The organism is Clostridium sp. DMHC 10 (assembly GCF_001270375.1).
In the GTDB taxonomy this organism is placed as follows: domain Bacteria; phylum Bacillota; class Clostridia; order Clostridiales; family Clostridiaceae; genus Clostridium_S; species Clostridium_S guangxiense.
On record NZ_LGVB01000015.1, the window covers coordinates 2,883,573 to 3,114,258 of the forward strand.

Genomic DNA, 230,686 nt, shown 5'->3' on the forward strand with positions numbered 1-230,686 from the left:
AGAACTAGAAAAATATTGTGCTGCCTGTGAGCTTGCAATAAATGAGATACAAAATGAGGATTTACCTTACTATGAAGAAAAAGCTGCCTCCGGGACTCCAGATGACAATTTAAAGCTTCAGGAAATTAAATACTCACTTGAAATGCTGAACCAAAGACTTTATGATCTCAATATGGCAAAAGTTGTATCACTTCAAACAGCTCCACAAATAAGAACAATACAAAAAGGAAATTACAAACTTATAGGTAAGATTCATTCTGCCTTTATAGTTACAATTCCTGTATTTAAAAATGGTCTTATACAAGCAGTTACCTTAAAAAGACAAAAACTTGTTGCTAAATCCATGGAAGCTCTTGATAATGCAACAAATGAGCTACTTTTAAAAAATGCTCAAAATTTAAAAGATCAAAGTATAGATATAGCAAAATTAACTGGTGCTCCGTCTATAAAAATAGAAACCCTTGAAAATACTTGGAAAATTATAATGGATGGAATAAATGAAACAGAAAAAATAGAAGAGGAAAATAAAAAACTTAGAAAAGAAGGCATGGAAAAGCTAAATAAGCTTCAAGTCGAATATATGGAAAAGGTGAATAAGTAGTACTGCAACGCTTTAAATAAAATTAATAAATGTAAGGGGTACATTTTAAAAAGGCTTAGAAAATGTACCCCTTACATTTATAAAAATTTTATTTAAATATAGCTTATCATTTTTCATTTTTTCCTTAATTGCCATAATAGCCTTCATACTTTTCAAACAATCTTCACCTATGTTTTTACTTATGCAAGTATATCTCTAAGCTCATCTTCAGTTATTTTGGAAAGTATATTTTTATCACTGTTTTTATCATTTATTACATCGTTTATTATTTTTTTCTTTTTTTCTTGAAGATCATATATTTTCTCCTCAATAGTTCCTCTCGCTATAAGTTTTATAACCTCTACGCTTTTCTTCTGACCAATTCTATGAACTCTATCGGAAGCTTGTTCTTCTACCGCTGGATTCCACCATGGATCAAAATGAATAACCACATCTGCTCCTGTAAGATTGAGTCCTGTTCCACCAGCTTTTAAAGATATTAAAAATACATCTCCAACACCATTATTAAAATTCATTACAATGTCTGTTCTATCCTTAATATTAGTCTGTCCATCAAGGTACATATATTTAATCTTATCATTTTTAAGCATTTTACCTATAGCTTTAAGTACCGTGGTAAATTGAGAAAATATAAGTATTCTATGATTATTATTTATACTTTCCTCTAAGATATCATGAAGCGCTAAAATTTTCCCACTTTTCCCATCAAAATTTTCAATAAAAGATGATGGATTGCAGCATATTTGCCTAAGGCGCGTTAAAAGTGACAAAATTGAAAATTTGCTTTTATTAAATCCATTTTCATTTATCTCACGCTCTATTTCGCGCTTTGTATTAGTTAAATATGAAGCATAAACTTTTTTCTGTTCTTCAGTCATTTCAACAATAACCTTATGCTCTATCTTAGGTGGAAGCTCTTTTATTACATCTTTCTTTAATCTTCTTAATATAAAAGGCTGTATATGCTTAGATAATTCTTTTAGTACTTTTTGATTTTTGTCCTTTATTATAGGCACTTCATATTTCTTCATGAATTTAGAATGGCTTAAAAGATATCCAGGCATTATAAAATCAAAAAATAGACCAAAGCTCAGTAAGAGAGTTTTCCATAGGAGTTCCCGTAAGTGCAAAATAATTTCTCGCTTTTATTCTTTTCACTGATTTTGCATTAATAGAATTTGGATTTTTTATTTGCTGCGCTTCATCTAAAAAACAGTATTTAAAATTTATTTTTTCATAATCATCTATATCATTTCTTATTAGTGGATAAGAGGTTAATAACACATCATATTCCAAGGCATTTTTTAAGAGTTCCTCTCTTTCAGTCTTACTTCCTATAACAACTAAAGTTTTTAAACTAGGAGAAAATTTTTCTATTTCATTCTTCCAGTTATATACTAAAGAAGTAGGCGATATTACAATAAATGGGCATCCTTTTTCGATTTCAGAAGTAATAAAAGCTATAGTTTGAATTGTTTTTCCAAGGCCCATTTCATCTGCAAGTATTCCTCCAAACCCGCCTACTGTAAGCGTTTGAAACCAATTAAATCCAACTTTTTGGTATCGTCTTAATATTTTTGAAAATTCTTTTGGAAGCTTGCTATTTGCCTTTTTTATTTCCTTTATAGAACTTACTATTTTATTAAACTCACTGCTTTTTTGAAAAAAACTTAGATTTGATTTTTCCAGTGCATTATCAATATAAAAAGCATTATATTTAGAAAGTTTTACATTTTCGTTAGAAAGCTCAGAATAATTAATATCAAGATATTCCATGAAATTTGCAATATCTCTTATAGTGTCATTGTCTAAAGAAACGATACCACCTTTTTTTAATCTATAATATTTCTTTTTAAGCTTAAGTGCTTCGAAAACATCTTTAAGTTCAGCTTTGTCAACACCTTCTATATCAAAAGAAATCTCAAGGAAATTTTGATCATTAATTCTTATTCCACCTCTATAACTATTTGGTGAATATATTTTTAAATTTTTAAGACTATGCGAATAAAAAACTTGAGACATATTCTGAAGTTTTTCAAGTCCATCAATAAAAAAATCTATTGTTTGTTCTTCAGAATTATTTATATAACTTTCTCCGTACTTTTGAAAACCATAATTTTCAAACAATTTCATTATATTAAGTTCTTTATCTACATCTCTAATAAAAATCTCATCTTTTTCCGACTCTTTAATTTTACTCCTTCTAAGCGGATTTATACTTAGTTCATTGTATTTAAACTTTATATTTACAATTATACAGTCATTAAGTTTATCAAGAAAAACTTCTGCATTTAAAGGTACTTTAACGAGTTTCTCTTTTAAACTCTTATTTACGTTAAGCTTGATATTAATTTTATTAAGCATAGTAATAATATACGATATAACCTCATTAGCACGATTTCCACTTAGTTTTATATTCTCCCCATTTTTTTCAAATTCTTCATAAAAAGGTTCAAATACATCCCTGCTTTTTTCATCTATGCTATAAATACATCCATCATAGAAAATAATATCGTGACTACTATTTAAAAACACAGGCATTTCTCCATCAATACCTACTTCAATCGTTTTTTCGCTTTCATTCAAATGCATCTTAAGTTCCGGAAAAATACATTTTATTTTAATATTAGAATACTGAACTTTATCAATTACTGCATCAAATTTCCTGTTTTCCATTATTCTAAAAAATTGCTTAAGATTAATTTCTGAAAGATAGATTTTTTTACCACTTATAGTTCCTGTTAAATCTTGAAAACTTTCATATTCACTTAAATAAATTTCCTTCAAAAATTAATTAAATCCTTATCTTCATCTTTTATATAATACTTTTTAGGATTATAAGTAAATTTTTTGCCATATTCTATTACTTCTTGTTTTCTTGTAATTGCCTTTAAAAATTGTTCTACATCTTTTACAATATATAATTTATCCTCACCTATTTTAAATTCAATAGAAGATTTTTTAGTATTTACTTGTGAATATTCATATTTCACTTCAATATTCAAAGGTTTCCCAGAAGCATTATCATCTAAAATAGAATTCTTAAGCTTTCCAATAAACTTTTTGGTATACACATCTTTTGAACCTTCAATTACCTGTTCTTTATCCCTTGCATACTTTATAAGTACCGCTGCTATATGCTCACATATGTTATCATTACTGTGCTTTTTTTTAACATCCATGCAGTCACAACTTATAGAAACTATACCTGTCTTATCATTAAACAGTATAAATACATTGTGAATGATAGAATTATTATCCTTAACTTCAGCATTGATATTAGTAAAATTGGCATTATACAGTGGATTAAAATGTCTTTTTATTTGTACATTATTAACCATAGAATTTTCATAATATTTAACAGCTTCCTTATAACATTCATCGCTAGCCCAATACTTTACTGTTATATCACTAATGTCAAACAAACTGACTCACCTCATAATTCATCATATTTGACCTTAATTTTTTTTAAATCCTCCCAAAATACTTTTTTCTTACTTTCATCTCTAAAAAGTGCAGCAGGATGAAATGTCGACATAATATATAATCCATTAAATTCTATCCACTTTCCTCTATCCCTTGTAATTCTCATTTCTCTACTTTTACTTGCAATTTTCCATTCCTCTGGTATGCTATCTTCGCTTAAGCTATCACAAAATTTTATAAATATAGGTTCCATCAAATATTTCATTGCTGTTGCCCCTAAACATACCACAATTTTAGGTTTTATAAGTGCAAACTGATTTCTAAGATAAGTAATACATTCTCTAGCCTCATCTTCATATGGCGTCCTGTTTTTTTCTGGTCTGCACTTGCATATATTGGCTATGTAATAATCATTTTCCCTTGTAATATTTAAGGCTGTTAACCCCTTTGTCAAAAGCTGTCCTGCTCTTCCCACAAAAGGTCTTCCAAGTCTATCTTCATCTGCTCCAGGTGCTTCCCCTACAAACAATATCTTTGCTTTTAAATTTCCTTCTCCAAACACCATATTTGTTCTTTTATTTCCAAGTTCACATTTATGACAATTCAAACATTCATTATATAATTCTTTCCAACCAAACACTTTTTACACACCCTTCAAAAAACATTGCAATTTAACTTTAGTATACCATAATTAATATCTTAAAACAGCCATGCCATTGATTAAGTAAACGTTTGATATAAATATACTTTTAATATATAATTAAAGTATATTTATATCAAAAAAATATATTTTTGGGGGTGGTCTTTATGCGCCATAAAAAAATTTTCATTTTGCATTTTAATTATTTTTACAATTGCCATTCTTTCATCATGCACATCAGTAAGCGAAAACTATTTAAAAAAAGGAGATACTGCCACCGCTAATAAAAAATATAATGATGCCATTAACTATTATTCAAAAGCTATAAATGCAGATAAAACAAATACAAAAGCTTTTGTTAATAAAAGTTATGTATTAATATTAGATGAACAATATGCCAACGCTATTTCTTGTGCAGAAAGTGCCATAAAACTCAATCCAAAATATGGTGAAGCTTATGCATATAAAGGTTTAGCTTTATTTAAACAGCAGAATAATGCCAATGCAATTAAATATTTTGATAAATCAATAGAACTTGGATATAAAAGTGCTGAAATCTATAATGAAAAAGGAGTATGCTTAACTCTTTCTAATAAATATTCCTTAGCAATAAACTCCTTTGACGAAGCTCTAAAATTAAATCCTAAATTTTCTAGTGCATTAGTCAATAAAGCTTCATGTCTTGTGTATCTTGGCAAATATGATGATGCAAATAAAGTCTTTGATATGGCCTTAAGTATTGACAAAAACAGTGTAAAAATTTACAACGAAAAAGGGTTATCCTTTAAACTTGCCAAAAGGTATGATGATGCAATTGCTGCTTTTGATAAGGCAATTTCATTATCCACAAAAGATCCTATCTTATACTACAATAAGGGACTAGCTTTGTATGCCAAAGAAAGTTATCCAGAGGCCATACAGTGTTTTGATAAAGCTATTTCATTTAATTCAAAATATTCAAATGCCTATGATGCTAAAGGATTATGTTTAGCTTCTATGGGGAAAGATAATGATGCAATAATAGAATATGATAAAGCTATAAAAACTGATCCTAATAATAGTTATGCCTATAATGATAAAGCTTGTTCTTTAGTTAATTTAAACAAGCTTCAGGATGCTTTACCTTATTACAATAAGGCGCTTAACATCGCTCCCAATTCAAAAGAAATATATAGAAACAAAGGTTCACTTCTTCAAATGCTTGGAAAAGAAAAAGAGGCCCAAGAATGTTTTGCAAAGGCCGGGGATTAATCGTTCTCCTCATGAGATGCTAAGTTTCAATAACTAATTTTATTACAAGCTTTTTTCATACATATACTATTATAATTTCCGGCATATGCTTTATAATTTTATATTTTGGCATATCCGGAATTTTTACTGTCTGTTTTTATCATTTCTAAATTTATTTCATGTGCCCCCCATATAAATATCTTATTCTGTAGTTCTAATTACATATTTATATAAGTTTTCATTTTCTTCTTTATCAAAAATAGTACCTAATAGCCTACCATTATTTTTTTCTATAATCTTTCTTGAAGCTGTATTTTCTACGTTACAAGTCACTATCACATCTTTTATCCCTATTTTTTCAGCTTCCCTCAAGGCTAATTTAAGAATTTGAGTGCCATAGCCCTTCTTTCTGTAAATTGGCGATATATCATATCCTATATGACCTGCACCTTCCACTTCTTCATGCCTAACTCTCGTTACTCCAACAACTTCATTATTATCAATTAACCAAAAGGTTGAAGTATTAACAAATCCATCCTTCAAGTCTATACCTTTAATCCAATTATTTAGGTACTTTAAATATCCATCAAAATTCTGTAAAGCTTGTTTATACATACTGAAATAATAAGTTTCACCAGCCTCTCTATATGCAATAACATATTTTTCAAAGCTTTTTTTATATTTTATATCTGGCTTAGCTAAAAATAAATCTGTCATAGACAATCACACCCCTTTTTATAGATAGACAATCTGTATGATGCTTTTAATTATAATATTAATCTAAATATATACAACAAATTATATAATTTTATTTTAATATTTTTAGCATTTTTATTTACAGCGTAACAATGTTATGTTACACTAAGTTTAAAAGGAGGCAAAAAAATGGATGAAGATAATTTAATATCAAAAAAAGAATTACTTGACCTCATGAGTATATCCTATGGTCAATTATATAGATGGAAACGCAAAGAACTTATACCTGAAGATTGGTTTATAAAAAAATCTTCCTTCACAGGACAAGAAACTTTCTTTCCTAGAGATAAAATAATCGATAGAATAAAAAAATTAAAGACCTGAAAGATGATGCTTCTCTAGATGATTTAGCTAATTTATTTTCAAATAAAGCTGCTGAGATTAAATTAAGCTATGAAAACTTACTTAGTCAAAACATTATTACAAATGAAACCTTGAATATATGTAAAGAATTACTGCCAAAAATTCATGAGTTATCCTTTGAAGAAGTTCTTTATATGTATATATGCGATAAATTTTTATTATCAGGTAATATATCGCTTGACGAAAGTAAGACTCTCTTTAATACTCTTATGAAAAATTATTTAACCTTTAATGATGAAGATTTTGACGTAATTTTTATAAGAAAAATGGGAGTAGGCTTTTGCATTTTATGCTCTGCTAAAAATAAATTTTATATAGAGGATTTTGCAAAAAGTTATTATGAATTTAAATATTGCTAAATGTGTTGAAGAGTTAAAATTGAAATTGAAATAAGTATATGGAGGTTTTAGTCATGGAGAATGAAAGAAGAAATTTAAAATTATCTGGTGCTGGAATTGCTAACGGAGGTTTTTATAATGAGGTTAAATTAAGTGGTGGATGCAAAATTAACGGCGACATTGATTGCAATTTTATGAAAACCAGTGGTGCTTGCAATGTTAAAGGAAATATTACTTCAAAACAATTATTAACCTCTGGCAGCTTTAGTGAAACAGGTAACATAGATACTGAAATTTTTAAAAGCAGCGGTTCATCAAAAATTGATGGCAATTTAAAAGGCGATGAGGTTACTATAAGCGGCAGTGGTAGTGTTTATGGTGATATAAAGGTTTCTAAACTAAATATATCGGGGGGTTTTAAAACAGATGGTAAAATTAGCGGAGGAGAAATAAAGCTATCTGGAGGTGTAAAAATCGAAAAAGACTGTGAATGCGATAAATTTTTCTCTAAAGGCAGCTTTAACATCGGTGGTACTTTAAATGCAGATGAAATAAATATAACAATATATGATTATTGCTCTGCAGAGGAAATTGTAGGACAAAATATAGATATTAGATACTCTTCAGATATTTCCTCTTCAATATTTCACATTATTAAAGATATGCTTTCAAGCTCATCAAATAGTCTTACAGCTCAAACCATAGAAGGTGACAACATTTATCTTGAGCATACCACTGCCAAAATAGTTCGTGGAAATAAAATAACCATTGGCGACAACTGTAATATTGATAAAATTGAATATAAAGATGATTTAGATTTAACTGGCAATTCTAAAATAGGTTCTAAAACACAAATATAATATAGACTTTTACCATATATATTTTACAATTACAAATTATATGATAATATGTATTTTATTTAAAAATCATATAGAAAATTTCTATTATTTATACGTAAAGTAAAATTTAAAATCCGTATAAGAATTAATTAAAATAATAAAACAATATTAACTGACAGTTTTGCAAGAGTAAACACAAGAGAGTTTAAAAATTAGCAACTTCATTTAATAAATAGAGGCTCTTGATAGTTTTGTGTGATTAACATATTTGTTATTGAACTATTACTGGAAATTTAGCTTTTTCAGTAATAGTTTATTATTTTTGGGTGTATCATCATTTTTTCTTATCATAGTTTCTACTCTCATCCTTTTCATTCCTTGTACTCTACCTCTTAATTTTTATATGTATATTAATAATCATCTAGTAAAAATACATAAGTATAAGATTCATATAATTCGGAGGTAGCAAAAGTGAAAAAATTTCTTAAAATATTTTTGGTTATCGTAGTTATACTTACTGTAATTTGCTTTTTTTTTATTAGGAATTTAGCTGAAACTGGCCATGGAAAGCTTAATACATATGTTGCATTAAATTTACAGTTAAATAAGCTACTCAATCCCAAGCCAAGCAATAATTATAGTTCAATAAAAGGAACTAGAAAATACCTAGACAGTCAATCAAACAAATCGGATACTACTATACCATTTTCCAATATCAAAAATACTGTTATAAATATAAACTCTTACAAAATTCCTGTACGTATATATACGCCTCAAGGTAAAGGTAAATTTCCTATAATTATTTACTCTCACGGGGGCTTCTGGATTGCAGGAAGTGTTAATACTCATGACAGCGTTTGTAGAAAACTTTCCAAAAACACAAATGCAATTGTAATATCTGTGAATTATCGTCTTGCTCCTGAAAATCCTTTTCCAGCTGCTGTCAATGATATATACTCTGTCCTTCAATGGACTTATAAAAACGCAGAAAGCATAAATGGAGATAGAAACCGTATTGCTATTGCAGGAGATAGTTCAGGTGGAAATCTTTCTGCGGCTGTTTCCTTAATGGCAAGAGATAAGAATGGTCCTCCTATAGCTTGTGAGGCTCTAATATATCCACCTACAAATATCTATAAATTAAATAGTAATTCTTGGTCTTATTATGCTAATAGTGCTAAACTATCTATACAAGATATGGAAAAATATATATCATTATATGTACCAAGGAAAGAAGACAGAAAAAATCCTTATGCTTCTCCTCTTTTAGCTAAAGATTTTAGAAAATTACCAGATACGCTTATCATAGTAGCGGAAATTGATCCTCTTCATGGTGAAGATATTGCCTATGCCAATAAACTAAAAAATGCAGGAATTAAAGTAAAAGTTAATGTATATAAAGGTGTTCCTCATGGTTTTATCACAATGAGTAAAATTACAAATAAATCAAATGAAGCCTTAAACGACATCTGTTCTTATATACGAAAGGAATTTCAAATATCTAAATATAGATAGACAAACTGGAATTTGTCGAGCTGAGTGAAGGGTTTTAATTCGCCCTGCTCATTAAAAAACTAACTTTTTCACTTATGTGAAAAGTGAAGGGTTTGACATAGCTTTGCTTGTCAAAGGTGAAGGTTTTTGCCACGGCAAAAGGTTAAGGAATATTTTTCTCCGTTTCTCTACGAAAAATAAATAATTTAAATACGTTAAAGATTTTCCGTAGGGAAACGGAGGAAAATCAACCTTAGCTTTTTATTGAAGATTGGTACAATAAAAGAAGGATACATGGAAGTATTGGATATATAACTCCTCAACAATGTGAGGAGCTATCAAGAAAAATTGCATAAAAAGTTCGACTTTTTTGTGTCTAAAATATTGACATCGATCCAAAATCCACCTTCACTGTACTCTGCACTTTGTACTCTGTGCTCTGAATCAACTTCCAGTTTATCGGGGTGAATTTGATAGTGCTAATCTTAATATTCCAAGTTGTCTATCTATAGTGATTTTTAAATAAAATGTCTTCCGTAAAAATACAAAAAGCCTAAAATTGTGGTATTATATTACTGAAGCAATAAACAAATGTCTATGTGGAATAAACAATTTGCTAATTGACATTTTGAGAGGAGACATTTTAAATGGAAGAAAAAGAGTTATCACGAGGATTAAAAGCACGTCATATTGAATTGATTGCGCTGGGTGGAACAATTGGAGTAGGCTTGTTCATGGGTTCAGCTAGTACGATTAAATGGGCTGGACCATCAGTACTGCTTGCGTATGGAGTAGCTGGAATTGCTATGTACGTAATTATGAGAATTATGGGAGAAATGCTTTATTTGGAACACTGGCGGGATCTTTTGCAAATTATGCTAATAAATACATATCTCACTTAGCTGGATATATGACAGCATGGTGTTATTGGTTTATGTGGGTAGCTATTGGTATGTCAGAAATCACTGCCATAGGAATTTATGTGAATTATTGGTTTCCAGGCTTACCATCTTGGATTCCTGCTTTAATTGGTTTGATCATTATATCCGCTGCAAATATGGCTTCAGTTAAATTTTATGGAGAATTTGAATTTTGGTTTTCTTTAATTAAGGTTGTTACTATTATAGCTATGCTCATAGTAGGATTTGGTTTGATTTTTTTTGGCTTTGGCAATCATGGAACAGCTATTGGATTAAAAAATCTTACAGCGCATGGGGGCTTCTTTGCTGGTGGATGGAAAGGTTGGCTATTCGCATTGTGTATGGTAACAGCATCATATCAAGGGGTAGAACTTATAGGTATAACTGCTGGCGAGGCACAGGACCCTAAAAACACCCTAATAAAAGCGACGAAAAATATTATTTGGCGTATACTCATTTTCTATGTTGGTGCTATATTTGTAATTGTAACTATTTATCCATGGAATAAAATTGGTACTCTTGGAAGTCCATTTGTTTTGACTTTTTCTAAAATTGGAATTACTGCTGCTGCGGGCATTGTTAATTTTGTGGTGCTTACGGCTGCAATGTCTGGATGTAACAGCGGAATTTATAGCTGTGGTCGTATGCTTTATACCTTGTCAAAAAATGGTCAGGCACCTAAATTTCTTGGTAAATTAAACAAAGATGGTGTGCCAGCTAACGCTATTAAAGCAACTTTGATTTGTTTACTTATTGGTGTAATTTTAAATTATATCTGTCCAAATTCTAAATTGTTTGTTTATATTTACAGTTCTAGTGTTTTTCCAGGCATGATTCCTTGGATTGTTTTATGCATTAGCCAAATAAAATTTAGAAAAGAGCATGCAGAGGAAATGGCAGAACATCCATTTAAATCAAAGTTCTTTCCATATGCTAACTATATTGTGGTTGGGTATCTTTGCTTAGTTTTAGTTGGTATGTGTATTAACTCTACAACACAGATGTCTTTATTAATTGGAGCTTTGTTTTGTGCGGTTGTTACTATAGGTTATTTTGTTTTTGGTATTTATAAAAAGAATAATCTTAAAACAGAAGAATTTGAAGATAAAAAATTATTGGGCGAGGAAAGATAATTTCAATTTGTGTAAATATTAAAATTTATTCATAAGTTAAAGGAAAATTCATAAAAATACAGAATTAATAGTAAATAAAATAAATTTTGTACTTATGGGAGGAATTGTTATGAAGGAAATAGCAGGACTGCTTGGATGGATTGGCATCTGGGGATATATACTGGCTTTACTTAATTTTTTTGTCAAATATATAAATAAAAAATTTATAAACAAGCTTCCTAAGGATAAACAGAAGCTAATTAGTGGATATAGAATTATTATGAAATATATAGTGAAATATCATAAAGTAATTGGTATAGTGGCTTCGTTAGCCATAATAGTGCATCTATATTTGATGTATACTCGTATAGGACTATCAATACCAGGACTAATTGCTGCTCTAATAATGTGGACTATTTTTGCTTTAGGGATATATGGGGTTGCTATTAATAAAAATTTTAGGGGAAAGTGGGTTAAAGTTCATAGAGTATTGGCTTTTATATTAATATTCGTAATGCTTTTTCATGTTATGTTTACAAGGGTATTATTGATTCGTAAATAGTTTTATTTGTCTTCTCTCCCTCTATTATATATATCCATGACAGCCTATATGTGGCTTAAATAGCTGCTTACAGGCTGCTATTTTTGATTGGTGATTGCAGATTTACTGCATATGTAAAAGTAATGTAACCATAAAATACAAAAAAGCTTTGTTTATGATTCGACTAGTTATAAAAATGCCTTTGAAGTGATTAAGATAGATAAAAACATTGTAATAGGTGCAAATAAACTTTTTTTAAATAATACTACTATTACACTAAATAGAGTAATTAACAACTTCAATTTTAAACTTTCAGCTTGTTTATCTATATGCAAATACGATAAAATAAAATTAGAAAATCAGTTATATTTTCTAATTTATAAATTCAAGGAGTCATTAAATGGAATATTATTTAGCACCAATGGAAGGAATTACAGGACATATATACAGAAATTCTTATAATAAATTTTTTGGAGATATTGATAAATACTTTACACCTTTTATTACTCCCAATGAAAGCACAAGTCTTAAAACTAAAGAATTACGAGATCTTTTACCAGAAAATAATAAAGGAATAAATGTTGTGCCGCAAATACTCACTAATAATTCTCAAGGTTTCATTACTACTTGTAGAAAATTGCAGGAGTTAGATTATAAAGAGGTTAATTTAAATTTAGGTTGCCCATCTAGAACAGTTGTTTCAAAAAATAGAGGCTCTGGGTTTCTTGCTAAAAGAGAAGAACTTGATGCATTTTTAGATGAGATATTTAAAATAAACAATATGAAAATTTCCATAAAAACTAGAATAGGAAAGGACAATCCGGAAGAATTTTATGAACTTATAAAAATTTTTAATAAATACCCTGTAGAGGAGCTAATTATCCATCCTAGAACGCAAAAGGATTTTTATAAAAACAAGCCCAATTTAGAGGTGTTTGAAGCTGCACTATCTTTAAGCGTAAATCCAGTATGCTATAATGGTGATATTTTTACTGCTAATGATCATGATAAATTAATAAAAACTTTTCCAAAGTTAAAAAGGGTTATGCTTGGAAGAGGGATAATAGCTAATCCAGCCTTAGTGAGTTCTATAAAAAATGGAGCCAGCAGTGTAAATAAAAAGCAAATAAAAGCCTTTATCGATGAGATTTTAAGTGCATACATAGAAGCGTATAAGGACAATAAAAATGCAATGCTTAGAATGAAAGAATTATGGGGATATATGATTTACATATTTTCCAATAATAAAAAATACGCCAAGAATATTAAGAAAGCACAAAAGTTAACTGATTATAATTTAGCAGTTTCAGCTTTATTTGCAGAGCAGGATATTGTGCAGGGTGCTGGATTATTTTATGATGGAAATCAATTATATGATTAACTAATTTAATGCAAATTCTAATGTTTTTACAGTACAGCTTTTGAATTAAATACTATTAAATTTATATCTTTTGATTTAATAGTAAATGTAATTCTATACAACCTAATATAAACCCATCAATAGCATAATTATTTCAGTATTAAATTTTGATAGTTGTCCTTTGTGATTATTTTGTCCTTAACTAAATATTTCTTAGGTATATTTTTATTAAGTAGAAGATTTTCCATGAGTTCTTGTGCGGCAATCTGTCCTACTTTGGTGGCACTTATATACGCAGAAGCTATAAGAGGAGACTTTTCTTTTTGAAATTCATCCTTTGCTACATAATTGCCTACTCCTACAGCTACAGCATTTCTTGAAAGTCCTGATTGTTCAAGGGCTTTTATTGCTCCAATGGTGCCAGCTTCGTTAGCAGACATTATAAACCAATTTTTTATATTTTTATTGTTAGTTATAGTAGAAGCTGCAGAGTAAAAACTTTTTTCAGACTGTCCATTATATTCTGCTTGAAAAATATTCTCTTTTGGGAAGCTTGGAAGTTTATTCTTAAAGGTCTCTAGTTGACCTTCTGTTCTAGGTATACAGCTAGATACAGAATCCATAGACATAAGTAAGAGTCCAGAAGACTCAAGATTAGTTAATTTATTATTTTTCTTTAAGTAATCTACTAAAAAATTAGTCATATCCCGTCCTATTTTACTAGAATCAATTCCGACAAAGGGAGCAAGATAATTACCTTCATTATCAGTAAGAGGATCATCGCAGGCAATAACGGCAATATTTGATTTTTTGCATCTATCAATGGTAATTTTACTTAACTTTTGATCAGGAATACATATCAATATACCATCTACTTTTTGAGTGATTAAGCTATCTAAAGCAGATAAATATACATCTGGATTCATCTTAGCATCTATAGTTATTACTTCTTTTGCTCCCATTTTTAAAGCTTGATTTTTAGCAGCTTCACTTTCTTCTTGAAACCATGCTTCATCTAAAGTTTTATAAACAACCGCAATAACTAAGTCGGATTTTTTAGTAATTTCTTTACTTGGTACTGTATCACAAGAAAAAATTAAGGTGGTAAAAATCATAAATAAAGCTAAAAGTAATTTTCTATTCATGTTAATATAAATTCCTTTCATTAATAGAGGCTTAAATTAAAAATTTGAGTCTCTAAATTGGTTTGGTGTAATACCTGTAATTTTTTTAAATAATATGCTAAATTGTTGAGGGCTGCTGAAGCCAAGTTTATCTGATATTTCATAAAGTTTATAATTAGTAGATAAAATTATTTCTTTAGACTTCTCTATCCTAGCCTTTAAAATATACTGTGTTACATTTTCGCCTGTTTCTTCTTTAAATATTCTGCATAGATAAACCTTATGAACATTAATATTTTCAGCTATATCTGTTAAACTTAATGAGTGATTATATAAGTTTTTGTTTATGTAATCTATGCAGTCTGATACCTTTTTGCTGTACTTGTTTTTAAAAGAATTACTAAATTTAATGTTAATTATTTTTGTAAATATCTCAATAAACCAATTGTTCATTTCTTCAACAGTTTCCTTTGCTGTCAGAATCTCCATAGGTATGTATGAGGTTCCAAAGATATCTTTATAGTTTATGGAATATCTATTGCAGGTTTTTACTATTAAATCTAAAAGAGAGGAGTTTATATAATTTAGATAATTAAGCTGCATAAAACCTCTTATATCCCTATCGTATAAATGGGTAAGTTCTAATTTTAAGTTTTCAATATGATTTTGGTCAATAGCTATATTAATGGCATAAATTCTTTTATTTAAGGTATCAGTGCTTAAGTTTAAAATTTTTAACAAAAGTATTATTTAAAATTATAGTATCATTTCCTAAGAATATTTTCATTTTAGAAAGTTTTATTACTTCATCCCAATATTTTTTTAGTCCAAATGGCTTTTTAAAAGTAGAGCTTATGCTTATTGTTAAGCTAATATTATTTATAAGAGAAATTCTTCTCCTTATTTCTTGTGCTAAAGAATAGCATTGATTTATTATATCGGCTTCACTATTAGTTGGAGTTAAACGTATAATAGCTGTAAATTCTCCATTTTCGCTGTAGAAGCTTTCTCCAATATTAAGTTCTTTTATAATTTCAGTAACATTTTTAATTATCTCATTAAGTGTTTGGGTATAAAATTTTTCATTTTCTATATATTTAAAAAAGTTATCTATTTGGATGAAAAATAGAGTGAAAAGTTTCCCATTTAAATTAAAATTTAGATTTTCAATAAGATTATAGCAGTCATCTTCATCTATGTTATTGAATATAAGCTTTCTTAGTGCTATATCTTTATTTTCTTTAAAAAAATTTAAAAGTCTATGCTCTTTTGTAGTTTTATTACTTTTCATGCTTGCATTATCAATATCAGTTTTTGTCTTGGCTAATATACCATACAAGTCATTGGGAGATATTAAATCTTTTATTAAATAATCTTTTACTCCCATTTTCATAGCTCTTTGAGCATAAGTAAAATCTTCATAGCAGCTTAATATTACAAATTTTTGATATTTATTTATTTTTTGTATTTCTTCTATTAAATCTAAGCCATCCATAATAGGCATTTGTATGTCTGTAATAATAAGATCTGGTTTTATATCAGAGTATTTATTTAATGCTTCTTTACCATTTGAGGCACTATATACTATTCGAAAATCAGTATCTTCCCAATTTATTATGTAGGAAAGAATTTCGCGTGCTGGTATTTCATCATCAACAATCATTACCTTGTACATGTTGTTGTCCTCCTTTAGAGCATTTCTAATAAATATACGGAATATTAAATTCTATACAGGTTCCAATTCCAGTTTTGCTATATACTTTTAAATTATATTCACTTCCAAAATATAATTTGAGCCTTTCCTTTATATTATCTAAACTAATACCATTGAATCCTTTATGAGAGGATTTTTGTTTGCCTATTCCAACGCCGTCATCTATAACTCTTATAGTTATGAATTTTTCTTTTTTTAGTATATCTATTCTTATAGTACCAGCATAACCTTTAGGAACTATTCCATGATAAAGGGAATTTTCAATAAGAGGTTGAAGTATTAATTTTGGTATTAAACAGTTATTTAATTCTTCAGGCATATTGTATACTAATTTAACTATGTCTCCATATCTATATTTTTGTATTCTTAAATAATTTTCAGTGCAGGTGAGCTCTTCTTCCAAAGTTATAAATTTTTTACTTGTTGATATACTTTGTCTTAATAGACTATTAAAGGATTGAATTAATTCTCTAATTTCGTTTTGATTATTTTTTATAGCTAAATAGTTTATTGTATTTAGCGTATTATGTATAAAATGAGGATTTATCTGTGATTGCAGCAAATCCAGCTGAGTTTTCATAGCTTCTACTTCAAGCTTTTTGTTTTCTTCTTCTTCTTTATATATTTGCTCAATCAAGCTTCTCATATTATTAATCATCTTATTGAAACAGGTTATAAGGTATTTGAGTTCATCCTCAGTTTTAGCTTCTAGCTTGTCCGGCCATTCTCCATTTTCAAATTTATTCATTGCTTTTGTAATATCATATATAGGATCTGTTATTTTCTTTGAAGTAATATGACTGATAAAAATTACAATTATAATACTGAAAATACCTATACAATAAATTAAACTTCGAATAGTATCTAGGTTTTTAGTTAAAGAATCTAGAGATATTAATCCGATTACTCTCCATTCTGGATATGCTTCTATGACACTATTAAATTCAATATATTTTGTATTGTTAATCTTTACGGTATCAGTATTAACTTTTTCTAGCATTGCTTTGTTATAATTAATATTTCCTATTTTATATATTAAGTTCCCGCTTTTATCAAGAATAAAAGTACTATTAAAAACACCACTGCAGTAGTCATCTATATTTGCAAATAAGCTTTTCTTTTTTATGTTGATCATAAGATAGCCAATTAAAGAATAATTTTCTTTATCTAAATATCTTGAAAAATAAGTTATAGTTGTTTTTTTATCATAATCTGGATCTGCATAATTAAATGGAAAAGTATTTGGAGAGGAGAATTTGTTTGAATAGCCACTTTCTATAAAGCTGTCCAACTCCTTATTTCCATAAATTAAACTGCTGTAAGGGTATTTTGAATAAAGAGGATCCATTATTTTTTTATCAGTTGTTAAAGGAATAATAGAAGTTATATAGTTATTCCATTTGCAATACTCCGATAAAGAGTTAAAAAATGCAGTATTATTTGCTGAATTAATGGAATTATTTTGGTTAAGCTTAGACATATAATCGTAAACATTCTTATCGTTTTCAATCATATAAGAATCATGTCTTATAGAATCTAAATTTTCATTAAGTATTTTAGAAATTACTGTTATTTTTTCTGATGCAACATTGTTATATTGTTTAATTATTTCTTTAGAAAATATATGACTTATAGATGATGTAATGGCTAGAGTTAGGCAAAGTATTATAATGGAAAAATATATAGTTATTCTATTGCTTATTTTTGTGATTCTTTTCATCTTCATTATTATCACCTAAAGAAAGTATAGCACTAAGAGTATAGGATTTCAAAACCAAAGATTCCCTTAAGTATTGGGAAATACCGTATACATATTTTAGGTTTAACTTAACTAAAAATAAATTTTATATTAAGTTAATATTTTATAAGAAAAGTTAATATTTTAAATTTTTATATTCAAACGATTTCAATATAATATAGTTAACGATTACAGCTGGACGTTTTAGTATATTTAGAGAAATGAAAGGAATGTGTATAAAAATGAAACAAAGAATTGCGTATGCATTAGGTGCATTTGGTCATGATATTTATTATGCAACATTATCAACATATTTTATGATTTTTGTTACCAAAGCTATGTTTGAAGGAGCACCAAAAGAAGTTCAGACAAAAATGATAGGTTTAGTTACAACATTGGTTGTTGGTATTAGGTTAATTGAAATCGTATTTGATCCACTTATTGGTGGAGTTATAGATGCCACCAAAACTAGATGGGGAAAATTTCGTCCATGGCTTTGTTTTGGTGGAACAGTTAGTGCAATTTGCCTGGTAATGCTATTTACTAATTTTTTTGGACTAGCTACAAGTAATCAAACTTTATTCACAGTTGTATTTATTATTGTTTTTGTTATTTTAGATTGTACTTATTCATTTAAGGATATAGCATTTTGGTCAATAATACCTGCACTTAGTGAAAATTCAGAGGAACGTGGAAAATTAGCAACTTTTGCTCGTTTTGCTTCATCATTAGGGGCAAATGGTACAACTTTAGCAGTAGTTCCTATAGTTGCATTTTTTACTTCAAAATTTTCTGGTAAAGCCTCTAGCGGATGGTTTGCTTTTGGTTTAATAGCTGCATCAATATATGGTGTCACAAGCTGGATTGCAGCTTTTGGAACAAAAGAAAAAGATAGTGTTTTACGTCAACAAAATGATAAAACTTCAATTAAAGATGTTTTTGGTGCACTTGTTAAAAATGATCAGTTAATGTGGTTAGCTTTGGCATATATTTTATTTGCTATTAGTTATGTAGCTACAACAGCGGTATTAATGCTTTATTTTCAATATGTCATTGCTAATATATCAGCATTTTCAATTGTAGGTGTTGTATCTGCAATTTGTGGTATTGTAGCTGTTCCATTATATCCAGTTATAACTAAATTTATTTCAAGAAAATACGTCTACGCAATTGGTATAGTATCAATGTTAATTGGATATTTATTATTTTCAGTAGCATCATCAAGTTTATTGGTAGTTATTATTATAGGTTTAGTATTCTTCTATTTCCCATATCAGCTAATTTTCTTATCAGTGTTAATGACAATAAGTGATGCGGTTGAGTATGGACAATGGAAAAATGGTGTTCGTAATGAAGCCGTAACTTTATCTCTTCGTCCCTTGCTAGATAAGATTGCGGGTGCGCTATCTAATGGTATTGTAGGTTTTGTATCAGTATCTTGTGGTATGATTGGAAATGCACAAGCAAAGGATATAACACCAAAAGGTATTTTTACATTTAAGATATGGCATTTTATTTGCCAGCAGCGTTAATAATTATATCTTGCATTATATTCTTATCCAAAATTAAATTAACAGAGAAAAGACATGCTGAAATAGTAAAAAAGTTGGAAGCATCATTAGAAAAAAATGGACAGTAAGTTTATTTTGGCATATTAAATAAACTTAATCCATCTTTGTCAGAGCCAATACCTACGATAACAGAAGAAAGAATTTTGGCTTTACCACGCTTTTTTCTTAAATTAGCATAGAGATTTTTAAGGTTCAATAACTTACCATTGTAATTGTAGTAAACCCTTGGCATTGCTTTGACCATGGCAATAGTATTAAGTTTAAGTTCTAAAATCTGTATAAGAGTTTTTGGGTACGTAAACCAACTGTCAAAAAAAACATATGATGCAGGAATAGCATATTTTGAAACTTGTTTAAGTAAACTAATCATAACTTCAGGTGACTTTAAAACAGCCTCCTTACGGAGTTTAGAACCGTTGGTTCTTTTATCAATATTGTGGTTTTCAGAACAAAGTCTGTTTTTCTCCTTTTCGGAAGAAAGCAGAGTAAAAGCAAGCGGTAAAAAAGTATTGCAATCTGACCAACCAAGGGTAAGAAGGCGAAAACCTTTTACATATTTATGGTCAACATGGTTACGAACTCTTGCAAGAAGTTCAACAGATTTACTCCTGCACCTACTGTATAAAGAATCATCAACTACAAGTACGTTAACTCTATCTTCTGAAGTAAGTGGTACAATAACATTTTTTATGATTGATGAAGAAAGTAAAAACAGAAACTTTCTCCAATTGAAGTTTGGAGAATTAAGGAATCTATATACAGTATCTTTTGAAAATTGATTGTTTTTTCAAGACTCCAAGTTTATAAATAGGTTTTTCCAGTAAAAACAAGCATGAAAATATATTGAAATATTTTAATACAAGAAAACCCTCTTTCTTTAGAAAAATTACATTGTTTGAGTATATATCCAATTTTGTTATCTTTAAAAAATCTATTTATAGTAAAATTAAATTGTTTATCAGTAGTATCATTTGATATAATAGTATTCATAAGAAACATTCCTTTCTTTGGTGTGGTGTTTTTAGCAATTCTATTATACCAAAAGGAATATTTCTTTGCTTTATATGTTTATTCTGAAGGCTTTCGACTTAATTTTTATGTGCGAAAGTTGAGTTATAATACCTGGAATTGTAGCTTTCCACATATATGGAGCAGGAGTTAAGAATCCAGATTTATTATACTCAAGACTTGTAAATGATGTATTGCCAAAACCTTTAATAGGTTTCTTTGCAGCAGCTATGTTTGGATCAGTGTTGAGTGTATTTAATGGAGTTTTAAATAGTGCCTCAACTTTATTTGCACTAAATGTGTATAGTCCTGTACTTGGAAAGGGAAAATCTGATAAAGAAATTATATCAAAAGGTAAGTTGTTTGGTCTTGTTTTGGCTATAATTTCAATGACTATAGCACCATTTATAATGTATGCGCCACAAGGCTTATTTCAATACTTGCAAACAGTAAATGGTTTCTTTGTTGTAGATATTAAACCATGGAAATATAGTTATGAAGCTAGTGGAGTTGTATTATTCTTAATGGTATCTATGTATGTTGTTTGCTCAAAATTAGGATTTGCTAGTAAAAATGGAATAGGAATTAGAACATTGATACCTATAGTTTTAATTGCAGCGGTAATGTATGGATTAGTAAAGCTTATGAAAGCAAGGAGTTTAGAAGGTAAAAAGAATCCTGATGTAAAGTTAGATAATAAAAATGCAAATGATGCTCAATACTAGTTTATACAGTAATACCATTTACATTAGCTTGTTCATTTATTATATGAAGTTGTGAAAAAAGGTATTCTATAGGTTTTACTATACCGCACATAATTTGTAATGTACAGTTTGCAATAGCTTTATCTATTTGATATAATCATAAAGATGAAAATTAACATTTAGTCAGTTCGAAAGCCTCCTGACTTAAAATAAAACTATGGTAAAATAATTAAGAATAATAAGGATTTAAATTGATTTTTTTATTAATAGAATCTTTTATTTTTGTTGAGTTTATTTATCGTAGGATATTTCTTACGATTTTTTTATTTGGAGACTTTTATATGTAGTGCTGGCTTGGAGAATATTATTAATAAAATGAGGGAGTTTATATGGATAATAAGACAGTAGAAAGATTAGTTAAAACAGCTATTATAGCAGCACTTTATGCAGTTGTAACAATTGTTCTGGCGCCAATAAGCTATGGGGCTATACAATTTAGAGTATCAGAAATAATGGTATTACTAGCATTTTTCGATCCGTTTTATATTGCTGGACTCACTATTGGATGCTTTATTGCAAATATTCTTGGACCCAATGGATTAACTGATATTATATTTGGTACAATAGCAACCTTTATTAGTGTTTGTGCTATTTCATTTACAGGAAGGTTTGCACGGAATAAAAAAGCTTCATTATTAATAGCATCGCTTTGGCCTACTGTTTTTAATGGTCTAATAATTGGGGGAATGCTTAGTTATCTTTATAAATTACCTCTTGCATTGTCAATTGGTGAAGTTGCAATTGGTGAATTTGTTGTAGTTACAATAGTTGGACTGCAAGTTGTAAAATTTATACAAAATAAATATGGGAAATTACTATTGATTCATAAAAATTTAAAATAATAGATTTAAGCTTTAATTAAATATTTATAAATGCAGAAATGCCAAAATGATAGATAAAGAAAAATGTCTATCATTTTTTATTGAAAAGATATTAAGAATTTAACATTTAAATTTATATATATGCAAGTAGCTTAACAGCTAAAATAATTAGGAATTATTTTCCATTGTTCGTATTTTTCAATGGATTTTTTATGATACCTATTTTTATTAATAATTTTTTTATAAAAACTTATTGACTTTTACTAGCTGGTCTAATTTAACATTAGATTTATTATACATTATTAATGCTCAACTTTCAATACTATTAAAAGGAAAACAACATATCATCTAATAATTGAACTATTTACCTCTACAAATTAAAAATATAAATTTTACACTCTTGATAATTTAAATTATTAAGTTTAAGGCGTAAATTGTGTCTCTAATCGAAGTACTACGCGATTTTTATTTAAATAAATCCAAAAGAAACCTCTACTATCCTTATAAGTATTTTCAAGTGTCTTAAATTGGCTGTAACTTACTGGCTGATTTGAACTATCACTGCTACTCGAATTAATAATATATTTTGCAACATTGATCTTTGCATTATTAGAAACTTCAAAATCTTCTATACTGCTAGTTTGCCTGATGTAATAATGCCTGTGTTCATCAAACTCCAAGCCATCCTTTGCAGCTTCATTTGCTGCTTCTGGTTCCTTAAAAAACTGTCCTTCAATAACTGAAATATACCTTTTTCCATTGTGTTCATATACATTTTTAACAATTCCAAAAGTCTTTATACTTTCTACAGTATCCTCTTGCTGTGAACTGCTATTATCTCCAGCTTGACTTTCAGTTTGAACTGGCTTTAAAACTGTATTTTGTTTGCTTTGAGCAACAGCATTTTGACTGTTTTTAGCTTGCTCATTCGTGTCTATTTTTTGTTTCACTTCTACAAGAAGCTTTTTCATATTTTCAACATCAACATTATTTGTAATTGCTTCTTGTACTACATCATACGCTTCTTGAAGTTTTCCCTTTGACAAATACTTATCCTTTATAGTTAGATAAGTTTGTTTATCCTTTTTATCTAACTCAATTGCCTTATCATAAGCTTTTTTTGCTTCGTCATACTTTCCGCTGTCTACCAATTTATTTCCCAAATCAATGTTCTTTTTAACTTGATTTTCTGCCTGTTTTGATTTTGCAGCCATTTTTACATCTTTAGTCACTACAATTTCCTTATCCTTATGTGAACAGCCGCTGATAGATAGGGAAAATGCCAAAAGTATTAATAAAATTAAATAATTTGTTATATGATTCCTTCTCATTGCACTCTCTCCTTTTCTTTTTACAGGTTAATAATAGCATTGATTTTTTATCAAATTTAATAAAATTATTGCCAAGTTGTTTCTATGACAGGTATTTTTATCCTTACTACAACTTTTTCTCCATTTTCAATTTTTATTTCTCCATTATGCTCTTTTACTATTTCATCGCATATATACAGACCTAGTCCACTGCTATGCTTTTCTATTGATTTTTGTGATTTCACAAAAGGTTCAAATATTCTCTTGTAAATATTGTCTGGTATTGGATTCGCTTTATTTTCAACTTCAAATTTATAGTAATTGTCAAGAATCATACCTCTAACATAAATTTTATCTTCAGTAGAATACTTTATGGCATTATCCAAAACATTTATTATAAGCTCTCTAATTTTATTAGGTTGTCCCAAAATGTTGCCGTCTTTTATATCTCTGCATATAGAGTGAGAATACTTTTTAGCCTTCATATTCATATCATCACATATTTCAACCAAAAGCTTTCTCATATCAATTGGCTTTGAGGCTTCATCAACAAACGAATCGCCCTTTGATACATCAATCAATTTTAAAACAAGCTTATGAAGCCTTTCACTTTCAGAATATATCCTTTTTACAGCTCTTTCCTTAAACTCTACATCCTCTACTATTCCTTCCGTTAGAATTTCTGCATAACCTGAAATTGCTGTAAGAGGAGTTTTAAGCTCATGCGTTACATTGTCAAAGAACTTCTTTCTTACCTTTTCAAGCCTTTCAACTTTTTCCTTCTCACTTTCTATAGTTGTTATTTGTTCCTTTATCTTGTTCTTCATATTTATAAATTCTCTTGCTAATACTCCCATTTCGTCATTGGTTTTACACTGAATTTCATAATCATATTCCCCATTTCCAACTTTTTTTACTGCCTTGGTTAGCTTGGTGATTGGCTTTGTTATTTTATTTGTTATAAAAAAAGCCAAAATAAAAATGCAGATAAAAATAGCAAATTCAATTATAGTTATGAAATTTATTATTCTACTGTTATCTCCATAAAGCTGGTCATAATCTTTGCATACAGTCATTATTCCAATATAATTTTCATTTTCATATATGGGATATGATAGAATACCATTAACTCCAGTATTCTTATATTTAAATTCTATTACTGCTCTACCATTTTCAGCGGCTTTCACACTTTTTACAATTGTGTCTTTAAAACCTACAGTAATATTATTTTTAATTGTATCCCCATCCATACTGCTAATCCTTGAAGTACAGTTATAATTCATATTTATATTCTTAACAATACTTGAAGAGGCTGTTTTTAAGCCTTCCTCGTTTAAACCATAACCATTTATTTGATCATCGCTAAATCCCATTGAATCAATAATAAGGGTATATTTTATATATTCCTGAGTACTTTTCATTACTTCCTTCAGCGAATTACTTATTTGCTGCTCCATATTAGAAATCAATGCCTGCCTAATTATAATATTTAATATAATTCCAAGAACTACAAGTATAACTGATAAGCTAAGCATAAATTTTAATTTTATTTTCATTTTTCACCTCATTATATACCCTACTCCAAAGACGGTTTCAATTATCGATCCACAATTTTCATTATCAAGTTTGCTCCTTAATCTTCTCACATGAACATCTACAGTTCTTAATTCACCATCATACTCATCGCCCCATACCCTATCGAGAAGCTCCTCTCTGGTGAATACTCTCCCTTTATTTTGGGTCAAAAACTCAAGCAAATCATATTCCTTGGGCTTTAATTTTACTTCCTTATCGTAAGCTCTTACAGTTCTGCTTTCTATATCGATTTTAATGTTGCTATTTACATTAAGTACATTGGTAATACTATAATTTTTATACTTTTCAACTCTTCTTAAGGCAACTTTTATCCTTGTAAGCACTTCCTTAATATGAAAAGGCTTGGTTATATAGTCATCAGCGCCAAGTTCAAGACCAAGCACTTTATCAACCACATCATTTCTTGCAGTAAGCATAATTATTGGTATTGAATATTTTGAATTAATGTATTTGCATAAATCAAATCCATCTTCATCTGGAAGACATATATCAAGAAGTACCAAATCAGGTTTAAAGCTATCAAGGAAACTTCTTGTTTCTTTTCCTGAAAAGGCACTTGTAGCCTTGTACCCATTAGCTTTTAATGCAGTAGTTAAAATATCGTTAATTGATAATTCATCATCTACCACTAAAATTTTTAAATCCATATATCATTCTCCTTAATATAAACAAGCAAAAAAAGGACACAAGTTTAAAACTCATGTCTGCTCAACAGTTACATATTTTTCATTTACACTTTTAGTATAATATTGCTTCATAACTTTGTCAACTTTTAACTTATAAAAATAACTTTTTTCAGATAGTTCTATTTACTTTTGCGATTTTCTGCTTTCTGATTACCTTTGTTACTTTTATCCGTGCTAGTACTAGCATTGCTATTATTCTTATTATTACTGCTGTGATTTGTTTTTGAGTTTTTATTGCTATTATTAACACTGTTTTTATTTAAATTATTTACTGATTTACCATTGCTGTTATCCATTTTACTATTTTTGCTATCTGCATTGCTTTTAGCACCTGCATTTACAGGAGAAGAAACATTACTGCTGGCTGGAACATTTACCTTGGGAGGATTCGAAACTCTGTTTTCATTTTTCACTTCATTACCTGAATTACTTAAATTATTTACCTTTTTGCTATCAGCTGAGCTTTCCTCTTTAATGCTTTTATTTATCAATGATAAATCCACACTTCCCTCAAGTGGATTAACTTTCACCTCAGAAAAAGATTTTATTAATTTTTCTTTTTTTGCTTCTAACATAAGTTCTTTTATAGCTCTATCTACTAAAATATTTTTAATTTTGGTTTTGCTTAATATTTCTTCTCCTCTTTTATCTGGAGTAGAAGCAGCCATTACACGATTCCATCTATTTAATTTGAGCATTATTTTTGAATTCATATTAATTTCTACAGCTTTCACTGGATTACAATAATCTATAATTCCTAAAACAAATATAAGCACTGCAGCTGCCGCAGTTATAAACGCTTTTCTAAAGAAAATTGTATCTTTAGCTTCATATCCTTCATATTCTTCACCGCATATTGGCATAGATTTTCCACACCTTACTCTGGCAAATTCTCCCGTTTTGGTCATTACAATTGCACTGCTTCCCCTTATTTCCATAACCATTCCCTTTTTTTTCATCACATTTATTCCTCCTTTCTGATATTGAGATACGACTTTAAATACATAAACTCATCATTTGATAAAATTATTATTAAAGATATTAAATACCTTCTCCACTTTTCTATAAATTTTCTATTTTTATTTGTTAATCTCATTATTTCAGTAACAGGGAGTCTTTTCTTCTCCTCCAATTTTCCTTTTATGTATTCATTTTTTACACACAAAATAGCTACATTAAGAACCTCATCCCTTGTATCTCTATGGGAAGGAGAATTTTTTGAAAGTTCAAAGAAATCTATATCATACTGCTTTAAGTGCTTCTTATAAATATTTATCTCATCTATTCTGTTTTTGCGTTCCACCTCCATATCATATTTATCTATGGACATATTATTGTGCATTTCCCTTTCCCCTTCTTCATTATCAAAATACAGAAGCGGCGTCCTGCTAGAATTTTTAAAAAAGTCTATAAGACTATTTCTAATAACTACCTTAGCATAGGAAAAGAAATTTCCTCTTCCCTCTGAAAAAGTTTCACATGCCTTATTAAAGGCTTCTATTGCAACACTAAACTCTTCATCATTATTTTTATCAAGTTTTTTCTTACATATAAAAGAAGCGGTTTTATATATAAACTCCATATTTTCTTCTATAAATAAATTTATATCTCCTATACGGAAATCTTTTTCCATTCTTTCACCCTTTCTACATATAGGGTTACCGACTCTAGCTTTAGGTTATGCTTGTCTCATAATACCTTAAACATATCATTTTACAACATGTAAACCTCAAGCTTCCGTGCGGTAACCCCTTAACGGGACCACGTTTAAACTTCAGAATATTAATTAAAATACTTTTCATCATACATATATTAAGTACGAAAATACTCCTCTATTTTAAGGGGCAATTTTAATTTTTTTTAATTTCCCCCCTCAAATTAACCAATCTTCTCGTAAATATTACTGAAAATCACAAAGGGGGAAATTTATTATGAAAAGAAAATTTATTTTAGGATTATCTCTATTCTTCACAATGTCTTTATCAGTATCTGCATTTGCAGCAGAAAATACAACTGGTGACTACAAAGCTTATGCAGGTGTAACACCTGGAAGTATATTATATCCACTTGATAAAGCTATAGATAATTTAGAGGTAAAACTTGCAAGTTCACCTTCTAAGAAAATAGAAAAACTTCTTGAAATTCAAAAAGAAAGATTAGGTGAAATCCAAAAATTAATAGAAAGTAAAAAATCAAACTTAGAATTGGAAGCAGTAGATAACCTAAAAGCTGCATCAGATGAAACATCAACAGAAATAGATTCAGTTCTAAAAGACAGTCCTGCATCAGAAGATGAAGCTAAAGATGTTGATACTGCACTTAAAGATGTTGAAAGCTTCAACACAAACTCTATTGATACACTTAATGCTCTAAAAGATAAACTTCCTAAGAGTGCATCTGAAAAAGTGGCTGCAGTAGCAGAAATGCAAGCTAAGAAAAAAGAAGCTGTAAAACAAATGGTAACTGCAAGACATGAATTAAATGATGCTAAAAAAGCAGTAAATACTGCAAAGAAAACCTTAGCTGATGCTACAAAAACTGGAGATACTGCTTCAATAGAAAAAGCTAAAGCTGTCTTAGATGCTGCTAATACCGTACTTGCAGAAAAGCAAACTGCATTTGATAATGCCAAGAAAAATAAAAGCGAAGTTATTAAGAGCACAAAGATAGGAAAAGGAAAAAAGGATAAAACCACTGATACTGATGAAAATACTACTAATCCTACCTCTACAACCGAAACTACTGATGGCAGCACTAGTACAACAACTGAAAACAGTATCAGCCCTGCACCTACAAACAGCAGTACTTCTACAGTTCAAACAACAGAAAACACTAATACAACTACTGCTCCTAAAACAACTGTTACAACAGAAAAAGAAGCAACCGAAGCTTCAAAGAAAAACGCTGATGAAAAAGTAAAAAATAATAACTCAAACAATGGAAATAAAGCTGCAGTACATAAAGATGAAAGCAAAAAAGGTAATAAATAGTTAACCTAGCCACTGCCCATGATTTTTATTCATGCGGCAGTGGTTTTAAATTCATAATAAAACAAAGCCCAAAAATAAAATTCTCTTAAGCTTACCATCACTTAAAAGAACTTTATTTCAGTAAAATTCAACTCTATTTCTTCCATTTTCTTTTGCCTTATATAAAGAATCATCTGCTCTTTTTAAGATACTGTTAATATCATCATCATTAAATTCAGCTAAACCTATGCTGGTAGTAACCATCAATTTTTCATATTTAAATTTACAGCATGAGATTTTTTCTCTAACTCTATCGCATAATTTAATAGCCTCCTGCAGCGTAATGCCAGGCATAATTATAAGAAACTCTTCTCCCCCAAATCTTCCTATCTCTATATTGTCCTTAATTTCACTCCTCACTATCTTAGATACCTTCGTTAAGACCTCATCGCCAACCAAATGCCCATAGCTATCATTAATTTTCTTAAAAAAATCAATGTCCATTATAGCGATAGTAAGACCTAGTTGTTTTCCTTTACTTTTTTCAACTTCTTCATTCAATAATTTAGTAATATGCTTTTTATTATATAATCCTGTTAAGCCATCTCTTATTGATTCATTATAAAGCTTAGTATTTAACCTTCTCAATCTATTTTGAGCTTTGGTGAGCTGTGTTACGTCCTGCAATAACAGCAAGTATCCAGTTACATTATCACTATCAAACTTAATAGCTTTTATAGAACCATAATAATAAATTTTTTTCTCCCGAAATTTGTGGTTAAGTTGAATTTTTAAAGGATCATTGCGTAAATTAGAAAAATCATACCTTGAAATTTCACTAATTAAACTTTCTATTGGCTTTCCTAGCATCTCACTAATACTGGTACTAAATGCATCAACCACTCTTTTATTTAGATCAATTATCTTTCTATTGTTATCCATCACTATCATAAGCTCATCCATGCTTTCAAAAACATATTCTCTTGCAATAGGAACAACATTTATAAATCCATATTGTATTGTAGCAAAACCAGCTATTAATGCAGAAAATAAAAATGAAACAGGTGTAAAATCTATGCAATTACCAAACTGCATGCTAATAGTCTGAACTATATTGCTAAAAATCGGGAAGCTTATGCTTACAATAATACCAATTGCTTGCTTTCTAACATTGTACGGCTTTGAAAAAGCCACTTTCAATAAAATTGCTATATTAATTATATTTATTAAATAATTATATACAGTATCAACCCAAAACCAACTTCCAAATTTTTTGGTAAGAATGTTAAAACCGTTTTTTAACTCTATGTTAAAATCATATGCAAATAAATTATTATATGGACTGATTAAAATAATAACAGCTACAATGGTGGGGATAATAAAAAATATTGCTTTAAAGTATTGGGGAAATTCATCTTTTTCTGTGAACTCCGCCGTTGCTATTAACCATAACACTGGTATATAAACAATGAATATATATCTAATAGAAAATAATAATGTTTTAATTTTCAAATCATGACTTAGTAATTCTGCTGCATACATTCCATTCCATATGGAGACTAATACCCCACTCAAAGCAAGCAATTTCCTTCCACTTATGCACAACTTGCTCCATAAAGCCTTAACCGATACCAAAAATATACATGATGAAATTATTAAAACAGCTATATATGGCTGCACAACTTACCTCCTCATACCAGCATATATTTAGTTGAAGTACAATTTATGAAAAGTCTGCTGGAAATACTATTCCTGTCTGTTTTCGTGTATTTTCTATAATATCTATTGAAGTTATAGATTGAAAATGTGAATTAATATCGGACTCTAATTTGCCACTTTTAATATCCTGTATAAATCCTTTGATTTCATAATACATTGATTCTTTTCTTTGAGGCATTGATATATCCTCTGTTCTTCCATCTTTATATATAATTAAAACCTTCTCGATAGGATTTATTTTATCAAAAACTATAGATCCGTTTTCCCCTTGAATTTCACCTTGAATATAGGAGTTAGATATCTTTGAGTAAATAACTACACCTTCCATATCATCGTAAGATAAAATTACACTTCCTTCACCATCAACCCCAGATTCAAGTTTCAAGGAAGAAGCCTTTATCTTGTTTGGCTTTCCAAAGAGATTGACTAGAGGCTGTATACAGTAAGTACCTATGTCCATAATAGCTCCATTTGAAAACTCAGGCTTAAAGGCATTTAGAATGTTTCCTTCTTTATATGCATCATATCTTGAAGAATACTGACAATAACTTATAAAACATCTTCTAACCTTTCCTATTTTATGTAGATTTTCTTTTATAATCTTAAAGTTCGGTAAAAATGTAACTTTCATAGCCTCCATTAAAAGGACTTTATTATCTTTTGCTGCCTTAACCATAGCGCTTACTTCTTTTAAATTTGACGCCATTGATTTCTCGCACAAAACATGTTTTTTGTTATTTAAAAATTTTATTGCCTGCTGCGCATGTAGTGAATTAGGACTTGCTATATAAACAGCATCAACGAAATTACTTTTAGCCATATCTTCTAAATTCGTAAATACATTTTGGGCATCATATTTTTCTGCAAATTCTTTACCAGTTTCGTATTTTCTTGAGTATACTGCATTAAGTTTAAAATCAGGTATTAACCTTGCACTTTTTACAAATTGATCAGCTATTTTGCTTGTACCTATTATCCCAAAATTTATCATATTCATCGCTCCTATTAACTTTATTATTGCTAATACAATTATAATTTACTCTATATATCAATACAAACATTTTTACTTAATATTTTTATAAATTAATAAATTCAATAAAAAAAATTCCAGGTAATTACAAGATCTGGAATTTTAATCTATTAAACTTTATCACATTCTTTTAAAGCACAACTTATTTATAAAATTTAACTCTATCCTCTAGTGGAGAAAAATCTTTTTGCTCTGGAGCAGAAGTAGGTTTGCCAAATGGCATCTCCCCTCTTAATTTCCATCCACTTGGTATGTTCCATTCTTTGCTCACTTCACTATCAATTAGTGGATTATAGTGCTGAAGAGATATTCCAATTCCTTCAGATGAAAGTGCATTCCATATATTTATCTGAAGCATTCCTGACGCCTGCTCTGACCATACTGGAAAGTTATCCTTATACAGTGAAAACTTTTGTTGAAGTGCTTTCACTACATTTTGATCTTCGAAAAACAAAATAGTTCCATATCCATTTTTAAATGAGTTTATTTTATTTTCTGTTTCGGAAAACTTTTCCTTAGGTACTATTTTTCTAAGTTCTTCTTTCGCAATATCCCAAACTTTATCATGTTCTTTTCCTAGCAGTACCACAACTCTTGAGCTTTGTGAATTAAAAGCAGAAGGAGTATTTTTAACTGCAAAATTGATTATTTCCTTTAATCTATTATCGCTAATTGTACTTTCCTTGCTTATACCATATATTGTCCTTCTATTTTCTACAGCTTCATAAAAACTTTTTGACATTCTACTTCACCTCATTTAATTTTTATAACTAAGTAACTTTTAGTAACTCGGTAATTAAAGCTTACCTTTTCTATATTTACATGATATATCTATGAATATAAATTGTCAAGTAATAATTATAATTAATTAGTTAAATATCTAAAATAAACTCTAAATAAAAAAATTTAATTGCACCATAATACCTTAAATATGGCATTTTGGCACAATTTAAATTTAAATTTCCTATTTTATTAAGCAGCATACATCATTAGCAAATTGTACAGGATCTTCTATTTGAAGTCCTTCTATAAGTAGAGCCTGATTGTAGAGAAGATTTGAATAAATCTTTAATTTATCTTTATCCTCTGCAAATGCTTTCTTTATAGCATCAAACATTGGGTGATTTGTATTTATCTCCAAAATCTTTTCTGCCTTAACACCATTTCCATCAGGCATCATTTTAAGTACTTTTTCCATTTCTATAGATAATTCACCCTCGTTTGATAGACAAACTGGATGAGTTTTTAACCTGTTGGATGCTTTAACTTCTTTAACCTTATCTTTAAGTACATCCTTCATGAAATTAAATAATTCTTTGTTTTCTTCTGTTTCCTTTTCGCTTTCTTTTTCATCAGCTTCAAAACCTAAATCCTTGCTTGAAACAGATTTGAATTCTTTTTCTTTGTATTTCATGAGCATCTTAATTGCAAATTCATCTACATCATCAGTGAAGTACAGTATTTCATAACCCTTATCCTTAACAAGCTCTGTCTGCGGAAGCTTATCAATTTTATCTATATTTTCACCAGCTGCATAATATATGAACTTCTGATCCTCTTTCATACGGGTAACATATTCATCAAGGCTTACAAGCTTCTTTTCTGTTGAAGAGTAGAATAAAAGTAAATCTTGAAGAACATCTTTATTGCTGCCGTAATCAGAATAAACTCCATATTTAAGCTGTCTTCCAAAGCTTTCATAGAATTTCTCATAGTTTTGACGGTCTTTTTTTAGCATAGATAAAAGTTCATTTTTGATTTTTTCTTTTATCTTCTTTGCAATAAATTTAAGTTGTCTATCGTGCTGCAAAAGCTCTCTTGAAATATTTAAAGAAAGATCAGCAGAATCAACCAATCCTTGAACAAATGCAAAGTAATCTGGAAGTAAATCCTCGCATTTTTCCATTATAAGTACACCGTTTGAATAAAGCTCTAGACCTTTTTTAAATTCTTTTGTATAGAAGTCAAATGGAGCTTTAGCCGGTACAAATAAAAGTGTTGTATAGCTTACTGCACCTTCAACACTTGAATGAATTGTCTTTAAAGGCTTTTCCCATCCAAAATGTTTATCCATATAAAATTGGTCGTAGTCTTCCTGTTTTAATTCATTCTTGTTCTTTCTCCAGATTGGAACCATGCTGTTTAAAGTTTCATCTTCAAAATAATCTTCATATTCCTTATCTTTATCTTCTTTGTCTTCCGTACCAGCTTTTACTCTACTCTTTTTTACCATCATTTTTATAGGATATTTTATAAAATCAGAATACTTTTTAACTAATTCCTTAAGTGTATATTCTTCTAAGTATTTATCGTAGCTTTCGTCTTCTGTATTTGCTTTTATCTTAAGTGTTATTTCAGTTCCAACTTCATCTTTTTTACACTCTTCAATCTCATAACCTTCTACACCCTTTGATTCCCATTTGTAAGCCTCATCGGAATTTATAGAACGGCTTTTTACAACTACATCATCTGATACCATGAATGCTGAGTAAAAGCCAACTCCGAACTGTCCTATGATGTCTACTCCTTCTTTGGCTTCATTTTCATTTTTAAAAGCTAAAGATCCACTCTTTGCTATAGTTCCAAGGTTGTTTTCAAGTTCATCCTTTGTCATTCCTATACCAGTATCAGTTATAGTAAGTGTTCTATTTTCCTTGTCTGCTGTAATTCTAATGTAAAAATCCTCTTTATTGAAAGTTACATTTTCATCTACAAGTGAACGATAATAACTCTTATCAATTGCATCGCTTGCGTTTGATATTAGCTCTCTTAGGAATATTTCTTTATTTGTGTAGATAGAATTGATCATTAAATCAAGGAGTCTTTTTGACTCTGCCTTAAACTGTTTTGTTGCCATGATATCATTTCCTTTCGTAGATTGTATATATTATCAATAAATTTTTAAGTCAATATTTTGTTAGCACTCTATATAACTGAGTGCTAATTTTATTTTAACAATTATTTCTTCTTTGTCAATATGTTTTTAGAATTTATTTAATTATCCAACTTGTAGTAAACTTAGTGGATAAATAAATTATACTTGTCAAAAATAAATAGTGAGTGATTTTCACAATTTCATTCATTTTTAATATAAATATAGTATTATATTAGTAAGGATGTGAGAAAATGCTTATACAATTTAATTTTAAAATTTTAAAAGTTTAAAACGTAAAACTACCTTAGATCATGACTGCAACTTCTATTACGGATTAAATTATTTATTTTTCGTAGAGAAACGGAGAAAAATATTCCTTAACCTTTTGCCGTGGCAAAAACCTTCACCTTTGACAAGCAAAGCTATGTCAAACCCTTCACTTTTCACATAAGTGAAAAAGTTAGTTTTTTAATGAGCAGGGCGAATTAAAACCCTTCACTCAGCTCGACAAATTCCAGTTTGTCTATACTAACTCTTTATCCTCCCAGAAAGCAATCCTATTGCCCACTCCTCAAAGTTTTTAGCAACCTCTTGATACCTATCTTCAATTGGATAATAAACATAAATTGTTGTATCAGTGCATTTTCCATCAAATACTTAAGATAAAAAATCCTTTATGCAATTTTCAATTGCTTCTTCTGTGCTACTAAAAAATACACCATGATTTTTAAGTTTATTATTTGATATTCTTAAATCTCTATTTTTTTCTTTATATCTTTCAATATCTTTTATTAAAATTTCTCTAACTCTACAGCTTAATCCCATTGCAGCAACAACTTTTTCTGCTACTTCATATGTGCTTAAATTATTTTCACTTCCTGCATTATAGACTTCAGCTGGCAAATCAATAATTTTATCAAAGTTCTTTACTAAATCATACACATATGTAATTCCTCTATATTCATTTGCCGGAAATTTTATAGCCTTATTTTCCATTAATGCTTTTACTATATTCCATACTATATTAGAATTTGTTTTCTTATGTCTTTGTGGAAGATCAAAAAGCCATGTAAACCTTAAGATAACTACATTATCCATTATTTCAAGTATTTCTTTTTCCGCTTCAATCTTATGTTTTCCATATACGTTATTAGGATTAAAACTTTTTTCATCATATGGTCCTTCTTCATCGTTTCCATTGTATACTTGATCTGAACTTAAATATATTAATTTCGCTTTTGTTTTTAAGCATGCCTTAGCAACATTAATTGAACCTTTAACATTTACTTCAAAAGATTTTTCTGGATTTCTTTCACAGGTACCTGTATCTGATATAGCGGCTGCGTGCACTAAATAATCAGGGTTATATTTTGATATTATTGAAACTGTTTGTTTTTCATTCGTTATATCTAAATCACTATGACTAAATCCAATAATGTTGTATTTCTCCTTATAATATTCAATAAATCTAGAAGCAAAAAAACCATCTTTGCCAGTAACTAATATTGTTTTCATTAAAATTCTCCTTTTAATCAATGCTATTAATAAAATCGTTCTTCAATATTTAATGCTGTTCCTCCAACCATTACTTCACTAATTTCACCATTTTTAATTATTAAGCTGCTTAAAATTTCTGAAGGTCTTCTCATCGAATATCCTTGCTCAAAAACTAAACTTCGTGAACTTTTTTCATTAATAATTCCATGCCTATATAAATAACAGCTTAATGCTCCAGTTGAAGTTCCCGTTGCTGCCTCTTCTGGTATGTCATATAAGGGAGCAAAATTTCTGCAATGAGCAGTTCCATTATTTTGCGTTTCTAAAGTAAAAACATGATACCCAACAACACCATACTTTTTACTAATACATGAAATTTTATTAAAATCAGGTTTTATATTGTTAAGTACCTTAAGTGACTTTACTGGAATTAAAATATCCTTTAAACCTGTAGATACAATTTGAATAGGAAGTTCACTCATAATATCAGTTTCATCAAGGTTTAATGACTGCGCTATTTCTTTTTTATCAAGTATTTCATAAAACTCAGGTTTTTTCTGTTCCATATAAATTACATTATTCTTATTACACTCTATCTTTAAAATACCCGCCTTTGTTTCCTGAGTATACTGTCCTTTATTTATAATGCCTTTATAGGCCAACAAAGTGAAAGTCCCAATAGTTGCATGTCCACATATATCTACTTCCGAATTCGGCGTATAAAATTCAACCTTAAAATCGGCTTTATTCGATTTTTTTACAAAAGCTGTTTCTGAAAAACCAACCTTTGCTGAAATTTTTTGCATATCATCTACCGATAAATGATCTGCATTTAAAACAACTCCAGCTGGATTTCCTCCTCCTTCTGTTTTTGCAAAAGAATTCAACGTATAAACTTTTATGCTCATATATATTTCGCCTCACTAATATTTAATCGAATTTCATATACTATAATTTTACTATTACCCATTAAACCCATCACTCCTCAAACTATTAATAATCTTCCTTATAATGTAATTTTACATCACTTATTATTAAGTGTCGAGCTTATTAAAATTGTCTAAATCTAATAAACTTTTTATTAAAAATCCAGCTCCAATTATTAAAGTTAATCCACAAATAGAAAGGGTACTAGGTGTGCTAATATAATCCAGCACAATTCCAGAAAAAAGCAGTGAAATAGGTGTTAATAAATTCATAATAATTGAAAATAGACTAAAAATCATTCCTCGCTTATCTTTTGGTACATATTTCTGAAAAATAGTAATCATACTAATTACTTAATATCACTCGCTTTAGTTTATGTTTATTGACCTCTCTCAACCTGTTAAAACGTAAAAAAAACAGGCTGCATTGAAATAATATTTCGTTATGCATCCTTAATAAAACTTCTGTTATGCTATTTTAACATAAAGTAAATGGCTAATTTAACTTCTCCACTTCTCTTTGTATACTCTGCATCCGCATATCTGTTTCTGTTATGATATCTGCACATTCTTTTAATTGATTTTTTATATGTATTGAATTACCTTCACCTGATTTATAATACAATTTATGCTCCAGGCTTGCCCAAAAATCCATTGCAATTGTTCGTATTTGAACTTCAATTCTCACAGGCTCTACATGATCTGAGAAGAATATAGGGATTTCCAAAACCATATGAAGACTTCTATATCCATTAGGTTTAGGATTTTTTATATAATCCTTTTCTTTTATTAACGTAATGTCATCCTGTTTTTTTAGCATGTCTGCAATCTCATATATATCGCTAACAAATGAGCAAACCACTCTTATTCCCGCTATATCATTTAAATTTTTCCTTGCTGATTCAATACTTTCCTCTAGTCCTTTACGTCTAAGTTTACCCATTATACTGTCAGGCAATTTAACTCTTGACTTCATATATTCTATTGGATTTCTTTGTCTTCTAACTTTAAATTCATAATCCAATATATCAAGTTTAGTGCTAACCTCTTTTATAGCAGCTCTATAAACCATTAAGGTTTCTTGCATTTCCTGCATTTCTTCTTTGATATTTTCTTCAATAAAAGGCACTTTAGTACTTACTGCCTTTGATTTATCCATGATTATCCCTTCCCCATGTTAATCTATAGCTTTGTTTTAAATAAACGCTCTCTTTTGCACTTATTTAAAACAAAGCTTCCTTTAGTTATTTATTTTCATTCCACTTATAATCGATATAAATATCACACAACTTGTGAAGTGCTCTTGTTGCCATTACATATGATATTTTATCTTCTTCATTGAATTTTTCTGTGTTAATCATAATTACACCATCAAATTCTAGCCCTTTAGCAAGGTATGACGGAATTACTACTTCCCCACCAGAGTAAATTAAATTTTCCTTATCTATTACCTTTATATATTGATTATTTTTAAGAAGACTTCCAAAATACTTTGTTTCATCCATATTCCTACATATTATTCCTATCGTTTCAATGCCACTGTTTTTCATATTTAATATCTGCTTATCAACAATAGAAGTAAACTTATCATCACTTTGAGCTGTAATTTCTTCAACTTCTTCACCTTTTCTTACAAGTGGAACTATGGTATCATCATTTAAAAATTTATTAGCATATTTCATTATTTCGGCTGTAGACCTATAGCTTTTATTAAGCTTAAATAGTTCCCCATCCATTTCATCAAAAACTTCAATAATTTCTTCCATAGGAACCTTCTCTGAAACTAATGGTATAATCCTCTGGTTAGAATCTCCTACAATAGTCATACCAAGACACTTTGTAATTTCCTTTATAACCATAAACTGAAGTTTACTGTAATCCTGTGCCTCATCAATTACAACATGTTTTATTTCTCTTTCCATGTTGATGCCTTCAAGCTTAATTCTTAAGTAAAGAAGCGGTGCTAAATCATCAATTGTGTACATCTTTTCACCATTAATAGTCTTATAAATTTCAAGTAAATCTGCTTCATTAAGAAACTGAAGTTCCCTTTTAGCCTTCATAACCATCTCCACAGCTTCTCTTATTTTTAATTTTCTTTTATATGCCATTTGATTTCCATTTAACTTAATTTCATCTGGTGTACAACTTTCAATGAGCTTTTTATATTCTCTTTCTATAACTCTTACTCTTTCATCTCTAGCATCTTTAAGCTTTCCAAAAATTATTCTCTTTATTTTTTATTTCTTCTATATAAAGGCATATCCTTATAATACTTATTAAAAAGCTCTTTTACCTCATCTTCAGGCATAACCACTTTATCATAGTATTTTACTGAGTTCATACCAGCTTCATATTTTAAATTTAAATCTTCTATAATTTTATTAAGTTCATTTATATACCCATCTGACATCTTATGCTTTGCTTCTTCTATAAACTCTTTGTCATTACTTAATACATGCTCCATGTAATTCTTAGTGCTCATAATGTCTCCAGTATCTAATTCAAGCATATTTAAAGCAAAATCAACAAAAGTCTCCTGATTTATTCCTTCCTCGCCAAGTGTAGGCAAAACATCTTTTATATACTCCATAAAAATTTGATTTGGCCCTAAAATCAAAACCTTATCCTGAAGTATTTTTCTATAGTTATATAAAAGATATGCAACTCTATGAAGCGCTATAGTTGTTTTGCCACTTCCAGCTGTACCATTTACCACTACAATTTTGTTTCTAGGCTGCCTTATTATGTTATCCTGTTCCGCTTGTATTGTCATAACTATGTCACGAAGCTTACTTCCCGAATTTTCACTTAAAACCATCTGAAGTATATCATCTTTAACATCAACTTCTGAATCAAAAAGTCCTTTTAATTCTCCTTTTTTTATGACATACTGCCTTTTCTTTAAAATATCAACGTCCGTATTTCCTTCTGGAGAAGTATATTTAGCCTCTCCAAGAGATGCCGTATAAAAAAAGTGAAGCAACAGGGGCTCTCCAGTCAACCACAAGTGGAGCAAAACTCCCCTCAACAGTAACTCCAAATCTACCTATATATATTCTATCCTCTCCATATTCCTCTTCATTGAAGTCAACTCTTCCAAAATACGGGGAAGCTAAAAGTATAGTAAATTCTTTTAATCTTTTATCTATTACTCTAAAACTTTCTTCTTTTACATATCTTTCATGATCAAAATATTCTATTATTTTATCTTCGTCATCCTCAAACTGCTCTATATTTTTCTTTCTAGCTTCAATTATATATTTTGATATATCCTTTCTCTTTCTAATATAACTTAAAATTTCTCTATTTATAATTTCAATTACACCTTTTAACTTATCAGCCTCTTCAAGAAACTCTTGCTCCTTTTCCTTATCTTTGACTATTGTATCAATGTCTCTTGTTCCTTCTCTTTCCATGACGAACTCTCCTTTACAACCTGCATAAATTCATCTCCCATAAGGGTTTCTTTTTCAAGTAGTATTTCCGCAAGTTTATTTAATAAGTCTCTATTTTCTTTAAGTATACTTTTAGACTTATTATGTGCATCTTTAATAATTCTAAGTACTTCTTCATCTGCTTTTGCCGCTGTGGTATCACTACAATTTTGGGCTGGCCTTCCATCGAGATATCTACTGCTTGTATTTTCAAGTGCCATCATATCAAATTCATCTGTCATTCCATATATAGTAACCATATTTCTTGCCGTCTTTGTTGCTCTTTCTATATCATTAGATGCCCCTGTGGATATTGTACCAAATTCAACTTCCTCCGCTGATCTCCCACCAAGCATAACCGTTATTTGATCAAACATTTCTTCTTTAGTAACAAGATACTTTTCTTCTTCTGGAAGCTGCATAGTATATCCAAGTGCTCCCATAGTCCTCGGGACAATTGTAATCTTATGAACAGGATCTGTATGCTTTAAAAGTGCTGCCACAAGAGCATGCCCTACTTCATGATAAGACACAGTTTTCTTTTCCTGCTGTGATAGAATTCTATCTTTTTTCTCCTTACCGGCTATTATAACCTCAACTGCCTCTTCCAAATCATTTTGCTCTACTTCTTTTCTTCCCTGTTTAACTGCTAAAAGTGCTGCTTCATTTACTATATTTGCAAGATCTGCTCCTACAGCTCCTGGAGTCGATTTAGCTACAGATTCAAGTGATATCTCCTCTGACATTTTAACATCCTTTGAGTGTACTTTAAGTATAGCTTCTCTACCTTTTAAATCTGGTCTATCGACAATTACGCGTCTATCAAATCTTCCAGGTCTCAAGAGAGCTTTATCAAGTACTTCTGGTCTATTAGTTGCTGCTAGAATTACAACCCCCTTGGAAGAATCAAATCCATCCATCTCAGCAAGAAGCTGATTTAGAGTTTGTTCTCTTTCATCATTAGAGCCACCAATTCCACTTTCTCTGCTTTTTCCTATAGCATCAATTTCATCTATAAATATTATACAAGGAGCCTTCTCCTGGGCTTGCTCAAATAAATCCCTTACTCTTGCAGCTCCCATACCTACAAACATTTCAACAAAATCAGAGCCTGACATAGAAAAGAAAGGAACATGCGCTTCTCCTGCAACGGCTTTTGCAAGAAGAGTTTTTCCTGTTCCCGGAGGTCCTACTAAGAGTGCTCCTTTAGGAAGCCTTGCGCCTATTTCTGTGTATTTATCAGGATTATGAAGGAAATCTACAATCTCTACAAGAGATTCCTTAGCCTCTTCTTGTCCTGCTACATCTGCAAAGGTTTTTCCTGTTTCGTTCTCTGCGTAAAGCTTTGCATTGTTCTTTCCAAATGACATAACGCCATTTCCAAGCTTTTTATCAAGCATGTCAAAAATAATTTTACCTACTATAAGCAAAAATCCCATAGGAAGTACCCATGTAAATAAAAAGCTTTTAATAGGGTCATCATTTTTAAGTGTAGCCTTTATTTCTGCTCCTGATTTTCTAAGCTCATCCTTTAAATCAGGGTCATATATCCTTCCAGTATATAAAATTTTCTTATTGAAACCCACCCCATCTTTAGGAATAACAACAATTTTATCATCTGACACTTCTACTTGACTAACTTTTTTATTTTGAAGTAAATCAAGAAATTTATTATAAGTTATTTCCTGAGTTCTTATTGCAGCAGATGCATAGTTGATAATTAAAACAAATATCATAACACCTAAGGAATAGAATATTGCATACTTTAGTTTTTTATCTTTAAAATCTTTATTATCAAACACGTTTTTTCCTCCCATTGTATTATTTATAATACCATAAAATACTGTTAATTTTATTAATAAACTTTAAATATTAATTTAAATATTCACGTGCTAAATCCTAGGTTTCTATTATAATGTATTTATGAGTATTTTACTACTATTGCCAAGGCAATAATTTAAATTTTGACATTAATAATTTATAATTGTAAAATTATTCTTATAAAGGAATAGAGATAAACCATTTGAAAACTCGAAATTCATTTGTACCAAAATGTCGTCTTGGAGACATTTAGATGAACATAAATTTCGTTAGGTTACAAGGTTTATCTATAGAAAGGATATAAAAATGAATTTAGTTAAATCGTACGGAAAGTATATAAAACAAAATATTGATAACCCATCTAAAGCCTTAAGCCTTTTAAAGGCAGGGTTTTCACTAGAAAAATTTTTAGTATCCCATCTAAAAGACAAAGCTCTCCCCCCTTCACTTAATTATTTAAATAAGCTTTGCTTAAACTTTATAGTTAATCCTATTAAAAATCCATCAACTTCAGCTTTTGTAACTATATTTGCACCAACTGAAATACTTCATGTTTTTAATATAAATCCATTTTTAATGGAAGGCTTTTCTTCTTTTCTTTCTGGTATTGAATGTGAAGATGCCTTTATAGATTACGCAGAAAAATCGGGAATATCAGATACACTTTGCAGTTATCATAAAGCCTTTGTAGGAGCCGTAGAAGCCAACGTAATACCAAAAGCAAAATTTGCTTTAACCTCTTCTATGATATGTGACGGAAATCTAAATACAGTTAGATTTATTTCTAATAAATATAAAATTCCTTATTATTATCTTGACATACCCTATGACAATAATAAAGATACAGAAATATACGTAGTAGAGCAGCTTCATGAAATAGTTAAATTTATAGAAGACATAACCTCTTCAAAATTTGATGAAGAAAAGTTTAAAGAAGTAATAAGTATTGAAAATGAAACAAAAAAATATATGCGTAAATTTTATGATGGTCTTAAAGAAAAATACTTTCCAAACACTTTAACTTTGGAAATGTACAGATTATTTGCCTCCCATTCAGGTCTTGGTACAAAAGAAGTTCTTGATTTTTATAAAATGCAGGCTAATGATATAGAAAGTTCTCCTGCTTATACTGGAAAACGAATTTTATGGAGTCATGTGATGCCATTTTACAGCCCTACTTTAAAAAAATATTTTAACCTTAACCCTGATTATCAAATTTTAGCCTGCGATTATAATTTTGATAATATTGACAGCATGGATTTTAACCATCCTTATGAGGCAGTTGCAAAAAAACTTCTTTCAAACAGACTTAATGGTCCCTTTCAAAGAAAAATAGAAAATGTAACAAAAATGGCCAAGGATTTTAAAGCAAATGGAGTTATAAATTTATGCTCCTTTGGCTGTAAAGAATGCAGCGGTGGAACTATGCTTTTAAAAAAAGCTTTAAAGAAAAAAGATATACCTTATCTTTCAATAGATGGAGATGGCGTTGACAAACGAAATGCTCATGAAGGTCAAATAAAAACAAGACTAGAAGCATTTATGGAAATACTTGAAAGTAAATCGGGGGTAGCGAAATGATAGGTTATGTTTGTAAGTATACACCTTTTCATATTATAGAAGCCTTTGGAGAAAAAGCTATAAAAATAGACCCAAACGTTCGAGGTTTTGACAAAGCTGAAACCTTAATGCATCCTAATATATGCACCTATGCAAAAGCTGTACTTGAAGAATGCATAAATTCAAACCTATACAATATAGTTCTTGTAAATTGCTGTGATAGTATAAAAAGACTGTATGATGTTTTAAAAAGCAATGATAAATTCAATTTTGTTTACCTTATAGACGTTCCAAGAAAAAGGAATAAAGCCTCCGATTTAATGATGAAAAAAGAAATCACAAAATTTATAAAGGCAATGGAAGACTTCACAGGAAATGATTTTGACGATGACAAATTTATCAACCTTGTTAATTCAGGTGCTGAACCTAAAAAACAAGATGAGGCAAGTTTAAATATTGCTCTTATGGGCTCTAGGGTAAAAGATACAACATTAAATCAAATTGAAGACGCGGGTGCTGCCGTAAATTTTAATTTCACATGCACTGGCAATTTTTCAAAATCAACTAAGCTTAATGCAAAAGAAGATTATCTTTTAAATTATTCATCATTTTTATTAAATTCATTTCCATGCATGAGAATGGTTGAAAACGGCGATAGAATTAAAGTTTTAAATGAAAATTTAAGTAATATAGACGGCATAATATATCATACTACAAAGTTTTGTGATGCTTATTCCTTTGAATATGCAAAGTTAAAGAACTTAATTTCAGTGCCAATGCTAAAAATCGAAACTGATTATACAGAGAAGGGTAATGGTCAAATGAAAACAAGAATAGAAGCTTTTGTAGAAACTCTTAAGACAAAAAATAATCAAAATGACAATTGTAAAAAAGTTAATTTTGCCAATACAAATGCAGACATTTTAGTAGCTGGAATAGACAGCGGCTCAACTTCTACTAATGTAGTAATAATGAATAAAAATAGAGAAATACTCTCCTCCTCTATAGTAAGAACTGGTGCCAAAAGTCAAAATGGTGCAGAAAGTGCAATGAAAGAAGCTCTTGATAAATTAAATCTAACCAAAGACAAACTCTCAAAAATAATATCAACAGGTTATGGACGTGTAAGCATTCCTTTCGCTGATGAAGAAGTAACCGAAATCACCTGTCATGGAAAAGCTGCTTACTTTTTGAACGATTGTGTAAGAACCATAGTTGATATAGGTGGTCAAGACAGCAAAGCAATAAAACTTGATGATAAAGGAAATGTAGTTGATTTCGCTATGAATGACAAATGTGCTGCCGGAACTGGAAGATTTCTTGAAATGATGAGCCACAGTCTTGAAGTTCCTCTAAATGAAATGGGCGAAAAATCTCTAGTTTGGAAAGAAGATATAGATATAACAAGTATATGCAGTGTATTTGCAGAATCTGAAGTAGTATCCTTAATTGCTCAAAACAAGGAAATTCCAGACATAATTCACGGTCTTAACAAAGCAGTAGCAACCAAAACTTCTGCTCTTGTAAACAGAGTTGGAAAAGAAGAAGGCTATATGATGACTGGAGGAGTTGCAAAAAATATAGGAGTTGTAAAATGCCTTGAAGAAAAACTGCAAAGCAAAATATTTATACCAGAAGAACCTCAAATAGTGGGCGCAATAGGCGCAGCATTGATTGCTATTGAAAGTATTTAGAACAATAAAAAATTACGAAGAAATTTTTTATTTGTGCTACTGTGAAAGCGAAGTAATACTACTTTTTAGTATTACTTCGCAATTTTTCTAAATAGTTTTTTAGTTAGCCATTAATTGATACTATTTTTCCATTACAATCAATGATTAATTCCTTGCTTTCTCCAAATGGTTTTTTTAATCTTACATTTGCAATACCACTTCTAAAGTCCCCTGCTTCATCATATATTGGTTTTACTGTAACCTTACCTTCTCTGTTTATATATCCCCATTTTTTCACTCCAAATCTTTTTACCATAAAAGCTGCAAAACCTTCATGAAAATCCCTTACATGTTGAAATTTAGGCTCTATTATTACTTTTCCACTTTTATCAATAAAACCCCAAGCATTGTTTATATTCACCCTAGCAACCTCATCTGTAAAAATCCCTATATAATCAAATTTAGGCTCTATTATTACTTTTCTTTCTGTACTGTCCATGTATCCATATTTACCCTTCTCATTTATATATCTCATAAGATTTAACTTTTCGCACTTTTCATCACTTATAGCAGCTTCTATCATTTCCTGCATACTTACTTCTTCATCCTTAATTCTAAATTTAACTTCTATATCTTTATAAAAATTTATCATGATTATTTTTCCAATTGTAATGCTGCTTTCTTCAATTTTAAAATTTATATAAATATCATACTCATTTCCACCCATAAACAGTTTTTTTACTTCATCTCTAGAAATTTTTATAAAAAACGAGCATAAATTTGACACAAAAGTTTGTTGTCCACTTTTTCCAAGTAACGCCAAAACTTAGCATGCTGTTTTCATAATCATAACTAGCTGGATTTAATTTTGCTCTTCCAGCACTAGTGCAGTTTAATTTTAATAAATTTTCTCTAAAATTATTTTCATCATAAAAATCATTTTTGTTAATAGTAATAGCATATATTCTTATTTCACTGTTATCGACTTTAATGTTCATACTTCCCATATCAATTTTTATCTTTTTATTTAAACTCATTAACTTTCCATAAAGGGTATATTCCATATTATTTTCATATAATTTTTTTATTTTCTGAGCTATCTATTACAGCGAAAATTCCATATACTGCAGGTACAATTACTTCATCTATAATATTCCACATAACTTCTAAAATAATTGATTTTGATTTTATATCATACTTATACTTATTTATCCTTATCTTTCCAATGGGTATTTCACCCATATTTCTTATCCTTTGTCCAAATTGTTCTTCATCTTCAAATAAACTTTTGACTAAATTCATACAATATACTTTATAATCATATCCATTAATACTTATCATTACATTATCTTCATTTATATATACCTTATCTCCAACAGCGGTAAAAGAAGCATATACATCATATTTGCTACTAAAATCTATATATCCATTTAAATTTTCTTTACTTAAAACACAAAAAAAAGTATTTACTGCTGATTTTCTCAATATAATTAACTCCATACCATTGTATCTTTATGTAACAAAACCCAGTTTCGGAATCAAAATCACTTTCGCTTAAACTTCCTTTTCCAATTGGCATTGACTTTATATTTAATATTCTTTTCTCATATTCCTTATAGTCCTCAAAGGGATCTCTTTTAAGCGCATTTTCAAGTTTATCAATTTCCAATCTAATGGCCATAATTTTTTCATCTCCTACTTAAAATCAATTCACAATGCACAGTTAATGTAGTTTTCATATACCCTATAATAATATTATTGTTGTATGAGATAAACTATTTGTGTTTCTTTCATTAGACATCCTCCTATGTTTTCATATTTGCGGTTGGCTAGACCTGCATTCTATTTTAACATAGGAGTTTTTTCTGCTCAACGGCATAAGCCTTTTTTCTTCCACTTGCTTAGCAAGTGGTTTCCTTCGTTACACAACAAAAAGTCCCTATAAAAATATAAGGACTATGAAATATATATAAAGAAACTAAAAACAGTTTTCCAACCTGCAAAAATAATTGCTATGTATTAATTCCCATAGCACAGCCATTTATACAATTGCTTGGAGGCGACAGGGTTTGAACCTGCTACAAAATGGCGAAAACTTACCTTGAAATGAATAACATTACAACTTTCTGGGTATTAATAACCCATTTCAAACACCATTTTTATAGTGCCTCAAATCGTTTATTAATATTTACTTATTTACTTCATATAACGAAAGATCGCACAAGTCTGTAAACCGTTGGCATATCTAGCTTGTAGCGGTTTCCTAATCCGTCCGATTTTTATTATTATACCATTTTTTATTTCTTTAAAGAGAATTTTAACTACACCTCTTGAGAGTAGATATATCAATAGTTGTAAAAGATTTTTAAAATGATTACATTTTATTTTCCTTACTATATACCATATAACGAAAAAACGCATAAACCCGTAAACTGTTAATATATCTAGCTTGCAGCGGTTTTCTATTTGCGAGAATTTTATATCTTTTTTTTTTGTATTTCTCTGTCATTCTCAAGTTTAATTTGTTTTGCACATTCATTACAATATTTCTTTTTGTTACTTTTAGCTTGAATTAATACTCCACAGTTCTTACATTGTTTAATATTATTTTCTTCTTTCCCTTAAAGACTTACGAGTAAAATCCATCAATCCATTATATATCAGTCGTTCTTCAACACATTAAAGTAACAATGTATCCTGTAATCCTTGATATATATAGTCTGTAGGTTTTTTCTATTTCGTGACATTTTGGCTCTTACTCCTCATATTAGAAAATATGCAATTTTTCATAAAAAACTCTCGAAACCGTTGGTATAAGCTAATTTGAAGATTTTCTATTTTTCTCCCTTTCTTTAACATTTTATTTTTGGACTGATTAGCCCAACTGACCTAATTGGTGAATACAAGTTTGCTTCGGTTCCAATGACCTCAACGTTAGATTTTCAATTTTTTTGTCTCCCCTTATATGTCAATTAGCACATTTCATATTTTCCTTGTTTTTATTGCATTTTAAGGCTATAATTTTTTCAAAAAGTTCACTTTTTACTCTACCATATAACGTCACTTGGCTATTTTTTGAATCCATTGGTATTACTAGCTTTAAGCAATATAAAAATATTTTTGGTTGATTATTTTCTTTTTATTCTCTATACATATTACAAAATGGAAATTTTTTATAAAAATGCCCTTGCAACCATTGATATATCTAGCTTACAGCATGTTTTACGTTTTCTTAACATTTTATTTTTCTCTTATTTTTTCTATCCATAGTTCCTAAGAAGATAAATTTGATAAGGCATTGATATTACTAACTTTGAATGGTATCTCTAAATTCAATTAACGACGATAAATGTCAAATATCCGATACGAAAAAAAGGTATCTCACCGACCGCGAATATATTCAAGCATCGTATTCGGTGACGACGCTCAACTTTGCATTTACTTTGAAGGGAACGTTAATTACATCCCCTTGAAAGTGGAGTGCAAAATATTATTACTTAAGCAAATAAATCTAATATTCCACAAACCCTTACATATCAACGGTTGGCACATGGTGTGGAAACATTCTTACAAATGGCTCAACCATGCGATTTATAGGTAGTTTTTTGCTATACTTTCGTTTTAATTGAACTATAATGTGTTTTGTGAATAATTGTATATAGGACAAAAACAGATTGATTAAAAAGCAAGTATAGAAAACAGAGAAATTATCCTTTTTACTTACGGAAAATTCCGCCCTTGCACTCAACGCCGTTCTTACGTTCAGTATGTAAAGGTGACTGAAAATTTGTCCTACCTATACAACCGAGGCAAATTAAAAAGTATCACCATTTAAGCGTAGTCATATCAACTGCTGTGTTATTTGCCAAAATATGGAGTGTGTGATTTTTTACTCATTTTTAGGTATTTTTATAATTTTTTATCTTTATAAATTATGCTCTACCTATATAAGTGACCCCCTACTGCTACAAGTATTGATATTACTAGCTTGGAAAGGTACAAAATAAAAAAAGTGTGTAAATTTTGCAATATTTTCGTAACCATAATAGTTACAAAGGTATAGCATTTTGATACCCCTACAAGAAATTTCAAGCATGGTATTAACCACCATATAATATCGTTATCCGCACATGTGGCACTAGACACACATCTGCGGAAATCCCGTTTTGTTATATCCAAAAAATTTTACTCAAGGGGAATTTCCACCTCAGTTAAAAAGCTTATTTTATTTACTTCTAAAAGTGAAAAGTTATAAAACCTTTGTATTTCTTATACTTTTCCCTTCCCTTAAAGAAAATTTCAGGTATATCATTCAAACATAGATATATCAATACTTACAGAAGATTTTCTATTTGCAACTTTTCGATTTTCTATTGTTTTTCTTATATGAATTTCTTTTGCACATTTCTTACAATACTTTTTTTTTATTATTTGTTTGTTCTATTTTTTTACCACATTTTATACAATACCCTTTTTTATAATTTAAATATTCAGATATAAAGTTATTCAAATCTTTCTATTTCAATAATATATAGCAAAATGAAATACATCATTTTTATTACCTATAAACATACAATTAATATCATCATCTATATCAGCTATATCTACGGTATATTCTTTCAGATTTCTATAATATCTGTATTCTATATCTTTTGTAAGCATTGTTTTTATATTATATTTAATAAAAGGAAATAGATTACATCTTTCTGTGTTTATTTTAGGGCAACACCCCTTGCCTTGTCCTAATTGTAATATCTTTGAAAATGAATCCACAACATTAAACCAACCAATTACAAATGCTACGTTCCCTTTTTGCCCACCTTTTATTTCTTTGCATAGCCAATCAAAATCTTTCTGAAATGCATCATACCATATAGTTTTATTTGATTTATAAGTTTTATTTCTTGCTTTACTGCTTTGACTGTAACTATTAAAATTCCTTAAGTATTTTACTTCTATTTTAAAACCCTTTTGCTTAACAACAATATCGTGTCCTTTCCCTTGCATATTAAAATTTGCCATATTTTTAAATGGATATCCTAATCTTACTACTAAATCCGCTTCACTAAATTCTTCATTAGCCATATCTCTTTTCTCTTCTATTGTTTTTTCTTGTAATCTGGTATTAAACTCGTCAATTATAAATAAACACGTAGAAATTAGATATTTTTCAATCATAATATATCCCCCCAATCATAATAACTATTGTGATTTTATTATAGCACATAATTGGAAAAAATATACATTTTTAATCGTGTTAAAGAATAATAGTTTTAATTTTAATTACTGTAGATTGTACTATCAAATATACCGTATGTCCGATATATTTTAATGTCTGTAATTAAGCAATATAGTCATTCTTTAAACGCAATAAGGAATAAGAAATGGGTGTGATGAAATGTATAAATATAAAATATTTTACTTGTCCTCTTATGCCCTCCATTATCCTCTCCAGTACGCTCTACTTCTATAGGTGTAACTGCCCTAGTTTCGGATTTCAAGCGGTTTAAAGGTGAATTACAAACAAGAAATAATGTTTAAATTTAAGCTTGACTTTTAATTTAAGATTGATAATGTTTGGGTTTGCTAAGCAACCTTGAAGTGAACGCTAGTTTGCCCTAAAAAATCATGAGCAAACTAACATAATGTTTGGTATGTGCTGAAGTTTCCCTCTCGTAATGTACTGTTATTGTATTAATGTTTTTACTCTACTATTCGCCCATAGAGTGCCTTATAAGCTACATTAATGCCGAATCTAATCCGAATGTACCACCCCAGATAATTTAGCATAAACGGACATCTGAACCCGATTAAGGTGTAAGCATATAATAACAGTAATTGTCTTATCCCCATTGATTTTATGCATCGGCTCAATGTCACCTACTGGAGATTTTTATAGTTATTCCAGTGCCAAATAACTAACATATCATCTAAAAAAGGCAATATGATACCAAACCTCTTGAAATTCTATTTTTTTTGAAGTAAAATGGAATTATCAAATTTGTTAGAATAGAGGTTTCGTAAATCTTTATTCAATTGTTGTATAGGTTGGTGTTTTAACGGAACATCAGCCTATTTTGTTTCTAGTACCACTCAACCGAGCCATCTTGCTGGTATACTCTTAACCAATCACCATTCTTAAATGTTATCTTTATTGCAGCCTTAACACTTTTCATCTTCATTGGTTTCCAACCTTGAATTTCAGATTGCATTTCTTTGCTTTGGATTGAGTAATAATAGTTATAGAGTTTTTCGTGAATAGTCATTATCTTCTACCTCCTAAATATCTACCAACAAAATCTATTTTGTTATGCTTTTTAATTAAGTCCGATGTTTCCAATTGAACATATTGTCTTGTGGTTGTAATATTGTTCTGACCTAAAATTTTCTGAAGTGTAAACAGGTCAATACCTGCTTTTACTGCGTTTGTTGCAAATGTATGTCTCCATACGTGAGGTGTACATCTTACTTTAATTCCTGCACTCTTGCCATACTTTTCAAAATTTTTAATTGCAACATTGTAATTTAATTTAAGACCTGTATTGCTTGACATAAAAACATAATTACACTTATTTTCTACAGAAATATCTATCAACTGTTTTAAAAGCATTACACTTTGCTTTCCAAGTGGCAATTCTCTACTTTTACGTGTTTTGCTTACTACTGCTCTAACATTTAAAGTTGCATTTTTTAAATCTACATCTGAAACTAATGTATTACATAGTTCCTGAATTCTTATGCCACAATCAAGTAGAATAACCATAATCGTAAAATCTCTAAATCCTGCATAAATATTGCGATTGGGTTGATTAAGCATTTTTTTTACATCTTCATCACGAAGGGGTTTTATTGTGTCTTGTGGTCTTTTAACTTTATTAATTGCTAAACTATAATTTTCTTTGGTATATCCATTTTTATATAGCCAATTGCAATAACATTTTAATGTAGATACTCTTAAATTAACTGTGCAAGGTTTATATTGCTTTTCCATAACCATATAATATAAATATTCCTTAAAAAATTGCCCATCAATTAAGCATTGGTCTACATTAGACCGCTGAATATTTAAAATATATTGCTTAAAAAATTTCATGTGTTTTAAATAATCTGAAATAGTTCTCTCGCTTAGACCTTCAAGCTTTTTATCATTTAGGAATTTATTGTGTACTACTAAGAATTGACCTACTGTTATAGTACCTTTGATAGTATGGTCTATTTCACTAAGTGGCTTTAGACCATTTGAATTATTAGAATTGAATTTGACCTTAGACATTGATTTCACTCACTTTCTTATTTTAGTATTCTTAATAAAAGTGAGTTTCTAGGATAATGTTTAATGCTAATTTTAAGCATAAAAAAACCACATCTAAACTGTACTTATATACCGTTTAAATGTAGTATTCTCAATAGCTTGGTGCGCCCGAGGGGATTCGAACCTCCGGCACGCGGTTTAGGAAACCGCTGCTCTATCCTACTGAGCTACGAGCGCATACATTTTATTTTACTATCACAAGTTAATATTTTATTACTAAACGCCAAATATGTCAATATATATTATTAGAAATAAACCTACAATATTATACCAGATTGCATAACTTTTTATGCTTATGGCAAATATAAAATTATTATACGAACATTCTTTTAAAACACAGCCAATTATTAATATTTTGATAATTCTATCAAATAATGCCCATTTTAATTTACAAAGGTAGCTCATTCTGATATTATTAGGTTATAAGTATGGAATATATATAAAGGGGATGAATTTGATGGTAGACGAACTAAAAAAAGTTGTTCTTGCAGGATTGGGCTCTGCTGCATATACTTATGAAAAGGCTTCAAAGGTAGTTGATGATCTTGTTGAGAAGGGTAAATTAACTATTGATGAGGGAAAAGAATTGTCACAAGAGCTTAAAAAGAATTTAAAAGAAAAAAGCAGTGCAGTAAGCGACAAAGTAAGCAAAGTTAAACCTTTGACTAAAGAAGATTTAACAGCTGCTTTAAAGGAAATTAATTTTGCTACTAAAGAGGATTTATCTGAATTAAAAGAAAGAATAAGCAAATTAGAAGAAAAACTAAATCAGTAACCGATAAATTTACTATAATAAATGTAAAAGCCCCGACTTTTTGTTAGGGCTTTTATAAAGTGAAACTACTTATAAATTTTAAATTAGTGGAAATATTTTTGCCAGCATTTACATAGAGCACAGATTAGCGAGTATAGTGGTGGATGATTTTCCTTCGTTTCACTATATAAATATTATTTTTAAACTCCAGTTAAAAGTGAGGTCACCATTATGAAAAAGTCTGTACAAAGATTTAGAGAAATAGTAAAGGTTCTTGCCTTTTACGGATTTGGCTATCTTGTAGACTCTAAAAAAAATAGAGAAAAAAAGTTCCCGCAGAATTTAAGGAGAGCCTTTGAAGAGTTAGGTCCTACCTTCATAAAGATAGGTCAAATTCTAAGCACACGTCCTGACATCATCCCAGATTCTTACATAAAAGAATTGTCTAAGCTTCAAGACAAAGTTCCAGAGGAAAACTATGATACTATAGAAACTATCTTTAACAGCGAATTTCATAAAACTATTGAAGAAACCTTTTTAAAATTCAACAAAAAACCTCTTGCATGCGCCTCCATTGCTCAAGTTCATGAGGCCACTTTAAAGGATGGGAAAAAAGTCATAGTTAAAATTCAGCGTCCAAACATAGAGGAAAAGATGAAGTTAGATTTATCGATATTGTATAAATTAGCTAACCTTACAAAGGCTAAATTTACAGACTTTATAATAAACCCTGTAGAGGCTTTGGACGAAATATCAATGTCTACAAAGATGGAATTAGACTTTAATATTGAAGCTAAAAACATAGAGCATTTTAAAGAGCTTAATAAGGATGTATCCTTTGTAACATGTCCATATATATTCCATGAATTAAGTACGAAACATGTTTTAACTATGGAAAAAATAGATGGTTTCAAAATAGATGATATAAAAAAACTAACTGCTGAAAATTACGATTTAAATGATCTTGGAAAAAAACTTGCCCTTTCATATTTTAAACAGGTTTTTCAAGATGGATTTTTCCATGGCGACCCTCATCCCGGAAATATATTGATTAGGGATAAACAAATATGCTTTATAGACTTTGGTCTCATGGGAAATCTATCAAAAGGCTTAAAAAATGCTTTAAATGATATGATTCTATCTGTGGCTTATTATGATATAGATAAGATAATTTCCGTCATTATGGCGGTTGGAATACGTCATGGTTATGTAGATAGAAATGAGCTTTATGAAGACATAGATTACATATTTTCTAGCTATCTTTCTGCTTCACTAGAAAACATAAAAATATCACAATTTCTTCAAGAAGTATTTGATTGTGCAAAGCGAAATAACATAAGTCTTCCTAAAGATCTAATAGTACTTGTAAGAGGATGCGTTATACTAGAAGGCGTAATTGCAAAAATTTCCCCTGATATTTCTGTATTGGACGTGGCAATTCCTTTTGTTAAATCTCAAAATAACGACTCTATACTTAAAAATTTTAATATTAATGAAGCACTTTTAAATTCATATTTATTTTTAAAGAATTCTTCAAAGCTCCCTTCTAAATTAATAGAGCTAAGCAACGGGCTTATGAGAGGAAGAGCGAAAATTCAATTTAACATAAAAAACATTGAGGAACCTATAAATGAAATAAACAAGATGGTAAACAGAATTGTTCTCTCACTTATAATCTCCTCAATGATAATAAGTTCTTCTTTAATATTGCATTCAAACATTGGTCCTAAAATGTATGGAATATCAATAATAGGAATAACTGGCTATGCCATAGCAGCAATTCTTGGTTTTTGGCTCTTAATATCAATTATACGAACAAAGAAATTATAAAATAGTACTGTTCCTTCGTATTTTTTTACATTGTTAAACTTTCGTCTTTCTTTTCTAGTATTATTTCCTTAACCTTATCTGCATGGCCTTTAAGTGCCATTGATATACCAAGGAATACAAACATAGTTCCAGCAAGTATTGCTATATCCTTAGACAATGTTGCATAATTTACTCCTGCAATAATTTCTCTAATTGCCGATACACAATAGGTAAATGGCATAAATGGGTTTATAACCTTAAAGAATTTTGGCACAACTTCCAGCGGGAAAGTACCTGCACAGGAAGTAAGCTGCAATATTAAAATTGCTATAGAAAGAAGTCTACCCGCCATTCCAAGTAAAAATACCAAGCATTGAATTATCGCTATAAACACATAGGCCATAAATATATTAAATAAGAAATAGAGAATTAAACTCTTTGGTTTAAGTCCCAGTGTCAGCACTACTGCGCTTGCTAAAATTGCCTGTATTATACCTATATAACCATAGGATATGAATTTACCTGCAACAACAGAAGCTGGGCTCGCATTTATATCATCATCAACCTTATCTGTAATTACAAAGAACATCATTATAGCTCCTACCCATAAGGAAAGAGGTATAAAGTAAGGTGTAAAACCAGTTCCATAGTTTTTAACTGCCCCAATTGGGTCATCCTTCATTGCAAGCGGTTCTGATACAAACTTAGCCATATCGCTGCTTGTGTTTACAAGGTTTTTATTTATTTTATCTGAACCATCCTGTAATTTTGAAGCTAATTCATCTGAACCATCATATAGTTTTCCAATTCCATTATTAAGATCACTTGAACCGCTGTATAGCTTATTAGCTCCATCAGTAAGAGCAGGAATTCCGCTGTTTAACGTACCTATACCATCTCTAAGTTTAGTTGATCCATTTGATAAAGTTTTTACACCAGCAAGTAAATCACTTGAGCCAGAGCTTAACTGATTCATTCCTGAAGCAAGCTCGTTGAACTTCCCTGTCATAGTAGGAATTTGTGCTATAAGATTGTTTGCCATTTGAATATTTCCATCATTCAGTTCATCCTGTGCAACATCAAGTAATTTCTGGTTATCTTTAAGTTGTTTTTGAACCTTAGTAACTTGCGTCAAAAGCTGCGGTGCATTTGCAAGCTGAGCTTTAATCTTTGGGTCATTCATCATAGTATTAAATGTACTTATTATTGGCTGTGCTTGCTGCATGTCATCTTGTAATACAGCTATTTTGGCAATAGCATCCTTAGCTCCACCATTAGACTGAACTGCTGCCAAAAGACCTTTAACCGCTGCAAGATTATCTTTATTCTTGTCAAGATCTGTCTTCATGGTATTAAATTGACCTACAAGCTGCTGAATATATTGTATATTTGAAGGTGACATAGCACTTTGTACTGTTTGTATAGTTTGCGTTGTTTCAGGTGAATTAATGCTCTCCTGTGTCTGTTCTAAGGCTCCTATCATACTGTTAACTGAATTTATATTTGATGACTGCAGGGCATTTTCTGCTCCATTTATAACTTCACTATTGCTATCTATTAGGGTATTCATACTTTGAAGCGAATTTGCCATATTAGTCATAGTACCTTTTGAAGCACTCATTGAAGCCGCTGTATCTGTTACAAGTTTATTATAATTATCCAAAAGCTCTTTTTGAGCTTGAATTTTTTGCTCATCACTTAACTGCAAACTGTTTAACTTATTATAAGCTTCACTTAAAGCAGCTGCTGATCTTACAAAATTCTCCGAAGAACTACTCTGCTGATTTATAAAAGCAATTGTATTTTTTCCATTTTGTCCTCCCAAACTACTGCTGGCACCTCGCAGCATAAGACTCAAAACCTGTGCATTTTTTGTATTCAATAAAGTTTTTATTGAATTTAATGAACTTGTATCCATTTTACCAAGTGCTTGTGCCTGATTTAATAAATCATTTAACTGCTTTGTATTCTCCATAAGCTTCATTATTGGGTAAAGTTTATTCATATCCACTTGACTTAAAGTACTTGTATCATTAAGTAAATTATTTATATTATTTATATTTTCTGGTGTCGTTAATTCTGCAAGTTTTGGAATTGCTAGTATTGAATTTAAGTTAATAGAATTGAAGTCTGCTACTGTTTTATTAATTGTAGATAAATTTTTTGAGTTCATAAATGGCAAAACATTATTTAAGCCGCTTAAATCCACTTGTGAAAGTGAACTTGCATTGCCCATAATACTTCTAAGGGCTCTTGCATTGTTGATGTTGATTAAAGCTGCAATACCTTTTTGTCCATTTAAAACTGCTACAGCTTGTGATATTTGCCCCTGTGCCGAAGTTACTCCATAAGCAGCTTCATAAAGTCCATTGTGTAATTGCTGAGCTCCATTTTGGAGACCAAGTGGTTTACCATTCTTGTCAACAGCATTTGTGTTAATTCCATCTACAAGCTGATTTGCTCCATCATAAAGCTGTTTAGTTCCACTTTGAATCTGTGGCATTTTGTCTTTAACTTGACCTATGCCATTCTTAAGCTGTTCACTTCCAGTTTTAGCGCTTGAAAGTCCATCTCTTAATTTTTTACTTCCAGAAGTCGCTGCTTTAAATCCATCTTTAACGTCGTATAAATTGTCAAATGTAACTTTAGTGTACTCACTAGTTATTGTCCTTGCAATTTCATCCTTTAAAGCAAGTTCAGCTTTTGAATTAACTTGAGACATTATAAAGTTTCTTTTTTCATTATCCCTATACAAAATTTTTTGCTTGTTCTGGTTTTTTATCCTTTGCACTAATGACTTTTTTCTGAAAAATTTTCAGGAATAATATACTCCGCATAGTATTTCTCGCCTTTAGTCCCCGAATCGGCCTCTTTATAAGTAGTAAATTTCCAGCCCAGTTCATTATTATTTTTTAGTTTTTTAACAATATCATCACCATAATTAACATCTTTCCCATCTTTAGTAGCACCCTTATCCAGATTAACAACTGCAACGGGGACACTCTTTAGTTTACTATAAGGATCCCAAAATGCTGCAAGATAAAGTAAACTATATAACAAAGGTACAATTATAATGGCTATTACAGACACCCTTATAAATCTGTTTTTTAAGATACTTTTAATATCCCGCCATGCAATCCTAAGGAAATTCATTAAACCACCCCCATTTTTGTATGAACTGACTGGTCAGTTTAGTTATACATCTTTTTGGAAAGATTGTCAATAGTCTGTTAATTTGAAGTATACTAAAAAAGCGCAAAAAAAGAATCGATATATTTACCGATTCTAAATAATGAATTTTATTATATTTCTATTCCCTTTAAAATGTAACTCGTTATGTTTTCCACTAAATCATCAATTTTTTTCTCACCATCATTTATAAGCTCATAAACTGCTCCTGAGCATATTGTTCCAAATAACGTATATGCCATAAATTCAGTTTCACCTTTTTTAAGAGCCCCAGCATCCATAGCTTCTTTTAAGAATCTTTCTATTTCTCCAACATAAACTCTTACAACTTCTCTTAATTCAAATTGCCTCGATTCTTGACCCCACAATTGACTCATTACAACTTTAAAGAAATCCTTATTTCTATATAATAACCCAAACTGAACCTTGCAAACTGCAACAATCTTTTCTATAGGATTGTTTATATTTTTTGTTGCTTCTTCCATTTCCTCCGTTATAAGATTCATACCTTCGGAAATTACATATTTAAATATCTCTTCTTTACTTTTAAAATGATAATAAAGAGTTCCCTTTGCAACTCCAGCATTAACAGCTATATCATCCATCGTTGCTTCACTATATCCATTTTTAGAGAATATACTTAAGGCAGATTCAAATATGGATTTCTTAGTTTTATTCATATAATCACTCCACATTTTTATTACTAAACTTAGTAATAATAATTTAATGACCAGTCAGTACAACACATTAACTTATATTATACTCTCATGGTTTAATAAAACTCAATATATTTTAACAAAATTTTTGACATACTAATATGCATAATATTATAATCTGAGATTCTACGTCAGTACTTTATAAACCACCCTCAAAGCATTGATAAATATACGTTCCTTCAAAATTCAGCTTTCACCCATTGGGTGAAAGAAAAATAGTCCCTGAAGGTCCACCATTTGGGGGATTAGCTCAGCTGGGAGAGCACCTGCCTTGCACGCAGGGGGTCAAGAGTTCGAATCTCTTATTCTCCACCAAAAATAGCAGTTTTATAACTGCTATTTTTTTATGCTTTTTTTTATATATTGGTTGAAGTTATTTAATTATAATAATACAATTAAAGTGTTGAGGTGATTAAAATGAATAGAATAAAACAGTTTTTTGTTTATGCAATTGCAAAGGTTAATATAAATGATAAAATATATATTGAAAAACATTTAAATAATGATGAAATGGCATTATTTAATAAATTATCTATTCATGAACAAAAGCATTCAATTAATGTTGCAAGAGATGTAGAAAAAGAATGTAGGGTTAATTTAGTCAACTCAAAGAATCTAGTAAAGGCAGCTCTTTTACACGATATAGGTAAAATAAATGTACCAATAACTTTAATAGACAAGTCAATTGTAGTTATTTTAGATAAGATAACAAGAAGTAAGATAAAAAAATTTAAAAAAATAAAAAAAATATATATTTACTATAATCATGGATATGAAGGATTTCAAATTCTTAAAAGAATTAATGAAAATGAGCAGATTTTATTTATGGTAAATAATCATCATAATAGAGAGATGAGTAATAATTTAGAGTTAGATATACTAAAAAAGTGTGATGATAGGAACTGATATTAAGGAATGGTGAAGAGTAATTATGAATTCTGATGAAAGAAGAAATTCTATAAAAAAAGAGTTAGAGGACAAGGGCAAACCAATAAAAGGAAGTGTACTTGCAAAAGAATTTGGAGTAACACGTCAAATAATTGTTAAGGATATTGCTATATTAAGAGCAGAAGGCTGTGATATATTTGCTACACCTAAAGGGTATATAATAAATAAGAGTACTACAAGCATTATAAAAAGGGTAATAGCAGTATCTCATAGACCAGAAGAAATAGAGGATGAATTAAATTCTATAGTGAAGTTTGGAGGGACAGTTGAAGATGTTATTATAGAACATTCTTTATATGGAGAGATAAGAGGAGTACTTATGGTTAAAACACCATATGATGTTCAGAATTTTATGGAAAAACTTAATAAGCATAGAGCTGAACCGTTATCAATTTTAACAGGTGGTGTTCATCTTCATACTATAAGTGCAGATAATGAAGATGATTTGAACAAAATAATAGATGAACTTAATGGAAAAGGGTACATAATTTCTGATTAAATAGTTAATAACTTTGAGGAGTGATTTTATTTGAAAAAAGGTATAAGGCGTGCGATAATATTAGCATTAATATTTATTGTTATTGCTTTTTTTGGCAGGCTTACAAGTTTTATAATTAATATTGAGTGGTTTAATGAAGTTGGATATTTGTCAGTATATTTTACTAAGATTGTAGCAGTATTAATTCTTATGATACCATTATTTGCAATCATATATTTAATGATATGGTTATATTACAAGAGTATTAGAAAAAGTATTATTAAATGGAATAAAGCAATTGAAGTAGATGTTAAGAAAGAGAAGCTTCAAAAAAGGATATTTTTTATTGCAGATTTAGTACTATCACTTTTATTCTCATATTCTTTTGCAGATGCTTATTGGTATAAAATACTTCAATTTATGAAATCATCCGCTTTTAATACGAAAGATCCTATATTTGGTATAGACGTATCTTTTTATGTTTTTAAACTTCCATTGATAGAATCTTTATACGGAATTATAATGTTTCTTTTAGCATTTCTTTTCGTTTTAACTTTGATAATTTATATTTTATTCAACATAAGAGATTATGCCAATATAAGAAACAGAGCAATTAATGTTTTTAGTGTAAGAAGTTTTGGAAAAGGCTTAGTTAGATTTGCAGGAAAGCTTCTTGCAACATTATCATCACTTATAATTTTTTTACTTTCATTTGGTTATTTAATAAGAGCTTGGAATCTTGTTTATTCTCCTAGGGGTGTAGTTTATGGAGCAGGCTATACAGATATGCATGTTTCACTAATTTTTTATGGTATTATAATTACGTTTTCTATAATAGCTGGTATTGTCATATTTTTGAGTGTAATTAAATCAAAGGTTAGGCCTATAATTATATCTATTTGCATAATTATAATTCTTGTTATAGCAGAAGGGGTTACTTCACCAATAGTTCAAAGACTATTAGTTAACTCTAATGAAAAAACTAAAGAAGCTCCTTATATAAGATATAATATAGATTATACTAGAAAAGCCTTTAATGTTGATAAAGTTGAGGAAAAAGAATTCCCTGCAAATGAGGATTTAACTGTGAATGATATAAAAGATAATAGACCAACAATAGATAACATAAAGGTAAATTCTTATGATCCATCACTTGAGTTTTATAATCAGGTCCAAGTTATAAGGTATTATTATGATTTTAATGATATTGATGTGGATAGATACAATATAAATGGTAAGTATAATCAAGTTTTTATAGCACCAAGAGAAATTGATACCAAGAGTCTTCAAGGGAATGCTGATACATGGCAGAATAGACATCTTGTTTATACTCACGGATATGGAACTGTTATAAGTAAGGTTAATTCTATAACAGATTCAGGACAGCCGGATTTTGTTATGAAGGATATACCACCTGTAAATAGCACAAAGATTAAATTTACTGATCCAAGAATATATTTTGGAGAGGAAACAAATGACTATGCTATAGGAAATAATACACTTGGAGAATTTGATTATCCAAATGGTTCAGTAAATAAAACAAATAATTACGATGGAAAAGGTGGAATAAAGGCAACTTTAATAAATAGGTGCTTATTTGCAATAAACAAACATGATGTAAATTTTCTTCTTTCGGGGAACATAAATTCTAATAGTAAAATATTAATAAATAGAAACATAACTGAAAGAGTGAAAAAAATAGCCCCTTTTTTAACCTATGATAAAGATCCATATGCTGTTATAAGCGGAGGAAAGATATACTGGATTATTGATGCCTATACAACTTCGGATAGATACCCTTATTCTCAACCAGTTGATAATGTAAATTATATAAGAAATTCTATAAAAGTCGTTGTAGATGCGGTAGATGGAACTACAAATTTTTATATTATAGATAATAATGATCCTATAGCTAATAGTTATTCTAAAATTTTTCCTGGATTATTTAAAAGTTCAAGTGAAGTTCCAACAGATATAAGAAAACATTTTAAATATCCAGAAGACTTATTTAGGATTCAAAGTAGTGTACTTGAAAAATACCATGTTACGGATACAGGGATATTCTATAATGGTGAAGATTTATGGGATGTATCTAAAAATATGAATGATGTTGAGGGCGAAAAAAGTGTAAGTGATTCATCTTATATGGTTATGAGGCTTCCAAATGAAAATAAAGAAGAAATGGTACTCATGCAGTATTTTAATATGAGAAGTAAAAATAATATGGTAGCGCTTTTGGGAGCAAGAATGGATGAAAGTAACTATGGAAAGATGATTTTATACAAGCTTCCTACGGATAAAACAATAGATAGTCCATACTTATTTAATCAAAAATTTAGGCAAGATCCGGCTATTTCGAAGGAAATTTCCTTGTGGAACACTCAAGGGTCTAAGGTTCAATTTGGAGATACTTCTGTTATTCCAATTAATAAGTCACTTATATATATAGTTCCTGTTTATATAAGGGCTCAGGGAAAGAATAGTATTCCAGAGGTAAAAAGAGTTATAGTAGCCTATGGCAGTAAAGTTGTTATGGCTGAAAATGTTGATAAGGCACTAGCAGATCTTTAACTATGCAGATAATCAAAATGATAATTCTGAAAATCAAACTCAAGGTAAAAATAATAATACTAAAGCAGAAAACAATATAGATAAAGAAAAACTAAAGGCTGCACAAGAATTATATAATAATGCTATTGATGCTCAGAAAGATGGCGATTGGTCAAAGTATGGAGAGTATATAAAGGAATTAGGAAAAACTATAGAGGAATTAAATAAATAAAAAAAAGGCTGCTGCAAGCTGAAATAAGCTTACAGCAGTCTTTTTTACCTAAATATGTGTTTAAAAATTTTTAAAGTGTAAAGAATATTAAATATGTATTTAGGAGGTTTAGTTATGAGTAAAAAGTTTTTTATTAAATTTTTAGTGAGATGTTTTGCTAGTGCCGTTATTGCATGTCTTATAATAATATCTCCTGTATTTTTTACATGTTTTGATACTAAGGGTGATAGCTATATACCTGGAAGTAATGTTAGTACTTTAAGTGAAAAAAATGCTAAGGCTGAAACTTCAAATAAAGATAACAAGAAAGATGATATTGCTGTGTTTTCTTCGGAAACGTGTTTTAAAAAAACATACTATGTTGCTAAAGATGGAGTTAAAATGTTTAGCAATATAGATAATGCTTCCTCAGATATAACTCTTTTGAATAAAGATGATGAACTTATTTGTGATAAAGAAAAGGATGGATATCTGTATTGTGAAAGTAACCATATTGATTCTAAAGGCAATTTAATAAATGGATGGGTAAAAGAGAATAATCAAGATTTAAATGGAATGTTTTTTAAAAGGGCAAGGCTTATAGTTGATATAAACTTAACCAGCCAAACTTTGAACATGTATAAAGACAATATTCTTATAAACAATAATCCCATAAAGTGTTCAAGCGGAATTAAAGGTAATAATGATACAGAAACACCTCTAGGCTTTTTTACGGTCAAAGATAAGTTTGAAAATCTTACAAGTAAAAAATATAATGAGAACGTAAAGTATGCTGTTAAGTTCTTAGGAAATTATTTAATTCACTCTGTTTCAATTGATGAAACTAAAAAAAATGGTAAAATTGAATATGAAGAAGAAAAAAAGGCAAAAGATGATTTGGGAAAAGCAGCATCGCATGGGTGTATAAGAATATCTGTAGATGATGCAAAAAAAGTTTATAATACTGTAAGCAGAGGAGACTTGATCTATATACACTATTAGAAGTAAGAATGTTGTAACAATATTCTTAATTTTATGAATTACTTACAAGATCTTAGTAAATAAAATTTAAAGCTTTCTGTTAGTTTTAAAATATAAGGAATTTATTGTATAACTGGGGGGTAGACGAATTGGATTATGATGTGCTTATTCTTGGAGGAGGAATTGTTGGATGTTCAATAGCATATGAGCTATCGAAATATAGTCTTAACGTTTCAATTATTGAAAAAGAATTAGATATAGGAAATGATGTTTCAGAGTTAAATGCTTCATTAACATTTGATGGAATGGAAATTAATAATGATTTAAACTACTACATGGAATATTACGGAAACAAAAACATGAAGGATATAACAAAATCCTTTAATGTACCTTTTAAGAAACTTAAGTCCATTATTTTTGAAGAAGATTTTATTGGTAATAATAATCTCATAGAAAAAATGTACACTAGATCTATCAGAAGGGGAATTAAAGGAATACAAAAAATCAGCAATCACAATTTAAAATTTGGATTACAAGCTAAAGTTAATGTTGAGTTTAATAAAGCAATAATATCTAAGAATTGGGGAGTTGTATCTCCGTATGATTTAGCAATAGCATATGGGGAAATAGCGTTTGATAATGGTGTAAATTTTAGATTAGGGGAAAAGGTTATTGAAATAAAAAAGGTATCTAAAGGATTTAAGGTAACAACTACAAAGAATAAATTTACATGTAAATTTGTTATTAATACAATTCCAGATGATGATTATAAGTTAGGAAATAAAGTTAAGGAAAATATAAGTAAAAATAATAATATGAAGTGCTTTTTAATAAACAAAAAATTTAAAATTAAGGATATTTTTGTCGTTTTAGGTGAAAATGATGAAGATATTTTTATCTATCCTAATTTCAATGGTGATACAATAGCATATGTTATAACAAAGGATGAAATAAGTTATGAAGATGCATTTGAAAAGTTAAAAAATAAGTTACCCGGAATTAATTGTGATTATATAAATAATTCTTATAGTACACAGTTTTTTAATGATAGGATAATGATTGATGACAGTAAGGTTAGTAAGGGATATATTAAGATAGACGGTAAGAATTATGGTATTGTAACTATGTCTCAATTTATTGCTAATACTATACGTAAGATGGTTATAGAAAACATTCCGTCCAAGCCTAAAAAGGATTTTTATGAGAAGAGAAGGGAGGTATATAGGTTTAGAGATATGACAAATGAAGAAAGAAATAGGTTAATAAGCTTAAATCCTAAGTATGGTAAAATGGTGTGTTTATGCAATAAGGTTACAGAAGGGGAAATAATAGATTCTATAAGAAGGCCATTAGGAGCAAGAACTATTGATGGTATTAGAAAGAGGACAGGAGCTATGAATGGAGATTGCTATGGAAGTTATTGCATGAGTAAAATAATATCTATTTTAGCTAATGAAACTAATAAGGATATAACTGAAATACTTGAGAAATCAGCCGGATCAAATATTATAATGAGTAGAATAAAACAATTTAAAGAGATATAGGTGATAATATATGAAAGATGAAAATATTAAGAATAAAGAGATACTTACAACATTAGTGAGAGTAAGAGGATCAAAAGTAAAAGTCGTTTCAGTAAAAAGCACTGAACCAATAGAAAAAAGGTTATTTATAGAATGTTCTAAGGCACTTGGTAGAATTTATGTTAGTGCTCCTATAAGTGAGGGAAATCTGATATGCAAAAACATTTTGAATACTGGTGTGGATATAATTGCAACAAAGAGTATATAAAAATTTCAAAAAAGGTATTGACAGAAAATTATAATGAATATATAATTAAATTAACATTTAGATATTAAACCGTTGAAGAGAATAGTAACATTTAGTGGTTTTTAGAGAATCAGTGGTTGGTGTAAACTGATAGCTGCTAAGTTGTGAATCCGCCTCGGAGGGATTGCGATGAGCAATACGGTGTGATTACCGTTATATTTTAATTAAGTTGGATCACTTGTTTTGTGATTAACTAGGGTGGTAACGCGGAGTCTTTCGTCCCTAATTTGGGGATGAAGGACCTTTTTTATTTGTTGAAAAATGTTACTATAAGCAACATATTTTCTTAAAAGGCTTTTTAAAACAAAGTTGTTTGAAGAACAATATGAATGTACGGGTTATTACAAGTTTAATTTTAAGAATATTATGAATATTTTGATTTAAAGATGATATGTTTTTTTATACATGTTATTTAAAGGCTTATGCAGCAAAATTTCAGAAAAATAATACATAAAATATAAATATTTAAAATGAGTTTATAAGAATTTAAGGAGGAAAGTTTACAATGCATAAGAAACTATTTATACCAGGACCAGTAGAGGTAAGAGAAGATGTACTCGAAAAAATGGCAACACCTATGATAGGACATAGAAGCAAAGAAGCTTCAGCACTTCAAAGAGGGATTAGTGATAAGTTAAGATTAGTTTTCCATACCAATGAAGAAATTTTATTATCTACAAGTTCGGGTAGTGGACTTATGGAAGGTGCTATTAGATCATGTACAGCTAAAAGAGCTGCTGTATTTTCAATTGGATCTTTTGGAAAAAGATGGTACGAAATGGCTTTAAACAACAATGTACCTGCTGATTTATATGAAGTTGAGTGGGGAGAAGCACTTAATCCTCAATTTGTAGATGAGGTTTTAGGTACTGGAAAATATGATTTAATAACAATAACTCATAACGAAACATCAACAGGAATAATGAATCCAGTTGAAGAGTTATCAAAGGTTATAAAAAAATATCCTGATGTAGTTTGGTGTCTTGATACTGTAAGTTCTATGGCTGGAACTAAAATAGAAGTAGATAAGCTTGGTGTAGACATATGTATAACATCATCTCAAAAAGCTATTGGACTTCCTCCTGGACTTGCAATATGCTCATTTTCTAAAAAGGCTATAGAAAGAGCTAAAAAGGTTAAATTTAGAGGATATTATCTTGATCTTCTTAAATTATATGAATATATACAGAAGAAGGATTATCAGTATCCATCTACTCCATCATTATCACATATGTTTGCTCTTGACTATGCACTTGATAATATGATTAAAGAAGGATTAGAAAACAGATATAGAAGACATATAGAAATGGCTGAATATGTAAGAGCTTGGGCTAGAAAATACTTTGAGATATTTGGAGATGAAAACAATCTTTCAAATACCGTAACAGCTGTAAAAAATACAAGAGGTATAAGTGTTGCAGATTTAAATAAAAAGCTTGGAGAAAGAGGCTTCCAGATATCTAATGGCTACGGAAAATTAAAAGAAAAAACATTTAGAATAGCACATATGGCAGAGATGACTTTAGACGATATAAAAGAGCTTATTTACAACATAAATGATATATTAGGATTAGAATAAGGAGGAAGTAACATGATAAGATTACTAGCAAACGATGGAATGGATAAAGGTGCAGCAGCTAAGTTACGTGAGCTTGGATATGAAGTAGTGGAAGACCATTATGAAGGTAAAAAACTATTAGATAAAATAAAAACTTTTGATATTTTAGTTGTAAGATCAAATACGAAAGTTAGAAAAGAATTAATTGATGCAGCTGTGGAAGGCGGAAAACTGAAGCTTGTTATAAGAGCAGGTGTTGGAGTAGACAATATAGATGTTGCATATGCAAGGGAAAAAGGAATTAATGTTAGCAATACACCTAAAGCAAGTAGTATATCAGTTGCAGAATTAACTTTAGGTCATATATTTGCAGTATCAAGGTTTATAAATACTTCTAATGTAACAATGCGAGAAGGAAAATGGGAGAAAAAAGCTTATAAAGGAATAGAACTTTTCGGTAAAACATTAGGACTTATAGGCTTTGGTAGAATATCAAAAGAGGTAGCTAAAAGAGCAAATGCATTGGGAATGAAGGTAATTTATACAGATATATGCGGAAAAGCTGAAGGATATGATGAATACGAGTTTGTTGAATTAAAGAATTTGCTTCAAAAATCAGATTTCGTTTCACTTCATGTGCCTTTAGATAAAAATAAAGGATATGTCATAGGAAAAGAAGAAATTAAAGCTATGAAAGATGGAGCTTATTTAATAAACTGTGCAAGAGGCGGCGTTGTAAATGAAGAAGCTTTAGTTGAAGCATTAAATACAGGAAAGATTGCTGGCGCAGCTCTTGATGTTTTTGAAAATGAGCCTAAGCCTAATAAGGAACTTTTAGATAACCCAAAGGTTTCTGTTACTCCACACATAGGAGCTTCTACTGCAGAAGCTCAAAAAAGAATTGGAGTAGAAATAGTTAATATAGTTAGCGAATTCTTTGAAAAAGCTAGCTAAAAATTTGCCCCTATAAAAGCTGCCGCATTGATTTCAGCGGTGGCTATTTTATACATATTTAAGGTTTGATTATGTAATAGAAAGGAAGAATAGTTATGGCAGTACTAAAACCTTTTAAGGCTGTAAGACCTGTAAAAGAACTGGCAGGTAACGTTGCAGAACTTCCTTATGATGTAATGAATACAGAGGAAGCAAGGGCTATTGGAGAAAAAAAAAAAGTGCATTTTCATTTATACATGTAGATAGAGCTGAAATAGATTTGGAAAAGGAAGTAAATCCATACAGTGTTAAGGTATATGAAAAAGCTAGAAATAATTTGTTTGATATGATTAAAAAGAAAATATTAGTCAAAGATAATAAAGAAAACTTATATATATATAGACAAATAATGAATGGAAGAAGACAAACAGGAATAGTTGGCTGCACATCTATAGATGATTATCAAAATGGAGTAATAAAAAAGCATGAGTTTACTCTTGAAAGCAAGGAAAAGGATAGAATAAATCATGTTGATTATTGTAATGCAAATACAGGTCCTATTTTTTTAACTTATAGATCACAAAAAGAAATAAATGAGATAGTAGATAAAATTACGGTAAAAGAACCGGAATACAATTTTACAGGTGAAGATGGAATAACTCACATTGCCTGGGTAATAGAGGATCAAAACACTATAAATAGACTAACCAATTTATTTAAAGATGTTAATGCACTTTATATTGCCGATGGTCATCACAGAGCAGCATCTGCAGTAAAAGTGGGATTAAAGAGAAGAAAGGAAAATCCAAATTATACGGGAGAAGAAGAATTTAATTATTTTCTTTCTGTATTATTTCCAGATCAAGATCTTGCAATAATGGATTATAACAGAGTTATTAAAGATTTAAACGGTATGGAACTTCCAGAACTGATTGAAAAAATAAGAGAAAACTTTCAAGTTGAAAAACTTGATAATGATGTTCACTATAAACCAGATGAAAAGCATATTTTTGGCATGTATGTTGATGGAACATGGTATAGGCTTAAAGCTAAAAAGGGAACCTTTGATGAAAAAGATCCTGTACTTAGCTTGGATGTTTCAATACTTCAAAATAATTTAATTGGGCCAATACTTGGTATATCAGATCCAAGAAAAGATGAAAGAATAGATTTTATAGGTGGAATAAGAGGAATAAGGGAACTTGAAAAGAGAGCTAATAGTGATATGAAATTAGCATTTTCAATGTATCCAACAACAGTACAGGATTTAATGAGGGTTGCGGATAGTGGAAATGTTATGCCACCTAAATCAACTTGGTTTGAGCCAAAACTTAGAAGTGGGCTTTTTATACATGAGTTACAGTAAATGGATTTTAATTTTATTTTAAGGGGTAATTAATTATGTTGGATTTAGAGCTAATAAGAGAAAAAACTGATGAAGTTAGAAATGCTCTTTTAAAAAAAATTGACGACGTAGATTTTACTAAGCTAATAGAATTTGATGATGATAGAAGAAAGCTTATAAGAGAAATTGAAGTTTTAAAAAATAAAAAGAATAAGGTATCTAAAGAAATCTCTGAAATAAAAAGGCAGGGCGGAGAGATTGATAAAGCTTGCTTTAAGGAAATGAAAGAGGTTTCAAGTCAAATATCAGAACTTGAGGAAAAATTATTGCCTATAAAAGAAAAGATACAAAATTTTTTAGAGGCCCTTCCTAATATACCTGATCCAGATGTACTGCCAGGTGGAAAAGAAAATAATAAGGTTGTTAGGGTATATGGTGAAAAACCACAATTTGATTTTGCACCAAAAGATCATGTTGAAATTGCAAAGAATCTCAATCTTATAGATTATGAAAGAGGAACTAGGCTTTCAGGCAATGGTTTTTGGGTATATAAGGGCAATGGAGCAATACTCGAATGGTCACTTTTAAATTACTTTGTGGAGCAGCACCTTAAAGATGGGTATGAATTTATTTTACCTCCTCATATTTTAAACTATGAATGCGGAAGAACTGCTGGCCAATTTCCTAAATTTAAAGATGAAGTTTTTAAGGTTGGAGAAGGTAGGGAAAATGATAACATGCAGTTTATTCTTCCAACAGCTGAAACTGCTTTAGTTAACCTTCATCGTGGTGAAATTTTAAAGGAAAATGAGCTTCCGAAAAAGTACTTTGCATATACTCCATGTTATCGTGTTGAAGCTGGAAGCTATAGAGCATCCGAAAGAGGAATGATTAGAGGACATCAATTTAACAAAGTTGAAATGTTTCAGTACACAAAGCCAGAACATTCTGATGCAGCCTTAGAGGAGCTTATAAATAAGGCAGAAAAGCTTATGCAGGGGCTTGGACTTCATTATAGATTATCTAAGCTTGCAGCGAAGGACTGTAGTGCTTCTATGGCAAAAACTTATGATATTGAGGTTTGGATTCCAAGTATGAATGAATACAAGGAAGTAAGTTCTGTATCAAATGCACGTGATTATCAGGCAAGAAGAGGAATGATAAGATTTAGAAGAGAGGAAACTAAAAAATAGAGTATGTAAATACTTTAAATGGTTCTGGTCTTGCTACAAGCAGACTAATGCCTGCAATACTTGAACAAATGCAGGATAAAGACGGTCATATAATTGTTCCAGAAGTTTTAAGAAAATGGGTAGGAAAAGATAAAATTTAAAAATATTGCGAAGTAATACTGCTTTGCAACATTAAAAAAATTCTATAAATCTAAGGTAAAAAATCATAAAATCCCAAGATATTTTCAATAACTCGCTGTGCGCTCAGACAAATTGAAATATCTAAGTATTTTATGATTTTTTTACCAAGATTTATTAGAACTTTTTTTAAATCGTTTCTTTCAGCAGTATTACTTTCGCCTTCACATCAGTACAAGGAAAAAATTCCTCCGTACCTACGGAATTTTTTGGTGTGAACTTGTCCAGGTGGTGGTAAATAATGTTACAATGTGGGAGTATCAGTTTAAATTCTTCGTGAAATAGTGTTCTTTTAAGCTAATAAAAAATGCACGTGGAATTTAGGTATAATTTAAGATAAAAATGATTCTTAGTAAATTTATTACATTAAATGGGGGTTTAAAAATGATAAAATTTTATAATCGTAAATCAAAAAAATATGAAATAGAACTAGTAGCCGGGGAAAAATATCTAAACTGGACTTACTCATCTAGACTTGGAATGGGTTTACTTGAAATATTCATAAAGAAAAAAGCTTTTTCTAAGTTGTATGGATGGTATTGCGATAAAAAAATAAGTAAACCTAAAATTAAAGCTTTTATAAAAGATCTTAATATCGATATGTCTATAACTGAAAAAACTGAAGATGAATTTAATTCCTTCAATGATTTTTTCGTAAGAAGGCTTAAATCTCATGCAAGACCGTTTTCTGACGAAAAAAATATATTGATTTCACCTGCTGATGGCAGACTATTTGCCTATGAACATATAGATTTAAACAATATAATGCAAATTAAGGGCATAAACTACAGCCTACTTGAACTTATAAAGGATAAGGCTATAGCTTCAAAATATATTGATGGAACTTGTCTTGTATTTAGACTTTGTCCGACAGATTATCACAGATTTCACTTTATCGACGATGGAGTTTGCGAAAAAAGTAACAAAATAAACGGTTCATATTACTCCGTAAATCCAATTGCCTTAAAAACAATACCTAAGGTTTTCTGTGAAAATAAAAGAGAGTGGAGTATATTTCATTCTGAAAACTTTAAAGATGTATTATATGTTGAGGTTGGTGCAACTTGCGTTGGGAGCATACTTCAAACTTATACTCCAAATTCTGAACTTAAAAAAGGTGACGAAAAAGGCTACTTTAAATTTGGCGGTTCTACAGTTGTTTTGTTTTTAGAAAAAAATGTCATAAAAATAGATAGTGATATAATTGAACAAACAAATTTTGGTTATGAAACCAAAATTTTTATGGGTGAAAAAATAGGAAGCAAATAAACTTGCTTGCTATTATTTTAACAAACTAAAAGAGTCATATAATCAATTATTTGTTAAGGCAAATTCATCATTTAACATGCTAAAGAAATAATTCCAAACTTGTTTTAAAAATATTTTTTAATTTTGCTAGATAATATTTTAACAATAATTTTGATATGTTATAATTAAATTGGATTTTTAAACTTAAGTTTGGGAGGATAAAGATGATTACATTAGTTTTGAACGGTAAAGAAGTACAGGCTAACGAAGGTTCTACTGTACTCGAAGTAGCAAGAGAGAATAATGTCGATATACCTACTTTATGTTACTTGAAAGATTGCGGCAACTTTGGAAAATGTGGAGTGTGCCTTGCAGAAGTTAATGGGAAAATTTTAGCATCTTGTATTGCAAAAGTTAAAGATGGTATGGTTATAAATACGAATACCGAAGAAGTAAATGAAAGAATAAAAAAGAGAGTATCAATGCTTCTTGATAAACATGAATTTAAATGTGGTCCTTGTCCAAGAAGAGAAAGCTGCGAATTCTTAAAATTGGTTATAAAAACAAAAGCTAGAGCTACAAAACCATTTTTACCACAGGACAAGACTCCATACGTTGAAGCTAGAAGCAATGCTATCGTTTTAGATAGAACTAAATGTGTATTATGCGGAAGATGTGTTGCTGCTTGTAAAAAATACACTCAAACTGAATCAATCAAATTTATAAAAAAAGATGGTCAAAGAGTAGTTGGAACTGAAAATGATGTATCCTTTGATGATTCTACTTGTTTACTATGTGGACAATGTGTTATTGCATGTCCTGTTGCTGCCTTAAAGGAAAAATCTCACATAGAAAAAGTAAAGGCAGCATTAGAAGATCCTAAAAAGCATGTAGTAGTAGCTATGGCCCCTGCTGTTAGAACTGCTATGGGAGAATTATTCAACATGGGATTTGGAAAAGACGTAACTGGTAAACTTTATACTGCTTTAAGAACTCTAGGCTTTGATAAAATATTTGATATAAACTTTGGTGCTGATATGACTATTATGGAGGAAGCAACAGAACTTCTTCAAAGAGTAAAAAATAATGGTCCTTTCCCAATGTTTACATCTTGTTGCCCGGCATGGGTAAGATTAGCTCAAAATTACTACCCAAATTTGCTTAAAAACCTGTCATCTGCAAAATCTCCACAGCAGATATTTGGTACTGCAACTAAGACTTATTATCCATCTATAACTGGAATTAATCCAGAAGATGTATACACAGTTACAATAATGCCTTGTAATGATAAAAAATACGAAGCTGACCTACCTGACATGGAAGTTAACGGCTTAAGACAGATAGATGCAGTATTAACTACAAGAGAGCTTGCTAAAATGATTAAAGATGCAAAAATTAAATTTGCAGCTCTTGAAGACGGCGGGCATGATCCAGCAATGGGTGAATACTCTGGAGCCGGTGTAATCTTTGGTGCAACAGGTGGAGTTATGGAAGCAGCTCTTAGAAGTGCAAAAGATTTCGCTGAAAATGCAGAGCTTGAAAATGTAGAGTACACTGAAGTAAGGGGCCTAGAAGGAATAAAAGAAGCAACTGTTGAAATTGCAGGAAACAACTACAATGTTGCTGTTATAAACGGTGCTGCTAACTTCTTTGAATTTGTAAAATCCGGTAAAATGGAAGAAAAGCAATATCATTTTATAGAAGTTATGGCTTGCCCTGGCGGATGTGTAAATGGTGGAGGACAACCTCATATAAATGCTGAAACTAGATCAGAAGTAGATTACAGAACTTTAAGAGCTTCTGTATTATATAATCAAGATAAAAATCTTCCAAAGAGAAAATCACACAAAAACCCTGCTATAGTAAAAATGTATGAAAGCTACTTTGGAAAACCAGGTGAAGGACTAGCTCACAAATTACTTCATCATGTATATGAAAAATAATTACTTAATATAAAATTGGAAGGGAATTTAATTCCCTTCAATTTTATATTAAAATGTAGAAATGATCGTCCATTTTCTGGGCTTTTTATATGAAAAAATTCACTAACAGTAGCCCCAACATCGGACAGCGTTTTTCTGTTTCCTATAAAGCCAGGTTTTAAATTTTGACCATATATAAGTAGTGGTACATATTCTCTTGTATGATGACTATGTCCAATAGTAGGGTCATTTCCGTGATCTGCCATAACAATAAGTCTATCCTCTTCTGTCATTTTGTCAATTATTAGCCCTATATATTTATCTGCAATCCTAAGCTTTTCTGCATATCCTTCTGCATTTTGTGCATGTCCTGCCAAATCAGTTTCTTGAACATTTGTACAGATAAATCCCTTTTCCATTTTACTAAGTTCCTCTAATGTAAGCTTCATTACTTCTTCCGTATCAACACAGCCCACACTTTTACCGTATTTATTTGATACAATATCTGCAACCTTTCCAAAGAGAGAAACCTTTATACCTGCTTTGCCTAATATAGTAGGTACTTGTACATTTTCATCTATACCATAACCTAAATGTACACAATGATAATCACAATTATAAACTCCTGATTTTGGAGCACTTACGCCTAAATATTTTCCTTCCTTTGTCTCCATTGCAGCTAATATATTGGAAGGAGAGGTTTTTCTTCCTCCAAATGTAATTACCCTTGAAACTTTTACATTTTCCCTAACTATTTTTCCTATTTTAAGTACTTCGCTATAATCAATCTTATCCAGTGAGGCAGTAATATTATATACTTGGCCAAAATCAGCTTCAATATTATCTCCTACTGTAGTACATCCATTTATAAAAAGTAATTTTAAATTATCTTTTATTTTATATTCAACACTATATCCTTCTTTTTCAAGCGCATTCTTAACCTTTTCAATGGATTTTGAAAATGGCTCCATAAGAGGCTTTTTAGGTTTTGTGCCCATTATCTCCTGATGTCCAAGAAAAGTATCTGCTCCATCATGCATTAATGCTGATTTTCCAAAAGTAGCTGTTTCACTTTTTTTTCATTCCTTTGTAATCCTCACCTAATGCATTCATTATTCCAATTTTCTCAAGATTTTTTAATTTTAAATTAGGTACTTCTCTTAAAATATGCTTTAAAGTATTAGCACCAACATCTTGCTTTCTAATTAGTGCAGTATCTTCCATATATCCAATTCCAAAACTATCTAGGACTATAACTATAAATCTTTTCAAAAAGCATCATCTCCCTATAATTTTGCCAAGACTATCATATATCCCAATTACTTCTGGTTTGCCTTTTGAGATTCCCTTAACTACTGCAACATTACTTCTTGTTACAAAAATTTGAGTTCTATATGCCATTATCACAGTACTTCCAACTTCGGCATTTCCCTCAAGTTCAAAATAATAGTCTATACTTTCGTCATCAGGTTTTTTTACCTTCAAATACTTACTATGACTATTTTCTAGAACAAGAGCCTCTTTCATATGTGATCTCCTGTAATGTCCGCCTCCATAGCAAAAGCTGCTTCTACCAAGATTGTGTGATATTTCACTTACATATACCATAGCTGGAGTTTCAACACAATTTTTAACAGCTGCATGCATTGGTGTGGTTCCTGTAAGACCATGACCAGGTTCAATACTTGTTCCACCATTTTCTTCTACAAGCTTAATGCTTTCAGCGCAATTGGCAGATGGCATATTCATTTCTTCAATTCTTATACCTATATTCTCAATGATAAACTTGGCTTTTTTTACAGTTTCAATATTATGCGTTTCCTCAATTTTTTCACTTTTTTCATTGTATAAAAAACAAGGAAAAGATGTTATTCCTTTGATTTCTACACCATTAAAATTTAAAATTTTTTTTACACTTTTACTAAGTTCATCGACATAAAAGCCACCATATTGAGCTGGATAAAGCACATCACCATTGTCTATAACCCTTAGCATAATTTTTTGCTTAATACCTAATTTTAGTGATAATTCACTTATACGTTTTGCTTTCTCTATGGAATAAACAGTTATATAATCTGGTCTTAATTTTAAAATTTCTTCTATAGATTTATCAGGTATTTGCACTAAATGCCCCACATGAGCAAGTTTTATTCCACTATTACCAAGTAATTTTGCCTCTCTAAAGTCAACAGTAACAGCACCTTCATATCCAAGTTTCATAAATTCTTTAGCTATATATGAATTTCTTCCAAATTGCTTAGTCATAAAATAAGTTTTTATTCCGTATTTATCTGCCTCTTCTCTTATTAATTTTCCATTGTTAAGTATTGAATCCAAATCTAGCACATAAGTATCTGGCTCTATGATTCCCTTTCTATGCAAAAGTACTGCTGTTTCAATTAAATTTGGATTTTTATTAACTGTTGCTCTAAGAAACATAATTCCACCCCTATTCTTCAATCCTTTCAAGTGCTTCCTTAAGTATTCTTATAATAGTATCAGCACCACATCTCATTGGATTTATTCTTATCATTCTTTCCTCGAGGGTTGGATCTGCTGCCCTAAAAGTTCCAGAAACCCTATATATCATCGGTACAAATTCATATTTTGACTCTGCTCCTACAGGATTTGGAGCACCTCCTAGTTCTTCTGAAATTTTTAGTACTTCTTTTGCTATGTTCTCTTCAAATTCCACAAGAAGCACTTTAGATTGAGCATTGGCAAGAAATGCTCGTTTTATTCCTTTTATTTCTCCACCATTAAGTCTATTAGCAAGCTCATTATTAACCTCAGCTTGAATAGCGAGCATTACAGGAGCATATATCATTCCTCTTAAAGCTTCCATAGCTTCATGCCCCTGTACTTGGCTTCCACCTGAGTAATTTTGACTTATTATATAATCTATATATTGCTTATTTCCGACAACACAGCCCACTCCTTCAGGTCCAAGTAACTTAAAAGTTGAAAAAGCTGATATATCTGCTCCCAATTGAACTCCTATTCCTTTTACTTTCATTACTGCATAATTATCATCAGTAATAATAGGAATATTGGGCTTAACTGCTCTAATTGTTTTAATACACTCTCCCATGTCATATTTGTCGTCTATTTTCTGCCTTGTGTATTGTATGAGTACACCTTTTAAATCATTATTTTTTAATACATTTGATAAATCATCCATATCATTAAAATCAGCTTCTATGGTTTTAAGCCCCATACTTTCAATAGTAACCTTAGTAGTTGGATATATTGGTGCTTTATGAACTAAAATAGTATCTGCATTTTTAAAAATACTCATTATCCCACTTCTTAAGGCTCCCGTACCAGCTCCACGTACTAAGGCAGCCTTTTCAGCTCCAAAAAAATCTGCTATTGTTTCTTCTACCTTAAGTGTTGTTCTTGGTTTATTAAGACCCTTAACAACGCCCAAATCTCCTAGCGATAGGACTTCATTTCCTTTAAAATGTCTAGTAACCATGTCAATTAATTTAAATTGAACTTTTTTTGCCTCATCTACTGTCATGGATTTTAGCGGATAAGTATTCATGCTATCACTCCTAACAAAATATTCTCATTGCATTTTTTTCTGTCATATTCTTTATATTTTCCTCACTTACACCAGATTTTTTGAGTTTAGGTAAAAAATCTTGAAGAAGAAATCTATATCCAATTCCTCCTCTGTTTTTTAAATGGGATTTTCTCGTTATATCCATTGATAAAACTATTTTGCTTGAAAGTCCCATGCTGCAAAGCTTTTTGATAAAATCAATTCTCATTTCGTCTGGTTTATATTTTATCTTTCCTATAGTATCAAATGCTACATTAACTCCCATATCTATAAGTCTTACTATATAGTCTAAATTCCCGCTTAAATCCACATGACTTATTACTACTTTATCCAAGTTCACATTAAAAGCCTTAAATATTTTAATTTGCTCAAGGCCTAGTTTCCCAAGCGTTGTATGAGTAACAATTGCCCTTCCAGTTTCAACATGCGCTCTTGAAGCTGCTTTGAATACCTTTTCTTCTTCAGGTTTTATAGCTTCTTTCCCAGTTCCAATTTCGCCAATAACCTCAGCTTTTATTCCGCTTTTTTCTATTCCATTTACAATTTCATCAATCATAATTTTTGAAAGTTCTTTTTCAGATAACTCATAAACTTCCTTAGGTAAGAATGGTTCCTTATAATATCCAGTAGAACAAACAATATTAATTCCCGTTTTTTCTTTTACCTTCATTACATAATCAACATTTCTTCCCATTCCTCTATTAGTTAAGTCTATAATATTAAAAACATTTTCTTCCTTAAGTTCCTTAAACTCTTTTACAGTTTCATCAAAATCATCTAATTTGCAATCCTCATCTTGTTTTGGTCCTGAAAGATCAATGGTTATGTGTTCATGTGTATAAGTTCTTCCACCTTTGAATTGCATCTATTTTTACCTTCTTTCACATATGTTGTCTTTAACCTTCTTCTATTTGGAAACCACTGGTAAATATAAACCAAACAAGTATAATACATTTATTAATACGCCAACAAAAATTGCTCCTACAGGTCCTACGGCTGCGTCCACAATTGGTTTTTTAGAAGTTTTATTCAAAACGTATAAGCCAATAACTATGAAGAAACCAAGATTTCCAGCCATACCATAAGCCGCCATCATTCCTCCTATTAGAAGTGATACTTCAATAACCTTTGACATTGCAGTTCTTATATTATCACCACACTTTTTCATTCCAGGGAATTTATCCAAGAATTTTGCAAGAAAATCTAATAAATAAATTTCCACAAAAATTACAGCTGCCCCTGCTAAAAATGCAACTATAGGATTACCTTTAAGTAAAATACCTATTATAAATACAAAGGTCATACCTGTAGGTGAATATACACCTGTTGTAATAGCAGTAGTTGCAACTAATGGTATAAAACCAATTCCTCTCGCTAGGGCAGTGATTGCAGCTTCAAAATTTTTACCTTTAGCCAATAAATTTAAAGAAATAGGATCTCCTGCAATTACCGTTAAGCTTGTACCAGCTGCTATCAAACCTCCAATTATAACCAAATAAACAATATTCTTTTTTATTTTCTTTACTCTTTCAGAGAATATAGAAGTAAGATCAATAGTTGCAGCGTTTTTATCTTGTTTTTCTCTCATTGAATATATGAGCATAATAATAACTCCTGTAACAAGTGCCATTCCTTCTGGATTTAGTGATACTTTTGCTGTGTCAACTTTAAATGTTCCATGATATTGAACTAACTGTCTTACAATGAAAGATATAACAAGTGTAATTATGCCATGCTTAACTCCATATTGGTATCCAACCACCAATGCTGGAAAAACTGCAAATGCCGCTACAATAGGCGTCCCAACACTTCCAAGTTGTGGTAAGAAGTTAACTGGAAGCATTTTAAAAGCATCAACTATAAAATTAAGTCCAGCTACAAGACCAATGCCATATACGGCACCAACAATTCCTGAAATTATTATTCCCTTTTTGCCCTCAGGTGACCATGTTCCAATAATATCAGTTCCTAAAAGAATGCTGTGTATTAAAAGAATAGATGCTGCAATTGACACTGGAATTCCATAACCAATTACAAGTCCAAAACTCAAAGCAAAACTGGTAGCAGCTAATGCCTTCTTATCCATTCTTTTTTCAAGATATTCTGGAATTATAGGTCTTAGTCCATCATTAAATACTGCTACCCCTTTATTTGCAAGAATTGATGCCAATGCTCCAATTAAGGCTACAATTAAGTATTTCATAATAAATCCCCCTTTTTATTTTAATAATTTATTTAAAACCACAGGTATTACCTGCTCTGCATGTTGTGGAGTAAAACCAAATGCCTTTTTGCCTTTATCAATCTCACCTTCTATTTCTTCATTACGCCTTACATTTCCAGGCATGGATATGGTTGCACAATTGTTATATCCAAGAATTGCTATAGCCATTGCTAGTGCACCGCCTCCACCTGTATTGCACGCTCCAAAATAATAATCTGCTTTATTTGTCTTTACTTCCATAGCTGCTTCAAGGTCTGACATTACTTTTACATCTACCTTTTCCCCTCCACAATTTTTTATAATGCTTGAGACTCTTTCCTTGTCTATTTGACCTCCAACTACTATCCTAATCATTTTAAGCACGCTCCCATAAATTATTTTGAAATAATGTACATAAATGCATTATTATAAATGTCTGTTCGCTGTGAGGTATATCAATGTTACATATTTCAGCTATTTTACTTAAAGCATTAACACTTTTACCATAAAACTCATTTTGTTCAATTTCCTTATATGCATCTTCATTAATGCCAGCTTCACACTTTCCTTGTTTAATTCTTTGTAAAGCAACCGCAAGATGAGTTATAAGCATAGAAGCGTTTTCTTCAGTAAGTTTAATATTAAAATCATTCCAAAACATATTGATGATATTACGCAAGCTAGTTTGAACATTATCATCAATTTGATTTGCATTTTTTAATATTTCTATTCTTTCCTCTAAATTCACCTTAATATTCCCCCTTCAAATTTTAATATACATTATTTTGTATATTGATTTTAAAAAAATTAGTATCTTGGAACCATTTCCCCTTTCACAATTTTTTTTTGCATATCTAAAATCTCACTTTTTCTCAAATATCTCTTTAATATTGCTTTTATATTATTCTTGGAACTTTCCACAACTACTACTGCATTTGTATCCTTATTATCATTTTTTGAACTCATTGGATAGTACTTAAGATTAATTTTTCTGTCTATAATTTCATCTATATTCCAAATAGCTGCATCAATTTCCCCATTCATAACTTTTGATATAACTTGATTATATGGCAATTCAACCATAATAACTTTTTTACCACTGCATTGTCTTTGAGTAAGAATTTTGTGGTCAATGGAACTATTATCTACTCCTATTCTCATTCCATTTTCTATATTTCTTTTTGAAAAGTCATGAAAAATTATAGCATGTTCACTAACATAACTAAATTCACCAAAATCCATAATGATCTCCAAATTTTCAGTTTCCATTAAGTTTTCAGCGGCAAGTTTAGAAATCAAAGCAAAATCATACCTCCCTTTTGATAAAGATTCTATTCTATTAGCTGCTCCTCTCATATATGCTAAATTAAATGGTATTTTGCTTTTCTCCATGGTATTATAAAATCCCGTTGCTATCCCTTCATACAATTTTGAATAAGGTAGTGGCATTACCCCTACAATTGAACCTATTCCAGAAACCTCTAAAAGTTTTTCATAATTAATTTTAACTATAAAAGTTCCCATATGCCCCCTTGCTTCAAGTGAAATTGCCCTTTCATCCTGTAAGAACCTTACTGCATTTTGAACAGTTCCTCTTGCAATATCAAACTTTTCAGAATAATTTGATATTGTATCTATTCTTTCACCACATTCTTTTGATAAAAACTCCTGTGCTAGTTTCATTGCTATTATTCCATTTTTTGCATTAATCCTGTTTTAATCATATCTTAACATCCTTAATATACAATTATTTGTATTTTCAATTTATATTATAAGATATATTGTAAACAATTTCAATACCTTGTTAAAATTAAATTCATTTCAGCAAATATTACAATTTAAATAAAAGCCAACAAATCTTAGAAACTCGTTAGTATTTACTCCTGAGTTCCTTTAGACTTATGGCTTTTATTTAGCATCATTCACTACTATAGATAAACTGTTTCAACTATTAAAATTCACTTACTACTCCGTACTCTTTATAATAGTCATCTATTCTCTTTTTCATTTCGCTGTCAATTAAAACCTTGCCATTTATCGTTTTATCATAAAGATATTTTACAACCTCTTCCATTGTAACTATGGAACATGTCTTGAAACCGAATTTTTCGTTAAGCTCAGTTAAGGCAGATTTTTCTCCCTTTCCTCTTTCCATTCTATCAACAGATATTATAAGTCCTTTTACACTTACATCAGCTTGCGTTTTTAAAAGTGGCATAGTTTCATATACAGAAGTTCCTGCTGTTGTAACATCTTCAATAATTACAACTCTATCATTGTCTTTAATCTTTGATCCAAGAAGTATTCCTTTATCTCCATGGTCTTTAATTTCTTTTCTGTTGGAGCAGTAAGATGCATTAATATTATATAAATTATTAAGTGCTATAGCTGCTGTAACACTTAATGGAATTCCCTTATATGCTGGTCCAAATAGTATATCAAAATCATCTCCAAAGTTGTCATGAATAGCCTTTGCATAATATTCGCCAAGTTTGCTTAACTGCTTTCCTGTTGTATAGTTTCCTGTGTTTATAAAAAATGGAGTTTTCCTTCCGCTTTTCGTAATAAAATCTCCAAAAGTAAGCACATTACTTTCAACCATAAATTCAATAAATTCTTCTTTATACTTTTCCATTTTACTCCTCCTCAAAGAAATCAATATAAACTTTAACAACTTTTTTTAATATATCAATGCTTCCAATCAAATCGTTTGAAAGTTCAAGAGAATGATTTCCACCCTCTATAAGCATTAACCTTACATTATCACTTCTTTTAACCTTTTCTATGTATTCATCCTTAAATATATTATCATTAGTTCCAGCAATTGCAAAGCATTTTGATTTACAAATATATTTTACAGCAAAATACGTTGGAGTTAGGTACAGAAACTTTACATTGCCATATTTAAATTTCTCAGCTACATTACCAGCAACTTCTGTTCCTATGCTCTTGCTTAAAAAATAAATACTTTTGTATCCTTTTTTCATACACTTATCTAAAATACTTAAGCATGCATCAGATACTACATCTATAATCGGCTTGCTATATCATCCCAATCAAGCTTTTTTCATAATTAAGACAAAGCACGTCTTTTCCACTTATTTGTGCCGCTTTTCTGGCATAGTGAAGAAGCGGTTTATCATGACCATATTTTAATCCTGGAAATATTACAGCCAGAGCTTTTGAACTCTCTTCACTGTAATATTCCCCGTACACTTCATCAAGTCTCGATGATTTAATTATATTACTCAATTATACTACCTTCTTACTTCAATTCTTTAATATATATAACTAATGGGATTGATACACTAAATATAAAGATTGCGAAGTAATAAATAATTTTTTTCGCCTAAAAAGAAGGCGAAAAAAGCTAAGGGTGAAGGGTTTTAACTTGCTCTGCTCGCTAAAAGGTGAACTTTTTTACCTTCAGTAAAAAAGTTAATGATGATTTTATCCTTCTAGAACTCAAAGCAACCACTTTTTTTAAATAACCACTTAGATTTATTAATTTTATTTAATATTCCAAGATACTGTTACTTCGCAATATTTTTAAATTGTGAAAGTTAAATAATTAATGTTATAATATGATTAAGAGATAAAAACACGGTTTGGTTGGTAGTCCAAACGCATAATGCATGTCAGTAACCTACCCTCGAGGTTGTCCGTTCTCTTGAAATTAAATTTAAGCGAGGGAATAAAAATGAATATTACTTTAAATGTATTTTACGAAGATCCATTTTGGGTGGGTGTATTTGAAAAGACTTTTGGCGATAGTCTAGAAGTGGCCAGAGTAGTATTTTGGCAAAGAGCCAAAAGATGGAGAGGTATATGAATTTATATTAAAACATTACAATTCAATTAGATTTAGTTCTCCTGTTAAAGAAGTTAATGTTACAAGGAAAAAAATAAATCCTAAAAAGCTTCAAAGAAAGATAAAAGAGCAGATCCAAAATCATGGTATAGGAACTAAATCGCAAAATGCATTAAAACTGGAGATGGAAAATAGTAAGAAACAGAGAAAAGTAGCAGCTAAGATAAATAGAGAACAAGCTGAAAAATTAAGGTTTCAACTAAAGCAGCAGAAGAAAAAGGATAGAAAAAGAGGACATTGATAAGAATGCAGGTTTTAGCCTGCATTTTTGCTTATTTAAATTTGATATTATAGTATTGTGAGGGGTGGTATACTGGATAAAGTTTTAATAATAGATAAAAAAGATTTTTAGTTGAAATTAATGGTAAAAAAATAAAACTTTTATCTAGAAAACTGAATTAAAGTCAAAAATTTTTAGTTAACTTCCATAAATTGATAACATTGTTTAATCGTAAGCCTGCTATAATTGTGAAAGTTTCAAAAAAAGACATGAGACGTAATAAAAAAGTGATAATTGCAGCTGTTGATAAAAATACAAACTTTTATATATAATAATTATTTGCACACAATTTATTATGACAGGAGCGATATAGACATGGAAAGAGAAAAAAATTAAAGCTAGTACCCTTAGTACTTATGGTATTTACATCAGTATTTGGATTTAACAATATATCTAAAGCTTTTTATAAAATGGGGTATGCTGCCATACCATGGTATATATTATCAGCACTTACTTTTTTTATACCATATGCTTTTATGATAGCCGAATATGGATCTGCGTTTAAGAAAGAAAAGGGCGGAATATATTCGTGGATGGAAAAATCAGTAGGAGGAAAATTTGCTTTTATAGGAACTTTTATGTGGTATTCTGCATATGTAATTTGGATGGTAAGTGTAGCAACGGAAATATGGATTCCATTTTCAAATTTAATATTTGGCAAGGATATTACGGAAAATAATCTCCTTTTAGGATTAAAATCTACTCAAGTGATAGGAATACTTGCAATTTTATTTGTAATCACAGTAACTTTTATTGCGTCAAAAGGATTGCAAAAAATAAGTAAGATAACTTCTGTAGGAGGGACAGCAGTTGCTCTTCTAAATGTTGTATTACTTGTAGGCGGAATTGTAATTTTTGCTATACATGGGGGAAAACTTGCAGAACCAATTACATCTATAAGAACATTTATCGATTCTCCAAATAGTTCTAATAATTCAATGATAAATTTACTATCATTTTTAGTTTTTGCAATATTTGCATATGGAGGAATAGAAGCAGTTGGAGGATTAGTTGATCAAACTGAAAATCCAGAGAAAACTTTTCCAAGAGGAATGATTATATCAGCCGTAATTATTGCAGTTGGATATTCTGTGGGTATATTTATGTGTGGAACATTCTTAAAGTGGAATAATCTAAATAGTACTCATGGCATTAATTTGGCAAACATAACTTATATAATAATGCAAAACTTAGGATATGCTATTGGTATCAGTTTTGGACTTGGACAAGCAACCTCTGTTTCTATAGGAGTGTTTTTTGCAAGACTAGTAGGATTGTCAATGTTTTTAGCTTATTTGGGATCTTACTTTACACTTATTTATTCACCTTTAAAGCAATTGATTGAGGGAACTCCAGAAAAGCTATGGCCTAAATTTATTAGCAAAATTGATGAAGATGGAATGCCTAGAAATGCTATGAAAATACAGTGTATAATAATAGCTATATTTATTATGGTCATCTCATTTGGTGGTGAGGGAGTATCTAAGTTTTTTTCATACATAGTACTTATGACTAATGTTGCAATGACCTTACCATATATGTTTCTTTCAATAGCATTTATAAGCTTTAAAAAGAAGAAAGAAATAGAGAAACCATTTGAAATATATAAAAACTATAAAAGTGGTATAGCTGCAGGAATTATAGTGACTTGTACAATATTTTTTGCCAATTTATTTACAATAATACAACCGATACTTGAAGTTAAACCTGATGTGAAATCAACTATATGGATGATAATAGGACCAGTATTTTTTTCGATAGTGGCGCTTACAATGTATAATTCATATGAAAAGAAAATAAGAAACTGAATTTAAAGTTCTGTAAGACTATGAAAATAGTTTTATAGAACTTTTTTTATTTTCGATACCAATTATAAATTAATTTTTTAGCTATTACAGGAATTTTTAAATATTATGAAGAATAATTAAAAGGGCATATATAAATTACAAATTTTAAGATTTTTAGGAATAAGGGGATTGGAGAGAAATATTATGAAAAATATTCAGCAAAATATCGATATTGATTCTATTGAAATTGGGGATATAGTGGATATTAATTTACTTCAAAGGTTTCAGGATAGTTTTGCCGCAAGTACAAATATGGCAAGTATTACAGTAGATAGAAATGGAAGACCTGTAACAAAACCAAGCTGCTACACTAATTTTTGTGAGAATTTTATTCACTCAACAGAGAAAGGAGACAATGAATGTGCTATTTCTCATAAGTGTGGGGGAGTAACAGCAGTAAAAATGGGGAAACCTTATATATACACATGTCACGCAGGCCTTATAGATTTTGCAGCTCCAGTATTAATCAATGGAAAACAAATATGTACGATTTTAGGTGGACAGATTTTAAATCATAAAATAGAAAAGCCAAACCTAATGCAAAAGGCTAAAGAATTAAATATAGATGAAAAAGGATTTTTAAAAGCTGCAGAGGAAATTAAGGTGATTGATGATAAAAGTATTAAATCAGCAGTTAATTTGCTATTTATGATTGCAAATTTTATATCTAAAATTGGATATGAAGAATTACAATTGAAGCAAATGTCAAAAAGACTCAAAAGAGAAATTGCAGAAAAAGATGCTCTTTTGAAACAAGCAAATGAATACAATGCACTTAAAACGAGGCTATTCTCAACAATTTCCCATGAATTAAAAACACCAATAAACATAATTTATAGCGCCATTCAACTGCTTGAAAATACGTATATTTGTGATGAAAAAGTAAATATGAAGGATTCGTTTTTTAAGTATTCTAAAGTAATGAAACAGAATTGCTATAGACTTATAAGACTTATTAATAATTACATAGATATTAATAAAATAGGGCTTGGATTTTATAGCCTTGATAAAAAAATGGGAATATAGTAAGTACTATCGAAGATATTACGATGTCTGTTGTAGAATATGCAAAGCTAAAAGGTATTAAAGTCGTTTTTGATACAGATGTGGAAGAAAAAATTATTGCATATGATTTTGAAAAAATTGAAAGAATAATGCTTAATTTGCTGTCTAATGCCATTAAGTTCACTGATTTAGGTGGAAGCATAAAAGTTAGTATTCATGATGGAGAAAAATTTTTAACTATATCTGTAAAGGATAATGGTACAGGTATCCCAGAAGATATGTTAAAAAAATATTTGATGTGTTTATCCAAGTGGATGGTTCTGTTAGAAGAAATGTTGAGGGAAGTGGCATAGGTTTGTCCTTAGTAAAATCCTTTGTAGAAATGCATGGAGGGAGGATCACTGTTAAAAGTAAAGTTGGAGTTGGAAGTAAATTCTTAGTAGAATTGCCGGCTAAGATTGTAGATGAAGATTCATGTTATGACAATGATAAGGAGAAGTTAATGGATATGGATAATGAAGAAGTTAAAATTCAACTTTCAGATATATATTTATAATGCTTTGTTTTAAATAGGTGTTTTCTTTTACATTTATTTAAAACAAAGCTTCCTTATATTTTAGAGTTTCATTCTATTGAGAAAAAAAAGCAAGTGATGTATAATTAAGAAAATGAACTTTGAATACAATTTATAATATATGGGGAAACAAAAATGAAGTTAATTTCATATTTGTTTCCCATACGATTATATAGCTATATTTCTAATAGAAGGAGAGGAAGCAAATGACTATACAAAAAGCTGGACTTGATGAGGAAAAAGTTTTAAATACAATAAAAACTGGTGCGGCAGGAAGTTGGTCACTAAGTAATTTAGCACCAAGAATGATAAAAGGAGATTTTGCACCTGGCTTTTATGTAAAACATTTTGTTAAAGATATGAGCACTGCTTTATCAGAAGCAGAAAATATGGGCTTTGAAACCCCAGGGTTAAAAATTAGCTAAATCATTATATGATAAACTTGTAGAAGATAATAAAGAGGATTATGGCACACAGGTACTATATAAGCTTTTAGAAAAATAAACTTTTATTATATAAATGATTTAGGCAGGCGATTAACATATGATTAAACTTAGAAAAGACGTCATTAATTTGACGTTGCCTATTTTGATGGAACAATTATTTGTAACATTAATGGGTATGATTAATACAATGATGGCTGGGCATATAGGAAAAGAAGCAGTGTCTGCTATAGGAATGATAGATTCAATTAACAACATATTTATAGCCTTCTTTTCAGCTTTAGCAGTGGGAGGAACGGTTGTTGTTGCACAATACATTGGACAAGGCAACATAAAGAAGGCAAATGAAGCCACAAAACAGGCACTTTACTCTAGTATAGGTATAGCACTTTTGATAACAATAATTATGGCTTTATTTAGAAGGCCAATTATAGCATTGTTATTTGGATCAGCAGAAAAAGAAGTTATAAATGATGGACTCAGTTATTTAGGAATAACACTTATAACATATCCACTCATAACTGTAGATTTGGTTTCAAATGGAATATTAAGAGGAGCTGGTGATACTAAAACTCCTATGAAGATATCTATAGTCATGAATATTTTAAATGTTATATTTACCTGGACATTTATAAATGGAATTAAAATTGGAGGTAAGGTTTTAATTCATGGAATGGGTGTTTTGGGTGCAGCACTTGGCATAGCCACAGCAAGAACCATTGGAGCGATTGTAATAATAACAATTTTACTTAGAGGTTCAAGAATTGTACGACTTAAAAAATTGAGGGAATTTAAATTAAATAAAGAATTATTAAGGCCTATATTTGGTATAGGTGTACCTGCAAGTGTTGAATCAATACTATTTAATGGTGGGAAATTAATAATGCAAGTATTTATAGTGGATATGGGCACTATAGCTATGGCTTCAAATACTATAACTAACTCTATAGCTAATTTTATAAATATACCAGGAAATTCTCTTTCCACTGCGGCTACTGCAATGGTAGGACAATACATGGGAAGAGGAGACGAAGAGGGTGCAACCAAATGTCTTTCATACATAACCAAATTATCGACGGTTCTTCTTGCAATAGTTGGTGCTGCATCAATTGTGTTTTCAAAGCATTTGGCATTGTTATTTACAAGTAATATGGATATTGTAAATTTATCATCAAAAATACTTATAGTAAATGCATTTGCAATAGTTGTTTGGTCTATTTCTTTTGTTTTACCAGCTGGGCTTAAGGGAGCAGGAGATGCAAGGTATACTATGGTAACATCTATAATTGGAATGTGGCTATTTAGAATAACTCTTGGATATTTGCTTGCTATAACCTTGAAAATTGGACTTATTGGAATTTTTCTTGGAATGTATATAGATTGGACAGTACGAGGTATTTTATATGTTATAAGATTTAAAAGTGGAAAGTGGAAAAATCATATTGTTATAACTAGAAAAAGCAAGTGTAAGGAGTTAAATAATGGATATTAAAGTTAAAATACCACTTGAAAATAGGACAAAAGGAATTGTATTTGTAATTTTTGCTGCAACACTTTGGGGAGTTTCAGGCACCTTCGCACAGTATTTATTTCACAATGCAAATATAAGTGCTGATTGGCTTGTTGATATAAGATTATTATTTTCTGGTATAGGACTTATTGGAATAGCGGTTATTAAGAAAGATAAAAACATATTTAAACTTTGTAAAAGCAAATATGATTTACTTAGTCTTGTTATATTTTCAATTATAGGAATGCTTGGGGTTCAATATTCATATTTTACGACAATAAAGTACTCAAATGCCCCTACATCAACTATTTTACAATATTTAAGCCTTGTATTTATTATTTTACATTCAATTATTAAATATAAAAGGATTCCACATATAAAAGAAATTTTAGCTGTAATTTTAGCATTGATGGGGACATTTTTGCTTGCTACTAATGGAAATATACATAAATTAGCTATTTCTAGTCATGCATTGTTTTGGGGAATAATAGCGGCTTTTACAGCAGCTTTTTATACGATATATCCAAGAAGGATTTTAATTAAATTTGGCTCTAATACTATAGTTGGCTTTGGTATGCTAATTGGAGGAATATTATTTAGCTTTGTAGCTTCTCCATTCAAAATTCACGGCAGTATATCAACTTATTCTATGTTAGCAATTATATTTGTAGTTTTATTTGGAACACTCATACCGTTCTATTTTTACTTTGAGAGCGTTACATACATAAAACCAAGTGAAACCGGTATATTAAGTTGCATGGAACCATTGTCAGCAGTTATATTGTCAATTTTTTGGCTTAATACAAAATTTAGCATTGTTGAGTTTGTTGGGATGATAAGCGTTTTAAGTACTATTTTAATATTATCTACAAATGAAAAATAGTTGTTTAGATAATAATCTTTATATAATGATATTTTACTGCTTTCCAAGAGTTTTTATAATAAATATTTATAGCTTCAGGTGTATGCTGAGAGACTAAAGGAACTCCGTTAAAAATAGAAGTTACTATTGTAGAATGAAATATTTTTTTTGTTGTTACCCTCATAAAAAATTAAATCACCTAATTCAAGATTATTTGCATTTGAAACTTCTAATCCTTTAATATAAGGAGAATTAGTTTCTTCATTATTTCTTAAATAATAGTATAGTGAATGAGCTACTGCCCATGATATAGACCAAGTATCGTCCATGACATTGTTTGTATTTTTATTGTTATACCACCAATTCCAACTACTTCCATAGCTCATTTTGGCTCCGCCAGCAAAAAGACATTGAGATATAAAATTAGTACAATCGCCGCCGTTATCATCTATTAATTGGAAATATCTATATTTTGGATTTGGATTTAAGGCATAAGTTAAAGCATAAGATACAGCTTCAAATCTTAAGTATTTGTTTTGTCTTAACATTGTATATCTCCTAAAAGTACTTATAATAAATTATATGAATGTCTATATAAAAATTGATATAAAAAAATGAGACTGTTGAACTAAAATGCAACAGCCTCATTTTTTATAAATAAAATTCTATGAATTTTTATTGCAACAAGATTTTGTCTTTGATGGACATGAACTGCAGTTACATGAACCATGTGAACTCTTTTTTATATTTTTTATGAATATGAATAAAGCAGTGAAAATTATTAAAGCTGTTATTATTAATTCTAATATCATTAAAATCACCTCGATTAATCTAAAATATTGAAATCCCTATATTGTATACTATAAATGAAGCTATCCATGCTACACAAACTTGATAGACTATCATAAATGCCATCATTTTAAAGCCGTATTCTTTTTTCATTGTACCAAGTGCAGATATGCATGGTGGATATAAAAGGGTAAATACTAAAAATGAGTATGCAGTAACTGGGGTAAAAATTGTTGGAAGTATGCTTGGTAAATGTGATCCATATAAGACCCCCATAGTACTTACAACTACTTCCTTAGCTGCAAGTCCACTTAAAAGGGCAACTGAATTTTGCCATGTGCCAAATCCAAGTGGTGCAAAGAATGCTACAAGAACATGTCCAATTTCAGCTAAAAAGCTGTATTTTATATCTACAAAGCCGTTGATGCCAAAGTGGGATAAAACCCAAATTATAACTGAAACAGAAAATATTATAGTTCCTGCCTTCTTAAGAAAGCCTTTGCCCTTTTCCCAAGTATGAAAAAGTAAATTCTTTGGTTCTGGAAATTTGTAATCAGGAAGCTCTATTATTAATGGCTCTTCACCTTTTTTAAATAATGTGTTTTTAAAGGATTTTCCTACGATAAAAGCAACTATAATTCCCAATAAATATAATGAGCCTATGACTAATCCTTGATGTTTCGGAAACAAAGCTGCAGTAAGTAAAGCATAAACAGGAAGTTTAGCATTACAAGACATAAATGGAATAAGTAGTGCGGCTAATTTTCTATCTTTTTCACTTTCCAGTGTTCTTGCAGACATTATTGCAGGTACTCCACAGCCAAAGCCCATTACCATTGGGATAAAGGCTTTGCCTGACAGTCCCATTTTTCTCATTATTATGTCCATAAGTAGAGCAGCTCTAGCCATATAGCCACTGTCTTCCAAAATTGATATACAAAAGAATAATGCCAAAATTATAGGCAGAAAGACAATAACCGAGCCAACACCCCCAACTATTCCATCTATTAAAAGTGAACTGAACCACGGGCTTGTAGATGAAAATAATAAATGCAATTTTGGGATAAGTAAGTTGTTTAAAAGCGTATCAGCTAAATCTTGAAGTGGTCCGCCAACCCACGAAAATGTAAATTTGAAAATTAACCATATAATTATAAAAAATGCAGGGTAGGCAAGAAATTTATTTAAAAATATTTTATCAATTATTTCTGTATAGGAAATTATAAATTTATTCGATTTAGTTATACATTTATTTAAGACTGATTCAATATATGCATAGGTTTCTTTTTCTGACTGAAAGTTACATTCATTATCATAACTTGAAGCCATAAAACTTTGGTTCAATAAAATTTTTTCAATTTCGCCTATGTTTTTATTTTTTGCAGCTACGATAGGTACAATTTTTACGTTTAATTCACGTGAAAGCTTAGCATAATCTATAATAAATCCTTTTTTCTTTGCTACATCTATCATATTTAAAACGAGTATTATTGGCTTTCTAAATTCTTTGAGCTGCATTGTAAGGTATAGATTTCTATCTAAATTAGATGCATCAACTATATTAATAATTACGTCAACATTTTCATTTAGTAAGAAGTTCTTTGAAACTTTTTCTTCATTGGAATAAGTATCCATGGCATATATACCGGGTAAATCCACTATTTCAATAGAGCTATTTAAAAATCCTTCTTTTTTTTCTACAGTTACGCCTGCCCAGTTACCTACATATTGATCAGAACCAGTTAGGGCATTAAATAAAGTGGTTTTCCCAACGTTTTGGATTACCCATAAGTGCTGCAGTTATCATTTTAAGCCTCCTTTAAAAATATATTTTTTGCATCTTTTTTTTCTAAGTGCAATATTGAAATCTCTAATGTGAATTATAATAGGATCTCCTAAAGGAGCTGAGGTCTTTAATTTTACTTCTGTGCCTTCTATAAATCCGAGAGCGAATAATCGTTTTGACAATTTTTCATCGCCTACTATGTTTTTTATGATTCCTTTTTCACCATATTTTAAATCGTATAAGCTCATCCTAACACCTCCTAAATGAAAATAATTATCATTTACTAATTAAATAATATCATCTAAAAGGTAAAATGTCAATAATCATACACGAGGTTTGGGCTTTGCCCATTATCCTTCTAGAAGCTAAAAAGACTACTCTCTTAGCAAGAAAAAGAACTTAAAATTATTGCTAACCGAGGACACGAGGTTTGCATCAATTTTAAGATATACATTAATAAATTCTATGCATAGGCTTGTCTATTTATAATACAAATATAATAAAAATATTAATAAATGATTCTTACTATCATTACTTTATACAATAAAATAAGGAATTTATAAAAAGACTTTCATTTATTTTTAACATGAATTATGAAAGATATGATATAATAATGTCATGTTTTAAGATTTAATATCACAAAATTAAAATATAAAAAGACTTATAGTAAAGTACTGGGGGTAAGGTTATGAATGAAAAAACAGGGGCAAAGAAGACAATTGCGTTAATAGCACATGATAATAGAAAACAAGCGTTGATAGAGTGGGCTAAAGAAAATGTTGATGTTTTAAGTAAACACGATTTGTGCGGAACTGGAACTACAGCTAAACTTATATCTGAAAAACAGGGTTAACTGTTAAAGGTTTTAAAAGTGGTCCTATGGGCGGTGATGAGCAAATAGGGGCAAGCATTGTAGACGGAAAAATAGATATAATGATTTTTTTCTGGGATCCTCTTACAGCACAGCCTCATGATCCAGATGTAAAGGCACTCCTTAGAATTTCTGTATTATATGACATTCCGATTGCAATGAATCAATCTACAGCAGATTTCTTAATGAAGTCATGCCTTATAAATGAGGAATATGATAATCATGTAATTGACTATTATGATAGAATACGAAAAGATAATTTTTAAAGTATGTCAAAAGACTACATAAAAAAAATAAATGTTCCTAAAAAAATTTTGGGAACATTTATTTTTTATGCAATATGGAGTATGGCTGTTGCATTAAATAAAAAAATTGAATTAGCTTTTGGTAATTGCATCCTTCGCTTTTCAGATAGTACCTTTTCCTATATTAGTATAGTGTTTTAAATTCATAGCCAGTTGATTTTAAATAGTCTATTATCATAGGTAAGGCTTTTGCTGTCTCCTCCTTACCATATGTATCATGCATTAAAATAACTACCTTATTTTTCTTCCCTACTGATGTCTTAACATTGTTAAGCAGTTCATAAGCATTCTTTTTTACTCCTTCTGCATCAAAATCATAGGCAGTCCAATCTATAGTTACCATTTTCCTTTGAGAAAGAGTATTTTTGAAGTTTGCTAAATTTGGATCTTTATAATAAACTCTTGACATATATCCACCGGGCATTCGAATAACTCTTGTAGAAAATGATTGTCCCAAAATTCCTTTTAGTATATTGGATGTTCTATCTACTTCACTCATAAATTGATTAATATTTAGTATATTATTAGGATACAATAGCTTAAGATTATGAGAATAAGTGTGATTTCCTATTGAATTACCTTCATCAAAAATTCTTTTAACTAAATATTTAGAATTCTGATTTTCTTCTATAACTTGTCCAAGCAAGAAAAAAGTTGCATGTGTATTGTAATTTTTCAGAGTATTTAATATGCTTGGTGTTACAGTGGTTGAAGGTCCATCATCAAAAGTTAAGTATGCGGTTTTTTTACCATCTTCCTTGAAAGCATCTTCAACTTTTACTCCATAGCTTGGAATAGGTTGCTTGGATGAATCAAGGTTAGGTTTAGAAATGTTACTGTCAGCTTCAACATTATTTGAGATAAAGCTGTTTGATTTACTTTTGGAAGTATTTGTATTTATAAAATTATTGCTTTTAGATAAAGCTATTTTTGAAGTTTGAAACTTTAACTTTTTTTTGTGGTTTTAGTTTTTAATTTGTTATTTAATGACAATGATGGCATAAAAACAAATAATAAAATTAGTACTAATATGCATATAAATAATGAAATGATTTTTTCTCACTATTATGCTTATTTATGATATTGTTTAACATTTAACATTACCACCTTAAGAAATATATTAATTTATGACTATAGCTATAATTTATCACTAACCATACAATATTTGGTTACAAAAAAACTATTTTTTATTACAATATTGTTACATACATATGAAAAAGTCTAATATTCATAGCCTAAAAAAATAAATTAGCGTAATTTGTAAAAAAATATTGAATATATGCGTTAAAGAATTTGCTGAAAATGGATATACCATTGCCTCAACAAACACTATAGTAAGTATTGGATATATAACTCCTCAACAATGTGAGGAGCTATCAAGAAAAATTGCATAAAAAAGTTCGACTTTTTGTGTCTAAAATATTGACATCGATCCAAGGCGAAGCAATACTGCTGAAGAAACGATTTAAAAAAAATTCTAATAAATCTTGGTAAAAGAATCATAAAATACTTAGATATTTCAATCTGTCTGAGCTATAGCGAGTTATTGAAATATCTTAGTATTTTATGATTTTTTTACATTAGATTTATAGAATTTTTTTTAATGTTGCAAAGCAGTATGCTTCGCAATATTTTTTAAATACCTATGGTATCTTCTTCATCATTAGAATTGTTACTAGTTAAATTCTTAATGAATCTTCCTGTAGAATTTTTGCTAGAATTCACCACGAAATCAGCAAGCTCTGATATACTCATGTTATCCTTTTGAAATATAGCTTCTATAATAGAGCCCACATTACAGCCTGCTATTACTTCTATATTTTTATTTTCAATAGAGAGTTCAGCTGCACATTTAAAAGGAGTTCCACCTAAAATATCACATATGAATAAAGCTGTATCTTCTTTATGCCTATCCATGGTTTTTTTCATTTTCTCCTTTAATGTAACATCGTTATCATCTTCTGTGAAATCTATATATTCTATTCCCTCATTTCCTCCAGCCAAAAATTCTATTGACCCTCTTACCATAGTTGCATATCTACCGTGACCTGTTATAACTAAGATATTTTCCATTTTATAGCACCCCTAAAGCTGATAATAAAATTGCACATATGAATGTAAATAAAATAAGTATTGTTGGATTTATATTCTTTTTCTTTAAGAAGAAAAACATTAAAAGTGTATATCCCATTGGAAGAAGATTAGGAAATATCTTATCAAGAAAATCCTTTTGTATTGAAATTGAATGTCCCGAACTTATTGCCACCTTATATACAACATCTATGTGAACATATGAAGCTATTAATGCTCCTATTACTGTTACACCAAGTATTGTAGCAGATTTAGAAATAAGTTTTGAATTTTTCTGTATGGTATCAATTGCTTTAACTCCTAAATTATAGCCAAGGCGTGTCCATAAAATACGTGATGCAAAAATACATACATATGAAGCGAAAAATATTATTGGGCCAAGTACACTTCCTTGACTTGCAAACGATGCTGAAATACCTGCCACTATAGGAAGTACTGTAAACCAAAATATAGCATCTCCAATACCAGCTAGTGGTCCAAATAAAGCTACTCTTAAGCCCTTTATAAGACTTCTTTCTTCATTATTTTCTTCTAGGGATATTATAAGTCCCATTAAGAAGCCAACTGTAGTAGGTGTAGTATTTATAAATTCTAAGTTATCTTTCATAGCTTGAGATAATTTTTCTTTGTCATTTCCATAGATTTTTTTAAGAAATGGAAGCAGTGCATAAGTCCAACCACCGGCCTGCATTCTTTCATAGTTGAAGCTTGCCTGAAGTAAAACTGTTCTCAATCCCAGTTTGGTAATATCTTGTTTAGTTAATTTTTTATTAGATTCCTTCACTGTAATCTTCACCAACTTTCATGTTTTTCTTTAATTCTTCATCTCTATCTCTAGCATTTTTTTCATTAAAGAAATGATATAGTGCTAAAGCTATTCCAATAAGTGCTACTGGAAGTAAATTTGTAAAGTTTAAAAAGGATGCTGTTACAAAACCTACTATTAAATAAGGAATAAATTCTACTTTTAACATTACTTTTAATAAAAGACCAAATCCAACAGCTGGCAAAATGTTTCCTGCTATTTCAAAACCATGAGATAACCATGTAGGCATACTAGCTACTAAAGCTTTCATTGGTTCTTGGGCAACATATGCGCATAAAAAAACCAAAACTCCATAAGTTATTCCAACTATTAAAGTAGTTAAAATATTAAGCCTTGCAAAAGCTTTTGTATCTGCATCTTCAGCATATTTTTGTGCTTTTCCCATAAATACTGAAAAAGCTGAATAGTAGAATAATATTATATACTGCATAAGAAAACTAAATGGAAGCGCAAGTCCAATTGCTGCTTTGACATCCAGTTTAGCTGTATATGCTATAACTGTAGTCATAACACCTGCCAAAATAGGGTTTGGAGGCTGAGTTCCTCCTACTGGTGTTAAACCTGCAAATGCTAATTCTGTTAATGCACCTGCAAGAAGTCCTGTATGGAGATCTCCTAAAATAAGTCCTGATAATGTACAAACTATTATTGGTCTGAATATATATAAACCTTCAAGCCAAAAATCAAATCCACATATGATAGCCATAATAGATAGTAAAATACCTTGAATTAGTGTAATACTATGCATTGCCTTTCCTCCCTTTTATTCAATATCGTGCTTTATATCTCCAGGTGTATCTTGTATATATACATCTATGCCCTTTGATTTTATATACTTTAAATTTTCTAAGTCCTTGTCATCTACATATACCTTTTTAGTGATTGCTCTTTTTCCTTCTGAGAAGTGCATATTTCCTACGTTAACCTTTTCAATTGGAACGCCGCCGTCCACAAGCTTTTTAACTGTTTCTGGTGTCTTACAAACTATAAATATTTTTTGTGATGGTGCTGCTTTTCCTATTACATTTATAGTTTTTTCTACTGTAAAAAATCTGATTCCTACTCCAGAGCTTTCTGCTGTCATTGTCATTAACTGCTGCTGAACTGGCTGGTTTGCAGCTTCATCATCCACTACAACTAGTAGGTTAGCTCCAAGTGAAGATGTCCATGTAACTCCAACCTGACCATGTACAAGTCTATTGTCGATACGAACTAATAAGATATTTGGTTTCATAATTTATCCCCCTTTATTTTTTTATATAAATAATAAAAGCAAAAACCATGCCAAATAGTGTACATAACTATTTGGCATGGTTTAGAGATTGAAATCATTGACTTTGTTTTTTATACTGTCATAAATAAATCCTATTTCCGATATTGGTATCTCAACTTTATAAAACTGTTCTATTACACTAAAGGCTTTTTTTACTAATTCTATAAAGTGTATATGATACTTTTGAAATTCTTCTGATTTATTGTAATTCATAATAGGATCTTTTATTACTAATCTTTCAATCATACAAGATATGTGTATATATAAACTTATCTTGAGATCATTAGGAAACTTAAAACAAACTCCTATTTCAAGATTATAAAGGGCACATTCCACTTGATCTATTATCTTAGAAGGGTTTAATATGGTTAAATAATTAATTACATTTTCAAGTGTAAATAGCTTTACTACTTCTCTATTAATCTTATCTATTATTTTAATATCCACTACATCTCTTAAGGCGTTTTTCAGCAAAGCTTCTCCTTTTTTCATTATAAAATTTTCTATAGATATATATGGAACTTCTTCTATTTTAGGATCGCTTGTTCCAATTATAAGCCTCACATCATACTGCTTAAATATATTTCCTTCTTTTCCATTTCCCTTAAGACTTTCATAGTCATAGGCAATAACTTCAACTTCATTATTTGCAAGACATTTATCCATCAAATCTTTAATTTTTTTAGCCGCTCCTATACCTGTAAGACATGTAGTTATTATAGCATTTTTTCTAGTTTTACTTAAAGGTATGTAATTATATTTTGATACATTACCCTTAACTGCCTCTTTTGCAATTTGTTCAACAGATTCTGAATTTAATATTCTATTTCCAACGTCTAGTGCAAGCTGCGTAGATATGTTATTAATTATAGCAAGATCGCCATAAAACTCCTTGGTTATACCTTTATGTATTCCTTCTAGGGAGCCCATATCCACTAAAATTATTAAACCATTTGAAATATTGGTTTCTCTTATGTAAGAATTTAGTTTAGCCACAATTTCAGGACTAGATAGCTCTAATGGCATATCAAAAGCCTCAAAAATATATTCCCCAAGCATTCTATTTGCAACACTTGCAATACTGCTTGCTGTTGAATATCCATGTGCAATTAATACTGCATTTGTCCTGTCACTTCTTCTTTTTTGGTTAAAAGACTTAATATAAACTAGCATATATAAATTTAATATTTTATTTAAGGCTATATCTAAGTTCGCTTCAATAGTTTCAATTATTTTTATTATTATTTTATATTCCTTTGGATATTTTATACTCATATAATCTATTAGTTCATCTACATTTTCTTCATCTTCATTATAATATTCCATAAAATATATTATTATGTAAGTTATTATTTCTGAGCTATTGGCAAAACATTTTATTCCATATTCACATTCTATGTACATTAAAATATTTTCAGTAATTTTTTTCATAGAATTGAACATAACTGCATTTCTCTTCTTATCAATTTCATTAAATATTATTTCATCAACTAACTTATTAAAGTTATCTAAACACTTTCTAAAAAATTCTTCCTGCGTAGTTTCATTTTCTTTAAGCTCCTCTACAAATTTTAAAATTTCTGAGGTTAAATCTGATATGCTGCCGGAACTTTTATTAAAATAATTGGTATCCTCCGTACCAGAACAGGATATAAACATATCCGCAAAATTCACATTACTTAAAATTCCATCAAAGTTTTCCATGAAATCAATTGGCAAATTATTTATTTTTATTTTAAGAACCTTTATGCTTTTATAATTTGAGCTTTCAAGAGCACTGGCACAGCTTAGCTTTATTGCATTTATAAGCCCTCCTATATTTCCCCCACTCTTGCTTTTTAGAAGAATGTTTACAACTTTATTGCTTACAAGTATGTCTTTCTTTATATTTATAGCTTCTTTTTTATAAATACTTTGAATAATTTCAAGTTTTTCACTAAGAGGTCTTTCTTGAAAATTAGGTATATTAACTATAAGAGGTATTCTTCTTAAAAAGGTTTGAAGAAAATTATCTTTTGGACTTTCAGTAGTGGCAAAAATCATCCTTACCTTGGCATTTCTCCATCTTCCTGCTTCTCCGAGTCTTCTAAAAATACCTTTATCCAGAAATAGAAATAATTTTTCTTGCCCTTCAGGTGGCAGTCTGTGTATCTCGTCTAAAAATAGTACTCCTCCATCTGCTCCTTCTATAAGTCCCGGTCTATCCCTTTCAGCTCCAGTATAAGCGCCTTTTACTGAGCCAAATAGAGTTGCTGAAAGAAGTTCTGGATTATTGGCATATTCTGCACAGTTAAATATAACAAACCTTTCAGGGTTTTCTATAGAGTTTGATGCTTTTGCAAATTCATATATTATTTGTGCAAGAAAGCTTTTTCCAACCCCAGAACTGCCAATAAGAAGTATAGGAAGACCCATTGGGGGATATAAAACTGCTGATTTACACTGATCCACCACATACTTTAAGCTTCCATTATATCCTATTAATTTTTTAAATACTTCATTAGTATTTCCTTCTTTAAAGTCACTTTTCTTATTATCTAAATAATTTGATACTAACTTTAAGTCTCCTTTCCTCTTATTGTATACATCCGCATCTATAAAATAAACAGGTCTAGTATTTATTTTTATTGCCTTTCCTTCTTTATTTAAGACATTTAAAAGATGACTAACCATATTTCTTTGAATACCTAAACTATCAGCAATATTTTTTGCTGTAACTCCATATTCCTTTTGTCCATCAATTTTAAGAGAACATTCTCTTAACCTTCTCACAATATTTTCTTTATTAGTCATTGCATTTCAACCTTCCAGTTACTTTTTCATACGTGGTTCAATTTTACTATCATCATTATGAAAACGTTCTATATTTTTCAGTTTATCATTTATACCATAATAACATTACTAATCTTATTATTCAATAATATAAATAGGTAATCCACAGAAAATAACTGATGAGAAGTATAAAAGCTTATAAAGGGGATGTCGCACTAAAATATATTTAGTCGCAATTGTTAAATATCGCAAACTAACTATAATAGTAAGTTAAGGGTTTTACGATGCCGTGCACGTAAAAAAGTGAAGGGTTTTACCTTCTGTAAAAGATTAAGGTTGATTTTCCTCCGTTTTACTACGAAAAATCTTTAACTTATTTAAATTATTTATTTTTCGTAGAGAAACGGAGAAAAAAAAATATTCCTTAACCTTTTGCCGTGGCAAAACCCTTCACCTTTGACAAGTAGAACAAAGTCAAAACCCTTCACTTTTCGCATAACGAAAAACCTTAGTCTTTTAACAAGCGAAGTGAAGTTAAAAAACCCTTCACTTAAATTTGTTCTCAATATTTATAAATCATAATTTAACAATTTTTAGTGCGACAGCCCCTTTAAAGACTTATTTAATTAGTATTTCATCTCCGCACTGTGCTTTTCGCGCCTTTTTATATAAATCACCATCTCTTTTAAAAATGTTTACTTTTTTTATTCCATCTATGCTGCAAATATCAAGAGTTATTCTACCTTTTCCAGTAATAGGATGCCTCAAGATACGTGCATCTGCAGTTCTATACGGCTCACGTGATATAGCCAAATATGCAAATTTTTCGTCTTCATAAGGAACTTCTCCTTCTTTTAATTGGCGATGTAATTTACTTCTTTGTACTCTACAGGTAAAATGGCACCAATCATCCTGTTCAAGTGGACAATTATTTTCATGTGAACATGGTGCTACTATATGTGCTCCTTCTCCTAATAAATATTCACGTATCTTTTTTAAATGTGAATACCCTACAGGAGTTCCTGGTTCTATAATCAAAGTTATTTTATTAGTTGCCTTCCACAGCTTGTAGGCTGCCTTCATTCTTTCATCGTCATCTAGCTCATTTAGTACATAAGATGCAATAACTAAATCAGCCTTTTCAGTGATATCAGCCTTTGTCAAATCATACTCTATCCATTTTGCTCTTCTTAAAAACTGGCTTCCTTCTGACATCATTTTTTGACCAACCTCGCGCATTGCATTTTCTCTTTCTAAGCATACAATACTTTTTAAATCAATAAGAGAATCTGCAGCCCACGAAGCAGCTCCTGTTCCTGCTCCAACATCTAATAATGATTCTATATTGCAATCAGCTAAATCTAAAGTATACTTAAGCGCCGAATAAACTGCTCCATATGTTGCTGGCATTCTTACAACTGAATAGGCTACTGCTTCATTACTTTCTGTAAGAAGGCGCTTTCCATGACCACTTTCAGTTCTATATTTTTTACTAAGTGTTTGTGCATCTTGCGCTAGCTTTGAATGTTTAATGCCAACAAGCTGATTTTCTATAGCTAGCTTAAGCTCAATAGGTAATTCCATTTATTTTAACCTCTTTCTTTGCTTTTAAATATTTATAATTATATCATTTGAAATTAGATTGTGTGAACTACAATGCCAAAAACTTTTCTTTGAAAACAAAAATAGCTCATATTTAATGCAGCTTTAATATGAGTTATTTTTCCTTACATATTTTTTAATTATTAAAATAATTTCATCTATAAAATTACAGTTTTTTTATTGTACTTATGTCATTTTCTTCTCTAAAGTACTTGTATCCTGTATCACTGGCACTTAAAAATCCATTAATCCACGAATCTACAAAATAATTAAAATTATTAACATCTCCATGAGCCTCATCCCAATATTCCTTATGGAGATCTCTTGTAGTTTTCCATGCGATAACATTTTCATTATCTTCAATTATTTCATTTACCCTATCGCATGGCATTCCTTCAAGCATATAATCAAAAACTAAATTGAAAAGTTCTTGTGGTGAGCCACCGCTTATTTCAAGTTTTTTCATCGTATCTACTCCACTTTGATAAAAGATATCAGCAATATCTTCTTTTTTAACAGCATTATTCCTTAACAATTCAGTTACTATATATGCTAATCGGCTTTCTACACTTATTATTCTTTGCTGAAGCCATCCATGAATATTATCATGCTCTATATTGTCCTCAAGTGAACCTGTTACAGGAGTTCCATATTTAGAATAGCTCTCATTTAGCATAGCCTTGCTATTATAACCATTTCTTTCAGCTAGTTCTGTTATATTTTCTATTAATTTTTCATGCAGCTGAATTTTATTAAACAACCAATAATGAATCTTACCTAAAAATGCACTCATTTGATTAGCCTCCTTAAATTTTTATCAATATTCTTTTAAAACATAATCTAATTATATAATTAGCCTTTTTTCATTCGGTATCCTTAGTTACAAAAATAAATTATATTAAATAAAACTTTAAAGCCTAGTTGTTAAAAGGCTAACAACTAGGCTTTTTAGATTTATAAATTTATTTATCGTTTCAGTAAGGCTCTTACTTAGAAACATCCCACTTCTCAAGATTAGCATACATTCCAAATGCTGTTGCTCCACCATATGTTAATCTTTTATTAACAGCAGTCATGCTGCTTGGTGCATAAGTTCCAATTACCGGTGAATCATTCACATAAAGCTCTTGAACCTTGTTATAAATTTCTGTACGTTTTGCTTTATCTACAGTAACTTTACCTTGTGCAAGAATTGAATCCATTTGACTGTTGCTGTATGCACTTAAGTCAAGAATTTGACCACTTGCTATATAGGCTGTTATATCTGGATTAACAGGATCAAAAGTAAAACCAGCTAAGAATAAATCATAGTCATGCTTTTTAGCAAGATTTAAAGCTGTAACAAAATCATATTTTTGAATTTGAGTTTTAATACCAACTTCTTGAAGATTTTGTGCTATTACGTTAGCAGATTGTTCACGAACAGTGTTGCCAGTAGGAACGTTAAGCTTTAAAACCTTACTTGAATCCCAATTTGCTGCTTTTAATAATTCTTTAGCTTTTGCTGGGTTGTAAGTTGGATAATCTAAATCCTTATTAAAGAAACTGCTTGATTTAGGATAAGGTCCTACAATTTCTTCTCCAGCACCTTTAAGTAAATTATCAACTATTTGTTTTCTATTTATCGCATATGAAATAGCTTTTCTTACATTAGCGTTAGAAATTCTATTAACATTGACTTCCATAACCTGTATTCCGCTAGGATCGCCTTTTGTAACTGCTATATTTTTCAAGCTTTTAAGCTTTGAAATATCGTCATTTTGGAAGTTGACCTACCAAAGGATCATTTGTATCAATTTCACCACTTTGAAGTTGTACAGTTAATTCAGTTCCCTGCATTATTTTAAAGTTAAGTTGTGAAAGTTTAGGTGTTCCTCTAAAATAATCTTTATTAGCTGCCATTTGAACATATTGATCTTTTTTATATGTAACAAGTTTAAATGCCCCATCTGTTACATTAGGATTTTGAAAAAATGCTGCTTTAAACATCTGGTCAAGTGGAGTATCCTTTAAAATGTGCTTTGGCACTGTTTTTAAATATTGTCCTATTAAATCCTCAAATACAACTATATCAACAGGCTGCTTAGTTATCAAATTTACAGTATGGTCGTCCACTTTTTTAGCCCCATCAAAAGCATCCGTACCATTTGTGTTCTTTCCTGCATCATTTAATCCAGCAAGCATATTGAATTTAGATGCAATTGTAGCTGCAACTTTAGGATTTGTTATGAGGTTTAAGGTAAATAGAACATCATCTGCTGTTACAGGTTTTCCGTCTGTCCACTTTGCATTTTTGTTCAATTTTACAGCAAACGTCTTGTTATCTGTTGTAGTTATTGAATCTGCAAGCCCTGGAACGAATTTCAAATCATTTGAAAGCTCAACAAGCGGTTTAAATAAAACTTCTGTCATGTTGTTTTGGCTTTGGTCTGATGAATCAAGTGCATTAAATCCACTTGGTGCATTAACTATACCAATATTTACGACTTTCTTTGCATTTCCACTTTTTGAAGCACTACTATTTGAACTTCCACAAGCTGACAAAGTCAAACTAGTAGTACATACTAAAGCTAAAATTACGGCTCTAACAAGTTTCTTTTTCATTTTTTTGCCCCCTAATGTTTCATTTGTAAAACTTTTTTTAATAAAATTAACTATTTGTTAACTACCTTATTGCTTATAATACTGTAATTTGATAGATATGTCAATTTTTTAGGTAAATTTTCGACAAATTTAATATTCTATCCAACAAACTTAATTTTAAAAAATAAGGCATTAATAGCCTTTTAAACTATTAACACCTTATTTTTAATGTTTCTAATTTTTTTTATTTTACGTCCCATTTTTCAATGTCCACATACATTCCAACTGATTTTGGAGTTACGCCTACTACTCTTTTATTAACAGCTCCCATACCAAGTGGTGCATACACCCCAATTGATGGTGCATCATTACTATATGCTTCTTGAACTTTGTTGTAAATATCTGTAACCTTTGCAGAATCTACAGTTGTTTTTCCTTGTTGTAAAAGTGCATCTACTGTTGGATTGCTGTATCCGCTTAAGTCTAAGGTTTGACCTGTACCTATATATGCTGATACATCTGGGTTAACAGGATCTACTTGAAGTCCAACTATATATAAATCAAATTGATGCTTTTTACCAAGAGACAAACTTGTAACAAAGTCATATTTTTGAATTTGAACTTTTATTCCTACATCTTGAAGATTTTGAGCTATAACATTTGCAGCCTGCTCACGACCGGTATTTCCAATAGGAACATTAAATTTCAATACCTTGCTTGAATCCCAATTTGCTTCTTTTAATAAAGCTTTTGCTTTTGCTGGGTCATAGCTAGCATAATCTATATCCTTATCAAAGAACTGACTTGATGGTGGATATACTCCAATAATTTCTTCTGCCGCACCCTTTATTATATTCTTTATTATTTGCTTTCTATTTATTGCATAAGAAATAGCTCTTCTTACTTTAGCATCAGGTATAGTTTTTACGTTCATTTGTAAAGTTTGAGCATTAACTGATGCCTTTTCTTTTATAACATCAATATTTTTCATATCCTTAACTTTTTCGATATCATCGTTAGGTATTGTACCTATAAGAGGATCGTTCATATCAATTTCGCCACTTTGAAGTTGTACAGTTAATTCAGTTCCCTGCATTATTTTAAAGTTAAGTTGTGTAAGCTTAGGTGCCCCTCTAAAATAATCTTTATTAGCTGCCATTTGAACATATTGATCTTTTTTATATGTAACTAATTTAAATTGACCATCTGTCACAGTAGGATTCTGGAAGAATGATGCCTTAAACATTTGATCCAACGGTACATCCTTAAGCGCATGCTGTGGAACAGTTTTTAAATATTGACCAACCATATCTTCAAATATTGCTTTATTAACATTGTCCTTTGTAACAAGTTGTATAGTATGATCATCTATTTTTTAGCTCCTTCAAAACTATTCTGTCCTGAAGTGTTTTTACCAGAATCATCTAAGCCTTTTAATATATTGAACTTAGATGCAATTGTAGAAGCAACCTTGGGATTTGTTATAAGCCCAAGTGTAAACATAGTATCATCTGCTGTTACTGGCTTTCCGTCCGTCCACTTTGCCTTCTTATTTAGTTTTACAGTAAAAGTCTTGTTATCCGTTGTATCAATAGAATCAGCTAATGATGGCTGAAATTTAAAATCACCATCAAGCTCTACAAGTGGTTTAAATAAAATTTGTGTCATATCATTTTGTGCTACATCGGAAGAATCCAATGCGTTAAATCCGCTTGGCGCATTCATTATCCCCACATTTACTATTTTTTTCGCTGAACCAGCAGATTTACTACTGCCTGTCCCACCACTGCTTCCACATGCTGACAACCCAATAGTAGCAGTGCAGGTTACTGCAATTACTAATGTTTTTAAAATTCTTGATTTCATTATTAGCCCCCGTTGTATCATTTTCATATTTAATATAATCAACAAATCACTTATTAATTATCAATATTAACAATAATATATTAATATAATACATTTGTCAATTTAATTGTGGTATTTTTTATTGTTTTTTATATTTTATAGTGTTAAATGTAAAAACTTTTTTGTTTTAAAGCGGATTTTTGTAAAAAAATTAATAAAACGTAATCAGTTAACAATTTTTAGCTGTACACACTATATTTTTATCAATTTTAAATATTATTATTAAATTAATTATTTAATAAATATTAACGATGAAAAGTAACAAATTTAATAATTTGGAGGTGAAAGGCGAATGAAAAAACTAGAAATAATTATACGACCTGAGAAGCTTGAGGAGCTTAAAAAGACGTTAAATGAGCTTAACGTTAAAGGAATGAGTGTATCAACCATAGTAGGATGCGGCAACCAAAAAGGTTCAAAGCAATTTTATAGAGGGGCAGAAATGGAGATAACTCTGCTTCATAAGCTTAAGGTTGAAGTGGTAGTTAGTGATGGAATAGTTGACGATATAGTAAATAAAGTCAGCGATTCAGTTAGAACAGGTAATGTCGGAGATGGAAAAATATTTGTTTACAATGTAGAAGAAGCAGTAAGAATTAGAACTGGAGAAAAAGGAGATACTGCAATTTAAAATTAAGGTTATATAGGGGGGCTATAATTATGAAAAAAATTTCTAAAATATCTATTGGCATAATATTAATAATTTTATTAACTGGTATATTCAGTATGACCGCTTTTGCAAAAAGTTCTGCAGCAGTAAATGATCCATCTGGTACTAAAATAGGAACATCAGCGGATATTAGTGCTGCTAAACCAGGCAAGCCTACAGCAGAGGAAGTTGCAAATCAAGTTGGAAAGAATACACTTGGAATAAACTATGTATGGGTAATACTCACAGGCTGCTTAATATTTTTCTTTCAGGCAGGATTTGCAATGGTTGAAACAGGATTTGTAAGGGCGAAAAATGCCATGCATACTATGGCAATGAACTTAATGGTATTTCTTGTTGGTACTATAGGATTTTATCTTACAGGATTTGCATTTATGTTCGGAGGTGTAGGAAGTTGGAGTACACTAGGAAGTGGTACTCAAGCACTTAATCATGAATTCGGGAATATAATTGGACTTAAAGGTTTTATGTTAAGTGGTTCAACTTATGATGTTGGAATATTTGCATTGTTCTTCTTCCAGATGGTGTTTATGGATACCACATGCACTATACCAACAGGAGCTATGGCAGAGAGAGTGAAATATTCTGCTGTAGTAATAAGTTCATTCTTTATATCACTTTTATATTATCCTTTATTCGGAAATTGGATGTGGGGAGGCGGATGGCTTTCTCAAATAGGTAAAACTTTAGGATTAGGTCATGGAGCTTTGGATTTTGCCGGTTCTTCTGTTGTTCATGGTATGGGCGGAATGATTGCTTTAACTGGAGCTATAGTAATAGGACCACGTATTGGTAAGTTTACAAAGGAAGGAAAATCTGTTGCAATAGCTGGACATCACATTCCTATGGCTGTAATTGGAACAATAATACTATTCTTTGGATGGTTTGCATTTAATGCAGGCAGTACTACTAATGGTGATGATTTTAGAATTGCAGTTGTTGCAGTTAATACAATGATAGCTGGTGCTGTTGGTGGTTTTGTAGCTATGGTGTATATGTGGATTAAATATGGTAAGCCAGATCCGGCTATGACGTGTAATGGTGCGTTAGCAGGCTTGTTGCCATAACTGCACCGTGTGCCTTTGTTAATAGTGTAGCAGCATTTATAATTGGATGTGTATCTGGAGTTTTGGTTTGCCTAGCAGTTCGTGTAGTTGAAGATAAATTTAAGATTGATGATCCAGTTGGAGCTGTTTCGGTACATGGTGTAAATGGGATATGGGGAATGATTGCCCTTGGATTATTTGCAGATGGAAGTTATGGAAATGGGCTTAATGGCGTTGCAGGAACGGTAAAAGGTTTATTTTATGGAGATCCTAGTCAATTAGGAGCGCAACTTGTAGCTGTAATTACTTTAATGGCTTGGGGACTTGGATCATCATTTATATTCTGGAAGATACTTGATAAAACTTTGGGAATTAGAGTTAAACCTGAGGATGAAATTGCTGGATTAGATATACCGGAAATGGGAATGCTTGCTTACTCTGATTTTGCATTGTTAAGTTCAGCAGAAGCTAAAAAGTAAATATTAATAAATAAACGGGGCTGTCAAAATTTTTTTAGTGTGACGGCCCCTTGTGTATATAAATTAAGTATGAATTGGCATAATGCGAAGGTTCTATCGAAATTACTTAACCTTGTTCGTATTCTATGAAAACGTATAAATTTAAAATATTGTAGTAATTAAAATAAGATTTTGAATTTTTAGCTGTGTAAATTAAAAAATAAATATTTTATGTTGCAAATTTTTGATAATTATATTATTATAGTAGTATCAGCGATATGAAATTATAATATTAAAAGTTAAGCTTTTATTTAAGCTTTAAATTGAAATAATTATTTTTGGAAGGGGATAAAAAATGAAAAAGTTAGACAAGATATTTGGTTCAAATGTATTTAATGAATCAGTTATGAAGGAACGCCTTACAAAACCTGCTTTTAAAGCATTAAAAAACACTATAGAAAAAGGGCTTCCATTAGATATTTCTGTAGCAGATGAAGTTGCAAATGCTATGAAAGATTGGGCTGTTGAACAAGGGGTCACTCATTATACACATTGGTTTCAACCTTTAACTGAAACAACTGCTGAAAAGCACGATGGATTTGTTTCACTTCCAACTGAAGGAAAAACTATTCTTAAATTTTCAGGAAAAGAATTGATAAAGGGAGAGCCTGATGCATCATCATTCCCTTCAGGTGGATTGAGAGCTACTTGTGCAGCTAGAGGATATACTATATGGGATGCTACTTCACCAGCATTTATAAAAAACAATACATTGTGTATACCAACTGTATTTTGCTCATATACAGGTGAATCTCTAGATAAGAAAGCTCCTCTTTTACGTTCAAGTGAAGCATTATCAAGACAAGCAATGCGTGTGTTAAAAGCACTTGGAAATACATCATCAAAGAGAGTTTTAACAACAGTTGGACCTGAACAGGAATACTTTATAGTTGATAAAAAGACTTATGATGAAAGAGAAGATTTAATATTTACAGGAAGAACATTGTTTGGTGCAATGCCTCCAAAGGGACAAGAACTTGATGATCATTATTTTGGAGTTATAAAAGAAAGAGTTGCAGCATTCATGAGTGATGTTGATGAGGAACTTTGGAAACTTGGAATTACTGCTAAAACAAAGCATAATGAAGTTGCTCCAGCACAGCACGAATTAGCAACTATATTTTCAGATGCTAATTTAGCTGCAGATAATAACCAACTTGTTATGGAAACATTAAAGAAAACTGCATTAAAACATGGTCTTGTTTGCTTACTTCATGAAAAACCATTTGCAGGAGTAAATGGATCTGGAAAGCATAATAACTGGTCAATGGCTACAGATGATGGAATGAACTTATTAGATCCAACAGATACTCCACATGACAATAAACAGTTTTTATTGTTCTTCAGTGCTGTAATAAAGGCAGTAAATGAACATGCTGATTTACTTAGATATTCAGCTGCTAATGCAGGAAACGACCACCGTTTAGGTGCAAATGAAGCTCCTCCAGCAATAATATCAATCTTCGTAGGTGAACAACTTGAAGATGTATTAGAGCAAGTCGAAAAAGGTGCTTTAACAGGATCAAAGAGCGGAAGCAAACTTGATTTAGGAATTACAACAATACCTGTTGTTACAAAAGATGCAACAGATAGAAATAGAACATCACCATTCGCATTTACAGGAAATAAATTTGAATTTAGAATGCCACCATCATCAGCACCAGTTTCAGGTGTTAACTGCATTTTGAACTCAATAGTTGCTGAAGTTTTATCACAAGTAGCTGATAGACTTGAGGGTGCAGCAGACGTAGATGCAGAAGTTTCAAAAATCGTTACTGAGTTCGTTAAAGAAAACAGAAGAGTTGTATTTAACGGAAATGGATACTCAGATGAATGGGTTACTGAAGCTGAAAAGAGAGGTCTTCCAAATATAAAGACTACTGTAGAAGCTACAAAAGCACTTATAGACGAAAAGAATATAGCTCTTATGGAAAAGCTTGGAGTAATGAGTAAAGTTGAAATGGAATCACGTTATGAAGTTTCACTTGAAAACTACTCAAAGACTATAAACATTGAAGCACTTACAATGATAGATATGGCTTCAAAGAAAATACTTCCAGCTGTTATAAAATATGCAACTGATGCAGCTGCATCTATAAATACTATAAAAGCAGCAGTACCTAGTGCAGATGTTTCAGTTCAAACTGAAATAGTAACAGAAGTTTCATCACTTACAGCAGAACTTAGCAAAGGCATTGCAGCACTTAAAGCTTCAACTGAAGGAGCAGCATCTAAAACTGATGGATATGAACAAGCTTATGCTTATAAATTTGACGTTTTTGAAAAAATGGCTGCTTTAAGAGAAGTTGCTGATAAACTTGAAGTTATAGTTGCAAAAGAAGCATGGCCATTCCCAACTTATTCAGATTTATTATTTAACGTATAAAATAAATTGTACTACAAAAATAAAAGGATTTTCTCTGTATGAGAAATCTTTTATTTTTGTTATATGTATTACTTAGAAATTTAACTATATTTAAGTTTTTATGGATAATCAAAAACAAATGAATTATTATATATTTATAAAATACAAATATATGGAGGTGAAATTTATGAAGGGAATAATAATATTTTTTCGGGTACAGGCAATACAGAGTATATGGTGAAACTCATTTGTGGTGAGTTTCAAAAAAGAAATATTCAATGTGATTTGTTTAATATAGAAAATAATGAGACTTTAAAAGATGAGTATGATTTCTATGTTTTTGCATCACCTATTCATGTTGAGATTTTTCCTAATATTTTTGTGGATTGGTTATCAAAAAAATTGCCTGAGGCGGACAATAAAAGATGCATCGTTTTATCAACTCAAGCATCAGCAGTTGGATATGGTGGAAGGCAAATAAGCAAGCTGCTAGAGAAAAAAGGATATAACATAGTGTACGTAAGATCGATTCCAATGCCGAATAACTATTATTTAGGTAAGTTTAAAGCAACTACTGAAGATAAAAAAATAGAGATGAAAAATGAGGCTCAAAACGAAGCTCAAGCGGCAGTAGAAAGTTTTCTTAGAGATGATGTGTATATAGAAAAAGAGTCGCTTTATATAACTGAGCTGTGCAAATTAGTGTATAAGCTATATAAGCCAGTTCTAAATAACTTTGCTAAAAAAAATCTCACTGTTGACTATGATGTATGCATAAAATGTAAGAAATGTGAGAAAGGATGTCCGGTAAATAACATCAAGTTTGATGAAAAAATACATTTTGATAAAAATTGTATAGCCTGTCAAAGATGTGTGCAAAAGTGCCCAGTTAACGCTTTTAAATATCAAGAAGAGCACTTCAATCAACTAAAACTTTAGAGGAAATGGTATTAATTAGAGTATAATTGACAGAGTACAGAGTACAGTGGAGGCGGATTTACCTTTCGCTTCTCTCAGGTAAATGCCTCCACTGTACTCTGTTTTTAAGCAGTTTCTCTTGATTTTTTTACTTTCTGAAATATTTTATATAATATGAATAGCACTATAGCGCCGGCAACTATGTAATCTGCTATGTGAAAATATGGACGAATCATTTGCCAGTTATTTCCCATTACGTATCCAACGTAGCCTAAAACTACACTCCAAAGAGTGGAACCTAAAGAAGTATATAGTACAAATTTAGTGAAATTCATTTTTGCAATTCCAGCTGGAAGTGATATGAAAGTTCTTATTATAGGTAAAAGCCTTGAAAAGAAAACTATTTTATCACCATATTTTGCAAAAACAGCATCACTTTTAGCTATTTTTTCTTTAGATAAATGAAGTTTGTCAGCATATTTTTCAACAAGAGTTCTTCCACCTCTAGCCCCTATTTCGTAAGTTGCTATTGAACCTAATATACCACCTAATGTTCCGGATATTATCATTAAAACTAAGTTTAACTTTTGATGAGTTGGTGCGGAAGGAGAACTTAAATATCCACCAAAAGGTAGTATTGCTTCACTTGGAATAGGGATACACGCACTTTCAAAAAACATACCAAGAAAAGTTCCCGCATAACCTAATTTGCCAAGTATAATAATTATTATATCTATAATTTTTTCGACCAAAATTATCCCTACTTTCAATTGTATTAAAGATAAATCACATTGAAACTTGAAGCGGTTTATCTATATAATTGAAATTATATCATAAAAATGAGAGTTTAGGTGATTCAATAATAAGGGTTTACTCAATATTAATATTTTGAAAAAGAAACTGTCACAAAGGCAATGTTTTTATTGACAAATGACTATCAAAATGTTAGTATGAATTAAGAATATGGAACCTTTAATGCTAGTCCTGTGAGGCTGGGAAGGTATGTATAGAATGTTAGTCTATATTGGTGTATTATACCTTCCTGTAAAAGGGAAGGTTTTTTTATTGCAGATTTTTTACAAAATACCTTTAAATTTAGTTCAGAGAAACTAAGAAGGAGGAAAGTTTATGTTAAAAGGTAGAAGTTTAATAGACCCAATGGATTTTTCAAAAGAAGAAATAGAGGAGATTTTTGCGCTGGCAAGTAAGATAATAGAGAATCCTCAAGAATATTCACATGCAGCAGATGGTAAAATATTAGCTACATTATTTTATGAACCAAGTACAAGAACAAGATTTAGCTTTGAAGCTGCAATGCTTAGACTTGGTGGTAAGGTTATAGGTTTCTCGGAGCCTAATTCAACTTCAGTATCAAAAGGAGAAACTATTGCAGATACAATAAGGATAGTATCCTGTTATGCAGATATTGTAGCAATGAGACATCCTAAAGAAGGAGCACCTAAAATCGCTTCTATGTATTCAGAAATTCCTGTCATTAATGCCGGAGATGGTGGTCATCAACATCCAACTCAAACACTTACAGATCTTTTAACCATGAGCAAAATTAAAGGGAAGCTTTCAAATTTAACCATAGGAATGTGTGGGGATTTAAAATTTGGAAGAACAGTTCATTCACTTATAAAAGCTTTATCAAGATATGAAAATAATAAAATAATTCTTATATCTCCAGACGAACTTAAAGTTCCTAATTATATAAAGAAAGAGATACTGGATAAAATAATATAGAGTACGAAGAAGTTAAGAGAATAGAGGACGTAATTGATTCTTTAGATGTACTTTATATGACAAGAGTTCAAAAAGAAAGATTTTTAATGAGGAAGATTATATAAGACTTAAGGATAGTTATATATTGGATAAAAATAAGCTTTTAAAGGCTAAGGATGATATGATAATACTTCATCCACTCCCAAGAGTTAATGAAATATCCTATGATATTGATAACGATAAAAGAGCTTGCTATTTTAAGCAAGCTAAATTTGGAATGTACGTTAGAATGGCTTTAATGGCTAAATTAATGGGGGTATTATAGTATGCTTACAATTAACAGTATAAAAAATGGCATAGTAATAGATCACATAAAACCAGGACACGGAATAAAAATTTATAAATATCTTAAACTTGATGAGGCCGATTTCCCTACAGCACTTATAATGAATGCTTCTAGTCGTAAAAATGTCGAAAAAGATATGATTAAAATAGAAAATGTTATGGATTTGGATTTAGCGGTGCTTGGATTCTTAGATCCTAATATTACAATTAATATAATTGAAGATGAAAAAATAAAAGAAAAGATACAGTTGAAATTACCTGAGGAAGTTGAAAATGTGATAGAGTGTAAGAATCCTAGATGTGTTACATCTTTAGAGAAGTATATTCCTCATAAATTTAAACTTGTGGATGAAAAAACCGGAGAATATAAGTGCGAATACTGTGATGAAATATACAAAATAAATATCCTATAGGAGGCTTTGATAATGGATCTTTTAATAAAAAATGCTCAAATTATAGATTTTTGTAAAAAATTTTGTGGGTGATATCTATATTAAGAATGGCATAATAGAAAAAATAGGAAAGAATCTAAAGGAATACTGTGAAGTTTTAGATTTAAAAGGATATGTGGTTATGCCATCTTTTGTAGATTTACACAGTCATTTTAGAGATCCAGGTCTTACCTATAAGGAAGATATTGAAAGCGGAAGTAGAGCAGCAGTGAGAGGCGGATATACGGCTGTAAATCTTATGGCAAATACAAAGCCAGTGTGCAGCGACATGAAGGTAGTAAATTATGTTAAAAACAAAGTTAAACAAATAGGACTAATAGATGTAAGTCAGGCAGTAAGCTTAACTAAGGATATGCAGGGAGAAGATATATCCCATCTTGATCTATTAGAAGATGGAGTTAAGGTGATTTCAGAGGATGGAAAAGGTGTAGCTAGCAGCAAAGTAATGTTTGAAGCTATGAAGAAGATAAAAGAAAAAGGCTTCGTGTTAATGGATCACGAAGATGATAAAGAAATTTTTGCTACTGATTCAAGGCTTGGAGAAAATTTAGCAACATTTAGAGATGTGGAGCTTGCAAAAACTGTTAGATGCAATTTGCATGTATGCCATGTGAGTACGAAAGAAGCACTTTTCTGTATTATAAATGCCAAAAAAGAAGGCTTTAGTAATATAACTTGTGAAGTAACACCGCATCACATAGCTCTTACAAATGAAATTGATTATAGAGTAAATCCACCTTTAAGAGAAAAAGGTGATGTAAACTTTATAATAAAAGCAATAAAAGAAGGATTTGTAGATGCAATAGGCACAGATCATGCTCCTCATTCAGAAGAGGATAAGAAAAATGGAGCACCTGGAATGTCTGGAATAGAAACTTCATTTTCTATATGCTACACGAAACTTGTTAAAGAAAATAATATTGCGCTAAATAAACTTTCAGAGATAATGTCAAAAAATCCTTCTGATATTCTTGGATTTAATAAGGGTAGAATCGATATAGGTTTTGAAGGAGATTTAGTTGTACTGGATTTAAATAAGAAATACAAAATAGATTCAAGCAAATTTGAATCAAAGGGCAAAAACACACCTTTTAATGGAATGGAAGTGTACGGAGAAATTTTAAGAACATTGAAAGGTGGAAGAACCGTCTATAGAAAATATTAAAATAGACTACATTGAAGTTTTAAATTAGCTAAAAAAATTTTTGATGGAATTTGTTAGAATAAACCTGGAACTTATAATTTTAAGATTTCAAGTTGTTTATCTATAAGTGTGAGGTGTATATTTTGATTATTGATAAACTTTATAATAGTGTTAAGGAAAAAGGACATGTGTGTCTTGGGTTGGATACAGATTTAAGTTATATACCAGAAAAATTTTTGGATAAGTATGAAAATATAGAAGATGCATTATTTAATTTTAATAAAAAAATAATAGATGAGACTATAGATGTTGTTTCTTGCTATAAAGTTCAAATTGCATATTACGAGGCATATGGTATTGCAGGACTTAAAGCGTATAAAAATACTTTGAGATATCTTAAAAATGAAAATGCCATTTCTATTGCAGACATAAAAAGAGGGGATATAGCCAAAACTGCTGAAATGTATGCAAAAGCTCATTTTACAGGAGATTTTGAAAGCGACATTGTAACTTTAAATCCATACATGGGAATGGATAGTATTGAGCCATATATACCTTATATTAGAGATAATGAAAAAGGTGCCTTTGTACTTTTGAGAACATCAAATAAGGGAGCAGAGGATATTGAATATATAGAAACTTCAAACGGAAAGAGAGTGTACGATGAGGTTGGAGAAAAAATATATTCTATGGGAGAGAAGCTTAAAGGAAAATGCGGATATTCTTCTATTGGAGCGGTAGTTGGATGTACTCATGTAGATGAAGGAATAAAGATAAGAAATAATTTTAAAAATATGTTTTTCTTAATTCCAGGATATGGTGCACAAGGTGGCACTGCAAAAGATGTAAGTTTGTATTTAACAGAAGGTAATGGTGGAGTTGTAAATTCTTCAAGAGGAATACTTTTAGCATATAGAAAAAAAGATGGTGGAGAAGAAAAGTTTGAGGCATGTGCAAGAGAAGAAGCAATAAATATGAGAAATAAAATACGAGAGGCCATAAAATAAAAGATTGCAAATTAGATTTTAGAGTTTTTAGGTTATTTCACTATATTATATAAGGAAAAGTTGAGGGAAAAGCCATGAAAGAAAAATATACTGTAGAAAAGGTATATGAAAATATAAAAATAGAAGACGGAATATATAAGCTAACAATAAAAGGAAAGTTTAATGTAAAACCAGGTCAGTTTTATCTTCTAAGGGCATGGGATGTGGAGCCTGTACTTTCAAGACCTATAAGTGTACATTTTGCCAGCGATGAAGAAATATCATTTTTATATTCAGTGGTTGGAAAAGGAACAAAAATATTATCACAATTAAAAACTAATGATGAAATAAAGATAACAGGTCCTTTAGGAAATGGGTTTGATGTAGATAAGGTAAGTGGAAAAGTAGCTATAGTCTGCGGTGGAATAGGAATAGCTCCTATGGTTTACTTAGCAAGTCAATTAAAAGAATGTGATGTAGATTTTTATGCGGGATTTAAAACGATGAGTAAAACTGTGGATAATGTGGAAAAATATGTTAATAACTTGAAGTTATCCACAGAAGATGGAAGTATTGGACATAAAGGGTATGTTACTGACTTATTAAATCCGGAAAATTATGATATGGTTTTGTGCTGTGGACCTGAAGTTATGATGTATAAAGTTATAAAAATGTGTCAAGCATCAAAAACTCCTGTATATGTATCTATGGAGAAAAAAATGGCATGTGGTATAGGAGCTTGTTTGGTATGTACATGTAAAACAAAGGGCGGTAGGAAGAGAACTTGTAAAGAAGGACCAGTATTTTTAGGAAGCGAGTTGATTTTAAATGACTAATGTAAACATATGTGGAGTTAAATTTAAAAATCCTGTTATTTCTGCTTCTGGAACCTTTGGCTTTGGGGAAGAGTATTCAAACTACTACGATGTATCAAAGCTTGGAGGAATATGTTCTAAGGGACTTACAATAAACCCTAAGGAAGGAAATAATGGAGATAGAATATTTGAAACAGCTAGTGGAATAATGAACAGCGTTGGACTTCAAAATCCTGGTGTAAGGCATTTTATAGAAAATGAACTTCCTAAAATGAAGGAATTTGATACAGTTTGTATTGCTAATTTAGGCGGCGGCTGTGAAGAAGATTATATTAAAGGAATAAAGCTTTTAAATGAAACCTCATGTGATATTATTGAGCTTAATATATCCTGCCCAAATGTTAAACATGGTGGTATGGCGTTTGGTATAAAGTCTGATGTAGCTTATAACGTTGTAGCTGAAGTTAAAAAAGTTTGTACTAAACCTTTAATGGTTAAATTATCACCTAATGCAGAAGATATTGTAGATATGGCTGTTAAATGTGAAGAAGCTGGTGCTGATGCAATATCTCTTGTCAATACTTTTAAGGGTATGGCAATAGATATAAAAAGAAGAAAACCTGTATTTAATAATGTTACAGCAGGACTCTCTGGTGCCTGCATTAAGCCAATAGCTCTTAGAATGGTCTATGAAGTTTCTAAGGAAGTTAAAGTGCCTGTTGTAGGTATGGGTGGAATATACAGCGCAGAGGATGCTGTTGAGTTTATAATGGCTGGGGCTCATGCGGTTCAGGTTGGAACAGCTAATTTTATAAAGCCTGATATTTGCCTTGATATAATAGCTGGAATAGAAGAATTTATGAAAAAAGAAGGAATAAAAGACTTAAAAGAAATCAGAGGAATAATATAGATAGAACCTTGAATGCTTAAAATTATAAATGACAAGTATGTACTGATAAACTGGAATTTAACTCAGAGTACAAAGTACAGAGGACAGAGTACAGTGAAGGATGATTTTTCTCCGCTGTCGCTACAAAAAATCTTAAACTTAATGCACGCATGAAGGATGATTTTTCTCCGCTGTCGCTACAAAAAATCTTAAACTTAATGCACGCAAAGCGCTTAAAATATAGTGCTCAGCGTAGCTGACACTATTAAGCTCTAAGATTTACCTGAGAGAAACGAAAGGTAAATCCACCTTCACTGTACTCTGTACTTTGTACTCTGTGCTCTGAATCAACTTCCAGTTTGTAGAGATAAATTTGGTGTTAGTAATTTTAGCTTTTCAGCCTGTTTATCTCTATATTAAACTCTCATAAGAATTTTCTATTACGTTTGGCAGAAGCGTGTATATATTGCAACCACATAATTTATCAAAGTACTTTTTTAACTCTAAAAATGCTTTCCATTTATCAATAGTAAAATCCGGCAACCATGTCTAAGTGCCACATCAATTAACCTTTTCTCCATAATACAAGCACCATTCGGCAATGATATTGCATCACACAATTAAATTAATCGATCATAATCATCATATACTGCATTCTTTATAAAGCTGCACAAGAAAACCTTTTGTTCTTCTGTGCAATCAAATTTTCCAAAAAACGTATTTACATCTTGTATTGGATATGAATGTGTTAAGCATATTTTTCCAATCTCTTTTTCATTTAAACTCATCATATAATCATACCCATCAATTGTATGCATGATTGATTTTATACCTGCTCTACGTCCTATATCATGCAATAATCCCATAACATAAGCCTTATTACTATCTAATATATCAATCTTATCCGCAATTAATTTAGCGTTTAAACCAACTGACATGCTATGTTTTACCCATGGTCCCGGGTTTAGCTTTGCACCTATTTCTAATTCTTTTTCTGCTTCTTTGGGATTTAACATAATATGTTCCTCCATAAACTAAATTTTATGATTTATTATACGATATTAATCCTTAATACCCATATAATTCAAAAATACCTTGTATGATCCCATAATTGTAAATACATTCCTAAATTGAATAGCATATTCTTGCTCATATTTCCATACTTTTTTTAAATAAATGATAATTTAGTTCTTTTGAAAGCATCACTAAAATATCTTTAAAATTATAATCCATACCAAAACGCAGACTCCAAATCTTAAGCAGTTCATCGTCTATTTCTTTATTATACTGGTCTTTACTATATCCATTTAAAAAAGCAACAACATCGTAACATTTTTCTGTTTTACAATACTTACAGGGCCTGCAAATATCATCACAATCTCTAGTAAACCTTATAAATTCTACTTTTCCATTTACAATCATATTTGCGATTAAATAAAAGTTATGCTTATAATTAATATCTGGGACAAAATTTTTTATTCCTTTTCCGTAAAGTTTTAAAATATCTAATAAATGATGTGGTTTTATAACAATATTCTCCATAATTTCTCCTTTAAATTCATTTCGAATAATTATCTAAAATATAACCTAATACTAATTTACACCATTACCTTAGGTAAGGAACAAGTTTATTTAAAAATTATAATAATCTCTTTAAAAAATCTATATTACTAGTATAGTAATCATTGGCTCTTATGTATGACCAACTACAATGGTCTATTATCAAACGAATTAAATAAACCTTTAATTTTTTATAAAACTCACTTTGAATTACCATATATTTGTTATACCCATTGAGAGATGCTTTTTTCATACTGTTTATTATCCAAAAATACTTAAAATATAAATTTACTAAGTCATTTTCACAATTTTCAGGATAACACGATTCAAAATCAATTATTGCACTTATTTTATATTTATCATTTGCATTTGTAACTAAAATGTTCCTGCCATCAAAATCACCATGAGTTAATCTGGATTCTTTAATATTATTATATAGAAATCCATAATTATCTCTTAATATTTTAATTCCCTTCATTAGCAGTTTAATATCGGGCAAACCTTGATTGGAAATTTCCTCTATGCTATTTTCAATTTTGCTAATTGTATAATCTACATATTTATCAAGCTTAATTTTATTATTCCAATCACCTATAAAGTCAAACTTTTGAGATCAATGTATTTTTCCAAGTTCTTCTCCCATTTGCGCAAATAATAATAATTGGTTGTCCATATCAATGCGAGTGTACATTTTTTCAAATAGCTCACCGTCTATATACTCCTTTAAAATCCATTCACGAGAATTTGATTCTCCATATTTAACAACTTTAGGTACTACCATATTACTTTTTCTTAACAACTCTGATGCTTCTATTTCCCTCATTCTTCTTTTAGCTAAAGAGTATATCTTAAAAATATACCGATTCTCACCACCAACTACCACCTTATAAACTAAGTTCCTACCTATATCGTGGTTTCCTACAGGAATAATAGTAAACTCAACGTCTGTTATTATTGTAGTTAAAATATCCTTTATATCTTTATCTGTATATGGCAACATAAATAAACACCTCTATTTTATATATAGATAAACAAGCCAAAAGAATGAAATGGAGGAAAATTATCTATACTTATAGAAACCTAATTTGTTAAATTTATACCATTCGTTAATTTTTTCTACAGATTTAAGCTTCAAACACAACATAATTTCTCTAGCTCTATTCTTAAACTCTTTTTCATTTTTTCCAGTTCTTCATCAGAAGGTATATACTTTTCATTATACATTTCCTCTTTTGGTAATCTCCAAACCGGTCCAGGGTTTGGCGTGTCTCCTATGTACCTCGGGAAAAAGTGCCAGTGCATATGTACACCTTCTCCTTGACCTAATAACTCATAATTTAATTTATCAGGCTTAAATGCATTGTAAGTAGCCTCAGCCACTAATGACATTTCATTTAAGAATTTATTTCTAAAATCTTTTTCTAGAAAATGTATTTCAGTAGCATGTACCTTACATAAAAACAAAGTATATCCCTTAAAACGTTGATAATCCCCTAGTACAACATAACCTGTTTCTAACTCCTTAACAAAATATCTGTTTTTTCCTTCAAGCGTTTCCTTAATTCTATTGCATACTCCACACATACATATGCCCCCTTAAAATTCACTATTTTAGTTGTACCACAATACCTAGAAGAAGGCACCTTGGTACAACTAAATTTGAAGTTTTAGATGTCTTACCTTTACTCAACTGTTACAATATCAAATGCAAATGGGAATTCCTCAGCTTTTCTATTTTCAAAATCAACCTTATATCCAGTTCCATCTTTATAAAAGAACCCTTGTTTTAATTCTATTTTTATATAACACATATTTTCATCATTTTCGTTATTGTGTGCAAAATACCAAGTGTCAAAAGCCTTTATTAGTTTTTCCCTAATTTCATGATTTTCTTCTAATAATGGATGTCCAGCATTATTAGCAATTCCAGTAAAACGATACAATTTATTGCACATTGAAATTCTAGAATTTTTCTCAATCTCTTTTACTTTTTGTGACTTTGCATAAGAAACAATATAAAATGCGCCATTATCATAAAAGGTATCCACAAATCTAACAGAGGGAACGTTATCATCGCACGTTGCTAAAGCAAATTGATAATCTTTTGCAAACAGCTGTGTTAAAACTTTTAAACTTTTTTCGTAACTAGTCATTTTTAATATCCCCTTTACAAATTATTATTTTTTAATTAATCTAAGCTAGTTATCATTTTATATCATCAAATTTTGTTTCTTCATTATCTCTGTTTATCCAAATACCCTTCATGCCTATTTCACTACAAGGAATAATATCTATAACTAAAAATCATGCTTTTTTCTATTCCCATGTTTATCAAAGTTTTTTCTTAAGGCTACCTCCGTAGGAAATATTGAAGCAATTAAAAAAACAAGTTGTACAAAGCAAAGTATACCACCAAAGCTACCTACAGTACCTTCATCTTTTCCGATTGCAAACAACATTGATATTACAGAAGGAACAATCATTATACCTCCTATAATCATCCACAATTTTCCGCAGTAATGGTGTGCAAACTTCTAGGTATCTTTGTTTTTCGTAGACATAGATGTTCTATATCCAAAAATCTGATTAATTTCCTTTGGTGGATTTTTAATAAGATATTTACCTAATCCAGCCATCGTAAATGAAATTAATAAATCCATTACCATCATAGAACTCCAAAATTCCATCTTTGTATCACCCTTTTAAATATAAATAGTTTCTTATTATATTGTATTTCCAAGATATCCATTTGCACCTATAATCAATATCCTCACAATTAATTCTCCTTCTGAATTTCATATATAAATCATTTTAATCCCAATTTACGTAACTGCCTTACATAAAAAGCAACTAATTTTTTCGTAAAATAACATGATGAAAGGATGCTACAGCTTTATACACTTCCAATTCACTTACCTTTAATTCTATTTTAAGCATTTGCTCCTGCCAGGTTTTATCCTTTTGAATTTCTTGATTTTGCTGCAAATCCCAAAAGGTTCTCATTCCTAAGATTTTTTCCACCCTAAATTTATCCGACCATTCCAATATATCTGAATCCTCATAGTAATTAATTTCACCAAACTGCTGTGCATGTCCATTTTTTCCTTCTAATAATTCATTTGCATGTTCAAAGTTATTTAGCAGTACTACCATCTGTATAACCCTTCCAGCCCTATTATGTTTTAAAATAGACAAATATCCATTTTTCTTCAATACTCTTGAAAATTCATTTATAATTTCTTTTCTTTCATCTACATATTCAAGAACATTGTGACATAATATCACATCAAAGGATTCGTCTTCGAAATTCTTAAGTTCATTGATATCCCCTTTTATTTGTGTATAATCATTTTCTGTAAACCTATCGCAAAGCATCTTTTCATTTGGCTCAATTGCAACAACCTCATTATCTACAGCAAAATGATTAGCTGTTATACCATGTCCACTTCCAAAATCCAAAACTCGTTTATTATGTATATATTTTAATTGTTCCCATGTCATTTTCTTTTGTAGTAATTCCCAAGTACCAACATCTTTAATATTCATCTTTACCCCTCCCATCCCAAATAAGTTTAACACTTAACTTTTGCTATCCTTAACTGATTTTGTTAAAAATTATCGTTCGTTCTTTAAATGAAATCTTTCCTTGTAGTTTTTCAATTATTCATTATATAAAAATTTATAATCCTATCATTTCATTTACAGCTTGTGCCCAAAACTTTTCTGGAATATCTGGCCACACACAAGTGCCTGTTTCTTCCATACACAACTTCATGGCTCTCGACAGAACGTATCTTTCCCTTACTAGAAGTAAATATTTCTGTCCCTCTTTTTATCCCATTAGATACGTCATTAGCTTTTGGTTTTAAGAAAAATAATATCTCTTTCCTAACAGTACCAGCTTTAGTTAATCTAACACCTTTTAATTCTTCTGGATTTCCAACTGGAGAACATAATACGTACAATTTGTTGTTATCCCTTAAATATGTAAAGCACATATCTGAAGGTACAAATCTATTAACAATCATAGGGCTAAATTCATATATCAATAAAATTATTGCAATTGTAACTATCAGATCTTTTAGAAGTCCTACTATAAAATTTTTTAATTGTTTAAATTTAAAATCAATTTCTATAGGCTTTTTCACTACAAACCTTCACCTCAAATTTTGAAGTATGATTCACCTTTAGGTTGTTTTGTGTATCTTCAATTCATGTGCCATTTTCCATATTCCGTTGGATATTTTTCTTCAACTTCTTCCCATGACATTCCTTCCCATTGTCCAAAATTAATTTCCTTTAAACCTTCCATTGCTATATGCTCCACATTAGTAATTCTACTCAAAACCTCTGCTGTTTTAAGTGCCTTTTTGTGGACTTGAATAGTATAGTCATTCTCCAACACCCTATTAACTCAGTTCTTCTGCCTGTTTCATACAAGTATCATTAAGTTCAGTATCACAGCTTACTTGTATTTTTCCTTTTACATTCCAGTCTGTTTGTCCATGTCTTATTAAAAATAGTTTCATAAATTATTCCTCCATATAAATATCATCTATAAACTGTTCTAATTCTTTATAATTGCTTATTACCTTTACATTTTTATCCTTAATAAAGATTCTCACCTAAAATTCCGTAGGAACGGAGGAATTTTTTCCTTGCGCTACCGTGGGGTCGAAGTAACAATGCTGAAGGAACAGTTTAAAAAAATTCTAATAAATCTTGGTTCAAAAATCATAAAATACTTAGATATTTCAATCTGTCTGAGTATTTTTTCAGCGAGTTATTGACATATCTTAGGATTTTATGATTTTTAAGCCTTAGATTTACAGGATTTTTTTAATGCGACGAAGCATTGTTACTTCGTAGGTTTCCATAATAGTGCATCCTTAAATGTAGTTTCCTTTATATTGGGGAGCACATCATAAATAGAACATCCAATTTGCTTTTCAAAATATTCCTTTATTTCAAAAGTGCCATTCCAGCGCTCAACAGTAAATGTAAATATTCCATATCGCCTTGTTGTATTAACAAAAACGTTTTTCAAGCATACAAAAACCTTGAGCATCAGCTAGTGAATCGCAAAGGATAATTAATTTATCGTAATCATCATATGTTATGTTTTTTAAATACTGACGAACAAATTCACTCTCCTCAGCACTCATATCATTTTTTCCTATTTCTTTATCAAAGTCTTGAACTGGAAATGAATGCGTCAAGCAAATTCGGGAAACCTCATCGAAATCTTTTTCCTTAGCAAAATTATATCCATCAATACCATGTCTTCTTGCACTTACACCATACCTTCTACCAATGTCATGAAGAAGTCCTAAGACATATGCTTTTTCTGGATTAAGGCTTTTATACCTTTGTGCAATCATTTGAGCTGCTAGTCCCACATTAATAGAATGCTCTGTCCACGGTCCAGGATTTAATTGTCCTGCTATGTTTAGTTCCTCTTCTGCTATTCCTTTGCTTGGAAGCATTTTTTACCCCTCCAATATAGACGCAACCCAAAGGTATAGGTTGTCCAATTCTTCATTACTTATTAACTCAGATCTATGTTCAAACATTATCCTTACCTTCTTTTTTTCATTTTTAATAATTCTGAGGTAATCTTCAATAGGTGCCCAACCATCTTCTACTTTCAAACTTGGTAATGCCGGGAAATGATTATTTTCTAAATTACCGGATATTTTAACATTCCATAAATGCACCACCTCAGCATACCTTGCAAATTTTCTAATAATTTCTTTTTCATCAAAATCTGAATCTATCTTATTTTGTAGATGAAGTCTCCCTGTATCCAAGCATAACCTTACAGCTTTATATTTTTCTAATAAGCTTTCAAGAAAATTTTCCTCGCAACCATACTTATTTAGCCCATCAAATTCTAATACAGGAATAAAATTATACTCAAGACTTTTTTTCAGATAACCAACAAAAAAGGTTTTTACTGTATTTCTTAAATTTATCAATGGGATAATCTTGCTCATACATATATTCACTTTCATCTGCAAATCTCCAGATATCTTTTTCATCTTTAAAAAGACATGCCTCTATTCCATAAAAGTTTTCTCTAAAATCTCTATCAAATTTTTTAACGCGACGAAACATTGTTACTTCACATTACTTTCCCAAAAGTATATTTAAAAGCCTCTCAGTATCATTTAAAAAACCTTTCATAACTGAATAATGTTCAGTTTCTTCATATCTAACAACCCTAATTCCATTTTTTATTTCATATATTATTGAGTCAGGATATGCCATTATTATTGGAGAATGCGTAGCAATAATAAATTGCGAATTTTCCTTTACCAAATCATGCATTCTCGATATCATAGACATTTGCCTTGATGGAGATAATGCTGCTTCAGGCTCATCAAGTATATATAATCCATTTCCTCTAAATCGATTCATAAATACTGAAAAAAAGGATTCTCCATGAGATTGTTTATGCAGTGAAATTCCTCCATATGAATCTATTATTCTTGGAATTTGAGGTTGTTCTAAATCCAAATTATCAATATTGGTAGCAAGATTATAAAAACTCTCTGCCCTAAGAAAAAATCCATCTTCCGGCTTCCTTATACCTTTTATTAGCTTAATATAATTTTGGAGTTCAGAATGAGTATCACATGATGAAAAGTTAAAATTCTTAGTTCCACCTTCTGCATTAAACCCATATGAAGCAGCAACTGCCTCTAATATAGTTGATTTACCAGAACCATTTTCTCCAACTATAAAGGTTACTTTAGGATGTAATTTTAACTTTGATAAATTTTTTATTGCAGACAAATTAAATGGATACTTAGAAAAGGACTCTATTTTATCTCTTTTAAGTTCTATACTCTTTACATATTGATTATTTTCCCATATCTCCATATATAATCTCCTAAATTTAACTATCTTAATACTAATTTATACCATTACCCTAGGTAAGTAGCAAGTACTTTTTGCATTATTTTACACTTATTTAAAATATGCACTTTTACTAATTTCGAATTTTTTCTACATTTCTATTCATAAGCTTACGTCCAATATTTTGATAAATCCACCTTTTTAGCGGAGATAACCGCTGCTTATGCTTCTCGAAAAATTCATCAGGTGAATAGAATACTCCAAAATCGCAGTTAATGCCTTCTTTTTGAATATATGTATTATTGGTATTCCACTCTATTTGAGGATTTTGAAAATTATCCGTAGCAACACCATATCCACAAAAACTAGTTCTGCAATCATAAAACTTTTCTTGAAGCTTTTTCAAATATTCACCGTCTAAAATAAAGCCCTCTATGTTATAAAAGCATCCTTCATATTGAATTTCAACCCAGCTGTGAACAATATTTTGGCGAGCAAGCTTATAAATTAATCCTGTCATTGCACCCTTTTGCAATTTCTTATCAATGGTAAAACCATGAATTCTACAAGGTATCCCAACTGCTCTCAAAAGCGCCATAAATAAAGTTCCCTTTGTGTTGCACTGCCCATAACCATCATTTAAAACTTTAGAAGCGAAAATTGTATCATCTGTATTATATCCGAACCTTATATCATCACGAACAAATTTATAGATTTTTCTGATTTTTTCAAAGTCATCCTCCTTTGACCACTGCTTTTCCCTTATCAATTTCTGAATTGAACTATGGCTAAAATTTAACATTTGAGTTTCCTTTAAATATTCATTCATTGTGTAACACTTCCTTTCTAATAATTACACAATATCAAAATATGCATCAGAAAACTTTCAAAAATCCGCTATCTCTTATTATATTTGTGGCAGACATTCCAGTCATCATTTTGTTTGTATATGCAAGGTGCGATGAACTATCAAAACCAGCATTAAGTGCTGCTGTCGTTATATTTTCCCCGTTAAATATTAATTCATATGCACGTTGAAGTTTACGCAAAACAATATAACTTTTTAATGGAATTCCAGTTTCTTTTTAAATAAATGTGCTAAGTAGCTTTCAGAAATATGCATCTTTTGAGATAAATATTTTATTTGATGAAATTCATCTTCACAAGAATAGTCATTCAAAAGGTTTAGAACTTCCTCAATTCGTTCATCGAAGCTTATTATATTACAGGAAGCAAATTTATAATCAATGCTCTTAACAAAGAACATCAAAGCCTCTTTGCCTCTCTTTAAAAGTACGTTTTTAAGATTTTGCTGCATAACAGTTGCCTCTTTATGAGGAAAAACATAAAAAGACTTTTCTTTTAACCTTCTTCTCATAAGGCGCCCTAGCTGTGTTGTAGGATCAAGCAGCATAGTAAAATGGATTTTTCCCTCTACATTAAATGTATGTACCGTGTTCATATTTACAAGAGCAGCATTGCAATTAATAAGCTTTCCATCAACTTCAATATTCAAGTTATCTTCGCAATTAAGAAATATTTGCAGCATCCAATGTTTGTGAAGTTCAGCGCTTACAATATCTGAGATTGCAGCAAAATTTCTACCACATTTAATAATATAGTTCATTTTTTAATTTCTCCTTTTCATATGGCTTTTAATCACAAAAACAACTATAGGATTACCAACTCAACTATTACCTCATGAGTAAATTAAATTTATAGTTTTCCCTTTAATTCCACTGCAGCTTTTATCCAAATAAGCTTATCTTTATAGTTCATAAGCCTATCTTCGTGAACTTTACGATTTTTTTCAAACTCATTTGTCCATATAAACATATGCTTTAACATATCATAACTTGGCTTATAGTTGCTTTTTTCATATCCAATTTTCTGCTTTACAAATCTAGCAATTATCCTATATTTCCTAATATATAAAGGTGTATCTAAGAATATTATTTTATCTGCCAAATCATACAATACTTTTTGGCTTTCTCTATAAGTCCCCTCTACAATCCATGAGTTATTTTCATTTATTTTATAAATTATTTTTTTCTGCTCTTCATTAGAACGTTTATATCTTTTTTCATTTGGAAATCCCCACGCGATACAATCTCCCTCATAATAAGGTATATTTAACTTTTCTGATAAGTGTTTTGCTAAAGTTGTTTTTCCACTTGCGACAATACCAAATATAAGTATTTTCATATTTTCCTACATCCTTACAAGCTTTATTAAAGATAAACCACCTTGAAACTCGAAATTTATTTGTACCAAAATGCCGTCTTCTGGGCATTTTGGTGCACATGAATTTCAATAGTTGAAGCGGTTTATTTATAACAAGTAAATTATATAATACATTGAAATATTTTATAATACCAAATTTCCATAAAGCGATATATTATTTACATTTATGATAAAATAAAGAGTTCAAAACCGAGAATTTAACCCCTAAGCTTTGAACTCCTAATCTCATTATTTTGCAGACTTTAAACTACTTCATTCTTTTAACTGTTTCATCCACTGAAATACATTCTGCATATCTGCCATTCCACATAAATTGATTATAATACTTATAGCTTTGCTCTGAGGACATGAATTTATTATCAACTGTTGTATTTGCATATGCTGGAACTATAACATTAAAGCCATGTTCAAAACCGCATTTTATAGTAGCATCCATGCAATAATCTGTTTGCAGTCCAATAATGATTATATCCTTTTCTCCCTTATCCTTTAGATACTCTAATAAACCTGTTCCTTTAAAAGCGCTGTTGACATTTTTATCAAATATTTTTTCATTCTCCATAGGCTGAAACTTTTCATATATTTCAAAGCCATCAGTTCCTTTTGTTAATTCAGTTCCTGCTCCATCATTATGACGTATATATATTACTTCAATATTATTTTCTCTAGCCTCATGTATTATCTTTTTAACATTAGAAACAAACTTATCAAATTCATATAATTTTTGATTTACTATTAGCTTTTGTGTATCAACTACTAATAAAACCATTTTAATCACTCCTATAAATAGACAACTTAAAAATTTAAAATTAGTACTATTAAATTCATCCTGACAAACTGGAATTTGTGAAGTAACAATGCTTCGTCGCGTTAAAAAGATTCTATAAATCTAAGGTTCAAAAATCATAAAATACTAAGATATTTCAATAACTCGCTATCGCTCAGACAGATTGAAATATCTAAGTATTTTACAACTTTTGAACCAAGATTTATTAGAATTTTTTTAAATCGTTCCTTCAGCATTGTTACTTCACTCACACAGTAGTGCAAGGAAAAAATTCCTCCGTGCCTACGGAATTTTGGCGTGAATCTTTATAGTTCATTATTTAAACAATTTATCACTATTTTTATTGTAAAATCTCGCTAATAGTGTATTTTTCGTAGAGAAGCACCGTAAAACCCTTCACCTTTCGCATAGCGAAAACCTTAGTCTTTTAACAAACGAAGTGAGTTAAAACCCTTCACTATAGTGCTCGACAAATTCCAGTTTGTAAGGATAAATTTGGTATTGGCAATTTAAATGTTTCAGCTTGTTTATCTATATTTACTCACTAGCTCGTATTTTGCAACTATGTATGTACTACTTCTATTATACACCAAATAAATAAAAATAAACTATAATATAACCAAAACTTTATCAAAAAACTATTTACAAAAATATTTATAAAAATATATTGACATGTTATGGTAATGATGCTTATAATATAATCAAAAGTTAACAAATAAACAACAATAATTTGAGCATATTATTGCAATGTTTTTATGAATTTCATATTGAGAAGATGTTAGCCCGTCTTCTTAAATAAATAGTAAGACAGGGGGAATAAAAGATTAATAGGGATAAGGTTAAGATTAGGATAGTAACGATATGCTTGGTTTTTCGAAACACTTTTTGGCATTATGTAAACAAGATGATAATGAGGGGCTTCAGTGGCTCAGAAGTAGTAAACAAATATGCAAATGATGTAAAGGTTTAAAAAGTGTACTTATGTTTAGAGGAGAAAGGTTTACAGTTCTATGAGATAAACATGTTAGCTTTAAACAATTATTTGACAGTCTTTCAAAATGTAATTATGTGAAGATTGGTTTTTTAGTTGAAGTTTAGTAAAATCCATACAATTGCTTCAAAAATTTAAAGAAGGCTGATACTTCAGAGCGCCTGTACTACATTATGAATAGTTAAGTGATTAAAGTTTATTTAGAATACACGTTTATCATAGTCTAATTGGAGGGATCATTGTGAAAAATATTATTTATGAAGAAGAAGATGGAATTGGTCAAATTACAATAAATAGGCCTAAGGCTCTTAATGCTTTGAACAGCGAAACTATAAAAGAACTTGGTCAGCTTATAAGTGAAATTTCATTAAAAAAATATGTGAAAATTGTAATTATAACTGGTGCAGGATCTAAGTCATTTGTTGCAGGAGCAGATATAAAGGAAATGCAAAATTTAAATGCCATAGAAGGAAAAGAAATTTCAAGAGTAGCTCAAAAAGTATTTTCTGATATTGAAAATATGTCTCAAGTGGTTATAGCAGCTGTTAATGGTTATGCTTTAGGTGGAGGAAATGAACTTGCAATGGCTTGCGATATTAGATTAGCTTCAGTCAATGCAAAATTTGGCCAACCAGAAGTCAATCTTGGTATAATACCTGGTTTTGCTGGTACACAAAGACTTCCTAGAATTGTTGGAAAAGGAAGAGCTAAGGAATTAATTTTTACTACAGATATGATAGATGCAGAGGAGGCTTATCGTATAGGTCTCGTTAATAAAATATACAAGCCTGAAGAGCTTATTCAAAAGGCAAAGGAGCTTGGAAAAAAGATAATGACAAAAGGAAGTTATGCTGTTAGCCTTGCAAAGTTATCAATAAATAACGGACTTAATATGGATACTGAGTCAGCTTACAGTTATGAAAATAATTTATGGGCTTTGTGCTTTGCGACAGAAGATCAAAAAGAGGGAATGAAAGCTTTTGTAGAAAAGAGAACTCCTGATTTTAAGGGATGCTAATTGGATAAGTGTGAAAGGAAGGATTCAATATGGGAGTAAGATTTTTGAAGCCCTGTGAGGTTGCAGAAATGGTTAAGGATGGAGAAACTATTGTAACAGGTGGTTTTGTTGGAAGCTGCTGCCCTGAATCTCTTACTTGTGCCCTTGAAAAAAGATTTAATGAGACGGGACATCCTAGAGACTTAACCTTAATATATGCGGCCGCTCAAGGCGATAGTAACGGTAAAGGTGCAGATCATTTTGCACATGAAGGTATGATTAAAAGAGTAGTTGGAGGCCATTGGAATCTTTCACCTAAGCTTGGAAGAATGGCTATAGAAGATAAGGTGGAAGCGTACAATTTGCCTCAAGGAACTATTTCGCAGCTTTTTAGGGATATTGCCGGAAAGAGAATGGGAACTATAACTCATGTTGGTCTAAATACTTTTGTTGATCCTAGAATTGAAGGTGGAAAACTAAATAAGGTAACAAAAGAGGACATAGTTGAGGTAGTGAATATAAATGGTGAAGAAAAGCTTCTATATAAATCATTTCCAATAGATATATGTTTTATAAGAGGTTCCTTTGCAGACGAAAAGGGAAATGTAACTCTTGAAAGGGAAGTTGCTACGCTTGAGGCCACATCTATTGCCCAGGCTTGCAAAAATAGTGGTGGAACTGTTGTTGTGCAGGTTGAAAAGATGGTCGCAGCTGGAAGTCTTGACCCTAGACTTGTTAAAATTCCAGGGATTTATGTAGATGCAATTGTAGTATCAAAAAAAGAAGAGCATGAACAGTCTTTTGGATGTCAGTATAATCCAGCTTTAACAGGAGAAATAAAAATACCTTTTACAAGTATAGAAAAAGCTCCTTTGAACGTTAGGAAAGTTATTGCGAGAAGGGCTGCAATGGAATTGAAACCAAACAGTGTAGTTAATCTTGGCATAGGGATTCCAGAGGTGATTTCTCTTGTTGCAAATGAAGAAGGTATAGGAAAATATATGACACTTACAGTAGAAGCAGGGCCTGTAGGAGGCATTCCAGAGGGTGGAAGCGAATTTGGAGCTTCAATAAATCCAGAAGCCATACTAGATCAGCCTTATCAGTTTGATTTTTATGATGGTGGAGGAGTTGATATAGCTTTTCTAGGTTTAGCACAAGTGGACAAAGAGGGAAACTTAAATGTAAGTAAGTTTGGACCTAAAATAGCAGGCTGTGGAGGCTTTATAAATATATCTCAAAATGCTAAGAAGGTAGTATTTTGTGGGACCTTTACCACTTCAGGTTTAAAAGTGGCTGTTGAAGAGGGAAAGTTAAATATACTTCAAGAAGGTAAGGTTAAAAAATTTATAGATAACGTAGAACAAATTACGTTTAGTGGCAAGTATGCTCAAAAAACGGGTCAAAGTGTTTTATATATCACTGAAAGAGCTGTTTTTGAACTTAAAAAAGATGGCCTATACCTTATAGAGATAGCACCAGGAATAAACATGGAAAGAGATATTTTAGATTTAATGGACTTTGTACCGAAAATGGATGAAGATCCTAAGCTGATGGATGAAAGAATTTTTTATGATACGCCTATGGGCATAAAAAGGTAATATTATTTTTTAAGGAGGAATTTTAAATGGATTTTGAATTATCTAAAGAACAGCAGTTGATTCAAAAGACTGCAAGAGAATTTGCTGAAAAGGAGCTTAAACCTATAGCTATAGAAAATGATGAAAATAGTGAATTTCCAATAGAAGCTTATAAGAAAATGGGTAACATGGGTTTTATCGGTATGCCTTATCCAAAGGAATATGGAGGCTTCGGAGGAGATTATCTTTCATATGTACTTGCAGTAGAAGAAATATCAAAGGTCCATGCCTCGGTTGGCATTTCCTATTCAGTAACTACTTCACTTTGTGCTGGGGGTATTATAAATAATGCGTCAGAGGAACAAAAAAAGAAATATCTTCCAGATATACTTTCAGGTAAAAAATTCGGTTCCTTTGGGTTAACAGAGCCAAATGCAGGTTCAGATGCATCAGGTGTTCAAACTACAGCTGTAAGAGATGGAGATTATTATATATTAAATGGTTCTAAGTGCTTTATAACTAATGGACCATTATCAGAAACATTCTTTGTTATTGCTTCAACAGATAAAAGTAAAGGAGCTAAGGGTTTATCTGCTTTCATCGTTGAAAAGAGCTTCCCAGGATTTTCAGTAGGTAAAATTGAAAACAAATGTGGTATAAGATCAGCTCAAGTTTCAGAACTTGTGTTTGAAAATTGTAAAGTTCCAGTTGAAAATTTAGTTGGAGAAGAAGGAAAAGGTCTTAGGATGGGTTTAAGTACACTTGATGGAGGAAGAATAGGAGTTGCAGCTCAAGGACTTGGAATAGCAGAGGGAGCCTTTGATATAGCTAAAGAATATTTAAAACAGAGAGTTCAATTTGGAAAACCTCTATATAAAAATGAATACTTATCCTTTAAAATGGCAGAGCTTGAGCTTGAAATTGAAGAAGCTAAATATATATTATACAAAGCAGCACTTGATAAGCAAAATGGAAGACCATATTCTGTATCCGCTGCAAAGGCAAAACTTGCTTGTACAGATGCAGCAATGCATGTAACTGTTGAAGCTGTACAAATGCTTGGTGGAAATGGATACATGAGAGAGTATAATCTTGAAAGAATGATGAGAGATGCTAAAATTACTCAAATATATGAAGGAACTAATGAAATTCAAAAAATGATTATTGGTGGAGCTTTATTTAGATAAAGTTTACTTATAGCATAATAAGCCGTGTTTAAAAGAAAGTTGATATAATATTTTGAAATTAATGGAATCTTAGGATTACTGAAATTATAAATAAGCAATTCTTAGGTTCCATTAATGACATAAATTTTTATTGATATTATTTTAAAACATAGCTTTTTTATGCGTCTAATTCATATGCGGTGTTTTTAGAATTAGCACATCTTTTATCAGCGGGAACTTTAAAAAGAATAATCCCTCCAACTAAAAAAAGAAATATTATACTTAACACACCTTTACGAGTTTCACCTGTTAGCTGCGTAACTATGCCTACAATAAAAGGACCCATTATAGCTGAAAATTTTCCGAATATGTTATAAAAGCCAAAGAATTCATTAGCTCTTTCTTTAGGTACAAGTTTACCAAAATAAGAGCGGCTTATTGCTTGTATTCCTCCCTGAGAAGTTCCTACAAGTACAGCAAGTACCCAAAAATCTAAAGAGGTTTTTATGAAATAAGAGTATATACATATAAAAGAATAAATTATTATTCCGCAAAAAATCATTGTTTTATCTTTAAATTTTTCTGCAAGACGGCCAAAAATTATGGAGAATGGAAAAGCTACAAATTGTGTTACAAGAAGTATTATAAGAAGGGTAGAGGAGCTTATCCCAAGGTCCGAACCATATGAAGTGGCCATAGTTATTATTGTATCAACGCCATCTATATAGAAAAAATATGCAAGAAGGAATATAAATAAATTTTTGTGGTGCTTTATGTTTTTTAAAGTGCTTTTTAATCTTATAAAACTATTTACAATTGGAGCTTTTTCTATGTTTATTCCATGAATTTGTTTTACATTTTTAATCATAGGCAGAGTAAAAAGTGCCCACCATGCTGAAGTTATTAAAAAGGATATTTTACAGGAAGTTTGTATTGAAAGAGGAATAACTTTTGATTGAGAAAGTATTATTAAGGATATGGATAATATAAAAGGAATTGTGCTGCCTATATATCCCATTCCAAAGCCCATAGAAGATACTCTATCCATTTTTTCTTTTGGTGTTACGTCTACTAGAAAAGCATCGTAAAATATGCAGCTTCCGGAGAAACCTATAGAATTGATTACATAGAAAATAAGAAGCAAAGACCAATAGGTATTAGGAACTATAGAAAGAAGAGAGGTAAATATAATTCCAAGAATAAAAAATGTTTTAAAAAGTTTCATTTTATATCCTTTATAATCAGCAATAGTTCCTAGAATGGGAGCCAGAAATGCAATGATTAAAGTTCCAATTGAATTTGCGTAACCCCAGTATGCAGTAGAATTGGCAGAAGAAGCAGACGTGCCAGAAGAGTACACCATTTTAAAATATAGTGGAAGTATAGTAGATGTTATAGCTATACTGTATGCAGAATTTGCCCAGTCATACATTATCCAGCTTTTTTCAATCTTATTTAAATCTTTCATGTTTTCCTCCATGTTAAAATATTTGTATTTATTTTACCATAATTGTGTTAAGCTGATGTTAATAAAAGTAAAAAATGGCTAATGTAACTTAGTACTATAATAAAAGGTTGCTGTGTGTTGATAAAATGACTAAGATTATATAAAATAAGGCTTCTTTAATTTATATTAACATTTTTTTAATCATAGCTGTGTTTTAAAAAAGTAATATTGGGAAAACTAAAAATGCAATTATAAAATTGTTTATTAGTCATCATATATATTCGAGGAGAAATGTTATGAAATTAAAAAAGGCATCTGCAGTCATTAATATGTTTAAAGAATTCTTTCATAAAGAATCCTCAAGTGGAATTATTCTGATTATGTGTGCTTTGACTGCTGTAATTATTTCAAATTCGAGTTTGAATCATGCTTATGAAAAGGTACTTCATACAAATATTGCATTAGGAATGGGAAAATTTTTTATATCAATGTCTATACTTCACTGGATTAATGATGGCTTAATGTCTATATTTTTTTTATTAGTCGGAATGGAAATTAAGAGGGAAGTTCTTGTGGGGGAACTTAAAACTATAAAAAAGTAATACTTCCAATTGGAGCTGCTTTAGGGGGAATGGTGGTTCCAGCAATAATATATTTTATGGTTAACTTTGGTCAGAATACGGTTTCTGGTTGGGGAATTCCAATGGCAACGGATATAGCTTTTGCATTAGGGGTAATTTCTCTTGTAGGAAATAAAAAAGCGCCTAGAGGTATAGTAGTATTTTTGACAGCGCTAGCAATAGTGGATGATTTAGGGGCAATTATTGTTATTGCAATATTTTATACGAATAATATACGGTGGCTTGCACTTCTTATAGGAGTGATCGCTTTTGTATTTCTAATTATAGCTAATAAGTTGAAAGTAAGGCATATTTCAGCTTTCATAATTTTAGGATTTGTTTTGTGGATTTGTTTATTAAAGTCTGGAGTTCATGCAACGATTGCTGGAGTTCTTTTGGGGATAAGTATACCACTTGGGAAAACTAGAGTAGAAGCAGAAGAATCTGCAGCTTATAAATTGGAGCATTTACTTAATTATGTGTCTGCCTATGGCATTATGCCAATATTTGCTTTAGCCAATTCCGGAGTTATAGTTAATATTAATAGCTTTAAAAGGCTTATGATTTCTCCTGTGAGTATTGGAATTGCTTTAGGACTTTTTTGTGGAAAGCAATTGGGCATTTTTGGTATGTCGTGGTTATTTATTAAATTTAAAATTGCCAAATTACCTTCAAAAGTCTCAATAAAACATTTATATGGAGCAAGTGTACTTGGAGGAATAGGGTTTACTATGTCTCTATTTATTTCTTCTTTATCATTTTCTAACGCAATTTACTTAAATGATGCTAAAGTAGCAATTATGTCTGTTTCCATAATATCTTCAATTTTAGGATTTTTAATTTTTAAGCTTATGAAAACTAAAAATGAATTGTCGTAATTTAAGAAGAAGTTACTTACATAAAGCTTGAAGCTTGCTATTTTAATTGACAAACTATAACTTAATTGATATAATAATATGACCCATAATAACTGAATAGGTGATGAAGTTCGCCTTAACTATCTTTTAGATTAATGACTTCTACATTTTAATAAGTGTAGGGGTTTTTTGTTTATTTATAATAAAAAGGATTGGAGGAAACATATGAAAAAGTATTTACTTATAGCTGGAGGAGGAGCGTTAGGAGCTATTTTAAGATTTATTATTAAAAATATTAATTTTTATAATTATAAGCAAGCTATACCTTTAAACACACTTATAATAAATATAACAGGAAGTTTTGTGTTAGCGCTAATTTCTACTATAGCCATAGATAACTTGGAGCTTGATAATGATATAAGGCTTGGGATTACAACAGGTTTTATAGGTGCATATACTACATTTTCTACTATGTGCAAGGAAACAGTAGGCTTATAAATCATGGATTATATTTTTCTTCAATATTATATATAAGCTTTTCAGTAATATTTGGACTATGCTTTGCATACTTTGGAGTTATTGTGGCAAGAAAGGGAGTTTCAAGATTCTTTAATAAAAAGACTGAAGATAATGAAGAAGAGAAGATTTCATAAGGGGGAATAGCGTTGGGATATATTTTAATAGGAATTGGAGGAGCTTTTGGTAGTTTAACAAGGTACAAGTTAGGAGATATTATTTCTAAAAGATCAAAATCTAAGTTCCCTTTTGGAACTTTTATAATAAATATAACAGGAGCATTTTTATTAGGGGTTTTAACTAGCTCTGGCGTAAGTAGAAATATGTCACTGCTATTAGCTGATGGATTCATGGGTGCTTACACTACGTTTTCAACTTTTATGTATGAAGGTTTTAACTTATTTCAAGGCAAAAAAAAGCTTAATGCATTCACGTATATTTTTTTGACATTAATACTTGGCGTTGTGGGATTTTATTTAGGAGAGAATTTAAAAATATAGGGTAAAGGGCAAGGAGTGTAGGTTACAGTGAATGAATATGAATAAAAGGAAATTAAGAAATGGAATATTGCACTAACAATTAATTCAATATTAATCCATGTTTATGTGAAGCAGCGGTATTTTGCATTACAAGATACTGTTACTTCACATTTTTTTATTTAAGGCTGTTATAAATCATTTCTAGATTTGATCTCATAGCTTCAATATAATTTTTCCCATCCTCTTTACTTTCAACGGTATATATTTTTTCTACTTTAGCACCTACCTCTTTAGCAAGTGTTTTAGAAACCTTTGGACTTACCATATCTTCCACGAATATTGTTTTAACTTTATTTTTTTTACAAAAATCAGTTAGTTCCGAAAGTCTTTTTGTACTTGGTTCTCCTTCAGCAAAAACATCTTCAACACTTTCTTGTTTTAAACCAAAATCTTTGCAAAGATATGCAAAAGCAGCGTGACCTGTAACAAAGTTTTATTTTTGTAGTTTTAAATTTCTCGTTGTAGGTGCTATAAAGTTCATCTAGTTGATTTTTAAAAGCATTATAGTTTTTTTCATAGAAAGATTTGTTTTTCGAATCAGCCTTAACAAAGCTATTTTTTATGTTCTTAGCTTCTAATTCAGCACCTTTTAAGCTAATCCATAGATGAGGGTCATATGCACCATGCTCCTTTATTTCTCCAGCATCAGTGTTTTTAATTATATTAGCACCATTCGAAGCTTCTACTACAATTAAATTTTTATTATTTATTGATTTTAAAGTTTTAGAGGTCCAGGATTCCATGCCAAGACCGTTGTATATGAATATATCTGCATCTACAAGTGCTTCAATATCTCTTGTTTTAGGTTCAAAGTCATGAGGTTCTGTTCCATTTGGTGTCATATTGACTATATTTATTTTATCTTTTCCTATGGCATAAGCAAATTCTTTCATTGCATTAAAAGAAACTACTACTTTTATCTTTCCACTTGAAGAATCTTTTGAACTATTGTTCATGCAAGAGGTAAGTGAAAAAAGCATACATATAGATATAAATAAAATTAAACATTTCTTATACATTGAATCACTCCTAAAAATTTGGCTGCAAATAATTTGCATTTACAATAATATATGATTAAGGAAAATTTGTCAATAAGATTTTAAAATGTAAAATAAAAAGCTACCCCAAAACGGTGGTTTTTATTTTATAAAACTTACGTTAAAGTTTAAAAAACTATATAAATCTAACTATTCTTTTATAATATTTTATGATAGTATATTAATTGGCTTGTATAGGGGGGATATAATGATAGAAAGACAACCTAAAGTACTTCCATATGTAACTGTTGTAATATCTTCAGTTATATTTGGATTGAGCTTTTTATTTACAAAAAGGGCCTTAAAGGTATCGACGCCTATAGAACTTGTTGCTTTTAGGTTTTTTACAGCTTTTTTAGTTATGACAGTACTTATAAAGATTAAATTGATTAAGGTTAACTTTAAAAATAAGCCAATAAAGTGGTTGAGTATATTGGCCTTTTTTGAACCTGTAATGTATTTTATCTTTGAAACCTATGGCGTTAAAAATACATCTTCATCCATTAGTGGACTTATGATAGCATTAATACCTATAGCAGTAACTATACTTGCAGCGTATTTTTTAAAGGAAATTCCTTCTGTTAAAAGGCTCATTTATATAGTTATATCAGTTTCAGGTGTTGCATTTATAGTGATAATGGACAATTCAAATGCCTCTAGCAGTTCAATTACAGGAATATTTTTGCTGATGGGCGCTGTTATTTCAGCAGGTTTTTTAATATAATTTCAAGGAAAGTATCTAGAAGATTTACTCCAGTTGAAATAACTTACTTCATGATGGGGTTTGGAGCTTTAAGCTTTAATTTAATTCTAATTGTTATACACATTTTTGATGGAAATCTACATGAGTATTTTACTCCACTTTTAAGCAAAGTATTTATTGAATCTATAGTTTATTTAGGAATAATATCTTCTATTTGTGCTTATTTCTTAATTAACTTTAGTTTATCTAAACTAGAGGCATCGACAACTTCTGTATTTTCTAATATATCCACTATAGTATCAATTTTAGCAGGAGTGATATTCTTAAATGAAAAATTTTATTATTATCATATTATAGGTTCAATACTCATTTTAATAGGAGTAATAGGAGTAAATTTGCCTGAAAACAAAAAAGAGAAACAATTGGGGTAAGATTTCTCAGAAGGTGATTTTAGGTAAAAAAGCAATCTATAATATATAAATGGAACTTTAAAGGGGGCAAGTTTATGCTTGAGGAACAAAGAATTCATGTAAATGGTAATGAATTTTTTAAAGGAGTTAAGGATTGTATACCAACTTTGTTTGGATATTTAAGTATTGGATTTGCTTGTGGGGTGGTAAGCAAATCCTGTGGTATGACGGTACTAGAAACTGTAGCTATGAGTACCTTTATATATGCTGGTTCTTCACAATTTATTGCCGCAAGTATGATTCTCTCATCAGCATCTGTTACGCAAACAATTTTGACTGTATTTTTAGTCAATTTAAGACATCTTCTTATGAGTGCGGCAATAGCACCTTATTTTAAAGATAATTCTCTTAAAAAGAATTTTACAGTTGGTGTGCTTATGACAGATGAAACCTTTGCACTTGCATCATCTGAAGGTAGTAGTAAAAGCAATATAAGCTATAAATGGATGATTGGGGTAAATATAACTGCATATTTAAATTGGATTGCCGCAACATTTGTTGGAGCATGTTTTAGCAGTTTAATATATGATTATAAGAAATTTGGATTGGATTTTGCCCTTCCTGCCATGTTTATAGGACTTTTAGTGTCTAGCCTAAAGGATAATTCTGAAGCTAAAAAATCAGCTGTTGTCGTAGTTTCATCAGCAATGGTATTTATTGCAACTGTAAAAATTTTTTTCTGCAAATACGGCAATAGTAATATCAGCAGTGATTGGAGCTGTTATAGGAGGTACTATTAAAAAATGAGTATGCGCGTTTTGGTACATAATAATTGGCGGAGCCATAGTCACTATTTTGCCAAGGGTTCTTCCAGTAATGTTGATTTCTAAAATTAAGCTTAATAAAAAAGTTGAAATGTTTTTAAAGTACATTCCAATTTCAATTTTAACTGCACTTGTATTTTCGGCATTAGTAATATCAAATAATAAGGTTTCAATAAATGTGCCAGTTTTAGTTGCGGCAGCTATAACATGCATTACTGCTGTTAAGAAAAATAACTTGCTGCTTACAGTAATTGTGGGAGTTTTGTCTATGGCTGTTTTGAGAATGATATTTTTTAGGCAACTAGCTAAGTTTTAGCATATATATGATTATCGCAATATAGAAATATTAGTAAAGAAGAACAAAAAATAGTCGCTTTAGCGACTGCACGGAAAAGTATGCGGGTGGCGGACCATTCAGAGGGCTTTTAGCCCAGCCAGTAATATGCCCTTACAGGGCTGAGCAAACCACCGGCTTAGCCGGTGGTCATGATTAAGATGGTTTGGATAGAAATGCAATCAATTCAAGGTGGTTTATCTTAAAATTAAAAGAAGGTGAAAAATTGAAATATATAAAACCTTGCAAAAGTCTGTTTTTAGCTATTGACGTGATTTTAGTTTCCTTGCTAGTTAATATAATTATATTGGTAATAGGTAACTTTATTAATACATATGCAATCATAGTTTTCTTTAAAGTGTTTTTGATAATATTTAATTTATACCAGATATATTATTTATTGAAATGCATTACACTTAAGTATTATTATGATGATTATAATTTTTATATAATAGCCTTTAGAGGCTTGAAAAAAGTAATAATACCATTTAATGAAATGGACATGTATCAAAAATCTGAAGGTATGATTAATGGTGTAAAGCTTTCAGGATATGGAAAAAATAAATTTGCCTTTGGAATATTTTTTGTTGAAAATATAGGTACAACTAATATGTATTGTACATCTACGGAGAATGTGATTTATATAAAAGTTAAAGATATGATATATGCTATTTCACCTGAAAGTGTACAAGAAATAGAAGATAAATTGAAAGATTTAAGCATACCTTTTGAACATTGGCCATACAAAAAAATAAGAGAATAAATTTAGGTAAAGATAAATATTTTATGATTCCTTTTATAATTGTAACTATTATTATTCTTGCAATGACCATAGTTCCATTTATCTTTTATTGGAAGGATATGCTGCCAGCAAAAATGCCTCTTAGTTTTGATGCTAACTTTAATCCTATTGTATATGGAACTGCTAAGGGTTTTGCTTTTAAGCAGATGATGTATGGAGCATATAATATGATTATATTATTTTGTATGTACTATGTATCATATTTTTATTCTAAATACAGCAAAAAGCTTGCATATAAATATATGTATGTATCGCTCATAATATCATTTGTTTTTTTTATAATGCAAATAAGAATTTTACAATTATTTTCAACATAGCAAAAAGTACTAAAGAAGGCTTTGTTTTGAATAAGTGCTTTCTTTTGCGCTTGTTTAAAACGAGGTCTAAATTTTAAGGAGGAAATATGGAAATATCAAATAGATTAAAATGTGTCGCTTCTATGATTGATAAATGTAATTGTATTGCAGATATAGGAACGGATCATGGATATCTTCCAATATATCTTATAGAAAATGATGTATGCAGCACTGCAATTGCTTCAGATATCAAGAAAGGGCCACTTAATAAAGCAAAAATTAATATAAAAAAATATGGAATGGAAGAAAAAATAGAATGCAGATTAGGGGCTGGACTTAGTACTATAGAACCAAATGAGGTGGACTGTGCAGTCATATCAGGAATGGGAGGAAATCTCGTAAGCGATATTATAGAGGAGAATTTGGAAGTATTTAAATCCCTAAAATATGCTGTACTTCAGCCAGTTCAAAATCCGGAAGTGCTTAGAAAATATTTGTATAATGAAGGTTTTGACATTTTTGATGAGGAATTATGTATTGACGAAAACAAATATTATGAGATAATAAAAGTAGGATATAACAATCATGTCATAATTAAAGACGATATTTACTATGAAATAAGTGAAAAGCTTATTGAAAAAAAGCATCCACTTATAAGAAAGTATGTTGAGTATAAAGTAAAAAAAATAAGCATATAATTGATAATATTGATCCTTGTAATAGCAATGCATTAAAAAGAAAAGAAGAACTAATTCACAAAAACCATATTCTTAAGGAGCTGTTTTCATGCCTTTTAAAGTAAAAGATTTGTGCGATATAATTGAGGAGTTTGCACCTCAAAAATTGAAAGAGGATTATGATAATATTGGTCTTATGGTTGGAAATACAGAGGCTAATGTGAATTCTATTCTTATGGCGCTAGATTGTACTTTAGATGTAATAGATGAGGCTTTATTAAAGAAATGCAATATGATAGTAACCCATCATCCCCTTCTTTTTAGAAAGCCGTCTTCTGTAACAAATGAAACTCTTCAAGGAATTAAAATATTAAAGCTTGCTGAAAACAAGATTAATTTATATTCAGCGCACACCAATTTTGATAGTGTTAGTGGCGGTTTAAATGATATAATTGTTGAACTGCTTGGTTTTGATAAGGGTAGGGTTATTGAAGCTAATTCATATGATGGCAGCAGTTCTGGTATAGGAAGATTAGTTGATTTATCTAGTCCAATTACACTTGAAAAATTATGTTCTATTATAAAGAATAAACTTGAAATTAAGAATTTAAGGTATTGTGGAAGGGATAATACGAAAATATATAAAATTGCAATTATAAATGGAAGTGGTCAAGATTTTTTTGAAAGCTCAAGAAAACTTGGCGCAGAGTGTATAATTACAGGCGATACTTCATATCATTACGTTAGCGATTATAACGAACTTGGTATGTGTATTATTGATGCTGGTCACTTTGGAACTGAATGGCCAGCAGTGAAGGTTGCAGCTTCAAAACTCCAAAGCGCTTTGTATGAAAGAAAATTGAATATTAATGTATATGTATCAAATTGTAATGTTGATCCGTACAAAACGAAGTAGATATGGTTTTTTCGCTGTGTCTACTTTTACTTTACTATAAATTACTTGAAATTTGCTATTGCCAAAACCCCGAGTATTGTAAGGAGTGCACAATATCTTGTTTAAGAAGGATAATGGCTATCGCCCAAACCCCAGGTATGATTATATTTGATTTGGAGGGAGAAATTATGAGTAATATAGAATTGGCATATTCACTTCAGCATAATTTAGATCTAATAAAAGAAAATAAAAAAGTGTTAAAAGATGGTTCACATATTTATTTTTTTAAAAAAATTAAAAAAAGAATTTGACGATAAGAAAAAAGAGTATATTTCGAAAAGGAAAACTCTTGAAACTATAAAAAAAGGTTATGAAGATATAAGTGAAAAAATAAAAAATCACAAGAAGGAAATAGATGAGAAGGAATTTGATTTATATAACAAGGTAGGCTCAGATTTAAATGCTATAGACAAACTTGAAAAATCAATTCAAAAGGGTGAACAGGAACTAAAAAAACTTGAAGATGATGCTATGGAACTTTTAGAACAGGAGGAGAAAATAAATTTAGTTATTGAAAATTTAAGATTGGAACTTATAAATGTGAAAAACAATTTTTATGATTACAAAGATAAGAGCAGCAAAAAAATGGATGAGGCTGATAGCAATATAAAACTATTTGAAAAAGAAATAGAAAATGTAAAAAAGGATATTCCTAAGTATATGCTTGATGAGATAGAAAAAATATTAAAATATAATGATTGTGCAGTTGCAAAGTTAGTAGGTACTGTATGTGAGGGCTGTAAGATGAAGGTTTCAGCTATGACAATGGATAGTATATGTAGAGGAGTGGAGATCGTGCATTGTGATAACTGCGGAAGGATTTTATACTACGATAGTGAAGGCTTAGGTAAAAAAAGTAAAAAGAGTAAATTAAAAAGATAATATTAAATGAATCTTTTTATTGCAATATGTGATTATGTGTGATATTATAGTTAAGCAAGTAAGCCAGACAATCGCTGCTGTCAATTTGGCAGGAGAGGAAAGTCCGAGCTCCATAGGGCAGGGTGCCGGGTAATACCCGGTCAGGGTAACTTGAAGGAAAGTGCAACAGAGATATACCGCCTAATTTTTAGGTAAGGATGGAAAGGCGAGGTAAGAGCTCACCAGCGCATTGGCGACTTTGCGGCTATGTAAACCCCACTTGGAGCAAGATCGAATAGGGAAGCATTTCGGGGCGGCCCGTCCCGCTTCCGGGTAGTATCGCTTGAATCTTATGGTAACGTAAGATCTAGATAGATGATTGTCTAACACAGAACTCGGCTTATAGGTTTACTCGCCCATTGATAACACTAGGTTTGATGCCTGGTGTTTTTTATTTTTTAAATCATGATTTTTAAGTATTGGTTAATTTAAGTATGTATTCATATTGAAAGATAGTTTAAAATAGAGGATTAAAAAATGCTTTTTAGAAAGACGTGTAAAGAATGAATGTTTTCCCAAAATATGTTGTTATATATTTGATAATATATTTTAGGAGTGATAGGAATGGAAGTCACCTACATATTTACGATTGTATGCATATTTTTTATATTTGCTATGGCGTACTTTTTTGCTGAAAGGCCTAAAAACATGAATAGACTGGAAGTTGCTATTTTTTGTTTGTTCGGATTTTTTACCTATGGTTTACTTGATATATTTTGTTTTTCAGAAGAGAATGGCCTTGTTGCAATATTTGGATTAGTTAGTTTAGCATTTTTTATTTTTCTGGTATTTTTTTAATATCAGAAAAAAATTATTTCCAGAAATATGGTCAATATGCAGCATATGCTTTTTAGGAACTGCAATTTATGCTGTATTGAGTTTTTTAAATTTTAAATAAAGCTTTGTTTTAAATAAATATAAAAAATTAACAATCAAAACTAAAATTAAGGAGTGAAACGTAATACAAATGGCTAATATTATGGAACCTATAAAGGTTAAAAATGTGGAATTTAAAAATAGAATTGTAATGGCTCCTATGGTACGTTTTGGATGGCCATCTTTAAATGGAATTATGGGACAAAAGCTTGTAAATCATTATAAGGAGGCAGCTGATAAAGAGATAGCGCTTATTATAACACAGGCACTTTCGGTGTCAGAGGAAAGAAATGGAAGAGGCAGACCTGGAGTCTTTTTAGATGCTCATATAGATTATTTAAAAGAAATACATGAAGAATGTATTAAAAATGGTACTAGATTATTTGCACAGTTATCTTATCCTACTTCTGGTTATGGTTCAAATGATTATATCGATGTAAATAAATTGCCCAAAGAAAAATTAATTGATATAAGAGATTTATTTATAAGAGCAGCTGAAAGATGTGAAAAGGCGGGGCTTGAAGGAATAGAGCTTCACGGAGCTCATAAGTTTTTTCTAAATATGATTACGTCTCATATATCTAATAAACGTGAAGATAGATACGGTGGAGACTTAAATGGAAGAATAGCTTTGGTGAAAGAAATTGTTGAAAGTATAAAAAGCTATGTAAAGGATGACTTTATAGTATCATATAGAATGGGTTGGAATGAAAATTTGGATGCAGATATAAATACTGCAAAAGCTATAGAGAGTATTGGAATAGATATGCTGCATAGTTCTAGTGGGATAACTGACAGAAAAGACATAAAAGTTCCAGAGGATTTTCCTTATAATGAAATAGTTTATGTAGGAACTCAGCTTAAGAAAAACTTAAGTATACCCGTTATTGTAGTAAATAATATAAGAACTTTAAATAGAGGTAATTACTTGGTCGAAGAGAATTTATGTGATTTTGTGGCCTATGGCAAACCGTTTTTAGCAGATGTAACTTTGTTAAAAAATCTCTAAGAAATTCAAACTATGAAGCTTGCTTCAAATGCAATGAGTGTAAATGGTTTATAGATGGAGATAAATGCCCATCACAAGTAAAACTTAATAGAAGCAAATAGTCACTAAAATAAAATTCAAGCTGTACATGATAAATGAAAATTTATTATGTGCAGTTTTTTATTATATAAATTTCCATAAACTCCATTGACAGAATATAATAAATGTTTTATCATATATTTATTAATACCAATAATTATTATCAAGTAATAAAAATTTTCTGATATGGAATATATAATAAATAGAATTAAGGAGGAGTAATTTATGGAAAGATTGGTTGGAAAAAATGCACCTGGTTTTAAGCTTAATGCAGTTTTGGGAGATGGAAGTGATTTTAAGGAGATTAAGCTTAGCGATTATAAAGGAAAGTGGTTAGTAATGTTTTTCTATCCACTAGATTTTACTTTTGTATGCCCAACAGAGATAACTGGGTTTAGTAATCGATATGGTGAATTTAAAGCAGCTAATGCTGAAATTTTAGCTGTAAGTTGTGATAGTGAATATTCTCATCAGGCATGGATAAAACAGGAGATTGAAAAGGGAGGGCTAGGAAAAATTAATTTTCCAATAGCTTCTGATAAAACATATAATACGGCTAAAAATTATGGCGTATTTATAGAAGAAGAAGGTGTATCCCTAAGAGGTCTATTTATTATAGATCCTGAAGGAGTTATAAGATGCTCAATAATTCATGATTTGAATGTTGGAAGAAGCGTAAGTGAAACTTTAAGAGTGCTTAAAGCTTTTCAAACTGGAGGTATGTGCGCAGTAGATTGGGGAGAAGGGGATGCAAACCTTTAATACTAAATTTTTTATATGTAAGCTTAAAAGTTAAAATATCAATGTTATTGTAAATATTTTTAAAGGCTATGTTTTAAATAAGTATAAAAATGAAAATCTATTTAAAACATAGCTTTTTAAAGTATATTGTACAATATAAATATTTTGTTTAAATAAATTATAACATATATATATAAGTTAAAGCATAGTTATAATTTTATAATAAAAAATCAGTATAGTTACTTGTGGCTTATACATATGTATTAACAGGTTCATTAATTTCATTGTACATAGAGGATATAGTATCAATTTCACTTTGACTAGCAGGAATTAAAGGATAATATCCCTTTTTAACCATCCACTGCCATACATCATATGCGTGGTTACAGCACATTGTAAATGCATCTTTTAAAAATTCTCTTATTTTAGGATTGCTCATTTCCATGGCACTCCAAGCATACTCTTTGCCTGCTCTTTTTAAGGTTAAAAGGTATGCTGTAGCTATTTCTCTATCAGTCATCTTTTGTGCATTTGTATTTGGTGTTATTGATGAGAAGTTGCTAACAGGCGATGTGGTAAAATCCTTAAGCATTACATTTAAGTTTGGAACATTTAATTTTTGCTGAGATCCACTAGCTCTTTTAACAAATTCAACCTTCATATTGTAGTCTTGAATGTGAGCAGGAAAATGAGTTTCAAGTATATTTTTTAATTCCTGGTCTTGAACCATGTTTTTAAACATAGCCATGTTAGTTATTGAATTTACACAACTAACTATAAGTTCATGTAAATCATGTAGCTCGTGTGAAGCTAACTGCATATTAATTCCTCCCTAAGTCTTTTAATAAATAGTTTTCCTCTAAAACTTACTTTTTATACGCTCATTTAAAGTAACAAAATTCAAAAATTATGAATATTATATAATCGTAAGTTAAAATTCAGGAGGAAACTAACAAATGTTTCAAGACGATATGTACGAAAGTATCCCAGATGTGGACTATTCAAGAAAAACTTGTATTCCACAAGAAACTATAATAACAAATGTAAGGTTGGCATCAGCTATGTTCCTTTTCAAAAAATGTGCAGTAATCTTCCACCAGTAGAGGCTCTAAAGAAAGGAACTATTTTTCCTGAGCTTTATAGCCCGTATAGCAGTAAAAAAAGATCTGAAAATTATTTAGATGAATAAAGGAGATACTCACATGAAAATGGATAAAATGGAACTTTTAAAAGAAATTATGGCTGTAGATTTTACTATAATAGATCTAAGTTTATATCTTAATACTCATCCAACTGATAAAGATGCTATTGCTAAACACAATTCTTTTGTAGCTCAATCACATATGCTAAAAGGTAAATATGAAAGATATTTTGGGATGCTAACTGCTACTAATAGCTGCAGCCCTTATCCTTGGCAGTGGATAGATGAACCATGGCCTTGGGAATATGATGCAAATTTTAAGCTTTAGAATTAAAAAGAGGAGAGATAATATAAAATGTGGCTCTATGAAAAAAAACTAGAACATCCAGTAAAAATTAAAAATCCTAATGCCGGACTAGCAAAAGTAATCATAACCCAATATGGAGGTCCTGATGGGGAATTGGCTGCATCTATAAGATACTTAAGTCAAAGATTTTCTATGATTACACCTCAAGCCATAGCAACATTAAATGATATTGGTACAGAGGAATTAGCACATCTTGAAATTGTAGGCGCTATAGTTCGTCAACTATCAAAAAATGTTAGTGTTGAAGAACTTAAAAAAAGTGGATTAGATGCTTATTTTGCAGATCATGATTCTGGTATATATCCAGCAAGTGCAGCAGGAAATCCATTTACAGCTGCGTACATTCAATCAAAAGGAGATCCAATAACAGATCTTTATGAAGATTTGGCAGCAGAGCAAAAGGCAAGATCAACTTATGAATATCTTATTACACTTACTGATGATCCAGATGTATTGGAACCACTTAAGTTTCTTAGGGAGAGAGAGGTAGTTCATTTTCAAAGATTTGGAGAAGCTTTAAGAATTGTTCAGGATTATTTGAAAGAACCTAAATTATCTGTGATTCCAAAACCTGATTGTATGAAATAGTTTGGTATTGCCTTATTAAAAGTGTCTGCATTCAAGATTATTTTGAGTGCAGACATTTTATTTATAAAGCTATTTACAAATGAAATAAAATATGTAAAAATATTACTATTAGTGCAACTCGCATAGTGTATTTGAATATACTTACTATATATAATTCTCTACAAATTGGAGAGGAAGTTGATTTTATTTGGGTATACAGGTATATCAAAGAAATCAGTATAAAATATACAGAGTTGGCGATAATTTTATAGTTCACAATAGTAAATATAAATTTTCAGATAAACATACTCATCTTAAAAATTTTAAACAGGCAAAAAATCTTATTTATTTTGTATTAAATAAAAAGGTACCTAGATGGGTATCTTTTTACTATTTGAAAAGTTTGATTAGGGTATCAGATGATGATGAGTATATAAGAAAAGTTAATAAACTAATAGAAGTAAAAAAAAAGAAAAACAGAAATAGATATTAAATGTTGGAACTATAAAAATTACTAAATGAACGGAGGGGTTTTATGAAAATAACATTTTTACTATGCATTACAATATTTTTTATAATAATTTTATTATTCAGTATATTGTTTTGTTTTTCTTCTGTTAGAAAATCTAATGAATGGTTAGATGAAATTATAGAAAAAGAATATAAGAAGTTAAGTAAATAAAGTTATATATAATGCTAATAACATTAAGATTGTAAGAGATAATTTTTGTTGTATAATATTTATAAAATATACTTTATATATTCACTACATAAAGTATATTTTATAAATAATTTTGTAAATATTTCGGCTATAATCTTTTAAAGTAAATATGTTAATAGGTTATACTCAAAATCAAATGATTAAATAATAGGGAGGTATTATAAACTTGAAGGAAAAAATAATTGGTATGTTGAAATGCAGCAATAACAATTTTATATCTGGGCAAAGTATAAGCGAAAAGCTTGGCATAACAAGAGCTGCTGTATGGAAGTATATAAATAAATTAAAAGAGGATGGATATGTAATAGAATCCGGTTCGAAAAAAGGATATAGATTAATATCATGTCCTGACATACTTACGACTGTGGAAATTGATGATACGCTTAAAACAAAGTACATTGGAAGAAATATAATTCATTTTGACTCAATTGAATGTACTAATGATTTAGCTAAAGAATTGGCTGAAAAGGGCGCTGAAGAAGGTACCGTTGTTATTGCGGAGGAGCAAACATCTGGAAGGGGAAGATTTAGGCGTGAATGGGTAGCAGCTAAATATAAATCCATAATGATGTCAATTATACTAAAACCAAATACTAGTTCTACTTGTATATATCAAATCACGCAAATTGCTGCGGCAGCTATTGGAAAGGCAATTGAAGAATTAAATATAGACGTGGGAATAAAATGGCCTAATGACATAATAGTGAATTGGAGAAAAGTATGTGGAATATTAACTGAGGCGAGTGGGGAAATAGATAAGATAAATTATGTAGTTGTTGGTATAGGAATCAATGTTAATCAGGAAAACTCTGATTTCCCTGAAGCTGTTTTAAATAAAGCTACGTCTCTTAGAATTGAAAAAAATGAGTACATATCTAGAAAATTATTATTATGTAGTTTCTTTGAAAAATTTGAAACGCTATATGATGAATTTAGATATAATGAAAATGCCAGTAGCTCAATAAAATATTGCAGGGAAAAATCTATTTTAGTAGGTAAAAAAATAGAAGTGGAGCGAAAAAAGCAGATTATTATTGCTGAAGTTTTAGAAATTGCTTCAGATGGAAGCTTAATTGTTAAATATGAAAATGGTATAAAAGATAGGCTTATTTCTGGAGAGGTTTCTCTTCATAGAATGTATGAGTAGCGACTTTATGTAAAGTATAGAATTGAATATCATTAGTTTAAAAGCACATTGATTAGTAAATAATTAAAATAAATGTGCTTTTTTGATGAATTATCAAAAAATATATTGAATCTTTAAAAACATTATGATATATTCTACATAATGACAGTAATGTAAATATATTTTTTTATTTAAAAGGTACATTATAAAATAAAAGTAAAGGTGGGTTAGTCATGAAAATTAATATAATTGATACAACTTTAAGTGAGTGTAATAAGGAATTTATGAATTTAAACGCATACGAAAAAATTGAAGTTGTAAAGTTTATCAGTTCTATGGGAGCATTTCAGATAGAAGTTAAATTTAACTTGTTAGATCAAAACTTGAGAAAAGATATAATGGATATTACAAACTTAGACCTAAAAAGCAAAGTATCAGTATATAATAGACTAAACCTGGAGGACATAAAAAATTCTATTAATTATGGTGCAGATGTGATTCATATATCAGTTCCAATATGCAGCAGTGAAGATAATAAAAATATTATTAAAGAAAACGTTAAAAGGTGCGTAAATTATTGCATAGAATCAAATTGTGAGATTACCATGGGATTAGAAGATGCTTCAAGAGCTGATATAAATTTTATTATAGAACTTTCAAAGCTAGGTGTTTATGAAGGAGTTAAAAGGATAAGATATTGTGATTCAGTGGGAATTTTATATCCTAAAAGGATACTTCATCAAATAAAAACTATTAAAGAAATTGTAGATATTCCTATTGAGATATTTGCAAAAGATGATTTTGGAATGGGTATAGTTAACTCTATTGGTGCCATTAAGGCAGGAGCGGAATATGTAGTTTCTTCTATGGTATCAAAGACTAAAGAATCAAATAGCTGTAATTATTTTAAGCTTATAAAAGCTTTATACAAAGCCGAAGATAATGAAGTTTCTTTAGATAAGTTTAAAAATATTTATGAGTTAAATAAATACGAAAATAAATTCAAAGAACTAATGAATATGGCATTGTAGTAGTTCATATGCAATAGAAAGTAAACGCCTTAAATGTAAAATATATACGTTTATTGGGCAATATGGAATTATGCTAAGAAAAAACAATATATGATACAAATAATAGCTATATTTGATAACAAATTATCAAATATAGCTATTGATTTTAAATATATTATGGTATTATTAATTATAAATTTAATTATTTAAATAAATATTAACTATGAAATGATATAGCTATTAAATTCTATTGCCTAACCATGTTTACAGTGCATTTTTCGTAGAGAAACGGAGAAAAATTTTCCTTGCTTTTTAGCTCTGCGAAGGAACATCATTGAAGGAATAGTTTAAATAAAATTTTATAAATCTTAGTGGCAAATTGTTAAAAGCTTTAGAGATTTCAATCTGTTTGAGCATTTTTTCAGCGAGTTATTGAAAGCTCTTAAGATTTTAACAATTTGACGCTTAGATTTATTAATTTTATTTAATATTCCAAGATGATGTTTCTTCGCAATATTTATAAATTGTGTATTATAATAATTAGTGAGACATTCCGTTTTTATAAAATACATAAAGAAAGAAGGTATGTAACAAATGTCAGAAGTAGTAGATAGATTTCTTGAATACATAAAGTATGACACTAAATCTGATGAAGATTCGAATTCAATACCTAGTACCGAAAAGCAATTAGCTTTAGCTAAAAAATTGGTGCTTGACTTAAAAGCTATAGGTCTTTCAGATGCCCAGGCTGATAGTAGGGGATATGTTATGGCAACACTCCCATCTAATATGGATAAAAAATTACCTGAGATAGGATTTATAGCTCATATGGATACGAGTCCTGAAATCAGTGGTAAAGATGTAAAGCCTCAAATAGTTGACAACTATGATGGAAAGGACATCGTACTTAATAAAGAAAAAAATGTGGTTTTATCACCTAACGAATTTCCGGATCTTTTAAAATATAAAGGAAAAACTATCATAACAACAGATGGAACTACTCTTTTAGGTGCTGATGATAAAGCTGGAATATCAGAAATAATTGCGGCAGTAAGCTATCTTGCTAAAAATAAGGAAATAAAGCATGGAACCGTTCATGTAGCATTTACTCCTGATGAAGAAGTTGGTCGTGGAGCGGATTATTTTGATGTGAAAAAGTTTGGAGCAGAGGTTGCTTATACAGTAGATGGCGGAGCTATTGGCGAACTTGAATATGAAAATTTCAATGCGGCAGGTGCAAAAGTAATTATAAAGGGAAGAAGTGTTCATCCTGGAGATGCTAAAAATAAAATGATAAATGCTGTAGAAATAGCATCAGAATTCATGAGTTTGCTTCCTAAAAATGAAGCTCCTGAGCACACTGAAAAGTATGAAGGATTTTATCATGCATACGGCATAAAAGGCGGCGTTGAAGAGGCAGAAATACAATATATAATAAGGGATTTTGACAAAGAAAACTTTGAAAATAGGAAAAAGTTAATGGCTGAAGTGGCAAAATTCATAAATAACAAATATGGGAGAGAAATTGTAATAGTTAAAGTAAAAGATCAATATTATAATATGAAAGAAAAAATAGAACCTGTTAAACATGTTGTTGATATAGCCTATAAGGCTATGGAAGATGAGGGGATAACACCTATTGTAAATCCTATAAGAGGCGGTACGGATGGTGCTAGGCTTTCATATATGGGTCTTCCAACTCCAAATATGTTCACAGGTGGAATGAATTTTCATGGTAAATATGAGTGCATTCCTACCTTTGCTATGGAAAAAGCAGTTGATGTAATACTTAAAATAATTGAACTTTATTCCGAAAAGTAGTAGAGAAAATGTAAAGTAACAATGCTTCGTCGCATTAAAAAAATCCTATAAATCTAAGGTAAAAAAATCTTAAAATCCTAAGATGTCTCAATAACTCACTGTAAAAATGTTTAAATGAATTGAAATATCTAAGTATTTTATGATTTTTTACCAAGATTTATTAGGATTTTTTTAAACCGTATTTTTAACAAGTACATAATACGGCTATAATATAAGTGTAAACATGAAAGGTTAAAATTAGAAATAATATATTTATACAAGTAAGATATAAATATTAAGAGTAGAAAGTAGGGAGTACAGAGTACAGTGAAGGATGATTTTTCTCCGCTATGCTTCGAAAAATCTAAAACTTAATGCTCACGCATGGCGTAAAACATAGTGTTCAGCGCAGCTGACACTATTAAGTTCTAAAATTTACCTAAGTGAAACGAAAGGTAAATCCGCATTCACTGTACGCTGTACTCTGTCAACTGTACTCTAAATAAGATTGGAGGTGTAGTTATGAATAGTGCGGCTAAGCATCTTATAGTAATATCAATAGATTCTCTTAATTCACAAGATTTCAATAGAATGATGAAGCTATCTGCATTTTCTCAAATAATAAAAAATGGTTCTTATGCAAGAGAGGTTGTGGGAATATATCCTTCATTAACTTATCCTTCGCATGCATCTATAATAACAGGAGTCTATCCAGATAAGCATGGACTATTTACCAATGAAATAATGGAGCCAGGTGTGAAAAGGCAAGCTTGGTATTGGTATAGAAAATATATAAAGGTTCCAACGCTGTGCGACATAGCAAAAGAAGCTAATATGAAAATTGCAAATGTATTTTGGCCAGTAATGGGAGGAGCAAAAATAGACTATAACTGCCCGGAGATATGGACGGTAGAACCAAGAGAAAGTCAGATACTTAAATCTTTAAGGGCAGGAACGCCAATTTTTCTTTTTAACATATTTAAAAGGTTTGGAAAACTATTAAATGGGATAGAAGAACCTCAGCTCGATAATTTTTCTACTGAATCAATAGCATATGTAATAAAAGCAAAGAAACCAAATTTGGTTCTGCTGCATCTAAATGAAGTAGATCATACGAGGCATAAACTTGGCTTTAATGCACCTGAACTAGATGAAGTATTTATGAGGATGAATGGTAGGATAAATAAGATTATAAATTCTGCTAAAGAAGCTGGAATATACAAGAACACTGTGTTTGTAATACTTGGAGATCATGGATTTGCAGATGTGGATTATAGAGTATGCCTTAATACAAAATTTGTACAAAAAGGTCTTATAAATTTAGATAAAAATGGAGAAGTTAAAGAATGGAGGGCTTACCTTAATTATTGCGACGGATCTGCACAAATAAAGGTAAAGGATAAAAACGCATTTGAAAGTGTAAAATCAATACTTATGGAACTTAAAAATACAGCACCATCTCCAATAAAAAGGGTGTATACAAAGCAAGAGGTTGAATTAGAAAAAAGGGTTACAGGAGATTTTGATTTTATGATAGAGGCAAACGATGGATATTATTTTGATAACGATTGGAATGCTCCTGAAATTATAAATAGAATAGTGAAATCAAAGTCAAGAGTCAATGAGTATGATTACTATGTGGCTACTCATGGATATGACCCTATGAGGCGTAATTATAGAACATTTTTTGCAGCAGCAGGACCTTCAATAAAAAAAGGATTTTCTTTGCCACAAATAAATTTGGTAGATGAAGGCCCAACAATAGCCAGAATGCTTGGACTTAATATGAAAAATGTCGATGGAAGGGTAATAGAAGAAATATTTACATAAATAAATTTAAATAAAATCTCCTATTGGAGCGGAATTTGTATTATAATTATATATGTGTGTTATATGGATTAACAAGTGTTTGTCCACTAAAGAATATATTGGTTATAGAAAAAAAGGAGGGCTAAATTCATGAAAGCTGTTGTAACAGTTATAGGTAAAGACAAAGTAGGAATTATCGCAGGGGTAAGTTCAATTTTGGCAGAGATTGGTGTTAATATTTTAGACATAAGCCAGACAATAATGCAGGAGTATTTTACTATGATAATGCTCGTAGATACTTCCTGTGCAAGTATTTCATTTGAAGAAGTAAAAGAGAAACTTGATGAAAAAGGTAAAAAGCTTGGAGTTTCAATAAAAATACAAAATGAAGGTATATTCAATTCAATGAATAGAGTATAAAGGAGAATCTCAGATGAATACTAGTGAAATAATGAGCACCATAAAGATGATTGGTGAGCAAAAATTAGATATACGTACTATAACTATGGGAATATCTTTAAGAGATTGCTGCAACTTTAATGGAGAAGAATCTAGAAAAAGAATATATGATAAAATAACAAAGTATGCTGAAAATCTGGTAAAGGTTGGGGAAGAAATAGAGAGAGATTACGGAATTCCTATAATAAATAAAAGAATTTCAGTTACACCTATTTCTATGATAGCAGAATCTTCAGATGATAAAGATTATGTTGAGTATGCAAAAACTCTTGATAGAGCTGCAAAAAATGTTGGAGTTGATCTCATTGGTGGATTTTCAGCTCTTGTTCATAAAGGATGTACTAAGGGCGATAAAATTTTAATGAGCTGTATTCCGGAAGCTTTACACAATACAGATATAGTTTGCAGTTCCGTAAATGTGGGAAGCAGCAAAACAGGAATTAATATGAATGCAGTAAAAGAAATGGGGCAAATAATAAGACGTACAGCAGAAATGAGTGCTGATACAAATGGAATGGACTGCATGAAGCTTGTTGTATTTGCAAATGCTATAGAGGATAATCCATTTATGGCAGGAGCTTTTCATGGTGTTGGAGAAGCTGAATGCATAATTAATGTAGGTGTAAGCGGGCCAGGAACAGTTAAGGCCGCCATTGAAACTGTAAGAGGAGAAAGCTTTGATATTGTTGCTGAAACTATAAAGAAAACTGCATTTAGAATAACTAGAGCAGGACAGCTTGTTGCAAGAGAAGCTTCAAGAAGACTTGATGTCCCTTTCGGAATAGTTGACTTATCGTTGGCACCTACACCAGCAGTTGGCGATAGTGTAGCAAGAATATTAGAAGAAATAGGAATTGAAGCTTGTGGTGCACCAGGAACTACAGCAGCATTAGCAATGTTAAATGATGCTGTGAAAAAGGGCGGAATAATGGCTGCATCCCATGTCGGAGGACTTAGTGGTGCTTTTATACCTGTTAGTGAAGATGAAGGTATGATAGCAGCAGTTGAAAGTGGAGCACTTAATCTTGAAAAACTTGAAGCAATGACATGTGTTTGTTCTGTTGGACTTGATATGATAGCAATACCAGGAAACACTCCTGCAGAGACTATTTCAGGTATAATAGCTGATGAAGCTGCTATTGGAGTTATTAACAATAAACTACAGCAGTACGTTTAATACCTGCAATTGGATTAGATGTTGGAGATAGCGTTGAATTTGGTGGATTGTTTGGAAGAGCACCAGTTATGCCAGTAAGTAAGTTCTCATCAGCTGATTTTATAAATAGAGGTGGAAGAATTCCTTCGCCTATACACAGTTTTAAGAACTAGATATAAATAACTTGGAACTTGTGAAGTCCATTATATATAAATTTTTATAATACCTTTGTCTAGAACTAACATTATGTTTTACTAAACATATAGTTTTAATTTAATTGATTAACCATATATACAGTGTATTTTTCGTAGGGAACCGGAGAAAAATATTCCTTGCATTTCAAGTTTAAGCGAAGTAATAGTATTGAAGGAATAGTTTAAATAAAATTTTATAAATCTTAGAATTTTAGGATTTAGACTCTTAGATTTATTAATTTTATTTAATATTCCAAGATACTGTTACTTCGCATTATTTTTGGTTTACATTTAGTTATGTGAGTAATACCAATGTATTTATGCAGAAGATTTAAATATCAAGTTAGCTTTAACCATAAAAAAGCGAAAGAAATAAAGATAATGAATAATAAAAAAGTATATCTTATGAAATAGATATATTTAAAAATTGATATAAAAAATTTTCTCATGTATAATATGCTAAGTACAAGATATTGTGTTATGGAGGGAATTTCATGCTAAATGTAGTAAAACGTGACGGAAGAGAAGTCAAATTTGATTCTAATAAAATTTCAAATGCCATTAAAGGTGCATCTGATGAAATAGGGTTTAACATAAAAGAAAGCGATATACTTAATTTAACTGAGCAAGTTATAGGAGAATTAGAAGGAAAGCACGTCGATAAAATTTCAGTTGAAGAAGTACAAAATTTAGTTCAAGATATATTGTTTGAAAACGAATATAGAGAAATAGGATTAGCTTATTGCAATTATAGAAATGAAAGAACAAAGGTAAGAGATATAAAGTCTGATTTAATGAAAGCTATAGAAAAAATTGGAGTTGAAACGGACAGAGATAACGCTAATGTGGGGAATAATTTTAGTTCAAAGCTTTTAAGAATAGCAAGTGAATCAAATAAGTGGCATAATCTTGCTGTAATGCCTAAAAAGATTTCAAAAGCGCATGAAAATGGTGATATTTATCTTCATGATTTAGATAGTTATAATCTCACTACAAATTGTTTACATATACCAACGAAGGAAGTTTTGCTAAGAGGATTTAATACAGGCTATGGATATATAAGAATGCCTAAAAGAATAGAATCAGCTGCAGAATTATCTTGCATACTTCTTCAATCAACACAAAATGATATGTTTGGTGGTCAGTCACATCCTGATTTTGATAACGATATGGCAGAGTTTATTGAACCAACAAGAGTTTGCATTAGAGAAGAACTTAAGGAATTTGGCATAGAAGAACAGAAAAGAAAAGAAATTACTGAAAAGAAACTTAGAAGAGCTCTTGAACAGGCAATGCAGGGGATTGTATATAATCTTAATACAATGCACAGTAGAGCAGGTTCACAGGTTCCATTTTCGTCGATTAACCTTGGAGTTCCTAAAACAAAGGATGCGGCTCTTGTTTGCGAAGTATTTCTTAAAGAATATGAAAAAGGACTTGGTAGAGGAGAACAGCCTATATTCCCTAACATAATATTTAGAGTTAAAAAGGGAGTAAATAGAGAGAAGGAGGATCCATATTATTATCTATATGAATTAGCATGTAGAGTAGCCGCTAAGAGAATGAATCCTACTTTTATGAACCTTGATGCTGATTTTAATAAAAAGTATTATGACAAAGGATATGTTCCGGCTACAATGGGATGTAGAACATATTTAATGTCAAATGTAAATGGAGAACCTGGAGTTAAAGGAAGAGGAAATATAGCGCCAACCACTATAAACCTGCCAAGAATAGGAATAATAGCAAAGCATGATATAAATAAATTTTTCGCTGCCTTAGATTTAAGACTCGAAATAGCAAAAGAAAGTCTTTTAGATAGATATAATGTTTTAAAGAAGCTTAGAGTTAAGGATTTGCCTTTTGTAGCAGGACAAGGACTTATGAAGGGATCAGAAGGATTAAAACCAGAAGATTCAATAGACCCAATACTAAAACAAGGAACTTGGGCAATAGGTTTTATAGGACTTGCAGAAGCACTTGTTGCACTTACAGGACATCATCACGGAGAAACTGAAGAAGCAAGAGAACTTGGCTACAAAATAGTAGAGTACATAAGAAGATATACGGATAAACTTATAGAAGAAACTCATCTTAACTGGAGCTGCTATGCTACACCAGCAGAAGGCTTATCTGGTAAATTTATAGTAAAGGATAAGGCTATTTTTGGCGAAATACCAGGAGTTACAGATAAGGAATATTACTCAAATAGCTATCATATTCCAGTTGGATACAATATATCAATAAAAGAAAAGATAAATATAGAAGCTCCATATCATGCTCTTTGCAATGGAGGTCATATATCTTATATAGAACTTGATGACTATCCTGATGATCAAACAGTAATGGATATCATAAATTATGCTTATAACAATACAAATATAAGTTACATGGGAATAAACTTTCATATAAGATACTGCAGACACTGTGGAACTTATTTAAGCAGCTCTGATGTTAAATGCCCATCATGCGGAGACACAGATATACAAGGAATATCTAGAGTTACAGGTTATTTAAGTTTAGATGAAAGATTTGGAGCAGGAAAATCTGCTGAAAGAGCTGATAGAATATCACAAGCTAGTGGAAATCGTGTTTACAAATAATGGGGTGATCAAATGGAATTGCAAGTAGCTGGTTTTCTTGATAACTCCCTTGTAAATGGAGAAGGACTTAGAAGTGTGCTTTTTCTATCAGGATGCTCAAGAGGATGCCCAGGATGCCAAAATGAAGCAATGCAAGATTTTTCATATGGTGATAAGATTTGTGGCAGTGAAGTTATAGAAAGAATAAAAAGCAATATACCCTTAATTAAAGGTGTTACATTTTCAGGAGGAGATCCTTTTGAACAAGCAAAAGCACTAATAGATATTGCTAAAGAAATAAGAAGATTAAATCTTAACATATGGTGTTATACAGGATACACTTATGAAGAGATTATAAATGGAAATGATAAATATAAAAAAGAACTTTTAAAATACTTGAATATACTTGTAGATGGACCATTTAAGGAAGAATTTATGGAAAATGCACCTAAGTATGCAGGCTCGAGCAATCAAAGAATTTTAAGACTCAAAGATGGAGTAGTGTACTAAATATTGTGAAGTAACAATGCTTCGTCGCGTTAAAAAAATCCTATAAATCTAAGTGGTTATTTAAAAAAAGTGGTTGCTTTGGGTTCTAGAAGGATAACGATCATATACGGGGTTTGGGATGTAATCCCATTATCCTTCTTTAACTTGTATTACGCATATATATATTACGCCCAAACCCCGCGTATGTTTATACTCGCTATTGCTCAGACAGATTGAAATATCTTAGTATTTTACAATTTTTGAACCAAGATTTATTAGAATTTTTTTAAATCGTTCCTTCAGCATTGTTACTTCACTCCCACAGTAGTGCAAGGAAAAATTCCTCCGTACCTACGGAATTTTAGCATAAATCTTTGTAATACGTTATTTAAGCAATTTATAATCATTTTCATTGTTAAATCTTGCTAACAGTGTATTTTTCGTAGGGAACCGGAGAAAAATATTCCTTGTTTTCCGGGTCAGTGAAGTAACAACATTGAGGGAATAGTTTAAATAAAATTTTATAAATCTTAGGGTCTAAATCGTAAAAGGCTTAGAGCTTTCAATCTGTCTGAGCCAAAGGCGAGTTATTGAAAGTTCTTAGAATTTTAGGATTTAGACTCTTAGATTTATTAATTTTATTTAATATTCCAAGATGTCGTTACTTCGTAATTTTTATAGAGTGGAACTAAATAGTTGGTATTAAAGCCCTATTATTTCCTCTTAAGTTTTCTTTAATAACAAGTTTACTTTCGTGAAGCTTTTCACCATTTTTCATATTAAGAATGAATTTATCAACTCCATCTATAGGTAAAGAGGTTAAAGGAGTTTTGTAGTGCATAGGTATTACAATTTTGCTGTTTATTTTTTTACATAACTTTGCAGCTTCGTCTCCATCTATAGTAAAATTTCCGCCTACAGGAATTAAAAGCACATCTATGTTTCCAAGTGAATTAATTTCGTCTTCGGATAGAATATAGCCTAAATCTCCAAGATGACAAATTTTTAAATTATCCATTTTAAATGTGAAGATAGTATTTTTTCCCCTTGCAGCACCTTTCAAATTATCATGATAGGATGGAAAACCTATTATTTCTATGTTCTCATATTTATATGCGCCTGGTTTATCAAATATTATGGTATTTTCAGGCAAGTTTTTTACGTAATCATGATCAAAGTGATGGTGGCTGATTGTTACAACGTCCACAGCACCGCTGTATGATTTATACCCTAAAGTTGTATCGAAAGGATCAGTTAGAATTTTTTTGCCATTATTGCTTTCTAATAAAAAGCAAGATTGACCAAACCAAGTTAAATTCAAAATTATCACACTCCTGTTTATAGATAAACAAGCTGAAATATTTAAATTACGAATACCAAATTTATCCTTACAAACTAGAATTTGTAAAGCAGAGTAGAGAGTAGCGAAAGGTAAATTCACATTCACTCTACTCTCTACTCTGTACTCTCTACTCTAAATTATACTATTATTTGAAATTAAAATGTATTTAGTATTAATTTATTTACGATTAATTGATTAATTAAGTGTAATTGTACGGACTTTCAAATTATGCTATAATAAATAGCGATTTGTTATTTAGAAATTTTATAATATTAGAATATAAAAAGGCAGGTTTAAAATATGAGTAGAATGTTTGGAACAGATGGAGTAAGGGGAATAGCCAATGAAGAACTTACTGCTGAATTAGCTTACAAATTAGGAAGAGCAGGTGCATACGTTTTAACTAAAGGTACACACAAACCTAAAATATTAGTGGGAATGGACACTAGAATTTCTGGAGATATGCTTGAATCTGCATTAGTTTCGGGAATACTTTCAGTTGGAGCTGAAGCTATATGTGTAGGAATAATTCCAACACCTGCAGTTGCATATTTAACTAGAAAATACAATGCTGACGCAGGAGTAGTAATATCCGCTTCTCACAATCCAGTTGAGTATAATGGAATCAAATTTTTTGATGGAACAGGATATAAATTATCTGATGAATTAGAAGACAAAATTCAAAGCGTTATAGAAAGCAATTTTAAGGAAGTACCACTTCCTACAGGTGAGAATGTTGGAAGAAAGATAATTGAAGAATCTGCAATTGACGATTATATAGAATTTGCTAAAAGCACTATAGATATAGATTTAAAAGGAATGAAAATAGCACTAGATTGTGCTAATGGTGCATCATATATAACAGCTGTTAAAACTTTTAGGGAACTTGGCGCAGATGTTAAGGTTATAAATAACGATCCAGATGGTATAAATATAAATGCTAACTGTGGATCAACGCATACTGAAGAACTTATGGATTATGTTGTTAGAAAAAACTGTGATTTAGGACTTGCTTTCGATGGCGATGCTGATAGATGCCTTGCAGTTGATGAAAACGGGAAGCTTATAGATGGAGATTTCATAATGGCTATCTGCGGAAAATATTTAAAAGAGCAGGGCAAGCTTAATAAGGATGTAGTTGTAGTTACTGTAATGAGCAATATGGGATTATTTAAGGCACTTGATAAAGTAAATATTAATACTGTAAAAACCAAAGTTGGAGATAGATACGTTCTAGAGGAAATGCTTAAAGAAGGTTATAAGCTTGGAGGAGAACAATCAGGTCATATAATATTCTTAGATTATAATACAACAGGAGATGGACTTGTTACAGCTCTTCAAATATCAACTATTGTTAAAAAGAGTGGTAAAAAATTATCAGAGCTTGCTTCTATGATGAAAAAGCTTCCACAGGTACTTGCGAATGCAGAGGTTCCAAATGATAAAAAAGATATATATATTACAGACAAGGAAATAGCGGACGAAATTGTAAAAATTGAAAAAGAACTTGATGGAAATGGAAGAGTTCTTATAAGACCATCTGGAACAGAACCACTTGTTAGAGTTATGCTTGAGGGCGAAGACCAGAAATTACTTGATATAATGGCTCACGGTCTTGCAAAGAAAATACAAGAGAAAGCAAACATATAGGGGTTTGGGCGTCAGCCCATGTGATTTGAGAACCATAAACAAGCACTTATTATATTATAGGGGTTTGGGCGTCAGCCCATGTGATTGTGTAACGAAGGAAACCACTTGCTAAGCAAGTGGAAGAAAAAAGGCTTATGCCGTTGAGCAGAAAAAAACTCCTATGTTAAAATAGATGCAGGTCTATTAAATACGTTAAAGATTTTCCGTAGGGAAACGGAGGAAAATCAACCTTAGCTTTTTATTGAAGATAAAAAAGTTCACCTTTTACGTGCACAGCACCGTAAAACCCTTCACCTTTCGCATAGCAAAAGCCTTAGTCTTTTAACAAACGAAGTGAGTTAAAACCCTTCACTATAGTGCTCGAAAAATTACAATTGATAAAGGTATGTTTTTGTGCGATAATGTACTTGTCCGTGTTGCGAGATTTTCTTTCAATTATGGACAAAAATAATTAGCTTAGATTTTCTAATTACGCAGTGTTTAACCGTGTAAAAGGAAGGGATTAAATTAAGGAATTTATTTTGCATGATATTTAACCTTCCTGTATGGAGGGTATTTTTATTATTGAGGTGATTTATTTTGGATAAGAGAATTGCTGTTGTAGGCATAATAGTAGAAAATTTAGAAATGGCAGGCGAAGTCAATAAAATACTCCATACATACAGTTCAATAATAGTTGGAAGAATGGGTATACCCTATAGAGAAAGAGGTATATCAGTCATTTCAATTATAGTAGATGGCACTTCAGATGAGTTAAGTGCATGACAGGAAAACTTGGTAAAATATCTGGCGTAAGTGTAAAATCAGCTATGTCAAAAAAAATCTTAGGAGGCTAATTTATGCTTAACTGTGAAAAAGCAGATTTTATTGATGACGCAAAAATAAAAGAATACCTTGAGTATGGCAGCCAGAAAGCAAAAGATGTTGAATTTGTTAATGAAATTATTGATAAAGCTTCAAAATGTAAAGGTCTTGAACCTAAAGAAGTATCAGTGCTTCTTCATGTTGAAGATGATACTATGCTTGATAAAATATACAGTACTGCCATAAAGATAAAACAAGCCATTTACGGAAACAGAATAGTAATGTTTGCTCCTCTTTATATAAGTAGTTATTGTGTTAATGGCTGCAAATACTGCGGATACAACTGTGAAAACAAAGGTATAAGAAAGAAACTTACAAAAAAGGAACTTACACGTGAAGTTGAATTAATTGAATCTTTAGGACATAAAAGAATTGTTCTTGAAGCTGGAGAAGATCCTGTAAATTGCCCTATAGACTACGTTACAGACTGTATGAAGACAATTTATGAAGTTCACAAAGATAATGGTGAAATGAGAAGAATTAATGTAAATATTGCAGCTACCACAATTGAAAACTACAAGAAATTAAAGGCAGCTAAAATAGGTACTTACACTTTATTTTCTGAAACATATCATAGAGAAACTTACAGTAAAATGCATCCAACAGGTCCAAAGCACAATTATGATTACCACATGACAGCTCTTGAAAGAGCCATGGAAGCTGGAATTGATGATGTTGGAATTGGTGTTTTGTATGGTTTATATGATTACAAATATGAAACAGTTGCAATGTTTTTACACGTAAAGCATCTTGAGGAAAAATTCAACGGAGTTGGTCCTCATACAATATCAATGCCTAGATTAAGGCCTGCCCGTGGAGTTGATTTTTCAAATTTCCCTTATCTTGTTCACGATCATGATTTCAAGAAGCTTGTCGCAATATTAAGACTTGCAGTTCCTTATACTGGCATGATTTTATCAACAAGAGAAGAGCCTAAATTTAGAGAAGAAGTAATAGCTGTTGGAATTTCTCAAATAAGTGCTGGATCTGCCACAGATGTTGGTGGTTATGAAAAAGAATTTGGAGATACTTCTCAAGTTGATCCTCCACAATTTGTAGTTAATGATGATAGAACACCTATTGAAATATTAAAATCACTTTGTGCACAAGGATATATTCCAAGTTACTGCACAGCTTGTTATAGACAAGGAAGAACAGGTGACCGTTTTATGAAACTTGCTAAATCTGGTCAAATCCACAATTGCTGTCTTCCAAATGCGATACTTACTTTTAAAGAGTTTTTAATAGATTATGCTGATGATGAATTAAAAGAAATAGGCACAAAAACCATAAAAAAGAACCTTGAAAATATAACTTCTGATAATACAAAAAAAGAAACCATTGCTAGATTAGCTAGAATTGAAAATGGTGAAAGAGATCTTTATTTTTAAAACTTAATATAAAAATCCAAAAAATGGCTGCCAAAAGGCAGCCGTTTTTTTAGACTGCCTTAAGTATATTGTACTGTGACATATAAAGCTCGTAATATTCGCCCTTTTTCCTCATAAGCTCATCATGATTTCCCTCTTCAACAATTCTACCCTTATCCACATACATTATCTTATTTGCATTCTTAATTGTGGATAATCTGTGTGCAATTATGAATGAGGTTCTTCCTTTTAAAAGCCTATTTAAACCTTCTTGAAGTGCCAATTCTGTTTTAGTATCTATACTCGAGGTTGCCTCATCCAAAATAAGTATTCTTGGGTTCGCAAGCAGCGCTCTGGCAAAAGATATAAGCTGTCTTTGTCCTACGGATAATCTACTTCCTCTTTCATTTACTTCTGTATAATAGCCATTTTTCATGTTCTTTATAAAATCATGCGCTCTTACAGTTTTAGCAGCTTCAATTACTTCTTCATCAGTGGCATCAAGTTTTCCATATCTAATATTGTCCATTATTGTTCCTGAAAAAACAAATGTATCCTGAAGCATTACTCCCATTTGCTTTCTTAAAGATTTAATAGTAACATCATGCACATTTACTCCATCTATTAATACTTCTCCACCACTTATATCATAAAATCTACTTAATAGATTTATAATAGTAGTTTTACCAGCACCTGTTGGTCCTACTATAGCTATAGTCTCTCCTGCATTTACCTTAAAGGATACATTTTTTAAGTATAGTTGCACTTTCATCATACTTAAAGACAACATTCTTAAATTCAACATTTCCATTTATAAGAGGCATTTTCTTTGCTCCCTCGATATCCTTAACAGTTACCTTTTCATCTATGGTTTCAAAAATTCTTTCAACATATGCCATATTCATTATTAAGGTATTGTAAAAATTTCCTATATTAGTTATTGGACCCCAAAACCTAGATATATATCCCACAAATGCCACAAGTACTCCTATAGTTATTCCCTTGCCTATTGAATAAATTCCCACTAAATATATAAGTGAAATTGTAGCAACAGATATATTATCTATGCATGGTCCCAAAAGAAGTTGAACTGAAACAGCCTTTAACCATGATTTTTTGAAATCATTGCTTACCTTTCTAAATATACCAAGATTCTCATTTTCTCTTACAAAGGCCTGTGTAACTTTTATTCCCGTTATACTCTCATGTATATACGCATTCAAATTAGATTGCTTATTACTATAGGCTCTAAATGCTTTTCTCTGTGCATTTTTGATTATAAATATGGCAAGTATAAGCACAGGAAAACCAGCAAAGCAAAGCAGCGTTAACTTAACATTTATTGCAAACATAAATACTATTATTACAACTGCAGTAAATAAATCTGTAATAAGATTTATAAGTCCATTTGACAGTAGATCACTTAATGAATTCACATAGTTAACAACTCTAACAAGTATTTTCCCATGAGGTCTATCATCATAATATGAAAAAGGCAATTCTTGAAGCTTATTAAATATGTCAGATCTAATATTTCTAATTACCTTCTGTCCTATATCAGACATAGTTCTTATTTTAAATTTCATGCATAATCCCGTTATAATAATTGTTAGTACAAATATAGCTGACAACATTACAAGACCTCTTATATTTTTCTTAGGTATCATATCATCAATAGCTATTTGAACTAGGTATGGTCCTAAAAGTGTTGCTGCACTTGATAACAACATAAGAAAAACAGTTATAATCATTTCTTTTTTATAAGGCACTACGTATTTTAAAAGTCTTTTAAGATCATTAGAATTTATTTTTTCTTCAAAATCTTCATCTTCATCAAATTTGTTTCTTGCCATTTAAACCACCTCTTTCCTTAGTTTTTTCTCAAAGTTACCATACTGATTTTCATATACATTAGCATAGTACCCCTTTTTCTTTAAAAGCTCATCATGTGTTCCACTTTCAACTATTCTTCCTTCATCCATAACAAGTATCAAATCAGCATTCTTAACAGATGAAATTCTATGTGCAATTATAAAGGTAGTTTTGTCCCTTAAATACTTTCTTAAATTTTTCTGAATCATTATCTCTGTTTCTACATCCAAACTTGAAGTTGTATCGTCTAAAATGAGTATAGAGGGTTCCTTTATTACTGCTCTCGCAAGTGCTATCCTTTGTTTTTGCCCTCCTGAAAGTCCAACTCCTCTTTCCCCTACAATAGTGTCATAACCATTTGAAAGCTTTGATATAAATTCATCTGCATCTGAAACCTCCGCCGCCCACTTTACCTTTTCAAAGGATGCATCAGGAGTACCATATGCTATGTTCCCCTCTATAGTATCTGAAAATAGGAATATATCCTGCATTGCCGCTGATATACTATCACGAAGTTTTTGAAGATTATATTTCTTTATATTTTTTCCATCAATAAGTATTTCCCCTTCGCAAGCATCATAAAATCTCTGTATAAGGCTAACAAGAGTAGATTTTCCACAGCCTGTAGGGCCAAGAATTGCAACGGTCTGCCCACTTTTTTGCTTTAAAATCTATATTCTCAAGTACTGCCTCATCTCCATATTTAAAGGAAACATTTTTAAACTCAATATCCCCATGAATTCTATTCTTAGCCGCAGCCTTGTCATTACTTTTAATTTTAGCATCTGCACTTATAAGCATCCTTATCTTTCTGGACGAGGCAATAAAACGCTCTATATCATTTATAAGCCACCCAACCATATTCATAGGATTATTAAGTGCCCAAATAAGACTGTTAAAAACAACAAGATCACCAATACTCATGCTGCCTTTTATAACCAATATTCCACCAGCCAAAATCATAATCACAGAAAACATATTTGAAAAAGAAGTAAGTATAGGTAAATATTTTTCCCACATCTTTGCAGATTCAAGGTTTCTATCCATAAATGCTTGATTTTCTCTCTGAAACTTTGATGTTTCATAATCCTCTTTTGCAAAAGCCTTTACGACCCTATTTCCACTTATATTCTCCTGAACAATGGTATTCAGTTTTGAAAATTGTTCCCTTATTGCATAAAAGGTTGGTCCAACATCACGAGTCATATTATAAGCAAAATATCCTATAAATGGTGTAATAATAAGCATTATAAGTGCAAATTTATAATTTATATAAAACATCATACAAACCGCCGATAAAAATATTATGATGTTTTCACTTACATTATAGATTACCCATGCTACAAAAGTGCCTTATGGCATCCAGATCTCCAGTCATCCTAGTCATTAAATCCCCAGTTCTAGTTTTATCAAAAAAATCAAAATCAAGTTTTTGAAGATTTACATACATTTGTTCTCGTATTTCAAACATAATATTTTGGGAAACAAATTCCGAAATCATTTGAAAACTATATCGTACTATAGCTTTTAGTAAAGTAACTCCAATCATAGCAGCCAGCATAGGAATAAGCAGCGAGGTCTTTTTCGCAACTATAACCAAATCCACAAGTTTTCCTGATAAATAAGGATTAACCATACCTAACAAAGAAGAAACAACAACCATTACAATAACCATTATCATTCTAAACTTATACCGCTTTACGTAGCCAAAAATCCATTTTAAACTGTCCATAAAAAATTCCTCCAACTTATCTATTTACCATTACAATTATGTGGTAAAATAAATAAAATAAGAATGTATATTTTTATTTAATTAATGTACATTTCTATACTTATAAAGTTTGCACTTGAGGTGATATTATGTGTGATTTAGGAATCAATGTAAACAGTTTCAACCCAAAAATTCTTTATGTATTTAATTCAAGACCAAAAGAAAACTATGTAATAGATCATCATTCTCACGATTTTCTTGAATTTAGCTATATGCTTTCTGGAGAAACTTCATACATTGTAAATGATAATATATATAACGTAAAAAAAGGTCAACTAATGGTATTCAATCCTGGAGTATACCATTCAGAAATAGTAAATAAATATGAAAGTCTAAATGAAATTCACATCGGGTTTAATAATATAAATATAAGAAGTTTTTCTCCTAATCACATTACTAAAGAAAACTTTCTTGGTATATTTAATTTTCAAAGATATGGTAAGGATTTTGAAAATTGCTGCATAGAAATTCTAAAAGAACAAAGTAATCATAAAGATGGCTATGAACTCATGCTTAAGATTCTATCAACTAAGCTTCTTGTAATGTTCCTAAGAGAAACCTATTTTGAAGAAAGTAGAAAAAAAATATGTGATTATCATTTTGAATTTTCCCAAAAGTCGAATATAGTAAAAGAAATCATTGCGTACATGAACAAAAATTATATGAACAATATTTCCCTATATAAGATATCCAAAAATATGTACTTAAGCCCTGTGTATATATCAAAAATATTTAAAGAAGAAACAGGAGTATCCCCTATAAATTATCTTATTAAGATAAGACTCGAAAAAGCTAAGGCCCTACTTAAAGATACCACACTTACTGTTAAAACTATTGCCAAAAGTGTTGGTTATGATGATGCCTACTATTTTAGTAAATTATTTAAAAAATACTATAATATTTCTCCTTCACGTTACAAAAATAGATAAAAGTATTGATTTTTACGTAAATTAACATTAAAATATAGTTAATAATTATTATCTTTTAATAATAATTTAAGGAGTGGTTAAAATGAAGGCTATTGAGATAAAAAAAGATATTTATTGGGTTGGTGCCCTTGATCCTGGTCTTAGAATTTTTGATATAGTAATGTATACCCCATATGGGACAACTTACAATTCCTATATTGTAAAGGGATCTAAAAAGACAGCCATTTTTGAAACTGTAAAAGAAAAGTTTTTCGACGAATACCTTGCAAGGCTTGAGTCCCTTAATATTGACATTAAGAATATAGATTACATTGTAGTAGATCATACAGAACCAGACCACGCAGGTTCTGTTGAAAAACTTTTGGACATTGCAAAAATGCAAAAGTAGTTGGCTCAAGTACAGCAATAAAATTTTTTGCAAAATATAGTAAATCATTCTTTTGAATATATAGAGGTGAAAGATGGTTCTTCTTTAGACCTTGGAGGCAAAACTCTTAAATTTATTTCTGCACCACTTTTACATTGGCCAGACACAATATATACCTATGTGCCTGAAGAAAAGCTGCTTATAACTTGTGATTCCTTTGGCTGCCATTATTCAAGTGAAAAGATATTTAACGATCTTATAGAAGATAAAGAAAAATATATGGATGCACTAAAATACTACTTTGATTGCATAATGGGTCCTTTTAAACCTTATGTTCTCAAAGCTTACAATAAAATAAAAGATTTGCCAATAGATATAATTTGCCCAGGACACGGTCCTATATTAAGGGATAACCCTAAAAAAGTCGTTGAGTTATATAAAAAATGGAGTACAGAGGATGATATATCTAAGAACAAAGAAATAACTATTTGCTATGTATCTGCATATGGTTACACAAAGGAAATTGCTCATAAAATAGCAGAAGGAATAAAGTCAGTAGATAATTTTACTATAAACTCTTTTGATGTGATTTACAGTAAAGAAGAAGAAATAATATCAAAAATCAATTCTTCAATAGGTCTTCTTTTTGGATCACCTACTATAACTAGTGATGCTTTAAGACCAATTTATGATGTAATAAATTCTCTAAATCCTATAATTCATGGTGGAAGATTTGCAGGAGCTTTTGGCTCTTATGGTTGGAGCGGAGAAGCTGTTCCTAATATAGAAGAACGCTTAAAGCAGCTTAGAATGAAACTTCCCGTTCCAGGATTAAAAATCAATTTTAAGCCTTCAAAGGAAGATAATAACCGTGCTTATAACTTTGGTAGAAGCTTTGCAGAAAAAATAAAGGAAAACTTAAACAAAACCTCAGCTAATATAAAAAGCTCCTCTACTATAAAAAAATGGAAATGTATAATATGCGGGGTTGTATTTGAAGGAACGAAGCCTCCTGAATTTTGCCCTGTATGTGGTGCCAGCAAAGATCAATTTATTGAAATAACAGAAAACAAAAATTTATTCAAAAGTGAAAATGCGGAAAAAGTAGTCATAGTAGGAAATGGGGCTGCTGGTTATTATGCTGCTGAAGCTATAAGAAAGAGAAATAAAAAATGCACTGTTGAAATAATATCTTCCGAAAATCGCCCAACCTATTTTAGACCAGAACTTTCTGATTATCTAACAGAAAATATTGAAGATAGTAAATTTTATGTTTCCCAACCAAGTTGGTATGAAGATAATAGAATTATTTTAAGGTTAAATTCAAAGGTTATTAAGATTAATCCTGCAAATAAAGAACTTTTACTTTCTGATGGAAGCAAAGAAAATTATGATAAATTGATATTATCAACTGGAAGTCATAATTTCAAGCCTGATTTGCCTGGAATTGATAAAAATGGAGTTTACACTTTAAAGGATATAAACGATGCAAACAACATTAAAAACCACATAAAAACTTCTAAAAATGCTGTTGTAATAGGTGGCGGGCTTTTAGGTCTTGAAGCAGCTTCAGAAATGAAAAAATCTGGTTTAAATGTAACAGTGGTTGAATTTTTCGATAGACTCCTTCCAAAGCAGCTTGATAAATCTGGAGCCAATCTTTTTTGAAAAGCTTATTTCAAAAAATGGAATAAATCTTATACTAGGTGATTCCTGCACTGGAATTTTGGGAAACACTTCTGTCAGTGGTGTTAGACTTAAAAGCGGCAGAACAATTAACGCAGACATGGTTTTATTTTCAATAGGAATAAGGCCAAATAAAAAGCTTGCTGAAGAATGCGGCATAAAAACAAATAAAGGTATATTAGTTAATGAAAATATGGAAACGAATGTAAAAGAGATATATGCTGCTGGTGATGCTGCTGAACTAAACGGAATTATTTATGGAAACTGGACTGCTGCTGTAGAAATGGGAAAAACAGCTGGTGCAAATGCCGTAGGCGATAAAACTTCATTTAAAGATTTTGTATCCTCTGTAATATTTGATGCTCTTGGTACCTCTGTAGTATCCTTTGGTGATGTGACAAATACTGAAAATGAAAAACTTCAATTCCTTAACCCTAAATTGAATGAATGCAAAACTTTATTTTTCATGAACAATGTACTTTCTGGTGGATATCTAATAGGAAACACATCTGCTGCCGGAAAATTGATTTTAGCCATGAAAGACAATAAAAGTTTAAAAGAAATCTTAAAAGATATATAAAAATAAACGCTTTTAACATTTATACAATGTTAAAAGCGTTTATTTACCACTTTGACTAGAAACAAACTTTTCTTTGCATTGATCCATATAACCTTTATTAGCCTCATCAAAAATTTTATTCGTTTCAAGTATTTTATTCATGTTTTTATCATTTACGATAAAATTTGTTTTGAATTTGCTTTTGATTATTTTCCCACATAAGTTCAGTTTCATTAAGCATAGAATCATCATTTAAGAAATACCACTTATTATTCTTTTTGATAAGCATAACTATTTCAACATCCGGTCTAGAACTTGGTATATTCTTAAAATATGCATTAAAGCTGCCTGTCATTGCGGCAAGTCTTCCACTGCTCTTTATATTGTAAATACCATTAAATTTAATTTTCTCTATATTAAAAATTTTAAGCTTATTTTTCATAAACTGTATATCTGCAATATTAGGATTAATAAAAAAATCCTTTAAATATTTCTCATCTTTTGGAACTTCACTCTCGTAATATTGTTTTACAAAGCTCTTAATTTCTAATTTTTGTTTCTCAAGCTGAGTTTGAGCTGCCCCAACACTTTTGCTCTTTTGTCTTTTGCTGCATCCACTAAAGCTAAATATAATGCTCCAAACAGTTACAATTGCAATGAATTTAATCCAGAAGCCTTTCACTTTTATACCTTCTATCCTGAAAAATTATATACTTAAAAATCAACTTACGCAATTTTAAATTTTACACTAAAATTACTATTGTGTAAAATATTTAATATGACTTTATTTATAAATATTTTTATTTAGTATTGCAGAATTTATTTCTCCGCCCAAAATCAATATAAATGATCCTATAAATAGCCACGTCATTAGTACTATAACGGCTCCTATACTTCCATATATTCTCGAGTAATTTCCAAAGTTATTTATATAGTAAGAAAAACCAAAAGACGACATTACCCAGCCTACAGTTGTAAATAATGCTCCCCAAATTACATCCCCCATCTATGTTTTTAGCCGGAGTATACCTATACACAGCAGAAAATACAAATAACATTGTAAGAACTAAAATAAAATACTTTATAAAATCCCATAAAAATGATGTTATCTCCGGGTGATGAAACCATCTTGAGATAATAGGTTCATTCACACTTGCGAATACCATTAAAACCGTTATTGCAAATATAGTAATTATAAGTCCCATGGTAAATATAAAAGATACCAACTGAACTTTTAAAAACCCTCTTCTTTCTTCCTCTTTATATGACATATTAAGTCCTTTTATTATTGCATTAAATCCAGACATCGATGCCCATAAACTTATAATCAAACTGAATGACAAAAGATTTCCATTCCTTTTCTCTGTCACCTCTAAAACTATTCCTTTAACTAAGCTAAATACTTGCTCTGGCATTATTCTTTCAAATAGTTGAAGAACCTCGTAGCTTCTTATATTGCTGAATCCTACTAAAGTCATTAAGAATATCAAAAAAGGGAAAAGTGAAAAAAGCAATCCATAAGCCAATTGAGAAGCCAGAGCAAAAATATCATCCTCTAATGATATCTTAACAACTTCAACAATAAGCCTTCTTATGTTCAATCTGCCCTTTTCCATAGTAAATTCCTTTCAAAAATTTTTTATAGTGAAAACACTCTATATATGTTTATTATATCCCACTAAAAAATATAAACACAATATTATATATGTATCATTTGAAAACTTTAATTTTTATTTACAAAATTTTCACAAGTAATTTATAAAAAATTAAGGACAGTAATAATTTTATGTATAAACAAAATTATTACTGTCCTATAATATAATAAGTGCTTGTTTATGGTTCTCAAAATCATGACCACCGGCTAAGCCGGTGGTTTGCTCAGCCCTGTAAGGGCATATTACTGGCTGGGCTAAAAGCCCTCTGAATGGTCCGCCACCCGCATACTTTTCCGTGCAGTCGCTAAAGCGACTATTTTTTGTTCTTCTTTACTGGCTCACCGGTAAACGGATCAACAAGTTCTTTTATACTCATCTGTTCATATGCCAAATCTTCTTGCAATTGATTTCTTATATACTGTTCTATTTTGTTTTTGTTTTTTCCAACTGTATCAACATAGTATCCTCTACACCAAAATTCTCTGTTGCCATATTTATATTTCAAATTTGCATGCTGATCATGAAGGATGATTTTTCTCCGCTGTCGCTACAAAAAATCTTAAACTTAATGCACGCAAAGCGCTTAAAATATAGTGCTCAGCGTAGCTGACACTATTAAGTTCTAAGATTTACTTGAGAGAAACGAAAGGTAAATCCACCTTCACTGTACTCTGTACTTTGTACTCTGTGCTCTGAATCAACTTCCAGTTCGTCAGGATAAATTTAGAATTTGAAATTTTCAAGTTTTAAGTTGTCTATCTATATATTTTAGGCTGTGTTTTAAATAAGTGTAAAATCAGCACTTATTTAAAACACATTCTGTAAATTTTAGAATAACAAAATAAAATTTAACATTTTTATTGAAACATTATAATTATAGGTGTATAATTGAAGTTGTAAGTTAAAATTAATTAGAAGGAGGTCGTTAATAATGGATAAGTTTAGAATGATTGCAGTAGTTGGCACAGCTAATGTGGCAGGGACAATTTTAACAACTCTAGTGGATAATTATGTAAAAATATACGACCTTGGTGAATTAATTTAATTTACACATTAATGTTCATTATGTGAAAGTTAAACCATAGGTTGTATGCCTGTGGTTTTTTTATGCGTGTTTTAAGGAAAACTTTTCTTTAAATGTATTATTATGCTTAAAAGCCGTGGGATTAAGATTCTGCGGCCTTTTTATATATAGAAAAGAAGGAGTGTTAAAAATGAGTAAAAAACAAATTTTTAGAAAAATCAGGAGCTTTGATTCTACACATTATGCGTAGCAATGCTGAAAATTTTGAATGTGAGGGGGAATATCTGAATGAAAAAGCTTTTAGATTTAACAAAAGGAAATAGACTTTTATATGTTTTAGCAATACTTGCAATAGGGGTAGCAACCTTTATATCCATGCTGGAACCTTTAGTTATTAAAATTACAATTGATTCAATTATAGGAAATAAGCCAATAAATGAAACTGCTGTTGTGGTGAATTTTGTAGAGTGGCTTGGAGGAAAAAGCGTCTTATCCAAAAATTTATGGATATGTGGTATATGCTTAATTTGTTTAACTAGCCTTAGAGGGATTTTCCTATTTTTAAAAGGAAAACTTTCTGCTGAAGCTTCTGAAAATATGGCGAGAAGTATTAGGGTAAGATTGTATAATCATATACAGAACTTGCCTTATAAATATCATGTTGGCGTTGAATCAGGTGACTTAATACAAAGGTGTACTTCTGATGTTGAAACCATAAGAAGATTCTTTGCAAATCAAATGGTGGAAATAGGAAGATCAATTTTTATGGTTTTATTTGCAATTGTCATGATGCTCTCAATGAATATAAAGATGACATTTATATCAGTAATAACGGTACCTATTGTATTTGTATTTTCCTTCATATTTTTTCGTAAGGTTAGTCATACCTTTCAAATTGCTGATGAGCAAGAAGGAGTTCTTACTTCAATGCTTGAACAAAACCTAACAGGTGTTAGAGTTGTAAAGGCTTTTGGAAGAGAGCAGTATGAAATTGAAAAGTTTGAAAAAGAAAATAAAAAGTACAGAGATTTAAGCTATAACTTATCTAAACTGCTATCAACCTTTTGGGCATCTTCTGATGTTTTGTGTACTGGTCAAATAGGAATTGTTCTTGTAGCTGGTATTTATTTCACTGTGCATGGACAAATAACTCTTGGAATGCTTGTTGCTTTTAACACCTATGTATCAAGACTTATATGGCCCGTAAGACAGCTTGGAAGAATTCTTTCTGATATGGGAAAAATGACAGTTTCACTTAAAAGAGTAAGTCAGATACTTGAAGAGAAGGAAGAAAAGGAAGTTGGAGAAGGCTTAAAACCAGAAATTAAGGGAGAGCTTTCTTTTGAAAATGTTAGCTTTGAGTATGAAGAGAATTCACCTGTTTTAAACAATATAAGCTTTAAGGTAAACAAGGGTGAAACAGTTGCAATTGTAGGTCCAACAGGATCAGGAAAGTCTTCACTAATTCATCTTTTGCTTAGGCTTTATGATTATAGAAGCGGTTCAATAAAAGTGGATGGAGTAGAACTTAAGGATATATCTAGAAAATGGATAAGAAGCAAAGTAGGAATTGTGCTTCAAGAACCATTTCTTTATTCAAGAACAATTAAAGACAATATAAAGATGGCGAAGCTTGATGCCAGCGATAATGAAATTGTGAGGGCTACATCAATGGCCGCAGTGCACGATGTTATAAAGTCCTTTGAAAATGGATATGACACAGTTGTTGGCGAAAAAGGTGTTACACTTTCTGGCGGACAAAGGCAGAGAGTTGCTATTGCAAGAACTTTGATAAAGAACTTGCCTATTCTTATCTTTGATGATTCACTAAGCGCTGTTGATGCGGAAACGGATAAAATTATAAGAGGTGAACTTGAAAAAAGAAGTAAAGGGGTTACAACTTTTATAATATCTCATAGAATTTCAACGGTTATGGATGCAGATAAAATAGTGGTTTTAAACCACGGAGAAATAGAAGCCATAGGAAAACACGAAGAGCTTATAAGAAAAGATGGAGTGTATAAGAGAATATGGCAAATACAAAATTCAAAAGAAGAAGAAAATGAGGAGAAATTTGCTTGATTTCAAATTAGGGGGTGATACCAGTGGCAAGAATAGAAGAAGAAAAAGTTACTCAAAAATTAAACCTTGGTATATGGAAAAGATTATTTAAATATTTAGTTGATTTTAAAAAAGGATTATTATTACTGGTTTTTCTTATGGCGATAGTTGCAGGAGTTGATTCTGCAATGCCGCTTTTGACCAGTTATGCTATAGATAATCTTGTAGTGAAAAATACAACGGATAAACTTTTTTGGTTTTGCAGTAGTATATTTTGCAATTGTAATTTTTCAGGCTATAAACGTAAAGATATTTATAAAGCAAGCAGGAAAAATAGAAAATTACTTGGCTTATCATATAAGAAAATTAGGCTTTAAAAGGCTTCAGGAACTATCTTTTTCCTATTATGATACTTCCTCATCAGGCTGGCTCATGGCAAGAATGACATCAGATGTGGCAAGACTAAGTGAGCTGATATCCTGGGGAATGATAGATATGGTTTGGTCTATTGCAACTATGATTTTTTTCATAGCAATAATGCTTTTCTATAATGTTAAGTTAACACTTATAAGTATGAGTGTAGTTCCACCGCTGTTTATAATAGGAATATTCTTTCAAAAGAAGATATTAAAATCCTATAGACATGTTAGAAAGCTAAATTCTCAGCTTACAACAGATTTTAGTGAGGAAGTAGCAGGAGCTAAGACTACTAAAACTCTGGTTCGTGAAGAAGAAAATTTAAATGAATTTAAGTATGACGCAGACAAAATGAGATATTCATCAATACGAGCGGCTATATTTTCATCCTTGTTTTTACCTATTGTAATATCACTTGGAAGTATAGGAACCGGGTTTGCAATATGGTTTGGTGGAAATAGAGTTATGGTAGGCGGCCTTTCTTATGGTGTTTTTGTAATGTTTATATCATATACAATACAATTTTTCGATCCTGTAAGTCAGCTGGCAGGAACTATAGCAGAAATTCAACAGGCCCAGGCATCAGCAGAAAGAATAATATCACTTGTTGAAACAGAGCCAGACATATGGGATAAGAAAGAGGTAATTGAAAAGTATGGAGATTTATTTACTCCTAAAAAGGAAAATTGGGAGCAGATTAATGGAGATATTGAGTTTAAGAATCTTTACTTTTCTTATAAAAATGGAGAAAAAGTATTTCAAAACTTCAACTTAAACATTAAAAAGGGGCAGACCATAGCATTAGTTGGAGAAACTGGTTCTGGTAAGAGTACTATTGTAAACTTACTATGTAGATTTTATGAGCCTACAAGTGGTGAGATATTAATAGATGGAAAAGACTACAGGCAGCGTTCACTTTTGTGGCTTCAGTCTAATTTAGGTTATGTCCTTCAAAGTCCACATCTTTTTAGTGGAACTATTAAGGACAATATAAGATATGGAAAGCTTGATGCAACGGATGAAGAAATAATAAGAGCAGCAAAGCTTGTAGATGCACATCAGTTTATAATGGAAACTGAAAACGGCTATGATACGGATGTTGGTGAAAATGGAGGGAATCTTTCAACAGGACAAAAACAGTTAATTTCCTTTGCAAGAGCTATCGTAGGAAATCCAGCAATATTTGTTCTGGATGAAGCTACATCTTCAATTGATACTGAAACCGAAAGAGTAATTCAAAATGCTATAGAAAAGGTTCTTTCAGACAGAACAAGCTTTGTGGTTGCTCATAGACTTTCAACCATAGTTTCAGCAGATAAGATTATAGTTTTAAGAAAAGGTAAAATTGAGGAAAGCGGAACACATGGCGAGCTTCTTAGAAACAAAGGATATTATTACAGACTGTACACTAATCAGCTTTTACAAGAGAAAGAAGAAGAGAGCTCAAAGGTAGTGTAAATTAATTAATGATTATGTATATTATTGTACACTGAAGAAAGGATTGATTAAAAAATGAGTATAAAATTACGAGCGTTAACCAAGATTGATGGAGGAAAGTTTCAAAATAAAAAGACAGAATCGATGATTCATAAGCGGAAAAATAAATAATTCATTCAGCCGGATTTTTAAGGATGACTTTTCGTTGAGATGACACGAAAAATCTTAAAATGGAAAAACAGCTATGTAAATCCGGATGATGCAAAGTAAAGTGAGGTTTTATATTATGACAATAAAATATGATGGAATAGTTATTAAAATAGATAATGAAAGAGAACTTGACAAATTAGATAAAGTTTTAAAAAGTATAGAATTAAGTAGAGAATATAGTGTTCAAAAAAGGAAAAGTATATTTAAGCGTAAAAACTTAAGAGTAAAATTTAATAAATTTATAGTAAATCCTTTTGTAAGAGCTGATAATTTTAAAACTTATGAGGAATATGTAAGTGCACTTCAAAGAACTAAATTTCACAGTCAAATAAAAAATGAAGCGTTAGGACAGCAGCATTTTAGATGTAGCTAATAAAAATTGCCAAGTAACAATATCTTGAGATGTTAAACGAAAACTATAAATCTAAAATGCTGATTATTAAAATCCTAAGAAGTTTCAATAATCAGCATCTAAGATTTATTAGCTTTATAAAAATTAGATTAGAAATAAGGAGATTTATGATGAGAGATATATTTAGAAATGATGAAGAAATTATAATTAGAAAAGCTTCGGAATTGGATGCTAAAGAATTAACAGAATACTTAAATATAATTGGAGGTGAGTCTGATTTTTTAACCTTTGGTGTAGAAGGACCTGGAAGTAGTATTAAAGAAGAGGAACAATTTATTTTAAATAATTTAAATAAAGAAAATGCACTGTTTATTGTAGCTGAGGTCAATGGAAAGATAGTTGGAAGCTTGAACTTTTCGGGTGGATCAAGGAGAAGAATTCAGCATGTGGGGGAATTTGGAATAAGTGTTTTAAAAGAATATTGGGGAAAGAAAATAGGTGAAAAACTTCTTAACTATCTAATTAAATGGGCAGAGCAAAATGGCATAAGAAAAATTAATTTGAGAGTGAGAACGGATAATGAAAGAGCAATAAAATTATATAAAAAACATGGATTTTTTGAAGAGGGAATTTTAAAAAGGGATTTTCTTATTGATGGTAAGTTTTATGATTCATATGCTATGGGTTTAGAAATAGATTAGTTGTAATTAAAGGCGATAGTGAGTGATAAATACGGAGATTAAAATATGCAAGGTGTCGGATAATTATGAAAAATCGAAAATAACAGAATATATATTAAGACGGCTTCCAGAATGGTTTGGCATTGAAGAATCAATAATTGAATATGTAAGTGGAGTAAAAAATACTGATTTTTATGCTGCATATAATTCGGATAGACTTGTTGGCTTCATAAGCATAAAAATAAATAACGTGTATACTTCAGAAATTTATATTATCGGAATACTCAAGGAATATCACGGTAATGGAATTGGAAAGAGTTTGTTAAAGGTGGCAGAAAAACAGTTGATTAAAAATAAAGTTAAGTTTCTTATGGTGAAAACTTTAGGAGAGTCACATCCTGATGAAAATTATAAAGAGACAAGAAAGTTTTATAGAAAAGTTGGATTTTATCCATTAGAAGAGATAAAAGAAATATGGGGTAAAGAAAATCCGTGTTTAATAATGGTTAAGAATTTAGTGAAGTAACAATGCCTCGTCGCGTTAAAAAAATCCTATAAATCTAAGGTTCAAGAATCATAAAATACTAAGATATTTTAATAACTCGCTGAAAAAATGCTCAGACAATTGAAATATCTAAGCATTTTACAATTTTTGAACAAGATTTATTAGAATTCTTTTAAACCGTTCCTTCAGCATTGTTACTTCACTCCCACAGTAGTGCAAGGAAAAAATTCCTCCGTACCTACGGAATTTTGGCGTAAATTTTTATAGTACATTATTTAAACCATTTAGCTTCTTTATTATAGAATAAGTTGGGAGAGTGGATAAATGAAATTAAAAAATATAGTTACGGACAGATTAATCTTAATACCAATAACCTTACAAGTAGCAGAGGCACTTATAAATGGGGACAATAGTGAAATACTAAAGCTTGGAGTGAAGGCAAACAAGGATTGGCCGACAAATGATACTATGGATATTTTGCCTATTATAGTTGAGACTTTAAGAAATAATGCTCCAAGTGGATTTGAAACCTGGATGATTGAAAGAAAAGATAGTAAAGAAATAATTGGAGATATAGGCTTCCACGGCATACCAGATGAAAATGGTGAAGTGGAAATTGGATATGGTTTAGTAGAGAATGAAAGAAGAAAAGGTTTTGGCTTTGAAGCTGCAAGGGAAATTATGGATTTTGCTATTGCACATAAAGCTGTTAAAGTAATAAAGGCGGATTGTTTAATTAATAATCTTCCATCTGCTAGAATTTTAGAGAAGCTTGAAATGAAAGAAGTAAATAGGGATGATGAACTAATTTATTGGAAATATAACAAGGATAGATATGCAGAAATCGAGAGCATAATGAATACAGTAAGTGAATATAAATAGAATTCTATGGAATATTGAGATTTAGATTATATTAGTGATGCTAAGGTTTTTATTAATACAAAAGATAATATATTTTTACATAAAAAAATAAGTGATGAACAATCATCTTACTGGCTTTCAAGATCAAAGAATAACATGCAAATTTATTGGGCGGCTCAATCTGAGGATAAATTTTTTGATGGTTTAAATAAATTAATTTACAATTGCATCAAAATATAAAATTTTAGTAAAAGGTTATTTATATTAGTGAAAAAATGTTCTATTAGTAATAAAATAAGACTATATATAAGCATGACAGATAAGGAGAGATTAATGATGACGATTTGGGATTTTTTGGACAAAGTTAAAAGTTATGCAGAAGAAAATGACATGATAAATGCAGTTGTATTAGTTGGTTCATACGCAAGAGGAGAAGAAAAGGAAGATTCCGATGTCGATTTAACTATAATTAGCACCACGCCTAAATTGTTAATTGCAGATAATCAGTTTATAGATAGTTTTGGTAAAGTTATGAAGACTCAAAGAGAGAACTATGGAAGAGTAACTTCTATAAGAGTATGGTATGAAAATAATATGGAAGTTGAGTTTGGAATAACCTCACCTTTGTGGATATCCAAGCCATTAGATGAAGGGACGTTTAAGATCTTAAAGGATGGATATAAAGTTATTCTGGACAAGAAGAACTATTTTACACACATGAATTTAAATTGAAAAAAGTTGCGAAATAACAGTATTTTTAAGCATTAAATACTGTTATTTTGTTTAGACTGAAATTAATAAATAAAGATCATGTGTCAAATTAAATAATGCTATTTTTAATAAAAATAGTGTATAATAAGACAAACAATAAATTTGAATGAGAGTGATATAAATATGGGAAAAGTACTATGTTTTATATACGAAGGTATGACCGACTTTGAAATGACTTTTGCATGTCATTTACTGAAGCTGTTTGGAGAAAAGGAACTGTTTACTATAGCCTATGATAAGGAAAGTGTTTCTGGAACTTCTGGAATTAAGTATTTACCAGATTTTACAGTAAATGAAGTTTTAAACTTTAATGACGTTGAAGCACTAATTATTCCAGGAGGATGGAGTTCTGGTGATAGAAAAGAAATTTTTACATTAATAAAGAAACTGCATAGTGAAGAAAAACTCTTATGCGCAATATGTGCAGGACCTATTTATTTAGCAAAGGCAGGAATACTTAAAGGATATTCCTACACTACCACACTAGAACGAGAAAACTTAAAAAATCTTGGAGAAATGTATGATCCATTTCCACGTGAAACTTATGTAGATAAAGGTGTGATACGTGATAGAAATATAATTACTGCAAAAGGAAATTCATTTGTAGACTTTGGTGTTGAAATATTTGATGCAATGAATTTATTTGCGGATGATGGAGAAAAAATACAATGTGCTAAACATTATAAAGGGAATGATTGAATATGATAATTAGAATTAAGTATTTTGAAGGTGCAACCAGATTAAAAAAAATAAAAAAAGGTAACTGGATTGACGTATATGCAAATAAAAATGTGTTTGTTAAAGAGGGAGAAAGAGCAATGATTCCTCTTGGATTTGCTTTAGAACTGCCTCAAGGATGGGAGGCACATTTAGCGCCTAGAAGTTCAACGTTTAAAAACTGGGGAATAATTCAAACTAATTCTGTAGGGGTAGTTGATGATACATATATAGGTGATAATGACCAGTGGCATATGCCGGTATATTGTTTACAAGGTAAAGATAAAGAATTTTTAGATGGAATGGAACAAAAAGGTACATGGGTAAAACAAGGGGACAAAATAGGACAATTTAGAATAATGGAAGTTATGCCAGAGATAGAATTTAAAGAAGTAGAATGTTTTGGTAACCTTGATCGTGGTGGATTTGGCAGCACAGGAACAAAATAAAAATATTGCGAAGTAACAGCATTTTGGAATATTAAATAAAATTAATAAATCTAAGCAGCAAATTGTTAAAATCTTAAGAGCTTTCAATAACTCACTAATCGTTCAAACAAATTGAAATCTCTAAAGCTTTTAACAATTTGCCACTAAGATTTATAAAATTTTATTTAAACTATTCCTTCAATACTGTTACTTCACTAAACCGGAAATACAAGGTAAATTTTTCTCCGTTTCTCTACGAAAAATGCAATGTAAACATGGTTAATTAATGAAATTTAATAATATTTTGTTTATATAATGTATTATTAAGATTCACACCTAAAATTCCGTAGGTACGGAGGAATTTTTTCCTTGAACTACCGTAAAAGCGAAGTAGCAGTGATAATGGAACAATTTAAAAAGAATCCAATAAATCTTGGTGAAAAAATCATAAAATACTTAGATATTTCAATCTGTCTGAGCGTCCAGCGAGTTATTGAAATATCTTAGGATTTTACGATTTTTCCACCTTAGATTTATGGATTCTTTTTAATGTTACAAGTCACTGTTACTTCGCATTATTTATATATTGCAAATTTATCATTATAGGAGTAATATATATTTAGAAACCGGTTACTAAAGGAAGGTCAAAATGGACAAAAATAAGAAAGTTGTAATAGATGATGTAGCAAAGATGGCAGGGGTATCTAAGGCGACGATATCAAGGTATCTAAATGGAAAGTTTGAATATATGTCTCAAAGCACCAAAGAGAGAATAGGCGATGCTATTGAAAAGTTGAATTATAGACCCAACAATATAGCTAGAAGTTTGAAGTCAAATAAAAGTAAGCTAATTGGCGTAGTTATAGCTGACTTAACCAATCCTTTTTCTTCAATTATAATTAAGGGAATTGGTGATGAGTGCAAAACAAGAGGCTATAATATGGTTATTGTTAATTCAGATAACGATGAAACAGAGGAACAAGAGTATATCAAATCTTTATTAGATCAGAGAGTAGAAGGACTTATAGTTAATAGTACAGGCTATAATGAGAAACTATTACTTGAGATTAAAAGCAAAGGCATTCCTATAGTAATGGTTGACCGAACTTTATGTGAAGAAAAAATTGATTCTGTTACTAGCAACAATTACGACAGTACAACTGAAACAATAAACTATTTAATTGATGTTGGTTTTAATAGCTTATGTTTTTTTACCGAAAAAGAAAAGAATGTTAGGCCGAGAAAAGAAAGAGAGAGAGCTTTTTTAGATGTTTGCGGCAAAAGGCTTGATAAATCTAGCTTCAGCGTATGCAGTGTGGATTATAGCAAGGGTGGAAATTTGGACGTCAATTTATGCAAGTTTTTAAATAACTACACTGGAAAGAAAGCAATATTTGCAGTGAATGGTGTTATATTGTTAGATACTCTTGCGGCAGCAAATAAGTTAAATGTAAGTATACCAAAGGATTTGGGTATTTGCGGGTACGATAATTGGGGGTGGGCATCACTTATACCACCGGGAATTACAACTATTTCGCAGCCATCTTATGAAATGGGCTTTGAAGCAGCGAAATTGCTTTTAGATAGAATTGAGAATGAAGTTTCACAGAAGGTAATACATAAACAGCTTAATTCTAAACTAGAAATAAGAGGATCAACTATAACAAATGTATAGATAAACAAGCTGAAATATTTAAATTACCAATACCAAATTTATCCTTACAAACTGGAAGTTGACTCAGTTCACAATTCACAATGCACAGTTCACAATGAATGATGATTTTTCTCAGCTATGCTTCGAAAAAATCTGATGAAGGAGGAAGTCCTTCTTCCGTTACTCAGTTTAGAAATTTATGAAGAAAAGAATAGCCCTTAGTGGCTATATCATTATTATACTAGGAGGTTAAAATATGGGCGAATATGATGAAAAATTATGCAAGGAACGGTGTAAAGTAGTAGATGAAAAACTAGATTTACATGATGTTCGTTTAAATGATCACGGTGAAAGACTTAAAAAGCTTGAACAACGTGGGGCAGCAGTAGATGAGAAGATAGAAAATCTATGTGAGCAGCTTAAAAACTTAGTAAATACGCTTAAATGGGGTTTTGGTATATTAGTTACCATTACCCTTTTTGTTTTGGGATACTTAATAAAAATTAGATAGAAAGGTTATGATTAAATGAAGGGAATAGATATTTATAGCGGAACAAATATAACAGATTGGAATGCAGTTAAAGCATCTGGGGTTGAGGCAGTATATATAAAACTTACAGATGGTTTGACATATAATAATCCTAAAGCTCTTGAGCAGTATAGAGCAGCTAAAAATTTAGGCTTGAAAGTTGGACCTTATCACTTTGGAGAAAAAACAATCCATTACAAGAATATAATCATTTTGCGGATGAATACTCAAAATATAAGTGGGATTTGAAGCCAGTGCTTGATTATGAGGTTGCTAAACCCGATATGAATTTCATAGCACAATTTATGGCTAGAAATAGTAATCTATTACTTTATGCAGCTCATAATGTGGCAGATAAATGCGGACTGCCTAAGAATAAAATATGGATTGCAGAGCCTAATACTAGTCCAACATCTACAGGAGAGTATGCGGGCATTCAGTATACTTGGACAGGTGAAATTAATGGTCTAAATGGAAATGCAGATATAGATTTATTCTCAGATTTGGTATTAGATAATGGAAGCTCTGCACCTGTACAAGTTGTGGCACAGAGCGGTGATCCAGCAGTTAGGCTAATACAAATAAAATTAAATGCTTTACTAAAAAGAGGACTTGCTATAGATAGTATGAACGGTCCACTAACTACTGCGGCTATAAAGGATTTTCAAGGTGTTATGGGACTTATTCAAGATGGTATTTGGGGACCTAAAACAGCTGCAGCGGCAGAGCAAATATTTGCACGACCAGAAGATGGAATATCATATCAACACATGGAATATGCTACTAGGTATATTCAGCATAGGTGTGGAATTACCCCGGATGGAATATTTGGTCTTCATACAAAGATTGCAGTTCAGAATTGGCAGGCAAGACATGGACTTGCAGCAGATGGAATTGTCGGATCTGCTACATGGAATATGTTACTTGATGAAAATGTATAGGATTGTAGGAAACTATGGTCCTATTTTTGTATTAAAAAATAAAATTTTGGAGGTAATATATTATGAATATTAATGTAAATCAAACTATTGCTTATCTTTTATATCTCATTGCTATAGGTGTTGCTGGATATGTAACTAAGGTTTGGAAAGCTAACAGTAGTAAAATGCTTGAGTTAAAAGCTAAAGAAGAAGAGAGGGCAGAGAAGTTGCTTGGTCAGCAAAATTATAATGCTGCTAAACAAATTGTTGTTGATAGTGTTTATAAGGTTGAACAGTTGGCAAAGGAAGCAGTTGGAGAGCAGTGGAACGGCTTAGACAAACATTCAAAGGCTATTGAATTTATAAACTCTAGCTTAAATAAAGTAGGATTAACACTTTCTGATGAAGATATTTACGATATAATTAAGACTACGGTTGGTTATATAAATGTTGGTAAGGCGGTGGTTCCTTCAAGTATAAATACAGTAGTACAAAAATAGTTATAAGCCTGGTAGGTTAATTCCTACTGGGCTTTATTTTTATATCACTTTTATAAAAAATTCTAAAATATTTTCTTTAAATTTGATATATTGTAATAATTGATATTTTGTTAACATTTTGTTACAATATAGGAAATACATATTTAGGGGGATTTTGTAATGAAAAAAGTAATAGGTATAATTAGTATTGTTTTATTTGCTTTGATTTCGTTTCAAAGCTGTGCAGCAGGAGTTGGAAATGCACTTTCCAATAATAAGGAAGTGAGTGGAACAGCTGGTTTCTTATTAGCAATATTAATGCTTGTTGCTGGTATAATAGCAATAATATCAAAGAACAGCAAGGGAATGACTATCACGTCTATAGTTTTTTATGCACTGGCTTTTATAATAGGAATTGCAAATGTAGGACATTTTTCTGACTTAAAGATTTGGTCAATTCTTAATTTAATATTTGCTGCATTATTAGTATTTCATATTTTTAAGAATAAAGAGATGTATAACGGAAAGAATAATGATAAAAAAGAATAAAATTATAATAAAAAAGGAGCAATGTTAATGCTCCTTTTGACGTCAAAAATCCGTCAAAAATAATTTAAAATGCTTAATACATTTTGACGATATAATTATTTTTAATGTTTATTCAAAACCGTTTGGTTAATACTGTTTGATTAATTTTAATTAAAGCTGTATAGTACTTGTGTATACTACTACAATATGCAATTTGAGGGCTTAGGAGCATAATAAAAGCAGCACTGGTGAAATACTGGTGCTGTTTTATTTTAAATATTAAAATTAACATTATCATGGTTTATAAATAATAAAATATACCAATACTATATATAGATTTAGTGAAGTGTAGATACTGTGAATTGAAAAAGTATTGGAAGTGTAATTTATGATAGTGAAAGGGATATTAAAAAATATAGATTATGGAGATTCTAGTGAAAATATTAACGGAATAGAAGTTTTGGCTGAGGAAATAGGCGATGAATATTATATTTTAGAAGTAGTCCATAAAGAAGAGGAAGAAAAATTTTTAAATATATTCTATAATATAATGAGAGAACAGCTTAAAGTAGCTTACTCCCTTGAAGAATTTAAAGAAATATGGGGGGATGGATACTTTACTGTAGATAAATCTCAGCTGGAAGTAAAGGGAAAACAATAGAACTTTAGGATGGTGAAACCAATGGAGAAAAATAAAATTCCAAATCATATTTATCAGATGTCTACTATAAATGCACTGGTATCAGGTTTGTATGATGGTTATATATCGCTTAATAAGCTTTTAAAAAAAGGTGATGTTGGTATAGGAACCTTTAAAGATTTAGATGGAGAACTTACCCTATTAAATGGAACATTTTATAGGACAAGACCTGATGGAACGGTATATGCTTGCGATAAAAATGAGTCCATTCCGTTTGCAGTGGTAACGGAATTTAAGAATTACAGCAATTTTGAAATGAAGGATTGCAGCTCATATGAAGAAATAAAAGAGAAGCTAGACAGCAAAATTGAAAGTAAAAATATTTTTTATGCTTTTAAAATAGAAGGAATATTTGAACATGTAAAGACAAGAACGGTTGTAAAGCAGAAAAAACCATATAGACCTATGGCTGAAGTGGTCAAGGATCAACCCATATTTGAGTATAAAAATGCAAAAGGTACATAATAGGCTTTAGGTGTCCGGATTATGTTGAAGGGCTTAATGTGCCTGGGTATCATTTTCATTTTATAAGTGAGGATAGAAAATTTGGAGGTCATGTTATTGAATGTGCTGTAAAAAAAGCAAGTGTATGTTTTCAAGATTGCTTTTGCTTTAGAATGGAACTTCCAGAAAATGAAAGCTTTTATAGCCTGAAGGTTGAAGATAGAAAAGATGAAATAAGTAGAGTAGAAAGATAGAATAGTTAATATTTCACAGCGTATAGTTAGAAATGAAAATTAATAGTATATATAAGAAAAAGTGCGGGAAATTAAAATCCCTCACTTTAGTTATATTAGTTTTTACCTGCAGCTTCTAAATATTCATCATAAGATATTTTCTTATCAACTATTCCGCTGTCAGTTATTTCTATAATTCTGTTGGCAATAGTTTGAATAAACTGATGGTCGTGTGAAGTAAATAGGAGGTTACCCTTATAGTCACAAAGCCCATTATTTAAAGCTGTGATGGATTCTAGGTCAAGGTGGTTTGTAGGCTGGTCAAAAATAAGTACATTTGCACTGCTAAGCATCATTTTTGCAAGCATACATCTTACCTTTTCTCCTCCAGATAAAACACTGGCCTCTTTTAAAGCTTCTTCTCCGGAAAATAACATTCTTCCAAGGAAACCTCTTAAATAAGTTTCGGATTTCTCCTCTGAATACTGACGAAGCCAATCAACAAGGCTTAAATTAACATTGTTGAAAAATTCAGAGTTATCCTTAGGAAAATAAGCAGTGGTAATGGTAATTCCCCATTTAAAGCTTCCACTATCTGGTTCCATTTCTCCGCTTAGTATTTTAAATAGTGTAGTTATTCCAATTTCATTGTCGCCAACAAAGGCGATTTTATCATTTTTTGAAACTATAAAGCTAACATTATTAAGAACCTTTACTCCATCTATGGTTTTGCTTATGCCATCAACAGTTAGTATGTCATTTCCGGCTTCTCTTTCTGGTTTGAAGCCAACAAAAGGATATTTTCTGCTGGAAGGCTGTATATCTTCAAGAGAGATTTTATCGAGCATTTTTTTACGTGAAGTTGCCTGCTTGGATTTTGAAGCATTAGCACTAAAACGCGCAATAAAGTCTTGAAGCTCTTTTATTTTTTCTTCCTTTTTCTTGTTTTGATCCTTTGCCATTTGAAGTGCTAGTTGGCTTGATTCGTACCAGAAGTCATAGTTTCCAACATATAATTTTATCTTTCCAAAATCAACATCAGCCATGGTAGTACAAACTTTATTTAAAAAGTGTCTATCATGGGATACAACAATTACTGTACCTTCAAAGTTTATTAAAAACTCTTCAAGCCAGTTTATTGATTTTATGTCAAGATGGTTTGTAGGCTCGTCTAGAAGTAGTATTCCAGGGTTGCCGAAAAGAGCCTGTGCAAGTAATACCTTTACCTTTTCTGAACCTGTAAGCTCAGACATTTTTTTATTGTGATAAGATGTGTCTATGCCAAGTCCTTGAAGTAAGGTAGCTGCTTCTGATTCAGCTTCCCAGCCATTTAATTCTGCAAATTCTCCTTCAAGTTGAGAGGCTTTTATTCCGTCCTCATCATTAAAATCTGGTTTTGCATATAGTGCATCTTTTTCTTTCATTATGCTGTAGAGTCTTTCATTTCCCATGATTACTGTTTCCAAAACTTCATAATCATCGTATCCAAAATGGTCCTGTTTTAAAACAGACATTCTAGTGTTTGGAGGTATAATAACTTCTCCTGTATTTGGTTCTATTTCGCCAGATAAAATTTTTAAAAATGTACTTTTACCAGCACCATTTGCACCTATAACGCCGTAGCAGTTTCCAGGTGTAAATTTTAGATTTACATCTTCAAAAAGTTTTCTCTCGCCGTATCTTAAACTTACGTTATTTACAGTTATCAAAGCGTATTTTCCTTTCTATTTCAAATTTTCATAATTAGTTAAAATTATAACATAAAACAGTTAGCATTCATAGATATATTTGATGTACATTAGATTTAAATAGTTCATTGTCAATCTTTATGATAGCAGTATTTTGTATAAATAATTTTTTATTATATGGTATTATATATATGTATGGAAAGCATGAAAGGATGATAAACATTATGGGAAAGACATTAGTTTTAGCTGAAAAACCAAGTGTGGGAAGATCTCTTGCCAAGGTTTTAAAGGCTAATATAAATAAAAGGAGTTATTTAGAAGGAAACAATTATATAGTAACCTGGGCACTGGGACATTTAGTTACCTTAGCAGACCCAGAAGCTATGGAGATCAGTATAAAAGTTGGAGCATGGAAACTCTTCCTATGCTTCCAAGCAGAATGAAATTAAATGTAATCCCAAAAACCTCAAAGCAGTTTTCAGAGGTTAAAAAGGTTATGATGAGAAAAGATGTAGACGAACTTGTAATAGCTACAGATGCGGGAAGAGAAGGAGAGCTTGTTGCAAGATGGATAATAGAAAAGGCAGGCTTTAAAAAACCAATAAAGCGTTTATGGATTTCCTCTCAAACAGATAAGGCTATAAAAGAAGGCTTTGCTAAATTAAAACCGGGAAAAGAATATGACAACTTGTACAGAGCAGCACAGTGTAGAGCAGAAGCGGATTGGTATGTAGGATTGAATGTTACAAGAGCTTTAACCTGCAAGTATAATGCTCAGCTTTCAGCAGGAAGAGTTCAAACTCCAACACTTGCTATGATTGTGCAAAGGGAAGAGGAGATAAAGAATTTTAAGCCAAGAAGTTATTATAATATAAAGGCAAAGGCTAATGGATATACAATGCACTGGCAGAACAAAAACGGAAACTTCAATACTTTTAATGAAGATGAAGCAAAAAATGTAGTTTCAAAGGTAAGAGGACAAAAAGGAAATATTATAGAAGTTGTCCAAAGTGAAAAGAAGAAGTATTCACCAGCACTTTATGATTTGACTGAGCTTCAAAGAGATGCAAATAGATTCTTTGGGTTTTCTGCAAAGCAAACTTTGTCTATAATGCAGAGGCTGTATGAAAATTATAAGTTTTTGACTTATCCAAGGACAGATTCAAGGTATATCTCACACGATATTGTGCCAACGCTTCCAGATAGACTTAAAGCTATAGCTGTTGGCAAGTACAGCAGGTTTGCTAGCGAAATATTAAGAGGAAAAATAAAGGCAAATAAAAGCTTTGTTGATGACACCAAGGTTTCAGATCATCATGCTATAATTCCAACAGAAGAAAGGGTTTCTCTTTCACTTCTAAGCAGCGAAGAAATGAAGATATATGATTTAGTTGTAAAGAGATTTTTAAGCATAATGCTTCCTCCTTTTGAATATACTCAAACAACTGTAAAGGCAGAGGTAAACGGAGAAATCTTTACTGCTTCAGGAAAAGTGGTTAAATCAAAGGGTTGGAAAGCTGTATATGATAAAGAAGAGGATTTTGATGAAAAAAGCGAAAATGAATTAAAAGATCAAATACTTCCGCAAGTTAATAAGGGGGATGAGGTAGCTTTTTCTACAGTAAATATGGATACTTTGCAGACAAAACCGCCAGCAAGATTTACAGAAGCGGCACTTCTTTCTGCTATGGAAAATCCTCAAAAGTATGTTCAAATGGATAAGGTAAGTTCAAAAACTCTTGGGGAGACTGGTGGACTTGGAACAGTGGCTACAAGGCAGATATAATAGAAAAACTTTATAATACATTTTATGTAGAGAAGAACGGAAAAGAAATGATTCCAACTTCAAAGGGAAAACAGGTAGTAGAGCTTGTACCACAGGACTTAAAATCTCCTCTTTTAACTGCAAAATGGGAAAGGGATTTAGAATCCATAAGTAAGGGAAGATTAAATGGAAAAAACTTTGTTGATAATATGAAAAGCTATGCTTCAAAGCTTGTAGACGATGTTAAAGGCAGCAAGGATAAATTTAAATATGATAATATTACAGGCAAGAAGTGCCCACAATGCGGAAAATATATGCTTGAGGTAAAAGGGAAAAATGGTAAAATGCTTGTGTGTCAGGATAGGGAATGTGGCTACAGAGAGAATTTAAGTAGATTTACTAATGTAAGATGTCCAGAATGCCATAAAAAGCTTGAACTTAGAGGAGAAGGAGAAGGAAAAATATACGTTTGCACAACTTGCAGCTTTAGAGAAAAGTACTCTTCTTTCCAAAAAAGATTTAAGGAAAATAATAATAAATTAAATAAAAAAGAAGTATCAAATTACATGAAGAAAATGAAAAAGGAAGCTGAAACTCCAATGAATAATCCATTTGGAGATTTAGCAGCATTGCTTAAGAAGGACAATGCGAAGTAACAATGCTTCGTTGCGTTAAAAAAATCCTATAAATCTAAGTGGTTATTAAAAAAGTGGTTGCTTTGGGTTCTAGAAGGATAATGGGCTATGCCCAAATCAATATCACTTTACCTCAAATTCCAAGTTGTTCATATAAAAAAACTGTTCAACTAATATAGCTATTAGTTGAACATTTTTTATGTATTGAATAATGATGGGAAAATAAACTATAATTAAATTAAAATAGTTGCAGAAGGATAAAATGAATCAACTAATTAATTTTGACGATTGGCAAGTGGATGAAGATTCTCCTTTTGGTAGTGGTGCTAGTGAGAAAAAATGGCTGATAAATATTAAAACTAAGCAAAAAGGTATATTTAAATTCCCTAAAGAATTAACTACAGGTGAATTAACAGGGGAATATTGGGCTGAAAAATTAGCAGCACAATTAGCTAATGTTTTAGGTATTGAATGTGCAAAAGTTGATATAGGAATCTATAATGGTAGAATAGGTTCTATGAGTTATATGCTTTTAAAAGAAGATGAGGAATTAATTGAAGGAATTCAATATATAGCAAATATATATAAGGAATACGATCAAGAGAAGTTTATAGATTATGGAACAGGAGAATCTTATTCTATAAATATGATTTTAAATTCTATTAAAGGAACAGAGCTAGAGGATAGATTTTTAATAATACCTATTTTTGATGCATTAATTGGCAATAGTGATAGTCATCATAGTAATTGGGGGATAGTTAAAAATAATGTTAGCGCAAATATAAGAATATCACCGCTTTATGATAATGGATCATCTTTATGTTGTCTTATTGCAGATAAAGATGTTGAAAATTTTTTGAGAGATAAAATGAAATTTGAATCACTTATTTATGGAAAGTCAAAGTCTATGATAAGGTGGCAAGGAAATAAGAGAATAAGACATTTTCAATTAGTTAAGCATATTAAAGAAAATTATTATGATGAAACAATTGAATTTATAGAGGGTATTAAAGAAAACTTAACACCTTCTAAGCTACAGGAAATGATATATGCATATAGTGATAATATAATTAGTGCTTCAATTAAAGAACTATTATATGCATTTTGATAGAGAGAAGAAAAAGAATTATTGAAATATATTTTGGAGAAAAGGAGGATGAAAATGAGTAGACATAATGGGAGAGATTATATTTTTGTTGTTTGGAAAGATTACAAAACTAGACAAAGATTTATAATTGGTGAGTTGTCTCAAAATGGAAAATATAAATTTAAATATATAAATAGTAGTGTTAATAAGGCTATAGAAAGAGGATTTGAGCCACTAGTAGCATTTCCTAATCTAGATGAAGTTTATGAGAATCATGAGTTATTTCCCGCATTTTCAAGCAGATTGCCAGATAGAAGAAGGAAAGATGTAAAAGAAATTTTATCAAAGTATGGTTTAGAAAAATATGATGCCTTTGAATTATTAAAAAAGAGCGGTGGAAAATTGCCAACCGATAGTATGGAATTCATTGATCCTATTTTTTTAGAGGATAAGAATGTTGAAAGAGATTTTTATGTGGCGGGTATAAGGCATTATGAATATTGCGATTCAAAAGATAAAAATACAAATTTTGATATAAATATTGGTGAAAATTTTGCATTGAAAATAGAACCTAATAATTCTTATGATAAATTTGCAGTGAAAATTATAAATAAGGCCAATAGGATTATTGGCTATGTACCTGTATTTTATAGTGAAGCTATATTTAGAGCGCTTGAAAGTAAGAGAAATATGGAATGTACTGTGATTAGTAACGAATGTAATGATGAGTGTGAAGATTGTGTAAAGGTAAGGGTGAGTATTAAATAATATATAAAAATTTTATTTTTATTTTGTAGAAGGTGTTTAAAGTGGAAAAAACAATTAAATTGTTGAATTATTTGGGATATGTTTCTTGGCCATTTATGTTTTTGCTTGGCATACTAGTGATAATACTTGTTGCATTATTCAAGTTTAATGATTATCTGTACAAAAGAGGAATCTATATAACTTAAAATATGTTGTATACTTGGAATTATATTATCTTTGATTGGTAACTTGATTGATAAAAAGAATATATTTAATATCATTTCTTTTGTAAGCATAAAATTTTATATAAATAATATTAAAGCCTACGAAGAAAAAATTTATATAGATAAGATGTATATTTATATTGAAGCAATTTTTAAAGAGGACAAGCATAAAATTGAAGAAAGATTAGAAAAGTTAATGGTAATTAATAGAAATAAATTAAGCGATGATGAAAAAATAAATCGTTAGTTAGTATAATAGGGAATTTGGATAGTTATTATGTCCTATTAAATGATAATGTTAAGTATGTAAATCCTTGTTTGAAATATATAATAATATTATTTGAAAACAACATAATTATAGATAGACAACTTGAAACTTTAAAATTGCAATCTCCAAATTTATCGTGATAAACTGGAATTTGTCGAGCACTATAGTGAAGGGTTTTAACTCACTTCGTTTGTTAAAAGACTAAGGTTTTCGCTATGCGAAAGGTGAAGGGTTTTACGGTGCTGTGCACGTAAAATGGATTTACCTTTCGTTTCTCTCAGGTAAATCTTAGAACTTAATAGTGTCAGCTACGCTGAGCACTATATTTTAAGCGCTTTGCGTGCATTAAGTTTAAGATTTTTTGTAGCGACAGCGGAGAAAAATCATCCTTCACTGTACTCTGTCCTCTGTACTTTGTACTCTGAGTTAAATTCCAGTTTGTAGGGATAAATTTGGTATTGGCAATTTAAATATTTCAGCTTGTTTATCTATATAAAGATAATTACAAGGTTGAAGTTATCAGCAGGAAAAATAGATTTAGAGATAGAAAAGTTTATTTTGTAAATCAAAGCAATCGTATGATAAAATGTAATTAACATTTACCTTTTGGAGGTTATAGCTTTGGATATAAAAGAAAAAATTAAAAGACTGCCTTCTTCCCCAGGAGTATACCTTATGAAAGATTCTCTAGATACTATTATTTATGTAGGAAAATCCAAAAATCTAAGAAGCAGAGTTGGATCCTATTTTATAAATTCGAAAGCACATTCCCAAAAGGTAATAAAATTAGTGAAAAATCTTAAGGATTTTGATTATATTCTAACGGATACAGAATTTGAAGCATTACTTCTTGAATGCAAATTAATAAAAGAAATTAAGCCAATATATAATAGGCAAATGAAAAACCCAAAAGGCTATTGTTATATCAAAATAAAAATGAACGAGAAATATCCAGATTTTGAAATTGATAGAGAGCCTAACCGTTGTGACGGAAATCTTTATTTTGGACCTTATACTAATAAGAATACTGTAGAGAAAGCACTTTACGGTATAAAAGAGCATAGTAAAATTTTGTGTACTAATAGTTCTCGAAAGGCTTCAGGATGTCTGAGGTATTATAAGAATTCGTGTATTGGTATGTGCACAGCGAATCCTTCTTGCGAATATTATTTTACTTTGGTAGAAAAAGTTATAAAACTGCTTAGGGGCACTGATTTCACTATTCTTAAAGAAATGGAACAGAAAATGAATATTGCTGCTGCGAACTTTGATTTTGAAGGTGCAGCTAAATATAGGGATTATATAAGAGCAGTAAAGCATTTGGTAAGTACTGCGAAAATTATTAGCTTTATGGAAGCTAATAAAAATATTGTTTTGGTAGAGTTTTTTAATAACAAAGAAATTAAGTTTTTTTTAATAAGATATAGTAAACTGCTCTTCAGTGAAAGATATAAACTTAGCAATTTTAGTATTGATGAAATAAAGCATAAATTTAAAAATAATATCATTTCTTATTTCGGCAATGCTTTGAAAAATTCAGTTAATATTGGTAAGGATGAAATAGATGAAGTTCATATAATATATAATTATTTAAAAAGCAAAGGAAGTACATGTAAATATATAGCTATTCCAGAACAATGGATTAATGACATAGATGACTTAAGCTTGGACAGGACTGTTGATAAATTTTTTTAGGAGAATCTCCAGATGACTGGAGTTCTCCTTCATCTTTACCCTTACTTTTCTGTTTTGGATAGCAATTTTTTTATTTCTGTATCCACACTTGTTTCTATAACTAATCCTCCATCAATTACGAGCGGAGTTCCGTTCATAAATCCTGCTCTTGGGCTGCAAAAAAATGCTGTTGCGTATGCTATATCTTCTGGTTTTCCTATTCTTGCATCAGGAAGACCTTCTTTGGCAACTTCAATGAGAGCGTCACACATTGGAGTAGGAATAATACCAGGTTGTACTACGTTAACAGTAACTCCTGAACCGTCAAATTCTTTTGCTAAAGAATAGGCCATACCAACCAATCCATGTTTTGCAACAGCGTAGTTCATTTGACCTGCAAAACCATGATAACCTCCAACTGATGATATTAATACAATTCTACCGTACTTTCTTTTTCTCATTCTTTCTCCACAAGCTTTTACGCAATTAAAAGCTCCAAATAAATGAGTTTTAAGAACTGATTCAAATTCTTCTATAGGCATTTTAGTAGAATATCTTAAAGGAGTAGCATTTCCTGCATTAGATACTAATATGTCAATTTGTCCGTATTTAGAATAAACTTGATTAATGGCTGCGTTCACTGCTTCACTATTAGATACATCTACACTATATGATTCTGCTTGTCCACCTTTTTCTGCAATTTCTTTTTCAGCTTCTTTATTTCTAGCTTCATTTCTAGCAAGAATAACTACTTTTGCGCCTCTATCAGCTAGCTCACAACTAATAGCTTTTCCAATACCAGAATTGCCTCCTGTTACAATAGCAACTTGATTTAATAATTCTTTTTCCATTATATCTCTCTCCTTCTTTTAAACCTAGCCAGTCTTAAAATTAATCTATGCCTTTGGATAATTCCAAAAGTTTAGTTGACAATTCATTTAGTTTTTCACCTTCGCTAGCTAAATTTTCTGCTTGAACAGCTTGCGTTTTACCAGCATCTGAAAACTCATTGAAAACATTTAAAATATTATTTATATTTTCCTTTATTTTTACCAAGGTTTCATTTATTTGTGCAGTTGAATCTTTACTATTTGTAGCAAGCTTTCTTATCTCTCCAGCAATAACATTAAAACCTCTACCTTGTTCACCTGCTCTTGATGCTTCAATGGCTGCATTGAGACCTAATAGATTCGTGGTATCTGCAATGCTCTTTATGTATTTAATTATGTCATCCATATATTTAATGCCATCTTGCGTTTCATTAACTATACCGCTCATATTTTCACTGTTACTGGATAATTGTTGAGTAGTACTTGCTAATTCTTCGGAAGAAGATGCTAATTCTTCGGAAAATTCCTGTAATTCAGTAACCATTTCCATTACTGTATTTTGTTTTTCCATTGATACAGCAAAGTTTATTGTTGCCACTACATTATTAGTATTAGGATTTATTACAGGAACACAATGACTTGCAATAGGAAAACCAAAAGCTTCTTTTGGATAATTTACAGATTGCTTTTTTCTCGATTTTACTGTCATATCTGTCATATCGCCTTTACTTAATTTTGTACCTTCTTCAATATTTAATTTAAAAGTTTTTGCTTGATGTACATCTACAAACTTTTCTTTATCAGTAATACCTATGGCTACATCGTCAGAAAATAATTTTGGTAATACACTGTTCATTATCTTTACTGCTGAGAAAAGTTCTTCATCACTAATGTTCATTTGAGACATCTCCTTTTTAAATATTACCATTGTAGTAATTATGTTATGTATATTCTTAATATATCAAATATTACTCTTAATGGCAAATGTGGATTAACTTGCTTGTTTTGCACGCTATATTATATTTGAAGTTGATGCCAAATAAGAGCACATAATAACCTCTGTTATATTAGATAATATTGATATAAAAGAAAAGAGGTGTTGTTGTGATTAAGGCTGTTATAAATCCTGATGCTTATCATGGAAAGAATAAAAAGTCAAATTTTTTTGAAGGTTGGTATTTTAAAATTGTGCAGCCCCATACGGGTAATACGTATTGTTTTATACCAGGAGTATTTATTTCAAGTGGTAAGGTTCCTTCACATAGCTTTATTCAAGTGATTAAAGGAAATGAGAATAACTTTAAATATTTAAAATTTAAAAAAGATGAGTTTAAAGCAAGTACATTTGAATTTAATTTAAAGGTGGAAGAAAGCTATTTTTCAATTAATCAAATAAATTTAAATATTAATCAGCAGCATGAAAAAATATTTGGTACATTATATTTTGAAAATATCATAAGATGGCCGGACAGTATTATTAATCCAGGCAGTATGGGATTCTATAATTATTTAGGTTTCATGCAGTGTTATAGTCAAGTCTGTGTTGTTGATGGACGTATAAGGGGAAAACTCTCTATTAATGGTGAAACAGTAGATTTTACTGGCGGAAAGCTATATATTGAAAAAAACTGGGGCAAATCATTTCCACATTCCTATATTTGGATTCAAGGAAATTCATTTCAAAAAGGAAATGGATCAATTACATGCTCTATAGGGGATATTCCACTTCCATTTCCACTCAGGAGCTTTACTGGTTTTCTGATAGGAATATATGTAAAGGGTAAGTTTTATAAGTTTACAAGTATAAATAGAAGTACTTTATCAATTAACTGTGAAAATGAAAAAATTGCTTTAGAAACTTATAATAAAGAATATTTTCTCAAAGTTGAAGGCAGTTATAAAAAAGAAAGTTTTATGAGTTTATACGCACCTAGTGATGGAAATATGATACCTATAGCAAATGAAACTCTTCATGGAAATTTAAGTGTTTCTGTTTATGATAATAAAAGAAATTGTATAATATTTAATGATAACTGCTCTTCTGCGGGCATTGAGTTGTCTGATAATTATATAAGCTTAGTTAATGAAATTAAAAGAAAACTGTAACTCTTTATGAATATGTAAATTAGGGAGGGCTCAGGATGCCCTCTTAAATTTGGCTTACTGCTTAATTTACGAAGAAAAACTGCGTAAAAGCCTTAAGTAATAATTTGCTTCTCTTGTTACGTGATCTGCAAGGAGAGGAGCCATTATTGCTTTGATTTTACAGTTTAATAAGCCCTCTGTAGCTTTGCTCTTAAAGTTTCTAAATTCAGTTACAAGAGCATAAATATCTTTGGTTATATTATCAAGATTATCAGGATTATTTGCAAGAGCATTGGTGGCGGCTTCAATATTATTAAACTTCTCAACAAAGCTGTTTGATGTACTAAACAAAGCAGTTTCAGATGGATCCAAGTATCCCCTTATGAACCCTGCATGATCTTCCATTATATCATTCCAGAAGGTTTCTTGCTTTATGATGCCTTGAGGACTTGTATCTTGTTCTTGTCTTTTCTGAAGCATATTAAGCATACTAACGTAAGCACGAGCTTCTCTTATTACATGATCAATATTTGAAGGGTAGGTATAGCTGAAGGCTTTACAGGATAGAATTTTATTAAGAAGGTCTGTTTGAAAGTTTATAACAAAGTTTACTAATGCAAGTATGGCATTATTTAGCACAGAAACGGAAGTTGTAATGTTAAAAAGTTCTCTATAGTAGTTTCTATATCCTAAATTTATTTCTTTTGTAGTTATAGCAGTGTTAATAGGAACGCCTGTTAAAGAACTAGTTGTCTTTTCGGCAGGCAGAGTAAATGGTGTTACAAGAGTAGAAGAATTCATGGCCTCTTTGCTTATTTTTCCCTGAGATAAGGCTATTGTTTTAGAAAGCAAGGCATCTAACTTTTTGTTTACTGCAATAATTTGCATTAAAATAGGAGCATATTTAGGTGGAAGTGAAGCTCCAGCAATAACATTATGTTCTTTTACGATTCTTAGAAAGAATAGGTTTAACTCAAGGGAAAGTCTTACATATTGTTCGTTTGATATCATATTTACCTCTTTTACATATATTGATTAAGATAAACCAAAACACATGATGAAACTTTATAAAAGTTTACCTATACATTCATAGTATGCATTATATAAATTATTGTTGCATATTTTCTCTCTTCATCATATATTGAGGCCAAACCATAGTAAGCTCTTTCTTCATAGTCATCTATATTTAAAGCTTCATTTGCTTTTTTTAATATTTATCAATTTGTATATCGTCGTTCATTTTTATTTATATAAAAAGTTTGATATAATCTATAAAGGACTAATTCAAAGTTATAATAAAGTACTAAAAATTTTGAGGAGAGGTTAAAGTATATAATGAAAAGAATAAATGAAATTTTTAGTGACTATGAAGAAAGTGGTAACATAAATACTGCCATTGTAGAATCGGTAGTCTTAAGAAAAAAAAGCAAACGTCTAGAGATGGAAATTAGTTCGGATAAATACATTGAGATAAAAGAATTTGAAAATCTTAATAGCTTTATAAGAAGAAGATTTGCCTTAAGAGATTCTATAATTGCTGTAAAGTATGCTGATGGGACGGATAAAAAGCCCATAGAGCGTGAACTTAAAAATATTGTACTTTTAATGTCAGATAAACATCCTGTTTTAAAAACAATACTAAATAACAGCGAATATGAAGTTGATAAAAATACTATAAATTTTAATTTCAAAATTGCTGTATCAGGTTTTTTGAAATCCATGAATTACGATAGAGAGCTAAATAAGGTTATAAAAACCCTTTATGGCACTACATATAACATAAATTTTGTTGATAAGGTAAGCAGTGAAGAATTAATGCTTCAAGAGGAAGAGCGTGAGCAGGAAATGCTTGCTATATCAAGAAAAATTCAGGCGGAGGGTGGAAATATCGCTAAAGCACCACATAAAGAAGTTTCCGTTAAAAGAGAAGATATAAAGGAAGAAGTAGTTAGTAAAAAGCCTAGTGATTTAGCGTTAATACTTGGAAGAAATCCTAAAATTAAGGAAAATGTAATAAAAATCACAGATATCACACCGGATGAGGGAAGGATATCTATACAAGGTGAAATATCTAATATAGAAGCAAAGGAATTAAAAAGCGGAAAAACATTGGTTTCTTTTGATTTATATGATGGTTCAAGTTCTATGACGTGCAAATCATTTCTGAAGCCTGGTGAAGATGGAGAGGTATTATCTAGACTTAAAAAAGCTAAAGGTGTCAGACTTGCGGGATCTGCTGGATATAGTAAGTTTTCTCAGGAAGTTGAGATAATTGCAAATACTATAATAGAAACAGAAGGCATTAGGAAGGCTAAGAGAAAGGATAATGCAGAGCTTAAGAGGGTAGAATTGCATATGCATACCCAGATGAGTCAGATGGATGCTATGACTAGTGCAACTGATCTCATAAAAAGAGCCATGAGCTGGGGCATGAAGTCCATTGCCATAACGGATCATGGAGTTGTGCAGGCATTTCCAGAAGCCCATAAGTTACTTGGAAGAGATAATCCTGATATGAAGATTATATATGGAGTAGAGGCTTATTTAGCACCAGATAAAAAGCCGTCTGTAACGAATGCTAAGGGACAGAGCATTGATACTATCTATTGTATACTTGATCTGGAAACTACGGGTTTTTCACCAGTGACTGAAAAAATTACTGAAATAGGAATCATGAAGTACAAAGATGGAAAGGTAATAGATAGCTTCAGCTGCTTTGTAAATCCTCAAAAGCCTATTCCTGCAAGGGTTGTGGAAATTACCAATATAACTGATGATATGGTAAAAGATGCAGAAACCATAGAACAGGCTTTTCCTAAAATGCTTGAGTTTATTGAAGGAAGTGTTTTGGTTGCTCATAATGCTGAATTTGATGTAGGTTTTTTAAAGCATAATGCAAAGGTACTAGGCTATGATTTTAATTTTTCATATGTAGATACCTTATCTTTAGCCCAAGATGTTTTTCCTCAGCTTAAGAGCTATAAACTTGGGAGAATCGCTAAAAACCTCGGCATAAAGGTGGAAGTTGCTCACAGAGCACTAGATGATGTAGATACTACGGTTAAGGTGTTTAATATAATGCTTGAAGAGCTAAAGAAAAGAGGCGCTGAGACTCTTCAAGACATAGATAAATATGCTTCTGATGAGGAAGCTAAGAAGCAAGAGTTTAAAAAAGTAAAGACTTACCATGCGATAATATTGGCAAAGGATTATGTTGGTTTAAAAAATTTATATAAGCTAGTATCCTATTCTCATTTACACTATTTTTACAAGAAACCCCGTATATTAAGGAGTCTTTATAAAAAGTATTCTGAGGGCTTAATCCTTGGCAGCGCCTGCAGTGAAGGAGAACTTTTTCAGGCAATACTTTTGGGAAAATCTGACGAGGAAATTGAAACTATTGCACAGGAATATGATTATTTGGAAATCCAGCCTTTAGGAAACGATGATTATTTAGTAAGGTCAGGGCAGGTACCTGATAGAGAAGCTATAAAGGGTATTAATAGAAAAATCATAGCTTTGGGAGAAAAACTAAATAAACCTGTAGTAGCCACAGGAGATGTTCATTTCATGGATCCAGAGGATGAGATATATAGGCGTATATTGGAAGCGGGGCAGGGCTTTAAAGACGCCGATAATCAAGCTCCGTTATATTTAAGAACTACCGAGGAAATGCTTCAGGAATTTTCTTATTTAGGAAAGGAAAAAGCTTATGAAGTGGTAGTTACTAATACTAATTTGGTATCAGATATGTGCCAGCAGATTAGTCCTATTTCACCAGAAAAATGTCCACCACATATAGATGGCTGTGAAGAGACAATAAAGAATATTGCTTACAGCAAGGCTCATGAGCTCTATGGAGATCCACTACCGGAAATTGTTCAGCAGAGACTAGATAAGGAACTTGAATCTATTATAAAAAATGGGTTCTCTGTAATGTATATCATAGCTCAAAAGTTAGTTTGGAAATCAAATGAAGATGGTTATCTGGTTGGTTCCAGAGGATCTGTTGGTTCCTCCTTTGTGGCAAATATGACTGGTATAACAGAAGTAAATTCACTGCCCCCTCATTATAGATGTTCTAAATGCAAGTATTCGGATTTTTCGGATTACGGCGTTAAAAATGGCTTTGATTTACCGGATAAGATATGTCCTGTTTGCGGAGAAAAGTTAGATAAAGATGGTATGGATATACCTTTTGAAACCTTTTTGGGCTTCAATGGTGATAAAGAACCAGATATAGACTTAAACTTCTCAGGAGAATATCAGGCAAAGGCTCATAGATATACAGAGGTTATCTTTGGAAAAGGCACAACCTTTAAAGCAGGAACCATAGGTACCATAGCAGAAAAGACAGCCTTTGGTTATGTAAAAAAGTATTATGAGGAGAGAAACGTTACGATAAACAAAGCTGAAATAACTAGAATTTCAAGGGGTTGTACAGGTATAAAGAGAACCACCGGACAGCATCCAGGAGGAATTATAGTTGTGCCAAAGGGCAGGGAAATCTTTGAATTTTGTCCTGTGCAGCATCCTGCGGATGATCCGAATTCAGATATTATAACAACACATTTTGATTATCACTCAATAGATCAGAATTTACTTAAGCTTGATATACTTGGTCACGATGATCCAACAGTTATAAGAATGCTGCAGGATATAACAGGAGTGAACCCTCATAAAATACCGCTGGATGATAAAGAGACAATGTCTTTATTTTCATCTACAAGAGCTTTAGGCGTAATGCCAGAACAGATAAATTCCAAGGTAGGAACTTTTGGTATCCCTGAATTTGGAACTAAATTCGTAAGAGGAATGCTTGTTGATACAATGCCAAAAACTTTTTCAGAATTGCTGTGTATATCAGGACTTTCACATGGTACTGATGTTTGGCTTGGAAATGCTAAAGATCTTATTGATCAGGGAATAGTTACCTTAAGTGAAGCAGTATGTACCAGAGATGATATTATGATTTACCTTATCAAGAAAGGTTTGCCGCCAAATACTGCCTTTAAAATAATGGAAACAGTACGTAAGGGAAAAGCACTAAAGGACCCACAGAAATGGGCAGAGTATGAAGCCTTAATGAGGGAGAATAATGTGCCAGAGTGGTATATAGATTCTTGCAAAAAGATAAAATACATGTTCCCTAAGGCTCATGCTGCGGCCTATGTAATGATGGCCTTTAGAATAGCTTGGTTTAAGGTTCACATACCTAAGGCCTATTATGCAGCATATTTTAGCATTAGAGCAAAGGCATTTGATGCAGAATTTATGATTTTTGGAAAAGAAAAGTTTAAAGAAAAGATGAAGGAAATTCAAATGATGGGCATGCAAGCTGGTCCTAAAGACAAGGATATGTACGATGATTTAGAAATAGTTTTGGAAATGTATGAGAGAGGCTTTAAGTTTCTTCCTATTGATTTATATAAATCTCATTCTACAAAGTTTTTGGTGGAAGAGGATGGTATAAGACCACCTGTAAATAGTATATCTGGTATGGGAAATGTTGCAGCAGAAGGTATATACAATGCAGCACACGAAAAGCCTGTAAACTCTATAGAAGATTTGAAGAAACGTGCTAAAATAGGAAATTCAGCTGTGGAGGCACTTAAAAAGTTTGGATGTTTAAAAGGTCTTCCTGAAAGCGATCAATTGAGCTTTTTTGATGGATTTTAATTATTGTATAAAGATAAACCATTTCAAGTTTTCAATGGTTTATCTATAGATAGACAGCTTGAAACTTTAAAATTGCAATCTCCAAATTTATCCTGATAAACTGGAATTTGTCGAGCACTATAGTGAAGGGTTTTAACTCACTTCGTTTGTTAAAAGACTAAGGTTTTCGCTATGCGAAAGGTGAAGGGTTTTACGGTGCTGTGCACGTAAAATTTAATAATATAATAATAAATGTAATTATTTTTATAGGGTTTTTCAAACCATATAAAAAGTTAACTTTTATTTACATAAGTCTAAGGAGGAAAAGTATGTCTAATTTTATATCAATAATAGGTGGAGCTCTTCAAATAACACTGCTTGATATAGTGTTAAGTGGTGATAATATAGGCGTCATAGCGCTTGCAACAAGAGATCTTCCCAAAAAACTTGCAAAAAAGGCTTCTGTAATAGGAGTAACAGCCGCTGTTCTTTTAAGGATAATTTTTGCATGTCTAGTAACTTATATACTCATGATTCAATGGCTTCCAATAAAACTTGTTGGCGGTCTGCTTTTAATAAAAATAACATGGGATTTTATAAAACCTGAAGAAAATACCGACAACAAAGTAGTACACAGTTCACAAAAATTATGGTCAGCAGTAACAAGCATAATTCTTGCTGATATTACAATGAGTTTAGATAATGTACTTGCCATAGCAGGAGCCGCAGCCGGAAATATATTTTTAATTATTTTTGGTCTTCTTTTAAATATACCAATAATATTTTTAGGAAGCCAATACGTAGCAAGGCTTATGCAAAAACACAAAATAGTTATTTATATAGGTGGAGCAATTCTCGCTCACACAGCTTTCTCTATGCTTTTAAATGATAATATTGTTAAATCAAGAGTACCTTATGCTTTAGTTCAATATTTTCCATATATAACTGCAATTATAGTATTTTTATATGGCATTTACATGGTTGTAAAATCTCCTAAAAATAATAACATTTCAGAAGAACATAAAGAATCTGCTGTAGATAAAACTAGAAACTAGACAAAATTTTACTTTATTTTTAAAGCTAAAAATTCTATAATTAAATAAAATATGTTTTTTCAAATATGCTTATACAAGTAACTACTCTACTTACACATTAAGGGAGGTATAATTATTGATGTCGCATAATAAAAAACTTTTATTTAGATCTTGTCTAGTTCTTTTAATAACTTTTGTATTTGTATCTTTGATTTATGTATCAAAACTTCATTTTTCCTCAAAAAACTCTGCTAAATCTGCATCTGCAAAAAAGATAGTAATTCAAACATTGGTAAAATAAAATATCCATTTGTTAAGGATGGACAGAAAATTACATACTTAACTTTTGATGGTGGTCCTTCTTCAAATATAACTCCTCAAATACTTGATATATTAAAAAATCATAATGTAAAGGCAACATTTTTTGTAAATGGTAAAAGCTCTATTATTAATTCAGATATACTAATAAAAACCAAGCGTGATGGAAACCAAATCGCTTTAAGAAGTTTTGACACAAATTATAAAAATTTGTACATAAATCCTCAAGTTTACCTTCAGGATTTAAAAGAAAGTAACGATGTTATAAGTACTATACTTGGAGGTAATAACTTTCAGCAGCATCTTATAAGATTTCCTGGTGGCTCTAATGTGGTTAGCGCTAATTTTAGACAAGCCATTGCAAAATCAGGCTATAATTATGTAGATTGGAATGTAGATTCATATGATAGTTTAGAAACTTCTTCTTCTGGATACTCTAATATAGTAAATAAGATTAAAATATCATGTAAAAATAAAAATCATGTTGTAATCTTGATGCATGACGATTATAGATGCAAAGCTACTTTAAAGGCCTTGCCACAAATAATAGAATACCTATCAAAAGAAGGTTACACTTTTAAGATTTTATAAATAATATACGAGGTGATTTGTATGCAAAAAACAAAAATGATTTTTACAATTGGTCCTGCAAGCGATAATAGAGAAACTTTAACAGCCTTAATGAACATTGGAATGAATGCAGCAAGATTAAATTTTTTCACATGGAACACATGAAAGTCACAAAAAAGTAATTGAGCTTATAAAGGAGTTAAGAAAAGATTTAAAAAAACATGTTGCTATTGTTATTGATATAAAGGGGCCTAAAATAAGAACTCATAATTTCAAAGGTGATTCTGCTGAAATTATAAAAGGAAATTCATTTACAATAATATGCGATAAAGAAATTCTAGGAGATTCAACAAAATGTTCTATTTCATATGAAGCTCTTTATAAAGAAGTGAAAAAAGGTGATACCATACTTGTTGATGATGGTTTACTTGGCTTTACAGTAAACTCTATAGAAGGCAAGTCTATTTTGTGTACTGCACAGGTAAATGGAACTATTTCAAATCATAAAGGTGTTAACGTGCCAAATGTTTCTATAGGTCTTCCAGCTGTCACTACAAAGGATGTTGATGATTTAAAATTTGCTTGTGAAATGAAAGCAGATATGGTAGCTGCATCTTTCATAAGAAAACCTGAAGATGTCATTGAAGTAAAAAATATTTTAAAAGAAAATGGCGGAGAAAATATAAAAGTAATACCTAAAATAGAAACTCAAGAAGGTGTAGACAATATAGATGCCATACTAAAAGAAGCGGATGGAATTATGGTTGCTAGAGGAGATATGGGCGTAGAAATCCCTATAGAAAATGTTCCTATAATTCAAAAAATGATAATAGATAAATGTAACAATGCTGGTAAAATAGTTATAACTGCTACACAAATGCTTGATTCTATGATTAGAAACCCTAGACCAACAAGAGCTGAGGCTTCAGATGTTGCTAATGCAATTTATGATGGTACAGATGCAGTAATGCTCAGCGGCGAAAGTGCAAGTGGTTCTTATCCTGTAGAAGCAGCAGCTACTATGTCAAAGATAGCTCAAAATGCCGAGAAACACATCAATTATAAAGAGGTTTTAAACAGACTTAGGGAAAGCTCACTTACTAATTTATCTAATGCAATAAGCCTTGCTACATGTACAACCGCAACAGAGCTAAATGCAGCAGCCATAATAACTGCAACTCAAAGCGGACTTACTGCTAGAATGGTTTCAAAATATAGACCAGGATGTCCTATTATAGCTGTTACACCACATGCAAAAGTTGCTCGAAGCTTAGCATTAAACTTTGGTGTTACAACTATATTATCTCCAAAAGTCACTTCCACAGATGAATTAATAGATACTTGTATCAAAAGAGCCCTTGAAGAAAATTTAGTAAAAAAAGGCGATGTAGTTGTAATAGCCGCAGGAATACCTATAATAAAATCTGGTTCAACAAATATGTTAAAAGTTCAAGTAATCTAAAAATCAACACTTATTTAAAATAAATCTAAAAATAAAAAAAGATTCATAAGTAAGCAATCTTTGCTTATGAATCTTTTTTTTCAATACTGTGAATTATATCCTTAACTAGCCTTTCTCTTTCAACAACGTTCTTGTTACCATTTTCTTTTTCATTGGATAAAAAATTTCTGTAACACCATAAACTCATCTTTATTGCCCATAACTCTTGGTCATCACAAATTATAATGTTTTCTTTCAAAATTACCACTCCCTTAAAGGAGTATTATCATTTATAACGTTTTTTAAACCTACTTGCTTAAGTTTTCTCTAATAGTGTCATTATATTTTTGTGATCATTTTTTGAATTAGCATATGTAGCCTGTGCCTTCATACTATTTGCTTCTATTGGTTCAGGCTTTGTTGTTTTTTTTGAAAATTCTTTAGTTGATTTTTTTCCAGTAGTATGTGACAAAACAATCATCTCCTTACAAATTATATTTGCCCCTTACTTGAAATTTTATTCTTAATTTTGTATAATGAGAGTTAATGTTGTTTTAAGATAATTGCCAAAAAAATTATCTTTCACAGCCTTTAACCTGTAATATGAGGAGGATATATTTATGGAAAAGACCATAGGTGATTTTTTATTTAAGGGTAAAAGTGATTCAATAAATGTATATAAAAATGGAGAACTTATAAAATCTCAAACAATTAATGGAATTTTATTTAAGGAAGAGTTTGAAAAAATTACTGAAAAATTAGCAAAAAGTCTAAAAGAAAAGGAAATATAAAAGGACTGCATCACAGTCTTTTATATTTCACTTTTATAACAAAGTCGTCTTAAGACTTATAAAAATTTTAGATTAAGTTATCAAGTTCGTTCCACGACTCATCATAATTATCATCTAGCATATAATCATAGTATAATTTACCGCCCATGATTCTTTTCACTATATCCTTTTTCTTATACCCTTCTTTATACAGTTTAAAGTCCCTTGTTATAAGCTTTGCCTGTCTTTTATTAATATGCAGAAGTTCCATAAAATCCTTTAACTTATAATAATCGTCAACTAAAATGCTTTCAACTTTCTTTTGCATTTCAATCTTATATTTTAAATCTATTTTTCTGTTTTTATGAGGCCCATTAACACCTCTATGATGCTCAGCGCACAAATATACATAATTAAGAGGGAAATCTAATCCACCCTGGCTTTTATAAACTATATGATGTCTTTCTCCTTCTTTATCGCATACCGCACATTTTTCTCCTTGCAATAGACCACTTCCTAAAAGCAAATTTTATAATTATATTTTACAACAAATAAATTATAATTTAAAGTTTTGCAGAATAAAAATAGCCATTATCATCTAAATTCTTAATAAGCAGAATACTATTGTTTCTTATAATCATAGCTTTGCAGAATTCCTTATATTTCTCATTATATGTCTCCTAGTTACATTATATGCAATAAAAAGCCATTTTATCTTTTGGGGTAATATTATCATTAGTTTTAAAATAAAGTATGTTTTTTATTATTATAGTGCAATTTTTTACTATATACAAGATTTCTATTAATCTACAATAACGAATAAGGAGGTCTTAATATTATGGTTTGTGAAAAAAATGTGTTATTGTAGTTGATAAAAACTTACCTTTGGGTCTTATAGCAAATACAGCTGCTATTTTAGGTTGTACACTTGGTAAATCTATTCCTAGCATTGTAGGAGATGATATTATTGATAGCGATAGCTTTATGCATAAGGGCGTAATAAACACTCCCTTGCCAATTCTTTCATCAACAAAAGATGAAATTAAAAAGCTCTATAAAAAAATAAATGAAAAGCACAGTGAGGATATTAGTGTAATAGATTTTAATGACATCGCTCAAAAATGTAAAAATTATGATGACTATACAGAAAAGCTATCATGTTTCAAAACTTCAGAATTAAATTACCTAGGAATATGTTTATATGGAAACCAAAAATCAGTTAATAGTTTGACAGGAAGCATGCCAACATTAAAATAATCACTGTTATAAAACAATGCTAAGCAACCATTTTGTTGCTTAGCATTGTTTTATAACATTTCCTTAATTTTTTTCCCAAACTTCAAAATATTCGTTATCCTATCATTTTCGTTTATAAAAACCCCTCCTATTATTAATATTCCTCCTACTATCATTAATGCATTGACTCTTTCATGCAAAACTATAATAGATGAAATTATTGTAATCATAGGAACAAAATATATATAATTTGCAGTTTTTACTGAACCAATTATAATTATTGCCTTATTCCACATTATAAAGCATAATATAGAAGCAAAAATTGAAAGATATAATATATTAAGCAGCATTTTTATACTTAAACTAGCTATCTTAAATAACGATATATCTGAAAAGCATAATGCAGGAAGCATAGTTAATACTCCATAAAAGAACATTTTTCTTACAACAAATATTTGGCTATACTTTTTGTTTACACTTTTAACAAGTATTGAATATATAGAAAACGATATCGCCGATATCATTGCTATAAAATCACCCTTCAAACTCAATCTTAATGCTTTTCCATTGTACATAACAATTAATATTCCTATCATTGCAACTAGAAATCCTAAAACTAAATTAACTGTTAATTTCTCATCTCGAGTTACAAAATGTGCAATTAATGCTGTAAATATAGGTATAGCTGTAACAATTAATCCTACATTAGATGCATAAGTATACTTTAACGCTAAATTTTCTGTCCAGTAATAAAGTGATACCCCTGTAATTCCAAGCAGAAAAAACAGTCCTTCCTCTTTAAAAGATAATACTTTAAAATTTTTTATGATAAATAAAAACCACTATAATAAGAGCTATAAAAAATCGATATATTAGTATTTCTTCTGGAGAAAGTCCTATTAAAAGCATCTTAGTAGATACGAAAGTTGTACCCCAAATCAATATTGTTAATATAGCTAGTACATGTCCTAAACCTTTGCCTTTAATCATTTATAAATACCTTCTTTCTTGTCTTACGTGGATAATTATAAATGATTTGCATAAATATTTATTGTAAAAAATTGCAGTTAACTTCTATATTCCATTGGGGTTACTCCAGTATATTCTTTAAAGTATTTAGTAAAATGACTTTGATCATAAAACCCACTTTCAATAGCCACATAAGCAAAATCTTCACTCGATCTAATAATTTTTTTAGCATAATTAATTCTAAGATTCATTATATATTTATGTGGAGATAATCCATACTGTTTTTCAAACTGTCTTATAAGTGAATATTTACTCACATTATTTATTTTTGTAAGATCATCTAATGTTATGTTATTTAAGTAATTATCATCTATATATTCCTTTACTTCTTTCAAGCTAAAATTTTTTAAAACACTTGCATTTTCCACATTTATGACTGGATAAATGTACTTTAAAAACATGGATTCCTTCTCTATATCTATGCTGCAACCTTCAAAATCATCTATAAATTTTGTAATATTTTTAAACGCTGATTCATTTAATTTCATGTATGAGAATCTTAAATCACTACCCTTTTTATTAAATGCTGTTTTAAATAAATTTTCACTTATGTAAATCATCTTAAAACTCCATTTTTTATAATTATGTGGAGTACATTTATGAACCATCTTTGCTGGAATTATAAGAATAGTATTTGATGCTATTTCATAGCTCTTATTATCAATTTTAGAGGTAGATGTCCCATTTTCAACAAAACCAATAGAAATTTCATTGTGAAAATGTGATTTATATGCATGTATCCTATTTTCACATCTTTTTATCTCAATTTTTTCGTTCATCAAATATCTTATTCCACTCATATTTAAGGCTCCCAAAAATAATTTATTTACATATTTAATTCATTTACTAACTCATTATAATTTTTTTCCGCCAAATTAACCTTACCTTTAAAATCATTCATATCACTTTTAAAGTTTTCACTGCTTTTTTCCAAATTATCTAAAGCTTTTAAAATAGCTTTTTTAAGCATTGGAATTACTTGTATTATTTTTTTTATTCCATAGACATACTCATCGTCATACAATCTAAAGCATTGGAATAAACCTGAAGTAAACCTACCCTCTGAAAATATAAAGATGTATCTGTCTGCCATTTCGTCAGATAAATCAACCTCAATTTTATGCCTGTATAATCTAAAAATGACACCATTATTTTCAATAAATACTGGAAATATTGTAGAGAAAAGAAATGCCACTTCGTCATTTGAACCATCCATTAAACCAATATGTGAAAAATCCATAACATTCATCTTATGTGTTATATCCTCTGTAAAAATAGAGTCATGTATTTGATTTCCAAGTTTTATTCTAAGTTTTTGTTCTTTCTCAGTAAGCAATCTATTATCAATTGTGCTAAATAAGTTTTCAAAATGTTTTCCTATTGTTGATATTTGCTGTGACATTGTATTCCTTCTTTCTATAAATCATTATATAAACTTTTCAATTTTTTTATAATTGTAAAAATTACGCTTATGATAAATGTTATAACTGATAATATAACAGCTATAAGTAGAAAACTTGTTATAAAAATATTATACCTCTCTATACTAAGTTTAGATATATCATTAAATATTCCTAAAATATTAAGCACAAATAATATGATAAATATAATAGCAAGTCCCCTTGAAGCTCCTTTTATGTCTGCACTGCTTAAAGATATATGAGACGATATGCATATAGCTAAAAATATAAATACATAAAAATACGGATTCTTTAAATTAGTAGTTGAAAATATAGTCTTTATTAATCCTAAATATGAATTTATAATTTCTTTAAATATTTCACTATTTAGTGTAGTCATATGAAAATTTACTATTATTATCTGAATAAACTTATTATAAGCATCTTTTATTAAAAATCGCATTAAAATAATTATAGATATAATACCTCCAAAAATAGGAGCAATTCCTATAAAAAAATTTCCCACTTCTTCATAAATACTTCTCGGATTATATGAATGATTTACATATCCAAGAACACCCCTTGAATCTGGCCTTTGAAGCAGCTTTATATCATTTATACGATGTCTAAATACAAGTGCAACAATTGCATGACTTAGTTCGTGTATTGGAACTCCAATAAAGGCTGTTACCATGACAGCTTTCATTCCAAAGCTTCTTTGAAAATTCTTAATTGAGCTGTTTCTAAGTATCCCAAGCAAAAAGCCAATTAAAATAATGACCCCTGTTAAATATACTGTTTCTATTACAGTTCTAATTAATACATCAATAAATAAGTTCATACCTCAAATTAATTCCTTTCTTTGTTAATTTATAAGCTTGTATGTTTTTTTATTATATCACATTATTAAAATTTACGTTATTTATAGCACTTCATAAAAAAATAGAGTGTACTATTTACAATACACTCTATCAATACAATATTTTACATTATTTCGTCGCAACATCCCAAGGAGTTATGAGTCCTAAAATTTTTTCTTTAACCTTCCCTGTTTGAGTAATAAAAATCAATGAAAGCCGCTTTTTTCCACTAAACTTTTTTTGAAAAATCTCTTCAATTTCTAATATTAATGTATCCTTGCTTACAAAAGAAAAAAATTCACTAACATGTTTATCAAGTGGAATAAATTCTTTAAATGCCTCTATTTTAGTATCTCTATTAATTGGCACTCCCTCATTAGCTACCATATATGAAAATACTGTACTTTCACTAAACACCCCAATTATAAAGTCATTCTCAATTACAGGAACATGAGTATAATTATTCTCCCTCATAACATTCATAACATCAAACGCAAATTCATCTGTGGTTACTGAATATATACTTTTACCCCTAACCGCAATAGTATCTAGCGCAACAGGAGGATTAAGCACCCTATCTCTTATTTCTTTATATTTATCTACAATCTTATCATGTGGTTCTGCAATAGGATCTATTTCTCTATTATAAGGATTGTGAATTATTGAATTTCTAAGCTTTGCAAACAACATTAAATCATCCTTATTTTTGCAAACACTTTATTTTTTTAGACATTCTCTTTACTAAATCAGTATGTCCTATTCTATCATCTTCATCAAGGTATTCCCTCATATACCTATCTAACTCATTGTATATTACAATAAATTTTTCTGCATTTGATTTAATACTGTAATTTACATTACCCATGTTACATATTTAGCGAGAAAGTGTCTTATATTAGCTAAAAACACACACTTCACTAAATACTCACCTCCTTCCTCTTGTCATCACTATCTGTTGCCTATATGCGCCTTCCCATGTATTTCAGAAACCTCTAGTTTAAACACCGAAACAGCATTTACTGCATTTTCATCAAACTCAAATTTTTCTTTATCGCTATATTGTTTCATTAAATAAGTTAATGCTTCTCGTTTTTCTGACTCATTTAAAATTTCAACTATTCCATTTCCACATACACTTTCATATTCCATAGTTGAATTGCAGTCTTTTTCACCTAATAATAGTTTATGCGAACAATTCATTTCAAAACCAACTTTATTATTCTTTTTTATTAATTCTAATTTCTTTCCAGCCTTAGCTCCATGGAAATACAATGTTATTTTATTCTCTACAAAATTCACTCCAAAATTTAGTGGTACAATATACGGATATTCCTCATCAAATAAAGCTAAACTGCATACATCACACTTTTTTATAATTGTTACAATTTCCTTCAGATTCATAATTTCTCTATCTTTTCTTCTCATATCGTACGCTCCTTTACATTGTTTAATTAATCATAAGTTAATGATCATACTCCATTTATGAAAATCTTCCAATATACATAATTATATCAGAAAATTTTCAAATTTATCGCTAAATAAAATTAATTAACTATCAAAGGAATATCTCCTAATTCAGAAGATTATAATTTTGAAATTTGGTGAATTAAGGAAGGAATTTGGAGAAACAATATTTGAATTACAGAAAGAAATAGAAAGCTTAAAGGAAGAAATTGAGTCAATAAAAAAGTTAAATTTAAAAACTAAGGAAAAAAATTTTACTGACGATAATATAAATAAAAGTAACCATGAAATACATAAAAAAATAGATGTTGTGGTAGACAATAATATCACAGATGAAGATAATGATATGGGTGAGGAAGAAAACTTAAAAGCTAAAGAGATAAAAAAGCTTATGAAAGATGGATTATCAACAGATGAAATATCTCAGAGACTTAATATTGGTAAGGGGGAAGTTCTATTAATTCAAAAGTTATATATAAAATAAAAGAAGTTTTTAATTTTTTGTTTGATAGAAAAGTTTTACTTGGCATTGGTATTGGCATGGTTTTTGCAACAATTGCAATGTATAATATAAATTCAGGTCATACTATGTCAAAGGGTGAAATTGAAGAAAAAGCTTATCATTATGGTATGAAATATCCTAACGACATGAAAGTTATTAAGTAAATGGAGGTAGAGAATTTATGGTAAGAGCATTTTATACAGCTATTAGCGGCATGATGACACAGGAAGCTAAACAGGAAGTTATAAGTAATAATCTTGCTAATATTGATACTGTTGGCTTTAAAGGTGACAACTTATATTCGAGATCCTTTGATGATGTGTACGTTCAAAATTATTCTAGTATAAAAAACGGTGTTCCAACTAGAACAGTATTGGGTAAATTAAATCTTGGGCAGCAGACAGATAATACTATTACTGATTTTACTGGTGGAGAAATAGAAGGTACTGACAGCAGCACAGATTTTGCAATAGAAGGAAGAGGTTTTTTTACAGTATATAGAGGCGGTGTTGGTGGAAAAAACTATTATACTAGGGATGGTCATTTTCATGTAAATATGAATGGATATCTTGTTAATGATTCCGGAGATTATGTTATGGGAAAAAACGTTAATACGGGAGCTGACGAGCCTATAAAAGTAGGTCAAGGTACACTGGGTTCAGATAACTATGGAAACATAACCATAAATGGAAAAGCGGCATATAAATTAGATTTAGTGGATTTTAATGATTATAATTCTCTTAAAAAAATTGGGGATAATTTATACGATGGACAAAATCCTATTCAAAATGCTCAGGTATTTGTGCGAAATAAAGCACTTGAAAAGTCAAACGTCAATCCACTAACAAGCATGACCGATATGATGGCTACTATGAGAGTATTTGAAAGTGATCAAAAAGTAGTTAAAAATATAGATGAAACTGTAGAAAAAGCAGTTAATGATATTGGAAAAGTGTGATTAAAATACCATATTTTAATTTTTAATGAGGTGAACTTTTATGTTTAGAATAATGTGGAATGGTACAAGCGGTATGTATGCAGAACAGGAGAAGCTTGATGCTATAGCTAATAATTTAGCTAATTCAAGTACAGTAGGGTATAAAAGTCAATCTGTTTCTTTTAGTGATTTAGTTTATGAAACCATTAATGGAAGGGAATATCCAGTTTCAAATGGCAATGATCCAATTAATGGAACCGGAGTTAAAGCAAATGATTGGATGAGAGATAATACTCAAGGAACTCCTTCTGAAACAGATAAAAAAACGGATTTTGCTATTGTTGGTGATGGTTATTTTAGAGTTACAAGACCAGATGGTTCAAAAGCATATGAGCGAAATGGTCAGTTTTCTGTTGATGGTAATGGAAGAATTGTTGATTCCAGCGGAAATATTTTAGATATACAGTATAAGGTTAATCCTAATTCTGTACAATTTTCAGATAGCAATATTGTCTTAGCTGAAAATGGTGAAATAGGAATAAGAATTAATGAAAATCAAATTGAGGATGTTGGAAAAGTTAACTTATATAATGTAGTTGGTGATGATTCTATGACTTCTATAGGTGATAACCTATTCTCCCCTAAAAATGGAGCTCAAGTTTCTGTAGTGGGAAATTCACAAATTAAGCAGGGATTTGTTGAAGAGTCAAATGTAGATATGGTTACAGAACTTACGGGCATGATAGTGGCACAAAGGGCATATGAATTTTCGTCAAAAAGCTTAAAAACAGCAGATGAAATGTGGCAGCTTGTAAATAGTCTGAGTAAATAAAAGTAATACTATGTTTTAAATATGTTTAAAATGAGGGAGTTTATTTTAAACTTAGCCAAAAATAAAAAGCACTAAAAGTGCTTTTTTATTTTTCATTTAAAGCTTCTATAGTTGAAGTTAAAGGTGGTATTACTTGCTTCTTTCTTGAAAGTACTCCAGGAAGATATGCACTGTCTTCTTTAAGTGCTACGTTAAAGGCTTTAGCTACAACGTCCTTGTGGCTACCAGCTGCTAGGGCAAGGGAAGCTTCTTTTAATATATCAGTGAGAAGTAAAAGAAGTACATCAAATTGCTCATCATTAGCTTTTTTATTCATATATTCAAACATTTCTTTTCTATACTTTTCAAAACCTTCAAGATCCATTGTACTTACCTGAGATACACCCACTTTTTTACCAGCTATTTTGAATATTTTATAGTCTTGATTGAAAATTTCTTCAACAGTTTTTCCATCAAGAGATGTTCCTGCTTTAAACATTTCACTTGCATACTTTTCTGCATCTATGTTAGCAATTTCACATAATCTTTTTAAAATCTCTCTGTCAACAGGAGTTGTCGTTGGAGATTTAAAAAGAAGAGTATCTGATATAATAGCAGAAGCCATTAGACCAGCCGCTTTTTTAGATGGTCTTATTCCATTTTCAAAGAATATAGATGCAATTATAGTAGATGAACAACCTACAGGTTGATTTCTAAAGTAGATAGGATTTCCTGTTTGCATTCCACCTATTCTGTGATGGTCAATGATTTCTAATATTTCAGCATCTTGAAGTCCATCTATCGCTTGAGACATTTCGTTATGATCTACAAGTATGACTTTCTTTTTGTGTTGTGAAATTAAATGATATCTTGATATAGAACCAACTACTTTTTCGTCAGCATCAATTACAGGATAACTCCTATATCTTGTTTTTAGCATTACATCTTTTATATCTTCAACAAGATCTGAAGTCCTAAAATAAACAATGTCCTTTGATTGCATTACATAACCTATTGGTATACTTTGAACTATTAATCTTGAAGCTGTAAAGCTATCATATGGTGTAGAGATTATTGATACCTTTGAGTCTTTTGCTTTTTTCAATATTTCATCGCTTACAGTATGATTTCCTGCAATAATCATAAGAGATGCTTTTGAATCTATAATTGTAGTTTGAGCATCTTTTCTATCACCGCAAATTACAATGTCGCCTTCTTCAATATGTTCTTCAGCACTGCTTGGTTGCATTGCTACTACTAATATTTTTCCAGGAAATTTAGGATCTTTTTCACTTAAATATATTGTTTTAGCAGCAAGAGTATCGATTATATTTTCAACTTTTGTATTGCTTTTTGCTAAGATATTATTGTCCCATATATCCATATATGTTGAAGTAAGGTTGGATACAGAAGCTATCCCCTTTAACTTTCCATCATCATCAACTATCGGCAAAGTTTTTACATTGTACTTTTTCATAATTGACCATGCCATTTTTAAAGATATTTCAGATGAGATAGGAGCAGTATTGTCAAAGTCGAGATCTGAAACACTACATTTTAAAGTTGGCATTAATTCAGGTGCAGTAACACCAAAATAATCTAAAGCAAACTGAGTTTCTCTGCTAACTTCTCCAAGTCGTATAGGTATGGCAGTAGTTGATCCAATTCTGTTCTTAAATTCTGCATAAGCTAAAGCTGAACATATTGAATCCGTATCTGGATTTTTATGTCCAGTTACGTAAATAACGTCTTTCATTTTTTACACATCCTTTCGTTTGAACATCAAAAACTTTTAAGCAGACTGTTTTAAAAGGTTCAGCCAGCATTAAAAGTTGTTTATCTTTAGTATGTATTTATTTTATAATCTTAAGGAGGAAATGTAAAGGGTAAAAGCGGTATTTCTGCATAAAATGGATATGTACAAGCATAGATTATAGATATAGAGTGAAAAAATTAATTAATTTAGCTTAGGCGGAATAAAGTGGGAAGGTGATAAGGTGATAAATGAGAATGAATTAATTAGTGGACTTAGGGAAGAAGAAGTTGAGAAAAGGAGAAAAAAGTATGGTTTAAATACTATACAAAAAAGAAAAAAAATTTCACCTGTTAAGATATTTTTGTCTCAATTTAATGATTTTATTATATGGGTTTTAATTGCCGCAACTATAATATCGGGACTTATGGGTGAAAAAGGAGATACTGTAACTATATTAATAATAGTATTTATGAATGCTATTTTAGGTTTTGTACAGGAGTTTAAAACAGAAAAATCATTAGAGGCACTTAAACAAATGGCAGCTCCTACATCAAAAGTAATAAGGGATAAAATAATAAAGATAATACCTGCAGAAGAACTTGTGCCAGGTGATCTTGTGCTTATAGAAAGTGGCGATAGAGTACCAGCGGACTGCATAATAGCAGATGGATCAAATCTTGTTGTGGACGAGTCACTTTTAACAGGAGAATCCGTTGGAGTATATAAAAATGATAAGTATAGTAGTATTTATATGGGAACTATAGTACTTACAGGTAAGGCACGTGCAAGAGTAGAATCAACGGGTATGAGTACTGAAATGGGAAAAATAGCAAATATGCTTGAAAATATTGATGATGAAAAAACACCTTTAAAGCAAAAGCTTGCCTCACTCGGCAAAATACTAGTGGTTGCATGTATACTTATTTGTGTAATTGTCACTGCTTTAGGAATAATGCGAGGGCAGGACAAATATCAGATGTTTTTAGTAGGAGTAAGCTTGGCTGTAGCGGCTATACCTGAAGGTTTACCAGCAATAGTTACTGTTGCGCTTGCACTTGGTGTATCTAGAATGCTTAAAAGGAATGCATTAGTTAGGAGGCTTCCAGCAGTTGAAACACTTGGTTGTACATCTGTTATATGCAGTGATAAAACAGGGACTTTAACTCAAAATAAGATGACAGTCAAAGAAATATATCTTAATGATAGAACATATGAAAGAAACATTTATACTGGAAGTGAATTTGAATTACTTAGAAGAAGTTTTGTATATTGTAATGATTGCGACTACGATTTTAATAAAAAAAGTATGGATGAATGTCTTTTTGGTGATCCAACAGAGACAGCACTAATAAGAGCCTTTTTTGATAATGGTAAAGAACTTAAAGATTATCTTTCAAAGGAAAAAAGATTAGGAGAGATACCATTTGATTCAAAGAGAAAAATGATGTCCATCATAAGCAGAAGTTCTCATGGAGTATGCTGTTATGTAAAGGGTGCACCTGAGAGAATCATAGAAAGATGCAAATATATTTATATTAATGGAAAGGTTCAATTATTTACTTCGGATTATAAGATAAGAGTTAATAGACAAGTTGAAAGTATGTCAAGAAAAGCGTTAAGGTGCATTGCTGGGGCCTATAAAGAGCATGACATAGGCGAAAACCAAAGAGAAAAAAATTTGATTTTCATTGGAGTTGCAGGGATGATAGATCCACCAAGGCCGGAAGTTAAAAATGCAGTTATAGAATGTAAAAAAGCCGGAATAACTCCAGTTATGATTACAGGGGATCATAAAAACACAGCTTTTGCTATAGGAAAGGAACTTGGTATATGTTCAGACATATCTGAAATTATGGGTGGAGACGAACTTGAAAGAATAAGCGATGAGAACTTGACTAAAGCCGTAAATAAAATAAAGATATTTGCAAGAGTTAGCCCGGAACATAAATTAAAAATAGTTAGAGCTTTTAAAAGAAATGACAAAATTGTAGCAATGACTGGAGATGGAGTAAACGATGCACCAGCTGTAAAAGAAGCTGATATTGGGGTTTCTATGGGTATTTCAGGAACAGATGTAACTAAAGAGGCATCTGCTATGATTTTGCTTGATGATAATTTTGCTACAATTATATCAGCTGTTGAAGAGGGGAGAGTTATATATAACAATATAAGAAAATTTATAAGATATCTTCTTTCGTGTAATTTAGGAGAAGTTTTAACTATGTTTTATCATCATTATTTTACCTAGATACGCCACTTTTACCTATACAGATTTTACTAGTTAATTTAGCTACGGATGGCCTTCCAGCTATGGCATTAGGAGTTGATCCTCCTGATAAAGATATAATGCTTCAAAGTCCAAGAGATAAAAAAGAAGGTATTTTTTCCAGAGGATTAAGTGAAAAGATTATAGTAAGAGGATGCCTTATTGGTATATGCACGGTCTTTTCTTTTATAATTGGAATGTATTTTGGGCTTGATTTAAAGAGCAGCAGAACTGTTGCCCTTGGAACTTTAATTATGTCACAGCTCATACATGTTTTTGAATGCAGATCGGAAAACCATTCAATTTTTGAAATAAAGCTTTTTACTAATTTATATTTAGTGGGTGCAGTAGCAATTTCAATAGCTATGCTTGTATCAGTTATATATATTCCGTTCTTTCAAGGCATTTTTCATACGGAGCCGTTAGGAATGTTTGAATGGTTAATTGTTATATTTTTCTCTGGATTTATTTCGCTTGTTAATAGTGTATACCTTTATTTTAATAAAAAAATAGATATTATAAAAAATAGAGCCCTTATATGGAGCTCTATTTCATTCTTCTTACTTTCCTTATGGTTTTAACTTCACCAGAATTTGCATCTATATGTACTAAGTCTTTTTTGGTGCTTAAGTTTCGTATGTTCATTATCTGTATAAATTCTTTTTTATCGCCCTTTTTACCTGAAGTACTTTTTAGACCTTGAACTATAACTAAATTACCTTGGTTTAAAGTCATAAACTCAGGTTTTTTAAACCATCTGTTTCTTTTATAAATACATCTTACTATGTTTCTACTTCTATCAGGTTTTACTAAAACAGTTGCAGTTAATTTATGAAAAATCCATAATACAGCTTTTTGTTCAACCTTTACAGAAATTATATTACCCTGTACTTGAGTTAATCTATCACCATTTTTTTTTCATAAAACTATCTGCGTAATACTTTTGCATTTTTTCTTTAAAACTCATTTTAAAAACTCCTTTTACATAAATATTTAAATATTATTTCATATTTGAAGAAGCTCAATTGCTACAATCTTAAGTATAATAGGAAAATTTACATATTATCTTGTTTATTATAGCATAGGTAAATCCATTTGTGAACGATAGATAATATTAAAAATAAAAAAAGTTCCTAAAATGAGCTTTTAAGAATATTAATATATAGAGACAATTTATGTGTTAAGTAGGGGAGGTATATTATATGTATAGAAAATTGGTTCCTGAAGATATAATTTATAATGCTAAATACAATGAAGATACACCTTATGATGAAGAGAAATGTTCCAATAAGGATAATGAATTTTATAACAATATAAAAAAGGGACTTAATATAAATAAGATTGGATACAATATTTATATTGTAGATAAATTTAGTGAACATAAACTTGAGGGTATCATAAATTATGTAAATGAGGTCTTAATAGATAAACATAAACCGTATGATATATGCTATATTACCTTTGATAATTCAAAAAACGTTGAAGGTATGATAGTTCCAAATGGATATGGTAATAAATTTTATGAATATTTAAATATGATAAAGAAATTATATATTAAGTTAACCTATAAGTTTTATAATGACTCAGACGATATGGAACATAATAAAATAATAGAAAATGTTCAAAAAAGAAAAACTACATTTTAAATGAAATAATAAGTGAATCGGAAAAGCAAGGCTTTCAATTTAAAGTTACTGAGGGAGGATTTAATTTTATTCCGCTTAAGGATGGAGCTGGAATGACTGAAAAAGAATATGATACATTGAGTCTTGATGACAAGGAAATAATACTTGATAAAATAAAAGAGCTTAAGAAAAAACCAATATTGCATTTGATAAACTTAAGGAAATAGAAACTGATGAAATAAGTAAGCTTAAAAAATATTTCGAAAATTATCTCATAAATGAATCCGAAGGTACTAAGATCAAGTTTTTTCCTGAATTTAAAGAATCTAAAGAGATAATAGATAAATTGAATAAAATATGTGAGAAAATAGAGAAGGAATTAGTTGAAAATTATAGCATGAATTATGAGAATGATGAGGCTAAAATATTAAATGCAATATCAAAATACTATATAAATGTCATTGTTGACAATAATAAAAATGAAACTCCTCCAATAATTTATGAAGATGACCCAAATCTAGAAAATCTTATTGGAAGTATTAAATATGAGAATCACAACGGAACTTATGTAACAGATATAAGTCTTATAAAGGCAGGGGCTATTTTGAAAGCTAATGGTGGATGCCTCATAATACGTGTGAATAATTTACTTTCATATAATGCATCTTACTATTATTTAAAAAAGATACTTTTGAATGGAAAGGTTAAGCTTAATTATAATCGTGGATATGCTGAAGCGGTAAGTCTAAATGGAATAGTTCCCGAGCCAATTGGTGTTAATCTTAAGGTTATTTTGATAGGCGATTATGATTCTTACAGCTTGATGTATAATTATGACAGAGATTTTAAGGACATATTTAAAATAAAAGCAGAATATAATCCGATTTTTCCAATAGAAAGTGAAATTCAAAATACTGTAATTAAAACTTTAAATAGTTTTTGTGAAGGTAATAAATTAAAAGAACTTTCAGTGCCAGCTTATAAAGAAATAAAAAAATATATGTCTAGAATGGCTGAAAGTAATAGAAAGTACTATATTGATACTGATGATATATTTAACATACTTACTCTCTCGAACTTAGAGGCTTGTGAGGAGAGAGGAGAAGAAATAACTGAAGATAATGTTAGAAAAGTTATTTATAGCGAAGATTTAATTGAAAAAAGAATAATGGAGAGCTACAAAGATAAGAAAATGCTTATAGAGGTTAGTGGTAAAAAAATTGGTCAAATTAATGGACTATCTGTAATTGACTTAGGATATTCAACCTTTGGAAAACCAATGAAAATAACCTGTAATTGTTATAAAGGTGATGGAAATATAATTGATGTTAATAAGGAAAACAATTTGAGTGGCAACATTCACTGTAAATCTATAAGTATACTGAAAGGTTTTATAAATAAAACATTTGGTATTTATAGTAAAATTCCAATTGACTTTCATTTATCTTTTGAGCAGCTTTATGGAAAACTTGATGGCGATAGTGCATCTGTGGCAGAAACGGTATGCATGCTTTCAGCACTTTCTAAAATACCTATAAAACAAAATATAGCAGTGACAGGATCAATTAATCAATTTGGTGAAGCTCAGCCTATAGGAGGGGTTAATTACAAAATTGAGGGCTTTTATAAGGTATGCAGCATATATGATGACAATGTGGAACATGGAGTTTTAATACCGGAAGCTAATATAGATAATATCGTATTAAACGATGAGGTTGAAGGAGCTATATTAAATAACAAGTTTTCAGTTTATTCTATGGATAGTATTAGCGATGCAGTTAATGTACTTATGGATGTGGAATGGGAAGATATGATAAGAGCAGCTAAAAGTGAGCTTAAAAAGTATGTAACTAAAAGAGAAAAGCACTGATTATTATTTGGAGTTTTACCTGTAGTTTAAAAATACTGAGAAGTAATAGTGAATTTTTTTCGCCTGAAAAGAAGGCGAAAAAAAGCTAAAGGTGAAGGGTTTTAACTTGCACTGCTCGTTAAAAAGGTGAACTTTTTTACCTTTAGTAAAAAAGTTAATGATGATTTTCCTCCGTTTTTCTATGGAAAAATCTTTAATTTAAATTAATAATTTTTCCGCAGCAAAGCGGAAGACGTAGGTACGGAGGAATTTTTTCCTTGCACTACCGTGGGAGCGAAGTAATACTGCTGAAGGAACGATTTAAAAAAATTCTAATAAATCTTGGTAAAAAAATCATAAAATACTTAGATATTTTAATTTGTTTGACCGATAGGAAGTTATTGAAATATCTTAGGATTTTATGATTTTTTACCTTAGATTTATAGAATTTTTTTAATGTTGCAAAGCAATATTACTTCGCAATATTTTTAAACTATGAAAGTTAAATTTCATTAAATTCAATTCCTTGATTATACATTATAGCAGCACCCACGGCTGTTGCAAATTGAGCATTTAAAGGAGTATAAATCTTTATATGAAACATGTCTTCCACTGCTTTTATTATACCCTTGGACTGAGGGACATCAGTTAAGTTGCCTGTAAGTACAACATCAGCTATTCCATATATTTTAGTTGAAAATACCGCCATAACTCCAATTGTTTGAAATACAAGATTAATAATACCAAGAGCAATATCTCCCTTAGATGCTAAATCACTTATCTTTCCAAAGTTTGAAGCAGTGGCATAAACAGGCAATTCTGATGAACTTTCATTAATTAAGTCTCCTATATTTAAGTCTACATTTGATAAATTACCATCCTTAGCAGTTTTAATAATATCATTAAAATCACGTACATTCAGCATTATATTAGAGAGACCCAAAAGTGTTCCTCCTCCTACTCCTGTACCTCCTATATGTTCAACCCCATTTTCATCTGCCATTACAAAAGTAGTTCCTGTTCCCATACTCACAATTATCGATTTATCAAGTTTACTTAAAAACAACCCTCCTCTTCCTATAGCATCAAATTCATCTACCTTTCCTGTAGGTATACCATGAATTCTTTCTTTTAAATGAGAAGAACCAATTCCAGTTATCATAATCCTTTCAATATCAGAAATGTTAAGCTTATTAACACTTATAAATCTTCCGAAAGCTCCATAAATACATGAAATAGGATCACTTGCTTTTACAAACATTGGACTAAACATTTCACCTTTATCAAAACCTACTATTTTAGTAGTACTTATTCCTGCATCAATACCAATAACCTTAGACAATTAACATTCTCCTTTCAGCAGTTTGTAGTACATATAGTTTGTCTAAAAGAATAACAATCACCTCTATAGTTTGAGATGGAATTCCTTTATCCTTATTAACTTGATAAAACATATCTTAATATCCGCCCAAACCCCGCGATTCTTGCTTAGTTATAGCTATTAATATTTTGTGTTGCCAAGACAGCAATTTCTTGAGGTTCTAGAAGGATAATGGGCTGCCGCCCAAACCCCGCGATTCTTGTTTAGTTGTAGCTATTAATATTTTGTGTTGCCAAGACAGCAATTTCTTGAGGTTCTAGAAGGATAATGGGCTGCCGCCCAAACCCCGCGTATGATTATTATATAATAATTTTACTGTTTATACTATATACCTAACAATTTATAATAAAATTATTTAACATTTTTACAATTACTTTCATATTATGAATCGTAATACATTTTTATGGAGGAAACTTATGAATTGTTTTTATCAATGTCCTTTTGCTTTTAATGCTGGATATGATGATATGTATAGAAATGAAATGCCAATGGCAGCAGATCCATATACCTATCCTCAAAACCTTCCAGGTGCTCTAAAGTCAATTCAAAATGCCGTAAGCGGTGAAAGAGAGGATGAGCTCTTCTATGATTATTTAATAAAAGTAGCTCCAAATCAAGAAGCTAAAAATATAATAACAGGAATAAGAAATGATGAAAGAAAACATAATAGCATGTTTAGAAAAATATACTCTCAGCTAACTGGCAAACCTATACAAACTATGCCTGACTTAACTTTTGAAAAACCAAAATCCTATTGCGATGGCATAAAAAAAGCCTTAATGGGAGAATTAAATGCCGTAAGAAACTACAGAATGATTCTCTTTGCAATGCAAAAAAGAGTTCATATTAACATGATTACTGAAATAATAACAGATGAACTTAGGCATGCTTCCCTTTACAATTATCTGTATGCTTCTGGTTGCATTAAGTAATTGTGCTAGTATTGAACAATATCAATAACATAGAATCAGAACACGCCACCAGACGGAAAAATAAAAAAACCTGCCCCTGTTAGGGCAACAGCTTAACGTTTAGCATTATAATCAAAATTCAGATTTTT

At 30.5% G+C, this 230,686-nt stretch carries 204 protein-coding genes, 2 tRNA genes, 1 other RNA gene, 37 pseudogenes, 1 riboswitch and 1 other annotated feature (2 of these 246 only partly in view); of the genes and pseudogenes, 130 read left to right on the plus strand and 114 right to left on the minus strand.

The features are described from left to right. Nucleotides 1-601 (plus strand): annotated as a pseudogene (locus tag AGR56_RS15885) (toxic anion resistance protein); it begins 343 nt to the left of the window's first position. A gap of 179 nt (nt 602-780) precedes the next feature. Here the strand turns inward: AGR56_RS15885 and AGR56_RS22205 are convergent. The 4 genes from AGR56_RS22205 to AGR56_RS15895 are packed head-to-tail and all read right to left on the minus strand — an operon-like array spanning nt 781 to nt 4,667. Further along, the gene (locus AGR56_RS22205; RefSeq protein WP_242851495.1) at nt 781-1,632 is read right to left on the minus strand and encodes a DEAD/DEAH box helicase; all 852 of its coding nucleotides are present in this window, start codon (nt 1,630-1,632) and stop codon (nt 781-783) included. A gap of 40 nt (nt 1,633-1,672) precedes the next feature. Next, nucleotides 1,673-3,388, minus strand: coding sequence for an SNF2 helicase associated domain-containing protein (locus tag AGR56_RS22210; RefSeq protein ID WP_242851496.1), 1,716 nt, complete (start codon nt 3,386-3,388; stop codon nt 1,673-1,675). After that, nucleotides 3,385-4,026 (minus strand): SWIM zinc finger family protein, encoded by a 642-nt coding sequence (locus tag AGR56_RS22215; protein ID WP_242851497.1) that lies wholly within the window; start codon nt 4,024-4,026, stop codon nt 3,385-3,387. Before AGR56_RS22215 ends, AGR56_RS22210 begins: the two co-directional genes overlap by 4 nt. Nucleotides 4,027-4,037: 11 nt before the next feature. Further along, a complete protein-coding gene (locus tag AGR56_RS15895) occupies nt 4,038-4,667 on the minus strand; it encodes a uracil-DNA glycosylase (protein ID WP_053243034.1) in 630 nt (209 codons plus the stop codon). Between the two features lie 219 nt (nt 4,668-4,886). On the opposite strand from AGR56_RS15895, the pseudogene AGR56_RS22220 reads away from it, so the two are divergent. Next, nucleotides 4,887-5,351, plus strand: a pseudogene (locus AGR56_RS22220) (tetratricopeptide repeat protein); the annotation flags it as partial. Between the two features lie 42 nt (nt 5,352-5,393). Beyond that, nucleotides 5,394-5,918: a tetratricopeptide repeat protein gene (locus tag AGR56_RS22225; RefSeq protein ID WP_242851498.1), complete on the plus strand. Its 525-nt coding sequence runs from the start codon at nt 5,394-5,396 to the stop codon at nt 5,916-5,918. A gap of 180 nt (nt 5,919-6,098) precedes the next feature. On the opposite strand, the gene AGR56_RS15905 is transcribed toward AGR56_RS22225, so the two are convergent. Beyond that, on the minus strand, nt 6,099-6,614 hold the full coding sequence (locus AGR56_RS15905) for a GNAT family N-acetyltransferase (protein WP_053243036.1): 516 nt from the start codon (nt 6,612-6,614) through the stop codon (nt 6,099-6,101). 213 nt (nt 6,615-6,827) lie between these two features. Between AGR56_RS15905 and AGR56_RS15910 the strand changes: the two are divergent. The 6 genes and pseudogenes from AGR56_RS15910 (at nt 6,828) to AGR56_RS15935 (ending at nt 13,641) form a co-directional block, all read left to right on the plus strand. Next, a pseudogene (locus AGR56_RS15910) lies at nt 6,828-7,375 on the plus strand (DUF4004 family protein). A 53-nt stretch (nt 7,376-7,428) separates the two neighbouring features. Beyond that, complete coding sequence (locus AGR56_RS15915; RefSeq protein ID WP_053243037.1) at nt 7,429-8,214, plus strand: polymer-forming cytoskeletal protein; 786 nt, start codon at nt 7,429-7,431, stop codon at nt 8,212-8,214. Between the two features lie 450 nt (nt 8,215-8,664). Beyond that, nucleotides 8,665-9,708, plus strand: coding sequence for an alpha/beta hydrolase (locus AGR56_RS15920; protein WP_053243038.1), 1,044 nt, complete (start codon nt 8,665-8,667; stop codon nt 9,706-9,708). Between the two features lie 626 nt (nt 9,709-10,334). Further along, nucleotides 10,335-11,740 (plus strand): annotated as a pseudogene (locus tag AGR56_RS15925) (amino acid permease). Nucleotides 11,741-11,849: 109 nt separating this feature from the next. Further along, the gene (locus AGR56_RS15930) at nt 11,850-12,281 is read left to right on the plus strand and encodes a hypothetical protein (RefSeq protein ID WP_053243039.1); all 432 of its coding nucleotides are present in this window, start codon (nt 11,850-11,852) and stop codon (nt 12,279-12,281) included. A 379-nt stretch (nt 12,282-12,660) separates the two neighbouring features. Next, on the plus strand, nt 12,661-13,641 hold the full coding sequence (locus tag AGR56_RS15935) for a tRNA-dihydrouridine synthase family protein (RefSeq protein WP_053243040.1): 981 nt from the start codon (nt 12,661-12,663) through the stop codon (nt 13,639-13,641). Nucleotides 13,642-13,769: 128 nt separating this feature from the next. On the opposite strand, the gene AGR56_RS15940 is transcribed toward AGR56_RS15935, so the two are convergent. The 4 genes from AGR56_RS15940 to AGR56_RS15950 are packed head-to-tail and all read right to left on the minus strand — an operon-like array spanning nt 13,770 to nt 18,184. Continuing rightward, nucleotides 13,770-14,765, minus strand: a complete 996-nt coding sequence (locus AGR56_RS15940; protein WP_053243041.1) for an arabinose ABC transporter substrate-binding protein — start codon at nt 14,763-14,765, stop codon at nt 13,770-13,772. 36 nt (nt 14,766-14,801) lie between these two features. Beyond that, on the minus strand, nt 14,802-15,485 hold the full coding sequence (locus AGR56_RS22230) for an AraC family transcriptional regulator (protein ID WP_242851499.1): 684 nt from the start codon (nt 15,483-15,485) through the stop codon (nt 14,802-14,804). Then, complete coding sequence (locus tag AGR56_RS22235; RefSeq protein ID WP_242851500.1) at nt 15,457-16,419, minus strand: response regulator; 963 nt, start codon at nt 16,417-16,419, stop codon at nt 15,457-15,459. The genes AGR56_RS22230 and AGR56_RS22235 overlap by 29 nt, the downstream gene beginning before the upstream one ends. A 25-nt stretch (nt 16,420-16,444) precedes the next feature. Continuing rightward, nucleotides 16,445-18,184: a histidine kinase gene (locus AGR56_RS15950; protein WP_053243042.1), complete on the minus strand. Its 1,740-nt coding sequence runs from the start codon at nt 18,182-18,184 to the stop codon at nt 16,445-16,447. Between the two features lie 254 nt (nt 18,185-18,438). On the opposite strand from AGR56_RS15950, the gene AGR56_RS15955 reads away from it, so the two are divergent. After that, nucleotides 18,439-19,728, plus strand: a complete 1,290-nt coding sequence (locus AGR56_RS15955) for a glycoside-pentoside-hexuronide (GPH):cation symporter (protein WP_242851501.1) — start codon at nt 18,439-18,441, stop codon at nt 19,726-19,728. A gap of 109 nt (nt 19,729-19,837) precedes the next feature. Here AGR56_RS15955 and AGR56_RS20900 read toward each other — a convergent pair whose 3' ends face one another. Next, entirely contained in the window at nt 19,838-20,482 is a 645-nt protein-coding gene (locus AGR56_RS20900) for a transposase (protein WP_231017339.1), read from the minus strand. Nucleotides 20,483-20,568: 86 nt separating this feature from the next. Beyond that, nucleotides 20,569-20,757 (minus strand): hypothetical protein, encoded by a 189-nt coding sequence (locus tag AGR56_RS15970; protein ID WP_053243045.1) that lies wholly within the window; start codon nt 20,755-20,757, stop codon nt 20,569-20,571. A gap of 152 nt (nt 20,758-20,909) precedes the next feature. Between AGR56_RS15970 and AGR56_RS15975 the strand changes: the two genes are divergently transcribed. Together AGR56_RS15975 and AGR56_RS15980 are read left to right on the plus strand one after the other, a co-directional pair. Continuing rightward, a complete protein-coding gene (locus AGR56_RS15975; RefSeq protein WP_242851579.1) occupies nt 20,910-21,500 on the plus strand; it encodes a hypothetical protein in 591 nt (196 codons plus the stop codon). A 368-nt stretch (nt 21,501-21,868) separates the two neighbouring features. After that, nucleotides 21,869-22,381 (plus strand): QueT transporter family protein, encoded by a 513-nt coding sequence (locus tag AGR56_RS15980; RefSeq protein WP_053243047.1) that lies wholly within the window; start codon nt 21,869-21,871, stop codon nt 22,379-22,381. 401 nt (nt 22,382-22,782) lie between these two features. On the opposite strand, the gene AGR56_RS15985 is transcribed toward AGR56_RS15980, so the two are convergent. From AGR56_RS15985 to AGR56_RS16005, 5 genes are all read right to left on the minus strand, one after another. Next, nucleotides 22,783-23,691 carry a tetratricopeptide repeat protein gene (locus tag AGR56_RS15985; protein ID WP_053243048.1) on the minus strand — a complete coding sequence of 303 codons (909 nt, stop codon included), beginning with the start codon at nt 23,689-23,691 and terminating at the stop codon, nt 22,783-22,785. 65 nt (nt 23,692-23,756) lie between these two features. After that, the gene (locus tag AGR56_RS15990) at nt 23,757-25,226 is read right to left on the minus strand and encodes a HAMP domain-containing sensor histidine kinase (RefSeq protein ID WP_053243049.1); all 1,470 of its coding nucleotides are present in this window, start codon (nt 25,224-25,226) and stop codon (nt 23,757-23,759) included. Nucleotides 25,227-25,229: 3 nt separating this feature from the next. Beyond that, the gene (locus AGR56_RS15995) at nt 25,230-25,913 is read right to left on the minus strand and encodes a response regulator transcription factor (RefSeq protein WP_053243050.1); all 684 of its coding nucleotides are present in this window, start codon (nt 25,911-25,913) and stop codon (nt 25,230-25,232) included. Between the two features lie 158 nt (nt 25,914-26,071). After that, on the minus strand, nt 26,072-26,914 hold the full coding sequence (locus AGR56_RS16000; protein ID WP_053243051.1) for a hypothetical protein: 843 nt from the start codon (nt 26,912-26,914) through the stop codon (nt 26,072-26,074). 2 nt (nt 26,915-26,916) lie between these two features. Further along, a complete protein-coding gene (locus AGR56_RS16005) occupies nt 26,917-27,585 on the minus strand; it encodes a sigma factor (RefSeq protein WP_053243052.1) in 669 nt (222 codons plus the stop codon). 298 nt (nt 27,586-27,883) lie between these two features. Here AGR56_RS16005 and AGR56_RS16010 point away from each other — a divergent pair, with 298 nt between their 5' ends. Next, complete coding sequence (locus AGR56_RS16010; RefSeq protein WP_053243053.1) at nt 27,884-28,942, plus strand: DUF5667 domain-containing protein; 1,059 nt, start codon at nt 27,884-27,886, stop codon at nt 28,940-28,942. 117 nt (nt 28,943-29,059) lie between these two features. On the opposite strand, the gene AGR56_RS16015 is transcribed toward AGR56_RS16010, so the two are convergent. From AGR56_RS16015 to ftsH, 10 genes and pseudogenes are all read right to left on the minus strand, one after another. Continuing rightward, the gene (locus tag AGR56_RS16015; protein WP_053243054.1) at nt 29,060-30,601 is read right to left on the minus strand and encodes a diguanylate cyclase; all 1,542 of its coding nucleotides are present in this window, start codon (nt 30,599-30,601) and stop codon (nt 29,060-29,062) included. Nucleotides 30,602-30,644: 43 nt separating this feature from the next. Beyond that, nucleotides 30,645-31,631, minus strand: coding sequence for a Gfo/Idh/MocA family oxidoreductase (locus tag AGR56_RS16020; protein ID WP_053243055.1), 987 nt, complete (start codon nt 31,629-31,631; stop codon nt 30,645-30,647). Nucleotides 31,632-31,812: 181 nt separating this feature from the next. Continuing rightward, a complete protein-coding gene (locus AGR56_RS16025; protein ID WP_053243056.1) occupies nt 31,813-32,412 on the minus strand; it encodes a nitroreductase family protein in 600 nt (199 codons plus the stop codon). 222 nt (nt 32,413-32,634) lie between these two features. Next, nucleotides 32,635-34,527 carry a molecular chaperone HtpG gene (htpG, locus tag AGR56_RS16030; protein ID WP_053243057.1) on the minus strand — a complete coding sequence of 631 codons (1,893 nt, stop codon included), beginning with the start codon at nt 34,525-34,527 and terminating at the stop codon, nt 32,635-32,637. A gap of 675 nt (nt 34,528-35,202) precedes the next feature. After that, entirely contained in the window at nt 35,203-36,060 is an 858-nt protein-coding gene (locus AGR56_RS16035) for a sugar nucleotide-binding protein (protein WP_053243058.1), read from the minus strand. A gap of 26 nt (nt 36,061-36,086) precedes the next feature. Then, the gene (locus AGR56_RS16040; RefSeq protein WP_053243059.1) at nt 36,087-36,950 is read right to left on the minus strand and encodes a PhzF family phenazine biosynthesis protein; all 864 of its coding nucleotides are present in this window, start codon (nt 36,948-36,950) and stop codon (nt 36,087-36,089) included. Between the two features lie 126 nt (nt 36,951-37,076). Further along, nucleotides 37,077-37,241 carry a hypothetical protein gene (locus AGR56_RS20960; protein WP_207642178.1) on the minus strand — a complete coding sequence of 55 codons (165 nt, stop codon included), beginning with the start codon at nt 37,239-37,241 and terminating at the stop codon, nt 37,077-37,079. A 223-nt stretch (nt 37,242-37,464) separates the two neighbouring features. Beyond that, nucleotides 37,465-38,127: a GTP pyrophosphokinase family protein gene (locus tag AGR56_RS16045; RefSeq protein WP_053243060.1), complete on the minus strand. Its 663-nt coding sequence runs from the start codon at nt 38,125-38,127 to the stop codon at nt 37,465-37,467. An 85-nt stretch (nt 38,128-38,212) separates the two neighbouring features. After that, nucleotides 38,213-40,387: pseudogene (locus AGR56_RS16050) on the minus strand (UvrD-helicase domain-containing protein). Beyond that, nucleotides 40,351-42,207: an ATP-dependent zinc metalloprotease FtsH gene (gene ftsH / locus AGR56_RS16055; RefSeq protein ID WP_053243061.1), complete on the minus strand. Its 1,857-nt coding sequence runs from the start codon at nt 42,205-42,207 to the stop codon at nt 40,351-40,353. The pseudogene AGR56_RS16050 and the gene ftsH overlap by 37 nt, the downstream one beginning before the upstream one ends. A gap of 325 nt (nt 42,208-42,532) precedes the next feature. Between ftsH and AGR56_RS16060 the strand changes: the two genes are divergently transcribed. Both AGR56_RS16060 and AGR56_RS16065 read left to right on the plus strand, forming a co-directional pair. Then, nucleotides 42,533-43,807 carry a 2-hydroxyacyl-CoA dehydratase family protein gene (locus tag AGR56_RS16060; RefSeq protein ID WP_053243062.1) on the plus strand — a complete coding sequence of 425 codons (1,275 nt, stop codon included), beginning with the start codon at nt 42,533-42,535 and terminating at the stop codon, nt 43,805-43,807. Next, nucleotides 43,804-45,480 carry an acyl-CoA dehydratase activase gene (locus AGR56_RS16065; protein ID WP_053243063.1) on the plus strand — a complete coding sequence of 559 codons (1,677 nt, stop codon included), beginning with the start codon at nt 43,804-43,806 and terminating at the stop codon, nt 45,478-45,480. The genes AGR56_RS16060 and AGR56_RS16065 overlap by 4 nt, the downstream gene beginning before the upstream one ends. A 103-nt stretch (nt 45,481-45,583) precedes the next feature. On the opposite strand, the gene AGR56_RS16070 is transcribed toward AGR56_RS16065, so the two are convergent. The 8 genes from AGR56_RS16070 to AGR56_RS16105 all read right to left on the minus strand — a co-directional run bounded on the left by AGR56_RS16070 (nt 45,584) and on the right by AGR56_RS16105 (nt 52,948). Then, nucleotides 45,584-46,246, minus strand: a complete 663-nt coding sequence (locus AGR56_RS16070) for a WG repeat-containing protein (RefSeq protein ID WP_053243064.1) — start codon at nt 46,244-46,246, stop codon at nt 45,584-45,586. Further along, complete coding sequence (locus AGR56_RS16075) at nt 46,209-46,496, minus strand: hypothetical protein (RefSeq protein WP_207642179.1); 288 nt, start codon at nt 46,494-46,496, stop codon at nt 46,209-46,211. Before AGR56_RS16075 ends, AGR56_RS16070 begins: the two co-directional genes overlap by 38 nt. Before the next feature lie 34 nt (nt 46,497-46,530). Beyond that, nucleotides 46,531-46,944, minus strand: a complete 414-nt coding sequence (locus AGR56_RS16080) for a hypothetical protein (RefSeq protein WP_053243066.1) — start codon at nt 46,942-46,944, stop codon at nt 46,531-46,533. After that, a complete protein-coding gene (locus AGR56_RS16085) occupies nt 46,901-47,140 on the minus strand; it encodes a hypothetical protein (protein WP_053243067.1) in 240 nt (79 codons plus the stop codon). The genes AGR56_RS16080 and AGR56_RS16085 overlap by 44 nt, the downstream gene beginning before the upstream one ends. 2,840 nt (nt 47,141-49,980) lie before the next feature. Continuing rightward, a complete protein-coding gene (locus AGR56_RS16090; protein ID WP_053243068.1) occupies nt 49,981-50,637 on the minus strand; it encodes a hypothetical protein in 657 nt (218 codons plus the stop codon). Nucleotides 50,638-51,542: 905 nt separating this feature from the next. After that, nucleotides 51,543-51,725, minus strand: a complete 183-nt coding sequence (locus AGR56_RS16095; protein ID WP_053243069.1) for a hypothetical protein — start codon at nt 51,723-51,725, stop codon at nt 51,543-51,545. Then, complete coding sequence (locus AGR56_RS16100; RefSeq protein ID WP_053243070.1) at nt 51,725-52,732, minus strand: tyrosine-type recombinase/integrase; 1,008 nt, start codon at nt 52,730-52,732, stop codon at nt 51,725-51,727. Before AGR56_RS16100 ends, AGR56_RS16095 begins: the two co-directional genes overlap by 1 nt. 139 nt (nt 52,733-52,871) lie before the next feature. Then, a tRNA-Arg gene (locus AGR56_RS16105) sits at nt 52,872-52,948 on the minus strand. Nucleotides 52,949-53,228: 280 nt separating this feature from the next. On the opposite strand from AGR56_RS16105, the gene AGR56_RS16110 reads away from it, so the two are divergent. Both AGR56_RS16110 and AGR56_RS16115 read left to right on the plus strand, forming a co-directional pair. Beyond that, on the plus strand, nt 53,229-53,546 hold the full coding sequence (locus AGR56_RS16110) for a phasin family protein (RefSeq protein WP_053243071.1): 318 nt from the start codon (nt 53,229-53,231) through the stop codon (nt 53,544-53,546). A gap of 207 nt (nt 53,547-53,753) precedes the next feature. Further along, a complete protein-coding gene (locus tag AGR56_RS16115; RefSeq protein WP_198150098.1) occupies nt 53,754-55,355 on the plus strand; it encodes an AarF/ABC1/UbiB kinase family protein in 1,602 nt (533 codons plus the stop codon). A gap of 25 nt (nt 55,356-55,380) precedes the next feature. Here AGR56_RS16115 and AGR56_RS16120 read toward each other — a convergent pair whose 3' ends face one another. The 3 genes from AGR56_RS16120 to AGR56_RS16130 form a co-directional block, all read right to left on the minus strand. Further along, nucleotides 55,381-58,089, minus strand: coding sequence for a YhgE/Pip family protein (locus tag AGR56_RS16120; RefSeq protein WP_207642180.1), 2,709 nt, complete (start codon nt 58,087-58,089; stop codon nt 55,381-55,383). 35 nt (nt 58,090-58,124) lie between these two features. Next, nucleotides 58,125-58,487: a YhgE/Pip family protein gene (locus AGR56_RS16125; protein WP_053243074.1), complete on the minus strand. Its 363-nt coding sequence runs from the start codon at nt 58,485-58,487 to the stop codon at nt 58,125-58,127. Between the two features lie 149 nt (nt 58,488-58,636). Further along, entirely contained in the window at nt 58,637-59,203 is a 567-nt protein-coding gene (locus tag AGR56_RS16130) for a TetR/AcrR family transcriptional regulator (protein ID WP_053243075.1), read from the minus strand. 275 nt (nt 59,204-59,478) lie between these two features. Between AGR56_RS16130 and AGR56_RS16135 the strand changes: the two genes are divergently transcribed. The 13 genes and pseudogenes from AGR56_RS16135 (at nt 59,479) to AGR56_RS16195 (ending at nt 74,634) form a co-directional block, all read left to right on the plus strand. After that, a tRNA-Ala gene (locus tag AGR56_RS16135) sits at nt 59,479-59,554 on the plus strand. Nucleotides 59,555-59,656: 102 nt separating this feature from the next. Next, nucleotides 59,657-60,145, plus strand: a complete 489-nt coding sequence (locus AGR56_RS16140) for an HD domain-containing protein (RefSeq protein WP_231017658.1) — start codon at nt 59,657-59,659, stop codon at nt 60,143-60,145. 25 nt (nt 60,146-60,170) lie between these two features. Then, nucleotides 60,171-60,686 carry a transcription repressor NadR gene (locus tag AGR56_RS16145; RefSeq protein ID WP_053243077.1) on the plus strand — a complete coding sequence of 172 codons (516 nt, stop codon included), beginning with the start codon at nt 60,171-60,173 and terminating at the stop codon, nt 60,684-60,686. 30 nt (nt 60,687-60,716) lie between these two features. Continuing rightward, nucleotides 60,717-63,447: pseudogene (locus AGR56_RS16150) on the plus strand (UPF0182 family protein). Nucleotides 63,448-63,561: 114 nt separating this feature from the next. Next, on the plus strand, nt 63,562-64,428 hold the full coding sequence (locus tag AGR56_RS22240) for a L,D-transpeptidase (protein WP_242851502.1): 867 nt from the start codon (nt 63,562-63,564) through the stop codon (nt 64,426-64,428). A gap of 128 nt (nt 64,429-64,556) precedes the next feature. Then, on the plus strand, nt 64,557-65,951 hold the full coding sequence (locus AGR56_RS16160; RefSeq protein WP_053243078.1) for an FAD-dependent oxidoreductase: 1,395 nt from the start codon (nt 64,557-64,559) through the stop codon (nt 65,949-65,951). Nucleotides 65,952-65,961: 10 nt separating this feature from the next. Next, nucleotides 65,962-66,198, plus strand: a complete 237-nt coding sequence (locus AGR56_RS16165) for a DUF1667 domain-containing protein (protein ID WP_053243079.1) — start codon at nt 65,962-65,964, stop codon at nt 66,196-66,198. 63 nt (nt 66,199-66,261) lie between these two features. Next, nucleotides 66,262-66,464, plus strand: a binding site (T-box leader). Nucleotides 66,465-66,742: 278 nt separating this feature from the next. Then, nucleotides 66,743-67,816, plus strand: a complete 1,074-nt coding sequence (locus AGR56_RS16170) for an alanine--glyoxylate aminotransferase family protein (protein ID WP_053243080.1) — start codon at nt 66,743-66,745, stop codon at nt 67,814-67,816. Between the two features lie 12 nt (nt 67,817-67,828). Next, nucleotides 67,829-68,749 carry a D-2-hydroxyacid dehydrogenase gene (locus AGR56_RS16175; protein WP_053243081.1) on the plus strand — a complete coding sequence of 307 codons (921 nt, stop codon included), beginning with the start codon at nt 67,829-67,831 and terminating at the stop codon, nt 68,747-68,749. 95 nt (nt 68,750-68,844) lie between these two features. After that, a pseudogene (locus AGR56_RS16180) lies at nt 68,845-70,094 on the plus strand (DUF1015 family protein). Between the two features lie 35 nt (nt 70,095-70,129). Next, a pseudogene (gene serS, locus AGR56_RS16185) lies at nt 70,130-71,406 on the plus strand (serine--tRNA ligase). Nucleotides 71,407-71,827: 421 nt separating this feature from the next. Next, the gene (locus tag AGR56_RS16190; RefSeq protein WP_053243082.1) at nt 71,828-72,712 is read left to right on the plus strand and encodes a phosphatidylserine decarboxylase; all 885 of its coding nucleotides are present in this window, start codon (nt 71,828-71,830) and stop codon (nt 72,710-72,712) included. Between the two features lie 203 nt (nt 72,713-72,915). Beyond that, entirely contained in the window at nt 72,916-74,634 is a 1,719-nt protein-coding gene (locus tag AGR56_RS16195; RefSeq protein WP_053243083.1) for a ferredoxin hydrogenase, read from the plus strand. Here AGR56_RS16195 and AGR56_RS16200 read toward each other — a convergent pair. The 12 genes from AGR56_RS16200 to AGR56_RS16250 all read right to left on the minus strand — a co-directional run bounded on the left by AGR56_RS16200 (nt 74,616) and on the right by AGR56_RS16250 (nt 83,636). Beyond that, nucleotides 74,616-75,653 (minus strand): phosphopentomutase, encoded by a 1,038-nt coding sequence (locus tag AGR56_RS16200; RefSeq protein ID WP_242851503.1) that lies wholly within the window; start codon nt 75,651-75,653, stop codon nt 74,616-74,618. The two genes, AGR56_RS16195 and AGR56_RS16200, sit on opposite strands and share 19 nt — an antisense overlap. Nucleotides 75,654-75,681: 28 nt before the next feature. Further along, nucleotides 75,682-75,885: a hypothetical protein gene (locus AGR56_RS22245; RefSeq protein WP_242851504.1), complete on the minus strand. Its 204-nt coding sequence runs from the start codon at nt 75,883-75,885 to the stop codon at nt 75,682-75,684. A gap of 6 nt (nt 75,886-75,891) precedes the next feature. Next, nucleotides 75,892-77,052 carry a YhfX family PLP-dependent enzyme gene (locus AGR56_RS16205; protein ID WP_053243361.1) on the minus strand — a complete coding sequence of 387 codons (1,161 nt, stop codon included), beginning with the start codon at nt 77,050-77,052 and terminating at the stop codon, nt 75,892-75,894. A 10-nt stretch (nt 77,053-77,062) separates the two neighbouring features. Then, nucleotides 77,063-78,160, minus strand: coding sequence for an aminotransferase class I/II-fold pyridoxal phosphate-dependent enzyme (locus tag AGR56_RS16210; protein WP_053243084.1), 1,098 nt, complete (start codon nt 78,158-78,160; stop codon nt 77,063-77,065). Nucleotides 78,161-78,170: 10 nt separating this feature from the next. Continuing rightward, a complete protein-coding gene (locus tag AGR56_RS16215; RefSeq protein ID WP_053243085.1) occupies nt 78,171-79,046 on the minus strand; it encodes a hydrolase in 876 nt (291 codons plus the stop codon). Between the two features lie 42 nt (nt 79,047-79,088). After that, on the minus strand, nt 79,089-80,384 hold the full coding sequence (locus AGR56_RS16220; protein ID WP_053243086.1) for a YhfT family protein: 1,296 nt from the start codon (nt 80,382-80,384) through the stop codon (nt 79,089-79,091). A gap of 15 nt (nt 80,385-80,399) precedes the next feature. Further along, the gene (locus tag AGR56_RS16225) at nt 80,400-80,759 is read right to left on the minus strand and encodes a DUF2620 domain-containing protein (protein WP_053243087.1); all 360 of its coding nucleotides are present in this window, start codon (nt 80,757-80,759) and stop codon (nt 80,400-80,402) included. A 1-nt stretch (nt 80,760) separates the two neighbouring features. Continuing rightward, entirely contained in the window at nt 80,761-81,132 is a 372-nt protein-coding gene (locus AGR56_RS16230) for a PRD domain-containing protein (protein WP_053243088.1), read from the minus strand. Nucleotides 81,133-81,191: 59 nt separating this feature from the next. After that, complete coding sequence (yhfZ, locus tag AGR56_RS16235; RefSeq protein WP_278279714.1) at nt 81,192-82,094, minus strand: GntR family transcriptional regulator YhfZ; 903 nt, start codon at nt 82,092-82,094, stop codon at nt 81,192-81,194. Between the two features lie 241 nt (nt 82,095-82,335). After that, nucleotides 82,336-83,019 carry an orotate phosphoribosyltransferase gene (pyrE, locus tag AGR56_RS16240; RefSeq protein WP_053243090.1) on the minus strand — a complete coding sequence of 228 codons (684 nt, stop codon included), beginning with the start codon at nt 83,017-83,019 and terminating at the stop codon, nt 82,336-82,338. Nucleotide 83,020: 1 nt separating this feature from the next. After that, nucleotides 83,021-83,371, minus strand: coding sequence for an alpha/beta hydrolase (locus tag AGR56_RS16245; RefSeq protein ID WP_053243091.1), 351 nt, complete (start codon nt 83,369-83,371; stop codon nt 83,021-83,023). A gap of 55 nt (nt 83,372-83,426) precedes the next feature. After that, nucleotides 83,427-83,636, minus strand: a complete 210-nt coding sequence (locus AGR56_RS16250) for a hypothetical protein (protein WP_053243092.1) — start codon at nt 83,634-83,636, stop codon at nt 83,427-83,429. Between the two features lie 448 nt (nt 83,637-84,084). Here AGR56_RS16250 and AGR56_RS16255 point away from each other — a divergent pair. From AGR56_RS16255 to AGR56_RS16280, 7 genes and pseudogenes are all read left to right on the plus strand, one after another. Further along, nucleotides 84,085-84,496, plus strand: a pseudogene (locus tag AGR56_RS16255) (YjdF family protein). 365 nt (nt 84,497-84,861) lie between these two features. Next, nucleotides 84,862-86,343, plus strand: a pseudogene (gene yjeM, locus AGR56_RS16260) (glutamate/gamma-aminobutyrate family transporter YjeM); the annotation flags it as partial. 183 nt (nt 86,344-86,526) lie between these two features. Next, nucleotides 86,527-87,408 carry a PocR ligand-binding domain-containing protein gene (locus AGR56_RS22250; RefSeq protein ID WP_242851505.1) on the plus strand — a complete coding sequence of 294 codons (882 nt, stop codon included), beginning with the start codon at nt 86,527-86,529 and terminating at the stop codon, nt 87,406-87,408. Between the two features lie 128 nt (nt 87,409-87,536). Beyond that, nucleotides 87,537-87,943 (plus strand): annotated as a pseudogene (locus AGR56_RS22255) (ATP-binding protein). Nucleotides 87,944-88,176: 233 nt separating this feature from the next. Further along, nucleotides 88,177-88,465: pseudogene (locus AGR56_RS16270) on the plus strand (NAD-binding protein); the annotation flags it as partial. A 39-nt stretch (nt 88,466-88,504) separates the two neighbouring features. Further along, a complete protein-coding gene (locus tag AGR56_RS16275) occupies nt 88,505-89,896 on the plus strand; it encodes an MATE family efflux transporter (RefSeq protein WP_053243095.1) in 1,392 nt (463 codons plus the stop codon). Continuing rightward, nucleotides 89,886-90,797 (plus strand): DMT family transporter, encoded by a 912-nt coding sequence (locus tag AGR56_RS16280; RefSeq protein WP_053243096.1) that lies wholly within the window; start codon nt 89,886-89,888, stop codon nt 90,795-90,797. The genes AGR56_RS16275 and AGR56_RS16280 overlap by 11 nt, the downstream gene beginning before the upstream one ends. Nucleotides 90,798-90,801: 4 nt before the next feature. Here the strand turns inward: AGR56_RS16280 and AGR56_RS16285 are convergent. The 4 genes and pseudogenes from AGR56_RS16285 to AGR56_RS16295 form a co-directional block, all read right to left on the minus strand. Then, nucleotides 90,802-91,324 (minus strand): annotated as a pseudogene (locus AGR56_RS16285) (amidase domain-containing protein). A 117-nt stretch (nt 91,325-91,441) separates the two neighbouring features. After that, nucleotides 91,442-91,588: a FeoB-associated Cys-rich membrane protein gene (locus AGR56_RS19765; protein WP_084757090.1), complete on the minus strand. Its 147-nt coding sequence runs from the start codon at nt 91,586-91,588 to the stop codon at nt 91,442-91,444. A 19-nt stretch (nt 91,589-91,607) separates the two neighbouring features. Continuing rightward, a pseudogene (gene feoB, locus AGR56_RS16290) lies at nt 91,608-93,372 on the minus strand (ferrous iron transport protein B). Between the two features lies 1 nt (nt 93,373). Then, nucleotides 93,374-93,599, minus strand: a pseudogene (locus AGR56_RS16295) (ferrous iron transport protein A). A gap of 440 nt (nt 93,600-94,039) precedes the next feature. On the opposite strand from AGR56_RS16295, the pseudogene AGR56_RS16300 reads away from it, so the two are divergent. Continuing rightward, nucleotides 94,040-94,488: pseudogene (locus AGR56_RS16300) on the plus strand (methylglyoxal synthase). A gap of 163 nt (nt 94,489-94,651) precedes the next feature. On the opposite strand, the gene AGR56_RS19770 reads toward AGR56_RS16300, so the two are convergent. Further along, nucleotides 94,652-95,389, minus strand: coding sequence for a polysaccharide deacetylase family protein (locus AGR56_RS19770; RefSeq protein ID WP_347460549.1), 738 nt, complete (start codon nt 95,387-95,389; stop codon nt 94,652-94,654). On the opposite strand from AGR56_RS19770, the gene AGR56_RS22260 reads away from it, so the two are divergent. Both AGR56_RS22260 and AGR56_RS23010 read left to right on the plus strand, forming a co-directional pair. Continuing rightward, entirely contained in the window at nt 95,331-95,468 is a 138-nt protein-coding gene (locus AGR56_RS22260) for a hypothetical protein (RefSeq protein WP_242851506.1), read from the plus strand. The genes AGR56_RS19770 and AGR56_RS22260 overlap by 59 nt on opposite strands. A gap of 330 nt (nt 95,469-95,798) precedes the next feature. Further along, entirely contained in the window at nt 95,799-95,921 is a 123-nt protein-coding gene (locus tag AGR56_RS23010) for a hypothetical protein (RefSeq protein ID WP_278279665.1), read from the plus strand. Nucleotides 95,922-96,162: 241 nt separating this feature from the next. Here the strand turns inward: AGR56_RS23010 and AGR56_RS16310 are convergent, their stop codons facing one another. From AGR56_RS16310 to AGR56_RS23025, 11 genes are all read right to left on the minus strand, one after another. Then, the gene (locus AGR56_RS16310) at nt 96,163-96,600 is read right to left on the minus strand and encodes a PTS sugar transporter subunit IIA (protein ID WP_053243098.1); all 438 of its coding nucleotides are present in this window, start codon (nt 96,598-96,600) and stop codon (nt 96,163-96,165) included. Between the two features lies 1 nt (nt 96,601). After that, nucleotides 96,602-97,402: a PTS galactosamine transporter subunit IID gene (agaD, locus tag AGR56_RS16315; protein ID WP_053243099.1), complete on the minus strand. Its 801-nt coding sequence runs from the start codon at nt 97,400-97,402 to the stop codon at nt 96,602-96,604. Then, on the minus strand, nt 97,389-98,192 hold the full coding sequence (gene agaC / locus AGR56_RS16320; RefSeq protein WP_053243100.1) for a PTS galactosamine transporter subunit IIC: 804 nt from the start codon (nt 98,190-98,192) through the stop codon (nt 97,389-97,391). The genes agaD and agaC overlap by 14 nt, the downstream gene beginning before the upstream one ends. A 15-nt stretch (nt 98,193-98,207) precedes the next feature. Beyond that, the gene (gene agaB, locus AGR56_RS16325) at nt 98,208-98,678 is read right to left on the minus strand and encodes a PTS galactosamine transporter subunit IIB (protein ID WP_053243101.1); all 471 of its coding nucleotides are present in this window, start codon (nt 98,676-98,678) and stop codon (nt 98,208-98,210) included. An 81-nt stretch (nt 98,679-98,759) separates the two neighbouring features. Continuing rightward, complete coding sequence (locus AGR56_RS16330; protein ID WP_053243102.1) at nt 98,760-101,510, minus strand: sigma-54-dependent transcriptional regulator; 2,751 nt, start codon at nt 101,508-101,510, stop codon at nt 98,760-98,762. Between the two features lie 597 nt (nt 101,511-102,107). Continuing rightward, nucleotides 102,108-103,073: a small ribosomal subunit Rsm22 family protein gene (locus tag AGR56_RS16335; RefSeq protein WP_053243103.1), complete on the minus strand. Its 966-nt coding sequence runs from the start codon at nt 103,071-103,073 to the stop codon at nt 102,108-102,110. 184 nt (nt 103,074-103,257) lie between these two features. Continuing rightward, nucleotides 103,258-103,884, minus strand: a complete 627-nt coding sequence (locus AGR56_RS16340; protein ID WP_053243104.1) for a hypothetical protein — start codon at nt 103,882-103,884, stop codon at nt 103,258-103,260. 193 nt (nt 103,885-104,077) lie between these two features. Next, a complete protein-coding gene (locus AGR56_RS23015; protein ID WP_053243105.1) occupies nt 104,078-104,824 on the minus strand; it encodes an ABC transporter substrate-binding protein in 747 nt (248 codons plus the stop codon). Nucleotides 104,825-104,846: 22 nt separating this feature from the next. Next, the gene (locus AGR56_RS23020; RefSeq protein WP_053243106.1) at nt 104,847-105,695 is read right to left on the minus strand and encodes an ABC transporter substrate-binding protein; all 849 of its coding nucleotides are present in this window, start codon (nt 105,693-105,695) and stop codon (nt 104,847-104,849) included. A gap of 223 nt (nt 105,696-105,918) precedes the next feature. Beyond that, on the minus strand, nt 105,919-107,046 hold the full coding sequence (locus AGR56_RS16355) for an ABC transporter substrate-binding protein (RefSeq protein WP_084757096.1): 1,128 nt from the start codon (nt 107,044-107,046) through the stop codon (nt 105,919-105,921). Then, nucleotides 107,043-107,540, minus strand: coding sequence for an ABC transporter substrate-binding protein (locus AGR56_RS23025; protein ID WP_053243108.1), 498 nt, complete (start codon nt 107,538-107,540; stop codon nt 107,043-107,045). Before AGR56_RS23025 ends, AGR56_RS16355 begins: the two co-directional genes overlap by 4 nt. Nucleotides 107,541-107,871: 331 nt before the next feature. Between AGR56_RS23025 and AGR56_RS16365 the strand changes: the two genes are divergently transcribed. The 4 genes and pseudogenes from AGR56_RS16365 to AGR56_RS16385 all read left to right on the plus strand — a co-directional run bounded on the left by AGR56_RS16365 (nt 107,872) and on the right by AGR56_RS16385 (nt 113,117). Then, nucleotides 107,872-108,210: a P-II family nitrogen regulator gene (locus tag AGR56_RS16365; protein WP_053243109.1), complete on the plus strand. Its 339-nt coding sequence runs from the start codon at nt 107,872-107,874 to the stop codon at nt 108,208-108,210. Nucleotides 108,211-108,239: 29 nt separating this feature from the next. Beyond that, nucleotides 108,240-109,774: pseudogene (locus AGR56_RS16370) on the plus strand (ammonium transporter). A 334-nt stretch (nt 109,775-110,108) separates the two neighbouring features. Continuing rightward, complete coding sequence (locus tag AGR56_RS16380; RefSeq protein WP_053243112.1) at nt 110,109-112,199, plus strand: glutamine synthetase III; 2,091 nt, start codon at nt 110,109-110,111, stop codon at nt 112,197-112,199. A gap of 183 nt (nt 112,200-112,382) precedes the next feature. After that, complete coding sequence (locus tag AGR56_RS16385) at nt 112,383-113,117, plus strand: EFR1 family ferrodoxin (RefSeq protein WP_278279716.1); 735 nt, start codon at nt 112,383-112,385, stop codon at nt 113,115-113,117. A gap of 104 nt (nt 113,118-113,221) precedes the next feature. Here AGR56_RS16385 and AGR56_RS16390 read toward each other — a convergent pair whose 3' ends face one another. Continuing rightward, nucleotides 113,222-113,848, minus strand: coding sequence for a DedA family protein (locus tag AGR56_RS16390; protein WP_053243114.1), 627 nt, complete (start codon nt 113,846-113,848; stop codon nt 113,222-113,224). 376 nt (nt 113,849-114,224) lie between these two features. Between AGR56_RS16390 and pyrB the strand changes: the two are divergent. The 6 genes and pseudogenes from pyrB to AGR56_RS16420 all read left to right on the plus strand — a co-directional run bounded on the left by pyrB (nt 114,225) and on the right by AGR56_RS16420 (nt 119,473). Further along, a pseudogene (gene pyrB / locus AGR56_RS16395) lies at nt 114,225-115,146 on the plus strand (aspartate carbamoyltransferase). 1 nt (nt 115,147) lies between these two features. Continuing rightward, nucleotides 115,148-115,579, plus strand: coding sequence for an aspartate carbamoyltransferase regulatory subunit (locus tag AGR56_RS16400; protein ID WP_053243115.1), 432 nt, complete (start codon nt 115,148-115,150; stop codon nt 115,577-115,579). A gap of 64 nt (nt 115,580-115,643) precedes the next feature. Next, nucleotides 115,644-116,783, plus strand: coding sequence for a dihydroorotase (locus AGR56_RS16405; protein ID WP_347460503.1), 1,140 nt, complete (start codon nt 115,644-115,646; stop codon nt 116,781-116,783). Between the two features lie 122 nt (nt 116,784-116,905). Next, complete coding sequence (gene pyrF / locus AGR56_RS16410; protein ID WP_053243116.1) at nt 116,906-117,769, plus strand: orotidine-5'-phosphate decarboxylase; 864 nt, start codon at nt 116,906-116,908, stop codon at nt 117,767-117,769. 74 nt (nt 117,770-117,843) lie between these two features. Then, on the plus strand, nt 117,844-118,584 hold the full coding sequence (locus AGR56_RS16415) for a dihydroorotate dehydrogenase electron transfer subunit (RefSeq protein ID WP_053243117.1): 741 nt from the start codon (nt 117,844-117,846) through the stop codon (nt 118,582-118,584). Then, nucleotides 118,577-119,473, plus strand: coding sequence for a dihydroorotate dehydrogenase (locus AGR56_RS16420; RefSeq protein WP_053243118.1), 897 nt, complete (start codon nt 118,577-118,579; stop codon nt 119,471-119,473). Before AGR56_RS16415 ends, AGR56_RS16420 begins: the two co-directional genes overlap by 8 nt. 599 nt (nt 119,474-120,072) lie before the next feature. Here AGR56_RS16420 and AGR56_RS16425 read toward each other — a convergent pair. The 19 genes and pseudogenes from AGR56_RS16425 to AGR56_RS16505 all read right to left on the minus strand — a co-directional run bounded on the left by AGR56_RS16425 (nt 120,073) and on the right by AGR56_RS16505 (nt 130,886). After that, nucleotides 120,073-120,468, minus strand: a complete 396-nt coding sequence (locus AGR56_RS16425) for an HD domain-containing protein (RefSeq protein ID WP_242851507.1) — start codon at nt 120,466-120,468, stop codon at nt 120,073-120,075. 133 nt (nt 120,469-120,601) lie between these two features. Further along, on the minus strand, nt 120,602-120,994 hold the full coding sequence (locus tag AGR56_RS16430) for a DUF1284 domain-containing protein (RefSeq protein ID WP_053243119.1): 393 nt from the start codon (nt 120,992-120,994) through the stop codon (nt 120,602-120,604). Nucleotides 120,995-121,091: 97 nt separating this feature from the next. Then, the gene (locus AGR56_RS16435; RefSeq protein WP_053243120.1) at nt 121,092-121,511 is read right to left on the minus strand and encodes a phosphotransferase; all 420 of its coding nucleotides are present in this window, start codon (nt 121,509-121,511) and stop codon (nt 121,092-121,094) included. 114 nt (nt 121,512-121,625) lie between these two features. Further along, nucleotides 121,626-122,012, minus strand: a complete 387-nt coding sequence (locus AGR56_RS16440; protein WP_053243121.1) for a phosphotransferase — start codon at nt 122,010-122,012, stop codon at nt 121,626-121,628. 131 nt (nt 122,013-122,143) lie between these two features. Further along, on the minus strand, nt 122,144-122,596 hold the full coding sequence (locus AGR56_RS16445; protein ID WP_053243122.1) for an HIT family protein: 453 nt from the start codon (nt 122,594-122,596) through the stop codon (nt 122,144-122,146). A 98-nt stretch (nt 122,597-122,694) separates the two neighbouring features. Then, nucleotides 122,695-123,165, minus strand: coding sequence for a pyridoxamine 5'-phosphate oxidase family protein (locus AGR56_RS16450; RefSeq protein ID WP_053243123.1), 471 nt, complete (start codon nt 123,163-123,165; stop codon nt 122,695-122,697). 144 nt (nt 123,166-123,309) lie between these two features. Continuing rightward, nucleotides 123,310-123,699 (minus strand): annotated as a pseudogene (locus AGR56_RS16455) (SdpI family protein). Between the two features lie 163 nt (nt 123,700-123,862). Beyond that, nucleotides 123,863-124,558, minus strand: a complete 696-nt coding sequence (locus tag AGR56_RS16460; protein ID WP_053243124.1) for a class I SAM-dependent methyltransferase — start codon at nt 124,556-124,558, stop codon at nt 123,863-123,865. A 149-nt stretch (nt 124,559-124,707) separates the two neighbouring features. After that, entirely contained in the window at nt 124,708-125,160 is a 453-nt protein-coding gene (locus tag AGR56_RS20910) for a hypothetical protein (RefSeq protein ID WP_053243125.1), read from the minus strand. A 59-nt stretch (nt 125,161-125,219) separates the two neighbouring features. Beyond that, complete coding sequence (locus AGR56_RS23030; RefSeq protein ID WP_278279667.1) at nt 125,220-125,414, minus strand: histidine phosphatase family protein; 195 nt, start codon at nt 125,412-125,414, stop codon at nt 125,220-125,222. Nucleotides 125,415-125,421: 7 nt separating this feature from the next. Next, nucleotides 125,422-125,541, minus strand: coding sequence for a histidine phosphatase family protein (locus AGR56_RS23035; RefSeq protein WP_278279668.1), 120 nt, complete (start codon nt 125,539-125,541; stop codon nt 125,422-125,424). A gap of 329 nt (nt 125,542-125,870) precedes the next feature. Further along, nucleotides 125,871-126,498: pseudogene (locus AGR56_RS16475) on the minus strand (HD domain-containing protein). 3 nt (nt 126,499-126,501) lie between these two features. Beyond that, nucleotides 126,502-127,026, minus strand: coding sequence for a hypothetical protein (locus AGR56_RS16480; protein ID WP_053243127.1), 525 nt, complete (start codon nt 127,024-127,026; stop codon nt 126,502-126,504). 115 nt (nt 127,027-127,141) lie between these two features. Continuing rightward, nucleotides 127,142-127,897: an AAA family ATPase gene (locus tag AGR56_RS16485; RefSeq protein ID WP_053243128.1), complete on the minus strand. Its 756-nt coding sequence runs from the start codon at nt 127,895-127,897 to the stop codon at nt 127,142-127,144. Nucleotides 127,898-128,006: 109 nt separating this feature from the next. After that, nucleotides 128,007-128,702: a transglutaminase-like domain-containing protein gene (locus AGR56_RS16490; protein ID WP_053243129.1), complete on the minus strand. Its 696-nt coding sequence runs from the start codon at nt 128,700-128,702 to the stop codon at nt 128,007-128,009. A gap of 46 nt (nt 128,703-128,748) precedes the next feature. After that, nucleotides 128,749-128,922: a hypothetical protein gene (locus AGR56_RS22270; RefSeq protein WP_242851508.1), complete on the minus strand. Its 174-nt coding sequence runs from the start codon at nt 128,920-128,922 to the stop codon at nt 128,749-128,751. A 14-nt stretch (nt 128,923-128,936) separates the two neighbouring features. After that, nucleotides 128,937-129,500: an AraC family transcriptional regulator gene (locus tag AGR56_RS16495; protein ID WP_242851509.1), complete on the minus strand. Its 564-nt coding sequence runs from the start codon at nt 129,498-129,500 to the stop codon at nt 128,937-128,939. An 89-nt stretch (nt 129,501-129,589) separates the two neighbouring features. Further along, nucleotides 129,590-130,078 (minus strand): AAA family ATPase, encoded by a 489-nt coding sequence (locus tag AGR56_RS16500; RefSeq protein WP_053243130.1) that lies wholly within the window; start codon nt 130,076-130,078, stop codon nt 129,590-129,592. A 286-nt stretch (nt 130,079-130,364) separates the two neighbouring features. Further along, the gene (locus tag AGR56_RS16505; RefSeq protein ID WP_053243131.1) at nt 130,365-130,886 is read right to left on the minus strand and encodes a cysteine hydrolase family protein; all 522 of its coding nucleotides are present in this window, start codon (nt 130,884-130,886) and stop codon (nt 130,365-130,367) included. A gap of 1,250 nt (nt 130,887-132,136) precedes the next feature. On the opposite strand from AGR56_RS16505, the gene AGR56_RS16510 reads away from it, so the two are divergent. From AGR56_RS16510 to AGR56_RS16520, 3 genes are read left to right on the plus strand one after another with little or no spacing between them, the layout of a single operon-like run. Beyond that, nucleotides 132,137-132,913 (plus strand): enoyl-CoA hydratase-related protein, encoded by a 777-nt coding sequence (locus AGR56_RS16510; protein ID WP_053243132.1) that lies wholly within the window; start codon nt 132,137-132,139, stop codon nt 132,911-132,913. A gap of 29 nt (nt 132,914-132,942) precedes the next feature. Next, nucleotides 132,943-134,493, plus strand: a complete 1,551-nt coding sequence (locus AGR56_RS16515; protein WP_053243133.1) for an acyl CoA:acetate/3-ketoacid CoA transferase — start codon at nt 132,943-132,945, stop codon at nt 134,491-134,493. Nucleotides 134,494-134,519: 26 nt separating this feature from the next. After that, nucleotides 134,520-135,659 (plus strand): acyl-CoA dehydrogenase family protein, encoded by a 1,140-nt coding sequence (locus tag AGR56_RS16520; RefSeq protein ID WP_053243134.1) that lies wholly within the window; start codon nt 134,520-134,522, stop codon nt 135,657-135,659. Between the two features lie 157 nt (nt 135,660-135,816). On the opposite strand, the gene AGR56_RS16525 is transcribed toward AGR56_RS16520, so the two are convergent. Then, nucleotides 135,817-137,106, minus strand: a complete 1,290-nt coding sequence (locus AGR56_RS16525; protein WP_053243135.1) for an MFS transporter — start codon at nt 137,104-137,106, stop codon at nt 135,817-135,819. Nucleotides 137,107-137,381: 275 nt separating this feature from the next. On the opposite strand from AGR56_RS16525, the pseudogene nhaA reads away from it, so the two are divergent. The 3 genes and pseudogenes from nhaA (at nt 137,382) to crcB (AGR56_RS16540) (ending at nt 139,578) form a co-directional block, all read left to right on the plus strand. Next, a pseudogene (nhaA, locus tag AGR56_RS16530) lies at nt 137,382-138,583 on the plus strand (Na+/H+ antiporter NhaA). A gap of 90 nt (nt 138,584-138,673) precedes the next feature. Further along, nucleotides 138,674-138,734: riboswitch (Fluoride riboswitch) on the plus strand. A 53-nt stretch (nt 138,735-138,787) separates the two neighbouring features. Further along, nucleotides 138,788-139,215, plus strand: a pseudogene (crcB, locus tag AGR56_RS23585) (fluoride efflux transporter CrcB). A 12-nt stretch (nt 139,216-139,227) separates the two neighbouring features. Then, on the plus strand, nt 139,228-139,578 hold the full coding sequence (gene crcB, locus AGR56_RS16540; RefSeq protein ID WP_053243136.1) for a fluoride efflux transporter CrcB: 351 nt from the start codon (nt 139,228-139,230) through the stop codon (nt 139,576-139,578). 154 nt (nt 139,579-139,732) lie between these two features. Here crcB (AGR56_RS16540) and AGR56_RS16545 read toward each other — a convergent pair. Next, nucleotides 139,733-140,636 (minus strand): annotated as a pseudogene (locus AGR56_RS16545) (metal ABC transporter substrate-binding protein). A 226-nt stretch (nt 140,637-140,862) separates the two neighbouring features. Between AGR56_RS16545 and AGR56_RS23590 the strand changes: the two are divergent. The 14 genes and pseudogenes from AGR56_RS23590 to AGR56_RS16600 all read left to right on the plus strand — a co-directional run bounded on the left by AGR56_RS23590 (nt 140,863) and on the right by AGR56_RS16600 (nt 149,301). Then, nucleotides 140,863-141,378: a DMT family transporter gene (locus AGR56_RS23590; RefSeq protein WP_347460504.1), complete on the plus strand. Its 516-nt coding sequence runs from the start codon at nt 140,863-140,865 to the stop codon at nt 141,376-141,378. 53 nt (nt 141,379-141,431) lie between these two features. Next, nucleotides 141,432-141,788, plus strand: coding sequence for an EamA family transporter (locus AGR56_RS23595; RefSeq protein WP_347460505.1), 357 nt, complete (start codon nt 141,432-141,434; stop codon nt 141,786-141,788). 74 nt (nt 141,789-141,862) lie between these two features. Further along, entirely contained in the window at nt 141,863-142,567 is a 705-nt protein-coding gene (locus tag AGR56_RS16555; RefSeq protein ID WP_242851512.1) for an AzlC family ABC transporter permease, read from the plus strand. 31 nt (nt 142,568-142,598) lie between these two features. Next, nucleotides 142,599-142,907 carry an AzlD domain-containing protein gene (locus tag AGR56_RS16560; protein ID WP_278279717.1) on the plus strand — a complete coding sequence of 103 codons (309 nt, stop codon included), beginning with the start codon at nt 142,599-142,601 and terminating at the stop codon, nt 142,905-142,907. 184 nt (nt 142,908-143,091) lie between these two features. Beyond that, a complete protein-coding gene (locus AGR56_RS16565; protein WP_084757102.1) occupies nt 143,092-143,688 on the plus strand; it encodes a PH domain-containing protein in 597 nt (198 codons plus the stop codon). A 23-nt stretch (nt 143,689-143,711) separates the two neighbouring features. Beyond that, the gene (locus tag AGR56_RS16570; RefSeq protein WP_157055791.1) at nt 143,712-144,044 is read left to right on the plus strand and encodes a hypothetical protein; all 333 of its coding nucleotides are present in this window, start codon (nt 143,712-143,714) and stop codon (nt 144,042-144,044) included. 86 nt (nt 144,045-144,130) lie between these two features. Beyond that, nucleotides 144,131-144,825 (plus strand): annotated as a pseudogene (locus AGR56_RS16575) (class I SAM-dependent methyltransferase). Further along, nucleotides 144,810-145,616 carry a Nif3-like dinuclear metal center hexameric protein gene (locus AGR56_RS16580; RefSeq protein ID WP_053243140.1) on the plus strand — a complete coding sequence of 269 codons (807 nt, stop codon included), beginning with the start codon at nt 144,810-144,812 and terminating at the stop codon, nt 145,614-145,616. Before AGR56_RS16575 ends, AGR56_RS16580 begins: the two are co-directional and overlap by 16 nt. A 167-nt stretch (nt 145,617-145,783) precedes the next feature. Next, nucleotides 145,784-145,906 (plus strand): hypothetical protein, encoded by a 123-nt coding sequence (locus AGR56_RS23040; RefSeq protein ID WP_278279669.1) that lies wholly within the window; start codon nt 145,784-145,786, stop codon nt 145,904-145,906. Further along, a complete protein-coding gene (locus AGR56_RS16585; RefSeq protein ID WP_242851514.1) occupies nt 145,860-146,537 on the plus strand; it encodes a C4-type zinc ribbon domain-containing protein in 678 nt (225 codons plus the stop codon). The genes AGR56_RS23040 and AGR56_RS16585 overlap by 47 nt, the downstream gene beginning before the upstream one ends. A 55-nt stretch (nt 146,538-146,592) precedes the next feature. Then, an RNA gene (rnpB, locus tag AGR56_RS17310) (RNase P RNA component class A) lies at nt 146,593-146,935 on the plus strand. Nucleotides 146,936-147,140: 205 nt separating this feature from the next. Beyond that, nucleotides 147,141-147,374 (plus strand): hypothetical protein, encoded by a 234-nt coding sequence (locus tag AGR56_RS16590; RefSeq protein WP_053243141.1) that lies wholly within the window; start codon nt 147,141-147,143, stop codon nt 147,372-147,374. 169 nt (nt 147,375-147,543) lie between these two features. Beyond that, entirely contained in the window at nt 147,544-148,461 is a 918-nt protein-coding gene (locus AGR56_RS16595; RefSeq protein WP_053243142.1) for a tRNA-dihydrouridine synthase, read from the plus strand. Nucleotides 148,462-148,764: 303 nt separating this feature from the next. Further along, on the plus strand, nt 148,765-149,301 hold the full coding sequence (locus AGR56_RS16600) for a peroxiredoxin (RefSeq protein ID WP_053243143.1): 537 nt from the start codon (nt 148,765-148,767) through the stop codon (nt 149,299-149,301). 229 nt (nt 149,302-149,530) lie between these two features. Here the strand turns inward: AGR56_RS16600 and AGR56_RS16605 are convergent, their stop codons facing one another. Continuing rightward, nucleotides 149,531-150,100, minus strand: coding sequence for a spore coat protein (locus AGR56_RS16605; protein WP_053243144.1), 570 nt, complete (start codon nt 150,098-150,100; stop codon nt 149,531-149,533). A gap of 136 nt (nt 150,101-150,236) precedes the next feature. Between AGR56_RS16605 and AGR56_RS20445 the strand changes: the two genes are divergently transcribed. The 14 genes and pseudogenes from AGR56_RS20445 (at nt 150,237) to nrdG (ending at nt 162,722) form a co-directional block, all read left to right on the plus strand. Beyond that, nucleotides 150,237-150,383: a hypothetical protein gene (locus tag AGR56_RS20445; protein WP_157055792.1), complete on the plus strand. Its 147-nt coding sequence runs from the start codon at nt 150,237-150,239 to the stop codon at nt 150,381-150,383. Beyond that, a complete protein-coding gene (locus tag AGR56_RS20450) occupies nt 150,359-150,469 on the plus strand; it encodes a spore coat associated protein CotJA (protein ID WP_157055793.1) in 111 nt (36 codons plus the stop codon). Before AGR56_RS20445 ends, AGR56_RS20450 begins: the two co-directional genes overlap by 25 nt. Nucleotides 150,470-150,482: 13 nt before the next feature. Continuing rightward, a complete protein-coding gene (locus AGR56_RS16615) occupies nt 150,483-150,749 on the plus strand; it encodes a spore coat protein CotJB (protein WP_053243145.1) in 267 nt (88 codons plus the stop codon). A gap of 27 nt (nt 150,750-150,776) precedes the next feature. Further along, on the plus strand, nt 150,777-151,376 hold the full coding sequence (locus AGR56_RS16620) for a manganese catalase family protein (protein WP_053243146.1): 600 nt from the start codon (nt 150,777-150,779) through the stop codon (nt 151,374-151,376). Nucleotides 151,377-151,563: 187 nt separating this feature from the next. Further along, nucleotides 151,564-151,848: a hypothetical protein gene (locus AGR56_RS16625; protein WP_053243147.1), complete on the plus strand. Its 285-nt coding sequence runs from the start codon at nt 151,564-151,566 to the stop codon at nt 151,846-151,848. A gap of 42 nt (nt 151,849-151,890) precedes the next feature. Continuing rightward, a complete protein-coding gene (locus AGR56_RS20455; protein WP_157055794.1) occupies nt 151,891-152,037 on the plus strand; it encodes a hypothetical protein in 147 nt (48 codons plus the stop codon). A 205-nt stretch (nt 152,038-152,242) separates the two neighbouring features. After that, nucleotides 152,243-153,223 carry a biotin--[acetyl-CoA-carboxylase] ligase gene (locus AGR56_RS16630; protein WP_053243148.1) on the plus strand — a complete coding sequence of 327 codons (981 nt, stop codon included), beginning with the start codon at nt 152,243-152,245 and terminating at the stop codon, nt 153,221-153,223. 212 nt (nt 153,224-153,435) lie between these two features. Continuing rightward, entirely contained in the window at nt 153,436-154,233 is a 798-nt protein-coding gene (locus AGR56_RS16635; protein WP_053243149.1) for a hypothetical protein, read from the plus strand. Nucleotides 154,234-154,806: 573 nt separating this feature from the next. Beyond that, a complete protein-coding gene (pepT, locus tag AGR56_RS16640) occupies nt 154,807-156,033 on the plus strand; it encodes a peptidase T (protein WP_053243150.1) in 1,227 nt (408 codons plus the stop codon). A gap of 501 nt (nt 156,034-156,534) precedes the next feature. Next, complete coding sequence (locus tag AGR56_RS16645; RefSeq protein WP_053243151.1) at nt 156,535-157,842, plus strand: alkaline phosphatase family protein; 1,308 nt, start codon at nt 156,535-156,537, stop codon at nt 157,840-157,842. A 129-nt stretch (nt 157,843-157,971) separates the two neighbouring features. Continuing rightward, nucleotides 157,972-158,241: an ACT domain-containing protein gene (locus AGR56_RS16650; protein ID WP_053243152.1), complete on the plus strand. Its 270-nt coding sequence runs from the start codon at nt 157,972-157,974 to the stop codon at nt 158,239-158,241. 13 nt (nt 158,242-158,254) lie between these two features. Next, nucleotides 158,255-159,609: pseudogene (locus AGR56_RS16655) on the plus strand (PFL family protein). Nucleotides 159,610-160,124: 515 nt separating this feature from the next. Next, nucleotides 160,125-162,233, plus strand: coding sequence for an anaerobic ribonucleoside triphosphate reductase (locus AGR56_RS16660; protein WP_053243153.1), 2,109 nt, complete (start codon nt 160,125-160,127; stop codon nt 162,231-162,233). A gap of 12 nt (nt 162,234-162,245) precedes the next feature. Next, nucleotides 162,246-162,722, plus strand: coding sequence for an anaerobic ribonucleoside-triphosphate reductase activating protein (gene nrdG, locus AGR56_RS16665; RefSeq protein ID WP_053243154.1), 477 nt, complete (start codon nt 162,246-162,248; stop codon nt 162,720-162,722). A 667-nt stretch (nt 162,723-163,389) separates the two neighbouring features. Here nrdG and AGR56_RS16670 read toward each other — a convergent pair. Beyond that, nucleotides 163,390-164,031, minus strand: coding sequence for an MBL fold metallo-hydrolase (locus tag AGR56_RS16670; RefSeq protein ID WP_347460506.1), 642 nt, complete (start codon nt 164,029-164,031; stop codon nt 163,390-163,392). 312 nt (nt 164,032-164,343) lie between these two features. On the opposite strand from AGR56_RS16670, the gene glmM reads away from it, so the two are divergent. From glmM to hydG, 3 genes and pseudogenes are all read left to right on the plus strand, one after another. Then, a complete protein-coding gene (gene glmM, locus AGR56_RS16675) occupies nt 164,344-165,693 on the plus strand; it encodes a phosphoglucosamine mutase (protein ID WP_053243156.1) in 1,350 nt (449 codons plus the stop codon). A gap of 579 nt (nt 165,694-166,272) precedes the next feature. Further along, nucleotides 166,273-166,529, plus strand: a pseudogene (locus tag AGR56_RS16680) (TM1266 family iron-only hydrogenase system putative regulator). 3 nt (nt 166,530-166,532) lie between these two features. Beyond that, nucleotides 166,533-167,948, plus strand: a complete 1,416-nt coding sequence (gene hydG, locus AGR56_RS16685; RefSeq protein ID WP_053243157.1) for a [FeFe] hydrogenase H-cluster radical SAM maturase HydG — start codon at nt 166,533-166,535, stop codon at nt 167,946-167,948. 49 nt (nt 167,949-167,997) lie between these two features. On the opposite strand, the pseudogene AGR56_RS16690 reads toward hydG, so the two are convergent. After that, nucleotides 167,998-169,780 (minus strand): annotated as a pseudogene (locus AGR56_RS16690) (ABC transporter ATP-binding protein). Then, nucleotides 169,781-171,531: pseudogene (locus AGR56_RS16695) on the minus strand (ABC transporter ATP-binding protein). A 128-nt stretch (nt 171,532-171,659) separates the two neighbouring features. Here AGR56_RS16695 and AGR56_RS16700 point away from each other — a divergent pair. The 4 genes and pseudogenes from AGR56_RS16700 to AGR56_RS23045 all read left to right on the plus strand — a co-directional run bounded on the left by AGR56_RS16700 (nt 171,660) and on the right by AGR56_RS23045 (nt 175,132). After that, nucleotides 171,660-172,499 carry an AraC family transcriptional regulator gene (locus tag AGR56_RS16700; RefSeq protein ID WP_053243158.1) on the plus strand — a complete coding sequence of 280 codons (840 nt, stop codon included), beginning with the start codon at nt 171,660-171,662 and terminating at the stop codon, nt 172,497-172,499. Between the two features lie 160 nt (nt 172,500-172,659). Further along, nucleotides 172,660-173,688 (plus strand): annotated as a pseudogene (locus AGR56_RS23600) (FprA family A-type flavoprotein); the annotation flags it as partial. After that, entirely contained in the window at nt 173,677-174,534 is an 858-nt protein-coding gene (locus tag AGR56_RS23605; RefSeq protein ID WP_347460550.1) for an FAD-dependent oxidoreductase, read from the plus strand. The pseudogene AGR56_RS23600 and the gene AGR56_RS23605, both read left to right, overlap by 12 nt. Then, nucleotides 174,506-175,132: an FAD-dependent oxidoreductase gene (locus tag AGR56_RS23045; protein ID WP_278279671.1), complete on the plus strand. Its 627-nt coding sequence runs from the start codon at nt 174,506-174,508 to the stop codon at nt 175,130-175,132. The genes AGR56_RS23605 and AGR56_RS23045 overlap by 29 nt, the downstream gene beginning before the upstream one ends. A gap of 148 nt (nt 175,133-175,280) precedes the next feature. On the opposite strand, the gene AGR56_RS16715 is transcribed toward AGR56_RS23045, so the two are convergent. From AGR56_RS16715 to AGR56_RS16725, 4 genes and pseudogenes are all read right to left on the minus strand, one after another. Beyond that, nucleotides 175,281-175,793 (minus strand): hypothetical protein, encoded by a 513-nt coding sequence (locus AGR56_RS16715; protein ID WP_053243159.1) that lies wholly within the window; start codon nt 175,791-175,793, stop codon nt 175,281-175,283. 102 nt (nt 175,794-175,895) lie between these two features. Continuing rightward, nucleotides 175,896-176,117, minus strand: a complete 222-nt coding sequence (locus tag AGR56_RS23050) for a YhjD/YihY/BrkB family envelope integrity protein (RefSeq protein ID WP_347460507.1) — start codon at nt 176,115-176,117, stop codon at nt 175,896-175,898. Next, nucleotides 176,035-176,727, minus strand: coding sequence for a YihY/virulence factor BrkB family protein (locus AGR56_RS16720; RefSeq protein WP_278279673.1), 693 nt, complete (start codon nt 176,725-176,727; stop codon nt 176,035-176,037). The genes AGR56_RS23050 and AGR56_RS16720 overlap by 83 nt, the downstream gene beginning before the upstream one ends. Nucleotides 176,728-177,079: 352 nt before the next feature. Continuing rightward, a pseudogene (locus AGR56_RS16725) lies at nt 177,080-177,298 on the minus strand (transposase); the annotation flags it as partial. Nucleotides 177,299-178,078: 780 nt separating this feature from the next. On the opposite strand from AGR56_RS16725, the gene AGR56_RS16730 reads away from it, so the two are divergent. The 18 genes and pseudogenes from AGR56_RS16730 to budA all read left to right on the plus strand — a co-directional run bounded on the left by AGR56_RS16730 (nt 178,079) and on the right by budA (nt 191,737). Further along, on the plus strand, nt 178,079-179,872 hold the full coding sequence (locus AGR56_RS16730) for an ABC transporter ATP-binding protein (RefSeq protein ID WP_053243160.1): 1,794 nt from the start codon (nt 178,079-178,081) through the stop codon (nt 179,870-179,872). Between the two features lie 23 nt (nt 179,873-179,895). Beyond that, complete coding sequence (locus tag AGR56_RS22300; protein ID WP_242851516.1) at nt 179,896-180,228, plus strand: hypothetical protein; 333 nt, start codon at nt 179,896-179,898, stop codon at nt 180,226-180,228. Beyond that, on the plus strand, nt 180,167-181,726 hold the full coding sequence (locus tag AGR56_RS16735; RefSeq protein WP_242851582.1) for an ABC transporter ATP-binding protein: 1,560 nt from the start codon (nt 180,167-180,169) through the stop codon (nt 181,724-181,726). The genes AGR56_RS22300 and AGR56_RS16735 overlap by 62 nt, the downstream gene beginning before the upstream one ends. A 235-nt stretch (nt 181,727-181,961) precedes the next feature. Next, nucleotides 181,962-182,288: a hypothetical protein gene (locus tag AGR56_RS16740; protein ID WP_207642181.1), complete on the plus strand. Its 327-nt coding sequence runs from the start codon at nt 181,962-181,964 to the stop codon at nt 182,286-182,288. A gap of 149 nt (nt 182,289-182,437) precedes the next feature. Then, complete coding sequence (locus AGR56_RS16745; RefSeq protein WP_053243162.1) at nt 182,438-182,968, plus strand: GNAT family N-acetyltransferase; 531 nt, start codon at nt 182,438-182,440, stop codon at nt 182,966-182,968. A gap of 52 nt (nt 182,969-183,020) precedes the next feature. Continuing rightward, nucleotides 183,021-183,473 (plus strand): GNAT family N-acetyltransferase, encoded by a 453-nt coding sequence (locus AGR56_RS16750; protein WP_231016432.1) that lies wholly within the window; start codon nt 183,021-183,023, stop codon nt 183,471-183,473. 303 nt (nt 183,474-183,776) lie between these two features. Beyond that, nucleotides 183,777-184,334 carry a GNAT family N-acetyltransferase gene (locus AGR56_RS16755; RefSeq protein ID WP_053243163.1) on the plus strand — a complete coding sequence of 186 codons (558 nt, stop codon included), beginning with the start codon at nt 183,777-183,779 and terminating at the stop codon, nt 184,332-184,334. 315 nt (nt 184,335-184,649) lie between these two features. After that, a complete protein-coding gene (locus AGR56_RS16760) occupies nt 184,650-185,045 on the plus strand; it encodes a nucleotidyltransferase domain-containing protein (RefSeq protein ID WP_053243164.1) in 396 nt (131 codons plus the stop codon). Between the two features lie 162 nt (nt 185,046-185,207). After that, the gene (locus tag AGR56_RS16765; RefSeq protein WP_053243165.1) at nt 185,208-185,783 is read left to right on the plus strand and encodes a DJ-1/PfpI family protein; all 576 of its coding nucleotides are present in this window, start codon (nt 185,208-185,210) and stop codon (nt 185,781-185,783) included. Between the two features lie 2 nt (nt 185,784-185,785). Next, complete coding sequence (locus AGR56_RS16770; protein WP_053243166.1) at nt 185,786-186,250, plus strand: deoxyuridine 5'-triphosphate nucleotidohydrolase; 465 nt, start codon at nt 185,786-185,788, stop codon at nt 186,248-186,250. A 348-nt stretch (nt 186,251-186,598) separates the two neighbouring features. Continuing rightward, complete coding sequence (locus AGR56_RS20460) at nt 186,599-186,736, plus strand: hypothetical protein (protein WP_157055795.1); 138 nt, start codon at nt 186,599-186,601, stop codon at nt 186,734-186,736. Between the two features lie 142 nt (nt 186,737-186,878). Next, nucleotides 186,879-187,904 carry a LacI family DNA-binding transcriptional regulator gene (locus AGR56_RS16775; protein WP_053243167.1) on the plus strand — a complete coding sequence of 342 codons (1,026 nt, stop codon included), beginning with the start codon at nt 186,879-186,881 and terminating at the stop codon, nt 187,902-187,904. A gap of 235 nt (nt 187,905-188,139) precedes the next feature. Next, nucleotides 188,140-188,394 (plus strand): hemolysin XhlA family protein, encoded by a 255-nt coding sequence (locus tag AGR56_RS16780; protein ID WP_053243168.1) that lies wholly within the window; start codon nt 188,140-188,142, stop codon nt 188,392-188,394. 15 nt (nt 188,395-188,409) lie between these two features. Further along, nucleotides 188,410-189,353, plus strand: a pseudogene (locus tag AGR56_RS16785) (peptidoglycan-binding protein). Between the two features lie 62 nt (nt 189,354-189,415). Next, nucleotides 189,416-189,832 carry a hypothetical protein gene (locus tag AGR56_RS16790; RefSeq protein ID WP_053243169.1) on the plus strand — a complete coding sequence of 139 codons (417 nt, stop codon included), beginning with the start codon at nt 189,416-189,418 and terminating at the stop codon, nt 189,830-189,832. Nucleotides 189,833-189,991: 159 nt separating this feature from the next. Further along, nucleotides 189,992-190,360 carry a hypothetical protein gene (locus AGR56_RS16795; RefSeq protein ID WP_053243170.1) on the plus strand — a complete coding sequence of 123 codons (369 nt, stop codon included), beginning with the start codon at nt 189,992-189,994 and terminating at the stop codon, nt 190,358-190,360. A gap of 367 nt (nt 190,361-190,727) precedes the next feature. Next, entirely contained in the window at nt 190,728-191,000 is a 273-nt protein-coding gene (locus AGR56_RS16800; RefSeq protein ID WP_053243171.1) for a hypothetical protein, read from the plus strand. Between the two features lie 57 nt (nt 191,001-191,057). Continuing rightward, nucleotides 191,058-191,737 (plus strand): annotated as a pseudogene (gene budA, locus AGR56_RS16805) (acetolactate decarboxylase). A 95-nt stretch (nt 191,738-191,832) separates the two neighbouring features. Here the strand turns inward: budA and AGR56_RS16810 are convergent. Then, nucleotides 191,833-193,425: an ATP-binding cassette domain-containing protein gene (locus tag AGR56_RS16810; RefSeq protein ID WP_053243172.1), complete on the minus strand. Its 1,593-nt coding sequence runs from the start codon at nt 193,423-193,425 to the stop codon at nt 191,833-191,835. Between the two features lie 203 nt (nt 193,426-193,628). Here AGR56_RS16810 and AGR56_RS16815 point away from each other — a divergent pair. From AGR56_RS16815 to AGR56_RS16835, 5 genes and pseudogenes are all read left to right on the plus strand, one after another. Further along, nucleotides 193,629-195,825 (plus strand): annotated as a pseudogene (locus AGR56_RS16815) (DNA topoisomerase III). A gap of 241 nt (nt 195,826-196,066) precedes the next feature. Further along, nucleotides 196,067-196,912 (plus strand): HipA domain-containing protein, encoded by an 846-nt coding sequence (locus AGR56_RS16820; RefSeq protein ID WP_053243173.1) that lies wholly within the window; start codon nt 196,067-196,069, stop codon nt 196,910-196,912. A 54-nt stretch (nt 196,913-196,966) separates the two neighbouring features. After that, the gene (locus tag AGR56_RS16825; RefSeq protein ID WP_053243174.1) at nt 196,967-197,659 is read left to right on the plus strand and encodes an HIRAN domain-containing protein; all 693 of its coding nucleotides are present in this window, start codon (nt 196,967-196,969) and stop codon (nt 197,657-197,659) included. A gap of 216 nt (nt 197,660-197,875) precedes the next feature. Beyond that, on the plus strand, nt 197,876-198,109 hold the full coding sequence (locus AGR56_RS16830; RefSeq protein ID WP_053243175.1) for a hypothetical protein: 234 nt from the start codon (nt 197,876-197,878) through the stop codon (nt 198,107-198,109). 642 nt (nt 198,110-198,751) lie between these two features. After that, complete coding sequence (locus tag AGR56_RS16835) at nt 198,752-199,825, plus strand: UvrB/UvrC motif-containing protein (RefSeq protein WP_053243176.1); 1,074 nt, start codon at nt 198,752-198,754, stop codon at nt 199,823-199,825. Nucleotides 199,826-199,866: 41 nt separating this feature from the next. Here AGR56_RS16835 and AGR56_RS16840 read toward each other — a convergent pair whose 3' ends face one another. Then, complete coding sequence (locus AGR56_RS16840) at nt 199,867-200,655, minus strand: SDR family oxidoreductase (RefSeq protein ID WP_053243177.1); 789 nt, start codon at nt 200,653-200,655, stop codon at nt 199,867-199,869. A 40-nt stretch (nt 200,656-200,695) separates the two neighbouring features. Then, nucleotides 200,696-201,532: a methyl-accepting chemotaxis protein gene (locus AGR56_RS23055; RefSeq protein ID WP_053243178.1), complete on the minus strand. Its 837-nt coding sequence runs from the start codon at nt 201,530-201,532 to the stop codon at nt 200,696-200,698. Between the two features lie 206 nt (nt 201,533-201,738). On the opposite strand from AGR56_RS23055, the gene AGR56_RS16850 reads away from it, so the two are divergent. Then, nucleotides 201,739-202,740 (plus strand): tocopherol cyclase family protein, encoded by a 1,002-nt coding sequence (locus AGR56_RS16850; RefSeq protein ID WP_053243179.1) that lies wholly within the window; start codon nt 201,739-201,741, stop codon nt 202,738-202,740. Nucleotides 202,741-202,806: 66 nt separating this feature from the next. Here the strand turns inward: AGR56_RS16850 and AGR56_RS16855 are convergent, their stop codons facing one another. After that, the gene (locus AGR56_RS16855; protein WP_053243180.1) at nt 202,807-203,730 is read right to left on the minus strand and encodes a DUF2935 domain-containing protein; all 924 of its coding nucleotides are present in this window, start codon (nt 203,728-203,730) and stop codon (nt 202,807-202,809) included. 315 nt (nt 203,731-204,045) lie between these two features. Here AGR56_RS16855 and polC point away from each other — a divergent pair. The 5 genes and pseudogenes from polC to pyk form a co-directional block, all read left to right on the plus strand. Next, nucleotides 204,046-208,398, plus strand: a pseudogene (gene polC, locus AGR56_RS16860) (DNA polymerase III subunit alpha); the annotation flags it as partial. A gap of 308 nt (nt 208,399-208,706) precedes the next feature. Next, nucleotides 208,707-209,432: a TerC family protein gene (locus tag AGR56_RS16865; protein ID WP_053243182.1), complete on the plus strand. Its 726-nt coding sequence runs from the start codon at nt 208,707-208,709 to the stop codon at nt 209,430-209,432. 118 nt (nt 209,433-209,550) lie between these two features. Continuing rightward, nucleotides 209,551-209,712 carry a hypothetical protein gene (locus tag AGR56_RS20915; RefSeq protein ID WP_198150070.1) on the plus strand — a complete coding sequence of 54 codons (162 nt, stop codon included), beginning with the start codon at nt 209,551-209,553 and terminating at the stop codon, nt 209,710-209,712. Between the two features lie 29 nt (nt 209,713-209,741). After that, on the plus strand, nt 209,742-210,320 hold the full coding sequence (locus AGR56_RS19785) for a polysaccharide deacetylase family protein (protein WP_278279718.1): 579 nt from the start codon (nt 209,742-209,744) through the stop codon (nt 210,318-210,320). Between the two features lie 21 nt (nt 210,321-210,341). Further along, a pseudogene (gene pyk / locus AGR56_RS16875) lies at nt 210,342-211,761 on the plus strand (pyruvate kinase). A gap of 64 nt (nt 211,762-211,825) precedes the next feature. Here pyk and AGR56_RS20465 read toward each other — a convergent pair. Continuing rightward, entirely contained in the window at nt 211,826-211,999 is a 174-nt protein-coding gene (locus AGR56_RS20465) for a hypothetical protein (protein ID WP_157055796.1), read from the minus strand. 57 nt (nt 212,000-212,056) lie between these two features. Further along, nucleotides 212,057-212,212 carry a hypothetical protein gene (locus AGR56_RS20470; protein ID WP_157055797.1) on the minus strand — a complete coding sequence of 52 codons (156 nt, stop codon included), beginning with the start codon at nt 212,210-212,212 and terminating at the stop codon, nt 212,057-212,059. 148 nt (nt 212,213-212,360) lie between these two features. Here AGR56_RS20470 and AGR56_RS20920 point away from each other — a divergent pair, with 148 nt between their 5' ends. Continuing rightward, nucleotides 212,361-212,531, plus strand: coding sequence for a hypothetical protein (locus tag AGR56_RS20920; RefSeq protein ID WP_198150071.1), 171 nt, complete (start codon nt 212,361-212,363; stop codon nt 212,529-212,531). 67 nt (nt 212,532-212,598) lie between these two features. Here AGR56_RS20920 and AGR56_RS16880 read toward each other — a convergent pair whose 3' ends face one another. Next, nucleotides 212,599-213,015: an HNH endonuclease gene (locus AGR56_RS16880; RefSeq protein ID WP_053243184.1), complete on the minus strand. Its 417-nt coding sequence runs from the start codon at nt 213,013-213,015 to the stop codon at nt 212,599-212,601. A gap of 356 nt (nt 213,016-213,371) precedes the next feature. On the opposite strand from AGR56_RS16880, the gene AGR56_RS16885 reads away from it, so the two are divergent. Continuing rightward, entirely contained in the window at nt 213,372-213,767 is a 396-nt protein-coding gene (locus AGR56_RS16885; RefSeq protein WP_053243185.1) for a DUF2000 domain-containing protein, read from the plus strand. 50 nt (nt 213,768-213,817) lie between these two features. Here the strand turns inward: AGR56_RS16885 and AGR56_RS16890 are convergent, their stop codons facing one another. From AGR56_RS16890 to AGR56_RS16915, 8 genes are all read right to left on the minus strand, one after another. After that, nucleotides 213,818-214,342 carry an EamA family transporter gene (locus tag AGR56_RS16890; RefSeq protein WP_053243186.1) on the minus strand — a complete coding sequence of 175 codons (525 nt, stop codon included), beginning with the start codon at nt 214,340-214,342 and terminating at the stop codon, nt 213,818-213,820. Between the two features lie 217 nt (nt 214,343-214,559). Next, entirely contained in the window at nt 214,560-214,736 is a 177-nt protein-coding gene (locus tag AGR56_RS19790; RefSeq protein ID WP_198150073.1) for an EamA family transporter, read from the minus strand. 77 nt (nt 214,737-214,813) lie between these two features. Beyond that, nucleotides 214,814-215,575, minus strand: coding sequence for an AraC family transcriptional regulator (locus AGR56_RS16895; RefSeq protein ID WP_053243187.1), 762 nt, complete (start codon nt 215,573-215,575; stop codon nt 214,814-214,816). Between the two features lie 26 nt (nt 215,576-215,601). Then, nucleotides 215,602-216,177: a hypothetical protein gene (locus tag AGR56_RS16900; protein ID WP_053243188.1), complete on the minus strand. Its 576-nt coding sequence runs from the start codon at nt 216,175-216,177 to the stop codon at nt 215,602-215,604. A 14-nt stretch (nt 216,178-216,191) separates the two neighbouring features. Further along, nucleotides 216,192-217,016 (minus strand): hypothetical protein, encoded by an 825-nt coding sequence (locus AGR56_RS16905; RefSeq protein WP_053243189.1) that lies wholly within the window; start codon nt 217,014-217,016, stop codon nt 216,192-216,194. A 148-nt stretch (nt 217,017-217,164) separates the two neighbouring features. Further along, nucleotides 217,165-217,722: a CBS domain-containing protein gene (locus tag AGR56_RS16910; RefSeq protein ID WP_242851518.1), complete on the minus strand. Its 558-nt coding sequence runs from the start codon at nt 217,720-217,722 to the stop codon at nt 217,165-217,167. A gap of 13 nt (nt 217,723-217,735) precedes the next feature. Continuing rightward, nucleotides 217,736-217,900 carry a hypothetical protein gene (locus tag AGR56_RS22310; RefSeq protein WP_242851519.1) on the minus strand — a complete coding sequence of 55 codons (165 nt, stop codon included), beginning with the start codon at nt 217,898-217,900 and terminating at the stop codon, nt 217,736-217,738. A gap of 83 nt (nt 217,901-217,983) precedes the next feature. Then, the gene (locus tag AGR56_RS16915; protein WP_053243190.1) at nt 217,984-218,460 is read right to left on the minus strand and encodes a pyridoxamine 5'-phosphate oxidase family protein; all 477 of its coding nucleotides are present in this window, start codon (nt 218,458-218,460) and stop codon (nt 217,984-217,986) included. Nucleotides 218,461-218,626: 166 nt separating this feature from the next. Between AGR56_RS16915 and AGR56_RS16920 the strand changes: the two genes are divergently transcribed. From AGR56_RS16920 to AGR56_RS16930, 4 genes are read left to right on the plus strand one after another with little or no spacing between them, the layout of a single operon-like run. Further along, nucleotides 218,627-218,983: a hypothetical protein gene (locus AGR56_RS16920; protein WP_053243191.1), complete on the plus strand. Its 357-nt coding sequence runs from the start codon at nt 218,627-218,629 to the stop codon at nt 218,981-218,983. A gap of 17 nt (nt 218,984-219,000) precedes the next feature. Then, nucleotides 219,001-219,165, plus strand: coding sequence for a hypothetical protein (locus AGR56_RS20475; protein ID WP_157055798.1), 165 nt, complete (start codon nt 219,001-219,003; stop codon nt 219,163-219,165). A gap of 17 nt (nt 219,166-219,182) precedes the next feature. Next, nucleotides 219,183-219,959 (plus strand): flagellar hook-basal body complex protein, encoded by a 777-nt coding sequence (locus AGR56_RS16925; protein WP_053243192.1) that lies wholly within the window; start codon nt 219,183-219,185, stop codon nt 219,957-219,959. Between the two features lie 40 nt (nt 219,960-219,999). Further along, nucleotides 220,000-220,770, plus strand: coding sequence for a flagellar hook-basal body complex protein (locus tag AGR56_RS16930; protein ID WP_053243193.1), 771 nt, complete (start codon nt 220,000-220,002; stop codon nt 220,768-220,770). A gap of 85 nt (nt 220,771-220,855) precedes the next feature. Here AGR56_RS16930 and AGR56_RS16935 read toward each other — a convergent pair whose 3' ends face one another. Next, complete coding sequence (locus AGR56_RS16935) at nt 220,856-222,505, minus strand: putative manganese-dependent inorganic diphosphatase (RefSeq protein WP_053243194.1); 1,650 nt, start codon at nt 222,503-222,505, stop codon at nt 220,856-220,858. A 244-nt stretch (nt 222,506-222,749) separates the two neighbouring features. Between AGR56_RS16935 and AGR56_RS16940 the strand changes: the two are divergent. Next, nucleotides 222,750-225,277, plus strand: a pseudogene (locus AGR56_RS16940) (calcium-translocating P-type ATPase, PMCA-type); the annotation flags it as partial. A 40-nt stretch (nt 225,278-225,317) separates the two neighbouring features. Here AGR56_RS16940 and AGR56_RS16945 read toward each other — a convergent pair. Beyond that, nucleotides 225,318-225,738 (minus strand): annotated as a pseudogene (locus AGR56_RS16945) (hypothetical protein). Nucleotides 225,739-225,973: 235 nt separating this feature from the next. On the opposite strand from AGR56_RS16945, the gene AGR56_RS23060 reads away from it, so the two are divergent. Together AGR56_RS23060 and AGR56_RS23065 are read left to right on the plus strand one after the other, a co-directional pair. Beyond that, nucleotides 225,974-226,417: a hypothetical protein gene (locus AGR56_RS23060; RefSeq protein ID WP_347460509.1), complete on the plus strand. Its 444-nt coding sequence runs from the start codon at nt 225,974-225,976 to the stop codon at nt 226,415-226,417. 325 nt (nt 226,418-226,742) lie between these two features. Continuing rightward, the gene (locus tag AGR56_RS23065; protein WP_347460510.1) at nt 226,743-228,266 is read left to right on the plus strand and encodes an AAA family ATPase; all 1,524 of its coding nucleotides are present in this window, start codon (nt 226,743-226,745) and stop codon (nt 228,264-228,266) included. Nucleotides 228,267-228,747: 481 nt separating this feature from the next. Here AGR56_RS23065 and coaW read toward each other — a convergent pair whose 3' ends face one another. After that, nucleotides 228,748-229,587: a type II pantothenate kinase gene (coaW, locus tag AGR56_RS16955; RefSeq protein WP_053243195.1), complete on the minus strand. Its 840-nt coding sequence runs from the start codon at nt 229,585-229,587 to the stop codon at nt 228,748-228,750. A gap of 455 nt (nt 229,588-230,042) precedes the next feature. Here coaW and AGR56_RS16960 point away from each other — a divergent pair, with 455 nt between their 5' ends. Next, nucleotides 230,043-230,558: a ferritin family protein gene (locus AGR56_RS16960; protein WP_053243196.1), complete on the plus strand. Its 516-nt coding sequence runs from the start codon at nt 230,043-230,045 to the stop codon at nt 230,556-230,558. 127 nt (nt 230,559-230,685) lie between these two features. Here AGR56_RS16960 and AGR56_RS16965 read toward each other — a convergent pair whose 3' ends face one another. Continuing rightward, nucleotide 230,686, minus strand: a 1-nt sliver of a protein-coding gene (locus AGR56_RS16965; protein ID WP_053243197.1) for a hypothetical protein. It continues 326 nt past the right edge of the window; only 1 of the gene's 327 nt is visible here; its start codon lies off the right edge, out of view; the stop codon is cut by the window's right edge — 1 of its three bases falls inside, at nt 230,686.

What these genes read in the sequence shown, in the direction of transcription:
- AGR56_RS22205 (WP_242851495.1), bottom strand. Translation starts at nt 1,632, where the DNA reads ATGAAGAAATATGAAGTGCCTATAATAAAGGACAAAAATCAAAAAGTA.
- AGR56_RS22225 (WP_242851498.1), top strand. Translation starts at nt 5,394, where the DNA reads ATGGCCTTAAGTATTGACAAAAACAGTGTAAAAATTTACAACGAAAAA.
- AGR56_RS15905 (WP_053243036.1), bottom strand. Translation starts at nt 6,614, where the DNA reads ATGACAGATTTATTTTTAGCTAAGCCAGATATAAAATATAAAAAAAGC.
- AGR56_RS15915 (WP_053243037.1), top strand. Translation starts at nt 7,429, where the DNA reads ATGGAGAATGAAAGAAGAAATTTAAAATTATCTGGTGCTGGAATTGCT.
- AGR56_RS15930 (WP_053243039.1), top strand. Translation starts at nt 11,850, where the DNA reads ATGAAGGAAATAGCAGGACTGCTTGGATGGATTGGCATCTGGGGATAT.
- AGR56_RS15935 (WP_053243040.1), top strand. Translation starts at nt 12,661, where the DNA reads ATGGAATATTATTTAGCACCAATGGAAGGAATTACAGGACATATATAC.
- AGR56_RS15940 (WP_053243041.1), bottom strand. Translation starts at nt 14,765, where the DNA reads ATGAATAGAAAATTACTTTTAGCTTTATTTATGATTTTTACCACCTTA.
- AGR56_RS22235 (WP_242851500.1), bottom strand. Translation starts at nt 16,419, where the DNA reads ATGTACAAGGTAATGATTGTTGATGATGAAATACCAGCACGCGAAATT.
- AGR56_RS15950 (WP_053243042.1), bottom strand. Translation starts at nt 18,184, where the DNA reads ATGAAGATGAAAAGAATCACAAAAATAAGCAATAGAATAACTATATAT.
- AGR56_RS15955 (WP_242851501.1), top strand. Translation starts at nt 18,439, where the DNA reads ATGAAACAAAGAATTGCGTATGCATTAGGTGCATTTGGTCATGATATT.
- AGR56_RS15970 (WP_053243045.1), bottom strand. Translation starts at nt 20,757, where the DNA reads ATGAATACTATTATATCAAATGATACTACTGATAAACAATTTAATTTT.
- AGR56_RS15980 (WP_053243047.1), top strand. Translation starts at nt 21,869, where the DNA reads ATGGATAATAAGACAGTAGAAAGATTAGTTAAAACAGCTATTATAGCA.
- AGR56_RS15985 (WP_053243048.1), bottom strand. Translation starts at nt 23,691, where the DNA reads ATGAGAAGGAATCATATAACAAATTATTTAATTTTATTAATACTTTTG.
- AGR56_RS15990 (WP_053243049.1), bottom strand. Translation starts at nt 25,226, where the DNA reads ATGAAAATAAAATTAAAATTTATGCTTAGCTTATCAGTTATACTTGTA.
- AGR56_RS15995 (WP_053243050.1), bottom strand. Translation starts at nt 25,913, where the DNA reads ATGGATTTAAAAATTTTAGTGGTAGATGATGAATTATCAATTAACGAT.
- AGR56_RS16005 (WP_053243052.1), bottom strand. Translation starts at nt 27,585, where the DNA reads ATGGAAAAAGATTTCCGTATAGGAGATATAAATTTATTTATAGAAGAA.
- AGR56_RS16010 (WP_053243053.1), top strand. Translation starts at nt 27,884, where the DNA reads ATGAAAAGAAAATTTATTTTAGGATTATCTCTATTCTTCACAATGTCT.
- AGR56_RS16020 (WP_053243055.1), bottom strand. Translation starts at nt 31,631, where the DNA reads ATGATAAATTTTGGGATAATAGGTACAAGCAAAATAGCTGATCAATTT.
- AGR56_RS16025 (WP_053243056.1), bottom strand. Translation starts at nt 32,412, where the DNA reads ATGTCAAAAAGTTTTTATGAAGCTGTAGAAAATAGAAGGACAATATAT.
- htpG (WP_053243057.1), bottom strand. Translation starts at nt 34,527, where the DNA reads ATGGCAACAAAACAGTTTAAGGCAGAGTCAAAAAGACTCCTTGATTTA.
- AGR56_RS16035 (WP_053243058.1), bottom strand. Translation starts at nt 36,060, where the DNA reads ATGAAAACAATATTAGTTACTGGCAAAGATGGTTTTTTTGCTTCTAGA.
- AGR56_RS16040 (WP_053243059.1), bottom strand. Translation starts at nt 36,950, where the DNA reads ATGAGCATAAAAGTTTATACGTTGAATTCTTTTGCAAAAACAGAAGGA.
- AGR56_RS20960 (WP_207642178.1), bottom strand. Translation starts at nt 37,241, where the DNA reads ATGAATTTATTAACACCTATTTCACTGCTTTTTTCTGGAATTGTGCTG.
- AGR56_RS16045 (WP_053243060.1), bottom strand. Translation starts at nt 38,127, where the DNA reads ATGGATAAATCAAAGGCAGTAAGTACTAAAGTGCCTTTTATTGAAGAA.
- AGR56_RS16060 (WP_053243062.1), top strand. Translation starts at nt 42,533, where the DNA reads ATGAATTTAGTTAAATCGTACGGAAAGTATATAAAACAAAATATTGAT.
- AGR56_RS16065 (WP_053243063.1), top strand. Translation starts at nt 43,804, where the DNA reads ATGATAGGTTATGTTTGTAAGTATACACCTTTTCATATTATAGAAGCC.
- AGR56_RS16075 (WP_207642179.1), bottom strand. Translation starts at nt 46,496, where the DNA reads ATGAGTTTAAATAAAAAGATAAAAATTGATATGGGAAGTATGAACATT.
- AGR56_RS16085 (WP_053243067.1), bottom strand. Translation starts at nt 47,140, where the DNA reads ATGGCCATTAGATTGGAAATTGATAAACTTGAAAATGCGCTTAAAAGA.
- AGR56_RS16090 (WP_053243068.1), bottom strand. Translation starts at nt 50,637, where the DNA reads ATGATTGAAAAATATCTAATTTCTACGTGTTTATTTATAATTGACGAG.
- AGR56_RS16095 (WP_053243069.1), bottom strand. Translation starts at nt 51,725, where the DNA reads ATGACTATTCACGAAAAACTCTATAACTATTATTACTCAATCCAAAGC.
- AGR56_RS16100 (WP_053243070.1), bottom strand. Translation starts at nt 52,732, where the DNA reads ATGTCTAAGGTCAAATTCAATTCTAATAATTCAAATGGTCTAAAGCCA.
- AGR56_RS16110 (WP_053243071.1), top strand. Translation starts at nt 53,229, where the DNA reads ATGGTAGACGAACTAAAAAAAGTTGTTCTTGCAGGATTGGGCTCTGCT.
- AGR56_RS16125 (WP_053243074.1), bottom strand. Translation starts at nt 58,487, where the DNA reads ATGAATTTCCTTAGGATTGCATGGCGGGATATTAAAAGTATCTTAAAA.
- AGR56_RS16130 (WP_053243075.1), bottom strand. Translation starts at nt 59,203, where the DNA reads ATGAATAAAACTAAGAAATCCATATTTGAATCTGCCTTAAGTATATTC.
- AGR56_RS16140 (WP_231017658.1), top strand. Translation starts at nt 59,657, where the DNA reads ATGAATAGAATAAAACAGTTTTTTGTTTATGCAATTGCAAAGGTTAAT.
- AGR56_RS16145 (WP_053243077.1), top strand. Translation starts at nt 60,171, where the DNA reads ATGAATTCTGATGAAAGAAGAAATTCTATAAAAAAAGAGTTAGAGGAC.
- AGR56_RS22240 (WP_242851502.1), top strand. Translation starts at nt 63,562, where the DNA reads ATGAGTAAAAAGTTTTTTATTAAATTTTTAGTGAGATGTTTTGCTAGT.
- AGR56_RS16165 (WP_053243079.1), top strand. Translation starts at nt 65,962, where the DNA reads ATGAAAGATGAAAATATTAAGAATAAAGAGATACTTACAACATTAGTG.
- AGR56_RS16170 (WP_053243080.1), top strand. Translation starts at nt 66,743, where the DNA reads ATGCATAAGAAACTATTTATACCAGGACCAGTAGAGGTAAGAGAAGAT.
- AGR56_RS16175 (WP_053243081.1), top strand. Translation starts at nt 67,829, where the DNA reads ATGATAAGATTACTAGCAAACGATGGAATGGATAAAGGTGCAGCAGCT.
- AGR56_RS16190 (WP_053243082.1), top strand. Translation starts at nt 71,828, where the DNA reads ATGATAAAATTTTATAATCGTAAATCAAAAAAATATGAAATAGAACTA.
- AGR56_RS16195 (WP_053243083.1), top strand. Translation starts at nt 72,916, where the DNA reads ATGATTACATTAGTTTTGAACGGTAAAGAAGTACAGGCTAACGAAGGT.
- AGR56_RS16200 (WP_242851503.1), bottom strand. Translation starts at nt 75,653, where the DNA reads ATGCATGATGGAGCAGATACTTTTCTTGGACATCAGGAGATAATGGGC.
- AGR56_RS16205 (WP_053243361.1), bottom strand. Translation starts at nt 77,052, where the DNA reads ATGTTTCTTAGAGCAACAGTTAATAAAAATCCAAATTTAATTGAAACA.
- AGR56_RS16210 (WP_053243084.1), bottom strand. Translation starts at nt 78,160, where the DNA reads ATGAATACTTATCCGCTAAAATCCATGACAGTAGATGAGGCAAAAAAA.
- AGR56_RS16215 (WP_053243085.1), bottom strand. Translation starts at nt 79,046, where the DNA reads ATGCAATTCAAAGGTGGAAGAACTTATACACATGAACACATAACCATT.
- AGR56_RS16220 (WP_053243086.1), bottom strand. Translation starts at nt 80,384, where the DNA reads ATGAAATACTTAATTGTAGCCTTAATTGGAGCATTGGCATCAATTCTT.
- AGR56_RS16225 (WP_053243087.1), bottom strand. Translation starts at nt 80,759, where the DNA reads ATGATTAGGATAGTAGTTGGAGGTCAAATAGACAAGGAAAGAGTCTCA.
- pyrE (WP_053243090.1), bottom strand. Translation starts at nt 83,019, where the DNA reads ATGGAAAAGTATAAAGAAGAATTTATTGAATTTATGGTTGAAAGTAAT.
- AGR56_RS16245 (WP_053243091.1), bottom strand. Translation starts at nt 83,371, where the DNA reads ATGAAAAAAGGATACAAAAGTATTTATTTTTTAAGCAAGAGCATAGGA.
- AGR56_RS22250 (WP_242851505.1), top strand. Translation starts at nt 86,527, where the DNA reads ATGAAAAATATTCAGCAAAATATCGATATTGATTCTATTGAAATTGGG.
- AGR56_RS16275 (WP_053243095.1), top strand. Translation starts at nt 88,505, where the DNA reads ATGATTAAACTTAGAAAAGACGTCATTAATTTGACGTTGCCTATTTTG.
- AGR56_RS16280 (WP_053243096.1), top strand. Translation starts at nt 89,886, where the DNA reads ATGGATATTAAAGTTAAAATACCACTTGAAAATAGGACAAAAGGAATT.
- AGR56_RS19765 (WP_084757090.1), bottom strand. Translation starts at nt 91,588, where the DNA reads ATGATATTAGAATTAATAATAACAGCTTTAATAATTTTCACTGCTTTA.
- AGR56_RS16310 (WP_053243098.1), bottom strand. Translation starts at nt 96,600, where the DNA reads ATGGAAAATATCTTAGTTATAACAGGTCACGGTAGATATGCAACTATG.
- agaC (WP_053243100.1), bottom strand. Translation starts at nt 98,192, where the DNA reads ATGCATAGTATTACACTAATTCAAGGTATTTTACTATCTATTATGGCT.
- agaB (WP_053243101.1), bottom strand. Translation starts at nt 98,678, where the DNA reads ATGAAACCAAATATCTTATTAGTTCGTATCGACAATAGACTTGTACAT.
- AGR56_RS16330 (WP_053243102.1), bottom strand. Translation starts at nt 101,510, where the DNA reads ATGACTAATAAAGAAAATATTGTGAGAAGGTTAAGAGAATGTTCTCTT.
- AGR56_RS16335 (WP_053243103.1), bottom strand. Translation starts at nt 103,073, where the DNA reads ATGGAATTACCTATTGAGCTTAAGCTAGCTATAGAAAATCAGCTTGTT.
- AGR56_RS16340 (WP_053243104.1), bottom strand. Translation starts at nt 103,884, where the DNA reads ATGAGTGCATTTTTAGGTAAGATTCATTATTGGTTGTTTAATAAAATT.
- AGR56_RS23020 (WP_053243106.1), bottom strand. Translation starts at nt 105,695, where the DNA reads ATGAAAAAGAAACTTGTTAGAGCCGTAATTTTAGCTTTAGTATGTACT.
- AGR56_RS23025 (WP_053243108.1), bottom strand. Translation starts at nt 107,540, where the DNA reads ATGAAATCAAGAATTTTAAAAACATTAGTAATTGCAGTAACCTGCACT.
- AGR56_RS16365 (WP_053243109.1), top strand. Translation starts at nt 107,872, where the DNA reads ATGAAAAAACTAGAAATAATTATACGACCTGAGAAGCTTGAGGAGCTT.
- AGR56_RS16380 (WP_053243112.1), top strand. Translation starts at nt 110,109, where the DNA reads ATGAAAAAGTTAGACAAGATATTTGGTTCAAATGTATTTAATGAATCA.
- AGR56_RS16400 (WP_053243115.1), top strand. Translation starts at nt 115,148, where the DNA reads ATGCTTACAATTAACAGTATAAAAAATGGCATAGTAATAGATCACATA.
- AGR56_RS16415 (WP_053243117.1), top strand. Translation starts at nt 117,844, where the DNA reads ATGAAAGAAAAATATACTGTAGAAAAGGTATATGAAAATATAAAAATA.
- AGR56_RS16420 (WP_053243118.1), top strand. Translation starts at nt 118,577, where the DNA reads ATGACTAATGTAAACATATGTGGAGTTAAATTTAAAAATCCTGTTATT.
- AGR56_RS16425 (WP_242851507.1), bottom strand. Translation starts at nt 120,468, where the DNA reads ATGTTAAATCCCAAAGAAGCAGAAAAAGAATTAGAAATAGGTGCAAAG.
- AGR56_RS16430 (WP_053243119.1), bottom strand. Translation starts at nt 120,994, where the DNA reads ATGGAGAATATTGTTATAAAACCACATCATTTATTAGATATTTTAAAA.
- AGR56_RS16440 (WP_053243121.1), bottom strand. Translation starts at nt 122,012, where the DNA reads ATGTTGCCATATACAGATAAAGATATAAAGGATATTTTAACTACAATA.
- AGR56_RS16445 (WP_053243122.1), bottom strand. Translation starts at nt 122,596, where the DNA reads ATGTGTGGAGTATGCAATAGAATTAAGGAAACGCTTGAAGGAAAAAAC.
- AGR56_RS16450 (WP_053243123.1), bottom strand. Translation starts at nt 123,165, where the DNA reads ATGACTAGTTACGAAAAAAGTTTAAAAGTTTTAACACAGCTGTTTGCA.
- AGR56_RS16460 (WP_053243124.1), bottom strand. Translation starts at nt 124,558, where the DNA reads ATGAATATTAAAGATGTTGGTACTTGGGAATTACTACAAAAGAAAATG.
- AGR56_RS23035 (WP_278279668.1), bottom strand. Translation starts at nt 125,541, where the DNA reads ATGAAACTATTTTTAATAAGACATGGACAAACAGACTGGAATGTAAAA.
- AGR56_RS16480 (WP_053243127.1), bottom strand. Translation starts at nt 127,026, where the DNA reads ATGAAAGTGAATATATGTATGAGCAAGATTATCCCATTGATAAATTTA.
- AGR56_RS16485 (WP_053243128.1), bottom strand. Translation starts at nt 127,897, where the DNA reads ATGGAGATATGGGAAAATAATCAATATGTAAAGAGTATAGAACTTAAA.
- AGR56_RS16490 (WP_053243129.1), bottom strand. Translation starts at nt 128,702, where the DNA reads ATGAATGAATATTTAAAGGAAACTCAAATGTTAAATTTTAGCCATAGT.
- AGR56_RS16495 (WP_242851509.1), bottom strand. Translation starts at nt 129,500, where the DNA reads ATGAACTATATTATTAAATGTGGTAGAAATTTTGCTGCAATCTCAGAT.
- AGR56_RS16500 (WP_053243130.1), bottom strand. Translation starts at nt 130,078, where the DNA reads ATGAAAATACTTATATTTGGTATTGTCGCAAGTGGAAAAACAACTTTA.
- AGR56_RS16505 (WP_053243131.1), bottom strand. Translation starts at nt 130,886, where the DNA reads ATGGTTTTATTAGTAGTTGATACACAAAAGCTAATAGTAAATCAAAAA.
- AGR56_RS16515 (WP_053243133.1), top strand. Translation starts at nt 132,943, where the DNA reads ATGGGAGTAAGATTTTTGAAGCCCTGTGAGGTTGCAGAAATGGTTAAG.
- AGR56_RS16520 (WP_053243134.1), top strand. Translation starts at nt 134,520, where the DNA reads ATGGATTTTGAATTATCTAAAGAACAGCAGTTGATTCAAAAGACTGCA.
- AGR56_RS16525 (WP_053243135.1), bottom strand. Translation starts at nt 137,106, where the DNA reads ATGAAAGATTTAAATAAGATTGAAAAAAGCTGGATAATGTATGACTGG.
- AGR56_RS23590 (WP_347460504.1), top strand. Translation starts at nt 140,863, where the DNA reads ATGATAGAAAGACAACCTAAAGTACTTCCATATGTAACTGTTGTAATA.
- AGR56_RS23595 (WP_347460505.1), top strand. Translation starts at nt 141,432, where the DNA reads ATGGGGTTTGGAGCTTTAAGCTTTAATTTAATTCTAATTGTTATACAC.
- AGR56_RS16555 (WP_242851512.1), top strand. Translation starts at nt 141,863, where the DNA reads ATGCTTGAGGAACAAAGAATTCATGTAAATGGTAATGAATTTTTTAAA.
- AGR56_RS16570 (WP_157055791.1), top strand. Translation starts at nt 143,712, where the DNA reads ATGATTCCTTTTATAATTGTAACTATTATTATTCTTGCAATGACCATA.
- AGR56_RS16580 (WP_053243140.1), top strand. Translation starts at nt 144,810, where the DNA reads ATGCCTTTTAAAGTAAAAGATTTGTGCGATATAATTGAGGAGTTTGCA.
- AGR56_RS23040 (WP_278279669.1), top strand. Translation starts at nt 145,784, where the DNA reads ATGAGTAATATAGAATTGGCATATTCACTTCAGCATAATTTAGATCTA.
- AGR56_RS16585 (WP_242851514.1), top strand. Translation starts at nt 145,860, where the DNA reads ATGGTTCACATATTTATTTTTTTAAAAAAATTAAAAAAAGAATTTGAC.
- AGR56_RS16590 (WP_053243141.1), top strand. Translation starts at nt 147,141, where the DNA reads ATGGAAGTCACCTACATATTTACGATTGTATGCATATTTTTTATATTT.
- AGR56_RS16595 (WP_053243142.1), top strand. Translation starts at nt 147,544, where the DNA reads ATGGCTAATATTATGGAACCTATAAAGGTTAAAAATGTGGAATTTAAA.
- AGR56_RS16600 (WP_053243143.1), top strand. Translation starts at nt 148,765, where the DNA reads ATGGAAAGATTGGTTGGAAAAAATGCACCTGGTTTTAAGCTTAATGCA.
- AGR56_RS16605 (WP_053243144.1), bottom strand. Translation starts at nt 150,100, where the DNA reads ATGCAGTTAGCTTCACACGAGCTACATGATTTACATGAACTTATAGTT.
- AGR56_RS20445 (WP_157055792.1), top strand. Translation starts at nt 150,237, where the DNA reads ATGTTTCAAGACGATATGTACGAAAGTATCCCAGATGTGGACTATTCA.
- AGR56_RS20450 (WP_157055793.1), top strand. Translation starts at nt 150,359, where the DNA reads ATGTGCAGTAATCTTCCACCAGTAGAGGCTCTAAAGAAAGGAACTATT.
- AGR56_RS16615 (WP_053243145.1), top strand. Translation starts at nt 150,483, where the DNA reads ATGAAAATGGATAAAATGGAACTTTTAAAAGAAATTATGGCTGTAGAT.
- AGR56_RS16620 (WP_053243146.1), top strand. Translation starts at nt 150,777, where the DNA reads ATGTGGCTCTATGAAAAAAAACTAGAACATCCAGTAAAAATTAAAAAT.
- AGR56_RS20455 (WP_157055794.1), top strand. Translation starts at nt 151,891, where the DNA reads ATGAAAATAACATTTTTACTATGCATTACAATATTTTTTATAATAATT.
- AGR56_RS16635 (WP_053243149.1), top strand. Translation starts at nt 153,436, where the DNA reads ATGAAAATTAATATAATTGATACAACTTTAAGTGAGTGTAATAAGGAA.
- pepT (WP_053243150.1), top strand. Translation starts at nt 154,807, where the DNA reads ATGTCAGAAGTAGTAGATAGATTTCTTGAATACATAAAGTATGACACT.
- AGR56_RS16645 (WP_053243151.1), top strand. Translation starts at nt 156,535, where the DNA reads ATGAATAGTGCGGCTAAGCATCTTATAGTAATATCAATAGATTCTCTT.
- AGR56_RS16650 (WP_053243152.1), top strand. Translation starts at nt 157,972, where the DNA reads ATGAAAGCTGTTGTAACAGTTATAGGTAAAGACAAAGTAGGAATTATC.
- AGR56_RS16660 (WP_053243153.1), top strand. Translation starts at nt 160,125, where the DNA reads ATGCTAAATGTAGTAAAACGTGACGGAAGAGAAGTCAAATTTGATTCT.
- nrdG (WP_053243154.1), top strand. Translation starts at nt 162,246, where the DNA reads ATGGAATTGCAAGTAGCTGGTTTTCTTGATAACTCCCTTGTAAATGGA.
- glmM (WP_053243156.1), top strand. Translation starts at nt 164,344, where the DNA reads ATGAGTAGAATGTTTGGAACAGATGGAGTAAGGGGAATAGCCAATGAA.
- hydG (WP_053243157.1), top strand. Translation starts at nt 166,533, where the DNA reads ATGCTTAACTGTGAAAAAGCAGATTTTATTGATGACGCAAAAATAAAA.
- AGR56_RS16700 (WP_053243158.1), top strand. Translation starts at nt 171,660, where the DNA reads ATGTGTGATTTAGGAATCAATGTAAACAGTTTCAACCCAAAAATTCTT.
- AGR56_RS23605 (WP_347460550.1), top strand. Translation starts at nt 173,677, where the DNA reads ATGAAACTTCCCGTTCCAGGATTAAAAATCAATTTTAAGCCTTCAAAG.
- AGR56_RS23050 (WP_347460507.1), bottom strand. Translation starts at nt 176,117, where the DNA reads ATGGGGGATGTAATTTGGGGAGCATTATTTACAACTGTAGGCTGGGTA.
- AGR56_RS16720 (WP_278279673.1), bottom strand. Translation starts at nt 176,727, where the DNA reads ATGGAAAAGGGCAGATTGAACATAAGAAGGCTTATTGTTGAAGTTGTT.
- AGR56_RS16730 (WP_053243160.1), top strand. Translation starts at nt 178,079, where the DNA reads ATGAAAAAGCTTTTAGATTTAACAAAAGGAAATAGACTTTTATATGTT.
- AGR56_RS16740 (WP_207642181.1), top strand. Translation starts at nt 181,962, where the DNA reads ATGATGCAAAGTAAAGTGAGGTTTTATATTATGACAATAAAATATGAT.
- AGR56_RS16745 (WP_053243162.1), top strand. Translation starts at nt 182,438, where the DNA reads ATGAGAGATATATTTAGAAATGATGAAGAAATTATAATTAGAAAAGCT.
- AGR56_RS16755 (WP_053243163.1), top strand. Translation starts at nt 183,777, where the DNA reads ATGAAATTAAAAAATATAGTTACGGACAGATTAATCTTAATACCAATA.
- AGR56_RS16760 (WP_053243164.1), top strand. Translation starts at nt 184,650, where the DNA reads ATGACGATTTGGGATTTTTTGGACAAAGTTAAAAGTTATGCAGAAGAA.
- AGR56_RS16765 (WP_053243165.1), top strand. Translation starts at nt 185,208, where the DNA reads ATGGGAAAAGTACTATGTTTTATATACGAAGGTATGACCGACTTTGAA.
- AGR56_RS16770 (WP_053243166.1), top strand. Translation starts at nt 185,786, where the DNA reads ATGATAATTAGAATTAAGTATTTTGAAGGTGCAACCAGATTAAAAAAA.
- AGR56_RS16775 (WP_053243167.1), top strand. Translation starts at nt 186,879, where the DNA reads ATGGACAAAAATAAGAAAGTTGTAATAGATGATGTAGCAAAGATGGCA.
- AGR56_RS16780 (WP_053243168.1), top strand. Translation starts at nt 188,140, where the DNA reads ATGGGCGAATATGATGAAAAATTATGCAAGGAACGGTGTAAAGTAGTA.
- AGR56_RS16790 (WP_053243169.1), top strand. Translation starts at nt 189,416, where the DNA reads ATGAATATTAATGTAAATCAAACTATTGCTTATCTTTTATATCTCATT.
- AGR56_RS16795 (WP_053243170.1), top strand. Translation starts at nt 189,992, where the DNA reads ATGAAAAAAGTAATAGGTATAATTAGTATTGTTTTATTTGCTTTGATT.
- AGR56_RS16800 (WP_053243171.1), top strand. Translation starts at nt 190,728, where the DNA reads ATGATAGTGAAAGGGATATTAAAAAATATAGATTATGGAGATTCTAGT.
- AGR56_RS16820 (WP_053243173.1), top strand. Translation starts at nt 196,067, where the DNA reads ATGAATCAACTAATTAATTTTGACGATTGGCAAGTGGATGAAGATTCT.
- AGR56_RS16825 (WP_053243174.1), top strand. Translation starts at nt 196,967, where the DNA reads ATGAGTAGACATAATGGGAGAGATTATATTTTTGTTGTTTGGAAAGAT.
- AGR56_RS16840 (WP_053243177.1), bottom strand. Translation starts at nt 200,655, where the DNA reads ATGGAAAAAGAATTATTAAATCAAGTTGCTATTGTAACAGGAGGCAAT.
- AGR56_RS23055 (WP_053243178.1), bottom strand. Translation starts at nt 201,532, where the DNA reads ATGAACATTAGTGATGAAGAACTTTTCTCAGCAGTAAAGATAATGAAC.
- AGR56_RS16855 (WP_053243180.1), bottom strand. Translation starts at nt 203,730, where the DNA reads ATGATATCAAACGAACAATATGTAAGACTTTCCCTTGAGTTAAACCTA.
- AGR56_RS16865 (WP_053243182.1), top strand. Translation starts at nt 208,707, where the DNA reads ATGTCTAATTTTATATCAATAATAGGTGGAGCTCTTCAAATAACACTG.
- AGR56_RS20915 (WP_198150070.1), top strand. Translation starts at nt 209,551, where the DNA reads ATGTCGCATAATAAAAAACTTTTATTTAGATCTTGTCTAGTTCTTTTA.
- AGR56_RS20920 (WP_198150071.1), top strand. Translation starts at nt 212,361, where the DNA reads ATGGAAAAGACCATAGGTGATTTTTTATTTAAGGGTAAAAGTGATTCA.
- AGR56_RS16890 (WP_053243186.1), bottom strand. Translation starts at nt 214,342, where the DNA reads ATGATAGGAATATTAATTGTTATGTACAATGGAAAAGCATTAAGATTG.
- AGR56_RS19790 (WP_198150073.1), bottom strand. Translation starts at nt 214,736, where the DNA reads ATGATTAAAGGCAAAGGTTTAGGACATGTACTAGCTATATTAACAATA.
- AGR56_RS16895 (WP_053243187.1), bottom strand. Translation starts at nt 215,575, where the DNA reads ATGAGTGGAATAAGATATTTGATGAACGAAAAAATTGAGATAAAAAGA.
- AGR56_RS16900 (WP_053243188.1), bottom strand. Translation starts at nt 216,177, where the DNA reads ATGTCACAGCAAATATCAACAATAGGAAAACATTTTGAAAACTTATTT.
- AGR56_RS16905 (WP_053243189.1), bottom strand. Translation starts at nt 217,016, where the DNA reads ATGAACTTATTTATTGATGTATTAATTAGAACTGTAATAGAAACAGTA.
- AGR56_RS22310 (WP_242851519.1), bottom strand. Translation starts at nt 217,900, where the DNA reads ATGGGTAATGTAAATTACAGTATTAAATCAAATGCAGAAAAATTTATT.
- AGR56_RS16915 (WP_053243190.1), bottom strand. Translation starts at nt 218,460, where the DNA reads ATGAGAAGAAAAGATAGAGAAATTATGAATCTGAAGGAAATTGTAACA.
- AGR56_RS16925 (WP_053243192.1), top strand. Translation starts at nt 219,183, where the DNA reads ATGGTAAGAGCATTTTATACAGCTATTAGCGGCATGATGACACAGGAA.
- AGR56_RS16930 (WP_053243193.1), top strand. Translation starts at nt 220,000, where the DNA reads ATGTTTAGAATAATGTGGAATGGTACAAGCGGTATGTATGCAGAACAG.
- AGR56_RS16935 (WP_053243194.1), bottom strand. Translation starts at nt 222,505, where the DNA reads ATGAAAGACGTTATTTACGTAACTGGACATAAAAATCCAGATACGGAT.
- AGR56_RS23060 (WP_347460509.1), top strand. Translation starts at nt 225,974, where the DNA reads ATGTATAGAAAATTGGTTCCTGAAGATATAATTTATAATGCTAAATAC.
- AGR56_RS16960 (WP_053243196.1), top strand. Translation starts at nt 230,043, where the DNA reads ATGAATTGTTTTTATCAATGTCCTTTTGCTTTTAATGCTGGATATGAT.